This is a genomic window from Streptomyces thermocarboxydus, from assembly GCF_024760485.1.
Lineage (GTDB): Bacteria > Actinomycetota > Actinomycetes > Streptomycetales > Streptomycetaceae > Streptomyces > Streptomyces cellulosae.
On record NZ_CP058273.1, the window covers coordinates 3,488,072 to 3,715,025 of the forward strand.

Here is a 226,954-nt window from a genome sequence, read left to right on the forward strand (position 1 = left end):
TGTCCGGGTAGCGGTTGAAGGTGGAGGCGGCGGCGGTCACCGTCTCCATCACGCCCGGCAGCGGCGGATAGGGGTTCTCGTTGGAGGACAGCTTGTACGCCACCGGCCCGTCGGCCGCCGCGGGCTTGCCCGGCTTGTAGGTGGGGATCCCCTCCAGCTCGGCGCGCAGCTTGGGGCTCGTCTCGCTCACCGCAGTCCTCCTCGCGAAGACCGGCGGCTCATGACCGCCGCCGACATCCAATACTCCTCACCTTATGAGGATTCGGCGTCGGTGCGTATAGGGGCGACGACCGGGCCTTCCTGCTCATGCGTCACAGGGACAACACCGGCAACATCGCCCGTACGGGTGCGAAGGGGGTGCGGGCCAGGGGCGCGCCGCACATATATCTATGCGCCGGTGGTTCGCGCCGTGGCGCGCGTCACCCGTGCAGGTGAGTTGAGACCTCTTCGCAACATCGCACCCTCGCCAGGCACGCATGCACCGACACGTCAGGGACTGGCATTGAACCGTTCAACACCCATGGTTTCCACGGCGATTGAGGCAGAATGATCATGCAGAAACGTGCCTGTCAACGCGTGCATATGCGTCCGCCCTACCCCACCGCATGAGCCCTACTATCGGCTCGCCATGACAGCAGCAGGGAAGCACCAGGTGAGCCGCGCGGAAACCTCACGCCGAGGCAGCAGGCCGGGTCGAGCGGGCATCAGGGACGTGGCCGCCGCCGCCGGAGTCTCCATCACGACCGTCTCCGACGCCCTCAACGGCAAAGGCCGGCTCCCGGACGCCACCCGGCGCCACGTCCGCGAGGTGGCCGAGAGACTGGGGTACCGCCCCTCGGCCGCCGCCCGAACGCTCCGCACCGGGAAGTCCGGACTCATCGGCCTGACCGTGACGACGTACGGGGATGAACCTTTCACCTTCACGGAGTTCGCCTACTTCGCCGAGATGGCGCGGGCCGCCACCTCCGCGGCACTCGCCCGCGGCTACGCCCTCGTCATCCTGCCCGCGACCTCCCGTCACGACGTGTGGTCCAACGTGGCCCTGGACGGCACGGTGGTCATCGACCCCTCCGACCAGGACCCGGTGGTCAGCGAGTTGGTCCGCCAGGGCTTACCCGTGGTCTCCGACGGCCGCCCGGCCGGCTCCCTGCCGGTCACGGCGTGGGTCGACAACGACCACGAGGCCGCCGTGCTCGGCATCCTCGACCACCTCGCCGCCTCCGGCGCCCGCCGCATCGGCCTGCTGACCGGCACCACCACCGACACGTACACCCACCTGTCGACCACGGCGTACCTGCGCTGGTGCGAGCGGGTGGGGCAGGACCCGGTGTACGAGGCGTACCCGGCGCACGACCCGTGCGCGGGCGCCGTCGCCGCCGACCGGCTGCTCGCCCGCCCGGACCGCCCCGACGCGGTCTACGGCCTCTTCGACCCCAACGGCACGGATCTGCTCGCCGCGGCCCGCCGCTACGGGCTGCGCGTGCCGGAGGACCTGCTTCTCGTCTGCTGCAGCGAGTCCACGGTGTACGCCAACACCGAGCCGCCCGTCACCACCCTGTCCCTGAAACCCCGCCGCATCGGCACGGCGGTGGTGCAACTGCTGATCGACGCCATCGAGGGGGTCGACTCGGACCAGCCGGTCGAGCAGGTGATACCGACCGAGCTGATCGTGCGCACGTCCTCGCAGCGCCGGCCGCCCCGCACGACGGTCAGCCCGCCGAGGTCGCCGCAGGGGACATGAACACCCGGGGGCACGAAGGGCCGGAGGACCACGGGGAATGCCCCGCTTCCGGAGGGGTGAAGCGAGACGGAACCCGGCCCGCCCGGGGCTCCCGGGGAAGCCGGACCGGACGTCCTGCGGGACGGTCCGGTCGAGAAGGGGTGCGGAGGCGTGCGCTCAGGGGGTGACGCGCGGAACGCGCGTCGAGGGGATGACCGGACGGGCCCGGAACCGGAAACCGGACCACCGGCCGGACATCGGGCGGAGCCCGGCCGGGCGTCCGTGGGGCGTTCGGGGGACGGCCGTGCGCCGGTGTCGAACGCCATTCGACGGGCCGGAGACCACCGCAAACGGGACGAAAGCCGCGATGAGCCGGAGTCCTGTTCTGATTCACCACCCCTGGGTCATCACACGGCGCGATCCGCATTCCTATGATGGGCCCACGACACCGCGGGCCGCTGCGACCAGGCAGTCCGACGCGGTGCAGATGCGGCGCGATGGTGGAGGGGTCGATGACTCAGGGGGCCGGTCAGGGACCCGAGGTGGAGCGGACGGCGACGTTGCGCGACTTCCGGGTACCCGCGTACGTCCACGAGACCGGTCCGTACGTCCACAGCAGCACCCACCCCGGTGACGTCGTGCCGCCGGCCGAGGAGGCGTACCCGGAGGGGTACACGCCGACCCAGCGGGACCTTCCGGTCATCAACCGGGGTGACACGGTCCAGGTGACCGTCGACCCCGTGGCCGCGCCCGCCCCGCAGCCCGCCACCGGCAAGGGTCCGCTGTACGTGGTCGGCGACGTTCACGGCTATCTGGACGAGCTGGTGGCCGCCCTCCAGGAGCAGGGCCTCATCGACGCCGCGGGCAACTGGTGCGCCGGCACCGCGCGCCTGTGGTTCCTCGGCGACTTCACCGACCGCGGCCCGGACGGCATCGGCGTCATCGACCTGGTGATGCGGCTGTCCGCCGAGGCCGCCGCGGCCGGCGGGTACTGCAAGGCCCTCATGGGCAACCACGAACTGCTGCTGCTCGGCGCGAAGCGGTTCGGCGACACGCCCGTCAACTCCGGCGCGGGCACCGCCACCTTCCAGGCGGCCTGGCTGCTGAACGGCGGCCAGAAGACCGACATGGACCGCCTCCAGGATCACCACCTGCAGTGGATGGCCCGCCTCGACGCCGTCGAGGAGGTCGACGGCCATCTGCTGCTGCACTCGGACACCACCGCCTACCTCGACTACGGCCGTTCGATCGAAGAGGTCAACGACACGGTCCGCGAGACCCTCACGCGCAACGACGCCGACGAGGTCTGGGACCTGTTCCGCAAGTTCACCAAGCGGTTCTCCTTCCGGGACGAGGGCGGCGCCGACGCGGTGCGCTCCCTGCTCAATACGTACGGCGGTACCCGGGTCGTTCACGGGCACAGCCCGATCCCGTATCTGCTGGGCGAGGTCGGCTCCGAGGACGGCGAGGACGACGGCGGCCCCGTGGTGGCCGAACCGCACGTGTACGCCGACGGACTCGCCATCGCGATGGACGGCGGCGTGACGATGGCAGGAAAACTGCTGGTACGGCAGTTGCCTCTGACCAACTGAGGTGCCCTTGGGTCGCGTTGAGGCGGCCCGCGACCGCATCCCGGGGACGGCAATTTCCGCAGACCCCCTGTCAGGGCGCGCCGTCACCGCTCTACCATCGGCTTATCCGTAGCAGGCTCCCCTCCGTTTCTGCCCGACGGCTCGTCAGCATGCCGAGCCCCAAGCCCTACGGAGCATCGGGGGATGCACATGAACAGCGTTCCGCAGCACCTGCTGAGCGAGGACCGCCAGGACTACGAGCGGATTCTCGATGAGGCGCTGCGCTCCGCACCACACAACCCGGAGCTGGCCGCTGTGGGACAGCGGCTCAACTCGGAGCAGCTGCGCACGATGGCGCTGAACGCCACCGCGCTCATCAGCGCGGCCGCGGCGACGGAGTACCAGCATTACGTGAAGGTCCGCGAGGAGGCCCGCAGGCCGCCCACGGTCACCCCGGCGGTGCGCGACGCGGGCACCGGCGAGCCGGGCGCCACCGGCGCGGCGGGGTTCGCCGCGTCGATGGGCGAGATGGCCGAAGCCGCCGGAGCGGGGGTGGCGGCCGTCGTCGCCGTCCTGGCGCCGGTCCTGGCCGGGACCGCCGCCGCGATATTCCTGCTCGTCGGCTTCGTCCTGCGGACGCTCGACTCGGAGAACGAGTTCGCGCGGACGATGCTGACCACCGGCTGGGTGTTCGGCGCGGTCACGGCGGTCGCCATCCTCGTCGCCGGGGCCGGCCTGCTGCTCACCGCGCTGCGCAACAAGCCCTCGGCGCTCGGCGGGACGTACCGCGAACTCGACGAGGAGGTGGCCCAGGCAAGGGACGCCTGGCGCGAGGCGCTGCTGGAACGGGGCATCGTGCCGTTCCTGCGGGAGGCTCTCGCCGACCCGGCGGGCGCGACGGCGCTCCAGCACACGGCGCCGCCCGCGCCGACCAGCCGCATCCCGCAGCTGGGGTACGACCGGCCGGGCTTCTCCAGCCCGGACGACGGGGCGCACCGGGGCACCCGCCCCAGCTACTCCAGCCCGGACTGGTCGAGCCCCGACTTCGGAGGCCCGGAACACCAGCCGGAGTAGCCGCCGGGTTGCGCGACGGGGGCGGGGGCGTCAGAGGATGCCCGCCCCGCGCGCCGCCCTGATCCACTGCGGGAACTCGGACAGCAGCCGGTCGTACAGCTCCGCGTCCGGGACCGTGCTGATGTCGTCGACGGCGAAGAAGCCGACGTTGTCGACGCGCCGTCCGGGCAGCGTGTCGAACCGCTCCAGCACGCCGTAGTTGGCGTGCCCGAGCCCCACGAACTGCCAGAACACCGGCTCCTCGACGGCCTCGCGCAGCTGCGCCTCGATGTCGGCGTCGCGGTAGACGCCGCCGTCGGAGAAGAACAGCACGAGCGTGGGGACGGGCACCGGGTTCTCCCGTACGTACGTACGCACCTCCGCGATGACCTTCTGCTCCTCGTTCTGGATGCCGACCTCGCGCATGTCGACCTGGCTGGGATCGAGACCCTTCTTGCGCTTGCGCCGGAACAGGGAGACCTCCCCCACGCGGACGTGCAGCCGCAGCCACTCGGGAAGCTCAGCGAGCCGCAGGTCGGGCAGGCGGGCCGGGTTGGTGGCAAACGTCCAGGCCTGCATCTCCCCGTCGTCGTCCAGCTGCGCGGCGACCGCCGCCATCCGCTCGACGACGTCGGCGACGGCACCCTTGGAGTACAGGAAGGACATCGACCCGGAGGCGTCCAGCACGAGAATCACGCGTGCGGTGACGTCGGCGGCCCCGTGCTTGCGCAGGCTGACCGCGACCTGCTCCTTGCGCAGGGACAGCCGCTTGCGCATGTCGACGGGCAGCCGCTCCTCGCCCTTGCCGAGGCGGGCGGCGCCGGACGGGGTCGGGGCGGGCGGCCCCGGATCGGCCGGCGGAGGCGGCAAGGGGGGCACAGGCGCGGTGACGAGGGGAGCCTGGGCGGGGTCGTCGACGGTAATGCCGAAGTCCGTGGCGAGTCCGGCGAGCCCGGAGTCGTACCCCTGGCCGACCGCGCGGAATTTCCAGGCGCCCTGCCGCCGGTACAGCTCACCGCCGATGAAGGCGGTCTCGGTCCCGGCCGCCATGTCGAAGCGGGCGATCTCGGTGCCCGAGGCCGCGTCCAGCAGCCGCAGCACAAGGCCGGGCACCTGCCCGAAGGTCCCGCCGTCGGCCGACGCCCCGAGCACGATCCGCTCGACCGCCGGCTCCACCGCGTGCAGGTCCACCTCGACGGTGTCGGTGGCGGCCCCGTCGGCATGCCGCTTGCCCAGGTGCCGCACGGCCCCGGAGGCGTGGCGCGGCTGGTTGTAGAACACGAAGTCCCCGTCGTCACGGACCCGCCCCACCGACGTGAGCAGCAGGGCCGACGCGTCGATGTCGGGCACCCCGGGCCCCGCCGCCCAGACCAGCTCGGCCCGCACGACGGGCACCTCGACAGAACAGTTGGACCCCTTGCTCAACGCCCACACAGCCATGGGCCCAGTCTGCCGACCCTCACCCGAAATAACGAGGTGACCCACGGGACCCGGTCATGGCGCCCGCACCCTCCTGTCCGGCTCTCTCAGCGAGACGGTCGGGCGCCTCGGCTCGTGCGAGGCTGTGCACGCAGGGCCGGCAGCCTGCGGTGATCATCGGGGCCCGACAGACTGTCGCCGATGGCCAGCAGCGACAGGATCCGCACCAGCCGTCCCGCTGAGGCCGCCGCCTCCAGCTTGTGATGGCCGTCGAGCAGGAAGTGCGTCAGTCCCCAGTGCTCGTAGTCGTCGTGCTCGTCGTCGCCCCAGTGAGGGATCACCGCGGGCCGACAGAGGTCGAGGGTGGACACCGCCACCGCGGTCGGCAGGCTTCCCCGTCGCATGCGCTCGGCGTACTGCTCCACCCGGTCCCGGTCGTTCCACAGCGGAGGGACCATGGGAACGACAAACTCGTAGAGGTGCGCGGTGTCGTCGACCACGGTTTCGAAGGTGCGGTAGTACGGCGTGCGCGGGTGCTCCGGAAGACCCCAGAACTGGTCCGGCCCCCATGTGGCCACCTGTTCGCCGCTGAAGTAGTCACCGTCCTGCCCCGGCAGGACCAGCCGTGGCCGGACGTCGCGCAGCAGGGGGAGGTACTCGCCATCCGGCAGCAGCGAGCCGAACACCGTCAGAACGTCGCCGTCCAGGCCGTCGATCCGGTCGGCGAGGCGTTCCCGCATGGCGTCCAGCGAAAGCGTTCCGCTCGCGCCCTCGAGCCGGCGGAACAGGAACTGGCATGTGCCGCACCACATGGACAGCTCGAAGGCGGGCTTGCCTTCGAGCACCAGCAGCCTGCGCCGCTGCGTGGATCCTCCCTCGGGGCGTTCGGCCCCGAAGCTCAGCCTCGCCTCGGGGCCGGGCACTCCAAGCCTGCGGGGCTCACCGACGATCACGGCCTTCATCGCACGACCGTACGACGGCATGCGCCGCCGACGGGGACCGGGTGGCGCGCTCAGCGGCGCAACCACCCGGTCCCGCACTCAGTCCGCGATCGGCAGGTACACCCGGTTCCCCGCCGCCGCGAACTCACGCGACTTCTGGGCCATCCCCTCCTCGATCTCCGTGCGGCTGCCGCCGTGCTCGCGGCGGATGTCCTGGGAGATCTTCATCGAGCAGAACTTCGGCCCGCACATCGAGCAGAAGTGCGCCGTCTTCGCCGGCTCCGCCGGGAGCGTCTCGTCGTGGAACTCACGCGCCGTGTCCGGATCGAGGGCCAGGTTGAACTGGTCCTCCCACCGGAACTCGAAGCGCGCATCGGACAGCGCGTCGTCCCACTCCTGGGCGCCCGGGTGCCCCTTGGCGAGGTCGGCCGCATGGGCCGCGATCTTGTACGTGATCACGCCCGTCTTCACGTCGTCCCGGTTGGGCAGGCCCAGGTGCTCCTTGGGCGTGACGTAGCAGAGCATGGCCGTGCCCCACCAGGCGATCATCGCGGCGCCGATGCCCGAGGTGATGTGGTCGTACGCGGGTGCCACATCCGTGGTGAGCGGGCCGAGCGTGTAGAAAGGCGCCTCCTCGCAGATCTCCTGCTGGAGGTCGATGTTCTCCTTGATCTTGTGCATCGGTACATGCCCCGGGCCCTCGATCATGGTCTGCACGTTGTGCCGCTTGGCGATGCTGTTGAGTTCGCCCAGCGTCCGCAGCTCCGCGAACTGCGCCTCGTCGTTGGCGTCCGCGATGGACCCGGGCCGCAGACCGTCGCCGAGCGAGTAGGTGACGTCGTAGGCGGCGAGGATCTCGCACAGCTCCTCGAAGTGCTCGTAGAGGAACGACTCCTTGTGGTGCGCCAGGCACCAGGCCGCCATGATCGAGCCGCCGCGCGAGACGATGCCGGTCTTGCGGTTGGCGGTGAGCGGCACGTATGCGAGCCGGACGCCCGCGTGGACCGTCATGTAGTCCACACCCTGCTCGGCCTGCTCGACGACCGTGTCCTTGTAGATCTCCCAGGTCAGCTCCTCGGCCTTGCCGTCGACCTTCTCCAGCGCCTGGTAGAGCGGCACGGTGCCGATGGGGACGGGGGAGTTGCGCAGCACCCATTCGCGGGTGGTGTGGATGTTGCGGCCGGTGGAGAGGTCCATGACCGTGTCGGCGCCCCAGCGGGTCGCCCACGTCATCTTCTCCACCTCCTCCTCGATGGAGGAGGTGACCGCCGAGTTGCCGATGTTGGCGTTGACCTTCACCAGGAACCGCTTGCCGATGATCATCGGCTCGCTCTCCGGGTGGTTGACGTTGGCGGGCAGCACCGCGCGGCCCGCCGCGATCTCCTCGCGGACCACCTCGGGGGAGACGTTCTCCCGGATCGCCACGAACTCCATCTCGGGCGTGATCTCGCCCCGGCGCGCGTACGCCAGCTGCGTGACCGCCTTCCCCTCGCGGCCCCGGCGCGGCAGCCGCGGGCGGCCGGGGAAGACCGCGTCGAGGTTGCGCAGTCCCCCGCGCGGCGAGGTGTGCTTGATCCCGTCGTCCTCGGGGCGGACGGGACGGCCCGCGTACTCCTCCGTGTCGCCGCGGGCGACGATCCAGTTCTCACGCAGCGGGGCCAGTCCCCGGCGGACGTCGGTGTCGACGAGTGGATCGGTGTACGGGCCCGAGGTGTCGTACAGGGTGACCGACTGCCCGTTGGTGAGATGCACCTGACGGACCGGCACCCGCAGGTCGGGGCGGCTGCCCTCGACGTACGCCTTGTGCCAGCCGATGGACTTCCCGGCCTCCGCGGCCTCCGACGTCTCCGTCGGGTTCTGCGTGGAGGCAGGCGTGCGTGCGTCCTTGTTGGTCATGAGACCTACTCCCTACGCCGGCATTACCCGGTAACAGGTTCGGCGGTCGACGCAGCGGTTTCCGTCTGCCGACGTCCCGTGTGAAACATCACCCGCTGTCGGTGATGTTTCACGTGGAACATCGCTGGGACGGAGGTCAGCGCCCTCTCAGCCCGGTGCTCCGAGCTCCCGCGTGTACAAAAGGTACCTCCACGCTAGCGTCATTTCTGGCGCGGTGAACAGAGGGCCCCCTTCCTTCTTGCGATGATCGGTCGGTGACCTCGAACCCTCCGCCTCCGTACCCGCCGTCCGAGCCGTCGCGCGGTGCCGGCACCCAACCCGGGCATGGTCCCGGGCAACGGCACGGGCACGGTCCCTGGCAGGGACACACGGGCGCGCACGAACACACCGGCTCCCACCGGCGCGTGGCCACGCCGGGGACGCCGGCTGATCCCCCGTCTCCGGCGAACGGGCACAGCCACGGCCACCCTCCGGTCCACAGCCACGGGCACAGCCACAGTCACGGCCCCGCCGCCCCCGTCTCCCGTCACCTCCGCAAGGTCATCGCCGCGGTCCTCATCCCCTTCACCGCGGCGGTCCTCGTCGGCCTGGCCGTGCTGTGGCCGGACGGCGCCCCTGCCCACGAGCGCACCGGCGTCGGCTTCGACCGTCAGACGCACCAGGCAACGGTCACCAAGGTGGTCGCGATGGACTGCGCCTCGGCCAACCCCTCCGCCGGCGTCCCGACCGGTGACACCTCCACCGCCGAGGGCTCCTCGGCCCAGCAACAGGCGGACGGCACCTGCAAGAAGGCGACGATCCGGGTCGACACCGGCAAGGACAAGGGCCGGACGTTCACCGAGATCGTCCAGCCGGACCAGTCACGGCAGTTGAGCGAGGGCCAGGGGGTCGTCGTCGCCTACGAGCCGTCGGCGCCGGAGGACCTCCAGTACTCGGTCGCCGATGTGAACCGCCGCTTCCCGCTCGCCCTGCTGGCCGGTGTCTTCGCGCTCGCCGTGGTGGCCGTGGGGCGGCTGCGGGGCGTCATGGCGCTGGTCGCGCTGGCGGTCAGCTTCCTGGTGCTCAACTTCTTCATCCTGCCGGCGATCCTGCAGGGCTCGAACCCGCTGGTCGTGGCGGTGGTGGGAGCCAGCCTGATCATGTTGCTCGCGCTGTACCTCTGTCACGGACTGTCGGCCCGCACCTCGGTGGCGGTGCTCGGCACGCTGGTCTCGCTGCTGCTGATCGGCATCCTGGGCTCGGTGTTCATCGGCTGGTCGGCCCTCACCGGCAACACCGACGACAACACCGGCCTGATCCACGGCCTCTACCCGGACATCGACATGAGCGGCCTGCTGCTCGCGGGCGTCATCATCGGCTCGCTCGGCGTCCTGGACGACGTGACGGTCACGCAGACGTCCGCGGTGTGGGAGCTGCACGAGGCCAACCCGGCGATGGGCCGCCGCGCGCTGTACCGGGCGGGCATCCGCATCGGCCGCGACCACATCGCGTCCGTGGTCAACACCCTCGTCCTCGCCTACGCGGGCGCCGCGCTGCCGTTGCTGCTGCTGTTCTCGGTGGCGCAGAGCGGCGTGGGGACGGTCGCCAACAGCGAGCTGGTCGCGGAGGAGATCGTGCGCACGCTGATCGGCTCGATCGGACTGGTGGCCTCGGTGCCGGTGACCACGGCCCTGGCCGCGCTGGTCGTCTCGGCGGACCGCCCGGCGGACCGCGCCCCGGTGCCCGGGCAGACGACGGCGCACGACCAGGCCGTCGGCCACGCGCCGGAACCCCGGCCTGCCATGGCGCGGGGCGGGCGGGGCAGGCGCCGCAAACGCTGACGCACGCCGCCGCGGGAAGACCTTCGGGGGCGCGCTGAAGCGTTACGCCACCGGCTCACCCGGTCGGCTCAACGCGTCAGCCGGCGCTCTGCTCCGCGAGGATGCGGTCGAGCGCGTCGTCGAGGTGGGCGTCGAAGTCGGCGAGCGCCCCTTCCTGACCCAGCGGCACCAGCTTGTCCGTGCGGTCGAGGAAGGCCACGAGCGGGGCGGTCGACGAGCGGAACAGCGCCTGGTCGCTGCCGACCTGGAGCCGGATCAGCACCTCGCCCAGGGTGTCGGGGTCGACCGGCGCGACCCGCACATCGCCCTCGCCGCAGGGCCTGCCCACGCCGTCGACCAGCAGCTCCCTGCCGAACGCCCAGGTCACGGGTGCGTCTCCGGGCAAATGGAAGGTCAGCCGCACCGCGTAGGGATCGCAGGTGTCATAACGCAGCTCCACCGGAATGCGGAAGGAAAGCTCCTCCGACACGAGAAAGCTCATCATGACCTCTGCCTGTACGGATTCGCGCATCGCCTACCCTGTCATTCGCCGCGGACTGGCCGGGCATGGACCCTGACTCTAGAGGGAATCTTGCTGAACGTACACAGCAGATCACAAGGAGTGAGTTTTCAGATACTGATAGACAGTGCGAGCGAGCCGAGCAGGCAGCGCATTTCGGCCTGCAGCCGCTGGACCGTCGGAAGGAGCCGGTCGGCCTGGTGCACGGGCAGCGAGACGGCCACGGTGGCCGCCGTCGCGCCGACCTTGAGGGGGATCGCGGCGCACACCGTCCCCAGTGCGTACTCCTGACGCTCGATCACCACATCCGCCTCCCGGGCGCGTTCCAGGCGCCGCAGCAGGCTCACGGCGTCACGCACCGTGTACGGGGTGACCGGGCGCACCGGGTAGCGGTCAAGGTGGTCGCGCCGGGCCGCGTCGTCCAGCTGCGCGAGGAGACACTGGCCGAGGGCGTGGGCGTGGGCGGTCTCCCGGAAGTCGGTCCACTCCTCGACGGCCGGATTGCCCGGGGTGTCGGCGACGCCGACCAGACCGATCTCGCCGTCGCGGTAGACGGCGTAGTAGACGGGGACGCCCACCGCGTCCCGCCAGCGGGCGAGGGTGTCGGTCACCGTGCTGCGACGTTTCTGCTGGGCTCCGCTGCCGCCGAGCCGCTCGGCGGCCTCCCCGAGGTAGAACATCCCGCGGTCGCGGCGCAGATAGCCCTCGTGCACCAGGGTGCGCAGCAGGTGGTAGGCCGTGGGGAGCGCCAGTCCGGTCTCCCGGGCGAGCTGCTTGGCGGGAGCGCCGTGCTCGTGGGCGGCGACGGTCTCCAGCAGGCGCATGGCGCGCTGGACCGAGCCGATGAGGGTCGCGCCGGGGGGAGACGTGGGCGGGGCCGGGGAACGGGGCTGTGGGGGGACCGCGGTCCGAGGGGCGGGGGCGGTGCCAGTCGTGGCCAAGGGTCACTCCCGTAACGCGAGGGGGCAGCCCGTGCGGGGAACACGGGTGGTGGGGTCGCCGCTCGCGGGGACCGGCCCCGCGTCGAGTTCCGGACTCTAATCGTCCGTCACCGCACGCAGGAGGCCCTGGACGGAAACTTCCCCCACCCGAGGGAACCGGCGTATCCCGTTACCGCCCCGCCGGTTCCCGCCGGCTCACCAGTCGCGCGACGAGGAGCTCGCCGTGAACTTCCGCACCACGTAGATCAGTCCGCCGACCAACGCGACGAACACCAGCGCCTTGAAGAGCAGTCCGATGACGAAGCCGACCACGCTCGCTATCAGGCCGCCGAACACCACGAGGGCGATGACCGGCACCGCGATCCACTTCACCCACCACGGCAGTCCCGTGAAGATCTCTCGCATGGCCTCGTCCTTACCTCTCCGCCCGCTGTCCGCCGGGTCCTGTCGATGATGTCCGCTCTCGATGCTAGGGCGGCCGGGGGCCGGACGGGGGCTTCGGATCCCTTGTCCTCCCCTGACCCGTCCCCTAGGGAACCCCGGGGCCCGGCCTCAGCTCTCCGGCGGAGAGAACACCACCACGACCCGCAGGTCCTCGCTGATGTGGTGGAACTTGTGCGCCACCCCGGCCGGCACGTAGACGACGCTGCCGCGCGCGACCTCGGTGGTCTCCATGCCGACGGTGATCGAGGCGCGGCCGCTGACCACGAGGTACACCTCGTCCTGGTGGTGCGGCTGCTGCGGGTCCTGGGCGCCCGCGTCCAGGGCGTAGAGACCGACCGACATGTTCCGTTCCCGCAGGAACTGCAGGTACGCCCCGTCGTTCGCGGCGCGTTCCGCTTCGAGTTCGTCCAGCCTGAATGCCTTCACGGGTCCCGCCCCTGCCCTCACTGCCCGATCACGATGCTGTCTGCCACGATCAGACACATGAAGAATTTCCTCGTCAAGACGATCGCCAACGCGGGAGCCCTCGCGGTCGCGGTCTGGCTCCTCGACAAGATCACCCTGACCGGGGACAGCACCGGCAAGGAGATAGGCACGCTGTTCCTGGTGGCGCTGATCTTCGGCGTGGTGAACTTCCTGGTCAAGCCGGTGGTCAAGCTGCTGAGCCTGCCGCTGCTCATCCTGACCCTGGGCCTGTTCACCCTGGTGGTGAACGCCCTGATGCTGCTGCTCACCTCCTGGCTCGCCGACCAGTTCGACCTGAGCTTCCACGTGGACGGCTTCTGGACGGCCGTGCTGGGCGGACTCATCATCTCCGTGGTCTCCTGGGCTCTGAACGTGATCCTGCCCGACGGGGACTGACCACCATGACCTACCGCGTCTGCTTCGTGTGCACCGGCAACATCTGCCGCTCTCCGATGGCCGAATCCGTCTTCCGCGCGCGCGTGGCGGAGGCCGGGCTCGAGGAGCTGGTGGAGGTCGACAGCGCCGGCACCGGCGGCTGGCACGAGGGCGAGGGCGCGGACCCCCGCACCGTCGCCGTCCTGCGGGAGAACGGCTACGACGCCGAGCACACGGCCCGGCAGTTCGACCCGTCGTGGTTCGGCCGGCTCGATCTCGTCGTCGCCCTGGACGCCGGTCACCTCAGGGCGCTGCGCCGCCTCGCTCCCACGGAGCGGGACGCGGAGAAGGTGCGGCTGCTGCGGTCGTTCGACCCGGCGGCCGGTGACGACCTCGACGTGCCCGACCCGTACTACGGGGGTCCCGAGGGTTTCGACGCGTGTCTTGAGATGGTGGAGGCGGCGAGCCACGGGCTGCTCGCCGCGGTACGTGAGCAGGTGGAAGGACGGGCGGCATGAGCGACGCGACGAGAGGCACGGCAGGCACGCCGGGCGACGGCACCCGTGCGGTGCGGGCCGGGCTGCCCGAGCCGGTGAAGCACGAGCCGACCCTGCCCGGGCCGGTGTTCGCGGCCCACTTCCATCTGCCGGGCGACCCCACCGGCCCGTACACCTACGGCCGGGACGAGAACCCGACGTGGACCCTGCTGGAGCGGGCGATCGGGGAGCTGGAGGGTCCGGGGCGGGGCGACGTCGAGACGCTCGTGTTCGCCTCGGGCATGGCCGCCATCTCCGCGGTGCTGTTCTCGCAGCTCCGCGCGGGGGACGCGGTCGTCCTGCCCGACGACGGCTACCAGGCGCTGCCGCTGGCGCGCGCCCAGCTGGAGGCGTACGGCATCGAGGTGCGTACGGCGCCGACGGGCGGGGACGCCCAGCTGGAGGTGCTGGACGGGGCGAAGCTGCTGTGGATCGAGACGCCCTCGAACCCCGGTCTCGACGTGTGCGACGTGCGGCGGCTCGCCGACGCGGCCCACGCGCAGGGGGCCCTGGTCGCCGTCGACAACACCCTGGCGACGCCGCTGGGCCAGCGTCCGCTGGAGCTGGGCGCGGACTTCGCGGTGGCCAGCGGCACCAAGCAGCTCACCGGCCACGGCGACGTGCTGCTCGGCTACGTCACCGGGCGCGACGCCGAGGCGATGGCCGCGGTCCGGCGCTGGCGGAAGATCGTCGGGGCCATTCCGGGGCCGATGGAGGCGTGGCTCGCGCACCGGTCGATCGCCACGCTGCAGCTGCGCGTGGAACGGCAGAACGCGACCGCGCTGCGGCTCGCCGAGGCGCTGCGGGAGCGGCCGGAGGTCACGGGCCTGCGCTATCCGGGGCTGCCGGACGACCCGTCGCACAAGGTCGCGTCCCTGCAGATGCGCCGCTACGGGTGCGTGGTGTCCTTCACGCTGCCGTCCCGCGAGCGGGCGGACAGCTTCCTCGACGCCCTGCGTCTGGTGGACGACGCGACGAGCTTCGGCGGCGTGCGGTCCACGGCGGAGCGGCGCGGCCGCTGGGGCGGGGACGCGGTGCCGGAGGGCTTCGTCCGCTTCTCCGTCGGCGCCGAGGACCCGGAGGACCTGATCGCGGACGTGCTGCGCGCGCTGGATGTGACAGCGGGCTGACCTGCGCACCTCTGATGGACGACACCCCCTGCGGACGGTCCGAGCCTCCCCCCTCGTGGCTCGGACCGTCCTCGGTTCTGCGCGCTGAGAACCGCGCGACTCAGGCTAGTTGACTCAGTGTCAGTGTCCAATCACAGTAACGACAGCGACCTATCGACAAATTTATAGTTGGCTCCGTCCGGTCTGCGGCGGGCCGACGAGGGAGGGGTGCGTGCCGTGGATCTGGCCTTGCTGCGGACCTTCGTGACCGTGCACCGGGCCGGTTCCTTCACGCGCGCGGCCGCCCTGCTGGGCCTCTCGCAGCCGGCGGTCACCTCGCAGATCAGAACCCTGGAGCGGCAGGTCGGACGGCCCCTGTTCCTGCGGCAGGCACGCGGGGTGACACCCACGACGATCGGCGACGAACTCGCCCACAAGGCGGCGCCCCACCTGGACGCGCTGGTGAAGATAGCCGAGTCCGGGCTGGAGGAGGACTCCTCCTTACGCACCCTGCATCTCGCCGGGCCTCCCGAGTTCACCGCCGAGCGGGCGCTGCCCGCGCTCACGGAGCTGACCGGTGAGGACGGCCAGGGCTTCGCCCTCCGCGCGTCCTTCGGCACCGCCGACGAGGTCCTGGAAGGGCTCGCCGCCGGCCACCACGACCTGGCCATCAGCACCGTCCGCCCTCGCGGCGCCCTGCTCTCGGCGACCGCGCTCTGCGACGAGGAGCACGTCCTGGTCGCCGCCCCGCAATGGGCCGGGCGGATCGGCACCGGGACGCTGCGGCGGTCCGGCCCGGCTGTCCTGGAGCGGGTCCCGGTCGTGGAGGTGCACGAGTCGCTGCCCTTCGTCGCCCGCTACTGGGCCTCCGTGTTCGACTCCCGTCCGGTCTGCCCGGGCACGGTGATCGTCCCGGATCTGCGCGCCGTGCTGGCGTGCGCGACGGCCGGGGCGGGCCTCGCCGTGCTGCCGCGCTATCTGTGCGCGGGCGCGCTGGAACGCGGCGAGGTGGTGGCCCTGCACGAACCCGCGGTGCCTCCGCTGCGCACCTACTTCCTCGCCGTCCGTACCGGCACACTGGCGATGCCGCACATCGCGCGGGCCCATGGGTGGCTGGAGCGGGCGGCCTCCGACTGGTGCTGACGGGGGTGCCGGCGCACCCGGTGTCTGTGGCCGGAGCAAGGGCGTCCGGCGATGTTTCACGTGGAACCAGCTGGGCCACATTCCCCCCATGACCGTCCGACCCGTGGTCAAGCGCACCGCCCGAGCCGTTCTGCTGGACGGCGATCACCTGGTCCTGATCAAGCGCACCAAACCCGGTGTGGACCCGTACTGGGTCACGCCCGGGGGCGGGGTCGAGCCGGGGGATCCGACCGTCGTCCACGCCCTGCACCGTGAGGTGTACGAGGAGCTGGGCGCCAAGATCACCGATGTGGTGCCGTGCTTCGTGGACACCGTGGAGCACATCGGCGAGGACGAGGGCTCGACCGGCGTGAAGGTGCAGCACTTCTTCGTCTGCCGTCTGGAGTCCATGGACCCGTCCCTGCGGCACGGCCCGGAGGTCGAGGAACCCGCCGGCGAGTACGAGATCGTGCGCGTGCCCTTCACCCGGGTCGGCATCGCCTCCGTCCACCTCGTACCGCTGTCCCTGCGGCACTACCTCGACGGCAACATCGAGGGCGTGCGCGCGCTGCACGCCTCCGACCTGGGCTGATGACGGCCTGGACGGGATGGCCAAAAGCACGTACGCATCTGCCGAAACGGGTGGACGCCGAAGGCTCCGGTCGGACAGCCTGACCTGCGTGCCGACACCTTCTCTCGACTCCCTGCCCATCCGCCGTCTGACGCTGCGCGATCTCACCGCCTGCGCCGACCTGTCCGAGGACCGGGGGTGGCCCCGGGAGGAGCACAAGTGGGGACTCCTGCTCGCGGCGGGACGCGGCCACGGCGTCGACGCCCCCGACGGCGGCCTGGCGGCCGCCTGCGTCGTCACCGAGTACGGGCCCCGGGAGCAGCCCTCGCTGGCGGCCGTGGGCATGGTGCTCGTCGCGGAGCGCCACTCCCGTCAGGGCCTCGGGCGCCGGCTGATGCGCCATGTCGTCGAGGAGGCGGGCACCACTCCCCTCACCCTGTACGCCACACCCCTCGGCCGCCCCCTCTACGAGGAGCTCGGTTTCAAGGTCACCGGGCAGGCCGAGATGGTGCGCGGCCGGTTCGTCCCGTCCGGCCGGCCGGAGGTCCTGACCCGCACGGCCACCGCTGACGACCTCCCGGCGATCCTGCGGCTCGACGAAGAGGTCTTCGGCATGGACCGGACGCACATCGTGACCCGCCTGCCCGCCTTCGCGGACCAGCTGCGGGTGGCCGAGGAGGACGGACGGATCACCGGCTACGCCGCCGCCTGGCCCAACATGGACACGCATGTCGTGGGCCCGCTGATCGCCCGGGACACCGCGCCCGCCCAGGCGCTCATCGCCTCCCTGGCCTCCCACACCAACCGGCCGCTGCGCACCGACATCGACGTCCGGCACCGCGAGCTGCTCGACTGGGTGAAGGAGCACGGCCTCGCGCCGGTCACGCTCAACGCCGTCATGACGCACGGGATCACGGAACTGCCGGGGGACTGGAGCAGGCGGTTCGCCCCGGTGACGGTGGCGGCCGCCTGACGGTGTGCACGGACGGCGACGCCGGTCCCGCGTGCACTGAGGGACCGGCGTCGCCGTGCGGTGCGCCGTACAGGCGCGCTGTGCTGCGATGTACGGGGTGTTGGGGCCCGTCCGTCGTCAGGCGAGGGACTCCGCCGCGGCGGTGGCGAAGCCGTGGTCCTGCTCCGGGGCGCCGCCGCCGACGCCGACGGCGCCGATCAGCCGCCCGTCACGCCGTACCGGCACGCCGCCCGCGATGAAGAGCAGCGGCCGGTCGAGGGCGGTCGGCAGGGTGTGGAAGAGGCCGCCGGGCTGCACGGCATCCACCAGGTCGGCGGTGGGCGTGTTCAGCTGCAGCGCGGTGTAGGCCTTGCACGTGCTGGTCTCCCCGGAGATCAGCACGGCCCGGTCGTCCCGGCGGAAGGCGAGCAGGTGCCCGCCCGCGTCGAGGACGGTCACGCTGACGGTGACACCGGCCTTCTCGGCGGCCTCGACGGCGGCGGTGACGAGGGTCTCGGCGTCCGCGGTGGTCAGCGGGGCGACGGCGGTGGTGGTCATGAGGTGGTTCTCCTTGCGGTTCGTGCGATGTCCGTCATGACGGACGGGAGGGGATCGGCGGGTGCGGGGACGGCCCTGGCCCCGCGCCCGGAGGCGCTGCCGGTCAGTGCGTGGCGACGGTCGGCCGCTCCGCGGGGGCCGCGCCGGCGACCGGGGCGCCGGCCGCCCGCTCACGGCGCTCGAGACCGGCCGAGAGGACGGCGAGTGCCAGGGCGGCCGCGGCGAGGACGGCTCCGACCCAGTTGGGAGCGGTGTAGCCGAGTCCGGCGGCGATCACGAGGCCGCCCAGCCAGGCGGACAGCGCGTTGCCCAGGTTGAAGGCGCCGATGTTGAGCGCCGAGGCCAGGGTGGGCGCGCCGTGCGCGTGGTCCAGGACCCGCTTCTGCAGCGGAGGGACGGTGGCGAAGCCGAGCGCACCGACGAGGGCGATGGTGACCGCGGCGGCGATCTTGTTGTGGGCGGTCAGGGTGAACAGCGCCAGGACGGTGGCGAGGGCGCCGAGGGACACGTACAGCATCGGCATCAGGGCGCGGTCGGCGTACTTGCCGCCGACGAGGTTGCCGCCGACCATGCCGAGGCCGAACAGCACCAGCAGCCAGGTGACGGAGCCGTCGGCGAAGCCCGCGACGTGCGTCATCATCGGCGCGATGTAGGTGATCGCCGCGAAGACGCCGCCGAAGCCGAGCACGGTCATCGCCATGGCGAGCAGAACCTGGACGTTCTTCAGGGCGGCCAGCTCGTGGCGCAGCCGCACGCCCTCGGGCTTCGGCATGTCGGGCACCAGCTTGGCGACGCCCAGCAGGCCGACCACGCCGAGCGCGGCGACGATGCCGAAGGTGACGCGCCAGCCGAGGGACTGGCCGACCAGGGTGCCCAGCGGCACGCCGACCACGTTGGCGACGGTGAGACCGGTGAACATCAGGGAGATGGCGCCGGCCCGCTTGTCGGGGGCGACCAGGTCGGCGGCCACGACGGAGCCGATGCCGAAGAAGGCGCCGTGGGCCAGGGAGGCGACCACCCGTCCGGTCAGCATGAGGCCGAAGGTGGGGGCCAGCGCCGACAGCAGGTTCCCGACGACGAAGAGGCCCATCAGCAGCATCAGCATGCGCTTCCGGGTGATCTTGGTGCCGAGCACGGTCATCAGGGGGGCGCCGAACATCACACCCAGGGCGTAGCCGGTCACCAGGTAACCGGCGGTGGGGATGGAGACACCGAAGTCGCCCGCGACCTCGGGCAGCAAGCCCATGATCACGAATTCGGTGGTGCCGATCCCGAAGGCCCCGATCGCGAGGGCCAGAAGCGCGAGAGGCATGAGGGAACAGACCTTCCGGAGATTGCGGTAGCGCTTAACGAGACTCAACAATAATTGCAGACGCGGGATACTTGCAAGCGCGGGATATTTCGTTCGTGTTCTACCCTGGGTGTCAGACCCTGCTGGACGGAGGAATCACCCCATGACAGCCACGGACCCCGCGCTCACCGCCCTCGCCCAGGGCTGGTGTGCTCTCTCGCTGCTGCACGGGAGGATCGAGGCGCACATCGAGCGCGCCCTGCAGGCCAAGCACGATCTGAGCGTGCGGGAGTACTCGCTGCTCGACGTGTTGAGCCGACAGCACTCCGGGGAGGGGGGACATCTGCAGATGAAGCAGGTCGCCGACGCGGTCGTGCTCAGCCAGAGCGCCACCACCCGGCTGGTCACCCGGCTCGAGGACCGCGGTCTGCTGGAGCGTTACCTCTGTCCCACCGACCGGCGCGGCATCTACACCGACGTCACCGAGGCCGGCCTCAAGCTGCTGGAGGAGGCGCGGCCCACCAACGACACGGCGCTGCGCGAGGCGCTCGACGAGGCGGCGAAGAACCCCGACCTCGCCCCGCTGGTCCGCGCCGTCGAGACGCTGAAGGCGCCGGTGCCCGCATAAAGTGCGCGGCATGGAAGACCTTGAGATACGGCCGGCGACCGCCGACGACGTCCCGGCGATCGTCGCCATGCTGGCGGACGACCCACTGGGTGCGCAGCGCGAGTCACCGGACGACCTCGCGCCCTATCTGACCGCGCTGGAACGGCTGCGCGCCGACCCGAACCAGCACCTTGTCGTCGCCGTCCAGGACGGTCGGATCGTCGGGACGCTTCAGCTCACGATCATCCCGGGACTGTCCCGACGCGGCGCCACACGATCGCTCATCGAAGCAGTGCGCATCCACGCGGACGCCCGCGGCGGCGGCCTCGGCGGCAGGCTGATCGAGTGGGCGATCGACACCTCCCGCCGCGAGGGCTGCCAACTGGTCCAGCTGACCTCCGACAACACCCGCACCGACGCCCACCGCTTCTACGAGCGGCTCGGTTTCACGGCGTCGCATGTGGGCTTCAAGCTGGCGTTGTGAGGGAGCGGCCGTGTTTCACGTGAAACACGGCCGCTCCGCGTCCGTCGGGGTCGAGCTCCCTCGGACCTACTGCAGGCCCCGCCACCCCTTGGCGTCCACGCCGCCGGGCACCGGGGCGCCCTCTTCGTACGGCTGCCGGGTGAACACGAACGAGCCGAGGTCGAGGTGGCTGACCGTGCCGTCCGTGCGCCGTACGGGCTTCAGCACCTCGCCGGCGTAATAGCCCTCGAGCCCCACCCAGCCGCCGTCACCGTCCGGACGGAAGCGGGAACGCCGCCCCTTCCCGGAGAGCGGCTCCAGCGCGAGCAGCCCGTCGGCCGACAACCGCAGCCCGAAGGCGTACGTCCCCCAGTACCACTGGCCCACCAGGTCGAGCGCGGCGGCGTCGGTCTCCCGGACCTCCGGGATCGGCCGCCAGGGGGCGGGGATACGGGGTTCCGCCTCCGCGACGATCCGCACCAGGTCGGCGGCGACGGTGAACGGAGCGGGGCCGGAGGTGCAGTTGGCCAGGACCACCGCGCTGACGTCGTCCGCGAGCCCCATCGTCAGGCAGGCCAGGAACCCCGGGAGCGAGCCGGTGTGCCCGACGAGCGCCCTGCCGTGCTGGTGGCGCAGCTCGAGCCCCAGGCCGTACGCGTAACCGTCGGCCACGTCCGCCGCCTCGGCCGGTGCCGCCGGCGTCCGCATCTCCCGCACCGAGCCGGCGCTCAGCACCCGCTCGTCGCCCGCGACCAGGAAGGCCGCGAAGCGCGCCAGGTCGCCGGTGGTGGACCACAGCTGTCCGGCGGGAGCCATCACGCCCAGGTTCTCCAGCGGCTCGGGCTGCATCACGTCGGCCCACGGGTGCACGGCCCAGCCGCCCGCGTGCGGTGCCACGGGCTCGACGGTGGTGCGGTGCAGCCCCAGCGGTTCGAGCACCTCACGCCGCAGGACGTCCGCCCACGGCGCCCCGCGCAGCTTCTCGACCAGCGCGCCGAGGAGCGCGTAGCCGGGGTTGGAGTAGTGGAAGCGCCGGCCCACGGGATGAATGAGGGGACGCTCCCCCAGGACGTCGGCGATTTGGGGACGCAGGGAGCCGGGTGTCCGCTCCCACCAGGGGCCGGGCGTCTCGGCGGCGAGCCCGGCGCGGTGTGCGAGCAGATCGACGACGGTCACGTCGCCCACGCCGGTGCCGGGCAGGTGCCTCTCCAGCGGGTCGGCGAGGTCGAGCAGACCCTCGTCACGCAGCCGCATCACCAGAACGGCAGTGAAGGTCTTGGTGATCGAACCGATCCGGTACTGGACGTCGCCGTCCGGGACCTCCCCCTCCACCGAGCTCCGGGCCCCGCTCCACACGGTCCTCCCGTCCCGCACGACGGCCGCGACCAGTGAGGGCGCCCGCCCTTCCGTCTGCGCGACGGCGATCCGGTGCAGCAGCGCCCGCCGGGTGCCGGGCAGCAGTTCTTCCTGAGGTGACGTCATGCCCCCAGTTCAGCAGGTGAGTCGGCCGGACGCGCCCGGGGTCGCGTCAGGGGACCAGGACGACCTTGCCGAGATGGGCGCGCTCCTCGACGACCTCGTGCGCCCGGGCGGCTTCCGCCGGCGAAAAGCGGGCGTGGGCGACCGGCCGCAGCCGCCCGGACAGGGCGCTCTCCCACAGCTCCCGGCTGTGCCGGGCGTAGAGGTCGCGCCGAGTCCGTGCGAACCGCGCCATGGTCAGTCCGGTGACGGTCTTCGACCCGGCGAGGAGGTCGAAGGCGCGTACGGTGCCACCGCCCGAGTTGCGGACAGGGCCTTCCCCACACGCCGCTTGCCGATGCAGGCCCACGACCCCCGCGCACGGCCCAGCCGGACCCGGCTGCGGAAGGCCATCCTGGAACTGGCCGCGACCAAGGAGATCGGCGCGATCACCATGTCGGAGATCGCCAGACAGGCAGGCGTCAACCGGGCGACCGTCTACCAGCACTTCCCCGACGTGAACGCCCTGGTGACCAATGCCATGGCCGACGCCGTGGCCCACGTGGCCCGGGCAGCGGCGCTCTGCCCCCTCGACGCACCGCGCGACGAGGCACCCCCACCCCTGCACGCGTTGTTCCGGCGCGTCTCGGACAGCAGGCCGCTGTACCGGCGCATGCTGGCGACCAGGGGAACGCGCTGTTCGCCGCGCGCCTGCGGGAGCGGCTGACCGCGGAACTCACCGCGGCGTTTTGCGAAGGACGCCGCCCCGCCGGCTTCGAGGACGTACCGGCCGAACTGCATGCCGCCTACCTGGCCGGCGCCCTGATCGCGGTGGTCGCCACCTGGGTCGCCGACGAGACACCGGCCTCGGCCGAAGAGACGGCCCTGGCCTTCTGGCGCCTGTTCCGGGGCCGAGGGCCGCCCCGCCCCCGACTCAGGTCTGCGCCATGTCCACGAACCGCGAGTAGTGGCCCTGGAAGGCGACCGTGATGGTGGCCGTCGGGCCGTTACGGTGCTTGGCGACGATCAGGTCGGCCTCGCCCGCGCGCGGGGACTCCTTCTCGTAGGCGTCCTCGCGGTGCAGCAGGATGACCATGTCGGCGTCCTGCTCGATGGAGCCCGACTCACGCAGGTCCGAGACCATCGGCTTCTTGTCCGTGCGCTGCTCGGGACCACGGTTCAGCTGGGACAGCGCGATGACCGGGATCTCCAGCTCCTTGGCGAGCAGCTTGAGGTTACGGGACATGTCCGAGACCTCCTGCTGGCGGCTCTCGGCGCGCTTGGAGCCGCCCGACTGCATCAGCTGGAGGTAGTCGATGACCACCAGCTTCAGGTCGTTGCGCTGCTTCAGCCGGCGGCACTTGGCGCGGATCTCCATCATCGACAGGTTGGGCGAGTCGTCGATGTAGAGCGGGGCGGCCGAGACGTCCGGCATCCGGCGGGCCAGGCGGGTCCAGTCCTCGTCGGTCATCGTGCCGGACCGCATGTGGTGCAGCGCGACGCGGGCCTCCGCGGACAGCAGACGCATCGCGATCTCGTTGCGGCCCATCTCCAGCGAGAAGATGACGCTGGGCAGGTTGTTCTTGATGGAGGCGGCCCGCGCGAAGTCCAGCGCGAGCGTCGACTTGCCCATCGCGGGACGCGCGGCGATGACGATCATCTGACCGGGGTGCAGTCCGTTGGTGAGCGAGTCGAAGTCGGTGAACCCGGTGGGCACGCCCGTCATCTCGCCGCTGCGCGACCCGATCGCCTCGATCTCATCGAGCGCGCCCTCCATGATGTCGCCGAGCGGCAGGTAGTCCTCGCTGGTGCGCTGCTCGGTGACGGCGTAGATCTCCGCCTGGGCGCGGTTGACGATCTCGTCGACGTCGTCGTCGGCCGCGTATCCCATCTGGGTGATGCGCGTGCCCGCCTCGACCAGGCGGCGCAGCACCGCCCGCTCGTGCACGATCTCCGCGTAGTACGCGGCGTTGGCCGCCGTCGGCACCGTCTGTACCAGGGTGTGCAGGTACGACGCCCCGCCCACCTTGTTGATCTCGCCGCGCTTGGTCAGCTCCGCGGCGATGGTGATCGGGTCGGCCGGCTCACCCTTGGCGTAGACGTCGAGGATGGCGGTGTAGATCGTCTCGTGGGCCGGCTTGTAGAAGTCGTGGCCCTTGAGGATCTCGACGACGTCGGCGATGGCGTCCTTGGACAGCAGCATGCCGCCCAGCACGGACTGCTCCGCCTCCAGGTCCTGGGGCGGGACTCGCTCGAAGGCCGAGCCTCCGCCGTCCCACACGCCCCGGTCCGGACCGCGGTCGTGCTGCTCGTCCCGGCCTCTGCCGTGATCGCCCGTACGACGGGAGGCGGGCAGACGATCACTGGGACCGCTGTCGGCCCACGGGTCGTCCAAGGGCTCGGAAATGCTCACCGAGCCACCTCCTCCCGTCCGCCGGAGCGGATCTCGCCGTGCCACTCACTTCTACGGCACGACACTGACAAATAAGGGGGCCCAACTCCGCTTGTCGGACGCCGGTTTTGTGACGTTTCCGAAACCGGTGGACGGAGCAGGCGCCGGACCACCGTAGGCCCGTCGGCACCGTCAGCCAATCTGGTTATCCACAGGCCGTGTGGACAGCGGGCCCAGAGCTGTGGAGAACTCCACGAAACCTGTGCACGAGCCGGTGGACAGCGCTGTGAACAAGCCCGTGAACACCTTGTGAAGAAGCCTCTGACCTGGTGATTTGCCGTCCACCGGCTGTGCAGAAGAAAAACTTTCCCACGGGGATCAAGATCCGTTCGGCAGGTGTACGCAACCCCACACCGTGAGCCACAGAGTAAGGGTCGCAAAGTGCTGGCATCTCTTACCTGTGGATGATTAGATTGGTGCACATGACACAGGCCCCCGCACGCCCCAAGGCCGCCCGCCGCCGGCACGACCGAGAGATCGTCATGCTGGCCGTCCCGGCCTTCGGCGCCCTCGTCGCCGAGCCCCTGTTCGTGATGGCGGACAGCGCCATCGTCGGCCATCTCGGCACGGCACAGCTCGCCGGACTCGGCGTCGCGTCGGCCCTCCTCGTGACCTCGGTGAGCGTTTTCGTCTTCCTCGCCTACGCCACCACGGCGGCCGTCGCCCGGCGCGTGGGCGCCGGTGACCTCCCCGCCGCCATCCGTCAGGGCATGGACGGCATCTGGCTGGCGCTGCTGCTCGGCGCCGCCGTCATGGCCGTCGTCCTCCCCACGGCGCCCGCCCTCGTGGACCTCTTCGGCGCTTCCGAGACCGCCGCCCCGTACGCCGTCACCTATCTGCGCATCTCGTCGCTCGGCATCCCGGCCATGCTCATCGTCCTCGCGGCGACCGGGGTGCTCCGTGGACTGCAGAACACCCGGACCCCGCTCTACGTGGCGGTCGCCGGCTTCGTCGCCAACGGCATCCTCAACGTCGTCCTGGTCTACGGCGCCGGCCTCGGCATCGCCGGGTCCGCCTGGGGCACGGTGATCGCGCAGTGCGGCATGGCCGCGGTCTATCTGACCGTGGTGCTGCGCGGGGCACGCAAGCACGGGGCCTCTCTGCGTCCGGACGCCGCCGGGATCCGGGCGTCGGCTCAGGCGGGTGCGCCGCTACTGGTGAGGACGCTCTCGCTGCGGGCGATCCTGATGATCGCGACGGCGGTCGCCGCCCGGCTGGGCGACTCCGACATCGCGGCCCACCAGATCATCCTCTCCCTGTGGAGCCTGCTCGCCTTCGCCCTTGACGCCATCGCGATCGCGGGGCAGGCCATCATCGGGCGCTACCTCGGAGCCGGTGACGCGCAGGGCGCGCGGGACGTATGCCGCCGCATGGTCGAGTGGGGTGTCGCCGTAGGTGTCGTCCTGGGCGTGCTGGTCGTACTGGCACGGCCGGTGTTCCTGCCGCTCTTCACCAGCGACGCGGCCGTGAAGGACGCGGCGCTTCCTGCCCTGATCATCGTGGCGCTGTCCCAGCCGATCTGCGGCATCGTCTTTGTGCTGGACGGTGTCCTGATGGGCGCGGGAGACGGGCCGTACCTGGCGTGGGCCATGCTCGTGACCCTTGCCGTCTTCACCCCTGCCGCCCTGCTGGTGCCCGTCCTGGGCGGCGGGCTCACCGCGCTGTGGGCCACGATGACGCTGATGATGACCGTGCGGATGCTGACCCTGTGGCTGCGGTCGCGCTCCGGCCGCTGGGTCGTGACGGGTGCGGCGCGCTGAACGTTTCACGTGAAACACGGAGCTGATGCCGTTTTCACGCGAAACCCCACCCCTCGAGAAACAGCGATGGGGGCCGCACCCTGACGGGTACGGCCCCCATGCTCACTGCTTCAGCGAGCGCTGCCCTCAGGCGGCGACGACCTCGATGTTGACCGTGGCGGCAACCTCGGGGTGCAGACGCACCGACGTCTCGTGGGCGCCCAGCGTCTTGATCGGCGCGCCGAGCTCGATGCGACGCTTGTCGACCTCGGGGCCACCGGAGGCCTTGATCGCCGAAGCGATGTCGGCCGGGGTGACGGAACCGAAGAGACGGCCGGCGTCGCCGGAGCGGACGGCCAGGCGGACCTTGACGCCCTCGAGCTGGGCCTTCACCTGGTTGGCCTGCTCGATGGTGTGGATCTCGTGGATCTTGCGAGCACGACGGATCTGCTCGACGTCCTTCTCGCCACCCTTGGTCCAGCGGATCGCGAGCTTCCGCGGGATCAGGTAGTTGCGAGCGTAGCCGTCCTTGACGTCGACGACGTCGCCCGCGGCACCGAGGCCGGAGACCTCGTGGGTAAGGATGATCTTCATGAGTGGGTCACCCTTCCCTTATCGCGCGGTGGAGGTGTAGGGCAGCAGCGCCATCTCACGGCTGTTCTTCACGGCCGTGGCGACGTCACGCTGGTGCTGCGTGCAGTTGCCGGTCACGCGGCGGGCACGGATCTTGCCGCGGTCGGAAATGAACTCCCGCAGCATGTTCGTGTCCTTGTAGTCCACGTACGTGACCTTGTCCTTGCAGAATGCGCAGACCTTCTTCTTCGGCTTGCGCACAGGCGGCTTCGCCATGGTGATTCTCCTGTGTGATCAAGAAGTGTGGGTACGGCCCGCCCTAGAAGGGGGGCTCGTCCGAGTAGCCGCCGCCGCTGCCGCCGGAGCCACCGCCCCAGCCGCCGCCACCACCCTGCTGGCCACCGGCGGGAGCGCCGGTCGCCCACGGGTCGTCGGCGGGAGCGCCGCCGCCCTGCTGGCCGCCGCCGGGGCCGCCGCCCCAGCCGCCGCCACCCTGGCCGCCGCCGCCACCGCCGCCGTAGCCGCCCTGGCCACCGCGGCCGGTGGTCTTGGTGACCTTGGCCGTGGCGTTGCGCAGGCTGGCGCCGACTTCCTCGACGTCCAGCTCGTAGACCGTGCGCTTGACGCCCTCACGGTCCTCGTAGGACCGCTGCTTCAGCCGGCCCTGCACGATGACGCGCATGCCTCGCTGGAGCGACTCGGCGACGTTCTCCGCCGCCTGACGCCAGACGGAGCAGGTCAGGAACAGGCTCTCGCCGTCCTTCCACTCGTTCGTCTGACGGTCGAAGGTGCGGGGGGTCGACGCGACACGGAACTTCGCGACGGCCGCACCGGACGGGGTGAAGCGCAGCTCGGGGTCGTCGACAAGATTGCCGACGACCGTGATGACGGTCTCGCCTGCCATGGGGGAACCTCTCGGCGGGTTTGCTGCTGGCTGCTTGTGCTGCTACTCGGATCCCGGGATCAGCTGAGCGGAGCTCAGTGGGTCTCGGGACGGAGGACCTTGGTCCGGAGGACCGACTCGTTCAGGTTCATCTGGCGGTCGAGCTCCTTGACGACCGCAGGCTCGGCCTGCAGGTCGATGACCGAGTAGATGCCCTCGGGCTTCTTCTTGATCTCGTACGAGAGACGACGACGGCCCCAGGTGTCGACCTTCTCGACCTTTCCGCCGCCGTCACGGACGACAGAGAGGAAGTTCTCGATCAGCGGGGAGACAGCGCGCTCCTCGAGATCGGGGTCGAGGATGACCATCACCTCGTAGTGACGCATGTGGAACCCACCTCCTTTGGACTCAGCGGCCACGGTCGTTCCGTGGCAGGAGGGTCGTGATGCGTTGCGCAACGTTGCCTGTCAGTAGAACAGCCGCCACTGACAATCAGGTCGGGCGGCGGGCTTCCGGGCCGGACGGAGGGGCCGTGACCCTCTCCTGCTCCTGCCTGGCTCTGTCCGGACAGACACCGGTGCAGACGCTACAGAGTACCCGCACAGCGGCTTCCGGTTGAAATCCGGCCGTGAGGACCGTCAATCTGGACACATCGGGTGTGTACGGCGCTACGATGCGCCGCCCTTCGCAGGAGGTGCCCATGGCACAGGCAATGCGACCCAACACCGCCGGCGGACTCTTCGCCTCCGACGGCAAGCCCCATCCGCTCCAGGACACCCTGCTCGCGGTGACCCTGGCGCTGGGGCTCACCGCCTTCATCTCGGCGCAGTTCCACAACCTGCACCTGCTCAGCTCCTGGACCGGCCTGATCGGCATCCTGACCGGGGCGTACGGCCAGTGGGTCTCCGTCACGACGCGCGGGCGCTTCGGGCTGATCCTGGGCCTCGGCCTGTCGGCGGTCGGTTTCTTCCTGGGTATGGCGCACGGCGGACTCTTCGGCGGAGTCGTCGACTGACGCCGCACGCCACCCGCCACAACCGCACATCGTCATGGACGTCCCAGCCGGCCGGCGGCCGGGACGAAGGTCCCGTGCGCCCAGACGGGCCGCACCCCGGGCGCAGTAGGCTTCGCGCGAGAGCCGGAGCCCCTGAACCCATGGGGACACACCAGCCCGAGGAGCGCCCCGAATGAGCCTGACCCTGAGGACCATCAGTCGCGAGCAGCATCTGGCATACATCCAGAGCCTGCCGTCGGCGAGCCACATGCAGGTCCCGGCCTGGGCAGACGTGAAGGCGGAGTGGCGCTCGGAGAACCTCGGCTGGTTCGACGAGCGCACCGGCGAGATGGTCGGCGCGGGTCTGGTGCTCTACCGGCAGCTGCCCAAGATCAAGCGGTACCTCGCCTACCTGCCCGAGGGCCCGGTCATCAACTGGTTCGCGCCGAACCTGCAGGAGTGGATCGAGCCGATGCTCGCCCACCTGAAGCAGCAGGGCGCCTTCTCCGTGAAGATGGGCCCGCCGGTGATCATCCGCCGCTGGGAGGCCTCGACCATCAAGCGGGGCATCCAGGACCAGGACGTCAAGCGCCTGCGTGACCTGGAGGCCGACTTCATCGAGCCCCGCGCCTTCGAGGTCGCGGACAAGCTGCGCCGTATGGGCTGGCAGCAGGGCGAGGACGGCGGCGCCGGCTTCGGCGACGTCCAGCCGCGCTACGTCTACCAGGTGCCGCTGGCGAACCGCTCGCTCGAAGAGGTCCACAAGAACTTCAACCAGCTGTGGCGCCGCAACATCAAGAAGGCCGAGAAGGCCGGCGTTGAGGTCGTCCAGGGCGGCTACGAGGACCTGCCCGAGTGGCAGCGGCTGTACGAGATCACCGCCGTGCGCGACCACTTCCGGCCGCGCCCGCTGTCGTACTTCCAGCGGATGTGGACGGCCCTCAACACCGAGGACCCCAACCGCATGCGGCTGTACTTCGCGCGGCACAACGGCGTGAACCTGTCCGCGGCGACCATGCTGATCGTCGGCGGGCACGTCTGGTACTCCTACGGCGCCTCCGACAACATCGGCCGTGAGGTCCGGCCCTCGAACGCGATGCAGTGGCGGATGCTGCGCGACGCCTACGCGCTCGGCGCCACCGTCTACGACCTCCGCGGCATCTCCGACTCGCTGGACGAGACCGACCACCTCTTCGGCCTGATCCAGTTCAAGGTCGGCACCGGCGGGCAGGCGGCCGAGTACCTCGGCGAGTGGGACTTCCCGCTCAACAAGCTGCTCCACAAGGCGCTCGACATCTACATGTCCCGCCGCTGACCCGCGCTTCGGCGCGGTATCCGTCTTCGTAGCCCGACGGCTTCGTCGCCTCCCATACCTTTGTTACACCGCAGCCACGAGAAAGGTTCCAGGTCCGGCCATGGCGCTCACGCTCTACGTCGACACCGCGCGCTGGCGGGCGCATCACAAGCACGTGCAGGAGCAGTTCCCGGGGCTCGTCCCCGTCTGCAAGGGCAACGGCTACGGCTTCGGCCACGAGCGTCTCGCCGAGGAGGCCACACGGCTGGGCACGGACGTCCTGGCCGTCGGCACGACGTACGAGGCCGCGCGGATCAAGGACTGGTTCGGCGGTGACCTGCTGGTGCTGACGCCGTACCGGCGGGGCGAGGAGCCGGTGCCGCTGCCCGACCGGGTCATCCGCTCGGTGTCGTCGGTCGACGGCGTGTACGGCCTGGTCGGCGCCCGCGTCGTCATCGAGGTGATGTCCTCCATGAAGCGGCACGGCATCAGCGAGCAGGACCTGCCCCAGCTGCACGCCGCGATAGAGAACGTGCGGCTGGAGGGCTTCGCCATCCACCTCCCGCTGGACCGCACCGACGGCTCCGACGCCGTCGAGGAGGTCATCGGCTGGATGGACCGGCTGCGGGCGGCCCGTCTGCCGCTGCACACGATGTTCGTCAGCCACCTCAAGGCCGACGAGCTGGCCCGTCTCCAGCAGCAGTTCCCGCAGACCCGCTTCCGCGCCCGGATCGGCACCCGGCTCTGGCTGGGGGACCACGAGGCCACCGAGTACCGCGGCGCGGTCCTAGACGTCACCCGGGTCGCCAAGGGGGACCGGTTCGGCTACCGGCAGCAGAAGGCCGCCTCCGACGGCTTCCTGGTGGTCGTGGCGGGCGGAACGTCCCACGGGGTGGGTCTGGAGGCCCCCAAGGCCCTGCACGGCGTCATGCCGCGTGCCAAGGGCGTCGCCCGGGCGGGCCTCGCGACCGTCAACCGGAACCTCTCGCCGTTCGTGTGGGCCGGCAAACAGCGCTGGTTCGCCGAGCCGCCGCACATGCAGGTGTCCATCCTGTTCGTGCCGTCCGACGCGCCGGAGCCCCAGGTCGGCGAGGAGCTGGTGGCCCATTTGCGGCACACCACCACCCAGTTCGACCGGCTCGTCGACCGCTGAGACGACACCGGGACCTCACGCGAAGGGCCGTGCACGGAAACGTCCGTGCACGGCCCTTCGCGTGGTCCGGGGGCGGCGCCTCCGGGGGTTCACTCAGAGCGAACCGCCGCCGGCCTCCGTCCTGCCCCAGTTGACCCGAGGCGCCTCGAAGTGGGCCGCATGCTGCGCGGGACGCGCCGCGGGGCCGAGCACGAAGACGTCCTCGGCTCCGTCCAGCACGCCTCCTGAGGGGTCGTCGTCGCCGGAGCGGCGCACCGGGTCCCGCTCGGGCATCAGGATGTCGCGGACGACCATGACGCACAGGAAGAGCGTCCCCGCCAGGTGCGCGCCGATGGCCCAGTGGTAGCCGTCGGTGGGCAGTCCCTTGTGGGAGTCCCCGCTGGTCGTGTACGCGAGGTACATCCAGATGCCCAGGAAGTACGTCACCTCGCAGGCCTGCCAGATCAGGAAGTCACGCCACTTGGGCCGGGCCAGCGCGGCGAGGGGCACCAGCCACAGCACGTACTGCGGCGAGTAGACCTTGTTGGTGAGGATGAACGCCGCGACGATCAGGAAGGCCAACTGGGCGAAGCGCGGCCGGCGCGGCGCCGTGAGCGTCAGGGCGGCCACGCCCACGCAGCAGAGCAGCATCAGCAGCGTCGCGAGTGTGTTGACCGTCTCGGTGGCGATGGGGTCGTCCGAGTTCTGCGCCAGGATCAGCCAGAAGGACCCGAAGTCGACGCCGCGTTCTTGGCTGAACGTGTAGAACTTCGACCAGCCGTCGAAGGCGAACAGCATCACCGGCCCGTTCACGACGATCCAGGCGACGGCGGCCCCGCCGAGCGCCGTGCAGTACTCCCGCCACCGGCCCGCACGCCAGCACAGCACGAGCAGGGGGCCGAGGAGCAGCACGGGATAGAGCTTGGCGGCCGTGGCGAGGCCCAGCAGGACACCGAAGGCGAGGGCGCGGCCCCGTGACCACATCAGCATCGCGGCGGCCGTCAGAGCGACCGCCAGCAGGTCCCAGTTGATGGTGGCGGTCAGCGCGAAGGCCGGGGCGAGAGCGAGCAGCAGTCCGTCCCAGGGCCGCCGGGCGTGGGTGCGTGTCACGCACACGGCGATGACTGCCGCGCACACCATGAGCATCCCGGCGTTGACCATCCAGTACCACTGCTCCTGGTGCTGGATGGAGCCGCTGCCCGGGGTGAGCCAGGCGGCGACCTCCATGAACACGCCCGTCAGGACCGGGTACTCGAGGAATTCCATGTCGCCGGGGAGCCGGTCGAAGTACGGCACCAGCCCGTCGGCGAAGCCGCGTCCCTGGTACAGGTGCGGGATGTCCGAGTAGCAGGCGTGCGTGTACTGCGAACTGGCGCCGAAGAACCAGGCGCCGTTGTAGCAGGGCGCCTTCTGCACCAGCCCGAGGGCGAACACACCGATCGCCACGAGCGCGATCACCCGCACCGGGGTCCACCAGGATCTGCCGAGCAGGGCGCGCCGCCCGATCGGTCCCCCGATCAGTTCGCTGCCGGCCGCTGCGACCCGGTCCTCCTCCGTCGGCCGCACCGGGTCCGGCTCGTGGACGCTCGTCGTTTTTCCACTGGGCATGCCGCACATCCTGCCGTACCTGTCGGGTGATACGGCGAGGGCCGCCGTACCCGACGGGTACGGCGGCCCATGTTTCACGTGAAACACCCACATCGGGCAGCGAACGGCTCAGCCGCCGCCTCCGAAGAGGCCGCCGTTGCCGTTGCCCCGGGTGCCTCCGGGGTCCTCCGTCTCGGTGGGATCGGGCGACGTGGTCACGCCTCCATCGGTGCCTCCGTTGTCGGCGCCGCCGTTCCCGGTTCCGCCGTTCGCCTCCTCCTCGTCCCGGCAACGGAAGTCGAAGGGACCGCAGGTCTCGGTCTCCGTGGGCGACGGCGGCGCGGTCACCGTCTCGGTCGGCGACGGCGTGGCCGACGGCGACGCCTCTTCGGTCTCCGTCTCGGTCGGGGTCGGCGACGGTGCGCCGACGCCGTCGGCGACCTCACCGATCTTCTCGGCCTTGGGGAAGCCGGGATCGGACTCGCCCTTGAGCGCGGCCTTCATGAACTCGGTCCACACCTGGGTGGGGATGTCACCACCGTGGATCGAGTCCTTGCCGGCCGTGCCGTTCATGGAGAGCAGCTTGTGGCTCTTGGGGTCCTCACGGAACATCGCGACCGAGGTCGACAACTGCTGGGTGTAGCCGACGAACCAGGCGGACTTGTTCTCGTCCGTGGTACCCGTCTTGCCGGCTGCCCGGCGCCCCAGCTCCTTGGCGTGCTGGGCCGTACCGTTCTCGATCACGTTCTCGAGCACGTCGGTGACGTTGTTCGCCACGTTCTCGGGCATCGCCTGCTTGACCCGCGGCTTCTCGAAGCCGGACAGCTCCGAGCCCCGGTACTTGACCTCGGTCACCGAGTACGGGTCGGCCTGCTTCCCCGAGGCCGCGAAGGTCGCGTACGCGTCCGCCATGCGGATCGCGCTGGGCGTGGACGTACCGAGCGCGAACGAGGCGTTCAGCCCGGCGAAGCTGTCCTTGAGGATGCCGGACTTCTGGGCGACATCCGCCACCTTCGCCATCCCCACGTCCACGCCGAGCTGCACGAACGGCGTGTTGACCGACTGCTCCATCGCCTTCCGCAGGCTGATGTAGCCCCACGGGTGGTCGCTCTCGTTCTCCTGGAAGAACGGCGTGTTGTCCTTCTTGAGGACGTAGGAGCCGTCGTTGTTCAGGATCTTCAGGTGGTCGTTGCCGTTGTACTTACTGGCCGGCGAGATGCCCACACCGTTGGTCTTGTACGTGCCGTGCTGCATCGCGGCGGCGAGCACGAAGGGCTTCCACGTCGAACCGACGGGGACGCCGGAGGTGTCGGCGTTGTTGTTGAAGTGGCCGTTCTCGTAGCCGGCGCCGCCGTACAGGGCGACGATCGCGCCGTCCTTGGGCTTCACCGTGGCCGCGCCGAACTGGACGTGCTGGTCCTTCTCGCGCTTCGGGTCGATGTTCTCCTTCTCGACCTTCCTCACGGCCTTGGCCAGCGCCTCGACCTTGTCCTTGTCGAAGGTCGTGTAGATCTGGTAGCCGCCCTGGTCGAACTGCGCCTCGGTGATCTCCGAGTTCTTCAGGACGTACCGCTTGGCCGTGTCGACCAGGTAGCTGATCTGGCCCGTCATGCCCTTGGTCGCCTTGCGGCCCTGGGGCATCGGATACCTCTTGATCGCTTCCTGGTACTCGGCGGTCGAGAGGTGCTTGTCCGTGTGCATCTGCTCGAGGATCCAGCCCCAGCGCTCCTCCGAACGCCTCCGGTTGTCCTTGGCGTTGGCCGAGGGGTCGATGCTCTCGTTGCCGGCCGGGTCGTAGTACGTCGGGCCCTTGAGGAGGGCCGCGAGGAACGCGCACTCGCTCGGCGTGAGGTCGACCGCGTCCTTGCCGTAGTACGTCTGGGCGGCGGCCTGGATGCCGTAGGCGCCGCGTCCGTAGTAGGAGGTGTTCAGGTAGCCCTGGAGGATCTCGTCCTTGGTGAGCTTGGTGCCCACCTTGATCGAGATGAACATCTCCTTGAACTTCCGCGAGACCGTCTGCTCCTGGCTCAGGTAGGTGTTCTTCACGAACTGCTGGGTGATCGTCGAACCACCCTGGGTGTCGCCGCCGCGCGCCATGTTGCCGAGCGCGCGGGCGATACCCATGGGGTCGATGCCCGAGTCGCTGTAGAAGCTCTTGTTCTCGGCCGAGATCACCGCCCAGCGCATGGCCTCGGGGATCCGGTCGAAGCTGATGTTCTGCCGGTTCTGGCCGCTGCCGGTGGCGACCATCTGGGTGCCGTCTTCCCAGTAGTAGACGTTGTTCTCGGACAGCGCCGCGGCGTTCTCCTCTGTGGGCACGCTCACCATCGCGTACCCGATGCCGGCCACGGCCACCAGGCCGCCGAAGAAGGCGAGGCACAGTCCGGACACGAGCTTCCAGGACGGCATCCAGCGGCGCCAGCCGTCCTTGTCGTAGCGCGGATAGTCGATGATTCTCTTCCTGGCCGGAGGGGCCGCGCGTCCTCGTCCGCGGCCCGGCCCGGCGGCGCGGCGGGACCCTCCCCGCTGTGCCGCGCGTCGTGCCTCGGCACGGCTGCCGTAGGGACGGGCCTCACCCCCCGCGCCGCGGGTGCCCGGCCCATAGGCATCGGACGGAGTTCCGGTGGCGCCTCGCGGTGCCGCTCGGCGACCGGAGGACGAGCCGGACTGGCCGCGTCGGGCCGCGGCACGTCCGCCTCCCTGCGGCTGCGGCGGTTTGCGACGGTGCTCGCTCATCGAACGACTACTCCTCGGGCAGGCGCACCTCTGCGCGCCTGGAAACGGCGGCTGGTTTCCGGTCCCCCCGAAGTACGGATGCGGCGCTCGGCGCATTCATCCGTACTGCACCGGGGACAAGGACGCCCCCAGTCGTCACTCGGTTCCCGGTGGTCTGCATGGCGCACAGACTACGCACCGCCAAAACCCCCTGGGCCCAGAAGTTCACCTCAAATCAGGCAACTTGCCCGCGACGAAACAGTGATGTGACCCCGTTCACTCTCTCCCCTCTTGTCGCCTCCGGAAGGTCGTTCTATCGTCGTGATGTATCGAGTCGATACATCAGCGCGACATAAAGGCGGCCGTGAGCCGCACACGAGCCCATCGCGGCACGATCGGGGCAGAGGGGAGGCGACGATGAGCCGGCGTTCCGGAATCCTCGAGTTCGCCGTACTCGGCCTGCTCCGCGAGGCCCCGATGCACGGGTACGAGCTGCGCAAGCGACTCAATACGTCACTGGGTGTGTTCCGTGCGTTCAGTTACGGGACGCTCTATCCCTGCCTCAAGACGCTGGTCGCCAACGGCTGGTTGATCGAGGAACCGGGGAACACCACCGAGGACGCCCTCGCCGCACCGCTGGCCGGGCGCCGCGCCAAGATCGTCTATCGCCTCACGGCGGAGGGCAAGGAGCACTTCGAACAGCTGCTCGCTCAGACGGGACCGGACGCGTACGAGGACGAGACGTTCGCCGCGCGGTTCGCCTTCTTCGGGCAGACGTCGCGCGACGTCCGCATGCGCGTGCTCGAGGGCCGCCGCAGCCGGCTGGAGGAGCGTCTCGAGAAGATGCGCGCCTCCCTGGCCCGGACCCGGGAGCGCCTCGACGACTACACGCTTGAGCTCCAGCGCCACGGGATGGAGTCCGTGGAGCGCGAAGTGCGCTGGCTGAACGAGCTCATCGAGAGCGAGCGGGCCGGCCGGGACCTCAAGGGGTCCGCCGCCGGGGGGCCCGCTCAGCAGGACACCACATCTGGAGCGACGGGCGACCTGCCCCGGCCGGGGGACGACCCCCGGCCGGATACGCCCGGCGACACCGCCACGTGAGAGTCCGCGAGGACCTCACTCGTACACACAGGGAGCAACCGGAATGGGTTCGGTTCGCGTAGCCATCGTCGGCGTGGGCAACTGCGCCGCATCGCTGGTGCAGGGAGTCGAGTACTACAAGGACGCCGACGCGGCGGCCAGGGTGCCGGGCCTGATGCACGTCCAGTTCGGCGACTACCACGTCGGTGACGTCGAGTTCGTCGCCGCCTTCGACGTGGACGCCAAGAAGGTCGGTCTCGACCTCGCGGACGCCATCGGCGCCTCCGAGAACAACACCATCAAGATCTGCGACGTTCCCCGCACCGGCGTGACGGTCCAGCGCGGCCACACGCTCGACGGTCTTGGCAAGTACTACCGCGAGACCATCGAGGAGTCCGCCGAGGAGCCGGTCGACGTCGTGCAGGTCCTCAAGGACAAGCAGGTCGACGTCCTCGTCTGCTACCTGCCCGTCGGCTCCGAGGACGCGGCGAAGTTCTACGCCCAGTGCGCCATCGACGCCAAGGTCGCGTTCGTCAACGCCCTCCCGGTCTTCATCGCCGGCACCAAGGAGTGGGCGGACAAGTTCACCGAGGCGGGCGTCCCGATCGTCGGCGACGACATCAAGTCGCAGGTCGGCGCCACCATCACGCACCGTGTGATGGCGAAGCTGTTCGAGGACCGGGGCGTCATCCTGGACCGCACGATGCAGCTGAACGTCGGCGGCAACATGGACTTCAAGAACATGCTCGAGCGCGACCGCCTCGAGTCGAAGAAGATCTCGAAGACCCAGGCCGTCACCTCGCAGATCCCCGACCGGGAGCTCGGCGAGAAGAACGTCCACATCGGCCCGTCCGACTACGTCGCCTGGCTGGACGACCGCAAGTGGGCCTACGTCCGTCTCGAGGGCCGCGCCTTCGGTGACGTCCCGCTGAACCTGGAGTACAAGCTCGAGGTCTGGGACTCCCCGAACTCCGCCGGTGTCATCATCGACGCCCTGCGCGCCGCGAAGATCGCCAAGGACCGGGGCATCGGCGGCCCCATCCTGTCGGCCTCTTCGTACTTCATGAAGTCGCCGCCGGTGCAGTACTTCGACGACCAGGCCCGTGAGAACGTCGAGAAGTTCATCAAGGGCGAGGTCGAGCGCTAAGCGCGACCACCGCGGGCAGTCGGGGGTCTCCGGGTCGTATGACCCGGAGACCCCCGTCGTATGTGAGGCTGTGCCCCATGGCCGTCGTCCGTGACCTGCGCGTTCTGCTGCGCTTCCAAGGCTTCCGGCGCCTGCTCGCCGTCCGCTTGCTGTCCCAGGGCGCCGACGGCGTCTTCCAGGTCGCGCTCGCCGCCTACGTCGTCTTCTCCCCCGAGCGGCAGACCTCCGCCGCGGGCATCGCCTCGGCCATGGCCGTGCTGCTCCTGCCCTACTCCGCGGTCGGCCCCTTCGCCGGCGTGCTGCTGGACCGCTGGCGCCGCCGTCAGGTCTTCCTCTACGGCAATCTGCTGCGCGCCCTGATGGCGTCGGTGACCGCCCTGCTGATTCTCGTCCGGGTCCCCGACTGGCTGCTGTTCGTGGCCGCGCTGTGCGTCACGGGCGTCAACCGCTTCGTCCTCGCCGGGCTGTCCGCCGCGCTGCCCCGCGTGGTGGACACCGAGCGGCTCGTCATCGCCAACTCTCTCTCCCCGACCGCCGGGACGCTCGCCGCGACCGCGGGCGGCGGCCTGGCCTTCGTGGTCCGGCTGGTCGTCGCGGACTCGGACGCGGCGGTGGTGCTCGTGGGCGCCGTCCTCTACCTGTGCGCGGCCCTGTCGGCCCTGTGCATCGCCAAGGAACTGCTCGGCCCGGAGCGTGCGTTGGAGCACCCCCGGCTGTCCACGGCACTCTCCGGCACGGTCGCCGATCTGGTGGCGGGCGTACGTCATCTCCTGGCGCCCGCACGCAGGGACGCGGCCTGGGCGCTCACGGGCATGTTCCTGATGCGCTTCTGCTACGGCGGGATGCTCGTCATGCTGCTGATGCTCTGCCGGTACCACCTGTCCTCGACCACGGACGAGGGACTTGCCCTGCTGGGACTGGCGCTGGGGGCGTCCGGCGCCGGCTTCTTCGCCGCTGCGGTGCTCACACCGTGGGCCGCGGGGCGGATGGGGCCCGGCCGCTGGATCGTGACATGCGCCGCGGCGGCCGCCGTGCTGGAGCCGGCGCTCGGCCTGCCGTTCGCCTCCGGCCCGTTGCTGGCGGGGGCGTTCGTCCTCGGCCTGTCCACCCAGGGCGCGAAGATCTCCACCGACACCATCGTCCAGGCCTCCGTGGACGACGACTTCCGCGGCCGGATCTTCTCGGTCTACGACGTGCTGTTCAACGTGGCGTTCGTCGGTGCCGCGGCCGTGGCCGCCCTGGTGCTCCCGTCTGACGGCCGTTCAGTCACGCTGGTGGTAACAATTGCCGTTATCTACGCAGCAGTAGCGGTGGCTATGGCCCGGTTTGAGCGCCAGTAAGTGTCACATCAGCGCCACAGAGTCATATCTCGCTACAGAGTTGTCAGTGTGGGCCGGTAGCTTACGTGCGTCTTATCAACGCGTCTTTCGCGTCACGTACCTATGTACTAGGGGGACCCCCAAGTGACCACTCCGCCGCCCCAGGGCAACCCGTTCGCTCAGGGCCAGCAGCAGCCCTACGGCCAGCCCCAGGGCCAGGCCCCCTTCCCGCAGCAGGCCGGTCAGCCCGGCTTCCCGCCGCCGGGAGCCCCGGTTCCCCCGCAGCCGCAGGGTCGCAAGATCAGCTTCAAGACGATCAAGAACGTCGTGATCGTCGTGATCTTCGCGGTGGTGGCCATCGGTGGGTACATCGCGAGCCGTGACGACGCCAACACGGCCGCCGTGGGCGACTGCATGCACCGCGGCAGCACGGACGACAACGACCCGGACCTCGAGGTCGTGGACTGCGGTGACGCGACGGCGCAGTACAAGGTGCTGGCCAAGATCGAGGGTGACTTCTCCGAGCTCACGGCCCAGAGCAAGTGCGAGGCCGAGGCCAAGGACTTTGAGTACGTCTACACGGAGACCAACGGCAGCAAGAGCTTCCTGCTCTGCCTGAAGGACAAGTAAGAACGGTTCGGGGGCGGTGTTTCACGTGAAACACCGCCCCCGACGCGTGTGCGGGGTCATGTTTCACGTGAAACATGACCCCGCTTCCGTTGTCAGCCCTGCTGTGCGGCCCACCACTCCTTGAGGGCCTTCACCGCTTCGTCGTGCTCCATCGGGCCGTTCTCCAGCCGGAGCTCCAGCAGGTGCTTGTACGCCTTCCCGACCTCCGGGCCCGGCTTGATGCCCAGGATCTCCATGATCTGGTTGCCGTCGAGGTCCGGACGGATGGAGTCCAGCTCCTCCTTCTCCTGCAGCTGGGCGATCCGCTCCTCCAGCTGGTCGTACGCGCGGGAGAGCGCGGCGGCCTTGCGCCGGTTCCGCGTGGTGCAGTCCGAGCGGGTCAGCTTGTGCAGCCGGCTGAGCAGCGGTCCCGCGTCCCGGACGTAACGACGGACGGCGGAGTCCGTCCACTCTCCGGTGCCGTAACCGTGGAACCGCAGGTGCAGCTCGACCAGTCGGGAGACGTCCTTCACCAGGTCATTGGGGTACTTCAGCGCGGTCAGGCGCTTCTTGGCCATCTTGGCCCCGACCACCTCGTGGTGGTGGAACGAGACGCGGCCGTCCTTCTCGAAGCGGCGGGTCCGGGGCTTGCCGATGTCGTGCAGCAGGGCGGCGAGGCGGAGGGTCAGGTCGGGACCGTCCCCCTCCAGGGCCATCGCCTGCTCCAGCACGATCAGGGTGTGCTCGTAGACATCCTTGTGCCGGTGGTGCTCGTCACGCTCCAGGTGCAGGGCCGGCAGCTCCGGCAGCACGTAGGACGCGATCCCGGTGTCCACGAGCAGGCTGAGACCCTTGCGGGGGTGCGGGGACAGGATCAGCTTGTTCAGCTCGTCCCGGATCCGCTCGGCGGACACGATCTCGATACGTCCCGCCATGTCCTTCATCGCCGCGACGACCTCGGGGGCCACCTGGAAGTCGAGCTGGGCGGCGAAGCGCGCGGCCCGCATCATCCGCAGCGGGTCGTCGGAGAAGGACTCCTCGGGCGTCCCCGGCGTACGCAGCACCCGCTCGGCGAGATCCTTCAGACCGCCGTGAGGATCGATGAACCTCTTCTCGGGGAGGGCGACGGCCATCGCGTTGACGGTGAAGTCACGGCGGACGAGATCCTCCTCGATGGAGTCGCCGTAGGACACCTCCGGCTTGCGCGACGTGCGGTCGTACGCCTCGGACCGGTAGGTGGTCACCTCGATCTGGAAGCTCCGGTCGGTGTCCCCGACCCGCGCCTCCTTCTGGGCGCCGACCGTCCCGAAGGCGATACCGACGTCCCAGACGGCGTCCGCCCAGGGCCGCATGATCTTCAGGACGTCCTGTGGGCGGGCGTCGGTCGTGAAGTCCAGGTCGTTGCCGAGGCGGCCGAGCAGCGCGTCCCGCACCGAGCCGCCGACCAGCGCGAGTGAGAACCCCGCCTCCTGGAAACGGCGGGCTAGGTCGTCGGCGACAGGGGCGACCCGCAGCAGTTCACTCACGGCGCGGTCCTGCACCTGGCTCAGGGCACTGGTTGCTTCGTTGGCGTTCGGCACAACAGAAGAGGGTACGTGGCCCGCACGGCCCCGGGCGCCCGGAAAGAGAGGCGGAGACGGACACCTGTGGCGATCATGGACAAGGCGTGCGTCGCTCGATCTTGGGCACCGGTCCACGGCACTTCCCCTCCTCGCACCTCGTTACCATGCCTGGACGCACATTCCGACGACCACTGACGACGACAAGGGACGGGCGAGCGCGTGGCCGAGGCGGCAGACTTCCAGGGGACCAGTCCCTCACCTGCCCGCCGCTGGTTGCGGCGCACCGGCGCCGTGCTCGCCGGGACGCCTCTCCTGGCCGGGCTCCTCCAGTTGCCGGCGGGGCCCCCCGCGGAGGCCGCGACGCAGGCCGCGCCACAGGCCGCCTCCGACGACGGTTCCGTGGCCGTCTCCGTGGACTCGCTCACACCGAGCGCCCCCTCAGAGAACGACACCGTCACTGTCTCCGGGACGGTCACCAACAAGGGCAAGAAGACCGTCACCGACGCCTCCGTCGGCCTGCGGGTGGGCTCGCTGCTGGACACCCGCTCGAGCATCGACACGGTCGCCAAGAACTCCGGCGACGTCGACAGCCCCCTCGGGGCGGAGATCGACGACAAGTACACCGAGAAGTTCTCCAAGCTCACCCCCGGCGTCTCGCAGCCCTACACGATCTCCGTGCCGGCCGACGAACTGGACCTGGGCAAGGACGGCGTCTACGACCTGTCCGTCACCCTCACCGGCGAGACCTCCGACCAGCCCTGGGAGCAGACGCTCGGCGTCCGCCACACGTTCCTGCCGTGGCAGCCGGACCAGCTGGACACCAAGACGAAGACGACCGTCATGTGGCCGCTGATCTCCACCGTCCACATGACGGCGGAGACCGGCTCCGACGAGGAGCAGACACCTGTCTTCCACGACGACGAACTCGCCGCGGAGATCTCCCCGGGCGGCCGTCTGGACCGGATGGTGGCCCTCGGCAAGGACCTCGACGTCACCTGGGTGATCGACCCCGACCTGCTCGCCTCCGTCGAGGCGATGACCACCCGCTACGAGATCCCCGGCGGGAACGCGGACGACAAGAACGCCGTCGGCGGCCACCAGGAGGTCGCCAAGCGGTGGCTCACCGAGGTGCAGAAGGCGGTGGCGGACAAGGAGGTCGTCGCGCTGCCGTTCGGCGACCCCGACCTCGCGTCCCTCGCCCACCACGGCACGTCGGTCACCGGCTCGCTGCGCCACCTCAAGGAGGCCACCGACGTCGCCTCCGACACCGTCGAGTCGATCCTGCACATCAAGCCCAGCACGGACTTCGCCTGGCCCGTCGAGGGCGCCGTCGACCCCTCCATCGTCAAGGTCTCCACCTCGGCCGGGGCCGACAAGCTGATCGTCCGCGGCGACACTTTCGAGACCGGCAGCGACCTCACCTACACGCCCACCGCGCCCCGCCCCATCGGCGGCGGCACCACGGCCGTGGTCGCGGACGCGCGGCTGTCCACCGTGTTCGAGGGCGACATGACCCGGGCCTCCGCCTCCACCCAGGCGGTGCAGCGCTTCCTGGCCCAGAGCCTCACCCTCGCCCAGCAGACGGACCGCCCGCGCAGCGTCGTGGTCGCCCCGCAGCGCACCCCGTCCGCCGCCCAGGCCCAGACGATGGCCGAGGCCGTCGGCGCCCTCCAGGACAGCACCTGGTCGCAGCCGCAGGACCTCACGGCGGCCGCGAAGTCCAAGCCGGACCCGGCCGCCGGCACCGAGGTGCCCCCGGCGTCCGCGTACCCGAAGTCGCTGCGCAAGCAGGAGCTCCCGCGGTCGGCCTTCGAGCAGATCGCCAGGACGCAGGACAAGCTCGACCGCTTCAAGGTGATCCTCTCCGACCAGTCCCGCGTGGTGACGCCCTTCGGTCGCGGCCTCAACCGGGGCATGGCGGCGTCGTGGCGCGGACGGCCGGCCGAGGCGGCGATCTACCGCAGCGGCGTCGAGACGTATCTGGACACGCTGAGCGGCCAGGTGCGGCTGATCGAGAAGTCGGAGACCAAGCTCTCCGGCCGCAGCGCGACGATCCCCGTGACCGTCCAGAACAACCTGGTGCAGGGCGTCGAGCACCTGGTGCTCCGGCTCACGTCCACCAACCCGACCCGCCTGCAGATCGACGGCAACGCCTACGAGGAGCAGCCCGTCGCCGTCTCCGGCGGCCACAGCCAGTCGGTGAAGTTCACCACGAACGCCAACGCCAACGGCCGGGCCACCGTGGTCGCCCAGCTGTACACGCAGGACGGCCGGCCCTACGGTCAGCCCGTCACGTTCGACGTGAAGGTCACCGAGATCACCGCGACGGTGATGCTGGTCATCGGCGGCGGTGTGCTGCTGCTCGTCCTGGCCGGCTTCCGGATGTACACCCAGCGCAAGCGCGCCGCGGCCCGGCAGGCCGAGGAGCGGGAGCAGGAGGACGCGGCGGACGAGGCGGACGCCGACGCCGACGCCGACGACGCGGAGAACCCCGAAGCCTCCGGGAGGCGTCCCACCGAGGAGTCCTCGTCGGACACCCGGGAGGACACCCCGGAGCAGCCGAGTGACCCGGCCCCGGACACCGCTCCGGAAAGCGCCGACCCGTCCGGCACGGGTGAGAGAGTGGACCGTTGAGAAGGTCGTGGCCGGTGGGCCAGGGACGATGAGGTGGGGTAACCATGAACGCGCCGTACGACGGTGACCGCGGCGACGCCGCGGCCAACTCGGGCCATCCCGAGTCGGACCCCGCCGGGGGTCCGCCGCCCGGGCACGACCAGGCGTCACAGCCACCCGCCGACCCGTACGTCCAGGACGCCTACGCCCAGGATCCCTACCGGGCGCAGGACATCGACGCCCAGGACCCGGTCGCCGAGGCGCTCTACGACCGGTCGGCGCACCCGCCGCCCCCGCCCGGCGCGCAGCAGCCGCAGCAGCCCCTCTACGGGCAGCCGCCGCAGTCTCCGTACGCGCCCGACCCGCGTGTGTGGGCCCGGACGCCGGCCCCGGAGCCGGACGGCCCCACGCAGCACCTGCCGTACGGGGACGACCCGCGCACCACCCAGTACGTCGGCGTGGACGACCTCGTCGGCGAGGCGGGGGAGCAGCGCCACGAGCCGGACGCCTTCGCGCATCTCTTCCGCGACCAGCAGCAGAGCGGCGCCTTCCCCGACCGGAACGGCGGCCAGGTCCGTCCCCAGGGGGGCACACACCCCGGACAGCCGGCGGGTGGCCCGCCCCAGTACGCCGCCGCCCCGGTGCCCGGACCCGCGTCCCCGACGCCCGGCCACTACGCGGGCGCCACTCCGCCCCCCGCGGCGGAGTCCTCGGCCCCGGAACCCGCTTCCGCACCCGCGCCGAAGAAGGGCGGCCGCGCCGGCGGCCTGCTGAAGTCCAGCGCCGTGATGGCGGCGGGCACGATGGTGTCCCGGCTCACGGGCTTCATCCGCTCTGCGCTGATCGTGTCGGCCCTGGGCCTCGGCCTGCTCGGCGACTCCTTCCAGGTCGCCTACCAGCTGCCGACGATGATCTACATCCTCACCGTCGGCGGCGGCCTCAACTCGGTGTTCGTGCCGCAGCTCGTGCGCGCCATGAAGGACGACGACGACGGCGGCGAGTCCTACGCCAACCGGCTGCTGACGCTGGTGATGGTGGCCCTGGCGGTACTCACCGCGGCCGCCTGGCTGGCCGCCCCGCTGCTGGTGCGCGCGCTGTCGAACCCCGTCGCCTCGGACCCCGCGGCCAACGACGTCGCCGTGACCTTCACCCGGTACTTCCTGCCCTCGATCTTCTTCATGGGCGTGCATGTGGTGATGGGTCAGATCCTCAATGCGCGCGGCCGGTTCGGCGCGATGATGTGGACCCCGGTCCTGAACAACATCGTCATCATCGTCACGCTCGGCACGTTCATCTGGGTCTACGGCACCGCCGCGGACTCGAAGATGCAGGTCTCGAACATCCCGCCGGAGGGTCTGCGGCTCCTCGGCATCGGCGTGCTGCTGGGTCTCGTGGTGCAGGCGCTCGCGATGATCCCGTACCTGCGGGAGACCGGCTTCCGCATGCGGCTGCGCTTCGACTGGAAGGGCCACGGCCTCGGCAAGGCGGCGATGCTGGCCAAGTGGACCATCCTGTTCGTCCTCGCCAACCAGGCGGGCGCGCTGGTCGTCACCCAGCTGTCCACCGCCGCGGGCCTGGACTCGGACGTCGAGGGCACCGGTTTCGCCGCCTACGCCAACGCCCAGCTGATCTGGGGTCTGCCGCAGGCCATCATCACCGTGTCCCTGATGGCCGCGCTGCTGCCGCGCATCTCCCGCTCGGCGGCGGAGGACGACGCGGGAGCCGTCCGCGACGACATCTCCCAGGGCCTGCGGACCACGGCCGTCGCGATCGTGCCGATCGCCTTCGGCTTCCTCGCGCTCGGCATCCCGATGTGCACCCTGATCTTCGGGTCCTCGGGCACCAGCGAGGCCACCAACATGGGCTACATGCTGATGGCGTTCGGCCTCGGCCTGATCCCCTACTCCGTGCAGTACGTGGTCCTGCGCGCCTTCTACGCCTACGAGGACACCCGGACCCCCTTCTACAACACGGTCATCGTGGCCGCCGCGAACGCGGTCGCCTCCGGCCTCTGCTTCCTGGTGCTGCCGGCCCGCTGGGCCGTCGTCGGCATGGCCGCCTCGTACGGCGTCGCCTACGCCCTCGGGGTCGGCGTCGCCTGGCGCCGGCTGCGCAAGCGGCTGGGCGGCGACCTGGACGGCGCCCGGGTGCTGCGGACCTACGCCCGCCTGTGCATCGCCTCCGTCCCGGCCGCCCTGCTCAGCGGCGCGGCCTGCTACGGCATCAGCAACGTGCTGGGCCAGGAGGTCCTCGGTTCGTTCGCCGCGCTGCTCGGCGGCGGGGCCGTCCTGCTGGGCGTCTTCTACGTCGCCGCGCGCCGGATGCGCATCGAGGAGGTCAACTCGCTGGTCGGTATGGTCCGGGGACGCCTGGGACGCTGAGGCGGGGGGTAGGCGCACAACCATCATCGGCCCCCGCGTGTCGTGCATAGCGGCGGACTGTGGGCACAATTGGGTTCGGCGTCGGACTGCGCGCGACGGACGCCGGGCCGACGCGCAACGGATGGGGAGGCAGGGAACGACGGTGGCGGAACGGAGCACAGCTGCCGTCGACGTGGCAGACAACAGCGGCGAGCAGTCGCTGACCGCGGAGGCGGACCAGTCCACGGCCGACGGGGTGGCCAAGAACCGGGAGCGGGACACGGACAACGACGAGGCACAGGAGAGCACCGGGACCGAGGGTCCCGCGACGACCTCGCCGCCGGAGCTGCACAGCGGCCACAAGCTGGCCAGACGCTACCGCCTTGAGGAGTGCGTCACCCGTCTGGACGGGTTCAGCAGTTGGCGTGCCGTGGACGAGAAGCTTCGCCGTGCCGTCGGCGTGCACGTCCTGCCCGCGGACCACTCGCGCGCCCGGTCCGTGCTGGCGGCGGCCCGCTCCTCGGCCCTGCTGGGCGACCCGCGTTTCGTCCAGGTCCTCGACGCCGTCGAGGAGAACGACCTCGTCTACGTCGTCCACGAATGGCTGCCCGACGCCACCGAGCTGACCACCCTCCTCGCCTCCGGTCCACTGGAGGTGTACGACGCCTACCAGATGGTCAGTCAGGTCTCGAGCGCCATGGCGGCGGCCCACCGTGAGGGCCTCGCCCATCTCCGCCTCAACCCCAACGCCGTTCTGCGCACCTCGACCGGCCAGTGGCGCATCCGCGGTCTCGCCGTCAACGCCGCGCTGCGCGGGGCCGCCTCGGACACCCCGCAGCGCACGGACACCGAGTCGATCGGCGCCCTGCTGTACGCGGCGCTGACCCAGCGCTGGCCGTACGAGAACGACGCCTACGGGATGTCAGGTCTGCCGAAGGACATCGGTCTGATCCCGCCCGACCAGGTCCGGGCCGGCGTCCACCGCGGTCTGTCCGAACTGGCCATGCGCGCCCTCGCCAACGACGGCGCCACCGCTTCCCGCCACGAGTCGCCGTGCACCACTCCCGAGGAGCTGGTGAAGGCGATCGGCGAGATGCCCCGCATCCGTCCTCCGGAGCCCGCTTTCACCGCCCCGCCGGACTACCAGCGCACCACGTACCAGCAGGGCTCCTACGGTCGCCCCGCCGCCTCTCCCCGCGTCACCCAGCCGACTCCGGTGCCGCCTCCTCCGCTGCAGAGCCGCACCGGCAAGGCGCTGAAGTGGGCCGTGTCGGCGCTGCTGATCGCCGCGCTGGGCCTGGGCAGTTGGCAGCTCGCGGACGCGCTCATGGACCAGGGTGGCAAGGGCGACGACACCACCAACACCCAGACGACGGACGGCGACGACAAGAACGCACCCAAGCCGGTGCGCGGAAAGCCGATCGCCATCTCGGAGCTGCACGACTTCGACCCGTTCGGCGCGGACGGCTCCGAGTACCCGGAGAACCTGCCCAAGATCCTGGACGGCGATCCGCAGAGCTACTGGCAGACCAGCTACTACGCGAGCTCCGACTTCGGCCGGCTGAAGCCGGGTGTGGGAGTCGTCGTCGACCTCGGCAAGGCCCAGGAGGTCGGCAAGGTCGACGTCACCTTCATCGGCAGCACGTCCGTCGAACTGCGTGCGGCGCCCGGGGACGCGGAGTCCCGGCCGACCTCCTTCGACTCGTACGACAAGGTCGCCGAGGGGTCGGGCACCACGGTCTCCCTCGCGCCCAAGGACACGGTGAAGACCCGCTACCTCCTGGTCTGGCTGACCGAGCTGCCCATGCAGGCCGACGACGGCCAGTGGCGTGGCCGGGTCGCGGACATCAAGGTGACCAGCTGAGGCCGGCTGCGTCGAGGGAGGGGATCCGATGGCGGACGGCGCCGCATACGACGGAGTGAGCGACCAGGAACTGCTCACCCGGCACGTCGAGGGCGACGCCGACGCCTTCGGCGAGATCGTGCGGCGGCACCGCGACCGGCTCTGGGCCGTGGCCCTCCGGACGCTGGGGGACCGCGAGGAAGCCGCTGACGCCGTCCAGGACGCACTCGTCTCCGCCTACCGGGCCGCCCACACCTTCCGCGGCCATTCGGCCGTCACGACATGGCTGCACCGCATCACGGTGAACGCCTGCCTGGACCGCGCCCGCAAGGCCGCCTCCCGGAAGACCGCGCCGGTCGACGACACCGAGCGTCTGGAGCAGCTGCTCGAGCCGCACGAGTCGGCCTCGGCGCCCGCGGAGCGCAACGATCTGCACCGGCAGCTCATCGAGGCGATGGGCACCCTCCCTCCCGACCAGCGGGCCGCGCTCGTCCTGGTGGACATGCAGGGCTACCCGGTCGCCGAGGCGGCCCGCATCCTCGACGTGCCCACCGGAACGGTCAAGAGCCGGTGTGCCCGCGGCCGCGCGAAACTCCTGCCCCTGCTCACCCACCTGCGCCCGGGAGGCACCGGTGAGGAGGACCACAGAGGCGGCGGACGGAACCGGAAAGGGGGGACATCCGTCCCACCCGCAGCGGGTCCACGGCGACCGGACCCACCCGACACAGGATCGAACGACCCGGCTGCAGTGAAGGGCGGAGGTGGGCGAGCGTGACGTCGACGACCGACAAGGCGGAACACCCGGACGTCGCGGAGATCTCCGACCTCACCGAAGGTCTCCTCCCGGCGGACCGCAGGGACGACATCCGCAGGCATCTGGACCGGTGCGAGCTCTGCGCCGACGTCCACGCCTCCCTGGAGGAGATCCGGGGACTGCTCGGCACGGTTCCCGGTCCGCCGCGCATGCCGGCGGACGTCGCGGGGCGCATCGACGCGGCGCTGGCCGCCGAGGCCCTGCTGCACGCCACGGCCCCCGTGACCGACGGCGACGACGAGAACGTCACCGCCCCGGCAGCGGCGGCCGACGGGGAACCGCTCCATGTTTCACGTGAAACATCGGCGCCCTCCTCCGACCGTCCCGCGGGCCGCCCCCGCTCCTCGGCCACAGGGCCGGGCCGCAAGCCGCGCCTGCGTGGCAGGAGCCGCCGGGCCGTCCTGGGGGCGGCATTCGCCGTGGCCGCTCTCGGTCTCGGCTCCGTGGTGCTGTCGCCGCTGAACGGTGGCGGGGGACCGGACGACGAGCAGCGGACGACGACCGCCGCAGACACCTTCTCCGCGGGCAGGCTGGAGAAGAAGGTCGACGATCTCCTCGCACGCAGCCCGGAGCAGAACAAGGGAGCCCGCTCCCCCCATACCTTCGGCACGGAGTCGGACTCCTCCGCTGCGAACCCCAGGGTGCTGACGAAGCCCGAGGTCCCGAAGTGCGTCCAGGAGGGCATCGGCCGCAACGACGCCGCGCTGGCCACCGAGCAGGGTGTGTACCAGGGCAGGACCGCTCTGCTGGTCGTACTGCCCGACGCCTCCGACGCCACGCGGGTGACCGCCTATGTCGTCGACGCGACCTGCGTGGAGAACACCTCTCCGTCCACCACCGCGAAGGTGCTGCTGAAGCATTCCTACGCGCGCTGACCGCGGACGCGTGGTCTTGGCTCTGCGTGGTATCCCGTACGGTGTGTGGCCCCGGCGTGCCCGCCGGAGCGCCTTCCGCGTGTGCCCGGGCACGGCGGGAATGCGGGCCCCTTAGGATCCGTTGGGTGGGGTGAGAGTTCCGAAAGAAGCTCCCACCGGTCGAATGACGCCAGACCAGAGACGAGGAATTCAGCCGTGAGCGACGTCCGTAACGTGATCATCATCGGCTCGGGGCCCGCCGGCTACACGGCGGCGCTCTACACCGCCCGTGCGTCGCTGAAGCCCCTCGTGTTCGAGGGCGCTGTCACCGCCGGCGGTGCGCTGATGAACACCACCGAGGTAGAGAACTTCCCCGGATTCCAGGACGGCATCATGGGCCCGGAGCTTATGGACAACATGCGGGCCCAGGCGGAGCGCTTCGGCGCCGAGCTCGTTCCGGACGACGTCGTGGCTGCTGACCTGACCGGTGAGATCAAGACCGTCACGGACACCGCCGGCACGGTCCACAAGGCCAAGGCCGTGATCGTGACGACCGGTTCACAGCACCGCAAGCTCGGGCTGCCGAACGAGGACGCCCTCTCCGGGCGCGGTGTCTCGTGGTGCGCCACCTGTGACGGCTTCTTCTTCAAGGACCAGGACATCGCCGTCATCGGCGGCGGTGACACCGCCATGGAGGAGGCGACCTTCCTGTCGCGCTTCGCCAAGTCGGTGACGATCGTCCACCGCCGTGACACTCTGCGCGCCTCCAAGGCGATGCAGGAGCGCGCTTTCGCCGACCCGAAGATCTCGTTCGTCTGGGACAGCGAGATCGCGGAGATTCTGGGCGACCAGAAGCTCTCGGGGCTGAAGCTGCGCAACGTCAAGACCGGTGAACTCTCCGACCTGGCGGTGACCGGCCTGTTCATCGCGATCGGTCACGACCCGCGGACCGAGCTCTTCAAGGGCCAGCTCGATCTGGACGAGGAGGGCTACCTGAAGGTCGACGCACCCTCGACGCGCACCAACGTCACGGGCGTCTTCGCGGCCGGTGACGTGGTGGACCACACCTACCGCCAGGCGATCACCGCGGCCGGTACCGGCTGTTCGGCTGCCCTCGACGCGGAGCGCTACCTCGCCGCTCTCGCCGACGAGGAGAAGGCCGAGCCCGAGAAGACCACTGTCTGACCCCTCTCCCCACGTACCAACGATTAAGGAGCCCGCCGTGGCCGGCACCCTGAAGAACGTGACCGACGACTCCTTCGAGCAGGACGTCCTCAAGAGCGACAAGCCCGTCCTGGTGGACTTCTGGGCCGCCTGGTGCGGTCCGTGCCGTCAGATCGCTCCGTCCCTCGAGGCCATCGCTGCCGAGTACGGAGACAAGATCGAGGTCGTCAAGCTCAACATCGACGAGAACCCGGGCACGGCCGCCAAGTACGGCGTCATGTCCATCCCGACCCTGAACGTCTACCAGGGTGGCGAGGTCGCCAAGACCATCGTCGGTGCCAAGCCGAAGGCCGCGATCGTCCGCGACCTCGAGGACTTCATCGCCGAGTAATGCGGTGAGCCGCCACCACGGCGGTGCATGTTTCACGTGAAACACGAATGGGCCGACCCTCTTGGGTCGGCCCATTCGTGTGAGCGGAGTCAGAGCGGACGCAGGGCCGGCTCCTTCTGCACGGCCCCCAGCAGCCGGTCGAGCGCCATCTCCACGTCTTCCTTCCAGGAGAGCGTCGACCTCAGCTCCAGACGCAGCCGCGGATAGGCGTGGTGCTGACGGACGGTCTTGAAGCCCACGGCGAGCAGATGGTCCGCGGGGAGCACACAGGCCGGTTCCTTCCACCGGGCGTCGCCGAAGGCTTCGATCGCCTTGAACCCTCGGCGCAGGAGATCCTTCGCCACCGTCTGCACGATCACGCGGCCGAGGCCCTGTCCTTGGTAGTCGGGCAGGATGAACGCGGTCATCAGCTGGACCGCGTCGGGGGACACCGGGCTGGTAGGGAACGCCATGGAACGCGGCACATAGGCCGGAGGCGCGTAGAGGACGTAGCCGACGGGGACCTCGTCCACATAGACGACGCGACCGCAGGAGCCCCAGTCGAGCAGGACGGCCGAGATCCACGACTCCTTCTCCAGCGCCGCGGTGCCCGCCTTTACCGCTGCTTCGCCGCTGACGGGGTCGAGCTCCCAGAAGACACACGACCGGCAGCGCTGGGGGAGGTCCGGAAGGTTGTCCAGCGTGAGCGGTACGAGCCGACGGCCCATGAAGGCTGTTCCTCGCTTCCTTCGCCCGCTGCCACACGGGCGGCGGTCAGAGCACTCCGTTCTCTGAGCAGGCTGCCGATGAAGCCGCTGACGACGCCCACCCCCAGCCCTGCGCTCATCAATCCGGTGCGGCTCGTCATTCGCATGGCCCCTGCCTAGCTCTCAGAGGTGTTGCCGGGTGGATGCGCCATATACGAACGCATCGTATCCACGAAGCGATTCCCTCGATACCGGCACAAGGCAAAGGGCGGACCGTGTTCCGGTAGGTACCGGACACGGTCCGCCCTGGCGACTGTCAGACCAAGCGGAGCCGACTTCTCAGGAGTCGGTCTCCTCGGTGTCGTCCTCGTCCACGAGGCTGTTCTGGAGCACTGGGCCCTCTCCCGGGGCGAGGGTGCCGAGGATGCGCTCCAGGTCCTCCATCGAGGCGAACTCGACGGTGATCTTGCCCTTCTTCTGGCCGAGGTCGACCTTCACCCGCGTCTCGAAGCGGTCGGAGAGTCGCGTCGCCAGTTCGGACAGGGCCGGGGAGACCCGGGCGCCCGCGCGCGGCCCCTTGGAGCGCTGAGCCTTCTGCGGCCGCGAGCCCATCAGGGTCACGATCTCTTCCACGGCCCGCACGGAGAGGCCCTCGGCCACGATGCGGTGGGCCAGCCGGTCCTGTTCCTCGGAGTCCTCGACGGAGAGCAGCGCACGGGCGTGTCCGGCGGACAGGACTCCGGCGGCCACACGACGCTGCACGGTCGGGGACAGCTTCAGCAGACGGAGGGTGTTGGACACCTGCGGCCGGGACCGGCCGATGCGGTCGGCCAGCTGGTCGTGCGTGCAGTTGAAGTCCTTGAGCAGCTGGTCGTAGGCGGCGGCCTCTTCCAGCGGGTTCAGCTGCGCGCGGTGCAGGTTCTCCAGCAGCGCGTCCAGGAGGAGCTTCTCGTCGTCCGTGGCGCGCACGATCGCCGGGATGGCCTCCAGACCGGCCTCGCGGCAGGCGCGCCACCGGCGCTCACCCATGATGAGCTCGTAGCGGCCGCCGCCCACCTGTCGTACGACGACGGGCTGGAGCAGACCGACCTCCTTGATGGAGGTGATCAGCTCGGCCAGGGCGTCCTCGTCGAAGACCTCACGGGGCTGCCGCGGGTTCGGCGTGATGGAGTCGAGCGGGATCTCGGCGAAGTGAGCGCCCATCGGCGCGGCCGGCACCGAGGGGTTCGCCGTCGCGGTGTCTTCTGTTTCACGTGAAACAGAGGCCAGGGTGGCGACCTTCGCGGCTGCCACTCCGCGCTCGTTCGGCAGCACCGGGACCGCTGCGGGCGACGGGGAGGCCGTCCCGCCCAGTGCGGCCGGCGGCACCGTCTTCTCTGTCGGGGCAGCGGGGATCAGTGCTCCGAGCCCACGACCCAGCCCCCTCCGTCGCTCACTCACTGCACGCCCTCCACCATGTTCGGATCAGTCTGCTGTGCGCCGATGTGTGCCTGCGACGCGTCGTACCGGACGCCGACGCCCCTCAGCGCGATCTCGCGTGCCGCCTCGAAGTACGAGAGAGCACCGCTCGATCCAGGATCGTAAGTCAGCACCGTCTGTCCGTAGCTCGGTGCCTCGGAGATACGGACGGAGCGGGGAATGCTGGTGCGCAGAACCTCGTCGCCGAAGTGGGTGCGCACCTCCTCGGCAACCTGGGAGGCGAGCCGGGTCCGGCCGTCGTACATGGTGAGCAGGATCGTCGAGACATGCAGGGCCGGGTTGAGATGGCCCCGCACCAAGTCGACGTTCCGCAGCAGCTGCCCGAGGCCCTCCAGTGCGTAGTACTCGCACTGGATCGGGATGAGCACCTCCTGGCCGGCCACGAGCGCATTGACCGTGAGGAGGCCGAGCGACGGCGGACAGTCGATGAGGATGTAGTCCAGCGGCTGCTCGTAGGCCTGGATGGCCCGCTGCAGCCGGCTCTCCCGCGCCACCAGCGACACCAGCTCGATCTCCGCACCGGCGAGATCGATGGTGGCGGGGGCACAGAAGAGGCCCTCGACATCGGGGACGGGCTGGACGACCTCGGCCAGAGGCTTGCTCTCCACCAGTACGTCGTAGATGGAGGGCACCTCGGCGTGGTGGTCGATCCCCAGGGCGGTGGACGCATTGCCCTGCGGGTCGAGGTCGATCACCAGGACGCGGGCGCCGTGCAGAGCGAGCGAGGCGGCCAAGTTGACGGTGGTCGTCGTCTTCCCGACACCGCCCTTCTGGTTGGCGACCACGATGACGCGGGTCTGCTCGGGTCGCGGCAGCCCCTCACCGGCACGGCCCAGAGCCTCCACCGCCAGTTGGGCAGCGCGACCGATGGGAGTGTCGTCCATCGGAGGCGGTGTTTCACGTGAAACATCCGCCCCCATCGATTCGGTACGGGGACCGGGGACCGGATCGGTCATCGGTCCCGCGATGTTGGCGTCGGACCGCAAGGATTCACTCTCCTCGACTTCAGGCTCGCAATGAACAGAGCCTCCCATGCCTTCGGGGTCGCGAACCAGTGAGGCCTGACGTTCTGTGGAGAAATCCACCTCTGTGGACATCTCCGTGCCCCGTGAGGGGGGAGGCGACTCGCGTGGAGCAGAGTTCTCGCCGAGGGAGCCCAGGGGCTTCCGTTCACGAGGTTCGGCCGCAGCGCGGCCCCGACTGATGATGCCGTGCAGCAGTGAGCGACGTTTCACGTGAAACACGATGCACAGCGGCGGAGGCGGCGCTGCCGCGACACTCCGGCATGTGTGGGTGAGGCAGCTTGTGTGGAGTACGTACGCCCGGTCCCGAGGACCGGGCGCGTCGTCCCCACATGTGTCGTCGTCATACGGGACCCCTCGCTCTCCACGGCGAGGGAGATACGGCTATCCGCGTCGGCGCCGGGCCCGTCCGGTGCGGGCGGCCTTGGCGCGCTTGGCGGCGAAGCGCACACCGCCGGGGCTCTCCCCGACCTCGACCCGCACCACCGTGGACATGGGATCCACGACGCCCTCGCCCACGTGCACGATCGACGTGGTCACGGCGCCGAGCTTGGTCAGTGCGGTGGCGGCGCTCTTCAGCTCCTCCTCCGCGGTGTCGCCCTTGAGCGCGAGCATCTCCCCGTACGGCCGCAGCAGGGGGATGCCCCAGGTGGCCAGACGGTCGAGCGGCGCCACGGCGCGGGCGGTCACCACATGCACGGGAGGCAGCTTGCCCATGACCTCCTCGGCGCGTCCCCGTACCACGGTCACGTGATCCAGGCCGAGCAGCTCCACGACCTCGGTCAGGAAGTTGGTACGGCGGAGCAGCGGCTCCAGCAGGGTGATCTTCAGGTCCTCCCGGACCAACGCCAGCGGGATGCCCGGCAGACCGGCCCCCGAGCCGACGTCGCACACGGTGACGCCCTCGGGCACGACCTCCGAGAGCACCGCGCAGTTCAGCAGATGCCGCTCCCACAGGCGGGGCACCTCGCGCGGTCCGATCAGACCGCGCTGCACGCCCGCCTCGGCGAGCAGCTCGGCGTACCGGACCGCGTCCGCGAAGCGTTCACCGAACACCTCACGGGCCTGCTCGGGCGCGGGGGGAAGCTCCGCTGCCTCCGTCACGGGGGACCGTCCTTCCGTACCGTGCCGGCGCGGGGCGCCGACACCAGAACCAGAACTACCAGGCTGACAAAGAGCGGCCCCGCCTGCGCAACAGACGGGGCCGGTGGAACGGTGGAGCCGATCAGGCGGGAAGCACGACGACGAAGCGCTGCGGCTCCTCGCCCTCGGACTCGCTGCGCAGGCCGGCCGCCTTGACCGCGTCGTGCACGACCTTGCGCTCGAACGGGGTCATCGGGTCGAGCCGCACGGGCTGTCCGCTGCTCTGGGCCTCGGCCGCGGCCTTGGCGCCGAGGTCGGCGAGCTCGGTGCGCTTGCGGGCGCGGTAGCCGGCGATGTCGAGCATCAGACGGCTGCGGTCGCCGGTCTCCCGGTGGACCGCGAGGCGCGTGAGCTCCTGGAGAGCCTCCAGCACCTCGCCGTCACGGCCCACGAGCTTCTGCAGATCGCGGCTGCCCGTGTCACTGATGATCGAGACAGAGGCGCGGTCGGCCTCGACGTCCATGTCGATGTCGCCGTCGAGATCGGCGATGTCGAGCAGACCCTCGAGGTAGTCCGCCGCGATCTCGCCCTCCTGCTCGAGGCGGGTCAGGGTGTCTGCGCCCTCGGCAGCGGCCGCAGTGGTGCCTTCCGTCACGGGATGGACTCCTTCTTACTTCTTCGACGGGGACTTGGGCCGCTGCGGGCCCTTGCGCTGTCCGGACTGGGCCCTGCTGCGCGTGGAGCCGTTGCCGGCGGGCTTGGCGTTGCCGTTACCGCCGGACGGCTTGGCGTCCTGCGGGTCGTCGGCCTTGGTCAGCGAGGTGGGTTCCCCCGCCGGCTTGGCCGCGCCGGGGTTGTGGCGCTTGGACTTGGGCTGCCGCTTGGGCTGCTGCCGCTTGGGGGCGGCGGTGGCCGTCGTCGTACCACCCTCGGCCTGGGCGGCGGCACTGCTCTCGCTCTTGATCACGGTGCCGTCGGACTGGGCGGCGAGTCCCGCCTTGTTGAGGCCGTTGATGAACTTGCGCTCGTACTCGTTGCGGTCGCGGCCCTTCGCGACGATCGCCTTGACGATGGCGCGCTCCCGGCGGTTGCGGGTCTTGCCGTGCTTGGCGACGTGCTTGGAGAGGCGCTCGAGGTAGGCGGCCTGGGCCTTGGAACCCGGGGTCGGGTTGTTGTGGATGACGTACATCTGCTGGCCCATGGTCCACACGTTGGTGGTCAGCCAGTAGACGAGGACACCGACGGGGAAGTTGATGCCGAAGACGGCGAAGATGACGGGGAAGACGTACATCAGCATCTTCTGCTGCTGCATGAACGGCGTCTTCACCGTGGTGTCGACGTTCTTCGTCATCAGCTGGCGCTGCGTGTAGAACTGCGACAGCGACATCAGAACGATCATGATCGCCGTGACGACGCGCACGTCGGTCAGCGACGAGTTGAGCGCCTCGACCTTCTCGGGGCTGTCCGTGAACTTCGCGGCGAGCGGGGCGCCGAAGATGTGGGCCTTCTGGGCGCTCTCCAGCAGGCTGTCGTTGATCACGCCGATGGTCTTGTTCGACGCGATGCCGTTGAGCACGTGGTACAGCGCGAAGAAGAACGGCGACTGCGCCAGGATGGGAAGACACGAGGAGAGCGGGTTGGTGCCCGTCTCCTTGTAGAGCTTCATCATCTCTTCGGACTGGCGCTGCTTGTCGTTCTTGTAGCGCTCCTGGATCTTCTTCATCTCCGGCTGGAGCGTCTGCATGGCGCGCGTCGCCTTGATCTGCTTCACGAAGAGCGGGATCAGGCAGATGCGGATGAGAATCACCAGGGACACGATGGACAGGCCCCAGGCCCATCCTGTGTCAGGCCCGAAGATGGAGCCGTACACGCTGTGGAACTGGACGATGACCCAGGAGACAGGTGTCGTGATGAAGCTGAAGAGGCTGGCAATCGTGTCCACTAATCATGCTCCTTGGGCATGGGACGGGGTCTCTGCGGCCGGGCCCGACGGACTCGTAGGACTTGTGGGAGAAGCCTGTCCCTCGGTGGCCGGTTCGGCGGCGGAGGTCCCGCCCTTGCGTGCACGCCAGGCGTTACGCAGCATTTCGTGCCACCGCGGGCGCTTGCGCGGCGGGACATGGTCCACACCGCCCAGCGACCACGGATTGCACCGCAGGATGCGCCAGGCCGTGAGTGCTGTTCCCTTGACGGCACCGTGCCGGTCGATGGCCGTGTAGCCGTAGTGGGAGCACGACGGGTAGTACTTGCACACCGGGCCCAGCAGCGGACTGATCGTCCACTGGTAGAGCTTGATCAGTGCCAGCAGCGGGTACTTCATCGCGCGCCCCCTCCCAGCAGCCGCTGCAGAGCGGCGTCCAGGTCTCGGGCCAGCTGTGCGTGGTCGGCGTCGCCCGCGGGGGGCAGCGCTCGTACCACTACCAGGCTACCGGGGGGCAGCTGGTCCATTCGCTCGCGCATCAGATGGCGAAGCCTCCGCTTCACCTTGTTGCGCACCACCGCTCCGCCCACGGCCTTGCTCACGACGAAACCCGCACGCGCCGGGGGAGCGCTCTCCCCAGGCGCATGCGGGTCCGTTGCACCGCTACGAAGATGGACGACGAGGTGCTGGCGCCCGGCCCGGCGTCCTCGTCGTACCGCGGTCGCGAAGTCCTCGCGCCGCCTCAGCCGGTTGTCGGTGGGCAGCACGACGTCATGACCTGACCGGGATCAGGCGGACAGACGGGCGCGACCCTTGCTGCGGCGGGACGCGAGAATCGCGCGGCCGGCACGGGTGCGCATACGCAGCCGGAAGCCGTGGGTCTTGGCGCGACGACGGTTGTTCGGCTGGAAGGTGCGCTTGCTCACTCGGGGGCTCCAGAAAGAATCGGTGTTTGCGGGGTGCCGTCCTGGCTGTCACCGTGCGCCCACGAGTAGCTCGCGTTACGCCCGAGTGCACCGCTGACCGATCATCTTGCGCGATCTGTGCCCATCGGAGGCAGGCGGCAGCAGCCATCGACAACTCGACCTGGTTACGGTACGCGCGGCTGCGCCATTCGGTCAAACCGACGGCCGCCAGGAGACACTTGTCCACAGCCTGGGGACAACAACTTGAACCGTACCGGTCGCGCTGACTACCGTGACTGGACTCCGATTCGTTCCCTTGACCCTCCACCACCCGATTTACATCCCGACCCGTCCCCCGGATCACACGATCGAGGGACCTGTGAGAGAGCGTGCCCTGTGGCTGACGTACCTGCCGATCTTGCCGCAGTGTGGCCACGCGTACTGGAGCAACTGCTCGGCGAGGGCCGTGGTCAAGGTGTCGAGAGCAAGGACGAACACTGGATCCGGCGCTGCCAGCCGCTCGCCCTGGTCGCCGACACCGCGCTGCTCGCCGTGCCGAACGAGTTCGCCAAGGGCGTGCTCGAGGGCCGTCTGGCCCCGGTCGTCAGCGAGAGCCTGAGCCGCGAGTGCGGCCGCCCGATCCGCATCGCGATCACGGTCGACGAGACCGCGGGTGAGCCGCCGGCCACGCCCGCGCCCGCTCCCCGTCCGCAGCCGCGCTACGAGGAGCCGGAGCTGCCCTCCGCGCACCAGGAGCGTCCGGACCACCGCGAGCGTCCGGACCACCGCGACCGCCAGGACCGCGAGCCGTACCAGGACCGTGAGCCGTACGGCGGATACGACCGCCGCCGCGGCGACCAGCAGCAGGGCCGGCCGGACGACCAGCTGCCCTCGGCGCGCCCGGCCTACCCGTCGGAGTACCAGCGCCCCGAGCCCGGCTCCTGGCCGCGTCCCCCGCAGGACGACTACGGCTGGCAGCAGCAGCGGCTCGGCTTCCCCGACCGCGACCCGTACGCCTCGCCGTCCCAGGACTCCTACGGCTCCCAGCAGGACGCGTACGGTTCGCAGGACCCGTACGGCACCAAGGACTCGTACGGCTCCGACTCCTACGGCGGTCCGTCCTCCCAGGACTACCGTCCCCAGCCTGTGGAGCGCCCGTCCTACGACCAGCGGTCCGACTACGAGGCGTCCCGCGGCGACTACGACCAGCGCGACGACCGCCGCCGCGACCTGCCCGAGCCGCCGCCCGGCTCCGGGCACGTCCACCGCGGCGGACCGGTCGGCCCGAACCTGCCGACGACCGGCGCGCCCGGCCCGCTGGCGGCGCAGCCCGCCCCGGCGACGGGTCCCGGCGAGCCGACCGCGCGGCTGAACCCGAAGTACCTCTTCGACACGTTCGTCATCGGCGCGTCCAACCGCTTCGCGCACGCGGCCGCGGTGGCCGTCGCGGAGGCGCCGGCGAAGGCGTACAACCCCCTGTTCATCTACGGGGAGTCCGGCCTCGGCAAGACGCATCTGCTGCACGCCATCGGGCACTACGCGCGGAGCCTCTACCCGGGCACGCGCGTGCGGTACGTGAGCTCCGAGGAGTTCACCAACGAGTTCATCAACTCCATCCGCGACGGCAAGGGCGACAGCTTCCGCAAGCGCTACCGCGAGATGGACATCCTGCTCGTCGACGACATCCAGTTCCTGGCGGACAAGGAGTCGACGCAGGAGGAGTTCTTCCATACGTTCAACACCCTCCACAACGCCAACAAGCAGATCGTGCTGTCCTCCGACCGGCCGCCCAAGCAGCTGGTGACGCTGGAGGACCGGCTGCGGAACCGTTTCGAGTGGGGTCTGATCACCGACGTCCAGCCGCCGGAGCTGGAGACCCGCATCGCGATCCTGCGCAAGAAGGCGGTGCAGGAGCAGCTCAACGCCCCGCCGGAGGTGCTGGAGTTCATCGCCTCCCGGATCTCGCGCAACATCCGCGAGCTGGAGGGCGCGCTGATCCGGGTGACGGCCTTCGCGTCGCTCAACCGGCAGCCGGTGGACCTGGGGCTCACGGAGATCGTCCTCAAGGACCTGATGCCCGGGGGCGACGACTCGGCCCCGGAGATCACCTCGACGGCCATCATGAGCGCGACCGCCGACTACTTCGGGCTCACCGTCGAGGACCTGTGCGGCACCTCGCGCGGCCGCGCGCTGGTGACCGCCCGGCAGATCGCCATGTACCTGTGCCGTGAGCTGACGGACCTGTCGCTGCCGAAGATCGGCGCGCTGTTCGGCGGCCGGGACCACACGACGGTGATGCACGCCGACCGGAAGATCCGCAATCTGATGGCCGAGCGGCGCTCGATCTACAACCAGGTCACCGAGCTGACCAACCGCATCAAGGCCGGCTGACGGCCCGCACGCACCCCTGAGGGCGCCCCCGGAGAGAGATCCGGGGGCGCCTTTCGCGCGCTCCGGACGCCCTGCTTCGTGTCCCAGGCGCGCACTTCCTCGTGCTCCGGACGCCCCGGCGACCCACGACGGACGCCCCGGCGAGCGCCGGCGGACACCCACCCCGCGACGCCGGCCCCGCGCGCTGTTCGATTTCCGCCGCGGGTTACGGCCTTCCTCCACAGATTCGGCGACTTTTTCCCGTCCACACGCTGGGGACCGGAAAGTTGTCCCGACGCCGTCCACAGCCACCCCTGGTGAGAAGCTGTCTGCGCAGGTCACCTGCCTGTGGATCCGTGGACGAACGATCTCCACAGACTGTGGACGACGGCTTGATCCACAGCCTGTGCATCAAGTTGTCCACGGGCTTCCCACAGGCTGCGGCCGGTTGTCCCCAGTGATCGGCTGCTTCTCCACATGCCTGTCCACTGTTCGGCAACGCGACGCGCCTTCTCACCGCCCCGAGTGAAAGGCGTCACACCGAGGTGCCGGAGGGGGCTGTGGGAAAGGGCCCCGAACCTGGGGACGCGTCTGGGGAGAACTCGGCCTCCCCTGTGCACGGGATGTGCAGAACTTTCCGTTCTCCACAGCGAGGCCCGGTTGTCCACCGCCCCCGCCCACAGGACCCGTGGACAAAAAACTGGCGCTGAGCTGCGCAAACGAGGTTATCCACGGTATCCACAGGCCCTACTACTACTCCCGACTAGAGAGAGCGAGGAATTCGTTTCGAAGGGGGTCCTGTGCACAACTCGCTGTCCCGGCCCCGACTGCCACTCGTCACGACTTGACCCCGACCGGCACCTACTGTCAGTGCGGTGCGTCAGACTGGACCCCGGTGTCCTTCCCCTCCGAGGGGCCGACGACACCGAGTCAGACGACGAAGCCAGGCAGGGCGAGAAGCGCCGGCAACAGCAGGAGGCGGCAACAGTGAAGATCCGGGTGGAACGCGACGTACTCGCGGAGGCAGTGGCCTGGGCGGCTCGCAGCCTCCCGGCCCGTCCGCCGGCGCCTGTCCTCGCCGGCCTGCTGCTCAAGGCCGACGACGGCCAGCTGAGCCTGTCCAGCTTCGACTACGAGGTCTCCGCGCGCGTGTCGGTCGAGGCCGAGGTCGAGGAGGAGGGCACGGTCCTGGTCTCCGGCCGCCTGCTCGCCGACATCTCCCGCGCCCTGCCCAACCGCCCTGTGGAGATCTCCACGGACGGTGTGCGGGCGACGGTCGTGTGCGGCTCCTCGCGGTTCACACTCCACACACTGCCTGTGGAGGAGTACCCGGCCCTGCCGCAGATGCCGAACGCGACGGGCACGGTCCCCGGCGAGGTCTTCGCCTCCGCCGTGCAGCAGGTCGCCATCGCGGCCGGCCGTGACGACACCCTGCCCGTCCTCACCGGTGTGCGCATCGAGATCGAGGGCGACACGGTGACGCTGGCCTCCACCGACCGCTACCGCTTCGCGGTCCGCGAGTTCCTGTGGAAGCCGGAGAACCCGGAGGCGTCCGCGGTCGCCCTGGTGCCCGCGAAGACCCTGCTGGACACGGCCAAGGCGCTGACCAGCGGCGACCAGGTCACCCTGGCGCTGTCCGGCTCCGGCGCCGGTGAGGGCCTGATCGGCTTCGAGGGCGCCGGCCGCCGCACCACCACGCGTCTGCTGGAGGGCGACCTCCCGAAGTACCGCACGCTGTTCCCGACGGAGTTCAACAGCGTCGCCGTGATCGAGACCGCTCCCTTCGTGGAGGCCGTGAAGCGCGTGGCCCTGGTCGCCGAGCGCAACACCCCGGTGCGGCTGAGCTTCGAGCAGGGCGTGCTGATCCTGGAGGCGGGTTCCAGCGACGACGCACAGGCTGTGGAAAGGGTCGACGCCCAGCTCGAGGGCGACGACATCTCCATCGCCTTCAACCCGACGTTCCTGCTGGACGGCCTGAGCGCCATCGACTCCCCGGTGGCCCAGCTGTCGTTCACCACGTCCACCAAGCCGGCGCTGCTCAGCGGCCGCCCGGCGATGGACGCGGAGGCGGACGAGGCCTACAAGTACCTGATCATGCCGGTGCGGCTCAGCGGCTGATCCACGGCGGCGGCGAAGCCGCAGGTGGGGACGGGCGTGTGAGCGCGTATGCCCACAGATGTGCGCGAGCGTCCGGGTTTAGGCTCGGACGCCGGTACGACAAGTGCCGGCACGTCCCGTCGCAACCTTAAGGAACACATCTGATGGAGCTCGGTCTCGTCGGTCTCGGCAAGATGGGCGGCAACATGCGCGAGCGGCTGCGCCGCGCAGGCCACACCGTCGTCGGTTACGACCGCAACCCGGACCTCGCCGACGTCCACAGCCTGCAGGAGCTTGTGGACAAGCTCAGCGGTCCCCGCGTGGTGTGGGTGATGGTCCCGGCCGGTGCGGCGACCCAGTCCACCGTCGACGAGCTGGCCGAGCTGCTGGAGCCCGGCGACGTCGTCGTGGACGGCGGCAACTCCCGCTGGACCGACGACGAGAAGCACGCCGCGGAGCTGGCGGCCAAGGGCATCGGCTTCGTCGACTGCGGCGTCTCCGGCGGCGTCTGGGGCCTGGAGAACGGCTACGCGCTGATGTACGGCGGCTCCAAGGAGGACGTCGCCAAGGTGCAGCCGATATTCGACGCCCTCAAGCCGGAGGGCGACTTCGGCTCGGTGCACGCGGGCAAGGTCGGCGCGGGCCACTTCGCGAAGATGGTCCACAACGGCATCGAGTACGCCATGATGCAGGCCTACGCCGAGGGCTGGGAGCTGCTGGAGAAGGTCGACTCGGTGACCGACGTCCGGGAGGTGTTCCGCTCCTGGCAGGAGGGCACCGTCATCCGCTCCTGGCTGCTCGACCTGGCGGTCAACGCCCTCGACGAGGACGAGCACCTGGACGAGCTCCGGGGTTATGCACAGGACTCCGGTGAGGGACGCTGGACTGTGGAGGCCGCCATCGACAACGCGGTCCCGCTGCCGGCGATCACCGCCTCGCTGTTCGCGCGGTTCGCCTCGCGTCAGGAGGACTCGCCGCAGATGAAGATGATCGCGGCGCTGCGCAACCAGTTCGGCGGCCACGCGGTCGAGAAGAAGTAGTCCACAGGGACGTCAACCCGTCCACAGGACCGATGTTCACAGGACCGCGCGGCGGTCCACAACGCCGGAGGAGGTCGGCGGAACGACCATGCACGTCATGCATCTGTCGCTGGCCGACTTCCGCTCCTACCCCCGGGTCGAGGTCCCGCTCGACCCCGGGGTGACGGCCTTCGTCGGTCCGAACGGGCAGGGCAAGACGAACCTCGTCGAGGCGGTCGGCTACCTCGCCACCCTCGGCAGCCACCGGGTGTCCTCGGACGCGCCGCTGGTGCGCATGGGAGCCGACCGCGCGATCGTGAGGGCCCAGGTCCGCCAGGGCGACCGGCAGCAGCTGGTCGAGCTGGAGCTCAACCCGGGCCGCGCCAACCGTGCCCGCATCAACCGGTCCTCGCAGGTCAGGCCGCGTGACGTGCTGGGCATCGTACGGACGGTGCTGTTCGCGCCCGAGGACCTCGCGCTGGTCAAGGGCGACCCGGGTGAGCGCCGGCGCTTCCTGGACGAGCTGATCACGGCGCGCTCCCCGCGCATGGCGGGCGTGCGCTCCGACTACGACCGGGTGCTCAAGCAGCGCAACACGCTGCTGAAGTCGGCGGCGCTGGCCCGCCGGCACGGCGGCCGCACCCTGGACCTGTCCACGCTCGACGTGTGGGACCAGCACCTCGCCCGCGCGGGCGCCGAGCTGCTGGCGCAGCGCCTGGACCTGCTGGCCGCGCTGCAGCCGCTGGCCGACAAGGCGTACGAGCAGCTGGCGCCCGGCGGCGGTCCGGTGGCGCTGGAGTACAAGCCGTCGGCGCCCGGTGAGGCGCACTCCCGTGAGGACCTCTTCGAGCAGCTGATCGCCGCGCTCGCGGAGGTCCGCAAGCAGGAGATCGAGCGCGGGGTCACGCTGGTCGGCCCGCACCGTGACGACCTGCTGCTCAAGCTGGGCCAGATGCCCGCCAAGGGTTACGCGTCGCACGGCGAGTCGTGGTCGTACGCGCTGGCGCTGCGGCTCGCCTCGTACGACCTGCTGCGGGCCGAGGGCAACGAGCCGGTGCTGGTGCTCGACGACGTCTTCGCCGAGCTGGACGCGCGCCGCCGGGAGCGGCTGGCAGAGCTGGTGGCCCCCGGTGAGCAGGTGCTGGTGACGGCCGCCGTCGACGACGACGTGCCGCACGTGCTGGCGGGCGCGCGGTTCGCGGTGTCCGAGGGGACGGTGGAGCGCGCGTGAGCGGACAGCAGCCGCCCGCCGGCGGCACCGGCAAGGACCCCGAGCCGTCGGGCGTCGACCTGGCGCGTGTGGCGCTGCGCGCGGCCCGGGAGGCGGCACGCGCGCGTGGGGACGCGGCGCAGCAGAAGAAGCAGGCGCGGCGCGGGGGCCTGCGCTCCGGCGCGCGCGGCGACCGGCGTGACCCGATGGCGCTGGGCGCGGCGATCAACCGGCTGCTGACCGAGCGCGGCTGGGAGGCCCCGGCGGCGGTCGGCGGGGTGATGGGGCGCTGGCCGGAGATCGTCGGCGAGGACGTCGCCAAGCACTGCGAGCCGGAGCGCTACGACGAGGACGAGCGCGTGCTGGTGGTGCGCTGCGACTCGACGGCCTGGGCGACCAATCTGCGGCTGCTGGCGCCGACGCTGGTGGCCCGTCTCAACGACGATCTCGGGCACGGCACCGTGCGGCTGATCAAGGTCGTCGGACCGACCGGTCCGGCCCGCCGCTACGGGCCGCTGCGCGCCCCGGGAAGCACCGGTCCGGGCGACACGTACGGGTGATCCGGGGGCTTTTTCCGCCTCGCCACACATACGTGAGCGACATCACATCCGGGCGTCCGAGCACCGCGTTCGCGGGCCGGATGCCCGCTTCGTCGTGCCGTCGGACGCGGTTGCGAATCGCCACCTGACTCCTAAGTAGCCAAGGGTTGACGGCCGGAAGCGCTGAGTGCCCTCGTGGGGCCTCTGGAGCCCCCATCCGCATATCGGGAGTCGGGCGAGGCCGTTTCCGGGCGGCACATGCGGACTCAGTGGCCCGCAAACCCCCATCGATGTCAGCGCTACCGGTAGACTGGAAGACAATCCCGCCCCGATCGTGGGGACCGCCCGGGAAGACGCTGAGCAACGCTGATCAAGGCTTACCAACGCAACATGCCGCAGCCGCTCCGGCAACCTGCCGACGAGCCCGGCTCGTGCTGTGCCAGAAAGGGCGCTTCGTGGCCGATTCCGGCAACCCCAACGAGAACATCCCGTCCACCGACACCGCCGCCGGCGACGCGGCAGGCTCCCCGACCGGAGACGCCACGTCGTACGACGCGAGTGCCATCACCGTCCTCGAGGGCCTGGACGCGGTCCGCAAGCGACCCGGCATGTACATCGGGTCGACGGGCGAGCGGGGCCTGCACCACCTGGTGCAGGAGGTCGTCGACAACTCGGTCGACGAGGCGCTGGCCGGTTACGCGGACACCATCGACGTGACGATCCTGGCCGACGGCGGCGTCCGCGTCGTCGACAACGGCCGTGGCATCCCCGTGGGCATCGTCCCCTCCGAGGGCAAGCCCGCCGTCGAGGTCGTCCTGACCGTGCTGCACGCGGGCGGCAAGTTCGGCGGCGGCGGTTACGCGGTCTCCGGCGGTCTGCACGGCGTGGGCGTGTCCGTGGTCAACGCGCTGTCGACGCGCGTCGCCGTCGAGGTGAAGACCGACGGCTACCGCTGGACGCAGGAGTACAAGCTGGGCGTCCCCACCGCGCCCCTGCAGCGGCACGAGCCGACGGAGGAGACCGGCACGTCGGTCACCTTCTGGGCCGACCCCGACATCTTCGAGACCACGGACTACTCGTTCGAGACGCTCTCCCGGCGCTTCCAGGAGATGGCGTTCCTGAACAAGGGCCTGCGGATCAACCTCACCGACGAGCGTGAGTCGGCGAAGGCGACCGCCGGCGCGGACGAGGCGGGCGAGGACGAGAAGCACGAGGTCAAGAGCGTCTCGTACCACTACGAGGGCGGCATCGTCGACTTCGTGAAGTACCTCAACTCCCGCAAGGGCGAGGTGATTCACCCCACCGTCATCGACCTCGAGGCGGAGGACAAGGAGCGGCACCTGTCGCTCGAGGTCGCCATGCAGTGGAACAGCGGCTACACGGAGGGCGTGTACTCGTTCGCCAACATCATCCACACCCACGAGGGCGGTACGCACGAGGAGGGCTTCCGTGCGGCGCTGACCTCGCTGATCAACAAGTACGCGCGCGACAAGAAGCTGCTCCGCGAGAAGGACGACAACCTCACCGGTGACGACATCCGCGAGGGTCTGACCGCGATCATCTCGGTCAAGCTGAGCGAGCCGCAGTTCGAGGGCCAGACCAAGACCAAGCTGGGCAACACCGAGGTGAAGACCTTCGTGCAGAAGGTCGTCTACGAGCACCTCGCCGACTGGCTGGACCGCAACCCGAACGAGGCCGCGGACATCGTCCGCAAGGGCATCGCGGCGGCCACCGCGCGCGTGGCGGCCCGCAAGGCGCGCGACCTGACGCGCCGCAAGGGCCTGCTGGAGTCGGCGTCGCTGCCGGGCAAGCTGTCCGACTGCCAGTCGAACGACCCGACCAAGTGCGAGATCTTCATCGTCGAGGGTGACTCCGCCGGCGGCTCGGCCAAGTCCGGCCGTAACCCCGAGTACCAGGCGATCCTCCCGATCCGAGGAAAGATCCTCAACGTCGAGAAGGCGCGCATCGACCGGATCCTGCAGAACCAGGAGATCCAGGCGATGATCTCCGCGTTCGGCACCGGCGTGCACGAGGACTTCGACATCGAGAAGCTCCGCTATCACAAGATCATCCTGATGGCGGACGCCGACGTCGACGGCCAGCACATCAACACCCTGCTGCTGACGTTCCTGTTCCGCTTCATGCGGCCGCTCGTCGAGGCCGGGCACGTGTTCCTCTCCCGTCCCCCGCTCTACAAGATCAAGTGGGGCAAGGACGACTTCGAGTACGCGTACTCCGACCGCGAGCGCGACGCGCTGATCGAGATGGGCCGCAACGCCGGCAAGCGCATCCGTGAGGACTCCGTCCAGCGCTTCAAGGGCCTCGGCGAGATGAACGCCGAGGAGCTGCGCATCACCACGATGGACCAGGAGCACCGGGTCCTCGGCCAGGTCACCCTGGACGACGCCGCCCAGGCCGACGACCTCTTCTCCGTCCTGATGGGCGAGGACGTCGAGGCCCGCCGCGCGTTCATCCAGCGCAACGCCAAGGACGTCCGCTTCCTCGACATCTGAGTCGGTCTCAGCTGACCGCACCAGGAAGGACCTTCACCAGCAATGACCGACGAGAACACTCCCGTCACGCCCCTCGAGGACCCGGACGCGGCCGGCATGCGCGTCGAGCCCGTCGGGCTCGAGACGGAGATGCAGCGCTCGTACCTCGACTACGCGATGTCCGTCATCGTGTCGCGTGCGCTGCCCGACGTCCGTGACGGCCTCAAGCCCGTCCACCGCCGTGTGCTGTACGCGATGTACGACGGCGGCTACCGCCCCGAGCGCGGCTTCTACAAGTGCGCCCGCGTCGTCGGCGACGTCATGGGCAACTACCACCCGCACGGCGACTCCTCGATCTACGACGCGCTGGTCCGTCTGGCGCAGCCGTGGTCGATGCGGATGCCGCTGGTGGACTCCAACGGCAACTTCGGCTCCCCGGGCAACGACCCGGCGGCGGCGATGCGCTACACCGAGTGCAAGATGGCGCCGCTGTCGATGGAGATGGTCCGTGACATCGACGAGGAGACCGTCGACTTCACGGACAACTACGACGGCCGCTCCCAGGAGCCGACCGTCCTGCCGGCCCGCTTCCCGAACCTGCTGATCAACGGCTCGGCCGGTATCGCGGTCGGCATGGCGACCAACATCCCGCCGCACAACCTGCGCGAGGTCGCCGCCGGCGCCCAGTGGTACCTGGAGAACCCCGAGGCGTCGCACGAGGAGCTGCTGGACGCGCTCATCGAGCGCATCAAGGGCCCCGACTTCCCGACCGGCGCCCTCGTGGTGGGCCGCAAGGGCATCGAGGAGGCGTACCGCACGGGCCGCGGCTCGATCACCATGCGCGCGGTGGTCGAGGTCGAGGAGATCCAGAACCGCCAGTGCCTGGTGGTCACGGAGCTGCCGTACCAGACCAACCCCGACAACCTCGCGCAGAAGATCGCCGACCTGGTGAAGGACGGCAAGATCGGCGGCATCGCCGACGTGCGCGACGAGACGTCCTCGCGGACCGGCCAGCGCCTGGTCATCGTGCTGAAGCGGGACGCGGTCGCCAAGGTCGTGCTGAACAACCTGTACAAGCACACCGAGCTGCAGACCAACTTCGGCGCCAACATGCTGGCCCTGGTCGACGGGGTGCCGCGCACGCTGTCCCTGGACGCGTTCATCCGCCACTGGGTGACGCACCAGATCGAGGTCGTCGTCCGCCGTACACGCTTCCGGCTGCGCAAGGCCGAGGAGCGGGCGCACATCCTGCGCGGTCTGCTGAAGGCCCTGGACGCCATCGACGAGGTCATCGCGCTGATCCGGCGCAGTGACACCGTCGAGGTCGCGCGCGGCGGCCTGATGGACCTGCTGGAGATCGACGAGATCCAGGCCAACGCCATCCTCGAGATGCAGCTGCGCCGGCTGGCCGCCCTGGAGCGCCAGAAGATCGTCCAGGAGCACGACGAGCTCCAGGCGAAGATCAGTGAGTACAACGAGATCCTGGCCTCCCCGGTCCGCCAGCGCGGCATCGTCAGCCAGGAGCTGGCCGCGATCGTCGAGAAGTACGGCGACGACCGCAAGACGAAGCTGATCCCCTACGAGGGCGACATGTCCATCGAGGACCTGATCGCCGAGGAGGACATCGTCGTCACGGTCACCCGGGGCGGCTACATCAAGCGCACCAAGACCGACGACTACCGGGCGCAGAAGCGCGGCGGCAAGGGCGTGCGCGGGGCGAAGCTCAAGGAAGACGACATCGTCAACCACTTCTTCGTCTCCACCACGCACCACTGGCTGCTGTTCTTCACCAACAAGGGCCGCGTGTACCGGGTGAAGGCGTACGAGCTGCCCGACGCGGGCCGCGACGCGCGCGGGCAGCACGTGGCGAATCTGCTGGCCTTCCAGCCGGACGAGACCATCGCCCAGATCCGCGCCATCCGCGACTACGACGCGATGCCCTACCTGGTCCTGGCCACCAAGGGCGGCCTGGTGAAGAAGACCCCGCTGAAGGACTACGACTCCCCGCGGTCCGGCGGTGTCATCGCGATCAACCTGCGTGAGCGCGAGGACGGAACCGACGACGAACTGATCGGCGCCGAACTCGTCTCGGCTGAGGACGATCTGCTGCTGGTCAGCAAGAAGGCCCAGTCGATCAGGTTCACGGCGACGGACGAGGCGCTGCGGCCCATGGGCCGTGCCACCTCGGGCGTCAAGGGCATGAGTTTCCGCGAAGGCGACGAACTGCTCTCGATGAATGTTGTTCGACCCGGTACGTTCGTGTTCACTGCCACAGACGGCGGGTACGCGAAGCGGACCGCTGTCGACGAGTACCGCGTCCAGGGTCGCGGCGGCCTCGGCATCAAGGCCGCCAAGATCGTCGAGGACCGCGGGTCCCTCGTCGGCGCGCTGGTGGTCGAGGAGAACGACGAGATCCTCGCCATCACGCTGTCGGGTGGTGTGATTCGCACGCGAGTCAACGAGATCAGGGAAACCGGCCGTGACACCATGGGCGTCCAACTGATCAACCTGAGCAAGCGCGATGCCGTGGTCGGCATCGCCCGTAACGCCGAAGCGGGACGCGAGGCGGAGGAAGTCGACGGCGACGTGGCCGACGACGAGTCCGCCGACGGGGACGCGACCACCGGTACGGACCAGGGCGAGGCGCCCTCGTCCGAGTAGCACGAGGAGTGAGTCAGCGTGAGCGGAGCCACGGGCGCCGGACCGGCCGGTACCAGTACGGGAACGGACGGCGGCGGCCGTGGCTCCGCCGCGCGGGCGGCAGATCCGCACACGACCAATCTCAAAGCGATCAAGGCGCCGGTTGCCGACGCCTCCTCGTCCACCAGGCAGGGATCCCAGGGGGGAACCGTGACGGACACCCGAGGCCCGCAGGCCGCACCCGGTCAGGGTGCTGCCGCTCCGGCGGCCTCACCGCTGCCGGGGGAACGGCAGCCGCAGCAGCAGGCGGGCCCGTACCACCCGCCGCAGGCCTACCCGGCCCAGGCCGGCGCCGCCGCCCGCACGGGAGCGGTGCGCCGTCCCCGCACGGGCGCCAGCACCACCCCGCGCGTGCGCAAGGCGCGTCTGCGCGTGGCGAAGGCCGACCCGTGGTCGGTCATGAAGGTCAGCTTCCTGCTGTCGATCGCGCTCGGCATCTGCACGATCGTCGCGGCCGCGGTGCTGTGGATGGTCATGGACGCCATGGGCGTCTTCTCGACCGTCGGCGGCACGATCTCGGAGGCGACCGGCTCGGAGGGCTCGAACGGCTTCGACCTGCAGTCGTTCCTGTCGCTGCCGAACGTCCTGATGTTCACGACGGTCATCGCCGTCATCGACGTCATCCTGGCGACGGCGCTGGCGACCCTGGGCGCGTTCATCTACAACCTGTCGGCCGGTTTCGTGGGCGGTGTCGAGCTGACCCTGGCCGAGGACGAGTGACCAGCTCACCGGGTGCGTCAGGGCCGCGCTGACGCCTCGCGGGAAACCGATTTTGGGACTGCCCCGGTCGTGCGCTAATCTTCAGGAGTCAGCGCGCGGGACACACTCCGCAAAGCGCGGCGGGGCTATAGCTCAGTTGGTTAGAGCGCATCCCTGATAAGGATGAGGCCACAGGTTCAAATCCTGTTAGCCCCACAGCACGGAAACCCCCGGTCCACTCGGACCGGGGGTTTTTGCGATGCGCGGCCGGCGTGGGCCGGTTACGGTCGCCGGATGGCATCCGATCCCACGTCGCCCCCTGCGGAGGTCGCGGCGCTGCCTGTGGCGGAGTTCGCCTTTCCCGGTCCGTTGCGTGACCGGCTGGTCGCGGCGGTCCTCGACGGCTCCAAGACGGCCACGACGACCCTCGTCGCCGAGTACGAGCGCGAGGGGGAGCCCTTGCCGGAGGTGGGGGACCGTTCCGTGCTCGTCGACTCGGCCGGCCGGCCGGTCGCGGTGCTCTAGGTGACCGGGGTGAGTGTCGTCCCGCTGGGGCGGGTGGATCTCGCGCATGCGGTGGACGAGGGCGAGGGGTACGACGGCGTGGCCGAGTGGCGCGCGGGACACGAGCGGTTCTGGGGCGGCGCGGAGATGCGTGCGGCGCTGGGCGACCCACACTTCGCCGTGCACGACACGACGCCGGTCGTGCTGGAGCGCTTCCGTGTCGTCGCAGACCTGCGCGGCGCCGGCTGAGCCGCGCCATCCCTCGCGCGGAGCAGGGCACGGCGGTACGGTCGCGGGCTCGTGGTTCCGATGGGAGGGTGGGGCTTCATGGCGAGTCGGATCAGTGAACTGGTGCTCGAGTGCCGTGACCCGGAGCTGCTCGCGCGGTTCTGGTGCGAGGTGCTCGACTTCGTGGAGCTGGACCGGGACGGCGAGGACATCGAGATCGGTCCGCGCGAGGGGTTCGGCGGGGCGCGGCCGACGCTCGTCCTCAGCAAGCAGGAGCGGCCGCAGCCGGACAGGACACGGCTGCACATCGACCTGAACGCCACCGACCGCGACCAGGACGCCGAGCTGGAGCGTCTGCTGGCCCTCGGGGCGCGGCCGGCCGACGTGGGGCAGACGGGCGAGGAGCCGTGGCATGTGCTCGCCGACCCCGAGGGCAATGTGTTCTGCCTGCTGAGAAGGCGTCTCGACCCGCTCTGAGAGCCTGTCGAAGGCCTCGAGGTGCTGGAAGTTCCACGGGAGCCGCACAGAGGCTCACACCGCCGTGTGCGGGCGCGGAATCCGGACATGACCCGGACCCCGGTCGGAGGGTGACCGGGGTCTTCGTTCTCTCTGCTCGTGTCGTGCCGTTGTGCTGTACGCAAGTTCGCCAGGACTCCGGTGAAGCAGCGACGGCACGAGGAGGGTCGGGTCAGGAAGGGCGGCGGGGGCGCCGCGGCCTCAGCGCTGGAGCGGGATGCGCGCGGAGGCGGGTGCGGGAAGCGTGGTCGCCGTGTCCGGGGAGCAGTGCGCGGGGACCAGTTCGGACTCGGGGCGTTCGGAGGAACCGTCCTGTGCCGCTTCGGCTTCCGGCTCCGCGGCCGTGTCTTCGAGGGGCCGGTGCCGGCAGCTGGGGGACTTGCCGTGCGCCTCGGCATGGATGCGCTGCTTCATCGTGGGGGGCAGTGCCCTGATCAACGACCAGGACCACAGGGAGACCGCCGGCGCGGGCGCCTCGGTCTCCGGAGCGCTGTCGCTGTTGCGCGTCTTCTGGGCCTGGGGTACGGCCGCCGCGGCGGCCGTGGTGACGAGACCGAGCGCCGTGCACAGCGCGAGGAAGGCGGTGACAACGGCATTCCACAGCTGCATGACCTTGTTCCTGGCCATGGCCCCTCACTTTCGGGTTGGGCGATTTGCGTACTTTCCTCATGATGTGTATGAGGGCCTCGAAGTGGTGGACCGACGCCCGTGCCGCGTGGATGTTCAGATGAACACCACTCGGATGGGCGCATGAAGGCAGAAAATACCTGGTTACGGGAGGAAAGGGAGCGAAAACACCGTACGTGTGGGTGTGATCACCCTCCGATCGGACCGTCCGCGTCCCGTTGATCCGGTTGTCTCCGGCGGCAGTTGGAGGCGGCGACGTAGGTCACCGATCGGTATCGACCGGTGTGTATAGTCGGGCGCCAGAGGTCCCCTACGTCAAGGAAAGACGAGGTCGCGCGGTGAAGAAGCTTCTCCTGGTCGCACTGGCCGCCATCGGCGGGCTCCTCGTGTACCGCCAGATCCAGGCGGATCGCGCCGAGCAGGATCTGTGGACGGAGGCGACTGACTCCGTGCCCACGGGTTCGTGAGTACCGACATACGACGCTGAACAGACCCCGGCCGCCTGTGCGGTCGGGGTTTTGTGTGGCCGGGACCTTGTGGGCGGGCCGCGCCCCCGGTGCAGGATGGGCGGCGGCAGTCAGCGGGACCCGGCGGCGACGAGGGGGGCGCGTGAGGGGACGGCAGGGCACGGCGCGGCGCACGACGGCACGGAGCCGGCACGGCGCCGTGGGACGCCTGGGCCTGGCGGCCGCGCTCGGACTGGGGACCGCTCTTACAGGACAGCCCGCCCAGGCCGCCGGCCAGGACACCGCCCTCACGTACGCCTTCGCCGAGGACGCGCGCCGGATCGACGGCGCCCGGAGCACCGCGGACGCCGTGGAACTGGAGCCCGGCCAGACCTACCGCAGCACCCTCCCGCCCGACACCAAGGTCTTCTTCCGCCTGGAACTGGACGACACCGCGACCGCGTACGCCTCCGCCACCGCCGTCCCGCCGTCCGGAACCGGCGTCTCCGTCGCCGACGGCGTCAAGGTGACCGTGGAGGACGCCGACGGCCGCTCCTGCGACTCGGACACGGCGACCTTCGGAGCGCCGGGCAGCCCTCATCCGGTGGCCGCGTGGGCCATGCGGGAGATCTCCCCCAGAAGAAGCCTCTGCGACGAGGCCGGGACGTACTACGTGACCGTCGAGCGCGCCGCCCCCGACGCGCGCGGCGCCTCCCCCGACCCCTGGGAGCTGGAGCTCGGCACGGTGTCCGAGCCGGGGACGGAGACACCGGCGGGCACGGCGGCGCCGGAGGCATGGGACTCGGCCACGCCCGCCCCCGTCCAGGGAACTGCCCAACGCCGCCCGGGCGGCGCGGGGTTCGCCCAGGCCACCCCGCTCGGTGAGGGGGTGTGGCGCGACGACATACGGCCGGGCCAGACGCTCTTCTACCAGGTCCCCGTCGACTGGGGACGGCAGCTCCACGCCACCGCCGAGCTGGGCAGCTCCGGCACGGACCCCTCCGGCTACCTCGCCTCCGCGCTCACCCTGGACCTCTACAACCCGGTGCGCGGCGAGGTCGACGGCCTCTCCCTCGGCTACAACGGCGGCCAGAAGTCCAAGGCGCTGAAGCCCCTGCCGCCGGTCACGTACGAGAACCGGTACGCCTCCGGGCAGCAGGTCTCGGCGGTGCGGTTCGCCGGCGCCTACTACCTTGTCGCGCACCTCTCCCCGGAGGTCGCGGAGGACTTCGGCGACGGGCCCGTGCCGCTGACGCTGCGGGTGCGGCTGGGCGGGGCGCCGCAGAGCGGGCCGGACTACGCGGGCGGAACCGTGCCGGCGGATGTCTTCACCGTCGGCGGCGGGGACGGCCTCACCTCCGGCGGAGGCGGTGAGGCGGGCGACGAGACCCTGTACCGGCTGCTCGCGGCCGGCGGCATCGGCACCGGGAGCGCCCTGGTGGTGGGGCTCGGGGTGTGGACGGTCGTGGCCCGGCGCCGGGGCGCGGGTCTCACTGGGTGATCCGGTGACGCCGATGCCGCAGGGTGGGCATGCGTGCGGCGGTGGGCGGGTCTGCCGCGGTGGCCGTCAGATGCGGGTGAGCGCCCAGAACCCCACGGCGTAGCACGCCAGCGCCAGCAGCAGCACGGGCACGGCGACCCGCGCCGGAGGACCGGGCCTGCGGACGCCTCGCCGGCGGTGGGAGCGAGGGGCCGGTGCGTGCTGTGCGGTCACCGTGTCCGGGGACGGAACCTGCGACGACCGGGCGGTGTATTCAGCAGTGGAGGGTTCGGGACGCACGGCCGGTGGCGGCGGCAGGGGGGAGCGCAGTTCATGGGTCGCTTCGTAGACGGGGACTTCGGGCGCCTGCTGCTGGTGGCCGTACGGGGAGTGGGGCACGTACTGCGGGGGGTGTGGGGGCTGCTCGGGGGAGCGTGGAGTGGTGACGGAGGAGGGCTGGGGCGGCGGCAGGGGGAAGCTGCCGGTGTCCGACAGGGCGGCGGACTGCGGGGCGGCGACGGGCGGCGTGGCGGGGGAGCCGTGCGTGGTACCGGTCGGTGTCGGGTGCCGTGGGTCGGAAGGAGTCCCGTCCCCCGCGGCGCTCCGCCCCGCCGTTCCCTCCCCGGCTTCACCCACTCCCACCGGCCCGCCGGCCTCCGGACGCAGCCCGGACGCCCTTTTCACCGGGCCCTCGTCCGTGAACCCGGGCGGCAGCGGGCCGAGTTGGTCGAAGATCTCGATCAGCTCGTCGTCCGGGCCGGGCTCCGGCAGCAGCTCCGCCGCCGCGGCGAGCGCCTTCCGTGCCCCCGTCGCCGTGCGGAACCGCGCCTCCGGATCGGGCTGCAGCAAGGTGGCCACCACCTGCCACAGCGGCTCGGGGATGCCCTGGGGCGCACCCGGCGTCCCGTGATCGGCGAAGTACTGGATGAGGGCCTTGGCGTCCGGCTTCGCGCCCTCGAGCAGATAGAGGGCGACCAGACCCACGGCGAAGAGGTCGGCGGGGAAATCCGGCTCCGAGCCCATCATCTGCTCCGGGGCGAGATACCCCGGGGTGCCGACGACCAGGTCGGTCTCGGTCAGGCGGGGCTCGCCCAGCCGCATCGCGATGCCGAAGTCCGACAGTCTGAGCTTCGGCCTGCCCCGGCCGGTGGCCTCCAGCAGCACGTTGGCGGGCTTGATGTCGCGGTGCACCACGTCCTCCGCGTGCACCGCCGCGAGCCCTGAGAGGAGCTGGTCGAGGAGGGTGCAGACGAACGCGGGCGGCAACGGTCCGTAGTCGCCGACCAGGTGCACCAGGGAGCCGCCGGCCACCAGGTCCATGGTGAACAGGACCTTGTCGTCGTCGGCGGCCCAGCTGGTGGGGGCGAGCACATGCGGGTGGTCGATCCGCAGCGCCTGCTCGCGCACGAAGCGCAGCAGCGAGTGGGCGTCGCTCTGCAGCAGCACCTTCGCCGCCACATAGCGGCGACGGCGGTGGTCCCAGGCGCGCCAGACCGCGCCCACACCCCCGCGTCCGATCGGGTCGACCAGCTCGTACCGGCCGGCGAAGACCTCACCCATGGCTGTGCGTCGCTCCTCCCCCTGAGGTGTCCCCCTGTCTCTCCCCCACGACGAGCGATACGACTCCCCCCGTGCCCCGGTGTTCCCCCGGCCCCCACGTGTCACCGGCGGCCGAACCCCCTTCGGCCGCCGGGCGGTGCATCAGCTCTGGTGCGCCTGGTAGTGCGTGACCGCGTCGGCCGTGCGGCCGGCTCCGTAGACCCGGAGGAACTCCGCCAGCTCCGGATGGGTGGGGGCGAGGGAGTCCGCGGCGTCGAGGATGTCGCCGGCGGCGGCCACCGAGCGCAGCAGGGACTGGATCTCGCGGACCACGCGCTTGACCGTGGGAGCACCTGAACTGCTCGTGGTCTGCGTGGTGTTGGTGAGGACGGAGCCCCCCTGGGACTTCTTGATCTCCTCCATGCGCTCCGTCGCCTCGGCCGCGCTGACGCTGCCGTCCGCGACCTGCCCCGCCAGGTCCTGGAGCAGCTGCACGCGCTGGACCACCGCCGGATTACCGATCTTCGCCCGCTGGCCGCTCATCAGCTGCGACAGCATCGGAGCGGACAGTCCGAGCACCCCCGCCAGACGGGCCTGGTTGAGGCCCAGGTCGTCTATGAGCCTACGGAAGAGCGCCCCCAGCGGCTCCCCGTACCAATTCCGCTGCAGTTCCCGCGCTCTGGCGGTGGCTTCCTGCTGTGCGGCGTCCATTGCGTCTCCCCATCGCTTCCCCATGAACCGTGGCTTCGCTAGAGCGAACCACGCCACGCATCTTACGGAGAGTGGTTGGTCACGGGGACCCCCAATCTTTTTGCGGAATCCCCGGGGGGACCCGGTACTCTGGTCCCGGACGCCTGCCGGGATCTGTTCTCCCTGGTGGACGCATTCCCTCCGGGGCCTTAGCTCAGTTGGTAGAGCGCTGTCTTTGCATGGCAGATGTCAGGGGTTCGACTCCCCTAGGCTCCACGGAAAAGACCCCTCCACCTGCGGAAACGCGGTGTGAGGGGTCTTGTTTCACGTGAAACGACGCGGCGGGACAGAGGGTCAATCTCTCTGTCCCGCCGTGTCGTTCGCGCTGTTCCTCGTGGAGACGGTGAGCTTCCGCGGTCACTCCTCGTCGCGCTTGGCGGCCTCTTCCTCGGCCTCCTTGGCCGCGACCTCGGGGTCCAGGGAGGACCCCGCGTCGCTGCCGTCCACGGAGGTCAGGGTCGAGCCGGACACGTCCGTCGCGGCCGGCGGTTCCACCAGCCAGTCGGGGTTGGCCTGCTTGTCCCACCACTTCCACGCGGCGTAGGCGCCTCCTGCGACGGCGCCCAGGATCAAGACGACCTTGGCCGCACGGCCGGCCGCGGCCCTCCGCTGCTGCTTGCGCACGAGCTTCTGGATCTGCCGGGCCGTGACCTGGCCCCGCAGAGCCGCGAGCGCGGCCGCGCTCCTGGCCGCGGCCTCCTCCCGCGCGGGTCCGGCGGCGGCCACCGCCTGTTCGAGCACCGGCCGGGAGTACTCCGCGGCCTGGCGCGCGGCGAGGCGCGTGCGGACGGCGGCCTGATGGGCGGCCTTGTCGACCTTCGGCGGCACGTGGGTCCGGGCCTGTTCCAGATACGGCTGCACACGGGCGTCGTACTGCACACGGGCCTGTTCCGCGGCCACGCGTGCCTGCTCCGCGGCCTGCGACACCTTGGGCGCGAGCCGTACGCGGGCCTCCTGTGCGTAGTGCGCGGCCCTGACCTTGGCCGTGTCGGCGTAGGGCGCCACCACTTCCGCGGCGTGCAGCACGCTGTCCTTCGCCGAACCGGTCGCGGCGCGCACGCTGTCGATGCGGGTCACGAGTTCCTCCTCCTCGGTGGCGTACGGTAATTCGACTTTCCACCCTTTTCCGGATCATGCCTGCCGGGTCGGCGCGCGGCATGCGTGGACGGGCGAACGGGTGCCGTCCCGGTGGCCGACGGCGGTAGCGAGGGCAAGGGGGGCGAATGCGGTGTAACGGGTGCTTGTCGCCGACGATGCCACGGATCGGCATGATGTGCCCCCGGCACGGCAGGGCTCGTGGCGGTTTCCGCAAGGGGTACGGCCCGGGACACCCCTGTGTGCCGAGGCCGGGCGACTGCGCGGCCGGTCCGTGCGAGGATCAGGGAGTCACGGAAAGACAACGGAAGGCACATCGTGGCTACGCAGCTCTACGCCACCCTGAAGACCAATCACGGCGACATCCAGGTCCAGCTCTTCCCGGACCAGGCGCCGCAGACGGTCAAGAACTTCGTCGAGCTCGCCAAGGGCGAGCGGGAGTGGACCAACCCCAAGACGGGGCAGAAGACCACGGACAAGCTCTACGACGGCACGGTCTTCCACCGGGTGATCAGCGGTTTCATGATCCAGGGCGGTGACCCGCTGGGCAACGGCACCGGTGGCCCCGGCTACCAGTTCGGGGACGAGTTCCACCCGGACCTGCGCTTCGACAAGCCCTACCTGCTGGCCATGGCCAACGCGGGCCCGGGCACCAACGGCTCGCAGTTCTTCATCACGGTCTCTCCGACGGCCTGGCTGAACCGCAAGCACACGATCTTCGGCGAGGTGGCCAACACCGCCAGCCAGAAGGTCGTCGACACCATCGCCTCGATCCAGACCAACCCGCGCACCGACCGTCCGGTGAACGACGTGGTCATCGAGTCGGTCGAGATCCACGAGGGCTGAGCCTTCGCTCCCCGGGGTGCGAAAGCCTCCAAGGGAACCAATCGCCCCGCTCATCCGTAAGGATGGGCGGGGCGGGGCTTTTCCAACGACCTAGGGGATCTCTCATGGACGACCAGGCCGCCGGCGGCCGGCAGGACGCCCAGCGCGTCCCCGGCTGTTATCGCCATCCGGACCGCGAGACCGGCGTCCGCTGCACCCGGTGCGAGCGGCCGATCTGCCCGGAGTGCATGGTCGAGGCCTCGGTCGGTTTCCAGTGCCCGGAGTGCGTCCGCGGCGGCGGGGGCACGGGTCACGCGCCGTCCGCCTCCAGGCCCCGTACCCTGGCCGGCGGGACCGTCGCCGGGGATCCCCGTCTGGTGACCAAGATCCTCATCGGGATAAATCTCGCGGTCTTCCTCGCCGTGACGGTCGAGAAGTCGCTGCTGGCCGATCTCTACCTGGTGGGCGTCTGGCCGCCGGCGCCGTTCACGCCCACCCAGGGCGTGGCGGACGGTGAGTGGTACCGCCTGGTGACCTCGATGTTCACGCACGAGGAAATCTGGCACATCGGCTTCAACATGCTCAGCCTGTGGCTGCTGGGCGGACCGCTGGAGCAGCATCTGGGCCGGGTGCGCTATCTCGCGCTGTATCTGATCTCCGGTCTGGCGGGCAGCGCCCTGACCTATCTGCTGGCCGGGGGGAGCACGGCGTCGCTCGGCGCGTCGGGCGCGGTTTTCGGGCTGTTCGGCGCGACGGCCGTGCTGATGCGCCGCCTCCGCTACGACATGCGGCCGATCATCGCCCTGCTGGTGATCAACCTCGTCATCACCTTCAGCTGGAGCGGCATCGCCTGGCAGGCCCACATCGGCGGTCTGGCCGCCGGGGTCGTCATCGGCTACGCGATGGTGCACGCCCCGCGGGAGCGACGGGCGCTGGTGCAGTACGGGACCTGTGCGCTGGTCCTTGGCGTGGTCGTGCTGCTCACACTGGTGAGGACCGCGCAGCTCACCTGAGCCGGAGTTTGTCCACAGACGGTGCCGGATCTTGTGCACACGGTGCGAGACGTGTGACCTGGTCGGTCACTGACCGCTGTTTCCGCAGGTCAATGCCGTGCGAACAGGTTTTCGGTTGATGGTGTTTCTGTCACACCGGCGTCAACCTCGAAGAGGGTTATCCACAGATCGGGTCGCCTATCCACATGTGGACAAGGGCTGTGGATAACTCAGGGGATAACCCTGCCCAGAGCTGTGACTTCTCCGGGCAGGGCGGGGCTCAGCGGCCGGCCGGAGCCGTACGCCGAGCCCGGTCCGGCGCTACTTCCACTGCGTGGAGACGCCGAACCCGGCGGCGATGAAGCCGAAGCCCACCACGATGTTCCAGTTGCCCAGCTTGTCGATGGGCAGCGAGCCGTCCGTGACATAGAAGACGACGATCCAGGCCAGGCCGATGAGGAACAGCGCCAGCATCACCGGCGCGACCCAGGCCCGGTTGGTCAGCTTGATCGCGGCCGTCTGCTTGGCCGGAGGCGGCGTGTAGTCGGCCTTCTTGCGGATACGTGACTTCGGCACGAAGGTCTCTCCTGTCGATGCGCTGCGTGGCCGCGCAGGGTCTGGGTCGGGCTCGGGGCAGCGTACAAGGGGACTCTGAGTGCTCCCCCGGGCGTCCGTTAGCGTAGTGCTTCTACGGCGCCGAAGGAGATAAGGGTACGTTGAGCAATTCTGCCGACTCCCCGGGGACGGAATCCAGTCCCGCGGCCCGCCCACGCCGTCTGCGTCCGGTGCGGGTGCTCACCGCGGGCATCTTCGCCCTCGCGGGTCTCCTCTTCTTCGTCAGTTTCGACACGGCCAAGGGCACCAACATCCGCACGGACGCCTCCCTGCTGAAGCTGTCCGACCTGATCCACGAGCGCAGCCGCAAGAACGCCGAACTCGACGAGTCCAACGGCGCGCTGCGCAAGGACATAGAGGCCCTGGCCGAGCGGGACGACGGCAGCACCGAGGCCGAGGACGCCGAACTCGCCGCCCTGGAGGAGCGCGCCGGCACCCAGAAGCTGAAGGGCGAGGCGATCACCGTCACCCTGAACGACGCGCCGCCGGACGCCACGGCCAAGCTCCCCGGCTATCCCGAGCCGCAGCCTGACTACCTGGTCATCCACCAGCAGGACCTCCAGGCCGTGGTGAACGCCATGTGGCAGGGCGGTGCCGAGGGCATCCAGGTCATGGACCAGCGGCTGATCTCCACCAGCGCCGTCCGCTGCGTGGGCAACACCCTGATCCTCCAGGGCCGCGTCTACTCCCCGCCGTACACGATCACCGCGGTCGGGGACCCGGAGAAGCTGAGGAAGGCGCTCGCCTCCTCGCCGGCGATCCAGAACTACATGGTCTACGTCAACGTCTACGGCCTCGGCTGGAAGGTCGAGGACGAGGGGACCACGACCCTGCCCGGCTACTCCGGCACGGTGGACCTGCACTACGCCGAACCCGTGGACTGACACCCGCCGTCCCCCGCCGCGCCGGTTTCACGTGGAACATGCGCCCGGTATCGAGGCGATCGGCCCTACGGCACGTACTCAAGGGTGTGGACAGCGGACCGGTCGGCTTGTCACACAGCCTGTGGAGGCCGGGAAACAGAGGGCGTTGCGCCGTTAGTCTGGTGGCGTACGGCGTGGGTCTGGTGCCGTGGTACGACGGAAGGGACGGCATGTACAGCTGGATCTGGCGGCATCTGCCGGGCAACGGATGGGTGAGGGCACTCATCTCACTCGTGCTGATCACCGTCGTGGTCTACGTCCTCTTCCAGTACGTCTTCCCGTGGGCGGAGCCGTTGCTGCCCTTCAACGATGTGACGGTGGACAACCAGTGAGCGCGCGCATTCTCGTCGTCGACAACTACGACAGCTTCGTCTTCAACCTGGTCCAGTACCTGTACCAGCTGGGCGCCGAGTGCGAGGTCCTGCGCAACGACGAGGTGTCGACCTCGCACGCCCAGGACGGCTTCGACGGCGTGCTGCTGTCCCCCGGTCCCGGCACCCCCGAAGAGGCCGGCGTCTGCGTGGACATGGTGCGGCACTGCGCCGCGACCGGCGTGCCCGTCTTCGGCGTCTGCCTCGGCATGCAGTCGATGCAGGTGGCGTACGGCGGTGTCGTCGGCCGCGCCCCTGAGCTGCTGCACGGCAAGACCTCCCCGGTGACGCACGAGGGCAAGGGCGTCTTCGCCGGGCTGCCCTCCCCGTTCACCGCCACCCGGTACCACTCGCTGGCCGCCGAACCGGCCACCGTCCCGGCCGAGCTGGAGGTCACGGCCCGCACCGAGGACGGCATAGTGATGGGCCTGAGGCACCGTGAACTCGCCGTGGAGGGGGTGCAGTTCCACCCCGAGTCGGTGCTGACGGAGCACGGCCACCGGATGCTGGCCAACTGGCTCGCGGAGTGCGGTGACCCGGACGCTGTGGCGAGGTCCGCCGGGCTCGCCCCGGTGGTGGGCAGGTCCTCGGCGTGACGGCGCTGCGCCCCGAGCGCGAGTCCGGCGCCCACGGGTACGGCGCCGGTGACCAGGGCACCTCGTACGGCGGGCAGCCGTACGAGGCCCAGGGTGCGTACGGGGTCCAGGGTGCGTACGGGGACGGCTGGTACGGCCAGGCGGCGACGCCCGACCCCTACGCGGGCGGCGCCGGGGACGCGACCACGCAGCTTCCGCCGGTCGACGACGAGACCGTCGCGCTGCGCATCCCGGACCCGCCCCCGCGGACGACGCGCGAGGAGGCTCCCCCGACCGGAGGCCGCGCGGCCCGCAGGAAGGCCGCCAGGAAGCGCCATGGACGCCGTGGAGGCTCCCACAAGGCCGGGGACGGGTCGACGGCGGGAAGAGCAGGTGACAGCGCCTCTGAGGGGGCGCCACGGGCTCCGCTGTCCCGGGTCGAGGCGCGCCGCCAGGCACGGGCGCGCAAGCCCGGCCCGGCGGTCATGGCGAGCCGCGCGATCGGCGAGGTGTTCATCACCACCGGCGTGCTGATGCTGCTGTTCGTGACCTACCAGCTGTGGTGGACGAACGTGCGGGCGCAGGCCCAGGCCGGCAAGGAGGCCAGCGACCTCCAGCAGGACTGGGCGAACGGCGAGCGCAAGCCGGGCGCGTTCGAGCCCGGGCAGGGCTTCGCGCTGCTGCACATACCGAAGCTGGACGTGGTCGTGCCGATCGCCGAGGGCACCAGCAGCAAGAAGGTGCTCGACCGGGGCATGGTCGGGCACTACGCGGACGGCGCGCTGAAGACGGCGATGCCGTACGACAGGGCCGGCAACTTCGGTCTGGCGGGGCACCGCAACACGCACGGGGAGCCGTTCCGGTACATCAACCGGCTGCGGCAGGGCGATCCGATCGTCGTGGAGACGCAGGACAAGTACTTCGTCTACAAGACGACGTCGATGCTGCCGGTGACGCCGCCGAGCAACGTCAGCGTCCTCGACCCGGTGCCCAAGGGCTCGGGCTTCACCGGACCGGGCCGCTACATCACGCTGACCACGTGCACACCTGAGTTCACCAGCAAGTACCGCTTGATCGTCTGGGGTCAGATGGTCGAGGAACGGCCGCGCAGCAAGGGCAAGCCGGATGCGCTCGTCAGTTAAGGGCAGAGGAAACGTGGCAGCGACCGCCGACGACACCGCACAGCACACGCACGCGTCCCCGCCTCCCCGGGGGCGCCGCCGTCTGGGGCCGGTGGCCATGGCGATCAGCTTCTTCGGAGAGATGCTGATCACCGCGGGCGTGGTGCTCGGCCTGTTCGTCGTCTACTCGCTGTGGTGGACGAACGTCGTCGCGGACCGCGCGGCGGACCGGCAGGGGGACAAGGTCCGCGACGCGTGGGCGCAGGAGTCCGACGGCGCCGGACGGGACGCGCCCGCCGTCTACGACAGCAAGAACGGCATCGGCTTCCTGCACGTGCCCACGATGAGCGACGACGACATCCTCGTGGAGAAGGGCACGTCGGCGAAGGTCCTCAACGACGGTGTGGCCGGCTACTACACGGACCCCGTGAAGGCGACACTGCCGACGTCCGGCAAGAAGGGCAACTTCGCCCTCGCCGCGCACCGGGACGGCCACGGAGCCAAGTTCCACGGCATCCACAAGATCAAGAAGGGCGACCCGATCGTCTTCGAGACGAAGGACACGTGGTTCGTCTACAAGGTCTACGGCATCCTCCCGGAGACCTCGAAGTACAACGTCGGCGTCCTCGGCAAGGTCCCCGCAGAGTCCGGCCGCGAGAAGGCCGGCCACTACATCACGCTGACGACCTGCACGCCGGTCTACACCAGCAAGTACCGCTACATCGTGTGGGGCGAACTGGTCCGCAAGGAGAAGGTGGACGAGAACCGGACTCCGCCGGAGGAGCTGCGCTGAGCGTCTCCGCTTCTCCGGGACAGCAAGAAGCCCCGGCCCCCTCGGAAGAGGGAGCCGGGGCTTTCGTCGTACTACGGGGACCCGCGGGTCAGCCGAAGATGCCGCCGTTGCCGCCGCCGTTACCGCCGCCGATCGTGAACAGGGTCACTCCGGTGCCCTTGTCCACCTGGCTGTCCTGGGCCGGGTTGGAACCGAACACGCGGGCGTTGGGGTCGTTGGGGCCCTGCACACCGGCGACGGAGAGTCCCGCCTCCGAGAGCATCCGCTGGGCGTCCTCGAGCCGCTGGCCGTTGACCTTGGGCACGGCTACCTTCTCGGCTTCCTTCGCCTTGCCGATGAAGATCTGGACCTGGGTGCCCTTGGAGACCTGGGTGTTCGCAGCAATCGAGGTGCGGATGACCCTGTCGACCAGGTTCGGGTCGTCGGTCGGCTCCTGGACACAGGTGCCGGTGAGGTTGTTCGCCGTCATCTGGGCCGTGGCCTCGTCACACGTCTTGCCCGTGACGTCCGGCACCGTGACCTTCTCCTCCGCCTTCGCGACCGTGAGGGTGACGGTGGTGCCCTTCTCCACCTCTTCGCCGAGGTCCGGGTCCTGGTCGATGACCGTCCCCGGCTCCTCGCCGCTGACCTCTTCCTTGACCTCGACGACGAACTGGTACTTGTCACCCTCGAGTTCGGCCTTGGCGTCCTCGATCTTGTCGCCGACCACACTCGGCACCGCGACCTTGGGCGCACCGGTGGAGACGACCAGGCTGATGGTGTCGCCCTTCTCCACCTTGGTCCCCGCCTTGGGGTCCTGGTCGCAGATGTTGCCCTTGACCTGGTCCTCGCAGGGCTTGTCCGTGAAGCTCAGCTTCAAGTCGGTGTTGGCGGCGAGTTTTTGCGCGTTCGCCTTCGTCTCGCCGACGAAGTTGGGGGCCGCGACGGTGGTGTTGTCCACACCGCCGCCGCTGATCGCCCACCGGCCGATCAGGATGGCGCCGATCAGGACCAGGACACCGGCCACGACCAGCAATATCGTGCTGGTGTTGTTCTTCTTCTGCGGGCGGCGCCGGCTCTGGCGTTCGTCGTAGCCGTAGCCGCCGTCGTCCGGGTTCATGGGCGGCAGCATCGAGGTGGCGCCCGCGCCGGAATCCGCGCGCAGCGCCGTCGTCGGTTGGTCGTCCGGGTAGCCGCCGTAGCCGGCGGCGCCCATGGCGGCGGTCGCCGCGACCGGCTGGCCGTCGAGGCAGGCCTCGATGTCGGCGCGCATCTCGTCGGCCGACTGGTAGCGGTAGTCGGGGTCCTTGGTCAGCGCCTTCAGCACGATCGCGTCCATCTCGGGCGTGATCTCGGGGTCGAAGACGCTCGGCGGCTGCGGCTCCTCCCGCACGTGCTGGTAGGCGACCGCGACCGGGGAGTCGCCGACGAACGGCGGCCGCACGGTGAGCAGTTCGTACAGCAGGCAGCCGGTGGAGTACAGGTCGGACCGCGCGTCGACCTGCTCGCCCTTGGCCTGCTCCGGGGAGAGGTACTGGGCGGTGCCGATGACGGCGGCGGTCTGGGTCATCGTCATGCCGGAGTCGCCCATGGCGCGGGCGATGCCGAAGTCCATGACCTTGACCTGGCCGTTGCGCGTCAGCATGACGTTCGCGGGCTTGATGTCGCGGTGGACGATGCCGGCCCGGTGCGAGTACTCGAGCGCCTGGAGGATGCCGATGGTCATCTCCAGCGTGCGCTCCGGCAGCAGCTTCCGACCGCTGTGCAGCAGCTCACGGAGCGTGGAGCCGTCGACGTACTCCATGACGATGTACGGGATGGAGACCCCGTCGATGTAGTCCTCGCCCGTGTCGTAGACCGCGACGATCGCGGGATGGTTGAGCGAGGCGGCCGACTGGGCCTCCCGGCGGAACCGGGCCTGGAAGGACGGGTCACGCGCCAGATCGGCGCGCAGCGTCTTCACTGCCACGGTGCGGCCGAGCCGGGTGTCGTGCGCGAGGTAGACCTCCGCCATTCCACCGCGACCGAGCACCTGGCCCAGTTCGTACCGGCCGCCGAGGCGACGCGGCTCTTCCATAGCTACCTACCAGCCCTCTCCGTCGGTCCCGACCGGCACCCTTGTGCGATCGGAGGCTGCGTTCCGGGCCTACCGTACCCGGCTCTTTTTCTGTGCCCTGGCAAAGTGCGTCAGCCGATACAGGACCGGTACCGCAACGTGCACCGATGTGAAGCAGACGTGACCGGGGTCACTGCTTGCTCTTGAGGACCGCCTCCATCACGCTCTTCGCGATCGGCGCCGCGAGACCGCCACCGGAGATGTCGTCCCGGACCGCGTTCTCGTCCTCGACCACGACCGCCACGGCGACGGGCGCGCTGCCGTCGTCGGTCTTGGCGTAGGAGATGAACCACGCGTAGGGGTTCTTGCTGTTGTTCTCACCGTGCTGGGCGGTACCGGTCTTGCCGCCGACCGTGACGCCGTCGATCTTGGCGTTGGTGCCGGTGCCGTCGTTGACGACCGTCTCCATCATCGACTGGAGGATCTGGGCGTTCTCCGGCGAGACCGGCTCGCTCAGCTTCTCCGGGTCGGTCTTCTCGATGGTGTCCAGGCCGGGGGTCTGCAGCTCGTCGACCATGTACGGCTTCATCAGCGTGCCGTTGTTGGCGACGGCGGCGGCGACCATGGCCATCTGCAGCGGGGTCGCCGCGGTGTTGTACTGGCCGATGGAGGACAGGGCGACCTGCGACGGCTCCATGTCCTTGTCGAACAGGGAGGCGCTGGAGCGTACCGGCGTGAAGTGCTCCTCGCCGAAGCCGAACTTCTTCGCCGTCTCCAGCATCTTGTCGTTGCCGAGGTCGGTGCCGAGCTTGCCGAAGACGGTGTTGCAGGACACGCGCAGCGCCTCGCGGAGCGTGGCGTCCTCGCAGGGCAGGTTGCCCTCGTTCTTCAGCTCGGTCGTGGTGCCCTCCATGATGTAGGGCAGCGGGGTGTCGGTCTTCGTGTCCGCGTCCTCGACCAGGCCGTGCTCCAGCGCGGCGGCCGCCGTGACGACCTTGAAGGTCGAGCCGGGCGGGTACACCTCACGGAGCGCCCGGTTCAGCATCGGGTCGTCCGGGTTGTTCGTCTTCTGCAGCTTCTCCCACGCCTTGGAGTCCGTCTCGAGGCTGTTGCCCGCGATCGTGGACGGGTCGTACGACGGGTAGGAGGCCAGCGCGAGGATCTTGCCGGTGGACGGCTCCAGGGCGACGACGGAACCCTTGGCGCCCTGCTTCTTCAGGCCGTTGTAGGCGGCCTTCTGGGCGGCGCCGCTGAGCGTGGTGACGACGTTGCCGCCCTGCTTGTTCTTGCCGGTCAGCATGTCGAGCGTGTTGCGGAAGAAGAGCCGGTCGTCGTTGCCGGTGAGGATGCCGTCCTCGATGGCCTCGAGCTGGGTGGCGCCGAAGGCCTGGGAGACGTAGCCGGTGACCGGCGCCCACATGGCGCCGTCCTTGTAGGTCCGCTTGTACGCGAAGTCGCCGCCGGTCGCCTTGTGGCCCGTGATGGGCTCGCCGTCGACGATGATGTCGCCGCGCGGGGTGGCGTACCGCTCGATGGCCACCCGGCGGTTCTTCTCGTCCGTCCGGAGCTTGTCGGCCTGGGCGTACTGGATCCAGTTGTTCCTGACGAGCAGGGCGAGCATGAGCAGGCCGCAGAAGATGGCGACCCGGCGCAGGGGCTTGTTCACGGGCGGACCACCTGGGTCATCTCGGCGTCGGGGTTGGACACGGGTGCGGGCGCCGGACGGCGGGCGGTGTCGCTGATCCTGAGCAGGATGCCGATCAGGGCCCAGTTGGCGATCACGGAGGAACCGCCGTAGGCCAGGAAGGGCATCGTCATACCGGTCAGCGGGATGAGGCCCATGACACCGCCGGCCACCACGAAGACCTGGAGCGCGAAGGCGCCGGAGAGGCCGATGGCGAGCAGCTTGCCGAACGGGTCGCGGGCGGCGAGCGCGGTCCGCACGCCCCGCTCCACGATCAGCGCGTAGAGCAGCAGCAGCGCCATGACGCCGGCCAGGCCCAGCTCCTCGCCGAAGGTGGCGAGGATGAAGTCGGAGTTGGCGGCGAAGCCGATGAGGTCGGAGTGGCCCTGGCCCCAGCCGGAGCCGAGCGTGCCGCCGGAGCCGAAGGCCCACAGCGCCTGCATGGCCTGCTCGGAGTGGACGATGCCGTCCTGGACCCCGGCGCGGCTGAGGTCGAACTCGTGCTCGGGGTTGAGCCACGCCTGCACACGCGTCTGGATGTGCGGCTCGAAGCTCGCCACGCCGACGGCGCCGACCGCGGACATCAGCAGACCGAACACGATCCAGCTCGTCCGCTCGGTGGCGACGTACAGCATGATCACGAACATGCCGAAGAACAGCAGCGAGGTGCCGAGGTCGGTCTCGAAGACCAGGATCAGGATGGAGATGATCCAGACCACGATGATCGGGCCGAGGTCACGGCCGCGGGGCAGGTAGAGGCCCATGAAGCGGCGGCTGGCGAGCGCCAGCGCGTCGCGCTTCACCATCAGGTAGCCCGCGAAGAACACCGCGAGCACGATCTTGGCGAACTCACCGGGCTGCAGCGTGCCGAGACCGGGGATCTTGATCCAGATCCGCGCGCCGAAGACGTTGTGGCCGATGCCCGGGACGAGCGGCAGGATCAGCAGCACCAGCGCGCCGGCCATCGAGATGTAGGTGTAGCGCTGCAGGACGCGGTGGTCCTTGAGGAAGAACAGCACGGCGACGAAGAAGGCCACGCCGATCGCCGAGTACATCAGCTGGCGCGGCGCCGCCTCCACGAAGGTGCGGCTCGCCTGGAGCTTCTCGGACTGGTCCAGGCGCCAGATGGCGACCAGTCCCAGGCCGTTGAGCAGTGTGGCCAGCGGCAGCAGCAGCGGGTCCGCGTACGGCGCGAACTTGCGCACGGCGAGGTGGCCGAGCCCCGCCATCAGACCGAGGCCCAGGCCGTAGCTCAGCAGCCCGGCGGGCACCTGGTCGTCGAGGGCGAGACCCACGTTGGCGTAGGCGAAGACCGGGATGACGACGGCGAACACCAGCAGCGCCAGCTCGGTGTTGCGGCGGCTGGGCGCGCCGATGGCACCGATCGTGGACGTGTGCTGCGTCGACGGGTTGGAAGTACTGCTCATCGTGTGACAGGGCCTCTCACGGCTTGCCTACTGCTTACCGCACAGCGAGACGACCTTCTGCTCTTCCTCCGAGAGGCTGGGGCCGGGGCTGGTAGTGGGTGCGGTCGTGGACGGGGTCGTGGACTGCTCCGGGTCAGGGGCCTTCGCCGGGCCGGAAGGGTTCGGCGACGGCGATGCCTTGGACGCGAAGGAGGCGGGAGTGGTTCCCGTGGTGCCTCCGGCCTCGCCCTCGCCGGTGCGCGCGCTCTTCTCGCTGTCGACGGCGCGCCGCTCGGCCTGCTTCTTGCACGCGGAGGCCTGGACGGCCAGTTCCTCGATCTTCTCCCGCGCGCCGTAGAGATCGCCCTCGACGATGGTCGCCTCGACCTGCTTGCGCTGGTACGGCGGCAGGTACTTGAGTTCGATCTCGGGGTGGTCCTTCTCGATCTTCGAGAGTGACACCCAGGCCAGGTCCTGGTTGATGCCCCGGTACAGCGCGACGTGCTCGCCCTTGGCGCCGACGTAGTACTGCGTCTGCGTCCAGCGCCATCCGCCGTACAGACCGGCGCCGATGACGGCAAGCGCGAGGAGGCTGTACACGGACCTCTTGATCCACCGGCGGTTCCTGGCGGGCTTGACGAAGTCGTCGTCGCCGTAGCCGAAGCCGTCGGTCTGGATGAAACCGGTGACGTCGCCGCTGCCGGGCGGGCCGAACTCGCCGCCCCCGCCGCGCCGCCGCCCAAGGCCGGAGGCACGGCCCGCGGGCGTCTGCATGATGCCGTTGTCGTGCAGCTGGTTCTGGTTCTCCGCGACGGCTCCGACCACGACCGGGGTGTCGGACAGCTGACCGGCCAGGGTGTCCCCGGTGTCCAGGTCGAGCACGTCGGCGACGATCACGGTGATGTTGTCGGGCCCGCCGCCGCGCAGCGCCAGCTCGATCAGGTTCTGGACCGTCTCCTCGGGGCCCTGGTAGCTGGCCAGGGCCTCTTCGAGGGTCTGGTGGGAGACCACGCCGGACAGGCCGTCGGAGCAGATCAGGTAGCGGTCGCCGGCCCGGACCTCACGGATGGAGAGGTCGGGTTCGACGTGCTCGCCGCTGCCCAGGGCCCGCATCAGCAGGGACCGCTGCGGGTGGGTGGTGGCTTCCTCCTCGGTGATCCGGCCCTCGTCCACCAGTCGCTGCACCCAGGTGTGGTCCTGGGTGATCTGGGTGAGGACGCCGTCGCGCAGGAGGTAGGCGCGGGAGTCGCCGACGTGCACCATGCCCAGGCGCTGGCCGGTCCACAGCAGCGCGGTCAGGGTGGTGCCCATGCCCTCGAGCTGGGGGTCCTCCTCGACCATCATGCGCAGCTGGTCGTTGGCCCGCTGGACGGCCGTGCCGAGGGAGGTGAGCAGGTCGGAGCCGGGCACGTCGTCGTCGAGGGCGACGATGGTGGAGATCGCCTCGGAAGAGGCGACCTCACCGGCGGCGGCGCCGCCCATGCCGTCGGCGATGGCGAGCAGGCGGGGACCGGCGTAACCGGAGTCCTCGTTGCCCTCCCGGATCATGCCCTTGTGCGATCCGGCGGCGAAGCGCAGGGACAGACTCATGCGCACCTCGCCCGTCGGCTCCGGGTACAGCCGGTCGTGTCGAGCCACACTGCCCACCCTCCGGTCGGGAGCGCGCCGGGACCCTGGGTGAGGACCCCCACTGCGTGCTCGCTCCGCTCGCTCATTCTCGTACTACTTCCGCAGCTCGATGACGGTCTTGCCGATGCGGATCGGTGCGCCCAGCGAAATCGGTGTGGGGGTCGTCAGCCGGGTCCGGTCCAGGTAGGTGCCGTTGGTGGAGCCCAGGTCCTCGACGATCCACTGACCGTCGCGGTCCGGGTAGATCCTGGCATGGCGGCTGGAGGCGTAGTCGTCGTCCAGCACGATCGTGCTGTCGTGCGCCCGGCCCAGGGTGATGGTCTGGCCCTGGAGCGCGACGGTGGTGCCGGTCAGGGTGCCCTCGGTCACGACCAGCTTGGTGGGGGTGTTGCGGCCGCGGCGGCCGCCGGCGGACTGCTGGCGCTGCTGGGGAGGCGCCTGGCGGGCCGCCTGCTGGCGGCCGGCCTCGCGCCGGGATCCGCGCTGGGTGACGCGAGTGCCGAACAGGTCACTCCGGATGACCTGCACGGCCACGATCACGAACAGCCACAGAACGGCCAGGAAACCCAGCCGCATGACCGTGAGGGTCAGCTCTGACATTGCCCCCGCTTCACCCTTCGGCTTGCCTATAGATAACGGTGGTGCTGCCCACGACGATCCGCGAGCCGTCGCGGAGCGTAGCGCGGGTGGTGTGCTGCCCGTCCACCACGATGCCGTTGGTGGAGCCGAGATCCTGGATCGTCGAGGGCGTTCCGGTCCGGATCTCGCAGTGCCGGCGGGAGACGCCGGGATCGTCGATCCGCACGTCGGCCTCGGTGCTGCGGCCCATCACCAGGGTGGGGCGGGAGATCTGGTGGCGCGTGCCGTTGATCTCGATCCAGTAGCGGGTGCGTCCGCCGGGCACCGGGCCGGGGGCCGCGGCCGGCGGGTAGCCGTAGCCACCGGGGCGGCCGGGCGGCGGCGCGGCGGGCATGGGCGGGACGCCCGCGGGGGCGGCCGGCGGGTAGCCGTAGCCTCCGGGACGGGCGGCGGGCGGGGCCGCAGGGGCCGCGCCGGGGGCCGCCGCCTGGCTGGCGGAGGAGGCGAGGGTGCGGCTGCGCACCCGGTACAGGCCGGTGTCGAGGTCCTCGGCCTTCTCCAGGTGCACCTTGATCGGGCCCATGAACGTGTAGCGCTGCTGCTTGGCGTAGTCGCGGACCATGCCCGCGAGCTCGTCGCCGAGCTGCCCGGAGTACGGGCTCAGCCGCTCGAAGTCCGGTGTGCTCAGTTCCACGATGAAGTCGTTGGGTACGACGGTGCGGTCGCGGTTCCAGATGGTGGCGTTGTTGTCGCACTCCCGCTGGAGCGCTCCGGCGATCTCGACGGGCTGGACCTCGGACTTGAACACCTTGGCGAAGGTGCCGTTCACCAGACCTTCGAGACGCTGCTCGAACTTCTTCAGGACTCCCATGGGGCACCTCCTCCGTCGCTGCCGTCCTGTGTACTGCCCCGTGCACCGATGTGTGCACCGCTTACCTGGTACTGCTTACTGATCGTATCCACGCGCCGCCCGATCGGCTGGTTCCCCCTGTCCGCCCGGCCGCCGGGTGTCGACGCCTGACGAAGTTCCCTCCGAGGCTCCTCTTCGAACTCCGCCGGCCGTGGTGGTGCCCGTCGTTCTGCCATGGATCGTAGAGGGGGCCACAGACCAGTGTCCCGCACCCGGAGGCGGACTCGGTCCGCCTCCTGGGGAGACGGACGCCACCGGTACGAGGTTGATACGTGAAGCGGTCATGACCGCGACAGAACGAGCGTGCGGGTCGCCGCTGTGAACGGCGGCGGGTCCGGGCGGAGTCCGTCCCGGCCGGCGGGCGGGGTGCCATGGGCAGGTGTGAACGGGACGCCTCGTGAGGGCCGTGGCGGCGTCGTCGCCGGTCGGAGGCGGTCCCCGGAGAAGGGATGTGAATCCACCCCGGCCAGCGTGCTAATGTTCTCGATGTCGGAAGGCGCCAGGCCCACGGGGCAAGGACCGGAAGACACACCCAATGCGCGGGTGGCGGAATAGGCAGACGCGCTGGATTCAGGTTCCAGTGCCCGAAAGGGCGTGGGGGTTCAACTCCCCCCTCGCGCACACCGTCGAAACGGGCGGCATCCATCGGATGCCGCCCGTTTCGCGTGTCCGAGCTCACCGTGCGGCGGGTGCGCGTGTGAGGAACATCTCATGATCCAATTGCCTGCGCGGGGGCGGTGCAGGGGCGGCAAGAGGGGTGAACCCCGGTCGTAACGGACCGGGGGCGGGGTGGGGTTCGGGCTGCGGGTGATCGGGCGTGGTCGAACGGGCGGTCGGTTGAAGGGGTGTTGTCGTCGCGTCCGGCTGTCCACAGGCTGTGCGTTGTCCACAGGGCTGCCGCCCGCACGTCCGCCGGCTGTACGGTCTGCTCGATCGATGTCGACGGGTGTGCACCGCACACATGTACATGGGGGGAGGCGGACGTGATGAGCGACGCCCGAGACGGAGGGGCCGAAGGGGACGCCGTGGCGTCCGGAGCGACGGGCGCCGGGACCGGACCGCGGCTGCCGCAGGTGCCGGGATTCGGCCGCTGGCCCGCCGTCGGCACGCCCAAGCAGGAGGGCAAGGCGCTGCGTGCGCGGGTCCCCCGGAGCGCCCACGCCGCCCTGGACCTGGACGCGGCCCGCCCCGACGCCGTGACCGCCGTCGAGGAGTCCGGGCGCGGCCGGCTGCCCGAACTGACGCCCATCCGCGTCGGCCGCATGGCGGCCACCCCGTTCGCCTTCCTGCGCGGTTCCGCCGGCCTCATGGGCCACGACCTGGCCCGTACGCCCGTCACCGGGATCGGCGCCCAGATCTGCGGCGACGCCCACGCGGCCAACTTCGGCCTCTACGGGGACGCCCGCGGCGGCCTGGTCATCGACCTCAACGACTTCGACGAGACCGTGCACGGCCCCTGGGAGTGGGACCTCAAGCGGCTCGCCGCCTCCCTCGTGCTCGCCGGGCGGGAGGCCGGAGCGGACGAGGACGTCTGCCGCGCGGCCGCCCAGGACGCGGTGGGCGCCTACCGCCGCACGATGCGCCTGCTGGCCAAGCTGCCCGCGCTGGACGCGTGGAACGCCATCGCGGACGAGGAGCTCGTCTCCCACACCGACGCGCACGACCTCGTCGGCACCCTGGAGCGGGTCGCCGAGAAGGCCCGCGCCAACACCAGCGGCCGCTTCGCCGCCAAGTCCACCGAGCGCACCGAGGACGGCGGACGCCGCTTCGTCGACGCCCCGCCCGTGCTGCGCCGCGTCCCCGACGCCGAGGCGTTCGCCGTCGCCTCCTCCCTCGAGCAGTACCTCGCCACGCTCCCGGCCGACCGCCACCCCCTCCTCGCCCGCTACGCCGTGCACGACGTGGCGTTCCGCGTCGTCGGCACCGGCAGCGTCGGCACCCGTTCCTACGTCGTGCTGCTCCTCGACCACCGGGGCGAGCCGCTCGTTCTCCAGGTCAAGGAGGCCCGCCCCTCGGCGCTGGTGCCCCACCTCCCCGCCGCCGGCTTCGACGCCCCCGCGCCGGAGCACGAGGGCCGCCGTGTGGTCGAGGGGCAGAAGCGGATGCAGGTGATAAGCGACAGCCTGCTCGGCTGGACCACCGTCGACGGGCGGCCGTACCAGGTGCGCCAGTTCCGCAACCGCAAGGGCAGCGTGGACCCGGCCGCGCTGGCCGCCGACCAGATAGACGACTACGGCCGCATGACCGGCGCCCTGCTGGCCCGCGCCCACAGCCACAGCGCCGACCCCCGCCTGATCGCCGGGTACTGCGGCAAGAACGACGAGCTGGACGAGGCGGTCGCCGCGTTCGCCGTCGCCTACGCCGACCGCACCGAGGCCGATCACGCGGATCTGGTGGCTGCGGTGCGCGCGGGGCGGATTGCCGCGGAGATGGGGGTCTGAGACGGTCCGGGGCCGGCCCTTGGCCGGTCCTGGGTCGCTCCCGGGTCGGTCCTGAGCCGGTCCGCCATGGGACGTCCCTGCCGGGCGCCGGCGCAGGTCCCGGCGACGGGGCGTGCCGTCGCCGCGGGTGGCCTACGCTGTCCGGGTGACGACCTCGGAAGGTGACCAGGGTGAAGGCGCCGGCGCGCAGCGTACGCCCGCCGGCGATGGCGCGACGCGGCCCGAGGAGCGGCTGGAACAGGCCGTGCGGGCGGCGGAGAAGGCGCTGATCGAGTTCGAGATCGCCGTGGAGACGTTCCGCGTCGAGGTCGAGAACTTCGCCCGGCTGCACGAACAGAAGCTGGGCCCCGTGTACGCCCGCCTCGAGGAGCTGGACGCCCGGATTCTCGAGATCAAGGCGTCCCGCAGCGACGACCCCGAGGACCGGCGCAAGGCCGAGGAGGCGCGTGCCCGGCTCATGCCGATCCCCGGCGTCGAGGAGCTGATGAACGGCTGGATGGACGGGGACGGCCTGTTCCCCGAGGCCACCGCCATGCTCACGGACCAGCCGGTGCGTCCCCCGCAGCGGGTGCGGCCCAGCGAGGAGGCCCGCAAGCTCTACCGCGAGCTGGCCCGCATGGCGCACCCCGACCTGGCGCAGGAGGAGAAGGAGCGCGCCCGCCGTGAGGAGTTCATCACCCGCGTCAACGCCGCCTACGCCCGCGGCAACGCGGACGAGCTGCGTGAGCTCGCCGAGGAGTGGGCCGCCGGACCGGAGCTGAAGCGGGTCCCCAGCCCCGCGGAGGAGCTGTACGCCCGCCTGGAGTGGCTCTCCGAGCGCAAGGAACTGCTCACCCTGCTCGCCAGGAACCTGGAGGAGAGCGCCATCGGCTCCATGCTGCGGCTGGCGCCCGACGACCCCGACGGGCTGCTCGAGGACATCGCCGCGCAGCTGCGGGCCCAGGTGGCCGAGCGCGAGGCGGAGCTGGCGGCGCTGCAGGACTGAGGCGGCCCGTGGACGACGGCCGGCGGGCGTGCCCGGTCCGGTAGCGTCGGGGGCATGAGTTTTGGAGCTGGTGTGCCCACGGTCCAGGTCGGCGACCTCAAGGACGGCGACTTCCTGCTGGACGTCCGTGAGGACGACGAATGGAAGGCCGGCCACGCCGAAGGCGCGCTGCACATCCCGATCAGCGAGTTCGTCGCCCGCTACGGCGAGCTGACCGAGGCCGCCCCGCAGGACGGCCGGATCCATGTGATCTGCCGCTCCGGCGGACGCTCGGCCCAGGTCACCATGTACCTGGCCCAGCAGGGCATCGACGCCGTGAACGTGGACGGCGGCATGCAGGTGTGGGAGGCCGTGGGGCGTCCCGTCGTCACGGACGACGGACAGCCGGGGCACGTGATCTGACGGACGGTCGCCCGGCATGCTCGGGACGCCCTGGAGGCGTCCTGCGCGCCGGTCCCGCCCCGCGGGACGGGACCAGCGGTGTCGGAGCGTCAGCGGTCGAAGTCCAGCTCGACCTTCTCCGTGACCGGGTGCGACTGGCAGGCCAGGACGTATCCCGCCTCCGTCTCCTCCGACTCCAGGGCGAAATTGCGGTCCATGCGCACCTCGCCGGAGACCAGGAACGCACGGCAGGTGCCGCACACGCCGCCCTTGCAGGCGTAGGGCGCGTCGGGGCGGTTGCGCAGCACCGTGTCCAGCAGGGACTCGCCCGCCTGGACGGGCCAGGTGCCGCCGCGTCCGTCGAGCCGCGCCGTCACCGTGCTGTGCGCGGGGGCGGCCGAGGCGCCGGCGGAGGCGGACGGTCCGGAGTCCACGTGGAAGATCTCCTGATGGATTCGGGAGCGGGAGACGCCCAGCCCGCGCAGCGCCCGCTCGGCGCCCTCCACCAGTCCGTACGGTCCGCACAGGAACCAGCCGTCGACCTGGTCCACCGGCAGCAGTGCCGGGAGCAGCGAGGCCAGCCGCTCCTGGTCCAGCCGCCCGGACGGCAGCCCGGCCTGCTGCTCCTCCCGGGAGAGGGCCGTCACCAGCTGGAACCGGTCGGGGAAGCGGTCCTTCAGGCCGGCGACCTCCTCCAGGAACATCGTGGAGGCGGTCGTCCGGTCGCTGCGTATCAGGCAGAACCGTGCCTCCGGCTCACGGGCCAGGAGCGTCGAGGCGATCGACAGCACCGGGGTGATGCCGCTTCCGCCGACCACGGCCGCGTAGAGCCCGGGGGCCGGGGGGAGCGTGAAGCGGCCCGCGGGGGTCATGACCTCCAGCTCGTCGCCGAGGCCGATCTCCTTCAGCGCGTACGTGGAGAAGGCGCCGCCCTCCACCAGGCGCACGCCCACCCGCAGGGTGCTGGGCGCCTCGCCGTCGGGGGCGGGGGAGCAGATCGAGTAGGTGCGGCGGATCTCCTCGCCGTCGGCGACGCGGCGCAGCGTGAGGTGCTGCCCGGGGAGGTGGCGGTACTCCTCGCGGAGCTCCGGGGGGACGGCGAGGGTGAGTGCGACGGAGTCGTCGGTGAGCCGGTCGACCGCGGCCACCCGGAGCCGGTGGAAGCGGGTCATCACAACTCCTTGAAGTGGTCGAACGGTTCACGGCAGGCCAGACAGCGGCGCAGCGCCTTGCACGCGGTGGAGGAGAAACGGCTGAGCAGCTCGGTCTCGGGGGAGCCGCAGTGCGGGCAGAGGATGGGCTCCCGCGTCCCGTCGGCGCTGTCGCCGTCGCGGGTGCGCGTGGGGCCCAGCTCGACCCGCACGGGACCGGACGCGGCGACCGTGCGCGGCGGGGCTATGCCGAACTCCCGCAGTTTGCGGCGGCCTTCGTCGGTGATGTCGTCGGTCGACCAGGCGGGGGCGAGGACCGTGCGCACCGTGACCTCGCGGACGCCGTGCTCGCGCAGCACGCGCTCTATGTCGAGGCTCATCACCTCGACGGCCGGGCAGCCGGTGTAGGTCGGGGTGAGGTCGACCTCGACGCTGTCCGTGCCGTGCGCCCGCACCGCGCGGACCACGCCCAGCTCGCGCAGGGTCAGCACGGGCAGCTCCGGGTCGGGCACCGAGCCGGCGAGCTCCAGCAGCTGCTCCTCCAGGGGCGTGGTGGTCACCATGTCGCCCCCGGGTGGCTGCGGTGCAGATGCTGCATCTCGGCGAGCATCCGGCCGAACGGCTCGGTGTGCAGGCCCTGGCGGCCCGCGCCGGCCCTCCAGGCTCCCGTGCGGGGGCCGTCGGGCACGGTGAGCGTGGCGCGGCCCAGCACGTCCTCGATCACGCCCAGCCAGTCGCGCTCCAGAGCGGGCCAGTCGACGCCGTCGATCCCCTCGACGGGCTGGAACATCTCGCCGGTGAAGCGCCACAGCGCGTCCACGGCCCGCTGCATGCGCGCGTGGCTCTCGTCCGTGCCGTCGCCGAGGCGCAGGGTCCACTGCTCGGCGTGGTCGCGGTGGTAGGCGGCCTCCTTGACGGCCTTGCCGGCCAGCGGGGCGAAGGGGCCGTCGCCGGAGGCCAGGCGGTCGTGCAGAAGGTGCTGGTAGACCGAGAAGTACAGCTGGCGGGCGATGGTGTGGGCGAAGTCGCCGCCTGGCTGCTCCACCAGCTGGAGGTTGCGGAAGGCGCGCTCCTCGCGGAGGAAGGCCAGCTCGTCCTCGTCGCCGGCCATCGACAGCAGCACCCGGGCCTGGCCGAGCAGGTCGAGCGCGATGTTGGCGAGGGCGACCTCCTCCTCCAGCACGGGGGCGTGCCCGGCCCACTCGCCGAGGCGGTGGGAGAGCACCAGGGCGTCGTCGCCGAGGGCGAGCGCGGCGGCCGTGGGGACCGTGTCCGGGGCGGGTGTCGTGGTCACAGGTGCTGCACCCCCTCGGGGATCTCGTAGAAGGTCGGGTGCCGGTAGGGCTTGTCGGCGGACGGCTCGAAGAAGGGGTCCTTCTCGTCGGGCGAGGAGGCCGTGACGGCGGAGGACGGCACGACCCAGATGGAGACGCCCTCGCCGCGGCGGGTGTACAGATCGCGCGCGTTGCGCAGGGCGAACTCCGCGTCCGGGGCGTGCAGGCTGCCTGCGTGGGTGTGGGACAGGCCCCGGCGCGAGCGCACGAAGACCTCCCACAGCGGCCAGTCGGTGTGGGTCATGCGCGCGTCGCTCCCGTCGTGTCGTCGCTGTGCTTGGCGGCGTGGGCCGCTGCCGCCTCCCGGACCCAGGCGCCGTCCTGGTGGGCCTGCCTGCGCCGGGACAGGCGCTGTTCGTTGCACGGGCCGTTGCCCTTGAGCACGTCCCAGAACTCCGACCAGTCGATGGCGCCGAAGTCGTAGTGCCCGCGCTCCTCGTTCCACTGCAGGTCCGGGTCGGGGAGGGTGAGGCCGAGGGACTCCGCCTGCGGGACGCAGATGTCGACGAAGCGCTGGCGCAGCTCGTCGTTGGAGTGCCGCTTGATCTTCCAGGCCATCGACTGCGCGGAGTGCTGCGACTCGTCGTCGGGCGGGCCGAACATCATCAGCGACGGCCACCACCAGCGGTCCACCGCGTCCTGCGCCATCGCGTGCTGCTCCGGGGTGCCCTTGCTGAGGGCCAGCAGCAGCTCGTACCCCTGGCGCTGGTGGAAGGACTCCTCCTTGCAGATACGGACCATCGCGCGGGCGTACGGGCCGTAGGAGCAGCGGCACAGGGGCACCTGGTTGGTGATCGCGGCGCCGTCCACCAGCCAGCCGATGGCGCCGACGTCGGCCCAGGTCAGCGTCGGGTAGTTGAAGATGGAGGAGTACTTCTGGCGGCCTGCGTGCAGCTTGTCGAGCAGCTCGTCGCGGCTCACGCCGAGGGTCTCGGCCGCGCTGTACAGATACAGCCCGTGTCCGGCCTCGTCCTGGACCTTCGCCATGAGGATGGCCTTGCGGCGCAGGGAGGGGGCGCGGGTGATCCAGTTGGCCTCCGGCTGCATGCCGATGATCTCGGAGTGCGCGTGCTGGGCGATCTGCCGCACCAGCGTGGCGCGGTAGGCGTCCGGCATCCAGTCGCGCGGCTCGATCCGCTCGTCGGCGGCCACGGCCGCGTCGAAGGCGCGCTGGAAGGCGTCGGTGTCACCGGGGCCCGCCGGCGCCTCGTACGCCGTCGGACTGCCGGCCGTATCGCGAGCGGCTGCTGTCGCCATGGGGTCCCCCTCGACCTGGATGCTTCCCTGAGCACGCTCCCGACCGATCGTTCGGTTCGTGCGGTTCCATGGTGAGACGGGGGCCGCAAGGTGTCAACCGCTGTGGATAACCTGCCGGTGCCGGCCGCCGGCGCCCGTGGGGCGCCGGATGTGGTGACCGCCACGGGACGGTGCGCCGGCGGGGCTGTGCCCGGGCGGCCGGGGCTGAGTACCGTTCCGTGCGACGCGGCGGAGCGGTCGTGGCCCCGCGCGGCGAGGCCTCAGGGCGGGCGGACGCGGCAAGGGACCGGGGACTCGGGGATCGGGGCGGAATGGACGCGCAGGACAAGGGCTCGGACGCCCGGCACGGGCCCGGGCAGCCGGGCGTGCCGGGACCGCGCACCCCGCTGCCCGGACCCGCGGCGCCGACGGACGCTCCTTCCGCAGGCGAGGGGCAGGAAGCCGAGGGGACCGGTGCCGCGGAGCAGCCGTCGCCGGAAGTCATGGGGACCGGCGCCGCGGAGCGGCCGTCGCCGGACCCCTCCGACGGACCGCGCACCGGCGTCGCCGCCCTCTCCCTGCGCTACCAGATCGGCGCCGCGCTCGCCCTCGCGGCCGTCGCCGTCACGGTCTGCGTCCACCTCGGCATGACGTTCCTGCACGTGGCGCCGCCGAACACGGTGAGCAAGAAGCACAGCGAGACGATCGCCGACTGGGTCTACCCGGAGTTCGAGCAGAACTGGAAGCTGTTCGCCCCGAACCCGCTCCAGCAGAACGTGTCCGTGCAGGTCAGGGCCGAGATTCGCACGCCGGACGGCGCCAGCCGCACCACCGGCTGGTACGACCTGTCGGCGCAGGACGGGCGGACCATCGACGGCAACCTCGCCCCCAGCCACACCCAGCAGAACGAGCTGCGCCGCGCCTGGGACTTCTACGTCTCCACGCACGACGACGACAACCGCCCGGTGGGCCTGCGGGGGGCGCTGTCCGAGTCGTACCTGCGGCGGATCATGGCGATGCGCCTGGACCGGGCGGACGCGGCGGGGGCGGACGGCGAGGTCGCGCGCGTCCAGGTGCGCTCGCGCACCACCCAGGTGCCGCCGCCGTCGTGGAGCGGGGAGAAGGTGTCGGACAAGGCCGTGTACCGGGTGCTGCCCTGGTGGCTGCTGCCGGAGGGCGAGACCCGGGGAGGTATCGGATGAACCGCCTGACGCTGGCGGTCTCCCGGGCGATCGCCCGGGTCACCGACTCCGCGCTCGGCCCCTACCAGACCGCCGTGCTGCGCATCGGCCTCGGCCTCACCTGGCTGCTGTTCCTGCTGCGGGAGTACCCCCACCGTCAGGAGCTCTACGGCCCTGACAGCCCCTGGTCCTGGGATCTCGCCGCCCAGCTGGTCGGGTCGAACGACGCCTTCACCGTGCTGCTCTGGTCGGACAGCCAGGTCTGGTTCGAGGCGGTCTACACCCTGGCCGTGCTGTTCAGCCTTCTCCTGCTGCTCGGGTGGCGCACCCGCACCATGGCCGCGCTGTTCATGGCCGGTGTCCTCACCCTGCAGAACCGCAGCGTGTTCATGGGCGACGGCGGCGACAACGTCCTGCACATCATGGCGGTCTACCTCGTCTTCACCCGCTGCGGCCAGGTCTGGTCCCTGGACGCGCGCCGGGCGCGCAGAGGTGAGGAGGCACGCGCGCGTGGGGAGCGGACTCCCGACCGCGTGGGCCCCGCGCTGTGGGCGGTCCTCGGCTTCGTGCTGCTTCTGGGATCGCTGGCGGGCCGGACGGACGGCGACTGGTTCATACCCGCGCTGCTGTGGGCGGTGTGGCTCGGGCAGGCGGTGTGGTGGCTGGCCGGGCGTCTGGCCAGGACGGACCAGCCGCGCATCCTGCTGGACGTGGTCGCGAACGTCGTGCACAACGGCGCGCTCCTGGTGATCATGGCGGAGGCGTGCCTGATCTACGCCACGGCGGGCTGGTACAAGGTCCAGGGCTCCCGCTGGCAGGACGGCACCGCGGTCCACTACCCGCTCAACCTGGAGTACTTCTCCCCCTGGCCGTCGCTGGCGGAGCTGTTCACCGCGAGCGGCACCCTGGTGATGCTGGTGACCTATGTGACCGTGGTCGTGCAGGTCGCCTTCCCGTTCACGCTGTTCAACCGGCGGGTCAAGAACGTCCTGCTGACCTTCATGATCCTGGAGCACACGGTGATCGCCGTGGTGCTCGGACTGCCCTTCTTCTCCCTGGCGATGATCGCGGCCGACGCGGTCTTCCTGCCCACGTCCTTCCTGCTCCGGACCGGCCGCCTGGCCGCACGCGCGCGGGAACGGCTGCGGCAGGGCGGGCGCGGGGAGGTTGCCGCCGTCCCGCCGCAGCGACGCCCGGAAGGGGCGCCCGGTGGTCCGTCGGGTGGTCCGCCCGCCGCGGGTACGGCGGGGGCCGCCCCGGTGACCGACAAGGTGCCCGGTCCCCGCACGTAGGCTGCTCGGCATGACCGACCCCGCCCACGAGCCGTCCCCGACCTCGGAGAACCCGGTGGCCGTATGGCGCCGGGCCGCACCGGACGCCGTGCTGCTCGACGGCTTCCACGCGCTCAAGCACGCCGTGCGCTTCGGCGCCGAGGTGCTGGTCGCGGTCACCGCCGACCGGGCCGCCGCCCGGGCGCTCGCCGACGAGCTGGCCGCGGATGTGCGGGACACGCTGGCGGCGCTGCTCACGGAGGTGCCGCACGCGACGTACGCCTCGCTGGTGCCGCGGCCGCACCCCACGGCCGTCGCGGCGCTCGCCGTACGGCCGGACCGTGCGGGCAACCTGGCGACGCTGGCGCACGCGCCGCGCACCGCGCCCGTGGTGGTCCTGGACCAGCCGCGCAACCTGGGCAACGCGGGCGCCGTGGTCCGGCTGGCCGCCGGCTTCGGGGCGACCGGCGTCGTCACCACGGGGACGCTGGACCCCTGGCACCCCACCGTGGTGCGCGGCGGGGCGGGGCTGCACTTCGCCACCGCCGTGGAACGCCTGACCGTGGACGAGCTGCCGCCCGGGCCGCTCTTCGCGCTGGACCCGGAGGGCGAGGACATCCGCTCCCTGAAGCTGCCGGACGAGGCGCTGCTCGCCTTCGGCTCCGAGCGCACCGGACTCTCGGCGGAGCTGCGGGCGCGGGCCGACCATCTGGTGGCGCTGCCGATGCGCCCCCAGGTCTCCAGCTACAACCTCGCGACCAGTGTGGCCATGACGCTGTACCACTGGAGCGCCACCGGGGGCGCATCCGCCTGAGGCGGCTCAGGCCTCCCGGCGTACCTCGACCACCCGGAAGCGGTGGGCGACGAAGGCGCCGTCGCACAGGGCGGCGTTGGCGGCCGGGTTGCCGCCGGAGCCGTGGAAGTCGGAGAAGGCGGCCGTCTGGTTGACGTAGACCCCGCCGGTGAGGTTCAGCGAGAGCTGCGCGGCCTCCTCCAGGCAGACCTCCGTCACGGCCTCCTCGACCTCCGGGGAGGTCGTGTACGCGCCGACGGTCATCGCGCCCTTCTCACGGATCGTGCGCCGCAGCAGCTCCGTCGCGTCGGCGGCCGAGTCCACGGCGACCAGGAAGGAGACCGGGCCGAAGCACTCGCTCATGTAGGCGGCCTCGGCGTCCGGCTTGGAGCCGTCCAGCTTCACGATCACCGGTGTGCGCACCACGGCGCCCGGGAAGTCCGGGTTGGTGATCTCACGGGAGGCGAGCGCGACCTCGCCGAGACCGGCGGCGGCCTCCAGGCGGGCCTTCACGTCCGGGTTGACGATCGCGCCCAGCAGGGCGTTCGCCCGGGCGTCGTCGCCGAGCAGGCCGTCGACCGCCTTGGCCAGGTCGGCGGCGACCTCGTCGAAGGACTTCGGGCCCTGGTCGGTGGTGATGCCGTCGCGGGGGACCAGCAGGTTCTGCGGGGTGGTGCACATCTGGCCGCTGTACAGGGACAGGGAGAACGCCAGGTTGGACAGCATCCCCTTGTAGTCGTCGGTGGACTCGACGATCACCGTGTTGACGCCGGCCTTCTCCGTGTACACCTGCGCCTGGCGCGCGTTGCTCTCCAGCCAGTCGCCGAACTCCGTCGAGCCCGTGTAGTCGATGATCCGGATCTCCGGGCGCGTGGCGAGCGTCTTGGCGATGCCCTCGCCGGGCCGCTCGGCGGCCAGCGCCACCAGGTTCGGGTCGAAGCCCGCCTCGGCGAGCACCTGGCGGGCGACCTGGACGGTGAGCGCGAGCGGCAGCACCGCGCGCGGGTGCGGCTTGACCAGGACCGCGTTGCCCGTGGCCAGGGAGGCGAACAGGCCCGGGTAGCCGTTCCACGTCGGGAAGGTGTTGCAGCCGATGACCAGGCCGATGCCGCGCGGCACCGGGACGAAGCTCTTGGTGAGGGCGAGCGGGTCGCGCTTGCCCTGCGGCTTGGTCCACTCCGCGGTGTCGGGCGTGCGCACCTGCTCCACGTACGCGTAGGCGACGGCTTCCATGCCGCGGTCCTGCGCGTGCGGGCCGCCGGCCTGGAAGGCCATCATGAACGCCTGGCCGGAGGTGTGCATGACCGCCTGGGCGAACTCCATGGTCCGGTCGCTGATCCGCTTGAGGATCTCCAGACAGACCACCGCGCGGGTCTCCGCGCCCGCGTCACGCCAGGCGCGCATCCCGGCCTTCATCGCGGGCAGCAGCACGTCCAGGTCCGCGTGCGGGTAGCTCACGCCCAGCTCGACGCCGTACGGGGAGGTCTCGCCGTCCACCCAGCCGTCGGTCCCGGGCTGGTCCAGCTCGACGCGGCTGCCGAGCAGGGCGTCGAAGGCGGCCTTGCCCGCGGCCATGTCCAGGCTGCCGTTCTCCCCGTACGCCTTCGGGTGCTCGGGGTGCGGGGACCAGTACGCGCGCGTGCGGATCGCTTCCAGGGCCTGGTCCAGGGTGGGACGGTGGCGGGCGATCAGCTCGTGCGCGGTGAGTTCGGCGGCCATGCGGGACCAACTCCTCGTCTGGAGAACTCTTCGTCGAGCTCTAGGACCTGTGCGGAAACGTAGTCAGGAACGGGCGGTCAGAGTTAGAGTAACCGAACGATCGGTCGGGACAAGGGGGTCCGCCGCATCTGTGGAAAACACCGTGCGGGAGGATCGCGCACATGACAGCACTCGACCTCAGCAGTCCCGTGGCCGTGGTCGGCACCGGCACCATGGGGCAGGGAATCGCCCAGGTCGCGCTGGTCGCGGGCCATCCCGTGCGGCTCTACGACGCCGCCCCGGGCCTGGCCCGCAAGGCCGCCGACACGATCGGCTCCCGGCTCGACCGGCTGGTGGAGAAGGAGCGTCTCACCGCGGACGAAAGGGACGCGGCGCGCGCCCGGCTGACTCCGGTCGACGACCTCTCCGGGCTCGCCGGCTGCTCCCTCGTCGTCGAGGCGGTCGTGGAGCGCCTCGACGTCAAGCAGGAGCTGTTCCGGGCGCTGGAGGACGTCGTCGCCGACGACTGTCTCCTCGCCACCAACACCTCGTCCCTGTCGGTCACCGCGATCGGCGGCGCGCTGCGCGTCCCCGGCCGCTTCGTCGGCCTGCACTTCTTCAACCCGGCGCCGCTGCTGCCGCTGGTCGAGGTGGTCTCCGGCTTCGCCACCGACGCCGGCGCCGCCACGCGCGCGTACGAGACCGCCCGCGCCTGGGGCAAGACGCCGGTCGCCTGCGCCGACACCCCCGGCTTCGTCGTCAACCGCGTCGCGCGCCCCTTCTACGCCGAGGCCTTCGCGGTGTACGAGACGCAGGGCGCCGACCCGGCGACCATCGACGCGGTGCTGCGCGAGTCCGGCGGCTTCCGGATGGGCGCCTTCGAGCTGACCGACCTCATCGGGCAGGACGTCAACGAGGCGGTGACGCACTCGGTGTGGCAGGCGTTCTTCCAGGACGTGCGGTTCCGGCCGTCCCTGGCGCAGCGCCGGCTGGTCGAGTCCGGCCGCCTCGGCCGCAAGACGGGCCGCGGCTGGTACGACCACCGGGAGGGCGCCGAGCGCCCCGAGCCGCACACCGCCGAGCCCGCCGACCGGCCCGCGTACGTCGTCGCCGAGGGTGGTCTGGGACCTGCGGCGGAGCTGCTGGACCTGATCCGCGAGGCCGGTATCGAAGTGCGGGAGGCCGAGGAGGACAAGGGCACCCGCCTGGTCCTGCCGAGCGGCGGGCAGCTCGTCCTCGCCGACGGACGGCTCTCCGCGGAGTCCGGCGACGTCGTCCACTTCGACCTGGCGCTGGACTACCGCAGGGCCACACGCATCGCCCTCTCCCACGCCGCGCACACCTCCGCGGAGACCGTCGCGCAGGCCACCGGGCTGTTCCAGGCGCTCGGCAAGAAGGTGAGCGTCATCGGGGACGTCCCCGGGATGATCGTGGCGCGGACGGTGGCCCGGATCGTCGACCTCGCCGTCGAAGCGGTCGCCCAGGGCGTCGCCACCGAGGAGGACGTCGACACCGCGATGCGCCTCGGTGTGAACTACCCCCTCGGACCGTTCGAGTGGAGCCGCCGCCTCGGCCGAGGCTGGGCCGGGGCCCTGCTGGACCAGATGCACGAGGTGGACCCGTGCGGCAGGTACGCGCCGTCCCTCGCGCTCCACCGGTACGCGTGCGCCACCGACCAGCGGGAGGACACCCCATGACCACCGCCAAGCGGGACACCTACACCCCGGAGACGCTGCTGAACGTGGCGGTCCAGGTGTTCAACGAACGCGGCTACGACGGCACGTCGATGGAGCACCTCTCCAAGGCCGCCGGAATCTCCAAGTCGTCGATCTACCACCACGTGGCCGGCAAGGAGGAGCTGCTGCGCCGCGCGGTGAGCCGGGCGCTCGACGGTCTCTTCGGGATCCTCGACGAGGAGGACGCGCGCGTGGGGCGTCCCTCCGAGCGCCTGGAGTACGTCGTACGGCGCATGGTCGAGGTGCTGATAGCGGAGCTGCCGTACGTGACGCTGCTGCTGCGGGTGCGGGGCAACACGGACACCGAGCGGTGGGCGCTGGAGCGGCGGCGGGAGTTCGACCACCGGGTGGCCGAGCTGCTGAAGGCCGCGGCGGCCGACGGGGACGTGCGCGAGGACATAGAGGTGCGGCTGGTGACCCGGCTGGTCTTCGGCATGATCAACTCCATCGTGGAGTGGTACCGGCCGGACGGGCGCGGCATGAACGAGCGCGAGGTGGCCGACGCGGTCGCGCAGCTCGCCTTCGGGGGACTGCGCAAGGCGGACGACGGGCGCGGGTGACCGCGGCGTCGCGACGGCGCGCGGCGCGACCTTTCAGGGCTTGGAGCTCGTCGCCCCCGGCCAGGACAGGTCCGCGGCTGGACGCCGCCGCGAAGCGCTGGGCAGCCGTACCCGTCGGCCGGGAACCGGTGCGGCGCCGGCGAGTGGACAGCTAAGCGCCCCCTACAGCTCCTGGGTCACCACTGCGGTTCCAGGTCCTCCTCCTCGAACACCAGCAGCGTGCGGGTGCTGAGCACCTCGGGAATGGCCTGAAGGCGCGTCAGGACCAGCTCGCGCAGCGTCCGGTTGTCCGGCGTGTGCACCAGCAGCAGGACGTCGAAGTCCCCGCCCACCAGGGCGATGTGAGAGGCGCCGGGGAGCTGCCTGAGCTGCTCGCGCACCGTGCGCCAGGTGTTCTGCACGATCTTCAGCGTGATGTACGCCGATGTGCCGTGACCGGCGCGTTCGTGGTCGACGCGGGCGCCGAAGCCCCGGATGACGCCGTCCTCGACGAGCCGGTTGATCCGCGCGTAGGCGTTCGCGCGGGACACGTGCACCCGCTCGGCGACCGACCGTATCGAGGCGCGGCCGTCCGCCTGCAGCATGCGCAGGATGTCCTGGTCGATCGCGTCGAGCGGCCGCGCCGGCGGCAGCGGCCCCGTCCCCTCCTGCCCCTCGGCCATTTGTTCAGATGCCACCCGCCCCCACCTCTCAGCCGTGGACGTCCTGCATCCATCCCACGATGTGGAGAACCGTTTGTCCACAGCCTGACGCCACCCGTAGCCAAAATGTGCCGGCGACCGAACAATCGGTTGGTGAGGCGCGTCACAGACGCCGCGCCTCCGTCAGTCGTCCCACGAGGAGGTGCCGTCATGACGGTCATGGAGCAGCGGGGGGCCTACCGGCCGACCCCGCCGCCCGCCTGGCAGCCCCGTACCGACCCCGCCCCCCTGCTGCCCGACACGGAGCCGTACCGCGTGCTCGGCACGGAGGCCGCGGCGAAGGCCGATCCGGAACTGCTGCGCAGGCTGTACGCGGAGCTGGTGAAGGGCCGCCGCTACAACGCGCAGGCCACCGCCCTCACCAAGCAGGGCCGTCTCGCGGTGTACCCCTCCAGTACGGGCCAGGAGGCGTGCGAGGTCGCCGCCGCCCTGGTGCTCGAGGAGCGCGACTGGCTGTTCCCGAGCTACCGCGACACCCTCGCGGTCGTCGCGCGCGGCGTGGACCCGGTCGAGGCGCTCACCCTGCTGCGCGGCGACTGGCACACGGGCTACGCCCCCCACGAGCACCGGGTGGCCCCGCTGAGCACCCCGCTCGCCACCCAGCTGCCGCACGCGGTGGGGCTGGCCCACGCGGCCCGCCTCAAGGGCGACGACGTGGTCGCGCTCGCCATGGTCGGCGACGGCGGCACCAGCGAGGGCGACTTCCACGAGGCGCTGAACTTCGCGGCCGTCTGGCAGGCCCCGGTCGTCTTCCTCGTCCAGAACAACGGCTTCGCGATCTCCGTGCCGCTCGCCAAGCAGACCGCGGCCCCGTCGCTGGCCCACAAGGCCGTCGGCTACGGGATGCCCGGCCGCCTGGTCGACGGCAACGACGCGGCCGCCGTGCACGAGGTCCTCGCCGACGCGGTGCGCCGTGCCCGCGCGGGCGGCGGCCCGACCCTGGTCGAGGCGATCACCTACCGCGTGGACGCCCACACCAACGCCGACGACGCGACCCGCTACCGCGGCGACGCGGAGGTCGAGGCGTGGCGGGAGCACGACCCGATCGCCCTGCTGGAGCGGGAGCTGACCGGCCGCGGCCTGCTGGACGAGGCCGGCGCCGAGACCGCCCGGCAGGACGCCGAGACCATGGCCGCCGATCTGCGCGCCCGGATGAACCAGGACGCGGAGCTCGACCCCATGGACCTGTTCACCCACGTCTACGCCGAGCCCACGCCCCAGCTGCTGGAGCAGCGGGAGCAGCTGCGGGCCGAGCTGGCGGCCGAGGCCGAGCCGGAAGGAGCGCGGCCATGACCACCGTCGCCGTGAAGCCCGCCACCATGGCGCAGGCCCTCACGCGCGCGCTGCGCGACGCCATGGCCGACGACCCGTCCGTGCACGTCATGGGTGAGGACGTCGGCACGCTCGGCGGCGTCTTCCGCATCACGGACGGCCTGGCGAAGGAGTTCGGCGAGGACCGCTGCACGGACACGCCGCTGGCCGAGGCGGGCATCCTCGGCACGGCCGTCGGCATGGCCATGTACGGGCTGCGGCCGGTCGTGGAGATGCAGTTCGACGCCTTCGCGTATCCCGCGTTCGAGCAGCTCGTCTCGCACGTGGCGAAGATGCGCAACCGCACCCGCGGCAAGATGCCCCTCCCCCTGACGGTCCGCATCCCCTACGGCGGCGGCATCGGCGGAGTCGAGCACCACAGCGACGCGTCCGAGGCGTACTACATGGCGACTCCGGGGCTCCATGTCGTCACGCCCGCGACCGTCGCCGACGCCTACGGCCTGCTGCGGGCCTCCATCGCCTCCGACGACCCGGTGGTCTTCCTGGAGCCCAAGCGGCTCTACTGGTCCAAGGACGCCTGGAACCCGGAGCAGCCGACGGCGGTGGAGCCGATAGGCCGTGCCGTGGTGCGGCGCACCGGGCGGAGCGCCACCCTCGTCACCTACGGGCCGTCCCTCCCCGTCTGCATGGAGGCGGCCGAGGCCGCACAGGCCGAGGGCTGGGACCTCGAGGTCGTCGACCTGCGCTCGCTGGTGCCGTTCGACGACGAGACGGTGTGCGCCTCGGTGCGGCGGACGGGACGCGCGGTCGTCGTCCACGAGTCGGGCGGCTTCGGCGGCCCGGGCGGTGAGATCGCGGCCCGCATCACGGAGCGCTGCTTCCACCACCTGGAGGCCCCGGTGCTGCGCGTGGCCGGGTTCGACCTGCCGTACCCGCCGCCGATGCTGGAGCGTCACCACCTGCCCGGTGTGGACCGGATCCTGGACGCCGTGGGGCGTCTGCAGTGGGAGGCCGAGAGCTGATGGCACAGGTGCTGGAGTTCAAGCTGCCCGACCTCGGTGAGGGCCTCACCGAGGCGGAGATCGTGCGCTGGCTGGTCGAGGTCGGCGACGTGGTCGCCGTGGACCAGCCGGTCGTCGAGGTCGAGACGGCCAAGGCGATGGTGGAGGTGCCCTGCCCCTACGGCGGCGTGGTCACCGCCCGCTTCGGCGAGGAGGGCACCGAACTGCCGGTCGGCGCCCCGTTGCTGACGGTCGCCGTCGGCGGGACGGCGGACGGCCGCCCCGCCGGTGGCGCGGCACCGCGGCCCCGCGGGCGCCGACCGCGCGGGCGGCCGGGAGCCGGCCGCCGAGGGCTCCGGCAACGTGCTGGTCGGCTACGGCACCTCCGAGGCCCCGGCCCGGCGCCGCCGGGTCCGCCCCGCCGCCCCCGCGGTGAACGGGCGGCCGAGGACGCCGGAGCCGGTGCGGGAGACGCGGCCGGCGGGCACCCCGCAGACCGCACCGAGCGCCCGGGCCAGCCGCCCCGCGCCGGAGGACGGTCCGGTCCCCGTGATCTCCCCGCTGGTGCGCAGGCTGGCCCGGCAGAACGGCCTGGACCTGCGGAAGCTGACCGGCTCCGGCCCCGACGGGCTGATTCTGCGCGCCGACGTGGAGCACGCGCTGCGCGCCGCCGGCACCCAGGACCGCACGGACACGAGGACGGCCGCCGCCACCCCGGCCGCCGCGACCCGGACCACAAGCACCGCCTCGGTCACCCGGGTCCCCCTCAAGGGCATCCGGGGCGCCGTCGCCGACAAGCTCTCCCGCAGCCGCACCGAGATACCGGACGCGACCTGCTGGGTGGACGCCGACGCCACGGAGCTGATGCGGACCAGGGCCGCGATGAACGCGGCGGGCGGGCCCAAGATCTCCGTGCTGGCGCTGCTGGCCCGGATCTGCACGGCCGCGCTCGCCCGCTTCCCGGAGCTCAACTCCTCGGTGGACACCGAGGCCAGGGAGATCGTCCGGTACGCGGACGTGCACCTCGGGTTCGCGGCGCAGACGGAGCGGGGGCTGGTCGTCCCCGTGGTCCGCGACGCGCACTCGCGGGACGCGGAGTCGCTGACGGCGGAGTTCGCGCGGCTGACCGAGGCCGCGCGGGGAGGCACGCTGACGCCCGCACAGCTCACGGGCGGCACGTTCACCCTGAACAACTACGGGGTGTTCGGCGTCGACGGGTCCACGCCGATCATCAACCACCCCGAGGCCGCCATGCTGGGCGTCGGCCGCATCGTCCCCAAGCCGTGGGTGCACGAGGGCGAGCTGGCGGTCCGGCAGGTCGTGCAGCTCTCGCTCACCTTCGACCACCGGGTGTGCGACGGAGGCACGGCCGGCGGGTTCCTGCGGTACGTGGCCGACTGCGTGGAGCAACCGGCGGTGCTGCTGCGGACGTTGTGACCGTCACGGCCCGGCCCCGCCCGTCCCCCGGCGGACCGGGTCGCCTCTTCCCGCGTGCCCCTGCGTTCCCTGTGATCGCGGGGGCACGCATACTCGGGGGGTGACCGAGTACCAGCCACCCGCCGCCGCGCACGGCATCGCGCCCGACGCGGCGCACGGCGATCCGCACGCCACGGCGCACGCCGTCGCGTACGACGCCGTCGTACTCGCCGGCGGTGCGGCCCGGCGGCTGGGCGGCGCCGACAAACCGGCCGTGCGGGTCGGCGGACGGCCGTTGCTCGACCGGGTGCTCGCGGCCTGCGCCGACGCCCGTACCACGGTGGTCGTGGCCGGCCCCCGCCCCACCGCGCGCCCGGTCACCTGGGCCCGCGAGGACCCGCCGGGCGGCGGCCCCCTCGCCGCGCTCGACGCCGGACTGCGGCACGTCACCGCCGAGCACGTCGTGCTGCTCTCCGCCGACCTGCCCTTCCTCGACGCCCGCACCGTCGCCGCGCTGCTGGACGCCCTGCGCCGGGGCACGGCCGACGGCGTGCTGCTGACCGACGCCGACGGCCGGGACCAGCCGCTGGTGGCCGCGTACCGCGTATCGTCGCTGCGCCGCGAGCTGGCCGCGCTCTCCGCCGGGCACGGCGGGACGGCCGGGCTCCCCCTGCGCCGGCTCACCGGTGCCCTCGACCTTCTCCGCATCTCCGACCCGGTGGCGTCCTTCGACTGCGACACCTGGGACGACATCGCCACTGCCAGGGCACGCATCAGGGAGCATGGACACGTGTTGGACGAATGGATCTCCGCAGTCAAGGACGAACTGGGCATCGACCTGGACGTCGACACCGGCGTGCTGCTCGACCTCGCCCGTGACGCCGCCCACGGGGTGGCACGGCCGGCCGCCCCGCTGACCACCTTCCTGGTCGGCTTCGCGGCAGCGCGGGCGGGCGGTGACGCCGACGCCGTGGCCGAGGCGGCCCGCAAGGCCGCCGCGCTGGCCAACCGCTGGGCCGAGGAGGACGCCCAGGGCACGGCGGCGCCCTCCGGCGGCGCGGAACCCGAACACCGCACGGACGCCGGATGACCCCGCGCTCGCCCCGGGCCGGTGAGGACGCCGACGACCTCGACGTCGAGGAGGCACTCGCCCTCGTGAACGACGCCCACACCCCCGGCGCCCACACCCCCGGCGACCGCCCCTCCGGCGACCGCCCCTCCGGCGACCGCCCTTCCGGCGACCGCACGCACGGCGACGACGGCACGCACGGCAACGGCCCGCACGGCATCCCCGTCCCCGGCGCCCCCGCGCACCGCGACGGCGCCGACTGGACGGACGCCCGCGCGACCGCCGCACGCGCCCCCCGCCGGAGCGGCGGCCACCGCGGCGGACACCTTCCGCCCGTCTCGGTCCCGATGCCCTCCGCGCTCGGCCTCACCCTGGCCGCCCCGCTGATCGCGCTGACCGACCTGCCGTCGTTCGACACCTCCGCGATGGACGGCTGGGCGGTCTCCGGCCCCGGCCCCTGGGACGTACGGGAGGAGGGCGTCCTCGCCGGGCACACCGCGCACGCGCCGCTGACCGACGGGGAGGCGGTCAGGATCGCCACCGGCGCGCGCATCCCGCCGGACACCACCGCCGTGCTCCGCAGCGAGCACGGACGTACCGACGACAACGGACGGCTGCACGCCACCGCCGCGACCCGGGCGCCGCACACCGTCTCGCACGGCCAGGACATCCGCCCCCGCGGCCAGGAGTGCCGCAACGGCGACCAGTTGCTGCCGGTGGGCACGCTGGTGACCCCGCCGGTGCTCGGCATGGCCGCGGCGGCCGGGTACGACACGCTCACCGTCGTCCCCCGGCCCCGCGCCGCCGTGTTCGTGCTCGGTGACGAACTGCTCGGCGAAGGACTGCCGCACGACGGGCTGATCCGGGACGCGCTGGGCCCGCTGCTGCCGCCGTGGCTGCGCGCGCTCGGCGCCGACGTGGTCGACGTACGGCGGGTCGGGGACGACGAGGGCGCCCTGCACCTGGCGCTGACGGCCTGTGACGCGGACGTCGTGGTCACCACCGGCGGCACGGCCGCGGGCCCGGTCGACCATGTGCACCCCACGCTGCGGCGTCTCGGGGCCGAGCTGCTGGTGGACGGGGTCGCGGTGCGTCCCGGACACCCGATGCTGCTGGCGCGGATCTCGGAGAAGCAGTACCTCGTCGGGCTGCCGGGCAACCCGCTCGCCGCCGTGTCCGGCCTGGTCACGCTCGCCGAGCCGCTGCTGCGGACCCTGGCGGCCCGCCCCGCCCCGGAGGGGTACACGCTGCCGCTCCGGGACGCGGTGCAGGGGCATCCGTACGACACGCGGCTGGTGCCCGTCGCCCTGCGCGGTGACCGGGCGCTGCCGCTGCTCTACAACGGGCCCGCGATGCTGCGCGGGATCGCCGCCGCAGATGCGCTGGCCGTCGTGCCGCCCGGGGGTGCCAAGCCCGGGTACGAGGCGGAACTGCTGGACCTGCCCTGGGCGTCCGGGGGAATCGGGGTGTGTTTCACGTGAAACTTCCGGGCCAGGACGCCATCGCCCGACAGGCCGACGAACATCTGGTCACCTACCGGGTGAAGCTGCCGCGCAAACTGGTGGAACACCCGGTCCGCCAGGTCGCCAAGCGGCTGTCGATGGCCCTGCTGGTGCTCGTGGTGACGGCGTTCGTCGTGTACGCCGACCGGGACGGGTACACGGACAACTCGGACAGTTCCCTCGACCTGCTCGACGCGTTCTACTACGCGACCGTCACCCTCTCCACCACGGGCTACGGCGACATCACGCCGGTGACGGACGCGGCCCGGCTCACCAACATCTTCGTCATCACGCCGCTGCGGGTGATGTTCCTGATCATCCTGGTCGGCACCACCCTCGAAGCCCTCACCGAACGCACCCGGGAGGAATGGCGACTGAACCGCTGGAGGTCCACGTTGCGCGATCACACCGTAGTCGTCGGGTTCGGGACCAAGGGCAGGTCCGCGATCAGGACGGTCTGCGCGACGGGGCTCCGCAAGGAGCAGGTCGTGGTGGTCGACCCCAGCGCCAAGGCGATCGAGGCGGCCACGGCGGACGGGTACGCGGGCGTCATAGGGGACGCGACGCGCAGCGAGGTGCTGAAGCGGGCCGAGCTCCAGCGGGCCCGCCAGATCATCATCGCCACCCAGCGCGACGACACCGCGGTCCTGGTGACGCTGACGGCACGCCAGCTCAACCGGAACGCCAAGATCGTCGCCGCGGTCCGCGAGGAGGAGAACGCGCCGCTCCTCAAGCAGTCGGGCGCCGACGCGGTCATCACCAGCGCCAGCGCGGCCGGACGGCTGCTGGGCCTCTCCGTGCTGAGCCCTGCGGCGGGCATGGTCATGGAGGACCTGATCCAGCAGGGCTCCGGTCTCGACGTCGTGGAACGGCCGGTCATAAAGAGCGAAGTGGGCAAGACCCCGCGGGAGCTGGACGACCTGGTGGTGAGCGTGGTGCGCGGGCACCGGGTGCTCGGCTACGACGACCGGGAGGTCGGGACGCTGGAGCTGACGGACCGGCTGATCACGATCGTGCGGGCCACACCGGTCACGCAGATCGCGCCGGATGTGCGGCCGTTGCGGAACTAGGACGCTCCGGGGCCAGGATGCTCCGCGGCCAGGACGTTCCGTGGCCAGGACGCTTTGTGGCCAGGACGTTCCTTGGCCAGGATGCTCCGCGGCCAGGACGCGGTACGGCCCCGGGGATCGGGCGGATCCTCGGGGCCGTTTCACGTGGTGCGTTGACCTACTTCCGGTTGTACAGCCGCATCGTCACCGGGCCGAAGACCACCACGAGCGCCGCCGACCAGCCCAGCGTCCACATGACGTCCGCGGCCGGCCAGTCGCCGGCCATCAGTCCGCGGACCGCCGACGCCAGATGGGTCACCGGGCTGTTGTTGACGAAGGCCTGGAGCCAGCCGGGCATGGTGCGCGGGTCGACGAAGACGTTGGACAGGAAGGTGAGCGGGAAGATCACCATCATGCTGACGCTCATGACCGACTTCTCGGTGCGCAGCATCAGACCGAACATCGTCCAGATCCATGAGAACGCGAACGAGAACAGCAGCAGCAGGGCGATCCCCGCGACCACCCCGGGGAAGCCGCCGTCGGGGCGGTAACCGAGCAGCAGGCCCATGGCCAGCATGATCACGGACGCGATGGTGTAGCGCAGGGCGTCGCCCAGGAGGTAGCCGACCATCGCCGAGGGCCGCCAGATCGGCAGCGAGCGGAAGCGGTCGAAGACGCCCTTCTCGATGTCGATGTTCACCGAGACACCCGTGTACATCGTGATCATGACGACCGACATCACGAGGATGCCCGGCAGCACGAACTGGATGTAGTCCGTCGGGGACCCCGCCAGCGCACCGCCGAAGAGGTACGTGAACATCAGCAGGTTCATGATCGGGAAGGCGGTGACGTCGAACAGCTGCTCAGGCACGTGCTTGATCTTCAGCATGGCGCGCCAGCCGAACGTCAGGGACGTGGACAGCGCACTGGGCCGCTGCGGCCGCTCCTTGGCGACCAGCAGCGCCGCCAGGGACTCGGTGCTGACGGGCGCGAGCTCCTTGGTCTCCGTGCTCGTGGCCGTGCTCATGCCGCCACCTCGTCCTTCGTGTCGCTGCCGGTGCCGTCCGTGCCGTCCGTGCCGTCCGTGCCGTCCGCAGAGCCGGTGTCGTGGCCGGTCAGCGCGAGGAAGACCTCGTCGAGGCTCGGCTGACCGAGGGAGAAGTTGTCGACGGTGACGCCGGCCCGGGACAGCTCGGTGAGCGCCCGTGCCGCCTGGTCGGCCGCGCTGTCGCTGGTCGCGGCGTTGAGCCGGGCGGTGAGCGCCACGGGGTCCGGCTCCAGCGTCACTTCCGCGAGCAGCAGGTCGCGCAGCAGCCGCTCGGCGTCCGGGCGCCGCTCGGGGTCGCGCAGCCGCACATGGACGGAGCCGGCGCCCACGGAGGCCTTCAGCTCGCCCTTGGTGCCCTCGGCGATCACCCGGCCCTTGTCGATCACCGCGATCCGGGAGGCGAGCTGGTCGGCTTCGTCCAGGTACTGCGTGGTCAGCAGCACGGTGGTGCCCTGGGCGACGACCGCGCGCACGATGTCCCACACCTGGTTGCGGCTGCGCGGGTCGAGTCCGGTGGTGGGTTCGTCGAGGAACAGCAGGTCCGGGGTGTTGAGGATGGACGCGGCGATGTCGATGCGGCGCCGCATGCCGCCCGAGTAGTGCTTGACCTGTTTGTTCGCGGCCTCGGTGAGACCGAACGCCTCCAGCAGCTGGGCGGCGCGGTCGCGGGCCGCGGGTTTGCGGTGGCCGAGCAGGCGGCCCAGCAGGATGAGGTTCTCCGTGCCGGTGAGGTCCTCGTCGACCGAGGCGTACTGGCCGGTGAGGCTCACCCTGGAGCGGACCGCGTCGGCGTCGTGCACGACGTCGTGGCCGAAGACGCGGGCCTCGCCGCCGTCCGGGCGCAGCAGGGTGGCGAGCATCTTCACGGTGGTGGTCTTGCCGGCGCCGTTCGGGCCGAGGACGCCGTAGACGGTGCCGGTGGGCACGGTGAGGTCCACGCCGTCGACGGCGCGGGTCTCACCGAAGGCTTTGACCAGGCCCGTGGTTTCGATCGCCGGGGCGGACGGGTGCGGGGTCATGCTTCGGTCCTTCCGCGTGCGCGTGGGTTACGCATGGGGGGACTTTTACGGTCGCGCGAACTCATCGGTTCCGCACGCGGATTTTTTGACGGCCTCGCCGTCGGAGGGGGTTTCAAGGGGGCCGCCTCCTGGACCTCCGTTCGCGCAGTTCCCCGCGCCCCTGAGGTGTCCTCCCCGGGCGTGGGTGCGGCTGCCGCGCGTGTGCCCGTGTTTCGGGGGCTCCGCCCCCGGACCCCCGTCGCGCAGTTCCCCGCGCCCCTGGGGGTGTCGTTGCCCAGGCTTCCCGAGATGCGCGGCGTCCCGGGCCTCCCATTGCGCAGTTCCCCGCGCCCCTGGGGGGTGTCGTTGACCAGGCCGCTCGAGAGGCGAGGTGTCTCCAGCAGCGGCACGGTGTGCGGAGTACCGTCCCCCTCATGCATGCGATCACGATTCCCGAACCCGGTGGGCCCGAGGCGTTGGTGTGGGACGAGGTTCCCGATCCTGTGGTCGGTGAGGGGGAGGTCCTCGTCGACGTGGTGGCCACGGCTGTGAACCGGGCCGACATCCTGCAGCGTCAGGGCTTCTACGACCCGCCGCCCGGTACGCCCCCCTACCCCGGTCTGGAGTGCTCCGGGCGGGTCGCGCAGGTCGGGCCGGGGGTGAGCGGCTGGGCCGTCGGGGACGAGGTCTGCGCGCTGCTCTCCGGCGGCGGCTACGCCGAGAAGGTGGCCGTTCCCGCCGGGCAGCTGCTGCCCGTGCCCGAGGGTGTCGCCGTCGACCGGGCCGCCGCGCTGCCCGAGGTGGTCTGCACGGTCTGGTCGAACGTCTTCATGATCGCCCACCTGCGCCCGGGCGAGACCTTCCTCGTGCACGGCGGCTCCAGCGGCATCGGCACCATGGCCATCCAGCTCGCCAAGGCGGTCGGGGCGAAGGTCGCCGTGACCGCGGGCACCAAGGAGAAGCTGGAGCGCTGCGCCGAACTGGGCGCGGACATCCTGATCAACTACCGCGAGCAGGACTTCGTGGCCGAGCTGCGGGAGGCCACCGACGGCAAGGGCGCGGACGTCATCCTGGACAACATGGGCGCCAAGTACCTGGACCGCAACGTCCAGGCACTCGCCGTGAACGGCCGTCTGGTGATCATCGGCATGCAGGGCGGGGTGAAGGGCGAGCTGAACATCGGCGCCCTGCTCGCCAAGCGTGCCGCGATCACCGCCACCACCCTGCGCGCCCGCCCGGTGGAGGAGAAGGCCGCGATCGTGGCGGCCGTACGGGAGCACGTGTGGCCGCTGGTGGCGGCCGGTCACGTCCGTCCGGTGATCGACCGGGAGATCCCCATGCCGGACGCCGCCGAGGCGCACCGGATCGTGGAGGACAGCTCCCACATCGGCAAGGTCCTGCTCGTCACGCCCAGCTGAGCCGTCAGCGCGCCCCGCGCTCCTGACGCATCCGCAGTCCCAGGAAGGCGAGGGCGAACCCGAGGCCCATGAGGATCAGGCCGCTGCCCAGCGGGAGGATCCGCAGCACCGGCTGCACGGCGGTGCCGGCGACCGCGTCCGGTTCGGCGGTCCGCGACGACGAGGCGGTCGCCGGGGCCGCCGCCGAGGACGCGGGCTCCGACGGCACCACGTCGTCGGAGCCGGCCGGGGACTGTTCCGCCGTGTCGTCCTCGGCCCGCGTGGATGCGTCCCGGGTGTCAGGACGCCGCACCCCGTCGCCGTCCGGGCGTCCGGCCGTCTCGCGGGGGCCCGAGCCCTCCTCCTCGGTGCGGCCGTGGCGGGGCGGCCGGGTGTCCCGGGGCTCCTGCCGCGTCGTCTCCTGCCGTCCGGGCCGGTCCCGTCCCTCGTCCTGCCCGCTCCCGGAGCGGGTCGCGGACGGCGAGGCCGAGCGGGACGGGGAGGCCGGGGCGGACGGGGAGCGGGAGGCCGCGCGGGCCCGGTCGCTCGGGCCCGGTCGCTCCGCCCGTACGCCACGCGCACCCGGCGGGCCTCCGAGCGGGCCGCACGGCAGCAGCACGGCCCCCGCCCCCAGAACGAGCGTCGCCCCCAGTGTGCGCAGCCATGGAGTCACGGCCGGGACCTCCCGCGCCGGCCGGTGCACGGCCGCACCGTCGGCAAGTTGGGACGGATGGACGCCCACCAGCCTGGCACCGGGGGACGGGACCGGCATGCCGGACAGAGCCGTACGGAGGACCCGCCGCAGCGGCCCCTTCGGAGGGGGCGTACGCGCTGGGAACGCGGCCGCTTCCGGGGGCGCACCGCGTTGTGACGCGGGTGTGCGCGACAATGGTCGAATGGAGATGCCGAGGAACGAACGGTCGCCGGAGAATCCGCAGATCCTGGTTGTCGGCCAGGACGGTATGGCGCTCGGCGGCGGCAAGGACGGCGACGAGGACTCCCGTGAGACTCCGGTGACGGAGCAGGTGGAGCAGCCGGCGAAGGTCATGCGGATCGGCAGCATGATCAAGCAGCTGCTGGAGGAGGTGCGGGCGGCCCCTCTCGACGAGGCCAGCCGCAACCGCCTCAAGGAGATCCACGCCAGTTCGGTGAAGGAGCTCGAGGACGGCCTGGCGCCGGAGCTGGTCGAGGAGCTGGAGCGGCTCTCCCTGCCCTTCACGGACGAGGCCACCCCCAGCGACGCGGAGCTGCGCATCGCGCAGGCCCAGCTGGTGGGCTGGCTCGAGGGGCTCTTCCACGGGATCCAGACGACGCTCTTCGCCCAGCAGATGGCGGCGCGCGCGCAGCTGGAGCAGATGCGCCGTGCCCTGCCGCCGGGTGTCGCCGAGGGACACGAGGACGCCCACCACCCGGGTGGCCGCGCGGGTGGCCCCTACCTGTAGGACGCCTCATCACAGCAGAAGGGGCCCGGCACGGATGCCGGGCCCCTTCCGTATGTTCCGGGTGTCAGGAGGTGGGCGGGTTGCCCGTCGAGACCTTGAGGGTGATCTCCGGCATGTCCTCCGGGTCGACGTCCGTGCCGGCCGGCGGGAACTGCTCGCGGACCGAACCCTCGCCGTAGGTGTTCTCGTCGACCGTGACGATCTTGAGCTTGCTGCCCCAGCCGGCGGCCTGGAAGCATGCCTTCACCGAGGCGATGTGCTTGAACTTGAAGTTCGGCAGCCGGATCAGCTCGGGGTCGTTGTACGACTCCTGCGGCTCCTCGCACTTCTCCGGCTCGATCGTCTTGGACGTGTCCGGACCGCGGTAGCCCTCGGGCTTCACCGAGGCGGAGGCGCTGCCGCCGCCCGCCTTCGGGTCCTTGTCGTCCCCGTTGTTCAGCACGAGCGCGGTGACCAGACCGCCGACCGCCAGCACCGCGACCAGCACGGACGCGACGATCACCGAGGTGTTCCGGCCGCGCCCCTGACCGCCGCCGGTGCCCTGCGGCGAGATCGTGTACGGCGCGGGCGTCGACGGGCCCTGCGGGGCGTACGGGCTCGGTGTCGGGTAGCCGCCCTGCTGCGGGTAGCCGTAGGACGGGGCGGGCGTGGCCGGGGCCGGGGTGCCGTACGGGTTCGGCGCGGGCGTCGGCTGGTACGGCGTCTGCACGCTGCCCGCGGGCGTCTGCCCGGACTGGTCGACCGGCGGGAACACCGCGGAGCCGACGCCGGCGCCGCTGGGCGTCTGGCTGCCGGGCACGATGCTCGGCGGGGCCGCCTGGAAGGACTGCGCCACCCGCAGGCACTCCCCGCGCATGGCCTCCGCGCTGGGGAAACGCTCGTTGGGGTTCTTCTTCAGGGCGCGGGTGATCAGCGCGTCCACGGCCGGCGGCAGCGAGCGGTTGATCGAGGAGGCGACCGGCGGCTCCTCCTGCACATGCGCGTAGGCGATGGCGAGCGGCGAGTCCGCGTCGAACGGCAGCCTGCCCGTGACCAGCTGGAACAGCATGATCCCGACCGAGTACAGGTCGGAGCGGGCGTCGACGCCCCGGCCGAGCGCCTGCTCCGGGGAGAGGTACTGCGGGGTGCCGACGACCATGCCGGTCTGCGTCATCGACGTCACGCCGGACTGCATGGCGCGGGCGATGCCGAAGTCCATCACCTTGACCACGCCGCGCTTGGTCATCATCACGTTGCCCGGCTTGATGTCGCGGTGGACCAGCCCCATCTCGTGGCTGATCTCCAGCGCGGCCAGCACATCGGCGGTGATCTTCAGCGCCTTGTCGGCGGGCATCGCGCCGTGCTGCCGTACGTCCTCGTCGAGCACGGAGCCGAGCGGGCGGCCCTCCACGTACTCCATGACGATGTACGGAGTCGTCATCCCGTCGACGTCGTCCTCGCCGGTGTCGAACACCGAGACGATGTTGGTGTGCGTGAGCTTCGCCACGGACTGGGCCTCGCGGCGGAAGCGCTCACGGAACGCCTGCTCCCGGCCGAGTTCCGTGTGCAACGTCTTGATGGCGACCTGACGGTCCAGCACCGTGTCGTAGGCGAGATGCACCGACGCCATGCCACCCTGGCCGAGCAGGTCCCGCAGTTGGTAGCGTCCGCCCGCGAGCGCCCGCCCCGTGTGCCGGCCCTGTGCGCCGTCCTGGCTCATGTTCCGCGTCCCCCGTAGCCTCTCCGGCGTCCGGCGCCGCCGTCGGTGACTTGTCTCTCGTGAGATGTCGTTGTCGTAGATCGAAAGTGCTATTCCCGGCCAAGTCTGCCCCAGGGCACCGACACGTCAAGCGCGGTGCCCGTTCCGTGACCGTACGCGAAAGAAGCGTCGCGGAAGCGTTACAGCGGTCGTACGGCCGGTACACGGAATTTGCACGACGGTACGGCCAGCGGGTTTGATGACCGGTCCGTCGCGTGCCGGATCCGGCAGCCCGTCCCGGGCCGGAGGCCCCGGCAGAGGCTGTAGCGTGGCCGACGGAGACCGTAACAACACCGCGCGCACCGCGGGCAGAAACGACGGCGAGGACTGATGGCACAGCAGCAGCGCGCTCAGGGCCCGTCCGACCCCGAGGCGACTGGCGGCGGCATGTCGGACGCGCCGGACAACTGGGGCAACGGCGGGCTGGTCGGCGACGGCCGGTACCGGCTCACGCACCGGCTCGGCCGGGGCGGCATGGCCGAGGTGTTCGCCGCGGAGGACGTACGCCTCGGGCGTACCGTCGCCGTGAAGCTGCTGCGCTCCGACCTGGCCGAGGACCCGGTGTCCAAGGCGCGCTTCACACGCGAGGCCCAGTCCGTGGCCGGCCTCAACCATCACGCGATCGTCGCCGTGTACGACTCCGGCGAGGACCTGATCGGCGGCCAGTCCGTGCCGTACATCGTGATGGAGCTGGTCGAGGGCCGCACCATCCGCGACCTGCTGATGAACGCGGAGGCGCCGGGTCCGGAGCAGGCGCTGATCATCGTCTCGGGCGTCCTGGAGGCCCTGGCCTACTCGCACCAGCACAACATCGTGCACCGCGACATCAAGCCGGCCAACGTCATCATCACCGACAACGGCGCCGTGAAGGTGATGGACTTCGGCATCGCCCGCGCCATGCACGGCGCGTCCACGACGATGACGCAGACCGGCATGGTCATGGGCACCCCGCAGTACCTCTCCCCGGAGCAGGCGCTCGGCAAGGCCGTCGACCACCGCTCCGACCTGTACGCGACCGGCTGCCTGCTGTACGAACTGCTGGCGCTGCGCCCGCCGTTCACCGGCGAGACGCCGCTGTCGGTGGTCTACCAGCACGTCCAGGACATCCCCACGCCTCCCTCCGAGGCCTCGGACGCCTGCCCGCCCGAGCTGGACGGGCTCGTGATGCGCTCCCTCGCCAAGGACCCGGACGACCGGTTCCAGACGGCCGAGGAGATGCGCGGTCTCGTCCAGTACGCGCTGCAGATGCTCTACGACCAGGGCGGCCACACCGGCACCTGGAACACCGGGCCCGTCGACTTGCACGAGGGCCCGCGCACGCCCGCGGGCGGGTACGCCGGCACCGCGGCCATGCCGCACCCGGACCAGTCCGGCACCACGGCGATCCCGCAGCCGATCCTGCCCCACGGGTACGGCGGCCGGGACGACGGCGGCTTCGAGGGCCACGGCAACCAGGGCAGCGGCCGCGGCAAGCTGTGGATCCTCGCGGTCCTCGCGGTGATCGCCGTGGCGGCCGGGGTCGCGCTCGCGCTGAACAACGGCGGCGGCGGGGGCGAGGGCGGCAAGACCGACACCTCGCCGTCGGTCTCGCAGAGCACGAAGGACGAGTCGCCCAGCGAGTCGCCGACGGACGAGGAGACCGAGGAGACCACCGGTCCCGACACGGACCCGGGCTCCGGCTCAGGCGGCAACGGCGGCGGGTGGGACCCCACCTACGAGCCGACGAACACCCCGACCCAGCCGGACACGGAGCAGCCGACGAACCAGCCGACGGCGACGCAGTCCACCGAGACGGGCGGCACCGACGACGGCGGCAGCGGGGACGGCGGCACGGAGACCGGCGGCACCGAGACCGGCGGCACCGGTCCCGGCGGTGCGGGCGCCGGCGGCGTCGACGCGGGCGGGCTCAACGCCGGTGTGCCCGGCGGCTCGGGCAACTGACCGGCGTTACCGTCCCCCAACTGAACAATTCGCCCTCGCCGAGGGCACCCCGTGACTTCCCCGGCGGCACCCCGTGCCGCCGGGGAAGTCTGCTCTTCCCGTGCCCGGCTCGGCCGGGATAACGTGCCGTTGCTCCGGCCTCCTGCAAGGCTGTGACCAGCGCGCCTTCCGGGCCTACCCCGATTTACTTGGAAATCCAAGCAAAATCGCAGGTCAATGGGGGTTTCACAGAAATGTGGAGCACTGGGTAACGTGCTGTGTGCAGGGCGCTCGCCGGGGCACCTGTCACGCCTGTTCCCGGCCGAGTGGCACCCACCCCGTGCCCGGTGGTCGAGAACAGGTGAGCCGCACTGGCCTACCGGCAACCCCGGGGGCCGGACCGACGGAGGAGCACACGTGACCGTGGAGAGCACTGCCGCGCGCACACCGCGACGCAGCGCCGGAAACAAGGCCGGCACCACCGGCACCAAGCGCACCACCAGCACCACCAAGAAGGCCGCAGGCGCCGGGAAGAGCGCCGAGCCCGCCCTCGTCCAGCTGCTGACGCCCGAGGGCAAGCGCGTCAAGAACGCCGAGTTCGACCAGTACGTCGCCGACATCACGGCCGAGGATCTGCGCGGGCTGTACCGCGACATGGTGCTCACCCGTCGCTTCGACGCCGAGGCCACCGCGCTCCAGCGCCAGGGCGAGCTGGGCCTGTGGGCCTCGCTGCTCGGGCAGGAGGCGGCGCAGATCGGCTCCGGCCGGGCGCTGCGCGACGACGACTACGTCTTCCCCACCTACCGTGAGCACGGCGTGGCCTGGTGCCGCGGGGTGGACCCGACGAACCTGCTGGGCATGTTCCGCGGCGTCAACAACGGCGGCTGGGACCCGAACGGCAACAACTTCCACCTGTACACGATCGTCATCGGCTCCCAGACGCTGCACGCCACGGGGTACGCGATGGGCATCACCAAGGACGGCGCGGACAGCGCGGTCATCGCGTACTTCGGCGACGGCGCCTCCAGCCAGGGCGACGTGGCAGAGGCCTTCACCTTCTCCGCGGTCTACAACGCGCCCGTGGTGTTCTTCTGCCAGAACAACCAGTGGGCGATCTCCGAGCCGACCGAGAAGCAGTCCCGCGTGCCGCTGTACCAGCGCGCGCAGGGCTACGGCTTCCCGGGCGTGCGCGTGGACGGCAACGACGTGCTGGCGAACCTGGCCGTCACCAAGTGGGCCCTGGAGCGGGCCCGCGCCGGTGAGGGACCCACGCTCGTCGAGGCGTTCACGTACCGCATGGGCGCGCACACCACCTCCGACGACCCGACCCGCTACCGCACGGACGACGAGCGGCTGGCCTGGGAGGCGAAGGACCCGATCCTGCGTCTGCGCCGCCACCTGGAGGCCTCCGGCCACGCGGACGAGGGATTCTTCGCGGAACTGGAGACCGAGTCCGAGGCGTTGGGCAAGCGGGTGCGCGAAGCGGTCCGCGCCATGCCGGACCCGGACCACTTCGCCATCTTCGAGAACGTGTACGCGGACGGCCATGCGCTGGTGGACGAGGAGCGGGCGCAGTTCGCCGCCTACCAGGCCTCGTTCGCGGACGAAGACGGGGGTAAGTGACATGGCTGAGAAGATGGCTCTGGCCAAGGCGATCAACGAGTCGCTGCGGCGCGCCCTGGACGCGGACCCGAAGGTCGTCGTCATGGGTGAGGACGTCGGCAAGCTGGGCGGCGTCTTCCGGGTGACGGACGGCCTGCAGAAGGACTTCGGCGAGAGCCGCGTCATCGACACCCCGCTCGCCGAGTCGGGCATCGTCGGCACGGCGATCGGCCTGGCCCTGCGCGGCTACCGCCCGGTGGTGGAGATCCAGTTCGACGGCTTCGTCTTCCCCGCGTACGACCAGATCGTCACGCAGCTCGCGAAGATGCACGCCCGCGCGCTGGGCAAGGTCAAGATGCCCGTCGTCGTGCGCATCCCCTACGGCGGCGGCATCGGCGCGGTGGAACACCACTCCGAGTCGCCGGAGGCGCTGTTCGCGCACGTGGCCGGTCTGAAGATCGTGTCGCCGTCGAACGCGTCCGACGCGTACTGGATGATGCAGCAGGCCATCCAGAGCGACGACCCGGTGATCTTCTTCGAGCCGAAGCGCCGCTACTGGGACAAGGGCGAGGTCGACACCGAGGCGATCCCCGGCCCGCTGCACAAGGCGAAGGTGGTGCGCGAGGGCACGGACCTGACCCTCGCCGCGTACGGCCCGATGGTGAAGCTCTGCCAGGAGGTCGCGGACGCGGCCGCCGAGGAGGGGCGCAACCTGGAGGTCCTCGACCTGCGCTCGGTCTCCCCGATCGACTTCGACGCGGTCCAGGCGTCGGTGGAGAAGACGCGCCGTCTGGTCGTCGTGCACGAGGCGCCGGTGTTCTTCGGCTCCGGCGCGGAGATCGCGGCCCGGATCACGGAGCGCTGCTTCTACCACCTGGAGGCCCCGGTGCTCCGGGTCGGCGGCTACCACGCCCCGTACCCGCCGGCCCGTCTGGAGGAGTCCTACCTCCCGGACCTGGACCGGGTGCTCGATGCCGTCGACCGCTCGCTGGCGTACTGAGGAGAGGGTCGTGACGACGATGACGAACGCGTCCGTACGCGAGTTCAAGATGCCGGACGTGGGCGAGGGCCTCACCGAGGCCGAGATCCTCAAGTGGTACGTCCAGCCCGGTGACACCGTCACCGACGGCCAGGTGGTCTGCGAGGTGGAGACGGCGAAGGCCGCCGTCGAGCTGCCCATCCCCTACGACGGCGTGGTCCGTGCCCTGCACTTCCCCGAGGGCACCACGGTCGACGTGGGCACGTCCATCATCGCGGTGGAGGTGGCGGGCGGCGCCCCGGCGCAGGAGGAGGCCCCCGCGGCCTCAGCCCCCGCCACGGAGCCGGAGCAGCCCGCCGAGCAGCCCGCGGCCCGTCAGCCGGTCCTGGTCGGCTACGGCGTCGCCACGTCCTCCACGCGCCGCCGCCCGCGCAAGCAGGCGCCGGACGCGGCGGCCGGGCAGGCCGCGTCGGCGGTCCAGTCCGAGCTGAACGGCCACGGGGCCGCTCCGGCCACCCCCGCGGCTCCGGCCGCCCCCGCGGCAACGGCCGCCCCCGCGGCTCCGGCCGCCCCCGAGGCTCCCGCCCAGCGTCCGCTGGCGAAGCCGCCGGTGCGCAAGCTGGCCAAGGACCTGGGCGTCGACCTGGCCACGGTCACCCCGACCGGCCCGGGCGGCGTCGTCACCCGCGAGGACGTCCACGCGGCCGTCGCCGCGGCCCAGGTCCCGCAGCAGACGGCCCCGGCGGCCCAGCCGTCCGCCCCGGCCGCCTCCGTCCCGGACCGGCCCTCGGCCCCGGCGTCGTACGACTCCGCCCGTGAGACGCGCATCCCCGTCAAGGGCGTGCGCAAGGCGACGGCGGCGGCGATGGTCGGCTCGGCGTTCACCGCGCCGCATGTCACGGAGTTCGTGACGGTCGACGTGACCCGGACGATGAAGCTGGTCGAGGAGCTGAAGCAGGACAAGGAGTTCGCGGGTCTGCGCGTGAACCCCCTGCTGCTGATCGCCAAGGCCCTGCTGGTCGCGATCCGCCGGAACCCGGACATCAACGCCTCGTGGGACGAGGCGGCGCAGGAGATCGTGGTCAAGCACTACGTGAACCTGGGCATCGCGGCGGCCACCCCGCGCGGTCTGATCGTGCCGAACATCAAGGACGCCCACGCCAAGACGCTGCCCGAACTGGCCGCTTCCCTGGGTGAACTGGTGTCCACGGCCCGGGAGGGCAAGACCTCCCCGTCCGCCATGCAGGGCGGCACGGTGACGATCACCAACGTCGGCGTCTTCGGCGTCGACACGGGCACGCCCCTCCTCAACCCGGGCGAGTCCGCGATCCTCGCGGTCGGTGCGATCAAGCCCCAGCCGTGGGTCCACAAGGGCAAGGTCAAGCCGCGCCAGGTCACCACCCTGGCCCTGTCCTTCGACCACCGCCTGGTCGACGGCGAGCTCGGCTCCAAGGTCCTCGCCGACGTGGCGGCGGTCCTGGAGCAGCCGAAGCGGCTGATCACCTGGGCCTGACGGTCACGCAGCAGCAGAGAGGGGCGCCGCACACCTGGTGTGCGGCGCCCCTCCGCGCGTCCGGGGGCCCGGGTGGGTCAGATCTTGCTGAACGCGTAGTTCATGAGGGCCTTCGCGTCCTTCTCGCGCTGTGCGGCGGAGGAGGAGGCGAGGACGGTGCCGACGACCGTCTTGCCGTTGCGGGTCGCGGCGAAGACCAGGCAGTACTTGGCCGTGGGGCCCGAGCCGGTCTTCACGCCGATGGTGCCGCTGTAGCTGCTCAGCAGGGTGTTGGTGTTGACCCACGGCGCCATCGTGCGGGTGCCGCCCGTCTTGGTCTTCGTCTTCGCCGTGTACTTCTTCGTCTTCACGATCGCGCGGAACGTGGCGTTCTTCATCGCGCTGCCGGCGATCTTCGTCAGGTCGCGCGGCGTGGAGTAGTTGCTGCCGTTGCCGATGCCGTCGAACGAGTCGAAGTGGGTGTTCTTCAGGCCCAGCTTCTTCGCGTCGGCGTTCATCTTGGAGATGAAGGACTTCACGCGGGCCGAGCGGGTCGAACCGGTGCCGAACTTGTCGGCCAGCGCGTACGCGGCGTCGCAGCCGGACGGCAGCATCAGCCCGTAGAGCAGCTGGCGGACCGTGACCTTGTCGCCGACGATCAGCCGCGCGGACGAGGCGTTCTTCGACACGATGTAGTCGCTGTACGCCTTCTGGATCGTGACCGTGGCGTTCAGGTTCAGGTTCTTCTGGGCGAGCACGACCTTCGCGGTCATGATCTTGGTGGTGGAGCCGGTGGAGCGGCGCGTGTCCCCGAGCTTCGTGTACAGCGTCTTGCCGTTCGCGTTGTTGATCACGAAGCCGCCCTTGGCGACGACGGACGGAACGGGGGCGGCGGCCTGTGCCGGCGCCGCGTAGAGCGCTCCGGAGGCGAGTACGGCGCCGGTGGTGACGACGACGCCGGCGGCTCTGCGGAAGCGGATGCCCTGGATGCCGATTTTCAAGTCAGATACCCCGATTTACCTGAAAGGCCGTGCAGCCCGGCCTGGTTGAGGAGCGGCCGCGCGGAAGGGGCCGCACGAGTCTGACGCGTACGCCGAAGGGATGGTTGTACGGCAGAAGGGAGCATTTTTCTGGCACGCGCCGTTCCGCATCGTGGACGCGCTCCCGCATGCGTACGTGTTGTATCTATGCTGTTCGCATGAGTGTGTCCGCCCCCGCGAAACGTCCCCCCGCCGCCGACCGCGTCTACGCCCACGTCAAGCAGGGCGTGCTGGAGCGCACGTACGAGGGCGGGACGCTGCTCACGGAGGGCGAGCTGGCCGAGGCCGTGGGCGTCTCCCGCACGCCCGTGCGCGAGGCCCTGCTGCGGCTCGAGGTCGAAGGGCTGATCAAGCTCTACCCGAAGAAGGGCGCCCTCGTGCTGCCGGTCTCCGCGCAGGAGATCGCCGACGTCGTCGAGACGCGGCTGCTCGTCGAGGAGCACGCGGCGCGCAAGGCCGTGCCCGCGCCCCCCGCTCTCATCGCGCGCCTGGAGGAGCTGCTCGCGCGCCAGAAGGAGGAGGCGGCCGCCGGCGACTTCGCCGCGGCCTCCGTCACCGACCGGTGCTTCCACGCCGAGATCGTCCGCAGCGGCGGCAACGAGATCCTCTCCCGCCTCTACGACCAGCTGCGGGACCGTCAGCTGCGCATGGGCCAGGCCGTGATGCACTCCCACCCCGACCGCATCGCCAAGACCCTGACCGAGCACGAGGAGATCCTCGGCGCCCTGCGCTCCGGCGACGCCGACGCGGCCGTGGACGTCGTCCACCGGCACGTCGGCTGGTTCTCCCACCTCGCCCGGGGAGAGGTGCGATGAGCGCCACCACCACGCGCGGCGCCGGCACGCTGCCCGGCGACCCGCCCGGGGGACGGCGCGCGCTCGCCGTCTGGGGGATCGGCGTCTCCGTCTACTTCGTCGCCGTCATCTTCCGCACGTCCCTGGGCGTGGCCGGGCTCGACGCGGCCGACCGCTTCGACGTGGGCGCGTCCGCGCTGTCCACGTTCTCCATCCTCCAGCTGCTGGTCTACGCGGGCATGCAGATACCCGTCGGCCTGCTGGTGGACCGGCTCGGCACCAAGAAGGTGCTGAGCCTGGGCGCGGTGCTGTTCACCCTGGGACAGCTCGGCTTCGCCCTGTCCCCGTCGTACGGCATGGCGCTCGCCGCCCGGGCGCTGCTCGGCTGCGGCGACGCGATGACCTTCATCAGCGTGCTGCGGCTGGGCGCGCGGTGGTTCCCTGCGCGGCGCGGGCCGCTGGTCGGGCAGATGGCCGGACTCATCGGCATGGCCGGCAACCTCGTCTCCACGCTGGTCCTGGCCCGGCTGCTGCACGGCATCGGCTGGACGGCGGCGTTCGCGGGCAGCTCGCTCGCGGGGGCCGTGGTCCTCGTCCTGGTGCTGCTGTTCCTGAAGGACCACCCCGAGGGGCACGAGCCGGAGCCGGTGTCGCACCAGGGCGCCGCCTACGTCCGGCGGCAGATCGCCCGGTCCTGGCGGGAGCCGGGGACCCGGCTGGGGCTGTGGGTGCACTTCACCACGCAGTTCCCGGCGATGGTGTTCCTGCTGCTGTGGGGCATGCCGTTCCTGGTCGAGGCGCAGGGGCTGTCCCGCGCGGTGGCCGGCGAGCTGCTCACCCTGGTGGTCCTGGCCAACATGGCCGTCGGCCTCGTCTACGGCCAGGTCGTCGCCCGGCACCACGGGGCGCGGTTGCCGCTGGCGCTCGGCACGGTGGGCGCGACGGCCCTGCTGTGGGCCGTCACGCTGGCCTGGCCGGGGGACAGGGCGCCGATGTGGCTGCTGGTCGTGCTGTGCGCGGTACTGGGGGCCTGCGGGCCGGCGTCGATGATCGGCTTCGACTTCGCCCGGCCGGCGAACCCGCCCGAGCGGCAGGGGACCGCCTCCGGCATCACCAACATGGGCGGGTTCGTCGCCTCGATGACGACGCTCTTCGCGATCGGCGTGCTGCTGGACGCCACGGGGGACGACTACACGGTCGCCTTCTCGGCGGTGTTCGTCCTCCAGGCGCTGGGGGTCACGCAGATCCTGCGGTTGCGCCGGCGCGCGGCGCGGCGGGAGCGGGAGCGGTTGGTCGCCAGCAGGGTGTCGACGGTGCACGTGCCTGCGTGACGGGCGGGGTGTTGCGGCGCGGGTGGGCGCCGAGGCGCCGCCCGCGCCCACCCGTGCCGCCCTGGGCGGCACGTATGCCCGCGGGCGGCGGGAACCTTGGCCGCGGGGGCGGCCGGAGCCGGGGCTGCCGCCTGGGCATGCAGGCCGGCGGGCTGTCGGGATTGGGATGTCGCGCGGGGTTGTGCCGGGGTTTCCGGGGGTCTCGTGGGGGCCGGGGTGCCGCCCGGGCCCACCCATGCCGCCCACGGCGGCACGAATGCCCCCGGGCGGCCGGAGCCGGGGCTGCCGCCTGGGCATGTAGGCCCGCGGGCTGTGGGGATCGGGATGTCGCGCGGGGTTGTGCCGGGGGTTTCGGGGGTCTCGTGGGGGCAGGGGCGCCGCCTGGGCCCACCCGTGCCGCTCTGGGCGGCACGTATGCCCGCGGGCGGCGGGGGTTGGGATGCCGTCCTGGATGGCACGCATGCCCGCGGGCGGCGGGAGCCGGGGCTGCCGCCCGGGCGCCGGCCCGGGCGGCGGGGGTGCTGCCGGCCGCCCGCGTGCTGCGGCGGGCGGCGTCAGGGGGCGCCCCCGGTTACGGCGTCACCGCGAAGTGGCGGAGGATTGCCGCGGCCAGGTCCTGGTCGCCCTCCGTCTTGATGCGGTCCGCGACCGAGTCGGCCGTCACGCGGCCGCAGGCCAGGCGGACGTAGGTCTCCCAGTCGAGGACGAGGGTGGCGGCCGGGCCGAGGGCCGGGGCGGTTTCGAGGGTGCCGCGGCCCTGGATGTCGACGCGGATCGTGCGCAGGAACTCCACCGGCCCGTGGACGTCCACGACCACCGCGGAGCTGCGCGGCGCCTGCGCCAGGTCGGCCACGACACGCGGGAGTTCGTCGAGCAGGACGTCGCGGGCGACATGGGCGCCGGGGGAGTCGAGGTTGCCGGGGCGGCCCAGCGCCGTGCGGAGGTCCTGCTCGTGCGCCCACACGTCGAAGGCGTGCCGGCGCATCGACTCCTCCAGCGTCAGCTCCGTGCCCAGCGGCCCGCGCACCTTGGTGCCGGGGTCGCGGGACTCGTTGCGCAGCTGGCGGTTGCGCCGGATGATCATCAGCTCCAGCTCGGAGGTCATCTCCGGCGCCGTGTGGTGGCGGCGCACGTCGACCTGCATCTCCATGTACCGCTGGTGGTCGTTGGTGACGTGGAACAGGTCGCGCGGCAGCGCGTGGATCGGCCGGGGGTCGCCGTACATCTCCGAGTCGAGGCCGATGACGTGCGAGACCACGTCGCGGACCGACCAGCCCGGGCAGGGCGTGCGCCGGTTCCAGTCGGCCTCCGGCAGCGGCTGCACCAGCTCGGATATCGCCTCGATGGAGTGGGACCAGGCGTCGGCGTAGGGCTGGAGGGCGGGATGCAGACTCACGGAACGGGACCCCTCGGCGGTCGGTACACGGGCAATTTGCGGCGGCGGTGCCAGTGGGCGGTGGCTGCACTGCGCGGGTGTCTCGGGTCTCCTCCGGTTCTCGGCTTCGCTCGAACCGGCGGGACCCCCAAGTTACGCTGCTGGCAGGCACCCCGGCAGTGCTTTCGTGTGACGATCGTAGGCCCGTGGACGCGGGTCGAATGCCAGGACGGTGGTAGTGTGCGCGCTTCCCTGCTGCAAGTCGCCGTGAACGAGGACGAATCGGTCGAATCGCGTCGGCGCCGGGTGGCCGCCCTCGTACGCGATCAGGCCGGGGCGGATCTCGTCGTCCTCCCCGAGCTGTGGACCACGGGCGCCTTCGCCTACGAGAGCTTCGGCACCGAGGCGGAACCGCTTCAGGGACCGACGTACGAGGCGATGGCCAAGGCGGCGAGCGAGGCGGGCGTCTGGCTGCACGCCGGGTCCGTCCCCGAGCGGGACCCCGACGGCACCCTCTACAACACCTCCCTGGTCTTCTCCCCCTCCGGAGAGCTCGCCGCGTCCTACCGGAAGATCCACCGCTTCGGCTTCGACAAGGGCGAGGCCGTGCTGATGGGGGCGGGCGAGGACCTGGTGACGGTCCGTCTGCCGGAGACCGTGATGGGCGTGGCGACCTGTTACGACCTGCGCTTCCCGGAACTCTTCCGCGGCCTGGTCGACGCCGGCGCGGAGACCTTCGTCGTCCCGGCGGGCTGGCCCGAACGGCGCCGCACCCACTGGACGCTGCTGGCGCGGGCGCGCGCGGTGGAGAACCAGGCGTTCGTCCTCGCGTGCGGAACGGCCGGGACGCACGCGGGAGTTCCGCAGGCGGGTCACTCGGTCGTGGTGGACCCGTGGGGCGAGGTCCTCGCCGAGGCGGGTCCCGGCGAGGAGGTCCTGACGGCCGACTTCGACCCGGCGACGGTGGCGGGCACCCGGGACCGCTTCCCGGCCCTCAAGGACCGCGTCCTGGGCCTGGACCGCCCCCGCCGCTGACCGGGCGGCCCGGAGTCAGTCCTCGCGCTCCTTCTCCGCCAGGTGGATCACGCACACCGCCACCGCGATCAGCAGCGCCGGGTCGGCGTCGTCGCGGACGACGTCGACGCCGTAGGTGTCGCGGAGTGTGTGCCAGCGGCGCGAGATCACGGCGAGGAGTTCGCCGTCGTACTCGACGGCGAACTCCCGGTCGAGGATCCGCCCGCTGACGTCCAGCTCGGTGCTGCCGTCCGCGAGGGTCACCCGGTAGTGGTTGCGCAGCAGCGACAGCCGCTTGCGCCGCACGGTTGCGAGCGGCTCGCCGCCCCGCTCGATCACCATCGTGTCGCGCAGCGCGAGCATCTTCTTGTGGATGTCGATGAGCACGCGCCCCTCGGCGTCCTTCAGCTCGAAGGTGTCCCGCAGCCGCATCGCCTTGCCGTCGACGAGGTAGACCTTGTTGCCGCGGTCGTCCTCGATCCAGTAGTCGTCCCCGATGCCGAGGATCCGGTCCCGTACGAGAAATCTCATGCGCCGAGGGGTTCCCCGCCGCGCCCCGTCCGACGCCGCCACTAGCCCGACGGGCGGAGCCTGCGCCCTCCTCGCCCGGCCTCCCCGGTGGCACGCTGGACGTATGGACGACGCCGCCCCCGCTCCCCCCGTCCGCCGCTCCGCACGCGTGCGGGCGCCCGAGCTCGCGGGGAAGGGCGGCTGGCTCAACACGGGCGGCGCCCGGCACACCCTCGCCGGCCTGCGCGGACGCGTGGTGCTGCTCGACTTCTGGACGTTCGCCTGCATCAACTGCCTGCACGTCGTCGACGAGCTGCGTGAGCTGGAGGAGCGGCACCGGGACACGCTCGTGGTGATCGGCGTGCACTCGCCGAAGTTCCCGCACGAGGCGGAGCACGCGGCGGTGGCGGACGCCGTGGAGCGGTACGCGGTCGCGCATCCCGTCCTGGACGACCCCGAGCTGACGACGTGGAACCAGTACGCGGTGAAGGCGTGGCCGACGCTGGTGGTCGTCGACCCGGAGGGGTACGTCGTGGCCACGTACTCGGGTGAGGGGCACGTGCCCGAGATCGAGCGGCTGGTGACGGAGCTGGAGGCCGAGCACGCGGCGAAGGGCACCCTCCGGCGCGGCGGCCTCCCGTACGCGCCGCCGGAGCCGGAGCCGACGGTGCTCCGCTTCCCCGGCAAGGTGCTGCGGCTGCCGTCGGGGACGTTCCTCGTCACGGACACCACCCGGCACCAGGTGGTGGAGCTGGCGGAGGACGGGGAGACGGCCCTCAGGCGGTTCGGCAGCGGTGAGCGGGGTCTGGTGGACGGCCCGCCCGGCCGGGCCCGCTTCCAGGAGCCGCAGGGGCTCGCCCTGCTCCCGGACGGCGCCGTGGTCGTCGCCGACACCGTCAACCACGCCCTGAGGCGCCTCGACCCGGAGTCGGGCGAGGTCACCACCCTCGCCGGCACCGGCTCCCCCTGGCGTCCCGGGGACCCCACGGACGGCCCGGCCTGGGACGTGCGCCTCTCCTCCCCCTGGGACGTCACCTGGTGGCGGGACCGGGTGTGGATCGCCATGGCCGGCATCCACCAGCTCTGGTCCTACGACCCCGCCGCCGGCATGGTCGTCCGCGAGGCCGGGACCGGTGGGGAGCAACTGGTCGACGGACCCGCGAAGGAAGCCCTCTTCGCGCAGCCCTCCGGGCTCGCGGTGACGCCGGAGGGGCTGTGGGTGGCCGACCCGGAGAGCTCCGCGCTGCGTTTGCTGGACACGGACGGGCAGGTGCGTACGGCCGTGGGCGCGGGACTGTTCGCCTTCGGGTACCAGGACGGTCCCGCGGCGGAGGCGCTGCTCCAGCACCCGCTCGGCGTGACCGCGCTGCCCGACGGCTCCCTGGCGGTCTGCGACACCTACAACAACGCCCTGCGCCGCTACGACCCCGCCACCGGCGAGGTGACCACCCTGGCGACGGATCTGCGTGAGCCCAGCGGGGCCGTGGTCGTCGGCGAGGACGTCGTGGTGGTGGAGTCGGCGCGGCACCGGCTGACCCGGCTGCGGCTGCCCCAGGAGGTACTCGGCGGCCCGCGGGAGGCGGAGCGGCCGGTCACCGAGGTCGCCGTCGGCCCCCTCCGCCTGGACGTGGTCTTCACGCCCCCGCCCGGCCAGAAGCTCGACACGCGGGACGGTCCCGCGACCCGCCTGCTCGTGTCGGCCTCACCGCCCGCCCTGCTGAGCAGCGGAGAGGGCGCGGGGAGTGACCTCTCCCGCGCCCTCGGGACCGACCCCGCCGTGGGGCAGGGGGTGCTGCGTGTCGTGGCGACGGCGGCCGCCTGCGACGCCGACCCGGCCGTGCTCCATCCGGCCTGCCATGTGCACCGCCGTGAGTGGCGGCTGCCCGTGCGTCCCGTCGAGGGCGGCGCGGACCGGCTGGTCCTGGAACTGCCGGAGCCGTCCGGGGCGGACGGCGCGGGGCGGGCGTCCGGTCAGACGCCGTACCCGTCGCCGTAGCCCTCGCGGGTGTGGTGGTGCGGACGTGCCGGGTCGTCGACCACCGGGGTGGCGGGGGGTACCACGACCCGCCGACGCCGGGCGATGCTGCTGAAGGTCGCGACGCCGATCAGTCCGACGATCATGAAGATGATGCCGACCAGGTCAAGGTTGACACCCTGCATGTCCCAGTCGGTCGCGAACGTGAGGATTGCTCCCACGGCGATGAGGATGATGCATCCGCCGAGGCCCATAGGTGTCGCCTCCCTGTCCGGTGTTTCCGGTGCGCACCGGGTACCCGGAGGGGCGGCTCCCATGCGCCGGGGCGCGCACGGGAGTTGACCGCCGCTCAGGAGGCGGCCCGTCGGGGCCTGCGGCCGAACTAGCCCTCCAGGAACGCCGTCAGCGCGTTCGCCAGCAGGAACGGGTCCTTGGCGCCGCACAGTTCGCGGACGCTGTGCATCGACAAGATCGCCACACCGATGTCGACCGTCCTGATGCCGTGCCGTGCCGCGGTGATCGGGCCGATCGTGGTGCCGCACGGCATCGCGTTGTTGGAGACGAACGTCTGGTAGGGCACCCCGGCCTTCTCACAGGCCGCCGCGAACACCGCGCGCCCCGAACCGTCCGTGGCGTAGCGGTTGTTGACGTTGACCTTGAGGATGGGGCCGCCGTCGACGCGCGGGTGGTGCGTCGGGTCGTGCCGCTCCGCGTAGTTGGGGTGCACGGCGTGACCGGTGTCGGAGGACAGGCAGACGGTCCCGGCGAGGGCGCGGGCGCGGTCCTCCAGGGAGCCGCCGCGCGCGTGCACCGAGCGCTCCAGGACGCTGCCGAGCAGCGGGCCGTCCGCGCCGGTGTCGGACTGGGAGCCGTTCTCCTCGTGGTCGAAGGCGGCGAGCACGGGGATGTACGACAGCTCGGAGCCGCGTCCGGCCGCCGCGGCGAGGGCGGCCGTGCCGGCGTGCACGGACAGCAGGTTGTCCATGCGCGGGCCGGCCACCAGCTCGCGGTCGCGGCCCAGGTAGGCGGGCGGCTCGACGGGGTGCACCATCAGGTCCCAGCCGGTCACCGAGCCCCCGGGAAGGCCCGCGGTCTCCTCCAGGAAGGCGACGAGGTCGCCGTCGCGGACGTCCTCGCCCAGGCCCCACACCGGCTGCATGTGCCGCTGCTTGTCGAGCTTGAGGCCGTCGGAGTTGACCGCGCGGTCCAGGTGGATGGCGAGCTGGGGGACCCGCAGCAGCGGCCGGTCGACGTCCACCAGGCGGGTCGTGCCGTCGCGCAGGGACAGCCGCCCGGCCAGGCCCAGGTCGCGGTCGAGCCAGGAGTTGAGCAGGGGGCCGCCGTAGATCTCCACGGCCACCTGGCGCCAGCCGTGCGCCCCGCTGTCGGGGCGCGGCTTGACGCGGAGGTTGGGGGAGTCGGTGTGCGCGCCGACGATCCGGAACGGCGTGTGCGCCTCGGCCCCCTCGGGGACGTACCAGGCGACGATCGCGCCGCCGCGCAGCACGTACTTGCCGCCTGCCGTGCCGTCCCAGGCGTCCGTCTCCGCGACCTGCCTGAAGCCTGCCTTCTCCAGCCGCTCGGCGGCGTTCGCCACGGCGTGGTACGGCGTGGGGCTCGCCGCGAGGAAGGACATCAGGTCGTCGGTGTGGCCGCGGTCGAAGCGGGGGGGTTCGCTCATGGGTTCACCTTAACGAGCGCGAGGGCCCGCTTCCCTGTACGGGAGCGGGCCCTCGCGGAGCGGGCAGCGACTAGAACGCCGCCTCGTCCAGCTCCATCAGGTCCAGCTCGACGCCCTCGGCGACCTTGCGGGCCAGGGTGACGCCCGGCAGGACGTTGGCCGCGAAGAACTTCGCCGCCGCGATCTTGCCGGTGTAGAACGCCTTGTCCTTGGCGGAGGCCGTCGGGAGCTTCTCGGCGGCGATCGCGGCGTGCTTGAGCAGCAGGTAGCCGACGACGACGTCACCGGAGGCCATCAGCAGGCGGGTGGTGTTGAGGCCCACCTTGTAGATGTTCTTGACGTCCTTCTCGGTGGCCGCGAGGTCGGTCAGCATCAGGCCGACGATGGCCTCCAGCTCGACGGCGGCCTTGGCCAGGTGCTCGCGGGCGCCCGCCAGCTCCTCGCCGCCCTCGTTGACCGCGAGGAACTTTTTGATGTCCTCGGCGAGCGAGTTCAGCGCGGCGCCCTGGTTGCGGACGATCTTCCGGAAGAAGAAGTCCTGGCCCTGGATCGCGGTGGTGCCCTCGTAGAGGGTGTCGATCTTGGAGTCCCGGATGTACTGCTCGATCGGGTACTCCTGCAGGAAGCCGGAGCCGCCGAAGGTCTGCAGCGACTGGGCGAGCTGCTCGTAGGCCTTCTCGGAGCCGTAGCCCTTGACGATCGGCAGGAGCAGGTCGTTCATCGCGTGCTCGGTGGAGGCGTCCTCGCCGTTCGCCTCCTTGAGCTGGATGGCGTCCTGGATCGACGCGGTGTACATCACCAGGGCGCGCATGCCCTCCGCGTACGCCTTCTGCGTCATCAGCGAGCGGCGCACGTCGGGGTGGTGGGTGATGGTGACCTTAGGGGCGGTCTTGTCCATGAAGTTCGCCAGGTCGGGGCCCTGGACGCGCTCCTTGGCGTACTCCAGCGCGTTCAGGTAGCCCGTCGACAGCGTGGAGATCGCCTTCGTGCCGACCATCATGCGGGCGAACTCGATGATGCGGAACATCTGGCGGATGCCGTCGTGCTTGTCGCCGATCAGCCAGCCCTTGGCGGGGTGCTTGTCGCCGAACGTCATCTCGCAGGTGTTGGAGGCCTTGAGGCCCATCTTGTGCTCGACGTTCGTGGCGTAGACGCCGTTGCGCTCGCCCAGCTCGCCGGTCTCGAAGTCGAAGAGGTACTTCGGGACGAGGAAGAGGGACAGGCCCTTGGTGCCGGGGCCTGCGCCCTCGGGGCGGGCGAGCACGTAGTGGAGGATGTTCTCCGACATGTCGTGCTCACCGGACGTGATGAAGCGCTTCACGCCCTCGATGTGCCAGGAGCCGTCCTCCTGCTGCACGGCCTTGGTGCGGCCGGCGCCGACGTCCGAGCCGGCGTCCGGCTCGGTGAGCACCATCGTGGAGCCCCACTGCTTCTCCGTGGCGATCTTCGCGATGTGCTTCTGGACCTCGTTGCCCTCCTCGAAGAGGATGCCGGCGAACGCGGGGCCGGAGGAGTACATCCACACGGCCGGGTTCGCACCGAGGATGAGCTCGGCGTAGGCCCAGATCAGGGAGCGGGGCGCGGTGGTGCCGCCGATCTCCTCGGGCAGGCCGAGCCGCCAGTACTCGGAGTCCATGAAGGCCTGGTAGCTCTTCTTGAAGGACGCGGGGACCGGCGCGGTGTTGGTCTCCGGGTCGAAGACCGGCGGGTTGCGGTCGGCGTCGGCGAAGGACTCCGCGAGCTCGTTCTCGGAGAGGCGGGCCAGCTCCTCCAGGATGCTCTTCGCGGTGTCGACGTCCATCTCCTCGAACGGGCCCGTGCCGTACAGCTTGTCGCGCCCGAGTACCTCGAAGAGGTTGAACTCGATGTCGCGGAGATTCGACTTGTAGTGCCCCATGGCGACGGCTCCGTTTGAGAGGGATCGGCGAGGGACTGATTCCTCGCAACTGATTCACGTACCGACAAGTAGCTACGATGATGCTACCCGTCGGTAATAAGAAGCAACCCCGATCCGGACATCTGTGACCCAGCCCTCGCGCGGGGTCAGTAGTCTGTGCGCCATGTACGGCTACGACCAGAGTGCGGGGACCCAGCAGGGTTACGTGCCGCCGCAGCAGCAGATGCCGGGCGGGTACGGGCAGCAGGCGCCGGCGTATCCCGAACCGTCCGCGCCCTCGCTCGCCGACGCCGTGCGCGCGTTCACCACGGGGCAGATGGCGGCGGAGGACTTCCAGCAGATCTTCGCGACGTCCAAGGTCTACTGCCCGCGCGGTGACAACCCCGGCTTCCTCGCCCTGCACAACACCCAGCAGCCCGTGATCCCGATGTTCACCTCGCTCAAGGAGCTGCGGCGGTACGCCGGCAAGGAGTCCAAGTACTTCGTGATCACCGGCGCCGAGGTGATCGACCTGCTGCCCACCGGCTACGGCTTCGTCCTCGACATGGAGGGCGAGCACCGGATGGTGTTCGACGCCAAGGCCGTCGAGCAGATGGTCGAGTTCGCGATGCGCCGTATGTACGGCTGACCGCAGAGCCTGTGACCGCCGTCAGGAGCCCGGAGGGAATTCCCTCCGGGCTTTCTCGGTTCCAGGTGGCAAGAAGTTCAATGCTCAACTAAACTGGGCGTACCCGAGGAGGTACCCATGCCTGCAGTGACCGTCGAGAACCCGCTGACGCTGCCCCGTGTGACCGCACCCGCCGACGCCGTGGCACGTCCCGTGCTGGCCGTCACGACCGCTCCCGGCGGTTTCGAGGGCGAGGGCTTCCCGGTGCGCCGGGCGTTCGCGGGGATCAACTACCGCCATCTCGACCCGTTCATCATGATGGACCAGATGGGTGAGGTGGAGTACGCGCCGGGCGAGCCCAAGGGCACCCCCTGGCACCCGCACCGCGGCTTCGAGACCGTCACCTACATCATCGACGGGATCTTCGACCACCAGGATTCCAACGGCGGTGGCGGCACCATCACCAACGGCGACACCCAGTGGATGACGGCCGGCGCCGGCCTGCTCCACATCGAGGCGCCGCCGGAGCACCTGGTGATGTCCGGCGGGCTGTTCCACGGCCTCCAGCTGTGGGTGAACCTCCCCGCCAAGGACAAAATGATGGCGCCCCGCTACCAGGACATCCGCAGCGGCAGCGTCCAGCTGCTCACCTCCCCGGACGGCGGCGCGCTGCTCCGCGTCATCGCCGGTGAGCTCGACGGTCACGAGGGCCCGGGCATCACGCACACGCCGATCACGATGATCCACGCCACGCTCGCCCCGGGCGCGGAGGTCACCCTGCCCTGGCGGGAGGACTTCAACGGCCTGGCGTACGTCATGGCCGGCCGCGGCGCGGTGGGCGCGGAGCGGCGTCCGATCCACCTGGGCCAGACCGCGGTGTTCGGCGCCGGCGGCTCGCTGACCGTCCGCGCGGACGAGAAGCAGGACTCCCACACGCCGGACCTGGAGGTCGTCCTGCTCGGCGGCCGGCCCATCCGTGAGCCGATGGCGCACTACGGGCCGTTCGTGATGAACACCAAGGAGGAGCTGATGCAGGCCTTCGAGGACTTCCAGAAGGGCCGCCTCGGCACCGTCCCCGCCGTCCACGGCATGACGGAGAAGGGCCCGGACCAGACTTGAGTCCGAGTCCGGACGGAAGACGTCACGGCGACGGCCCCGGTCACCCGGGGCCGTCGCCGTTCTTCGGCTCGTAGAGCTCGAACCAGATGCTCTTGCCGCGGCCGCGCGGGGCGACGCCCCAGGTATGGGCGAGGAGCTCGATCAGCAGCAGACCGCGGCCCGAGGAGGCCAGCTCGCCCGGGCGGCGCGGGTGCGGGAGGTCGTCGCCGGTGTCGGTGACCTCGATCCGGATACGCCGGCCGTCGCCGCCGTCCGTGACCTCGGCGAGCAGCAGCGCGTCGGAGTCGGTGTGCACCAGCACGTTGGTGAGCATCTCCGACAGCAGCAGCACCGCCGTGTCCACCTGGTCCGGCGCGTTCCAGTCGTGCAGCAGCTCCCGCAGCTGCTGCCGGGCCACGGACACCCGCTCCGGCTCGGCCTGCGCCACGGTGAGCGCCGTGCGGCGCACCTGGGGCGGCGCCGTGTCGTCCGCGCCGCAGCCGCAGGCGGCGCCCTGCCGGGTGAGCAGCAGCAGGGCAATGTCGTCCTCGCGGCGGTCGGCCAGCGGTCCGGTGGTGTGGTGCGAGGAGGGACCGTGCACCGCCTGCACCAGCGCGTCGGCCAGCTCCTCCTGGGTGCCGGTGTGCCGCTCCAGGATCTCCCGCAGCCGCTGCCAGCCGGTGTCCAGGTCGTGCCCGCCGGTCTCGATCAGCCCGTCCGTGCAGATCAGCAGGGTCTCGCCGGGCTCCAGGATCAGCCGGGTGGTCGGATAGTCGGCGTCCGGGTCGATGCCCAGCGGCAGCCCGCCCTCCGTCGGCCGGGTCAGCACCGTCCCGTCGGCCATCCGGATCACCGGCTCGGGATGCCCGGCGCGGGCCACCTCCAGCACGCCCGTCACCGGGTCGACCTCCGCGTACAGACAGGTCGCGAAGCGCAGCTCGGCCGGGTCCTCGCCGATGCCGTGCAGGAAGCGGGAGGCGCGGGACAGCACGGCGTCCGGCCGGTGCCCCTCCGAGGCGTACGCCCGCAGGGCTATCCGCAGCTGGCCCATCAGCCCCGCCGCCCGTACGTCGTGCCCCTGCACGTCCCCGATGACCAGTGCGAACCGTCCTCCCCCGGACGCCGTCGTCCCCGAGGCGCCCCCGGGCAGCGGGATCACGTCGTACCAGTCGCCGCCGACCTGGAGGCCGCCGCCGGTCGGGACGTAGCGGGCGGTGACGTCCATGCCCGGGATGCCCGGCCCGAGCTTCGGCATCATCGTGCGCTGGAGGCCCTCGGTCAGCTCCTTCTCGGTCTCCGCGGTGCCCGCGCGGGACAGCGCCTGGGCGAGCATCCGGGCGACCGTGGTGAGCACGGACCGCTCGTCGGGCGTGAACGCGACCGGGTAGGTGAAGGCCGCCAGCCAGGCGCCCATGGTGTGTCCGGAGGCGGTCAGCGGCAGGAAGGCCCAGGACTGGCGGCCGAAGCGCTGGGCGAGCGGCCAGGTGAGCGGGTAGCGCGCCTTGTACTCCTCCGGGGAGGAGAGGTAGACCGCACGGCCGGTGCGCACCACCTCGGCGGCCGGGTAGTCGGTGTCGAGGGGCATGTAGAAGGGGCTGTCGGCGCCGGGCTCGTGCCCGTGGTGGCCGATGATCGTGAGCCGGTCGCCCTCCACGCCGAACACGGCCAGGCCGTCCGGGGTGAAGCCCGGCATGGAGAGGTTCGCGGCGACCCGCAGCACCTCCTGGGTGGAGCGCGCCTCCGCCAGCGCGCGGCCGGCGTCCAGGAGGAACGCCTCACGGGAGCGCCTCCAGTCACCGGTGACCGCGCTGCGCGCGGCGGGTGTGCCGGGCGCCGGCTCGGTCACCTCCTGGAGGGTCCCGGTCAGGACGTAGGCCGTGCGGTCGGAGTCGTAGATCGGCTTGGAGCGGCTGCGGACGACGCGGACGACGTTGTTCTGGTCGTCCATGATCCGGATGCGCACCTCGGCGAGGGTGCCCTCGGCGACGGCCAGCTGGATGATCCCGGTGATCTCGTTCCAGTCGACGGGGTGGAAACGGGAGCGGACCTGGGCCTCCGTGAGGGTGGCCGGCTCCTCGGGCAGCCCGAGCAGCCCTGCTGCGACGGCATCGACCGTGACCTCTCCGGATGCGGTGTCCCAGTGCCACACGCCGGTTCCGAGGGCGGCGAGGACGTCCCCCAGGGCGGGCAGGGGCTCACCAGTGCGCATTGCACCACTTTATGAAGATGCTCCCGAAAACTTCCACCCATGTCGTTTCCGGACCCCGGGCGGAGCGCCGGTTCGGCGCCCGGAAAAGGGCGGAGCAGCGATCTTGGCCTGGCCGGTAGGCTTGGGGGGAGTTTCACGTGAAACAACGACCCCGATCCGCGAAGGCTGGATGAACGACGATGCATCGGTACAGGTCCCACACCTGCGGCGAGCTCCGCGCCTCTGACGTCGGCACCGACGTCCGGCTGAGTGGCTGGCTGCACAATCGGCGCGACCTGGGCGGCATCCTTTTCATCGATCTGCGCGATCACTACGGGATCACCCAGCTGGTGGCCCGCCCGGGCACCGCGGCGTACGAGGCGCTCGACAAGCTCTCCAAGGAGACCGTGGTCCGCGTCGACGGCAAGGTCGTCTCGCGCGGTACGGAGAACGTCAACCCCGACCTGCCGACCGGTGAGATCGAGGTCGAGGTCTCCGAGGTCGAGGTGCTGGGCGAGGCGGCCCCGCTGCCCTTCACCATCAACACCGAGGACGGTGTCAACGAGGAGCGGCGCCTGGAGTACCGCTTCCTCGACCTGCGCCGCGAGCGCATGCACCGCAACATCATGCTGCGCACGCAGGTCATCTCGGCGATCCGCCACAAGATGACCGCGCTGGGCTTCAACGAGATGACCACGCCGATCCTGTCCGCGACCTCCCCCGAGGGCGCGCGCGACTTCGTGGTCCCGTCCCGGCTGCACCCCGGCAAGTTCTACGCGCTGCCGCAGGCGCCGCAGCAGTTCAAGCAGCTGCTGATGATCTCGGGCTTCGACCGCTACTTCCAGATCGCGCCCTGCTTCCGTGACGAGGACGCCCGCGCGGACCGCTCGCCGGGCGAGTTCTACCAGCTCGACGTCGAGATGAGCTTCGTCGAGCAGGAGGACGTCTTCCAGCCGATCGAGAAGCTCATGACCGAGCTGTTCGAGGAGTTCGGCAACGGCCGCCACGTCACGTCGCCGTTCCCGCGGATCCCGTTCCGCGAGGCGATGCTGAAGTACGGCTCGGACAAGCCTGACCTGCGTGCCCAGCTCGAACTGGTCGACATCACCGACATCTTCGAGGGCTCGGAGTTCAAGGCGTTCGCCGGCAAGCACGTGCGTGCGCTGCCGGTGCCGGACGTCTCCGGCCAGCCCCGCAAGTTCTTCGACCAGCTCGGCGACTACGCGGTCTCCCAGGGCGCGAAGGGCCTGGCGTGGGTGCGCGTCGGCGAGGACGGCTCGCTGTCCGGCCCGATCGCGAAGTTCCTCACCGAGGAGAACGTCGCGGAGCTGACGAAGCGGCTGGCGCTGGCCCCGGGCCACGCGGTGTTCTTCGGCGCGGGTGAGTTCGACGAGGTCTCGAAGATCATGGGCGCGGTGCGGGTCGAGGCCGCCAAGCGCGCCGGCCACTTCGAGGAGAACGTCTTCCGCTTCTGCTGGATCGTCGACTTCCCGATGTACGAGAAGGACGAGGAGACCGGGAAGATCGACTTCTCGCACAACCCCTTCTCGATGCCGCAGGGCGGCCTGGAGGCCCTGGAGACCCAGGACCCGCTGGACATCCTGGGCTGGCAGTACGACATCGTCTGCAACGGCGTCGAGCTGTCATCGGGCGCGATCCGGAACCACGAGCCGGACATCATGCTCAAGGCGTTCGAGATCGCGGGCTACGACCGCGAGACGGTCGAGGAGAAGTTCGCCGGCATGCTCCGCGCGTTCCGCTTCGGCGCCCCGCCGCACGGCGGCATCGCCCCCGGCGTGGACCGCATCGTGATGCTCCTCGCCGACGAGCCGAACATCCGCGAGACGATCGCCTTCCCGCTCAACGGCAACGCCCAGGACCTGATGATGGGCGCCCCGACGGAGCTGGAGGAGTCCCGGCTGAAGGAACTGCACCTGTCGGTGCGGAAGCCGCAGCCGAAGTAGTTCGTGGCGTGAGGAAAGGGCCCGGAACCTGGTCGGTTCCGGGCCTTTCCTGTTGCCGCCGACGGCACCTCAGGGTGCAGGCGTCTCGTCGGCGAAGAGGCCCTCGGCCCTGGAGACCGTCAGGGAGCGGTCGAACCAGGTGGTGAGGGTGTCGAGGTCGGTGCAGGTGGTGATGCGCTCACGCACCTCGTCCGAGACGGCGATCCCACGCACCCTCAGCGCGTGCAGGATGGCTTCCGCCTTGCCTTCCGCCTTCCCTTCCGCTCTTCCCTCGAGGTACTTCTCCTCGAAGAGCGTTCCGTGTCCCGGGAAGTGGGTGACGACGTTCTGCATCAACTTCCTCCAACTTGCCTTGGCCGAAGTGGACTCCAGCCCGACTTCCACGACTTCGAACCAGTACCTCGTGACGTCCGGCTCGAAGGACACGAGTCCGCGGGCGACCGCTTCCAGTATGGCCGCGGATCGCTTGCTCTGGCTGTGCACGATGGCCGAGAGGGCGGCGAGGGCCGGCTGCTGGGCCACCACCGCCTCGTCGGTGACCTCCGGGACCGTTTGCGGTCCCAGCACGAAGGGCCGGGTGACCTGCGTCGTCCAGGGGCCGACCGAGCACTCGAAGGGGCCCATGGCCCACGCGGCCGTCGAAGGGTCGCGGCACACGGCGCCGGTGGGAGGCCTCGTGTGTGGCGGTGACCATGAGCGGCACGGTAGGGCGCTCATGGTCCCGAGTCGGCTGGTGTGCGGGCACGTTCACCCGTTCGAGGGTGGAAAAAACGTTCCCGCCGGTCAGCGGGCCACGAACTGGGTGAGGATCGCCTGGACCTCGTAGATGTCGACGCCCTTCGTGAAGGTCTTCTGGATCGGGGTCGGGGAGCTGGAGATCCAGATCTTGAGTTCGGCGTCGAGGTCGAAGTGGCCCGCGGTCTCCACCGCGAAGTGGGAGATGCTGCGGTACGGGATCGAGTGGTACTCCGTCTTCTTGCCGGTGATGCCCTGCTTGTCGACGAGGATCAGGCGGCGGTCCGTGAACAGGATCGTGTCGCGTATCAGCAGGAACGCCGCGTGCACCTGCTCGCCGTGGCCCAGGAGCCGGGCGTAGTCCTGCTGGGCCTTGGCCGGGTCGACGGTGTGCGCGTTGCCGAAGAGTGCCATGGTGTGTGGTCCCCCCACATGTGGTCGGTCGTCCTTGACGCGATCTTCGCAAAGCGTGCGGCCCCGGGAGAAGCGTCGTGTTCTCCCGGGGCCGTCCTGTAGCGCGCGTGTTACGCGGGACCGTGCGGCGTGAGCGACTGCGTGCCCAGGACCGACAGCAGACGGAGCTTCTCCGCGGCCTCGCTGCCCGGTTCCGCCGAGTACACGAGAATGCGCAGGTCGTTGGTGTCCACGCGCAGCACATCGCAGTCCAGCGTCAGCGGGCCCACGTCGGGGTGGTCGATCGTCTTGACGGAGGACTCCACACGGCCCACCGCGCCCGAGTCCCACAGCTCGTCGAACCGGTCGCTGCGCGCCCGCAGTTCGTCGATCAGTTCGCGCAGCCGCGGGTCGGCCGGGTAGCGGCCGGCCACGGACCGCAGCTCGCTGACCAGGCTGGTCTCGAACTCCCGCCGCTCCTTGGGCGTGTGCCGGACCCGGCCGGGCGGGCCCAGGAAGTGGTTCCAGACCCGGTTGCGAGCGAAACCGCGCTGTCCGGACGGGTCGCCCATCAGCGCCGCGTACATCCGGTTGGCCACCAGCAGGGTCATCGCCGCGTCCAGGACGACGACCGGGGTGTCGACGAGGCGGTCGAGGAGCCGCTGCACGCTGGGCGTGAGATAGCAGGGCACCGTCTCCGGCCCGGGAGGGGCGAGCCCTGCCAGCAGGAACAGGTGGGCGCGTTCGTCCGGGTCCAGCCGCAGGGCGCGGGCCAGCGCCTCGACGACCTGGGACGAGGGGCTGCTCGCGCGGCCCTGTTCGAGGCGGACGATGTAGTCGACCGAGATGCCGGCCAGCATGGCCAGCTCCTCCCGCCGCAGCCCCGCCGCCCGCCGCCGTCCGCCCTCCGGCAGACCGGCCGACCGCGGGGCGACCCGGTCGCGCCAGCGGCGCAGCGCCCGTCCCAGCTCCGTCGTCGCCATGTCTCCAGTGAACCGCGCGGCGACGTCGCGTGCCTGGTACCGCGAGTCCCAGGAAAAGGAATCGCCTGGCTGACCCGGCATGACGGAGCGACGGTGGAGCCATGACCACCACACTGATCACCGGGGCCAACAAGGGCCTCGGATTCGAAACCGCCCGCCGTCTCGTCGAGGCGGGTCACACCGTCTGGGTCGGCGCCCGGGATGCCGAGCGGGGCCGTCGGGCCGCCGAGCGCATCGGGGCCCGTTTCGTGCAGCTCGACGTCACCGACGACGCCTCCGTGGAAGCCGCCGTGAAGACCGTCGAGGCCGAGGGCGGACTCGACGTCCTGGTCAACAACGCCGGCATCGAGCCCCGCGGCGAGGGCAACGCGATCCCCAGGGGCGAGGACACCACCGTCGAGGAGATGCGCGCCGCCTTCGAGACGAACGTCTTCGGCGTCGTCCGGGTCACCCACGCCTTCCTGCCGCTGCTGCGCCGGTCGGCCGCGCCGGTCGTCGTGAACGTCAGCAGCGGCCTGGCGTCCCTGACCCGGCTCTCCGACCCCGAGTCGTTCGCGCACTTCTACCCGGCGATCGCCTACCCGGCGTCCAAGGCCGCGGTCAACATGATCACGGTGCAGTACGCCAAGGCGCTGCCGGACTTCCGGGTCAACGCCGTGGAGCCGGGCTTCACCAGGACCGACCTCAACGGCAACACCGGCACGCAGAGCGTCGAGGAGGGCGCGGAGATCATCGTCCGTATGGCGACGGTCGGGCCTGACGGGCCCACGGGCACCTTCAGCGACCGCAACGGCCCTCTGCCTTGGTGACACCACCGGCAGCGGCGCGCGACAGCGAAAGGCCCGGGAACGAGAGGTTCCCGGGCCTTTCGGCGTGCGTGGTGCGCGTTACGCGGCCGGCTTCTCCTCCAGGCGGGGGAAGAGGACCGCGCCCTTGGTGACCGTGGAGCCGGCCGGGAGGAGGCCCCAGGTGCCGGCCTCCTGGACCTTCTGGTCGGCGAGGGCGCCCAGGGTGGGCTCCGCGCCGAGGGAGTCCCACAGCTTCCGGGACGTCTCCGGCATCACCGGGTTGAGGAGGACCGCCACCGCGCGGAGCGACTCCGCGGCCGTGTAGAGGATCGTCGCCAGGCGGGCCTTGCCCTCCGGCGAGTCGTCCTTGGCGACCTTCCAGGGCTCCTGCTCGGTGATGTAGCCGTTCACCTGCTTCACGAAGTCGAACACCGCCAGGATGCCGCCCTGGAAGTCCAGCTCCTCGCCGATCTTCCGGTCGGCCTCCGCGACGGCCTTCGCCAGGCCCTCGTGGATCGCCTTCTCCGCGTCGCCGTCGGCCGTCGCGGCCGGCAGCTCACCGCCGAAGTACTTGCCGACCATCGCCGCCACGCGGGAGGCGAGGTTGCCGTAGTCGTTCGCCAGCTCGCTGGTGTAGCGGGCGGAGAAGTCCTCCCAGGAGAACGAGCCGTCCTGGCCGAACGCGATCGCGCGCAGAAAGTACCAGCGGTACGCGTCCACGCCGAAGTGCGAGGTCAGGTCCTGCGGCTTGATGCCGGTCAGGTTGGACTTGCTCATCTTCTCGCCGCCGACCATCAGCCAGCCGTTCGCGGCGACCTTCCCGGGCAGCGGGAGGCCCTGCGCCATCAGCATGGCCGGCCAGATGATCGCGTGGAAGCGCAGGATGTCCTTGCCCACCAGGTGCACGTCGGCGGGGAACGTCGACTCGAACTTCTCCGGGTTCTCGTTGTAGCCGACCGCCGTCGCGTAGTTCAGCAGCGCGTCGACCCACACGTAGATCACGTGCTTGTCGTCCCACGGGACCTTGACGCCCCAGTCGAACGTCGAGCGCGAGATGGAGAGGTCCTGCAGGCCCTGGCGCACGAAGTTCACGACCTCGTTGCGCGCGGACTCGGGCTGGATGAAGCCCGGGTTGGCCTCGTAGTGCGCGAGGAGCTTCTCGCTGTACTCGCTGAGCTTGAAGAAGTAGTTCTCCTCGCTGAGGATCTCCACCGGCTTCTTGTGGATGGAGCACAGCTTCTGGCCGGCGTACTCGCCCTCGCCGTCGAGCAGCTCGCCGGGGAGCTTGTACTCCTCGCAGCCCACGCAGTACGGGCCCTCGTAGCCGCCCTTGTAGATCTCGCCCTTGTCGTGCAGGTCCTGCACGAACTCCTGGACGCGGTCGGTGTGCCGCTTCTGCGTGGTGCGGATGAAGTCGTCGTTCGCGATGCCGAGGTGCTCCCACAGGGGCTGCCAGGCCTCCGTGACGAGCTTGTCGGCCCAGGCCTGCGGGGTGACCCCGTTCGCCTCGGCCGTGCGCATGATCTTCTGACCGTGCTCGTCCGTGCCGGTGAGGTACCACACCTTCTCGCCACGCTGGCGGTGCCAGCGGGTGAGCACGTCGCCTGCGACGGTCGTGTAGGCGTGGCCCAGGTGAGGAGCGTCGTTGACGTAGTAGATGGGGGTCGTGACGTAGTACGCCTTCGCCCCCTGCTTCTCTGATCCAGTGGCCGCCATGGTCGAAATCCTACTGGTCCCGGGGAGATCGACTCACACGCGTTTCGGGGGGTGGACGGGGGTGGCGGACGGGTTCCCGTCCGTGCCTCCCCGTCCACCCCCCGGGTGGCGAGCGTGGTGATTCCTACGGGCGCCAGTTCGCCAGGACGCCCTCGTACAGCTCCTTGTCCGTGAGCTCGCGCGGCGTGGGGCCCGCGTGGAAGAAGGCCGTGTTGTCCGTCTTGAGCTTGCGGAGGTAGTCGAACGCCTTGTTGTCGTGCTCGCCGAAGGCGACGAAGGAGAAGAACACGTCGGGGTGGTTCTCCGCGGCCTCGGTGAGGGCCTTGGTGGCCGGGGTCTTCGCGTCGGGGGCGCCGTCCGTCTGGAAGATCACCAGGGCGGGGGTGCCGGCGGGCTCCTTCGCGTGCTGCTCGAGGACGGCCTCGACGGCCGCGTGGTAGCTGGTACGGCCCATCCGGCCGAGGCCCGCGTGCAGCTCGTCGATCTTGTTCTCGTGGTCGGTGAGGGTCAGCTCGCCGGTGCCGTCCAGCTCGGTGGAGAAGAAGGTCACGTGGAGCGTGGCCTCGGGGTCCAGGTGCGCGGCCAGGGCGAGGGTCTGCTCGGCGAGGGCCTGGGCGGAGCCGTCCTTGTAGTACGGCCGCATTGACGCGGAGCGGTCGAGGACGAGGTGGATCTTGGCGCGGGCGCCGGTGAGGTTGTTGTCCGCGAGGACGGCGCCGGCTGCCTTGTAGGCGGTGGTGAGGGTGGTGTCGCGGAGGGCGGAGGCGGGGGTGGCGGGGCCGCCGGGCGCGGGGGGTGCGGCCTCGGCTTCGCCTTCGGCCGCCTTTTCGTTCTCACCCGCACCACCCGTGCGGGTCTCGTTGTCGGGTGCGGGTGGCCCCTGTGGGGCCTGCTCGCCGTCGGCGGCCGCGGGAGTCGCCTCCGGCGACGGCGTGGTTTCCGCCTCCGGGTCGGCAGCCGCCTCGGCCTCGGCGGCCGCCTCCGGCTGCGTCACGGCTTCCGACTGTGTCTCGGCTTCCGGCTCGGCGGCGGCCTCGGGCTTGGTCTCGGGCTCCGGGGCCGGTTCCGGCTTCACCTCGGCCGTCGCCTCCGGCTTCGGCTCGGTGGTCGCCTCGGCCTTGGTCTCGGCGTCAGGCTCGGCGCCGGCCTCCGGTTCCGGGGCTGCTTCCGGCTCGGCCTCGGCCTCGGGTTCCGGGGTCGGTTCCGGCTTCACCTCCTGCTCTGCTTCCGGCTCGGCCTCGGCCTTCGGAGCAGCGGGCGCCTCAGCCTTGGGCTCGGGCTCTGCGGCTGCCTCCGGCTCCGGGGTCGGCTCCGGCTCGGCCTCGGCCTCCGGCTCCGGAGTCGCCTCGGGTGTCGGCTCCGGGGCGGGGGCCGGGTCGGTCTCGGGCTCTTCGGCCTTCGGCTCCGTTGCGGCCTCGGGCGCCTCCGGCTCGGGGGCTGTCTCGGCCTCAGGCGCCGGGGCCGGCTCCGGGGTGGTGGGCCCGGGCTTCGACCCAGCCGTCGGCTCCGGGGCCGCGGGCGTCGCTTCCGCCTCGGGCGCCTCCGGCCCGGCGGGGGCCGTCTCCGGCTCGGGGGCTGCCTCGGCCTCGCGCGTCGGAGCCGGCTCCGCGGCCGCCGCGGCCGCCTCGGGCGCCTCGGGCGCCTCCGCCTCGGCAGGAGCCGTCTCCGCCTCCGGCGTCGGAACCGGCTCCGGCTCCGGCGTCGTCGCCTTCGTCTCCGACGACTCGGCGGGCCGGGGGACCTCCACCTTGTCGAAGGCCGACCTCACCAGGTCGTGCTCGTCGCTTTCGCGCTGTTCCGGGACCGTCGGCGTCGCGGCCGGGTCGGGCGTCGTCGGAGCGGACGTTTCCGTCGCCTCGGCGGCCGGCGCCGCACCCTCCGCTTCGGCGGACCTCGCTTTCCGTGACCGGCCGAACGCGTTCCGCAGGAGAGTGAGAATGCCCATGTGCGCAACCCTTCGCGTGAGTTGATGCCCGTCAAACCCTGGCCAGGACGGACACGTAAGGTTAGCGGCCCTTGGGGGCGATCTTGGGCAGGGTGGGATGTGCGGGATCGTATCTGTCAAGGGCGTGATCCGGCCTGTGTGGGGTCGACGTTCCGCTCCGGCGTACGTCCGTGATGCCGTTCCGGGTTCACCCGTCGTTCACTCCCGCGCCCGGTCACCGCACCCGTGGGCTCCTACGGTCGCGCTGACACCACGGGCACGCCAAGGAGAGAACACGTGCGCAAGCTGCTGCCGTTGATCGGAACGCCGTCCGGTTCGCACCCCGGCGGCCGGTCCGCCCTGACCTGTCGTTTCCGGTGTGGTGACGCCTGCTTCCACGAGGTGCCCAACACCAGCGACAACGAGTACGCCGGCGACGTCGTCGCCGGCGCCCTCAGCCGCCGTTCGATGATGCGCGCCGCCGCCGTCGTCACCGTGGCGGCTGCGGGCGCCGGTTCGGCCGGCCTCGCCGCCGCGCCGGAGGCGGAAGCGGCCGCCGCCGCGAAACGGAGCCCGCGGCCGCGGAAGGGCGCGCGCGGCCTCCGCTTCACCCCCGTCCCGCCCAACACCCGGGACGCCGTCACCGTGCCGGACGGCTACCGGCAGAACGTCGTCATCCGCTGGGGCGAGCCCATCCTGCGCGGCGCGCCCGCCTTCGACCCGGAGCGGCAGAGCGCGAAGGCGCAGGCCGGACAGTTCGGGTACAACTGCGACTTCCTGGCGCTGCTGCCCCTGAAGGGCGAGCGGAACCGGCAGTTGCTGGTCGCCAACCACGAGTACACCGACGAGATCCTGATGTTCCGGGACTACGACCCGGAGAACCCGACCCGTGAGCAGGTGGAGATCGCCTGGGCCGCGCACGGTCTCGCGGTCGTCGCCGTGGAGGAGGAGCACCGGAGCGGCCGGCTCACCGCCGTCGGACGGCACCACCTCAACCGGCGGCTCACCGCCACCTCGGAGTTCCGGCTCACCGGTCCCGTCGCCGGGTCCGACTTGGTGAGGACCTCCGCCGACCCGACCGGGACCCGCGTGCGCGGCACCCTCAACAACTGCTCCGGCGGCACCACCCCGTGGGGCACCACCCTGCACGGCGAGGAGAACTTCAACCAGTACTTCGCCAACGGCAGCAGCGCCACCGACAAGCGGTACGGGATCGGAACCGGCGCGACCGAGCGCAAGTGGGAGCGGTTCGACAAGCGGTTCGACCTCGCGCAGGAGCCGAACGAGGTGCACCGCTTCGGCTGGGTCGTCGAACTCGACCCGTACGACCCGGACTCCACGCCCCGCAAGCACACCGCGCTCGGCCGGTTCAAGCACGAGGCGGCGACCGTGCGGCTGACGCACGACGGGCGGCCGGTCGTCTACTCGGGCGACGACGAGCGGTTCGACTACTTCTACAAGTTCGTGAGCAGCAAGCGGATGCGGCACGGCAGCGGCCGCGCCGTGCGCGAGCACAACCTGTCGCTGCTCGACGAGGGCACCCTCTACGTCGCCAAGCTCACCGGTGACTCCCCCGCCGTCGACATCGACGGCACCGGCAAGCTGCCGGAGGACGGCGAGTTCGACGGCAGCGGCGAGTGGATCCCGCTGGCCACCGCCACCGCGCACGGAGCCGTCTCGCACGTGGAGGGCATGACCGCCGAGGAGGTCTTCGTCTTCACGCGCCTCGCGGGCGACAAGGCCGGCGCCACCAAGATGGACCGGCCCGAGGACATCGAGCCGAACCCCGTCACCGGCAAGGTGTACGTCGCACTCACCAACAACTCCAACCGGGGTGTGGGCGCCAACCCCAGGGCGGACGAGGCCAACCCGCGCCACGCCAACAAGCACGGCCACGTCCTGGAGCTCACCGAGCGCCTCGACCGGCCGGAGAGCACCCGCTTCGCCTGGTCGCTGTTCCTGGTCGCGGGCGACCCGGAGGACCCGGCGACGTACTTCGCCGGCTTTCCGAAGGACGCCGTCAGCCCGATCTCCTGCCCGGACAACGTCGCCTTCGACGCGCACGGCAACCTGTGGATCTCCACCGACGGCAGCGCCCTCGGCTCGCACGACGGTCTCTTCGGCGTCGCCACGCGCGGGGAGCGGCGCGGTGAGCTGAAGCAGTTCCTGACCGTGCCGACGGGCGCCGAGACCTGCGGTCCCGTCGTCCAGGACCGGCGGGTGCTGGTGGCCGTGCAGCACCCGGGCGAGGTGGACGGGGCGACCGTGGCGCGGCCCGCGAGCGCCTGGCCCGACGGTCCCGGCTCGTACGTCCGGCCGGCGGTCGTCGCGGTGTGGCGCGCGGACGGGCGGGACATCGGCGTCTGACGCAGGGCCGGTCCGTGCCGGGGGTGCTCACGCCCCCGGCACCAGCTCCTCCAGCCACTCCCGGTACGCGGGCGCCTGCCGGGCGACCTCCTGGTAGGCATCCGCCAGGTGCGGGTAGACGCCCTCCAGTTCCGTGTCCGTACGCGCCGCCAGCAGCAGCCGTACGCCCAGCGGGTCGCCGGCGATGCGGCGGACGGCCGTGTCGGGGCGGGAGGGGGAGGTCGGCTGGCAGACGGTGACGACCTCGCCGATCGCGACCAGGGACGCGGCCGTGTGGTAGTCGCCGTGCAGCACGGGCGGGTCGATCCCCGCCTCGCGCAGCATCCGCCGTACCGCGTCCCACTCGCCGTCGACGGCCGGGTCGATCATCCAGCGGTCGTGGGCCAGGTCGGAGAGGTGGACGACCGGGCGGGCCGCGGCAGGGTGGTCGGCGGGCAGGGAAACGAACTGCGGCTCGCGGGCGATGAGGACGCGGGTGCGCAGCCCGTCGGGCACGCGCAGCGGGCAGCCCTCCACCTCGTGCACGAACGCCACGTCGAGCTGGCCGTCGGCGACCATGCGCAGCAGGGCGTTGGCGGAGACGTCCATGTGCAGGGTGGGTTCCTGCCAGTGCCGGCGCAGGCGGCGCAGCCAGCCGGCCAGCGCGCGGCTCGCGGTGGAGCCGATGCGCAGCTGACGGCCGCCGAGGGCGGCGGCGCGGGCCTCGGTGACCAGGGAACGCAGCTCGGTGACGAGGGGGCGGGCGCGGCTGAGCACCAGCCGGCCCAGGGGGGTGGGACGGCAGCCCGTGCGCGCGCGGACGAACAGGGCACCGCCCAGCTCCTGTTCGATGCGCCGCAGCTGCGTGCTCAACGAGGGCTGGGCCACGCCGAGCTGGCGTGCGGCCCGGTGCAGGCTGCCCGTGTCGGCGATCGCGCACAGCGCCCTGAGGTGCCGGACCTCAAGCTCCATGTCCTGGGAGGGTAAGCGGGAAGTTCAGGTTTCACCAGACACCCAAACCCCGCCTGTGCAGGCGTAGTCGGGCGTCTGCGACACCTGGATCCGGGAGGCGTGCGGCACATGGCCGGACCGTGGCGATAGCCCGGTCCTATCACCGGTTGCCATCATCACAGCCGCCGCACAGGCGCGGACACTCACCGGTGACGTGACTCACCCCCCACCTAAGGAGTCATCCATGCGCCTGCGCATGCCCCTGTCCGTGCTGTCCGCGGCCGGTCTGAGCCTGACCGCGCTCGGTCTGGGCGCCGCCCCGGCCGGCGCCGCCGAGGCCCCCCTCGCCCCCGCCGACTCGTACGCCGCGTACGCCGGTTCGTCCGAGGAGGCCGCGGCCAACCGCGCGTTCTTCGAGGCCGTGCTGAAGTCCGTCGCCGAGAAGCGCGCCGCCGACCCCACCGGCGCCGCCGCCGTCACCGTCGTCTACAACGCCTCCCAGGCGCCGACGTTCGCGAGCCAGATAGCCCAGAGCGCCTCGATCTGGAACAGCTCGGTCTCCAACGTGAGACTGCAGGCGGGCACCTCCGGCGCCGACTTCGCGTACTACGAGGGCAACGACTCGCGTGGTTCGTACGCGTCGACCAACGGCCACGGAAGCGGCTACATCTTCCTGGACTACGCCCAGAACCAGACCTACAACTCGACGCGGGTCACCGCGCACGAGACCGGTCATGTGCTGGGGCTGCCGGACAACTACTCCGGTCCGTGCAGCGAGCTGATGTCCGGCGGAGGCCCCGGCCCGTCCTGCACCAACGCCTACCCGAACTCGACGGAGCGGTCGCGGGTGAACCAGCTGTGGGCCAACGGGTTCGCCGCGGCGCTCGCCAAGGCGGAGAAGGCGCTGGAGAAGTCGGGGCGCTGATCCGCTGCGCGGGGCTTGTCAGGTGCGGGTCGTCCTCTGTCACGAAGGCGGCCCGCACCGCCGTTTTCTCCGTCGTACGCCGGGTGCGGGCCGGCGGGGGCCGGTCGCGCGGTTCCCCGCGCCCCTGAGGGTGCCTCCGCAGCGCGTCTATCCCCGGTTGGCGGCGGGCGCCGGGGGCTGTGCGGTGATGGGCGGGGCGGGTGCGGGGCGTCTGCGGCGGAGGGCGGGGCGGCCCGTGAGCCAGCAGGTCAGGGCCACCGCGACGCCCACGGCGAGGAGGATCCACGATGCCGTGCGCAGCGTGGCCGTCAGCGCGTCGTAGACCGCCCCCGCCGCCGGGCGGTGGACGTCGTCCGAGAGGTCGGCCAGGGTCAGCCGGCGTCCGGCCGCCACCGCCACGGCGAGCAGCGCGCCGCCCAGCGCGGTGCCGAGACCGGTCGCGGTGAGTGTGCGGCGGCGGGACGCGGCGACCGCGACGCCGGTGACGGCGAGGGCGGCGGCGGTGAGGGGCAGCCAGAAGGCGGCGGCGTCGAGCGCGCGGTAGCCCTGGCGGAGTCCGGCCACCTCCTCGGCGGGGACCACGGGGATCGCGGTGTGTTCGACGGGGATGCGGTGGGCGTAGGGCATGTGGTCGGCTTCGAGCCGCTGCTTGACCTGGGTGGTGACGGGGGCGAGGTCGACGGTGACGGGGCCGGCGGTGGGCGCGTCGTCGCGGAGGGCGTGCAGCACGGCGTCGTGGAGGGCGCGGTTGCCTGCCTCCCAGGCGGTGCGGAATGCGGCCGTACGGGTGAACGAGTCGATGGCGTCGCGGACGAACGGGGCGACGGCGGCGTCGCCTGCGGTGCGGGTTTCCAGTTCGCGTACGACCGCGTCGCCCACGGCGGCCGCGACGGCCTCGCGGACGGCGGGGTCGCTTGCCAGCGGGGTGACGGTGCGGACGTAGCGTCCGGTGTCGGCGAGGTCGTGGGTGGCCCAGGTGGCGAGGAGGGCGAGGGGGGTGAGGAGGCAGGCGAGGGCGATGCACAGCGCCGCGACGCCGTCCCTTACGTGCCGTTTCCCGGTTCTCGAACCCACCTCCTCAGGCAACAGGCGCGCCTGACCGGACGCGAGCGGTGCACCCCCGAACGGGGGGCGCGGGGAACTGCGCGACCGGCTCCGGACGGGCCGTGCCCGGCGTGTGAGAGGGCGGGGCGCCCGGTGAGCCGCGGGGTGCAGGGGAGGTGTGCCCCGTAGGGGCGCGGGGAACTGCGCGACCGGCTCCGGACGGGCCGTGCCCGGCGTGTGAGAGGGCGGGGCGCCCGGTGAGCCGCGGGGTGCAGGGGAGGTGTGCCCCGTAGGGGCGCGGGGAACTGCGCGACCGGCCTCGGACGGGCCGTGCCCGGCGTGTGAGAGGGCGGGGCGCCCGGTGAGCCGCGGGGTGCAGGGGAGGTGTGCCCCGTAGGGGCGCGGGGAACTGCGCGACCGGCCTCGGACGGGCCGTGCCCGGCGTGTGAGAGGGCGGGGCGCCCGGTGAGCCGCGGGGTGCAGGGGGGTGTGCCCCGAAGGGGCGCGGGGAACTGCGCGACCGGCCCCCGACAGGCCGCACCCGGCGTACGACAGGGCGAGGCACCCCGTGAGCCGCGGGGTGCAGGCGAGGCGCGCTGCAGAGGTGCCGTCGGCGCGCCCCGAACGGGGGGCGCGGGGAACTGCGCGACCGGCCCCCGACGGGCCGCACCCGGCGTCCCGCGCGCCGAACCCCGGGGGCGGGTCACCCCGCCCGCCCCCGTCCACGCACCCCGTGCCAAGAAGGAAACCGCCTCACTCCAGGCGGTGCCCCTCCGCGTCCTCCTTCGTGTAGAAGCGGTAGAACATGATCGCGAACGTGCCCGCCATCACCCCCACCCCCAGCGCCGCGCAGCGATAGACGCTGGTGCCGGACTGGCTGAGAAGGAAGCCGGCCGCGATACCGGCGAAGGCGGCCCAGGACAGGGCGTGGAGTTCGCGGCGGAGTTTCGGGCCGACCGTGAGCAGCGTGATGAGGACGACGGCGAAGACGAGCGCGGTGAGGAAGCCGAACAGCAGGTTCCAGCCGGTGACGGGGCCGCCGTAGCGGCGGTTCGCCGCGGCCCAGTAGCCGTAGACCAGCCCCGCGAGGACCGGCAGGACGAACCGGGCCATGCGATGGGTGCGGGCGTCGAAGACGTCGGTGGTGCGGCCCTGTTCGATCATGCCCCGGTTCCGGGGCGCCGCATGCGCCATGGGAGCACTCCTTCCTCCGTCCCCCGTTCATCCAGGGCACACCTGCCGCGCCCGGGCGGCAACTCGATCGCCTGGAGGAAGCCCCGGTGGGAGGGGATGCGGCCGCCTCGGCCGCGTGTTTCGCTGGGGCCGTGAGTCCGGCCACGACAGGACACGCCCCCCTCGAGCCGTACCCCGCGGCCGGCCCGGGCGACGTCATGGAGCGGCAGAAACTGCTGCGCGTAGGGGGCCGCAGCGTGGCCTGGGTGCCGCCGCTGCTGCTGCTCGTGGCGATCGCGGTGGCCGACTACAACACCACAGGCGAGTTCCGGATCATCTCCTGGATCGTGCTGGTGCCGGGCATCGCGGCCGCGCTGTGCGGGGTGTGGGGCACGGCGGTGTTCGCGGTGCTGTCGATGGCCGCGTACACGGTCGTCGACAGCGCCTGGCCGCACCAGTTCCAGGCGGGCCTGCCCGACTTCATCCTGGTCGCCCTCGGCGGCGTCCTCGCCACGCTGGCGTGCGTGGTGCGGGTGCGCGGCGAGCGGCGGGCGCTGCACATGCGGGACGTGACCGACACGGTGCGGCGCACGGTGCTGCGCCCGCTGCCGCCGGGCTGGGGCGGCCTGGAGCACGCGGGCGTGTATCTCACGGCCGACGCCCAGGCGCGGGTCGGCGGCGACTTCTACGACATCCAGCCGGGACCGCACGGCACCCGCGTCTTCGTCGGGGACGTGCAGGGCAAGGGTCTTGGCGCGGTGGAGACGGCGGCGGTGCTGCTCGGCACGTTCCGCGAGGCGGGTTTCCACGAGGCGGACCTGGCGGTGGTCGCCGACCGGCTGGAGGCGCGGATGGTGCGCCACCGTGAGTACACGACCGCGCTCGGCCGCGCGGACGGCGGCCGGTTCGCCACGGCGGTGCTGCTCTCGTTCCCCGCGGACGAGGACGACGCCGTCGACACCGTCGTCTTCGGTCACGAACCCCCGCTGGCGGTGAGCGCGTCGGGGGTGCGGCGGCTGCCGGTGGCCGGGGGGCTGCCGCTCGGCTACCGCGACCTGACGCCCAACGCGCCTCCGGTGCGGCGGGTGCGTCTGGACCTGGACGAGACGCTGCTGGTGGTGACGGACGGGGTGACGGAGGCCCGGGACCGGGAGGGCCACTTCTTCCAGGTCGCGGAAGAGGTGCGGCGGGCGGTGGCCGCCGACCCGGGGCTGATGGCCCCCGACAGGCTGGTGCTGGTCGTCCGGGACGGGACGCTGCGGCACTGCCGGGGGCATCTGGCGGACGACACCACGGTGTTCGCGGTGCGGCGCGGCAGGGGCACGGGGGCCGAACGCCGCGAAGGGGGACGTTCACCGCTGTGACGCCCCCGTTTGCGACCGCAGCGGTTACGGTGCTGCCGTAGGTGATCGACAGGGGGAGGGGACCATGCCCGGGACCGTGCTGCTGCTGGCGGCGTCGCCGCTGGGCCGTGGACGGCTGGTGGACGCCGCGTCCGTGCTCCCCGTGCTCGCGGCGGTGCCCCCGTCGGTGCTGTCCGGGGCGGACACCGCGAACGTCGTGGAGCTGGCCGACCCGCTGGAGCCGCAGGCGGTGCTGACCCGGCTGCGCGCGGCGGCCGCGGCGCCCGGCCCGCTCACCGTGTACGTGGCGGGGGAGCTGCGCCTGGACCGCAGGCAGCGGCTGCCGCATCTGGCGCTGGCCCGCACCACCCCGGCGACCGTGCGGTACACGGCATTGCCCTGGCACTGGTTCCGGGACGAGCTGCGGCTGCGCCCGGCCGGCACGACGACGCTGTTCCTCGATCTGCGCGCCGACGCGGACACCTGGCGGGCGCTGTGCGAGCCGCCCGCGCCGGGCCGGCCGTTCCCGCTGGACTGCGGCCGTGACGCCGCCGTCTACGGTCGCGTCGCCCCGCCGCCGTCGCGGCGCGCGGTGGCGGCGCCCGCGTACATGAAGGCGCTGGCGACGCTGCTGCGCAGCGGGCGGCGGCTGCCGGACGAGGAGCTGCACCAGCGGACGCTGGAGCGGATCGCGCCGGAGGGCGCGGGCGCCGACCTGGTGCTGGCGCAGCGCGGACCGCTGCCGGGCGACCCGCACGCGGCGGTCACGGCGGCCGTGCGGGCGGGCGGCACGCGGAGGCGGACGCGCTGGCCGCACGCCTCGAGCAGGCGGCGGGGATGGCGCACGGACCGGTGTCGGAGGAGGCGCTGCACTGGACCGAGGTCCGCGCGGACCTGGCGATGCTGGCGGGCGACGCGGCGCGCAGCTGCGGTGCGTGGATGGCGCTGGCGGGCACCCGGCTGGCCGCCGGGCAGCCGTCCGACGCGCCCGCCGTGGAGGCGGCCGTCGACCGCGCCCACCACCAGTGGGGCCGGGTGGACGACCCGGTGCGGGTGCGTGAACTGGGCTTGCGCCTGGTGGAGTTGAGGAGCCGGGTGCCGGGGCGCCGGGAGGGGGCCGTGGAGCATGTGCGGCGCCGGCTGCGTGAGGTGCAGGGGCGCGGGGCGGTGCCCGCAGGGCACCTGCGCACGGACCCTCCCCAGGGGGCGACCGCGGTGCCATGATGGGGAGTTATGGCTGAGGGGGACCAAGTGGCCGACCGGGACATCTGCATACGGCTGGACGGGAGTGCGACAGAGGGCGACGTCACCGCCCTGCGCAACTGGCTGGAGCGGGAGAAGCCGCTGGACGACCTGTTGCGGGACGGGAGGCTGCGGCTCTTCGAGCGGCCCGCCGCCGACCGCGGCGGCGCGCCGATGGGGACGAGTCAGGAGATCGTCATCGCCGTCACGTCGGCGGGCGCGACCGTGGTCTTCCAGGAGCTGCTGGAGCAGGTCAGGAACGGGTTGCGGGCCTGGCGGGAGAACCGCCGCCAGGTCGAGGACGGCGAACCGCCGCAGGGCAGAGTCGAACCGGTGAACCGCGACGACGGGTAGGCCGGTGCAGCCTGAGGACGCGGGGGACCCGATGGACCGGGCGCTGCTGATCGGTGTGTCCGACTACCGCTGGACGGACCCACCGCACGGGGTGCCGGGCAAGCTGGAGGCCGTCCGGAACAACGTGCCCGTGCTGCGCCGGGCGCTGGTGCGTGCGGGGGTGTTCGCCGACGGGGACATCGTTCCGCTGTGTTCGCCCGACTTCGCCGAGGCGGCGCGGGAGCTGCAACGGGTCGCCAGGGAGGCCCGCGGGCTGCTGCTGGTCTACTTCGCGGGGCACGGGGCGATCCCCAGCGGGGGCGACGAGCTGTATCTGCAGCTGCGCGACGCCCAGGTGTTCGCCGGCGAGCACACGGTGTTCAACGCCGCCGTGTCGTTCAGCGACCTGATGGGGACGGTGCTGGCCACGAGCCGCGCGGAGCGCATCGTGGTGGTCCTCGACTGCTGCTTCGCGGGCAACGCGGCGCGGGTGTGGGAGCACTTCGAGGACAAGCGGCGCGTCGTGCTGCTGATGAGCGTGCAGGCCAACCACCGTATCGACGCGGGCGATCCGGCCACCCCCACGCCGTACACGGAGAACCTGGCCCGGCTGCTGGGCGAGGAGGGCGGCACGACCGTCTCCCGGCTCGCCGCCCTGCTGCGCCGGCGCATGGCCGAGCAGAAGCGCCGCACCCTGCGCAACGAACCCTGGGAGCCGCAGCTGCGCGCCGACGCGGGCGCCGAGATGACGCTGGGGAGGAAGGGCCCGCAGGTTCCGCTGCTGTCACCGGACAACCCGGACCCCGCGCCCGCCGCGCCGGACCCCTCCCCGCGTCCCCGCCGCCGGCTGCCCGCGTGGACGGCGGCGTTGTGGCGGCGCCCGCGCGCCCTGGCGGCGAAGTGGTCCCGTGCCCGGCGGCGTGAGCACGCCCGGCGGGGCGCGGACGGGGGGAAGGGGCCGTCCCGGCGCGTCCTGTTCCGGCTCGCCGTGCCCATGCTGGTCGCCCTCGGCATGCTCGGCGTGGGTCTGTACGGGCCGCTGGGCCTGGCCGGCGGGGACGACACCCACTGCGCACCGCCGCTCGAACTGCGCGTGCTGACCGACCCGGACCTGGAGGACACCTTCCGCCTGGCCGCCGACGCCTATCTCACCTCCGGCGCCGACACCACCGAGGCAGGCTGCCGGCGCACCGGCATCACCGTCTACAGCGCCGGGTCCTCCGACGTGGTCGAGGCGCTGCGCCGGCACACGGACGCCTGGCAGGAGCCCGAGGGCGCCGAGGTCAACCCCCAGCGCGACATCGGGCCGCAGCCCGACGTGTGGATCCCCGCCTCCCGCGCCGAGGCCGACCGGGTGCTGGAGGAGCAGGACACGGACGCCGTCGCGGAACTGGAGCCGGAGGAGTCGCCCCTCGCCCACTCCCCCGTCGTGCTCGCCGTGCCCGACCGCCTCGCCCCCGAGCCGCTGGACGACATCACCGGACGGCCCCTGACCGAGATGATCGAGGCTCTGACCGCGCGCGCCGAGAACGCGGCCGTGCGCCGCCCCGACCCCGAGTTCACCGACTCCGGACTGCTCGCCACCGTCGGCCTGTACGGTGACACGCTCTCGGTGGCCCGGGGGGAGAGCCTGGTCCGGCAGCCGGGACCGCCCTCCCCCACGGCCGGCGACCTGCTGTGCGCGCTGCCCGAGGACGACGCCGTGGACGACCGCACCGCCGCGCTCGTACCGGAGTTCCTCCTCGTCAGCGGGGTCGACTGCAAGGACAACACCCGTACCTCGCGCACGGCCCTGTACCCCGCCGACGTGCCCGGCATGGACCCGGTGCTCGTGCGGGTGCGCTGGGACGACGCCGACGGCGAGGACGGCGAGGACGGCGACACGGCCCGGGACGCGGCGGTGGCCTCCTTCCGCGACTGGCTGGCCGGTACGGAAGGCCGCGAGGTGTTCGCACGACAGGGCTTCCGCCACCCCGGCACCGGGGAGCCGCTCGACAAGGACCAGGAGGTCGAGGGCGTGTCGTACGCGCCGAGCCCGCTCGACGAGTCGGCCGGGCGGGACGAGATGGAGCAGGCCCTGAGTGCCTACCAGGCGTACGGCGGTCCCGGCCGGGTGCTGTTCCTGCTGGACAGCTCCGGTTCGATGGCCGGCCTGTGGCAGGGGCCGAGCGGCGGCCCCGGGCTGCTGCGGCAGACGCTGGGCGGTCTGGGCCCCGACGACGAGTACGGCGTCTGGGCGGTCGCCGACACCGGCGACGGCCCGTACGAGACGCTGCTGGGGTTCGGCAGGCACGGGCGGAAGGACGCCGAGGAGGCCGTCGACGAGCGGGCCAGGGTGCGCGACGCCTCGGCCGACCCGCACGCGGCGCTGCTCGCGGCGTTCGACGAGATGGAGGACCGGAGGGACGACGGCCGGCCCCGGATGATCGTGCACATCACCGACGGCCGGCACGGCGAGAACCTGGAGGGCGGACGGCTGGTGGAGGTGCTGGACCGGGCCGAGGCGAGCGGGGTGCCGGTGACCGTGGCCGTGCTGGGAAGCGGAGGCTGTGACGAGGGCCGCCCGGACCGGCGGATCGCCGAGGTGAGCGGCGGACGCTGCCTGGACGCGGGGGACGACGTGGGCGCCTCCCTGCACGACGAGATCGCCCGCATCGGAACGGGGGACGACTGATGCCGCGACGGCTCACCGCGCTGCTCGCACCGCTGTTGCTGCTCGCCGCCTGCACGGGCGGCGGGGACACGACGCCCGACCGGGCCGGCGAGGAGAAGCCCGGCACCATCGTCGTGGCCAGCGGCCGGGACGTCACCGGCAGCAACGGCGTGCGGCAGCGGCTCATCGACGCGTGGAACCGGGAGCAGAGGAAGAAGGCCGAGGGGTCGGACCCCTACCAGGCGCGGCTGGTGGAGCTGCCGGGCAGCGCCGACGAGCAGCGCAGCCAGCTGCTGGGCGCCCTGCAGTCCGGCAGCGCCCGGTACGACGTGGTGAACCTGGACGTGACCTGGGTGCCGGAGTTCGCGGAGGCCGGTCTGGTGCGGGCGCTGCCGGACGACCTCGTGGACGCGGACGTGATCGATCCGGTCGCGGAGACCGCCCGGTGGGACGGGAAGGTCTACGCGGTGCCGTTCAACAGCGACGTCGGCCTGTTGTACTACCGGGCCGACCTGCTGCGGAAGGCGGGTGTCGAGGAGCCGTACGTCCCGGAGGGCTTCACCTGGGAGCAGCTGCGCGGGCACATCACCACGCTGGACAAGAAGCTCGGCGCCGACGACTTCGCCAACGGCTGGACCACCCAGCTCGACCCGTACGAGGGCCGCACGGTCAACGCGATGGAGGCGTTCGCCACGGCGGTGCCCGGCCTGAGGCTGGTGGACGAGGACGGCCGCTACACGGGGGACGTGGAGCAGCTGCGGCGGGGCGTGCGGGAACTCGTACGCCGCGTCGACCCGGCGTACATCTCCCCCGATGCGAAGAAGCACGACGAGACGGAGTCGACCAGCGAGTTCACCGCGGGGCGCACGGCCTTCCTGCGCGCCTGGCCCTCCGCCTACCCGACGCTGTACCAGGCCTTCGGGAAGCGGCTGGGGGTGGCGCCGCTGCCCGGGCGGGCGGTGCTCGGCGGGCAGAACCTGGCGGTGACCACGACGTCGGAGCGGGCGCGGAAGGCGACCGAGCTGATCCGTTTCCTCACCGGGCGGCAGAGCGAACGCTGCCTGCTGGAGGCCGGGTTCGCGGCGAGTCGTGACTCGGCCTACGGCCGTTCGCTGCGGTGCCCCGCGGAGATCTCCGCCGCGCCCGTGCCGTCCCCGACGGGGGAGCCCGACGAGGTGCCGCGCGGGGACGGGGGACGTCCCGGGCTCTCCGACGAGAAGCTCAAGAAGGCGCTGGAGCGGGCCGTGCACCGCCCGAGGACACCGCTCTACGGCGCCTTCACGCAGACGATGATCACGCAGCTCGGACCGCTCGTCGAGACGGGCTCGGCCGACGAGGACGAGCTGGCGCGGCGCCTGGACGAGGCGCTGCGCAGAGCCCTGCCGGGGTGAGGTTCCGCCACGGGTGCCGCCCTACCGCTCCGCGGCCTCCACCCCCGCCGGTGCGGTGGTCCGGGAGCCGGCGTCCTGGCCGGCGGCCTTGGCCGGGCCCGCGTTCGCCGCCAGGACCAGCGCCGCGACCGCGGCGAGAGCCGCGATGAAGCCACGGGCATAACGCTCGGTGGGGCGGGTGCGTTGCAGCACGGCGACCTCGCAACAGCGACGGGTTAAGCGGGTTTAACTCGCGGTTTAACCTAGAGGCTGTCCGACGCGAACGGCAAGGGGCACTGGGGGAGTTGGCATGGGGGAGCGGGACGAGCCGGGCACGATCGGGCGGCGGGTGCAGCAGCTGCGCGTGGGCCGCGGCCTGACACAGAAACAGCTGGCAGAGCCGGTGTACACCCCCGCCTACATCTCCACCCTGGAGGCCGGCCGGGTGCGCCCCTCCGACGAGGCGCTGCGGCATCTCGCCGAGCGGCTCGGAGTCGAGTTCGACGAACTGGCGACCGGGCGTTCGGCGCGCCGGGTGACCGAACTGCGGCTGCGGCTGACCGAGGCGCAGCGCGCCCTCGCCGTCGGGGAGGCGGAGCCGGCGGTGGAGCAGTACACGGCGCTGCTGGCCGAGGCGGAGGCGCAGGGACTGCCCCAGGAGCAGGCCGCCGCGCTGCTCGGGCTCGGGGAGTGCGCCCTGGACACCGGCGAACTCGCCGACGGACAGCGGTACTTCGAGAAGGCGGAGGCGCGGCTCGCGGACGCGCCGCTGCCCGCGCGGGTGCCGGCGCTGCGCGGCCGGGCCGTGGCGCACTATCTCGCGGGGGAGCTGCGGTACGCGGTGTACCTGCTGGAGAGCACGATCGACGAGCTGAACCGGGGCGGCCTGCACGACCCGGACGCGCTGCTCCTGCTGTACGCCAGCGTCATCGGGCCGTACATGGACATGGGCGCGCACGCACGGGCCGCGCAGGCCGCGGAGTTCGCGCTGGCGCTGGCCCCGCAGTCGGGCGACCCGGCGCTGGTGGCGCGCATGCACCGATCGGTGGCCCGCACCCTGCTCGCCGAGGGCCGCCTCGCGGAGGCGGACGCGTCGCTGGCCAAGGCGGCCGAGCTGTACCGGGGGCTGCAACTGCGCACCGAGCTGGCCAACTGCCACTGGATGCGCGGGTACGTGTACGCGCAGAACGGCGAACTGGAGCGGGCCGAGGCGGAGATGCGGGAGGCGCTGCACATGCTGTCCGCGGCCCGGGCGACCCTGTACACCAGCCAGCTCACCGTCGAACTGGCCGACGTGCTGCACCGGCGCGGGCGGTCCGAGGAGGCGGCGGAGCTGCTGCGGGACGTGCTGGGCGGGCTCTCGCCCGAGCGGGGCGCGGTGCACGCGGCGGCCGCGCACCGGCTGCTCGGCATCATCGCGGAGGACGCCCGCGACACAGAGCAGGCGGAGGAGCACTATGTGCGCGCGCTCAGCCTGCTGGAACGCGCGGGAGCGGCGGGCGACCTGGCCGACCTGTGCCGCCTCCTCGGCGACCTCCTCCGCCGCACGGGCCGCGTGGAGGCGGCCCTGGACGCCTACCGCACAGGCCTGGGCCACCGCACGGCCCCGGGCACGACGACCCTGGGGCCCGCGCCGGCGCAGCCGCCCGTGTGAAGGGAGGGGGTAGGGGACGGGAGCCGCCCTCCCCGCCGACGGGCCACGCGGCCTCCACGGGGGTGCCGGCGAGTGGCGGCGTGCCGGGCATGGGGCTCCGGGGCCGACTCCGGCCGCGACCCCTGCTGTCGCGCCGATGCCCCCCGGCGACGTCCCGGGCCGGCGCCCCGCCCGTACCCGCGGCGCCCCCGGCCCCCCACCTCTGCCGTCGCGCCGATGCCCCCCCGGCGACGTCCCGGGCCGGCGCCCCGCCCGTGCCCGCGGCGCCCCCGGAGGCCGGCCCGGCCCCCGCTCGGTTTCACGTCCCCCGCCTCGGGTAGTCGGTCCGCGTTTCTGCTGGTGAGGGGATGTGGTCGGTGTGCTGCCCGGGGACGGCCCGGGGGGTGGGCGGGACGGCGGGGAGTACGAGCACGCGGTCGGGGCCATCGCGGCGGGGCTGCGCGGGGCCGGGCCGGCCGAGGCGCCGGGGCGGCTGTGCGCGGTGGCCGTGGACCTGCTGCCCGTGGACGGCGCCTCCGTGTCGCTGCGCGGCGACAGCATGCCCCTCCAGCTCGCCGCGTCCGGCGGCGGCGCCGCGCGGCTGGCGCAGCTCCAGGCCACCCTCGGCGACGGCCCCTGCCACCACGTGCTGCGCACCGGTGCGCCCGTTCTCGCCCGCGACCTGGTGGAGGGCGCCTGCGGCGACCGCTGGCCCGTGTTCACGCAGCAGGCGCTGGGCTCCGGCGTGCGCGCCGTGTACGCGCTGCCCCTCGGCTCCAAAGCCGTCTGCGTCGGCACCCTCGACCTCTACAGCGCCTCCCCCGGGAGCCTCACCGCGCACCAGCTGCACGTGGCCCTGCTGGTGGCCGGCGTGATGACCGTCGCGCTGACCGATCTGCCGTACGACACGCGGGACGCCGGCGAGGGCTGGCTCGGCGGGCTGGCCGCCGACCACGACCGGGTGCACCAGGCGGTCGGCATGATCATGGCCCAGCTCGGCGTGGGCGCCGACGAGGCCCTGGCGCGGCTGCGCGGGGACGCCTTCGCGCACGACCGCACCGTGCTGGAGGCGGCCGTCGACGTGGTCGCCCGCCGGCGCCGCTTCGACACGCCCTGATCAACCGGCCCGGTGACCAACTGCCGTGGACGTCCTAGGCTTTGCGCTCATGGACATAGCCATCCTCTTCTGCACCTGCGTCGTCGTCCTCGGCGTGGCCTCGATCCAGACCCAGCTGACCCGCTCCGACCGCCGCGTCGCCCGGGTGGAGCGCAAACTCGACACGGTCATGCGGCACCTGGGCCTGGAGGAGGAGGTGCCGAGGAAGGACGAGATCCTCGCCCTGGTCCGGGACGGCAAGCAGGTCCAGGCGGTCAAGCTCTACCGCGAGTCCACGGGCGCGGGCCTGCTGGAGGCCAAGCAGGCGGTCGACGCGATGAGCTGAACCCCGCGGTTCCGCGGCCTTCTTGTATTCCGGATGCGCCGGATCACCTGCCGCCCGCCTTCCGCGCCGTGCGCCGGCCGGGGCGGGTGTCGCGGGGGTGTGGAGGAGGTCCCCACTGCCCCGCGCCCAAGGGGTGCGGGACGAGTCGTCGCCGCCTGGTGCGCCGTGCGTCGGCCGGGGCGCGGGTGCCGCGGGTGGGCGAAGGACGGGCCCACAGATCCAGGGAGCGCCTGACGAGCGATCGCCACCTGCGTGCCGTGCCCTTGCCGGGGTGTGCCGTTGGTGAGCAGGGCTGGGTTTTTCCGGCTCCGCGGGTTTTGGCGGCGTTGGTCGAGCAGCCCGGCCGCCCTCCGTGCCACAGGCTGGCCGGACCGCGTGCCGTGGGCGGACGGGGGAGGCGCCCACGGGCCCCGGTCGCGCCGCCGGCGCTCCTCACACCCGCAGCCGCCCCTGCCGCGCCACCTCCGCCAGGCGGTCCGCGCCGAGCTGGGACATCGCCTGGGTGACCTCCGCCCGTACCTCGCCGAACCCGCCGTTGGTGAGGACGATCGCTTCCTCGCCGACGCGGGCCGCCGCGAGGTCCACGGTGAGCCGGGCCGGGGCGGTGCCGCGTTCGCCGCCGGTCAGCGTGACCCGCAGCGCGGTGCGGGCGTCCCCGGCGGTCTCCGGCAGCGGCAGCTCCGTCACCTCGACCTCCTGCGTGCCGGACCGCGCGGTCTTCGCGCGGAAGGTCCCGCACTTCTCCGGCAGCGTGGCCAGCCAGGCCAGTGCGCGCTCCACGTCGTCCGGCCGGTGGGAGCCGATCTGTTCGCGCAGCTGGCTGCCCTCGGCGGTGTCGTCGAGGGTGACCGAGGCGCGCGGCCCCGACGGGGCGCCGAACGGCTCCTCCGTGTAGAGGATCTCCAGCAGCCGCCTGCAGTCGCCGTCGTCCGTGGTGGCCTTCAGCGTGCCGTCCCGCCACAGCGCGGGCCCTTCCGCGGCGGCCCACGGCCGGCCCAGGTCCGTCTCGGTGATCAGCGCGGCTTTCAGCTGCTCGTCGTTCAGCACGGGTGAGGACCGCCCGGTCACCGCGGAGGGCGACGCCGACGGGGAGGGCGAGGCCGCGGCGGGCGGCTCGGACACCCCCTGGGGCAGAGCGCGCGGCACCTCCCGTTCGTGGGCCGCGCAGGCCGCCGTGATCACCAGGACCGAGACCGACAGGGCGGAGGCGAGGAGGGTGCGGGCACGGGTCATCGGGCTGCCTCCTGGGGGCCGGGTCGTGCTCCTACGGCACCACCGGCCCAGGCCCCCCACCAGCGCGACGGGCCGTCCGGGTGAGCTCCCGTACGCCCAGCGCGGGCCCCGCGAAAACCGGGTGCGCCCGCCGCCCGCCCGTTGCTACCGTCCGCCGCATGCAGCGCGCCCATGTGTCCCGCACGACGACGCCGGAGAGAGTCCCGGCGCGCTGACAGCTGACCACTGACGAAGCCCCGGGGCGAGTGCCCCGGGGCTTCGCCGCGCGTGGTGCTCGCCTCCCTACCCCAAGGAGGGCGCCGTGCGCGACCACCGACGCCTCGGCCGTGAACTCGGCCTGTTCGACACCGACCCGCTGATGGGCGCGGGCCTCCCCTACTGGCTCCCCGACGGCGCCGTCGTACGGCACACCCTGGAGGAGTACGTCCGCGAGGCGGAACGCGCGGCCGGCTACCGGCACGTGTACTCGCCCGTGCTCGGCAAACGCGAGCTGTACGAGCTCTCCGGGCACTGGGACCACTACCGCGACGACATGTACCCGCCGATGGAGCTGGGCGGGGATCAGGTACTGCTGCGTCCCAGCCTGTGCCCGCACCACGCCCTGATCTTCCGCTCCCGCACCCGCAGCCACCGCGACCTGCCGTACCGGATGGCCGAGCTGGGCGGCATGTACCGCGCGGAGCGGTCGGGCGTGCTCGGCGGGCTGACCCGGGTGCGGGCCATCCAGCTGAACGACGCGCACATCTTCTGCACCCCGGACCAGGCCGTCGAGGAGGCCGCCGGGGCCCTCGCGCTTATCTCCCGCGCCTACGCCGACCTGGGCATCCGCGCCGCCCGCCACCGTCTGTCGCTGCCGGGCGGCGGCGGGAAGTACGTCGCCGACCCGGCCCTGTGGCGGCGGGCCACCGCGCTGCTGCGCGAGGTGCTGGACGCGTCCGGCGTGCCGTACGAGGCCGTCGAGGGCGAGGCGGCCTTCTACGGCCCGAAGATCGACGTGCAGATCACCGACCCGGCGGGCCGCGAGTCCACCCTGTCCACCGTGCAGATCGACTTCCACCAGCCGGAACGCTTCGGGCTGCGTTACACCGGCCCGGACGGCGCCCGGCACCGGCCGGTCATGGTGCACCGCAGTGTCATCGGCAGCGTGGAGCGGGCCGTCGCCCATCTGCTGGAGGAGCACGGCGGCGCCTTCCCGCCCTGGCTCGCGCCGCTGCAACTGGCGGTGCTTCCGGTGGGCGGGGACCAGGAGGAGCGCGCCCACGCCGTCGTCCGGGAGGCTGCCGCGCTCGGGCTGCGGGCCGAGGCGAGCGGGCCCGCCGAGGGCAGTCTCGGCGCCCGGATCCGCCGGGCCCGGCTGGTGCCGTACCAGGCGGTGATCGGCGCGCGGGAGGACGCGGACGGCCTGGTCGCCGTGCGGCTGCGGGACGGCCGGCGGCCCGGCGTGCTGCCGGTGGCGGAATTCCTGCGACGCGTCGAGCGGCGGGTGCGCGCACGCGGGACCGCGCTCTGGGAGCCCGCGTAAGGTCGACGGGCAGACCCCGCCCGAAGAAGGAGTCCGTCGTGAGCAACGGCCGGCAGCCGGTCCCGGTGATCATCGACTGCGACACCGGCGTCGACGACGCCCTGGCCCTGCTGTTCGCCGTACGGCACCCCGGGATCGACCTGCGGGCCGTCACCTGCGTCGCCGGGAACACGGACGTGGACGGCGTCGTACGCAACACGCTGACCGTGCTGGAGCGGGCGGGCGCGGGGGACGTGCCGGTGGCGCGGGGCGCCGAGCGGCCGCTGATCGAGGCGCCGCGCTCCGCCCGCCACGTCCACGGCCATGACGGCATGGGCGACCTCGCCCTGCCCGCCCCGGCCCGCACCCCGGTCGACGCGGACGCGGTGACGCTGCTGCGCCGCGAGATCCTCGCCTCGCCCCGCCCGGTCACCCTCGTGCCGACCGCGCCGCTCACCAACATCGCCCTGCTGCTGCGGACCCACCCCGAGGTGACCCGCAACATCGAGCGGATCGTGTTCATGGGCGGCGCGGCGGGCGTCGGGAACGCCACCCCGGTGGCCGAGTTCAACGTGTGGCACGACCCGGAGGCCGCCGCGATCACGCTCACCGCGGGCGTGCCGATCACCATGTACGGGCTAGATGTGTTCACCCGGGTCGTCGTCCCCGGTGACGACGTGCGGCGGCTGCGGGCGAGCGACGAACCGGGCGCCCGGCTGGCCGGCGACCTCCTCGCGCACCGCCCCGCTCACCCGGACAGCCGACCCGACGACCCCGGCGAGGACTCCGGGGGCCTCGGCGACGCGGGCGCGCTGTGCGCGGTCGCCGACCCGGAGGGGCTGACCACCCACCGCCTCCCGGTCGAGGTGTCCCTGGCGCCCGGCCCGGCGCGCGGCCAGACGATCGTCGACCGCCGCCCCCGCATCGGGGAGTCGGAACTGCACGAGGGCGCCCGCGAGCAGACCCTCGTGGACGTGGGTCTGGACGTGGACGTGGAGCGCTACGTGAAGCTCTACCTGACGACGGTCGAACACTTCACTCCCTAGTCGGACGCCGGTTCGATCCAGGTGCGCCCGGCGAACGTGCGGTCCGCCACACCCGGGCGGAATGGCACCCCGTTACCGGTGCGTTCGCTTTTACGGTGTTCTGGTCAGTTTCTCCGCCGGTACCCGCACACCCAGAGGAGACCCCGCGTGACCGACCGCCCCATCGCGCCCGAACCCCGGCCGCCGCACCCCGCCCCCGACGCCACGCCCGACCTCTCCTCCCGCGACCCCGACTGGTGGCGGCAGGCGGTCGTCTACCAGATCTATCCCCGCAGCTTCGCCGACGCCGACGGCGACGGACTGGGCGACCTGCGCGGCATCACGCGGCGCCTCACGCATCTGTCCGCGCTGGGCGTCGACGCCCTGTGGCTCAGCCCGTTCTACCCGTCCGAGCTGGCCGACGGCGGCTACGACGTCGCCGACCCGCGCGACGTCGACCCGCGTCTGGGCACCCTCGACGACTTCGACGCGCTGGTCCGCGAGGCGCACCGGCTCGGGCTGAAGGTGATCGTCGACATCGTCCCCAACCACACCTCCCACCAGCACGTCTGGTTCCAGGAGGCGCTGCGCGCCGGGCCCGGCTCCCCGGCCCGCGACCGCTACGTGTTCCGTGACGGCCGCGGCGAGAGCGGCGAGCTGCCGCCCACCGACTGGCAGTCCGTGTTCGGCGGCAGCGCGTGGCAGCGGGTGCCGGACGGGCAGTGGTACCTGCATCTGTTCGCCGCCGAGCAGCCCGACCTGAACTGGGACCACCCGGACGTCCGCGAGGACTTCCGCACCACCCTGCGCTTCTGGTCCGACCGGGGCGTGGACGGCTTCCGGATCGACGTGGCGCACGCCCTCACCAAGGACCTCGAGGAGCCGCTGCGCGACCTCGGCGACCACGCGGCGGGCGGCGAGGCGGCCCTCGTCGACTTCGCGCCCGGCACGCATCCGTTCTACGACCGCGACGAGACGCACGAGATCTACCGCGACTGGCGGAAGATCTTCGACACGTACACCCCGCCCCGTACGGCCGTGGCGGAGGCGTGGGTGCCCGGCGCGCGGCGCGCCCTGTACGCCCGCCCGGACGAGCTGGGCCAGGCCTTCAACTTCGAGTACCTCGAGGCCGCGTGGGACGCGGACGAACTGCGCCAGGTCATCACCGGCTCCCTGGCGACCGCCGAGGCGGCCGGCGCCTCCGCGACCTGGGTGCTGTCCAACCACGACGTGGTCCGGCACGCCTCCCGGCTGATGCTGCCGCCCGGCACGGACACCAACGCCTGGCTGCTGTCCGGCGGCAAGGCCCCCGCCGTCGACCCGGAGGCGGGCCTGCGGCGGGCCCGCGCCGCCACCCTGCTGATGCTGGCGCTGCCCGGGTCGGCGTACGTCTACCAGGGCGAGGAACTGGGCCTGCCCGAGGTCGCCGACCTGCCCACGTCCGTCCTCCAGGACCCCATCTGGGAGCAGACCGGCCATGTCCGCAAGGGCCGCGACGGCTGTCGCGTCCCGCTGCCGTGGACCACGACCGGCCCGTCGTACGGCTTCGGCGCGAACGGCGCGTGGCTGCCGCAGCCGCCGTCCTTCGCGGCGTACTCCGTGGAGGCGCAGGACGGGGTGGAGGGCTCCACCCTGGAGCTGTACCGCACGGCCCTGCGCCTGCGCCGCAAGCTGATCGACGGCGAAACGCTGCGGTGGGCGCAGGACACCCCGGAGGGGGTCCTCCAGTTCGACCGGGGCGACGGCTGGCGCTGCGTGACGAACCTGTCCGACGCTCCGGTCCCGCTCCCGGCCGGCGAGGTCGCGCTCACCAGCGCCCCGCTGGAGGACGGCCACCTGCCGCCGGACACGACAGCCTGGCTGACGCGGTGAGGCGAGGGTGTCCGCGGCATCGCGCGGTGCCGCGGACACCCGTACGGCGGTTCAGGGCGGGCGGGGCGTGGAGGCTCCCGTCAGAGTCGGTCGCAGGTGTGTCCGACCTCCGGCGTACAGGGAGCCCGTCCACGATGAACAGGTCCAGCAAGACAGCGGCCGCCGTGCTGACGGCGGCCGGGATTCTCACGGGCGGGTGGCCGGCCGCCCCGCCTTCGGCGGCGGCGGGCGAGCGCGTGCTCTGGGGTTCCGCGACGATTCCGCCCGGACGGGACGGCATCGTCGAGGCGGCGGGGCTGTCCGGGCCCGCCCTCGGGTTCGGCTCCAGCCTGACGCTGACCGCCCCGGCCGGGGCCAAGGTCACCGCCGTGCCGGTCACCACCGCCGGCTACCGGGGAGAGGTGGCCGCCGACGGCCGCACCGCCGCGTACACGGCCGTGTCGGCGGAGAGCCCCTGGCGGACCGGCACCTTCCCCTTCGTCCTCGCGGTGCCCGCCGACGCGGTGCCGGGGACGCGGCTCGAGGGGTGTGCGATGCGGCTCGCGGACGCGGAGGGGGTCACGCGGGCGGGCGGGGCGTGCCAGGTGACGGTGGGACTGCCGTCGCCGGTGCTGTCCCGGCCCGAGTCGGGGGTCCCGCTGGGGTACCGGCCGGCGGCGTCGGGCACGGCGTACCCGGGGGCGCAGGTGACGGTGGCCGACCAGGACGGGAACGAGGTGTGCGCGGACACGGCGGGGGCGGACGGTTCGTGGAGCTGCGCTCCCGGCCGTGATCTGCCCGCGGGGGCGAACCGGTTGCAGGCGACGGCGACGCTGAACGGCGTCTCGGCGGCGAGCGAGCAAATCCAGATCACGGTGGGTGCGGTGACCCCGGAGGGTGCGGTGACCCCGGAGGGTGCGACGGCCCCGCCCCGCTGAAAGGGCGCCGCGCCTGAAGTCCCGTTCCGCGCAGGTCCCCGCGCTCCTGAGGGAGTGTGTCTCCCGCGTCCCCGGAAGCTCCCAGGACGTGCCGGGAACACACCCGAAGGGGCGCGGGGAACTGCGCAATCGGCAGGTCAGGGCGCCGCGCCTGGGAAACCGACCTCACACGTGACCCGGCCCCCCGCTCCCGAAGGCTCCGCTGGACCCCGGCAGCCACCGTTTCCTCTTCTGGTCCTTGCCCGTCCTCGTACTCGCGTGATGCAGCTCGTACGGCATGAGCCGTGAGCCGCTGCGCGGCGTGAGCGGTATCTCGTCCGGCTCCCGCATCTCCCGCATCTCCCGCACCGCCCCGCCGTCCGGCAGCTTCGGCTGCTCGTCGGGCTGGGGCCGCGGGGACTCCTGGTCCATGTACCGCATTCCCGCACGGACGGCCCAGACCAGGCCACCTGCCACGATGATGCCGCCGATGAAGGCCGCTGCCACGGCCCACTGGTGGGTGTCGGCGGCCAGCTGTACAAGCGTTGCCGTGTTCATGTTTCCGAGTATGGACCAGGAAATGTGATAAAGCTCCCGCTATGTCCGAAACGGCGGCGCCACCCGCCCGGCCCTCGCCGAGGGGCGGCGCCCCGCACCGGGTGGCAGGCTGCGGCCAGAGGGAAGGCCGGGACGGGCCGTCGCGTCCCCACGTGTGCAGCTCGGGGCCCGGCCCCGGCCTTCCCGTCTCCGCCGGTTCCGGCTACGTACGCGTCCCCGCCACCGGCTCCCGAGCCTCCGCCGCCCGCCCGGAACCGGCGTCCCCGCCGGACCGGGGCGCCGCGCGGAACAGCTTCCCCGGCCACCAGAACCGACGGCCGAGGTCCAGCGCCAGCGCCGGCACCATGACCGTGCGAACGAGGAACGTGTCCAGCAGGACGCCGATCCCCACCAGCACGCCCATCTGCGCCATCGTCACCAGCGGCAGCCCGGCGAACACGGCGAAGGTGGCCGCCAGCACCACACCGGCCGAGGTGATCACCCCGCCGGTGCTGGTCAGGCCTTCCAGGACGCCGCGCGTGACACCGAGCCGCGCGGTCTCCTCCCGGACCCGGTGCATGAGGAAGATGTTGTAGTCGATGCCCAGGGCCACCAGGAACACGAAGCCCATCAGCGGGATCGACCAGTCCACGCCCGCGTAGCCGAGGACGTGCTCGAAGAGCAGGCTGGACGCGCCGAGCGCCGCGAGGTACGACACCACCACGGTGGCGAGCAGCAGCACCGGCGCGACCAGCGCCCGCAGCAGCCCGATCAGCACGGCGAGGACGACCAGCAGCACCACGGGCACCACGGTGGTCAGGTCCCGGTCGGCGGCCCGCGCGGTGTCGAGGCTCTCGGCGGTGGTCCCGCCGACCAGGGCGTCCGCGCCGTCCACCGCGTGCACGGCGGTGCGCAGCGCGTCGACGGTGTCCTTGGCGGCGTCGCTGTCGGGGGCGTCCTCCAGCACCACCGACAGCATGATGAGGGAGCCGTCGGGCGTGCGGTCGCCGCCCGGCTCGACCCGGGCCACCCCGTCGACCCCGGCCGCGGCCGTCCGCACCTCGGCGGCGGCGCCGGTACGCGTGACGATCTGCGCGGGGTCGGAGGCGCCGGACGGGAAGTGCTCCGACAGCCGCTCCTGCGCGACGACGGACTCGGGCTTGTCCTGGAACATCTCCGACTGGGTGAGTCCCAGGGAGATCCCGGCCGTGGACAGCGCGAGCACCCCGGTGACCGCGACCGACATCAGCCACGACCAGCGCGGGCGCCGCGCGACCAGGCCGCCGATGCGGGACCACACCGTGCGCTCCTTGCGCGTGGGCGTGCCGGAGCGGGGGACGAACGGCCAGAACACCCAGCGCCCGGCCAGCACCAGCAGCGCGGGCAGCACCGTGACCATGGCGAGGAACGCGCAGACCACGCCGACCGCGCCGACCAGGCCCAGCGAACGCGAGGAGTTGATGTCGGCCAGGGCGAGGCAGGCCAGGCCCACGGCGATGGTCCCGGCCGAGGCGAGCACCGCAGGGCCGGAGCGGGTGAGGGCGATCCGCATCGCCCGGTGCCGGTCCTCGTGCCGGTGCAGCTCCTCGCGGTAGCGGGCGATGAGCAGCAGCGCGTAGTCGGTGCCGACGCCGAAGACCAGCACCATCAGCACGCCTGCGCTCTGCGGGTCGACCGGCAGGGAGGCGTGCTCGGCGAGCAGATAGGTGGACGCCTGGGTGAGCACGGCGGCGAAGCCGACCGACAGCAGCGGGAACAGCCACAGCACCGGGCTGCGGTACGTGATCAGCAGCAGGGCGGTCACGACGAGCCCGGTGGCGATCATCAGGGTGGCGTCGAGGCTGTCGAACACCGCGACGCTGTCGGTGAGGGAGGCGGCCGGACCGCCGACCTCGACGTCCGTGCCGGGCGGGGCGTTGGCGCCGGCGATGTCGCGCAGGGCGTCGACGGTGTCGGTGACCTCGTCCTCCGAGTCCAGCGGGACCACGGTCATCAGCGCCTCGCCGTCGTCCGACGGCACCGGGCCGGCGATCCGCTGCCCCTCGGCCGTGAACCGGTCGAGTGCGGCGCGATCGGCGTCGGCCGCCTCCCGGGCGCCCGCGCCGGTGTACACGACGACCACGGGCATGACCGTGTCCGTGCGGAACTTCTCCAGCTCCGTGTTGACGCGGGCGGACTCGGCGCCGTGCGGAAGGAAGGCGTTGGAGCTGGTGTCCTCGACGTCGCCGAGCTTTCCGGCCAGCGGGCCGAGGGCGACGGCGACGATCAGCCAGGCCGCGAGCACGGCCCACTTTCCGCGGCGCCCGCCGGGCGCACGCGCGATGCGCTGCAACAGGGCACGCATGAGTACTCTCCTTGGTGTGAGGCGCACCGCCGGCCGGTGACGGCCGGTGCGGGGCGCACGGATCCCGCACCACGGCGTTCAGGGTGTGACGACCTGCCGTGGTGCTCGGGTAGGGGTGTGTCCGGGGCGTGTGCCTTCTCCGTACGGCCGGGAGTTGCCGCTCCCGGCCGTACACCTGCGCGCACACGCGGACCTGGTTATTCGATCTCGCGCATCATCTTCTCCATCGATCCGACGGCGCGCCGGGTCTGTGCCAGCTCCTCAAGGAGACGGCGCTGCTCCTCGGCGGTGCGGCGTTGCAACTCCACGGTGTCCTCGAGCAGTTGCGCGTACCGCGTGGCGAGCTCCTTGTACTGCTCCTCGCGCGCGGCCAGCATGCGGGCGCGCCAGGTGGCCGCCACCTGCCAGACGAGCACGATCATCAGGGTGAAGAACCCGGCCGCGCCGACGGCCCCGACCAGCACGCCGAGCCCCTCGGCGCCGGCGGCCTGCGTCACCAGTTCGTCGTTCACTTCGCTTCCTCTTTCGCGCCTCGGTCCGAGCGGCCCGCGCCGTCGTCGGTGAGCGTCGCGGCCGCGCGGGCGACGGTGTGCGGGGTGAGTTCGCAGACGAACGGCGTGACGTCGTAGTACTTGACGGTCTTGCCGTCGTCGGCGGCTTCGAGCGTGCCGGTGACGAGGCCCGCGGCCTCCAGCCGCTGCAGGTGCATGTGCAGCAGCGGCCGGCTGATGCCGATCTCGCGCGCCAGCGCGCTGACGTACGTGCGGTTCTCCACGAGCGCCGCCACGATCCGCATCCGGTGCGGGTTGCCGAGCGCGGTCAGGATTCTCAGCAGAGCGTCGCCCGTGGGCGCCGGCGGCGGGACCTCGGGCATCAGGGCCCCTTTCCCTCGTACCTGTCAGAAAAGGCTGACAGGGGCCTGAGACACCTGTCAAAGATTTCTGACACATCTCAGGGTCGGATGGGGGACGTCTCAGGGTCGGCTCCGGGAGGATCCGAGAAGCGCCGTGTCAGCCGAGGTGCACGGGGAGTGCGGTGAGCCCCCGCAGTAGCGTGCCCGCCCGCCAGGTGAGCGAGTCCGGATCGGCGTCGAGCGCGAGACGAGGGTGCCGTTCCAGCAGCAGACGCAGGGCGACGGCGGCCTCCGCGCGGGCGAGCGGGGCGCCGAGGCAGTGGTGGACGCCGTGTCCGAAGCCCAGATGGCCCTGGGGGCGGCGGGTGAGGTCGAAGCGGTCCGGGTCGGGGAAGGCGAGGGGGTCGCGGGAGGCCGCGGCCAGGGAGACCAGCACGGCGTCCCCGGCGGCCACGCGCGTGCCGGCCAGCTCCAGCGGCTCCGCCGCGAACCGGAACGCGCCCGCGTGCACGGGCGAGTCGAGCCGCAGCGACTCCTCCACCGCCGCGCCGGTCAGCTCCGGATCGGCGCGCAGCAGGGCGAGCTGTTCTGGGTGGGTGAGCAGGCTGAGGACGGTCGCGGAGATCAGGTTGACGGTCGTCTCGTGCCCGGCGACCAGCAGCAGGAACGCCATGCCGAGCAGCTCCTCGGGCGCCGGCGCGTCGGCCGCGTCGGGGGTGGCCAGGTCCGCGAGCAGGGTGCCGTCGGGGGTGCGTGCCTTCCGGGCGATCAGGTCGGTGAGGTAGCCGGTCAGCGCGGCGGCCGAGGAGGCGGCCGTCTCCGCGTCCGTGGGCGTGACCAGCTCGTTCGACCAGGCGTGGAAGTCCTCCCGGTCGCCCGCGGGCACACCGAGCAGGTCGCAGATCACGGTGACCGGCAGCGGCAGCGCGTACGCGCCCACCAGGTCGGCGGGGCCCGCCTGCGGCATCCCGTCCAGCAGGTCACGGGCCACGGCCTCGACGCGGGGGCGCAGCGCGGCGGTCCGGCCGGGAGTGAAGTGGCCCGCGACCAGCCGCCGCAGCCGGGTGTGGTGCGGCGGGTCGCTCTGCAGCATGTTGCGGCCGACCGCGTGCCCGCCGTCGGACTCCCAGCCGGCCGAGTGCCGGATGTCGTTCCGCAGCCGGGGATCCGTGAGCGCCGTCCGTACCGCCTCCCGGGTCACCACCAGCCAGGCGTCCCCGCTTCCAGGGACGTGCACCCGGTGCACCGGCCCCTCGGCGCGCAGGGCGGCGAGCCGCTCGAAGGGGAAGGGCGCCGGCGCCCACTCCAGGGGCGCCGGTCCGTCGGTGCTCTGAGCGCGCACGGTGCGGTCCTCTCCGCTCGGCGGAAGATGAAACGGGGAGCAGTCCCCACTTGTCGTCGGGACGATAGCATCCACCCGGGGAGCACTCCCCGGTTCGTACGGAGGGATCCATGAGCGTCGGTGAGGGACCCGAGGCGTCCGGTGCGCCCCGGCTGCGGCGGGACGCGCGGCGGAACCGGGAGCGGCTGGTGGAGGCGGCGCACGCCGTGTTCGCCGAGCAGGGGCTCGAGGCGCCGCTGGACGTGATCGCGCGGCGCGCCGGGGTCGGCAACGCGACGCTCTACCGGCACTTCCCCACCCGTGCCGCGCTGGTGGACGCCGTGTTCCGTGACCAGCTCACGGGGACCATGGAGGCCGGTGAGCGGGCGCGTCGCGCGCCCGACGCGTGGGCCGGTCTGGCGGAGTACCTGGACACCGTGTTCGCCACCCTTGCGGCCGATCGCGGCACCAACGACCTGATGACCACCCGTCTGCCGGACGTCGAGACGCTCGGCGCGGTGCACGCGCACAACCGCGAGACGGTCGACGTGCTGCTGGAGCGCGCCCGCGCGCAGGGCAGCGTTCGCGCGGACGTCACCACCGAGGACCTGCTCTTCGCCCTGGCGGCACTGGGCCGCGCCGTGCCGCCCCTGGCCGTCGCCGCCGGCCCCGACGCCTGGCGCCGCCCCCTCGCCCTGTTCCTCGAAGGGCTGCGCGGCCCCGCGGCCGGGCCCCGCCCGCTGCCGGGACGGCCTCTCGGCGAGGAGGAATTGGACCGGGTGCTCGGCGACATGGGCCCGCACCGGACCCGTCCCCTGGACGGGTCCACCTCCGGGGCCGCGGCGGGCGGCGCCTCGTAGGCGAGGGCGGCCGAGGACATCTGTACGCGCCACGACAGATTTTCCGTCGAGGCGACTAGAGTTTGACGGTGGGGAACCTGTCCCCGTGGCGGACCGTGACCGCTGTGGTCCGCGGAAAGGTGCGTATGCCCTCGGAAAGTCAGCCGTACGCCGACGGCCGGCAGCCGGACCAGGACCGGCAGCCCGTCGCCGACCGGCTCGACGACGACCACTTCCCGGCCTACACCATGGGCAGGGCCGCGGAGCTGGTCGGAGCGACACCCGCGTTCCTCCGCGCCCTCGGTGAGGCGCGGCTGATCACCCCGACCCGCTCGGAGGGTGGTCACCGGCGCTACTCGCGCCACCAGCTGCGGCTCGCCGCCCGCGCCCGCGAGCTCGTCGACCAGGGCACCCCGGTGGACGCCGCGTGCCGGATCGTGAGCCTCGAGGACCAGCTGGAGCAGGCCGAACGGACGAACGAGGAGCTCCGCCGGCAGGGTGCCGACACGGTCCAGGGACACCGCTGAAAATCTATCCCGGCCGGCGCAGAATTTCCGTCGCGCCCGCACAAAATTCCTTTCTCTAAACATGCCGTCCGGGTTTATTCCAGTGATTTTCCTCGCTTGCCGAGAACATTTTCCGTGCTAGGCTGACGTCAGTTGCAGTTGTGGTTGCCAGTTTGAACCGGTTCTCCGGGCAGGTGATCATCGCGACGATGCAGGGATTCGTGAAGTGCGATTCCCGCACTGTCTCAGGAGAAAAATTATGGCCACCGGTACGGTCAAGTGGTTCAACTCGGAAAAGGGCTTCGGCTTCATCGAGCAGGACGGCGGCGGCGCTGACGTGTTCGCCCACTACTCGAACATCGCCACCTCGGGCTACCGCGAGCTCCAGGAAGGCCAGAAGGTGACCTTCGACGTCACCCAGGGCCAGAAGGGCCCGCAGGCGGAGAACATCGTTCCTGCCTGACCCTTCCTGACCTGCACGCAGGTTTGGATGAGCGGGTGCTCGCACGTCATGTGCGGGCACCCGCTTTTCGTTTGTCCACGGACATTTTCCCGCACGTTTTCCGCCGCCCCCGCGTGACGCTCGGTGTCCCGGTCAGCGCGACGAGCGGAACGCCCTCGCCCGCAGCGCGTCCACCGCGATCCGCGCCGCCGTGCCGATCACCGCGTCGGCCGCCGGAAGGGTCGCCGCCGTGTGCGCGGTCCGGGTGAAGACGGCGACCGCGTAACGGCCCCCGTCCGGATACTCGACCACGCCCACCTCGTTGCGCAGGGTCGGCAGACTGCCGGTTTTCCCGGCGACATGGACGTCGTCGAAGGGAAAACCCGAGGCCAGACGGTGCGGCCACACCTGAAGCCCCATGATCCGCCGTATGGCAGCGCCGTGCTCCGGGGTGCACGCCTCGTCCCGCCACACCGCGCCCAGCAGCCGGGTCATGTCCCGCGGGGTGCTGCGGTTGGTGCGCTCCGGGTCCAGCGCCCGCAGCCGGCTCACCACCCGCGGATCGGCCAGCGCCCGCGCGCCCTCGGGACCCGCGTCCGCCTTCACGGTGGCGAGCATTTCGCCGAAGGAGTGCACGGCCCGCGTCCGCGTCAGACCCAGCCGGGCCGTCGTCGCGTTCACCGCGTCCAGTCCCACCCGGCGCAGCAGCAGATCGGCGGCCGCGTTGTCGCTGACCGCCATCATCAGATAGGCGAGGTCGCGCAGGGACATCCGTGCCGCGTCCAGCATCGCCGCCACCCCCGTCGGCCCCGCCGTCCGCTCCTTCGGCCCGCACTCCACCTGCTCGGCCAGGTCCAGCGCGCCCCGCGCCGCCTGCTCGTGCAGCGCGACCAGGACGCACAGCTTGTGGACGCTCGCCGTGCACACCGGCTGGTCGGCCCCGGCGTCGAGCTGCTCGCCGGAGTCGATGTCGAGGGCGTGCAGCCAGCCGGTGACCCCGGCGTCGGCGAGGGCCGCGTGGATGCGGGCGACGGCGTCCGTCACAGCCAGTACTCCGATGCCGGTCGCAGATGCAGGGGACGGGACGGCACGTCGGGAACCGCGCCGGCGGCGGTGCGCAGGGCGTGCGTGGCCGCCTCCGCGAACGCCTGCACGGCGGCGTCCCCACGCCCCTTCGGCCAGGCCGCGGAGTGCCGCAGCGCGGGAGCCCCGCCGGTCAGCGGACGCCACACGACGTCCGCCGTCTCCCCGTACCCCTGCCCCGCCGGGGCCGCGTCACGCGGGCACAGGGCCACCGCTCCCGAGGACAGCACCAGGCCCCGTACGAAGCTGGCGCCCTGGCCGTGGCGTACGGCGGCGGGGGTGAAGCCGCCGCGGGCGCAGGTGGTCAGCAGTTCGTCGTAGAGGGCGGGCGCGGCCGTGCGGGGGAAGAGGATCAGGTCGCGGCCGGACAGCGCGGGCAGCGGGACCTCGTCGAGGCCGGCCGCCACGGCGCCGGCGGGCAGCAGCACGCCCAGCTCCCGGCGCAGCACCGGGCCCAGCTCCAGTCCGGTCACGTCGCACGGGTGGTGGACGACGCCCACGTCCAGGTCGTGCGCCGCGAGCCGGTCGAGCTGCTGGGCCGTGGACAGTTCGTGCAGCTCCAGCTCCAGACCGGCGTGACGGCCGCCGAAGTCGGCGAGCAGGGCGGCCACGGTCTCGCCGGAGAGGTCAGGGGGCAGCGCGGCGCGCAGCAGCCCCGTCTCGCCGTCGCGCACCCGGCGGGCGGCGGCGTGGAACGACTCCGTGCGGGACAGCACCTCCCGCGCCTCGGCCAGCAGCAGCGTCCCGGCCTCCGTGATCCGCACCTGACGGCTGGTGCGCTCGAACAGCCGCACGCCCAGCTCCCGTTCGAGCCGCTGCACGCGCTGCGAAAGAGGGGGCTGGGCCATGCCGAGACGGGCGGCGGCACGGCCGAAGTGTGACTCTTCGGCAACAGCCACGAAGCACTCCAGGTGCCGCACCAGGTCCACGACCAGTAATCATATCGAGTATTTATCGGTCCATGATTGATAACGGACTTGGACGGATAGCCCCTGACGCTGCTGTGGTCGGGGCATGAACACGTTTCCCGACCTTCCCCCTGCCCGTCCCCGCAGCCGCCCCCGCAGGGCGGTCAAGGCGCTCGTCGGCGTCACGGCGGTCGCCGCGGTCGCCGTCGGCGGCGCCTGGGGCGCCGGGCTCGGCCCCTTCGCGGGCGAGTCAGGACCCGACCCGGAGGCGGTGGCCGAGGCCCGCGCGTTCCTCGCCGACTGGGCCGCCGGACGCCTCCCGGACGCCGCCGCCCGTACCACCGGACCCGACCGCGCCCAGGAGGTGCTGAGCAGCTTCACCGCCGGGCTCGACATCGAGAAACCCGTGCTCACGGCCGGGAAGCCCGTCGAGGACGAGGACTCCGGCGGGCACGCCGTCACCGTGCCGTACACCGCGCGGATGCCCGTCACCGGCCTCGGCACCTGGACGTACACCGCCGAACTGCCGCTGCGGGAGCGGGGTGGCGCGTGGAAAGTGGACTGGCGGCTGTCGCTGGTGCATCCGCGGCTCAGCGGGACGGAGAAGTTCCGTCTGGAGCGGGAGGAGGCCGAGCCGGTCCGCGCCGACGACCGCGCCGGCCGCACCCTGTCTGCGGCCGCCCACCCCTCCCTCGGCCCGGTCCTCACCCAGCTCGCCGGCTCCATCCCCGGCGGAGGCCCGCGCGGGGCGGTGCTGCTCGTCGACCGCGTCACCGGGGAGGTCCGCCGCACCGAGGCGACGTTCGGCTCCGAGACCCCGAAGGACGCGGGGCCCGTACGCACCACCCTCGACGCCCGCTGGCAGGCGGCCGCCGAGCAGGCCCTGGAGAAGACCGGCGGGAAGAACGCGGCGCTGGTCGCCCTGCGTGTGGACGACGGGGAGATCCTCGCCGTGGCCAACTCCCCGGCCGACGGCTTCAACCGCGCCGTCTCCGGCACCTACGCCCCTGGCTCCACGTGGAAGATCGTCACCAGCAGCGCCCTGTTGCTGAAGGGCGCGGTCGCCCCGGACGACGTCGTGGACTGCCCCCGCTACCTCACCGTCGGCAAGCGGTTCCAGAACGTCGAGACGTCCGCCCACCCGGGCGCCACCTTCCGCAAGGCGTTCACCGAGTCCTGCAACACCGCCTTCATCGGCCTGCGGAGCCGGCTCGGCGACGGCGAGCTCGGAGAGGTCGCGAAGCGGTACTACGGGGTCGGCCAGACCTGGCACGTGGGCGTCCTCTCGTACGACGGGTCCGTGCCCGAGCCGCGCGACGCTACGGAGAAGGCCGCGTCGATGATCGGCCAGGGCCGGGTGCAGGCCAACCCGCTGATCATGGCGTCGGTCACCGCGACGGCCGTCTCCGGCCGTTTCCACCAGCCCGTCCTCGTCGCCGGCACGGAGGACACCACCAGGACCGAGCCGCTGCCGCCCCGCGTCGTCGACCAGCTGCGCACGCTGCTGCGGGCCACGGTCACCGAGGGCACCGCGCGCGTCCTGGCGCCGCTGGCCGGTGAGGTCGGCGGCAAGACCGGCACCGCCGAGGTCTCCGACGACCAGGAGAACAACGGCTGGATGGTCGCCCACCGCGACGGCGTCGCCGTGGCCTGCGTCGTCGAGGAGGGCGTCACCGGCAGCGGCTCGGCAGGACCCGTGCTGCACGCCCTGCTGTCCGCCGCGCCCCGCTCCTGAGCCACACCCCGCACTCCGAAGGACGTCCCGTCATGACCGCACGCCTCTCCCGCCGCTCCCTGCTGCTGACCGCCGCCCTCGCCCCCGTGGCGGGCTGCGCCACCGCCGCCCCGGACCGCGCCCCGGCCGCCGGAGCCTCCGCGACGGCCGGCCGCGGCACACCGTCCCCGGTCAGCCCCCGGAACCTCGCCGCGCTGGAACGCGAGTACGGCGCCCGGCTCGGGGTGTTCGCCGTCGACACCGGCACCGGCGCCACCGTCGTCCACCGCGCCGACGAACGCTTCGCGCTCTGCTCCACCTTCAAGACCCTCGCCGCCGCCGCGGTCGTCGACCACCGCCCCGGCGCCCGCCTGGACGAACGGATCCCCTACGGCACGGCCGACCTGGTGCCGTACTCGCCCGTCACCGAGAAGCACACAGGGGAGGGCATGACCCTGCGGCAGCTGTGCGACGCGGCCGTCCGGTACAGCGACAACACGGCCGGCAACCTGCTGCTGCGGGACATCGGCGGACCGCGCGGCCTCACCGCGTACGCGCGCCGGCTGGGCGACCGGGTGACGCGCCTCGACCACACCGAGCCCGAGCTGAACGGCAACCCGCCCGGCGACCCGCGCGACACCACCACGCCCCGCGCCATCGCCGCCGACTACCGCGCCCTGGTCCTCGGCGACGCGCTGCCCGCCGCCGGGCGGACCCTGCTCACCGACTGGCTGGTGCGCAACACCACCGGCGACCGCCGCATCCGGGCGGCCGCGCCCCGCGGCTGGCGGGTGGGCGACAAGACCGGCGGCGGCGAGTACGGCCGGGGCAACGACGTGGCCGTGCTGTGGCCCGGCGCCGGACGTCCGCCGCTGGTGCTGTCGGTGCTGACGGAAGGCCCGGGCCGCGCCGCGACCCCCAGCGACGAGCTGGTGGCGGAGGCGGCGCGGCGGGTGCTGGACGTGCTGGGGTGACCCCGCCGGTCAGTCCTGGCGGGGCGTCGCCTGCTGGACCACCTCGAAGGACCACAGGGTGGCGCCGGTGGCCGCAGGGCGCGGCTTGTCGCCCTGCGGTCCCGCGTGGGCGGCCTGGCCGCGCCCGTCCCGCCAGCGCTCGAAGTCCTCCTCGCTGCGCCAGCGGGTGTAGACGAGGTAGGTGTCGGTGCCCTCGACCGGGCGGAGCAGCTCGAACCATTCAAAGCCGTCCGAGCTCTCCACCGCCCCGGCCCGCGCGGCGAACCGCTTCTCCAGCGTCTCGCGCTGGTCCTCGGGAACCGTGAGTACGTTGATCTTGACGACGCTCATGCCGCGATTGTCCCGCAGCCGGCGTGCCGGCCGCCGGTCGGGGCGGTCCGGTCAGCCGAGGCAGATCACCAGCAGGCAGAGGCGGGGGTCGCGCGGCTGCTCGGCGGTGGGCGGCGGGCTGCTGGGCGCCGGCTGCGTGGCCTCGTCGCCCTGGCCCGAGCCGCCGTCGCCGCCCGTGTCGCCGCTGCCGGAGCCGTCGTCGGCGGAGGGCGGGGGCGAGGAGGGGGGCGTGGTCGTCGTCGAGCCGCCGGAGCTGGGCGCTCCGCCGCCGGTGTCCTGGCTCGCCTCGGAGCGGTTGCCGGAACGGGAGACCGACTCCGGCGCGTCCGAACGTCCCCCGGCGGGCACCTCGGTGGCGGCGGCGCCGTCGGTGTGGGTGCCGGACGGGGGCGCGGTCGTGGTGGGCGCGGCCTCGGGACGTGCCGGGGTGCGGCGGACGTCGGCCTGCGGCGGGGCGGTCGTGCGCTCCGGGGAGACGGACGGGATGCCGGCCGCGTCGTCCGTGGTGCCGGCCGTTCCGCCCATGCCGTGCAGGTCGGGCGCGGTGGAGGCCTGGGTGCGGTCCGTGCCGCCCCGTTCCGTCGAGGCGAGGGTGATGCCGCCGCCGACGAGCGCCACGGCCGTGGCGACCAGGGCGCGCCGCTGCGTCTTCTTCCAGCGCGCCAACTGCCGTCGGCGCGCGGCACGTCCGGTGCCGGCGCCTGCCGGCGGGGCGGCGCGCGGGGTGTCGGCGGCGGGGCCGCCGGTCTCGTCGTGCCGCGCGGTGGCGTCGTGCCGCGCGGGCGCGGCGAACACGGCGGTCTCGGCACGGCGGGCGGGGAGGACGGGACGTATGCCTTCGGCGGGGGTCGCGGTGGTGTCGGCGGGGCGCGGGGCGCCGCCGAACTGCGGGGTCCCGGCGGACCGTCCGGCGCCTTCGGGGCGGGGTACGTCGCCCGGCCGTCCGGCGCCGGCGGGGCGCGGGGCCTCGTGCGACCGTCCCGTGCCGACCGGACGCGGGGCCTGCCCGGGCCGTCCGGCGCCGGCCGGCCACGTGGTGTGGGCGGACCGTGGGATGTCGAGGGGCCCCGTCACGCCGGTGGTCCGTGCGGAACCGGCGTGACGTGCGGCCTCGTTGCGCTGCGTCGCTTCGGTGGACCGCGTGGTGCCTGCGGGACGCGGGACCGCCCCCGGCCGTCCGGCGTCGAGGGGGCGCGAGGCGTCACTCGGCCGTCCGGCACCGGCAGGGTGCGCGGCGTCGCCCGGCCGCACGGCGCCGGCCGGCCACGTGGTGTCGGCGGACCGAGCGCCGTCGAGGGGCCCCGTGGATCCGGTGGGTCCCATGGCCCCCGCGGACCGCGCGGAACCGACCGGCCGCACAGGGGCGTCGGGCCGTGCGGCGTCGGCGTGGTGTCCGATCTCGCCGGGCCGCGAGGTTTCCGCGCGCGGTGCGGAACCGGCGGGCCGCGCCGGCTCGTCGGCCCGCGTCGTCCCGGCGGACCGTGCGGGAGCGGTGAACCACCCTCCCTCCGCAGGCCCTTCGGCGGCGGCGCGCCGCGCCGCACCGGCCGTACCGGATGCCGTCGCCGCCCGTCCGGGGATGCGGTGGCCGCCCACCACGCCGGGGGCGATGTCGGGGGCGTAGGAGCCGCAACCCGGGCAGACCAGGGCGCCGTTCAGATGCCGGCGACACGTGGAGCAGTAGTCCATCCGCTGTCTTCCTGAGGTGTCGTACGGGCGTCCGCGCAGGCGCGGCCGGCCCGGTCCGGGCAGGGAACAGCCACGCTAACCACGCCCATGCCCAGCTGTGTGCAGCCTCTGTGCCTCTCCTGCGCACATTCTCGGCGTGCGAGGGGAGAAGGTCGTGAGCACGCGTGCCGCACCACCGCACAACGGACACACTGCTGAGCAACGTTCTGGGCCCGGCCGGACGTCGGCCCCGACGCCGTACCGCGTGCCGCGTCGGCCGTCCAGCCCCACCCCCTTGCCGCACGCCCGCCCGGAAGGCGCCCCCACGTTGAAGCCCCGTACCACCGCTGCCGCCGCACGCCGTTGTGCCCTGCTGCTGACCGCTTCCCTGACCGCCCTCTCCCTCACCGCCTGCGGTGCGTTCGGACCGGGCGACGACGAGACCCCGGACGCCCGCGCCGACTACGACATCACCGTGGGCCTGCTGCTGCCGGACAAGGACACGGCGCGGTTCGAGAAGTTCGACTATCCGCTCATCAAGGAGCGCATCGCCTCGCAGACCAACAAGGAGGGCGAGGTCGTCTACGCCAACGCCGAGGGCAGCGAGGAGAAGCAGAGCGAGCAGTTCCGGCAGATGATCGGCCGGAAGGTCGACGTCATCCTCGTGGACGCGGTGGACGCGGCCGCCGTCGCGCCCGACGTGCGCCTGGCCAAGCGGGCGGGCATACCCGTCATCGCCTACGACCGGCTCGCCGAGGGCCCGATCGACGCGTATGTCTCGCACGACAACGAACTCGTCGGTCAGGTGCAGGGACGCGCCCTGGTCAACGCGCTGGGCGAGAAGGCCCAGAAGAAGAAGGTCGTCATGATGAACGGCGAGCCCGCCGACCCGAACACCGCGCTGTTCAAGAAGGGTGCGCTGGGCGAGCTGAACGGGGCGGTCGACATCGCCGCGTCGTACGACACCAAGAAGTGGCTGCCCGAGGTCGCGGCGGAGAACATGCGCAAGGCCCTCAAGAAGGTCGGCGCGGGGAACGTCGCCGCCGTGTACTCGGCGAACGACGGCATGGCCGGCGCGGTGATCGAGGAGCTGCAGGCGGCCGGCCTCAGCGAACTGCCGCCGGTGACCGGGCAGGACGCGGACCTGGAGGCGGTGCGGCGGGTGGTCTCGGGCACCCAGTACATGACGGTGTACAAGTCCTTCCTGCTGGAGGCGACGGGGGCCGCCGACATGGCGGTGGCGAAGGTGCAGGACCGGGCGATCCAGTTCGACGCGCTCGCGCAGGACACGATCGACAGCCGCTCGCAGCAGGACATCCCGGCGATGCTGGTGCCGGTGGTCGCGCTCACCCGGGAGAACATCGAGGACACGGTGATCGCGGACGGCGTCTACACGGTCAAGGACATCTGCACCGCGGAGCACGCGGACGACTGCGAGGAGATCGGCCTCACCGGCTGAGCGCACCGGGTGAGGTGACGCAGGTCACGTCGGCTCACCGCTCAGTGCTCGTCCTTCCTCCGGTCCTCATGGGTGTAGGTGTCCACGAGCGGAGGAAGGACCGGTCGTCATGAGCGCTCAGGTGAAGGGCCCCGCCAGCTATTTCCCGTCGATCGAGAAGAAGTACGGCCGTCCCGTGGCCGAGTGGAAGGAGCTGATCCGCTCCTCGCCGCTGACCCGGCACATGGAGCTGGTCACCTGGCTCAAGACCGAGCACGGCCTGGGTCACGGGCACGCCAACGCCCTGGTCGCCCACACCCTCGCGGAGAAGGGGTGACCGCGGGGCGCGGCGGCCGGGCGTAAAGGCGGGCGCGTACGCCGGGGACGTGCCTAGGATCGCGGCATGTCTGCGACCACGAGCGACGTGAACCGGTTCCTGGCCGCCAAGCCCCGTCTCGAGGCCATCGCCTACCGGCTGCTCGGCTCCGCGAGCGAGGCCGAGGACGCGGTGCAGGAGACGTATCTGCGCTGGCAGGACGCGGACACCGGGCGGATCGAGGTGCCCGAGGCGTGGCTGACGAAGGTGCTCACCAACATCTGCCTCAACCAGCTCACCTCGGCCCGCGCCCGGCGTGAGACCTATGTGGGGCAGTGGCTGCCCGAGCCGCTGGTCGCCGGGGACCCGATGCTGGGGCCGGCCGACACCGCCGAGCAGCGGGAGTCGGTGTCGTTCGCGATGCTCGTGCTGCTGGAGCGGCTGTCGCCGGACGAGCGCGCGGTGTACGTGCTGCGGGAGGCGTTCGGTTACCCGCACAAGGAGATCGCCGAGATCCTCGACGTCAGCGAGGCCGCCAGCCAGCAGATCCTGCACCGGGCGCGGAAGCACGTGGCGCAGGGCAGGGCGCGGCGGGAGATCGGTGAGGCCGAGGCGCGGCGGGTCGTGGAGGAGTTCCTCGCCGCCGCGACCAGCGGGCGGACCGAGCCGCTGGTCGCGCTGCTCACGCGGGACGCCGTCGCGGTCGGCGACGGCGGCGGGAAGGTGCCGGCGCGGGCGAAGGCGTTCGAGGGAGTCAAGGCGGTGGCCACGTTCCTGCGGGGCCTGTTCACGCCGGGCGCCGGCAAGCGGGCGGTGGCGGGCGGGTCGCCCGAGCTGTACGCGACCACCGCGAACGGCGATCCGGCCGTGGTGGCGGTCGTCGACGGCCGGGTGATCGGCGTGATGTGCCTGGAGGTCACCGAGGACGGCATCGCGGCGGTCCGCAGCCAGGTCAACCCCGACAAGCTGGAGCGCGTGACGGAGCGGTGGGCCGCCGTCGACCACGGGGAGCCGCTGGTGAGGGACGTCTACTGACGCGCTGCCGTGATGTGATACAGGTCACATTGCGAAGGTGTCAGGGATCGGCGGGCTGCCCGGTTCAAGGGGCGAACCAGTCGACGACAGGAGCCTGCCATGCAGCACCGCATCATCGTCCTCGGAGCCGGATACGCCGGAGCCTCCGCCGCCGGACGCCTGGCCAGGCGGCTGCACCGCGACGACGTCTCCCTCACTCTCGTCAACGCCGAGCCCGACTTCGTCGAGCGGGTCCGCAACCATGAACTGGCCACCGGCCGTGAGCTCCCGCACCGGCCGCTGACCGACGTGCTCGCCGGGACCGGCGTCGCGCTGAAGGTCGCCCGGGTCACCGCCGTCGACGTCGACCGCAAGGTCGTCGCCGTCACCGGCGACGGCGGCGCCGAAGAGCTGGCGTACGACACCCTCGTCTACGCCCTCGGCAGCCGCTGGGACGACCACGGCGTGCCCGGCGCCGCCGAGCACGCCCACGAGATCGCCGGGCGGGCCGGCGCGCTGCGGGTGCGCGAGCGGCTGGCCGGGCTCACCGCCGGGCAGCCCGTGGTCGTGGTGGGGGGCGGCCTCACCGGCCTGGAGGCGGCCACCGAGATCGCCGAGTCGCGTCCCGACCTGAAGGTCACCCTCGCCGCGCGCGGCGGCCTCGGCGACTGGCTGTCGCCCAAGGGGCAGGGCCATCTGCGGACGGCGTTCGGCCGGCTCGGCATCACCGCGCGCGAGCACGCCGAGGTCACGGCCGTGGAGGACGGCCGCGTGGTCACCGCCGACGGGACGGTCCTGCCGTCCGCGCTCACCGTGTGGACCGCCGGGTTCGCCGTCCACCCGATCGCCCGCGCCACGACCCTGGAGGTCGGCGACACCGGGCAGATCGTGGTCGACGACACCATGCGGTCGGTGTCGCACCCGGACGTGTACGCCGTCGGCGACGCGGCGCTGGTGCGGGGGCCCGGCGACAAGCCGCTGCGGATGTCGTGCGCGACCGGCACGCCCACCGCGTGGCAGGCCGCCGACGCGATCGCGGCCCGCCTCACCGGCGGCAAGATGCCGCACGTGCCGCTGCGGTACTTCAACCAGTGCATCTCGCTCGGCCGCAAGGACGGACTCATCCAGTACGTCACCGCCGACGACCGGGCGAAGAACGCGGCGCTGACCGGCCGCTTCGCGGCCCTCTACAAGGAGATCATCTGCAAGAGCGCGGCCTGGGGCGTCGCCCACCCGACCCTGGGTATCCCCAGCCGCCGTCGCCGGATCACGCACCCCGCCCCGGCGGAGTCCCTGACCGCGGCGCCGGCCCCGGCGCCGGAGACGGCGGCCTGACCACCCCTCAACGCCCGCCTCCGCGGCGGGCCTTGAGGCGTGTACGCGTCCCTCCCCGGGGAACAAGGACAGCCCCGCCCCCGGCAGGTGAGGAGTCCCCCATGCCCGGACGCCCGCTCCTGAGCCGCCTCTACGGCGACCCCTTCGCCCTCGCCTACCTGGGCATCTGCGCCACCCTGACCGTCTGGGCGCTCGCGTCGAGCACCGCCGAGCACGAGGACGCGTCCCTCGCGGGCGTGATCCCGGTCCTCGCCACGGCCCCGGTCAGCATCGCCGCTCTGGCCCTTCCGGGCGGCGCGCCGGCCTTCGTCCTGGCTGTGGCGCTGGGCGCACTGGTCAACGCGGCGGCCATCACCTGGTGTTCACGCCGTCTGCGCGGCGGGAGACGCTGACGCGAGGTGGGCAGGGGCCGCCCCCGCCACCGGCAGCCCTGGCCGAACCCGCCGCGCCCCGCACGCGGACCGACGTCGACCGAGCTCAGCTGTCCGCCGCAGCGCACCGGGCACGATTGCCCAGGCAGGGCAGGCACACTGCGCACGCGGAATGCGCCCATCTGACGGCAGCCCGGTTCCGCGGCGCCCGCGCCCGGGCCGGGCCGCGCTGGGCCGTCGCCCTGTCCGGAGCCAGGGTGACGGACGGCCCCGCACGCGGGTGCGGATCGAGGCGCGGCCGGTGTCGGTCCGAGGTGTGCGCCCACCCGGCCCGTCCGGCGCCGTGGCGACGGTCCCGCGCCCGGGCGACGGCGTTGCCCGCATCGAGGGGCGGCCGGTGCGTGCGTGGCCGAGCCCGCTCGGACGGGCTTCTCACACCCCCGCCGTGTCGAACACGTCCATATCGGCGAGGACGCCCTCCGGGGTCTCCTCGCCCAGTCGTTGTTCCGACCAGATCGTCTTGTCCTCGCGGCCGTGGCGGACGCCCCAGTGGGCGCTGAGGCGCATCACGATGTACAGGCCCCGGCCGCCCTCGTCGCCGGTGCGGGCATGGCGGAGGTGGGGTCCCGCGCTGCTCGCGTCCGTCACCTCGGCCAGGAGGCGTTCCCCGTCGTGGATGAGGCGCAGCCGGACCGGGCCCTCGCCGTGCAGGATCGCGTTGGTGACGAGTTCGCTGACGATGATCTCGGTGGTGAAGGCGCGGTCGTCGAGGCCCCAGGCGGCGAGCTGCTGGCCGACGAGCCGGCGGGCCGTGCCGACGACGGAGGCGTCCGCGGGCAGCGTCCAGTCGGCGACCCGGTCCGGCGGCAGGCACTCGGTGCGGGCGAGGAGCAGGACGGCGTCGTCGTACCGGGAGGGCGCCATGCGGTAGACGACGGTGTCGCACAGCTCTTGGAGCGGCCGGGACGGGGTGGCCAGCACGTGTTCCAGGCGGTGCACGGCGTCCGTCTCGCCGTCTCCGTCCCCCTCGGAGCCCAGCAGCCCGGTGGTGACGTGCGCGATCAGGCAGCCCGGCGGGAGCTGCGTGACCGCCGGGACGAACGCGGCCCCGCCCTCCGCGCCCAGCGGCGGGCCGAGCGGCACGTCGACGTCGATCGGCGAGCCGTCCGGGTCGACCAGGATCGGCGCGGGGTGTCCGGCCCGCATCATGACGCAGCTGCGGGAGACCGGGTCGTAGACGGTGACCGCGCAGGTCGCGAGGTAGGGGCGCGTCCCGCGTGAGTCGGTGAGCTGCCCGGCGACCTCGTCCAGGTGGGTCAGGACCTCGTCGGTCTCCAGGTCCTGCAGCGCCAGGGTGCGCAGCGCGACCCGGAGCTGCCCCATGGTGGCCGCCGCCTCGATGCCGTGACCGGCCACGTCCCCGACGACCAGCGCCACCCGGGTCCCGGACAGCGGGATCACGTCGAACCAGGCGCCGCCCGCGCTCTCCGGCAGGTACACGTGCGCGGTCTCCACCGCCGACAGGCGCGGGGTCACGCCCGGCTGGAGCCGCCGCTGGAGGGCGGACGCCACCGCGTGCTCACGGCGGTAGCTGCGCGCGTTGTCCAGGTGGACGGCCGCGGTGGCGGCGGCCTGCCGGGCCACGTCCAGGTCGGCCTCCTCGAAGGCGTCGATCCGGCTGCGGAACAGCGTCAGCAGCCCCAGCACGCTGTCCCGCGCGGTGAGCGGCGCGACGATCATGGAGTGGACCTTCCGCCCCAGCAGGGTGGCGAAGCCGTCCGGGTCCGTCTCCAGCCACGGGTCGTCCGGGCTGACCTGGACCAGCCGCTCGCGCGCGTCGTTGAGGGCCTGCGTGAACGGGGTGGGGAACGGGAAGGGACGGCTGTCACCGGTGCGCCGGGACGGCTCGACGGAGTCCGGGGCGGCGAACGCCACCCGGCGCAGCGGCACGGACGTCGGCAGCGGACCGGACGGGGGCGCCGCCCCGGTAGGGTCGTCGTCCAGCAGGTCCACGGCCGCCGCGTCGGCGAAGTCCGGGACCAGCGCCTCGACCAGGGCGTCCGCCGTGGCCCGCACGTCGAGGGTGGCGCCGACGGTCCGGTGCACGGTGCTGAGCACGGCGAGGCGTTCCGCCGCGGCCTGCCGTTCGGTCACGTCCTCCACCACGCCGACCACCCCGGGGCCCTCGCGCAGCGGGAACAGCGACACCTCCACGGCGAGCGTCCGGTGCGGGTCGGCCGGCGACCGGCCGCGCATCAGCCGTCCGCGCACCGGCTCGCCGGTGGCGAGCACCTCGTCGACGAGGTGGTCGATCTCCGGTTCCATGTCGGGCGCGAAGTCCCGTATGTCGTGGCCGACGACGTCGTCCACGGGAAGGCCGTGCACCCCGCGCGCGGACGGGTTGTACCGGACGACCTTGCGGTCGGCGTCGAGCACGAACAGACCCTGGGGTGAGCCGGCGAACAGCGCGTTGAGTACCGCGGCGTCGTCGACGGGGCCGTCCGGCACGGCACACTCCCTTCGCGGGGCCATCCCCTGCGGGCCTTCTCTCACCTTCTCGCATCACCCGCGCGCGGCAACTCGGCCGGACGGGTCACCGCGTCCGCAGCGCCGGCACCGCCACGTCGTCGCCGCGGTGCGTGCTGCGCCGTACGTCGTCGACGAGCACGTCGGCGAGGCCCTCCGCGTCCAGGTCGCCGGCGTCTTCCAGCCGCGCGGCCATCGCCCGCACGGAGTCCAGGAGGTCGACGCCGGGCGCCTCGACCAGGCCGTCGGTGCAGAGGACCAGCACGGAGCCGGGCGGCAGGTCGACGTGGGTGCACGTGTAGTCGGCGGCGTCGATGCCGAGCGGCAGGTTCGGCGGGACGCGCAGCACCTCGGCGCGCCCGTCGGGCCGGCGCAGCCCAGCCGCGCGCGACCCTGTGGACGTCCGGGTGGTCCGGATCCGCGGGGCCGCCACGGTCGGGCCGTTCCGCCGCGCCCGGCGCCCATACCGGGACGCTGCGCCCGGCGCGCGGGGCGGCCACCCGGTGACGGGTGGGGCGGACGCCCGCAGGAACCCCGTGGGGGAGAAACTTCCCGGTGGGTGTCATCCGGCGGGCGCGGGTCCGGAGTTTGTACGGATGGAGAGGCGCCCTCCGTCCATCAGATCGCCTGGGTCCGCAAGGACCCGTGTTCCACGAGGAGTTGCCCGCATGAGGCGGACCCTGACGTACCTGACCGGTGCGGCCGTCACGGCCGTGCTGGCCGGCATGGCCACGATGTCGTACGCGGCGCCCCACGACGCGGCCGGCCGGGCGCCGCACTCCGCGACGGCGACGGCGGAGGCCGCGCGGGCTGCCGCTCCGTCGGCCGCGAGGAAGCACGCCCCGACGCCCCGCATCGTCCAGCCCGGCGAGCGCGTCATCGGGGCGCCCGGCTTCGAGCTGTGGCTGACGCCCGAGGGCAAGCACTGGATCACGCCGGACATGCCGGACCAGGAGCAGTTCCGCAGCGTGGTCGACGGCAACATCGACCTGAACAGCCCGGGCGTCTCCGTCCAGTCCGAGGGCACCCCGGAGCGTGTGTACCTCTCCGGCCTGTACTACGGCGGCGAGGGCACGGCGTCCACCGTCGAGCTGGAGACGGAGGCCGGCCCGCTGCGCGGCAAGCTGATCGAGCTGCCCGGCCGTCCCGGCTGGGGCGTCTGGTACGCCGTCGCCGACCCGGTACCCGCCGATGACCCCTGGAGCTTCGTCTCCGCGGTGACGGTCCGCACCACCAAGGGCACGGTCTACGCCTCGCTGTCGCTGCGCTGACCCCGTGGGCGGGGGACCGGACGCCGGTCCCCCGCCCCGGCCGACTCCCCCCGTACCTGACGCAGAGGAACCTGTCCGTGCCGCACGAGACGTCCGCCGCCTTGCCGGAACACCCCGACTTCGCCGCCTACGCGGGTGCGGCCTGGGTCCGTCTGGTGCGGACCGCCCTGCTGCTCACCGGGGACTTCCACGAGGCCGAGGATCTCGTGCAGACCACCCTGGCCAAGGTGTACGCCCGCTGGGGACGCATCCCGCCCGACGACGTCGACCTCTACGTCCGGCGCTCCCTGGTCAACAACAACATCAGCCGGACCCGCAGACGCCGGGTCACGCATCTGCTGATGCCGTTCCTGCCGGAGCGGGTGCACCACTCCGACCAGGGCCACGCCGAGTCCGTCGAGTCCCGCGCCGCGATCACCGAGGCGCTCGCCTCGCTGTCCACGCGGCAGCGGACGGTGCTGGTGCTGCGGTACTGGGAGGACCTGCCGGAGACGGCCGTCGCCGAGGTGCTCAACTGCTCGCTCGGCACGGTCAAGACGCATGCGCGGCGCGGCCTCGAGGCCCTGCGCTCCCATCCCGCGTTCGCCGCCGCCGAGCGCCCGCACCCCCTTCCCGGAGCCCGACCGTGAACCACTTCGAACCCGAAGCAGAACCGGACGCGGAGCCCGCCGACACCGGACGGCTCCGCGAGGCGCTCGTCGCCGCCGCGTACGACGTCACCCCGTCGCGGGTGCCGCTGGCCGCCGTGGAACGCCGCGGCCGGCTGCTCCGCCGCAGGCGCCGCACCACCGTCCTGGGCGGGGGCTGCGCCGTGCTCCTGGCGCCGCTGGCCTTCGTCACCCTGCACGACGACCCCGGCGACCGCGTCACCCGCCCGGCCACCACGGTGTCCGCCTCACCCCAGCCGTCCGCCTCCCCGTCGGCGCCCGCGCCGACGCCGCGCATCGTCGGACCGGGGGAGCGGGTGACGGTGGCGCCGGGGTTCGTGCTGTGGCTGACGGAGGAGGGGAAGCACTGGACGACGCCGGAGAACCCCGTCCCGGAGTTCCGGAGCGTGACCACCGACAACATCGACCGGAACAGCCCCGGAGTCACGGTGCAGTCCGAGTCGTCGCCCACCAGGGCGTACCTCTCCGGCCTCTACTACGGCGGTGAGGGGACGGCGTCGGTCGTCGAGGTCGCCTCGAAGGACGGCCCGGTGCGCGGAGGCCTGCTGGAGCTGCCCGGGAACCCCGGGTGGGGCGTCTGGTACGCCGTCGCCGACACGGGCGTCGACCACCTGGCACGGGTCACCGTGCGCACCACCGAAGGCCGGGTCTACGCGCACTTTCCCTGACGGGGGATGACGGGGGAGGGCGGCCACGACACCCCCCGGCCGGTGTCGTGGCCGCCCGTTCTCTCCTCCGTGCCTGCTTACTTGCTGACGGCGAACCGCATCAGGGCGTGCTCGTCGCCCTGCTTGATCTTGCCGGTCTCGTTGATCACCTGGAGCTTCCAGCTGTTGCCGACCTTGACGGCCTTGGCGACGGCGCAGCCGTTGTCCTGGCTGAGGAGGCTCGGCCAGATGTCGGCGACCTGCTGGCTGCTGCCGCCGGTGGCGTCGTAGACCTTGAAGCTGATGTTGCGGGCCTTCTGGAAGGAGCTGCCCTTCTTGTAGGCGGCCGCGACGAACACGATCGAGGTGATGGCGCCGGGCAGCCGGGAGAACTCGACGGTCACCGTCTCGTCGTCCCCGTCGCCGTGGCCCGTCTGGTTGTCGCCGCTGTGCAGGAGGGAGCCGTTGCCCATCGGGTCGAGCGAGTCCAGGCCGGCCAGGCGCACCGGGTCGCTGCCGGACATGGCTATGGCGATGAGGTCGAGGTCCGTACCGGTCTTGCGGCGCAGCTTGCCGAGCACTCCGCCGCTGGAGCCGGCGGTCGGGTCCCAGGAGACACCGATGGAGAGGTGCGTGACCCCGTCCAGGTCCGCGGGGCCGTCTTCCTTGGTCAGCGTGATCATGAACGAGCCATCCTTCGTCGACGGGTGTACGGCCTTGAGTCTGCCTGGCGCCGGTCCCTCCTGAACAGGCGGGTCTGCCCGGAAACGTGATCGTCGCGGGCGCTCAACGCACCGGGAAACCGAAGGAGTAGCCCTCCTCCTTCAGCCAGGGCAGTACGCGGCGCAGCGCGTCCACGGTCTGCGCGCGGTCGCCGCCGGCGTCGTGGAAGAGGATCGTCGGGCCGTTGGACAGTTCCCGCTGCACGGTCTCGACGATGGCGTCCGCGCCCGGCTGCTCGAAGTCCTTGGTGTCGACGTTCCAGCCCAGGGGCCGCATGCCGCGGGAGGCGGCGAGGGCGCGGCTGTGCGGGGTGAACGCGCCGCCGGGCGCGCGGTAGTAGAGGGGGCGGACGCCGCCGGACGCCTTGGTGATCATGCGCTCGGCGTCGAGGATCTCCTTGGTCTGGTACGCCTCGGACTTGCGGTCCATGGAGGTGTCGTGGGAGACGGAGTGGTCGCAGAGCACGTGCCCGTCCGCGACGATCTCCTTGACCAGGTCGGGGTAGGTCTGCGCCTGGATGCCGGTGAGGCAGAAGGTGGCCTTCACGCCCTCCTCGCGGAGCAGCTCGAGCACCTGGGGCGTCCAGCGGGGGTCGGGCCCGTCGTCGATGGTGATGTTGACGCCGCGCGGGCCCGCGTCGGAGGCGTGCGCGATGGTGGGGGAGACCCGCTTCACGGCGGCGGGCTTCGCGGCCGCGCCCGCCTCCGGGGCGCCGTTCACGACGTCGGCCTGGGCGGTGTACACCGAGGCGCCGACGGCGAGCAGCGTCACCCCGAGTGCGGCCCCGACCACCTTGCCGTACCAGCTCCGTCCACCGCTGTGCCGCGCCATGACCCGCCCCGCTTTCCTGCTGTCGCTCGTCGCCTGGGTCCCGGACTTCTCCGTGAACCACTGGGCAGGACGGGAGACGGACGTCCCCGGATGCGTCCGTTACGGATCACGGACATATCCGGGGACGTTCGCGGACAGAAGCGGGGGTGTGCCGGGACGGACCGGGGCCCGGTCACCGTGGTGACCGGGCCCCCGGGGGGTGGTGCGGCGTCGCGGTGCGGCGCGTCACCAGCGGTACCAGCGGCCGCGACCACCGCCCGCGTTGGTGGAGCGCATGACGAAGCCGAGCAGCCAGACCACGAGGACCGCGATGGCGATCCACCACAGCACCTTCACGGCGAAACCGGCGCCGAAAAGGATCAGGGCAAGAAGCAGAACGAGCAGCAAGGGAACCATAGTTGTTGACCTCCTGCCGCACCGTTTGCCCTCGGCCCGCAGTCGTACACCTCTCCGTCGCCTTGTTTGTGAAGGAGGAGTGAGGGCACTCGTGGGGCCACGACACAGTGCCCGAACCCTACGAGGAGGCTGTTCCGTGAGTGCCGGCGAGAAGGCCAAGGCGAAGACCGAGCAGGCGCAGGGCAAGGCCCAGGAGGCCGTGGGCCGCGCCACCGGGAACGAGCGCATGGAGGCGCAGGGCCGGACGACGCAGAGCAAGGGCGACGCCCGCGAGGCCAAGGAGAAGACCAAGGACGCGTTCAAGCACTGACGCGCTTGTCACACGCCCGCGTGGGGCTGCCCCGGTTGTGCACCGGGGCAGCCCCACGCGGGCGTGTGCGGTTCAGGTGCGCCGGGTGGCGAGCCGGTGGACGCCGTAGGCGATGCCGAGGAGGACGTCGACGGCGGCCCGGAGGCCGATGACGAGCCACACGCCGACGCTCCCGCGCGGGAGGGACCGCTCGGCGAGCCGAGAGGGTCAGTGCGGTGGCGGCAGTGGGTGCAGGGCGTTGTCCGTCGTGCAGCCGCCCTCGCCGGGCATGCGCTGAACGCGGGGTGGGGTCCAGGTGCTCGTGTCGCCGGGGGCGACGACGGCGAGGACGCAGTACACCGGTTCGTGCGGGTCGGCCGGTGGTGACAGGACGATGCCGACGCGTCCGTTCTCGGTCTTCACCTCGGTCGTGATCGACGGGTCCAGGTCCAGCGCGGCGAGCGCCCGGCGCACCTCGGCCTCGTCCACCCGGCCGCCCTCGGGCACCCGCGGCAGCTTCCCCTCCAGTGCCACCTGCGGCACCTCGGGCGGCGGGCCGAAGCTCAGGGGGAGGCCGTCGGGGCAGTTGACGTCCCGGGCCTCCTCGCCCCACTCCGCCTCCGGCGACACCCGCAGGGCGAAGCAGCGCCGCACGGTGACCTCCTCGACGTCGAACCAGCCGTTGTACGCCGAGCCGGACGTGCGGACGACCAGTTCCACACCGTCGCCCTCGTGCGTGGACGTGCCCCTGACGCGCAGCACCTCCACCCCGTCGAAGCCGGCCGCCGAGCGACCCACGGCCTCGGCCGTCCGCGGACGCTGGCCGTAGAGCCGTTGGCCGGCGTTCGTCGCCGTCTCCCGCGCGGCGTCGGCCGCCTCGTCCTCGGAGGACTGGACCACCCCGCACCCGGCGAGGGCCAGCACCACCGGGGCGAGCAGCAGGAGTCGACGCATGCGCCCACCCTCTCGCACGCCCGTCCGCCGGACATCCGTTCGGCTACTCAGATTCACATCCAGGACTCCGGGAATCGACCCGTGTTTTTCATCGGCTCCTCATCCGCCGTTGGTTGCGTGTGCGAGTCCGTTCGGTCCGTGAGGGACGAGTGAGGAGGCGCATGGTGTTCCTGTCGAAGGCAGCCCCGGCACGAGAGGGTCAGGGGGCCGGCGAGGAACCGTTGCACGTGGCCAGCAGGCTGCACGCCTTCAACCGGTTCGAGCTGAAGTACCTGGTCCCGGTGGAGGAGGCGGCCGAGATCCGGGACGAGCTGGCCGAGCGGATGGACCGCGACGAGCACAGCCCGGTCGGCGGCTACGGCGTGTGGAGCCTGTACTACGACACCCCGGAGCTGCGGTTCTACTGGGAGAAGATCGAGGGCCTGAAGTTCCGGCGCAAGCTGCGCATCCGGCACTACGGCGACCTCGCCGGCGTCACCGACGACTCGCCCGTCTGTGTCGAGATCAAGCAGCGGGTCAACCGCGTCACCCAGAAGCGCCGCATCACCCTCCCCTACGGCACGGCCCGCCGGCTGTGCGACGGCCGGGAGCTGATCGAGCACGCGCCCAAGGAGAGCGCCTTCGTCCAGGAGGTCCTCGACCTGGTCGTGCGCCTCGACCTGCGGCCCATGGCGATCACCGGCTACCAGCGCGAGGCCCTCGTCGGCCGGGACGCGGACACCGGTCTGCGGGTCACCTTCGACCGCCGCGTCCGCGGCCGCGACCGGGACTTCCACTTCGGCATCCCGACGCCTGAGAACCGGTTCACCGTCCCGCCGCACATGGCGGTCATGGAGATCAAGGTCAACGAGCGCACCCCGCACTGGATCACCGACATCGCCGCGCGCCGCAACCTCAACCTCGTCCGCATCTCGAAGTACGTGCAGTCCGTCGAGGCGTTCGGGCTGGCCCCGCGCTCGGTGTTCCACATCGACGAGTCGGACTGTCCCCCGCCCACCCCCACCGAAGAGCAGCCGCTCCCCCAGCGGCCGGCGCGGCCCACCGCGTCCCCGAAGGCAGGAACCCCATGAACTTCGATCTCCAACTCCAGGAACTCAGCGGCACGTTCAGCGTGGCCGACGTGGTCGCCGCGATGGCGCTGTCGTTCCTCCTGTCCACGCTGATCGGCTACACGTACCGGTACACGCACCGGAACGTCTCCTACAGCCAGTCCTACGTGCAGACGCTGGTCGTCGTCGGCATGGTCGTCGCCCTGATCATGCTGGTCGTCGGCTCGAACCTGGCCCGCGCGTTCTCGCTGGTCGGCGCGTTGTCCGTGGTCCGTTTCCGCAACGCGGTGAAGGAGACCAGGGACGTCGGCTTCATCTTCCTGGCCATGGCGATCGGCATGGCCTGCGGCGCCCGCTTCTACACGCTGGCCGCGGTCGGCGCGGTCGTCGTCTGCGCGGTCGTCCTGGTGATGTTCAAGTTCAACTGGTTCGCGCTGAACGTCCAGCGTCAGGTGGTCAAGGTCCAGGTCCCGGCCGGTGACGACCACACCCCGCAGATCCGTGACGTCCTCATCAAGTACACCAGCGAGTTCGAACTGGTCAGCACGGAGACCATCCGCGGCGGCGCGCTCACCGAGGTGTTCTACACGGTGCGGCTGAAGAAGGGCGCCGAGCCGGGCGACCTGGTCGCGGCCCTCCAGGAGCGTACGGCGGGTCAGCGGGTCACCGTGCTGACCGGTTACGACACGACGGACCTGTGATGAGCGGCGGGACGAGCGCGCGGCGCGGGCGTCGGCTGCGTGACCGGCTGCCCGTCCGGCTGCGCCACCACTGGAAGCCGGCCGCGTCCCTGGGCGTCGGACTCGTCTGCCTGGTCTGGGCGTTCGGCGACGCGCGGGTCTCCCCGTACGTCACGTCGTCCTCGCGGGCCGAGGCGGACACCATCGTGGACGACGTGCGCGGGACGGTCGGCCTGTACGACGCCTCGGTGCCGCACTCCATCGAAGTCACCTACCGCCAGGCCGACTTCGACAAGATGATGAAGGAGTTCGAGGAGGACGGCACCAAGGACTACATCGAGGCGGACCTCGTCATCGACGGAGTCGCCCTCAATGATGTGGGGCTCCGCCTCAAGGGCAACTCCACCCTCCAGTCTCTGCGCGGCAACAGGGGCATGCCCGGTGGCGGCCGGGACCTCCCCGAAGGCGCGCAGGAGGCCCCGGGCCGCGCCGGCGCCGAAGGCGGCGCCGGCGGGCCCGGCGGTGCGGGCGGTGTGGGCGGTGCAGGTGGCGCGGAAGGTGCGGGAGGTGCGGGAGGTGCGGCCGGGCCCGGCGGCATGGGCGGCGGCGGGATGACGCAGTACGACCTGTCCGCCGAGAAGCCCGAGGAGCTGCCCTGGCTCGTCAAGATCGACGAGTACATCGAGGGCCGCGCCTACCAGGGCGAACGCGAGATCTCCCTGCGCCCCGGCGTCGACGGCCAGGTCCCGCTCAACGAGGCCCTGTCCCTCGCCCTGACCGACGAGAGCGGCCAGAAGGCCGAGCGCTACAGCTTCACCCGGTTCACGGTGAACAACCGCCCCACGGTCACCCGCCTGATGGTGGAGGCGCCGGACACCGAGTACGCGGAGGAGGTCGAGGACGGCAACGGCGTGCTCTACAAGGCACGGGCGGGCAGCAGCTTCACGTACCGCGGGGACGACCCCACCGAGTACGAGAGCGACTTCAGACAGCTCAACAAGAAGGGCAGCCAGGACCTCGAACCGGTGATGCGACTCATCAAGTGGGTCGACGGCGCCACGGACGAGGAGTTCGCCCGCGACCTCGACACATACGTCGACGTCGAGTCGCTGGCGTCGTACGTCGCCGCGCAGAACCTGCTGCTGAACTTCGACGACATGGCCGGGCCGGGCAAGAACTACCTGCTCTGGTACGACCTGGACACCAAGAAGTTCTCCGTCCTGGGCTGGGACTACAACCTGACGTTCAGCGGCGACGCCACCGCCGGGCCGGACGACTCCGTCGGCATGGGCGGGGGCGGGATGCGCCCGGGGGCCGGGAACGCCGGCGCCGGAAACGGGACCGGGGGCGGGACGGCCGACGGCGGGACGACCAGCGGGGGCACGTCCACCGGCGGGACCGGCGCGCAGGAGCCCCCGGCCGGCATGCCCGAGGGCTTCCCGGAGGGGATGCCGGAAGGGCTCCCCGAGGGAGTGCCGGAAGGGACGCCCGAGGGCTTCCCCGGCGGGACGGCCGGCGACGGCGGCACCGCAGGGAACGGCACCGCAGGGAACGGCACTGCAGGGAACGGCACTGCAGGGAACGGCACCGCCGGGAACGGCGGCACCCCCGGTGACGACACCAACCGCGGCGGCGGCCCCGGTTTCGCCGGGCACCCGCTCAAGACCAAGTTCCTGGCGTCCGACGCCTTCGACGAGGTCTACAAGAAGGCGTACCGCGAGCTGTACAAGACCTTCTACGCCTCCGGCACGGCCGAGAAGGAGCTGCGCACCCTCGCCGAGCAGGCCCGCGCAGCCGGGGCGGACTCCGACGAGCTGGACACCGCGGTGACCCGGCTCACCACGACGGTCACCGAACGCGCCAAGGCCCTGGCCGCGGACAAGGACGTGACCGGCTGAACCCCCGGCGCCCCGGACCGCCCGTCTCCCCCCGAGGGCGCGTCCGGGGCGCCGGGTCCTCCCCGTCCGGCGTCCACAGCTTCACTCCCCGCGTTCACCTTGTTCCCTTCGAGGATGCCCCGGCCTTCAGGCCGGGGAGGAATCGAAGCTCCCGCGTAGCGGGGCACGGAAGAGAGCAATCGCCGTCAGGGCGATTGGTCGTCTCCACTCACCGGGCCGAGGGCGGCCTCAAGCAGGTGGACGATCTCGGAGTTGAGGGACCGCCGTTCGGTACGGGCTTCCTCGGTGAGGCGTGCGTGCAGGTCGGCGGGCAGTCGGAGCGTGATGCGCTTCTCTTCATCCATTGACTCCAGAGTAGTGGATCGTCAGTGGTACGGTGACACCGTGGTGACATTACGGAAGGTTTCGGAGGGTACCGGGCACGCCCGGTACACCTACCGGCTTCGCGTGTCGTCGACCGCCCGCACGGGCCTGATGGCCGAGTGGGCGCGCTGCCGCTGGGTGTGGAACGAGTGCGTGGCTGTCTCCCGCAAGCGGCACCACGCCAACCGGACGCGCCCGGACGGTGCGCCGAAGGTGACGTGCGGTCCGGCCGAGCTGGACAAGATGCTGACCGAGGCCCGCGCCAAGCTGCCGTGGCTGCGTGAGGGTGCTTCCGTTCCGCAGCAGCAGACCATCCGCGACTTCGCCAAGTCCCGCGCCAAGGCCCAGAAGGACATCAAGGACCGGCTCCCGATGCACAGACGGGCCGGGATGCCCAAGGCGAAGGAGAAGCGCGAGGCTCTGCCCACACTGAACTACACCACCCGTGGCTTCCGGGTGAAGGACGGCCGCCTGCACCTCGCGGGCGGCATCAGCCTGACGGTGATGTGGTCGCGGGACCTGCCCTCCGCTCCGTCCTCGGTACGCGTGTACCGCGACAGCCTCGGGCACTGGTACTGCTCGTTCGTCGTCGCCGTCGAGACTCAGCCGCTCCCGGCCACCGGTCGTGTGCTCGGCGTGGACTGGGGCGTGAAGGAGACCGCCACCACCACGAGCGACGACCACGACCTGCCCCATGCTCAGCACGGCAAGACCGCCGCACAGAAACTGGCCCGCTACCAGCGGATGATGGCCCGTCGCCGCCCCGCCAAGGGGCAGGCCGCCTCGAAGGGCTACCGCGAGGCGCAGGCGCAGACCGCCAAGCTGCACAAGAAGGTGGCCAGGCGGCGGCAGGATGCCGCCCGCAAGTGGGCCAAGCGCGTCGTCCGCGACCACGACGCCATCGCTGTCGAGGACTTCAAGCCGAAGTTCCTCGCGAAGACCACCATGGCCCGCAAGGCGGCGGACGCTGCGATCGGCGCCACGAAAACGGCCCTGATCGAGATGGGCCGCAAGCACGGGCGTGATGTCCGCCTCGTGCACCCCGCGCACACCACGATGGACTGCGCGCAGTGCGGAGCGAGAACCAAGCACGCACTCCCCCTTTCGGAACGTACCTACACCTGCACCGCGTGCGGAGCTGTGTCCCCCAGGGACAAGAACTCCGCCCGCGTGATGCTGGTCCGGGCTGGTCTCAACCCGGCTGGTGCTGAGGGTGTAAGCCCTCCGGGAGCGCTGCTCCCGGAGGCAGCCTGAGCCAGGAATCCCCTCCCTTCAGGGAGGGGAGGATGTCAAAGCTTCGCTCCCTACGATGACCGCCGCCCCACGGGGACACGCCCCGCCGTGTGCCCCGCACCCGTAGCCGCCGAGGTGTCCTCCCGTGACCGACCAGCACGCCCGCCCCCGTACGCCGACCGCCGGTCACACGGTCCTCGTCGTGGAGGACGACGCCAGCATCCGCACCCTGCTCACCTCCGCGCTCACCGCGGCCGGGTACGGCGTGCTCAGCGCGGCCGGCGGGCAGGAGGCGCTGGCACTGGCCCTCGACCGCCGCCCGCACCTGATCGTGCTCGACGTGATGCTGCCCGACACCGACGGCTTCCGGCTCACCCGCGAGCTGCGCGCCCGGGGCGTCTACACCCCGGTGCTGTTCCTCACCGCCCGCGGTGACGTGGAGGACCGGATCATCGGCCTCAGCTCGGGCGGCGACGACTACGTCACCAAGCCCTTCCACATCCAGGAGGTGCTGCTGCGCATCCGCGCCATCCTGCGCCGCAGCAACGCCCCCGCCTCCGTCACAGGCGCCGCCCCCGCCCTGCGCTACGCCGACCTCACCCTGGACGAGGCCACCCGCGAGGTGCGCCGCGGCGACCGCCCCGTGCGGCTGTCGCCGACCGAGTTCCGCCTGCTGGCCTGCCTGCTCGCCCACCCGGAGCGGGTGCTGGAGAAGGCGGAGATCCTCCAGCAGGTGTGGCAGTACGACTTCTCCGGCGACACCCGCATCGTCGACACGTACATCAAGAACCTGCGCCGGAAGATCGACCGGACACCGCCCGCCCTCGTCCACACCGTGCGGGGCGTCGGCTACTGCCTGCGCCTGCCGCGCGACGAGGCGCCGGAGTCCGCGCGATGAGCCGGCGACCCGGCCTGCTCCGTCACACCGCTCTGCTCCGTCGCACCGCTCTGCTCCGTCGCCCCCGCCGGCTCCGCCGCTTCCGCCCGCGGTCGCTGCGCAGCCGTCTCGTCCTGATCGCCTGCCTGCTGGCCACCAGCGCCGTCCTGGTCTGCCAACTGGCGGGGCTGACCGTGCTGCGCGGCTGGCTCACCGACCAGGTGGACGAACGCCTCTCCCACTTCCGCCCTCCGGACCGCGTCGCCCGGGACATGGCCGAGGACCGGCTGCGCCCCCCGCCCCCGGACCCCACCCTCCCCTCCGACTACCGCGTCTTCTTCTACGACGCCGACGGCGCCCTGCTGCCCGCCTCCCTGGGCAGCGGCAACGGCGCGGGACCCCGGCTGCCGGAGCGGGAGGCCGACCTGGAGCTGACCGACGGGCGCCCCGCCACCGTCCCGGCCGGAGGGAACGGCACGGACTCCGGCTGGCGGGTGCTCACCCACGCGGGCCCCGACGGCACGCGGACGGTCGTCGCCCTGCCGCTGGACACCGTGGACGGCGCCACCACGAAACTGCTGTGGCTCAGCCTCGGACTGGGCGTCGCCGTGGCCGTCGGGGTGATCACCCTCGGCAACGGCGCGGTCCGCCTGGGCCTGCGCCCCCTCACCCGCGTCGAGCAGACGGCCCAGCGGATCACCGACGGCGCCCTCGAACTCAGCGTGCCCGTCCCCGGCCCCGACACGGAGGTGGGCCGGCTGGGGCTGGCCCTCAACACGATGCTCGACCGTCTCCGTACCGCGCTGCGCCGCACGGAGAACTCCGAGCAGCGGCTGCGGCACTTCATGGCGGACGCGGGCCATGAACTGCGCACCCCGCTCACCGCCGTGCAGGGGTTCGCCGATCTGCTGCTGCACGAGCCGGACATGCCGGCGGCCCGGCGTCAGGAGGCGCACGCCCTGATCGCGCGCAACGCCGAGCGCATGAGCCGTCTCGTCGACGACCTGTTCCTGCTGGCCCGCCTCGGCGACTCGGCCCCGGCCCACCGGGAACCCGTCGACCTGCTCTCCCTCACCGCGGACGCCATCGCCACGACCGCGATCCGCCACCCGGACCGCTCCATCACGCTGGAGCCGCTGGAAACCCCGGGGGCCCCGGGCCCCGCCCCGGATCTCGCCGTGGTGGAGACCCCGGGCGACCCGCACCAACTCGCCCAGGTCCTCGGCAACCTGCTGACCAACGCCTGCACGCACACCCCGCCCGACAGCCGCGTCCGCGTCCGCGTGGGCGCCGCCCGCGTCCGGACGGAGGGCGCGGACTCCCCGAGCAGCGGTCCGCCCCTGCCGCCCGGCACACCTGCCTGCGTGGTCGAGGTCGCCGACGACGGCCCCGGCATCCGGCCCGACGAGGCCCCGTACGTCTTCGACCGCTTCTACCGGGCGAGCCCGGCGGCCGACGAAGGGGAACCGGGGACGGGCCTCGGTCTCGCCATCGCCGCGGCGATCGCCACCGCGCACGGCGGCCGCCTCGAACTCGACAACCGGCCCGGTGAGGGCTGCGCGTTCCGCCTGCTCCTCCCCGACTCCACGCCGGGCCCGGACGACGACCGGCGGGGGTGACGGCGGGCTGTCAGGCGGCGGGGCCCGTGACGAGGTCGCCGTCCTCGTCGTAGGGCCAGGCGTTGGCCACGCAGCCGTTCAGGCCCTTGATCTGCTGCATCATCACGGGCGCGAGCCGCCCCTCACCGCCGCAGGTCATGTGGGAGTGGCCGAGGAAGTGGCCCATCTCGTGGTTGATGATCAGCGCGCGGTAGTCGTGGATCGGCCCGTCGAAGGTGGGGGAGCCCTCGACCCAGCGCCGGAGGTTCACCACCACGCCGTCCGGCACCTCGCAGTTGTACTCGCCCCCGGTGTCCTGCCCGATGCCGTCCCAGCACAGGGCGTCCGCCGTGGCGGGGGTGGCGATCCTGATCGAGAGGTCGTGCGGGGCGCCCGCGCCGACCAGTTGGAACGCGTTGTCGGGGTCGTGGGTCCAGCCGCGCGGGGCGCCCAGGATGTCGGCGATCTCCTCGGCCGCCTCGGACGGCGAGACGTCGAGCCCGTCCTCGACCTCCACGACGTACCGCAGCGGCCGGGACCCCTCGCCGACCGTCTCCCCGCCGGACCGCGCGGTGACGAACGTGCCGCTGCCCTGCTCGGGCACCTCGATCGTGGTGCGGGTCGGAGAGGGGGAGGGCGCCGGCGTCGGGGGCGGTGTGGGTGTGGGGGTGGCTCGAGGGGGCCGGGCGTCCGGAGCGCTCTGCTGCGAGCTGCCCCGGTCCCGCAGTTCGGCGCGCAGGAAGGCCGCCGTACCCAGTACAGCGATGGCGAGCAGGACGGTCGGCAGCACGCGGCGCCGTCTACGGGAACGTATGCGGCGGCGGGTGGACGGCCGTCGTCCGCGGGTGCGGCGGGCGGCCGCGCGGCCGCGGGTGGGGGGTGCGGATTGCCTCTCTCGTACCGAACGCATGACAGGTCAATCTGGTCATCCCAGTTGATCGCGATGAGCCCACGAGGTCACGGAACGGTAACGACGGCCGGGTGTCCGGCGGTTGAAGGCGACGGGCGACCGGACCTGCCGTCCACCCGCCCTGCTTAAACTGCCGCAATGCCACGGATCCTGATCGTCGAGGACGACTCCATCGTGCGGCAGGCCGTGCGTCTGGGCCTGCGGCATCAGGGGCACGAGGTCGTCGGGGTGGAGACGGGCGAGGAGGGGCTGGAGCAGCTCCACGCCGTCCGTCCGGACGTCGTCGTGCTCGACCTGATGCTGCCCGGCATGTCCGGCCTGGACGTGTGCCGCCGGATCAGGGAGCGCGACCAGGTGCCGATCATCATGGTCACGGCCCGGGGCGACGACATCGATGTCGTCCTCGGTCTGGAGACGGGCGCGGACGACTACGTGGTGAAGCCCGTGCAGGCGCGGGTCCTCGACGCGCGCATACGCGCCGTCCTGCGCCGGCAGGACGCGTCCCCGCCCGACGGCACGCGGCCCCGCCCGGAGACGCACGGCGACCTGGTCGTCGACCGCGCCGGGCTGGTGGTGACCCACAGGGGCGAGCCCGTCACCCTCGCCCCCTCCGAACTGCGCCTCCTCCTCACCTTGTCCGCGTCCCCGGGCCAGGTGTTCAGCCGCCAGCAGCTGCTGGAGGCGGTCTGGGAGCATGGCTACCACGGCGACATACGCCTGGTGGACGCCTGCGTGAAGCGCCTGCGCGGCAAGCTCGGCGAGGGCAGGAACCCGCGCTACGTGCAGACCGTACGGGGCTTCGGCTACCGCTTCGGCACGGGCCGCGCGTGAACGGCGCCCGGTCCGCGGAGCCCCTCTCCGCTCCTCGCCGCCTCCACCGCGCCGTGGTGTCCCGCATCCCCCTCCCCCTCCGCGGTCTGCGCTCCCGCCTCCTCATCTCCTTCGTCCTGGTCGCCATGGCCAGCTCCCTCGGCACCGGCGCCCTCGCGTTCCGGGAGGCGCGCACGGGGGTGCTCCAGCAGAGCCAGGACTCCGTCATCAACCGCTTCCGCGCGAGCGTGGAGGCGGTGGCGCCGACCGTGCCGCACACGCCCGGTGCGATGGACCTCCAGTCGGCGGTCAACCAAGTGATCGCCGCCAACCGGCTGTCCGGCTGGCGGGTCATGGCCACGTACGGCGACCTGCGCGCGTACGCCCCCACGCCCCGCTTCACACAGCCCAGCCCCGAGATGCTCCGCTCCGTGCGGTCGCGGCGCGCGGCGGTGTTCCAGCGGGTGAACGTCGACGGCAGTCCGCGTCTCCTCGTCGGCATGCCCGTGACGTACACGACGGACGACGGCACGGAGCGGCTGTCCGGGGTGGTGATGTACCTGGAGGTGGCGCAGACGGAGGAGGAGGGGTACGTCCAGGCGATGGTGAGCGGCATCGAACGGGCCACCCTGGTGGCGCTGTGCCTCGCCGTGGTCCTGGCGCTGCTGGCGGCGAGCGGTGTGCTGCGCCCCGTACGGGCCCTGCGCGGAGCGACGCGCAGGATGGCCGCGGGCCATCTCGACGTACGGCTGAAGGTGACCGGATCGGACGAACTGGCAGAGCTGTCCCGCTCGTTCAACGAGACGGCGGCGGAACTGGAGCGGACGGTGGCGGAGTTGCGGCGCCTGGAGGCGCGGGGGCGCCGTTTCGTGGCGGACGTCTCCCACGAACTGCGCACCCCGCTGGCGGCGATGACGGCGGTCACCGATGTGCTGGACCAGCGGGTGGAGGGCGAGACGGGCGAGGCGCTGCGGCTCGTCAGCGAGGGCACACAGCGGCTGAGCGTGCTGGTGAACGACCTGATGGAGATATCCCGCTTCGACGCGGGCGCGGCGGAGCTGCACCGGGACGACATCGACCTGGCCGAGTCCGTCCGCCGCACGGTCGCCTCCCGCTGGCGCCCGGAGGACGTCGAACTCCGGCTGCCCGCACCGGGCGAACTCCGCGCCCGCGTGGACCCGCGCCGGCTCGACGTGGTGACGGCCAACCTGGTCGGCAACGCCCTGCGCCACGGCGAACCGCCGGTGGAGGTGACGCTGGAGAGGCGGGGCGACATCGCCGTCCTCGCGGTCACCGACAACGGCCCGGGCATCGCACCGGACGCGCTGCCGCACATCTTCGAGCGCTTCTACAAGGCGAGCACGTCACGGGCGAGGCGCGGGCGCGGGAGCGGGAAGGGCGGCGACGGGGACAGCAGCGGCCTGGGCCTGGCCATCACGGCGGAGAACGTGCGCCTGCACGGGGGCCGGATCCGCGCGGCGAACCGCCCGGGCGGAGGGGCGGTGTTCACGGTGGAGCTGCCGCTGGACGTGGAGGACGAAGGGGGGACGGAGTGAGGCGGCGGCTCGGCGCGGCGGCGCTGCTGACGATGCTGACGGGGTGCGGAGTCCCGACGTCCGACGTCATCGAGGCGGGCGCGCCGGCGAGCGGGATACCGGGGCCGCCGGTCCCGACGGCGGACGTGGCGGAGCCTGCCACCGTCCCCCTCTTCTTCCTGACGGACGGCGAGTTGACGGCGTACCCCCGCCCGGCCACGGACGCGGCCGACCTGACCTCGGTGGTCCGCCTCCTCCTGGAGGGGCCGAACGAGAAGGAGAGGGCGGTGTCGGCGACGACGGCTCTCCCGCGTCTGTCGAGCGCCCCTTCGGTGACGGTGACCGACGGTTCCACGATCAAGGTGACCCTCCCTGACGCCCCCACGCCGGTGTCCCGTGAGGCCCTCCTCCAACTCACCTGCACGGTCCGCTACGCCGCCGCGCCCTTCCCTCGCCCTTCGGGCCAGGACAGCACCCCTCGCCTCCAAGTGACGGGCGCGTCGTGGACGATGACGTCCTCCACGACGTCCTGCCCGGCGAAGCCGTCCGCGGAGGCGGGTGGTCCGTTCCACGGGGGCGGGGGCGGGGGCGGCTGACCGCCGGCTCGGACTCCGGGCGCGGTCCTCGCCCTCGACCGCCGCGACTTCCGTGCCGTACCGCCTGTTGAGCCGTCACAAAGCTTTCCGGGTACTGCCGGACGACCTTCCGCTCCGAACCGCAAACGGTGCCGGCCGTCCACCCCCGGACGAACGGCACCGCGGCTACTCGCCCAGCCGCCTACTTGGCCGCCTCCAGCGCTGCCAGGGCCTGCGCCCAGCGGACGTACTTCAGGTTCGCCAGGTCCGCGACGGTCTTCACGCCGAACGCCTCCTGGAGCAGCTCGCCGTCACGGTCGGAGACACCCTTCAGCGCGGCGACGGGCGCGTCGAGGATCTCCTGCAGGCTCTTGTCCGCCCACGCCTTGTCCAGCACCTTGTCCAGGTCGATCGAGGCCATGAGTGTCGTCTCCAGGGATGCGGGGCCCGGGCAACACCCGGACCTGATTCTCTACAAACGTGTAGAAGAATAGGGAGGCACCGTGGGCCGGGGGCGGACTTCCTCCCCATCGCGCCGGAAACGGCCGAATACCGCCCCTGACCTGGCCGGACACCCCACGGCCGTGCAGTAGACATATAGCCCTGATGCAAGATCGTCGGCGTCCCGTCCGGGGTGCCGCGCAGGCGAGGAGAAACACCCGCACGATGTCCGAGCTGTCCGAGCAAGGAGTGCGCCCGGCCCGTACGGCTCTGGCCGCACGGGCCCGCGCCGTCACGGAGGCGCACGGGTTCACCGCCGCCGTCGTCACGCTGATCCTCGCCAACGCCGCACTCCTCGGCGTCGAGACGTACTCCGGGCTGGCCGCGGACTGGCACCGCTGGTTACGGACGGCCGAGCACCTCTGCCTCGCCGCCTTTACCGCGGAGATCCTCGTGCGCCTGGCCGCCCACGCCGACCGCCCCCGCGACTTCTTCAAGGACCCCTGGAACCTCTTCGACCTCGCGGTCGTCCTCTGCGCCTTCCTGCCGGTCCTGCGGGAGAACGGCACGGTCCTGCGCCTGCTCCGCCTGGCCCGCGTCCTGCGCACCGCCCGCTTCCTGCCTCAACTGCGCGTCGTCCTGGTCGCGGTGGTCCGCAGCCTCCCCGGCACCCTGAGCTTCCTGCTCGTCGGCGCGCTGCTCCTCTACGTCTACGCCATGGTCGGCTGGGTCTTCTTCGGCCGCCACGACCCCGAGCACTACGGCTCACTCGGCCGCGCCGTGCTCACGCTCTTCCTGCTGATGACCCTGGACGGCGTGGGTGACGCGGTCCGCGCGGGCCTGGACATCTCCCGCTGGAGCCTCCTGTACTACGCGTCCTACGTCCTGCTCGCCTCGTTCGTCCTGGTCAACGTCCTCATCGGCGTGGTCCTCACGTCTTTGGACGAGGCCCGGGACCTGGACCGTGAAACCCCGCCGACGGCGACCCCGCCCGTGGGCGACGCCCTGCGCCTCCGCATCGAGGAGGCCCGCCGGGCGCTGGACGCCCTGGAGCGCGAACTGCCGCACGCGCCGCCCCCGCCGCCGGACTCCCTGCCGACGCTGCCCGCGGAACGTCAGATGTAGGAGGGCCGGTCGACCGATGGTCACATCCTCTTCACATCGCCATCATCGTATGAACACCTTAGGTATGCTCCGGATGCTTCATCCGCACCACTGAGGGGGGACCTCATGCTCATCCGGCGCACCCTGACCGCTGCCGCGACCACCACCGCCGTCGCCGCGCTCGCGCTGACCGCGGCGATACCGGCGCACGCCGCCGAGTACTCCTCGGCGCTCAAGATCAAGGGCATCCAGTACGACGCCCCGGGGCGGGACTCCAACAAGTGCTCCGGCGGGAACACGAAGAACGAGTACCTGACGATCAAGAACTACTCGAAGAAGTCGAAGATCAACCTGAAGGGCTACAAGGTCAAGGACAAGGCCGGCAACACCTTCGTCTTCAGGTCGAACCACATCCTCGAGCCGGGTGACTACGTGCACCTGCGCGGCGGCCGGGGCACCGACTCCGACGGCAAGAACGTCGTGTACCGCCAGAACTGCAACTTCATGTGGAACAACGACAAGGACACGATCTACCTCTACAAGCCGGGCGGCTCGCCCTCCGACATCCACGCCTACACGAAGAAGGCGCACGACAAGGACGGCAACGGCTACATCAAGTACCACGGCTGACGGCACATCCGCCTCGCCACGGCAGGGCCCGGGGACCGTCGGCTCCGGGCCCTGCCGCCGCGCCGCCCTAAACGCGCCCGGGCGCCCTGCCCGGACCTTGCCCCCACCGCACCAACGCCACCCCCCGCGCGACGGCCACCGCCCCCGCCGCCAGCGCCGCGCCCCCCACGAGGACCACCAACGCCGGCCAGGCATACGCCGTCTGCGCCAGCGTCCCCGACCGGAACATCAGCAGACCGACCAGCGAGCCGAGCTGGGTGAACACCAGTACCGGCAGCGCCAGCGGCAGCAACCGCACCCCCGTCCGCCACCAAGCCCGCCCCGCACGCCGCCGCGCCCACGCCCCCGCCCGCAGCGCACCCCGCACACCGAGCCCGACCGCCGCCACCGTCAGCGCCGCCAGCACCCAGTCCGCCGTCATCGAGAACGGCCTCTCCACCTCCGGCTCCACGCCCCGCGCGAGGTCGACGAGCCCCGACGTGATCTGCGCGGCGTCGTCCCCGGCGAGCATTCCCGTGTTGGTGACCACCGCGATGCCGACGCCGCTGCCGGGCAACAGCGTCGCCGTGGCGTTGTGGGTGAGGAGCTGGCCGTTGTGATGGATCACCTCGGTGCCGGAGTCGTCCCGGTGTCGCAGCCACCCCATCGCGTACTCGGTGTCCGCCGGCACCGCAGGCGGAGTGTGCGTCAGCGCGACGCTGCGTGCCGTGGCGACCCGGCGGCCCTCCGCGGAGACACCCCCGTTGTTCTGGGCGATCAGCCACCGCGCGAGATCGTCGGCGGTGGTGACGACACCATGACCGCCCGCCGTGAACCACCGCGGATGCGAGCGCGCGAACACGGTGCCGTACGCACGGACGTACCCCCGTGCCCCGTCGGGCATCTCGCTCGTCGTGTCGACGGACACGGTGTCCGCCATCCCCAGCGGCCGGAACACCTCGGCGGACAGATACTTCGCGAACGGCCGCCCGCTCACCACTTCCACCAGCCGTGCCGCGACGAAGTAGTTGGGGTTGTGATACCGGTACCGGCTGCCGGGATCGGTGGCGAGCGGCGCTCCTCTCATCGCTGCGACGGCCTCCTCCAGCGTGTGCGGCTGTGCCCGCGTGAGATCCGGATACGCGGAGTCGTCCATCCCGGAGGTCTGCGTCAGCAGCTGCCGCACCGTGATCCTCCGATACCGCCCGTCGGCCATGACGAACTCCGGCAGGTACCGGACGACGGGCCGGTCCAGCTCCACCTCCCCCGCCTCGACGAGCTGCATGACGGCCAGCGCGGTCATCGCCTTCGACAGCGAGGCGACGGGCACCGGCGTCCGCTCGGTCATGTCCGGCCCGGAAGCGGTGTGCCCGTACCCGGCCGTGCGCACCACCCGCCGGCCGTCCGTCACGGCGACCACGGCCCCCGGCAACCCGGTCTGCTCCATGTACTCCTCGACGAACCGGTCGACGGATCCCGCGTCCAGCACAGCACCGGCCGATCGTGGCGCGGCAGCCGAGACAGCCGGTACGGCACCGACGACAAGCGCACCCGTCAGCCCGATCACCGCCGTGACGGTGCCGAAAACAGAGGTCAGCTTCATGCCGCCCAGTGCACCGCCCGCCACCCCTCCGGCACACGGGCACGCACACGAGTCCCGAAGGTAGTGAACGCACTACTGTCCCGGCCCCGCCGCCTCGCTAGGTTCGACGGATGCGACACCGGACCGCCTGGCAGGCGCTGGGCCAGAACCCGTTGAAGGTGCTCGGCTCCAGCTGGCCGTGGCGCTCACTCGCGTACCTCACGACGGGTGTGGCGTTCGGCGCCGTAGCCGTGTCGGCGCTCCTGGCCATGCTCGCAGCGGGCGTCGTCTCCCTCGTGGTGCTGATCGGCGCCCCGGTCCTCCTGGCCGTTGCCCTGTCCGGCGTCGCCGTCACCCGCGTGGAGCGCCGGCGCCTGCGCCTGGTGGACCTCGACCCCGTACCCGACCCGCACCGCGCTCCCGACGCCCCGGGCCTCACCGCCTGGGTACGGACCCGGCTGCGCGAGCCGGCGACCTGGCGCGAGCTGGGTTTCACGGTGGTGTCGGGGACGGCGTTGTGGTGGGTGGACCTCCTCGTCCTGGCGTTCGCCGTCGTCGTCCCCGTCCTCCTGATCGTGACGCCCGCGGACGACCCGGGTGCATGGCCGGTGGCCGTGCTCGGCGTGAGCCTCCTGGCCGCAGCGCCGTACACGATCACCGCGTGGGCCGGCGCCCGCGCGGCCGTCACCCGGCTGATGCTGGCGCCCCGCGACGACGAACTGGGCCGTGAACTCACTGACGTACGCGCGTCCCGCGCCCGCTTGGTGGACGCCTTCGACATGGAACGCCGCCGCATCGAACGCGATCTGCACGACGGCGCGCAGCAACGCCTCGTCTCCCTCAACGTGATGCTGGGCCTGGCCGCGCTCGACGCGGATCCGGACTCACCTGTGGCAACCCGGCTGGCCGAGGCGCAGGAGCAAGTAACGCTGGCCGTCGAGGAGTTGCGTGAGCTGAGCCGGGGCGTCCACCCGAAGGCGCTGACCGATCAGGGCCTGACCGCGGCGGTGGAGAACCTGGCGGCACGCTCCGTCCTGCCCGTCACCGTCGACGTACGCCTCCCGCACCGGCTCCCGCTCTCCGTGGAGACAGCCGCGTACTTCGTGGTCGCGGAGGCCCTGACCAACGCGGTGAAGCACAGCAAAGCGACCGGGGCGGAAGTGCGGGCGCGCCTGCACACGGACGTACTGACCCTCTCGGTCAGCGACGACGGTATCGGCGGCGCCGACCCGTCCGCCGGCACCGGCCTCGTGGGCCTGGCGGACCGCATCGCCACGGCGGACGGCAGATTCCGTGTGTCGAGTCCTCAGGGCGGACCTACGCTGCTGCACGTGGAGCTGCCGTGCCGCTGAACGTCGTACTCGCCGAGGACTCCCCGCTGATGCGGGACGGCCTGGTCGGCGTCCTCACCCGCTTCGGCCACGAGGTCGCGGCGGCCGTAGGGGACGCGGAGGCGCTGACCACGGCCGTCCGGGACCACACCCCGGACATCGTCGTCACGGACGTCCGCATGCCGCCGGACAACACGGACGACGGCCTGCGCGCGGCGGTGGCCCTGCGCCGCGAACACCCTGGCCTGCCGGTCCTCGTCCTCAGCCAGTACATCGAGCAGTCCTACGCCGCCCACCTGCTCGACCTGGGCAGCGACAGCGGCGTCGGCTACCTGCTGAAGGACCGCGTCAGCGCGGTGAGCGAGTTCGTCGACGCGGTGACCCGGGTCGCGGCGGGTGCGACGGTCGTCGACCCGGAGGTCGTACGCCAACTCCTCAACCGCCGCCGCGACCCCCTGCAACGCCTCACCCCACGCGAACGCGAGGTCCTCGCCCTGATGGCGGAGGGCCGCACGAACACGGCGATCGCCCGCGAGCTGTACGTCACGGAGGCGGCGGTCAACAAGCACGTCGGCAACATCCTGCAGAAGCTGGACCTCCACCTGGACGGTCAGACACACCGCCGGGTGCTGGCGGTACTGACGTACCTGCGGGCCTGACCGTGGTGCGCGCTGCACCACGGCTGTGATCAAGGGCCTCCCAAGCACCGTGTCCTCGGTCATAGGCTGGTCGACGTCCTGACAGGGCCGTCTACGGACAAAAACAGGGGGGAGGGGGCCAGTTGTGCCTCCCTTCACCAGGGAGGAGTCACACCCGTGAGAGGTTCCCTGATCCTGTCCCCGCCGGCGGGCGTCCTCGGCCACCGCGAGGCACTGCGCGAGGTGTTGGCCAACCCCGACATTCCTTACGAGGAGGCGAGCGGGCCGTGGACGCTGCAGGCCGCTCTGGGCCAGCGCCTGAGCCGTCGAGCGACGACGCACCCAGCCCTCCAGCACGGCCCGCTGGGCATCGGTCAATAACAACGGCGGATCCGGCGAAATCCCCTTCAAGTCCGTGGGCCGCTGTCGGCCAGGCATCCACCCCAGGTCGAGACCACCCGCCGGCTTACTGCTCACCCGGTGACGAGAGCGGTTCGGGACGGACGTCGCGCGCGCTTCTGACGGACGTCACGCGCGCTTCTTCGGCAGAGGAGGGACGTGGCGGTGCAGGAACTCGATTTGGTCCGCGACGACGGTGTCGAACAAGGGGTCGACGTAGGGGTCGAAGTGGCCGCCCTCGTAGACGCGGACGGTCGACTGCTGCATCTTGCCTGCGGCCCGCTCGGCGACGCGCTTGGGAGTGATCGCGTCCTGCGCGACGATCTGGACCAGGGCCGGGCACGTGATGTTGCCTGCCCAACGCTGGGGCGAGTAGAGGCCGATCTTCAACGCGATGCGGGCCGCCACGGTGTGGGGGTAGGCGTCCTCCTTCAGCCCTGATTCGCGGAGGAGCGTGTGCATGCCCGGATAGGCGTCCGGCGAGGTCATCATCGCGGTGCTGCCGGGAAGACCGACGCTCTCGACGTACACAGGTTCACGACCGAGCAGAGAGGCGATGGCGTCCCGGATCCCCGGCACGCCGACCCTGAGGGCGGCCCGCAGGCCGGTCGACCTCACCGCTGCCGGGCCGCTGACGTGCGGGACCTGAGCGATGACGGCGGCGAGGGGCTCTCCTTGGCCGGCGAGGGTGATGACGTGACCGCCGGCGAACGAGGTACCCCATGCCACGATTCGGGAGTGGTCGATTCCCTCGAGCGACCTGGCGTAGCGGAGGGCGGCGCGCCAGTCCTCGTGCTGCATCCCGATGTCCAGCACCTGGCGCGGCTCACCCTCGCTCTCCCCGAAGTTCCGGTAGTCGAAGACCACGACGGCGTATCCGGCGGAGGCGAAGCGCTCGGCGTAGGCGTAGAGCCGTAGCGCACGCACCGCGCCGAAGCCGTGTGCCATCACGATGACGGGCAACGGCTGATCAGCATCGGTGGGCCGGTAGACGCGCGCGGCGCACCTGGTGCCGGCGGAGTCGAACCACTCCTCCGACGTCGTGAACGTGCCGTCGTGCGTCTCGGCCATGGTGCACTCCTCGTCTCGCTGTGTCGTCCTGAACGATGGCCAGGGCGATGGATGGCGCTCAAGCGGTGGGCGTTGGTCCATGCCGCGCCTGCGTGTCACTTCGGCAGTCGCTGCGCCACCGCGGCCCCGGGGACAGGGTGACGATCGTCCCGGAAGAGCCGGGAGCCCTGCGAAGCACGCCCGTGTGCTGGTGATCCCCGCGGCGAGGACAGCGTGACCTCCGCCGGGGCGAGGCGCCCAGACTCGCTCGCGCGGACGAAGAAGTCGTCGGTCGGGCGGAACAAAATGAGCGGCCTGCGCCGTGGTCGTGGACCAACCCCTCCCCGGATGCACGGGGATTCGGTCGAGATCACGGAGATCGGGTGAGCACGGCAGGTCCGAGCCACCGGCATGCGGCGAGCGCCAGCTCCAGGTCGAGCCGGTCCTCCTCGATCGGCCGCCCCCGCAGCCGCACCGCTTTGTCCACCCGGTACTTGACCGTGTTCTTGTGCAGGTGCACCTTCGCGGCGGTCGCGACGAAGCTCTGGTTCTGCTGCAGGAAGACGGTGAGGGTCTCCCGCAGGCGTGCGACACCTTCGTCGTCCTGTGCCAGTCCCCCGAGCATCGAGGTGACGAGGTCGCGGGCGAGGGCGAGGTCGCCCGCGAGAGCGGCGGCCGCCCTGACCCCGGGCGCGGTGAACGACGTGATCTGCTGGGCCCGTTCGGCCCCGATGACGGCGACCTGATGAGCGCGCAAGGCCTGGCGGTGTGTCGCACGGAAGCCCGCGATTCCTGTCCCGACCGCGCCGACCGCGGCCTTCACCTCACTTCCCGCCTCACCGAGGATTCGGGCCAAACGGTCGAGGCCGACAGGTGTTCCTGCCCGCAGCGGTATCCAGCCCCAGCCGAGCGAGCGGTCCTGCGGGACGAACAGCGGCGAGGAGTCCGCACCGACCTCCTGGGCCACGGAGCTGGTCAGCTGCCCGAGAGACTCCAGCGGGTCCGTCGACGTCATGCGTTCGTCCGCCCAGAGGACGAGTCCGAGGTGCTCCTGGCGGAGTCGGTAACCGAGGACCCGCTCCGCCGCGGCCACGTGCACCTCCTCCCCGGCGAGGAGCGCGCTCAGCGTGGCCGTGCGGATCGTGTTGCGGTTCGCCAGCCACCGCTCCCGCTCGGTCTCGTACTCCGCGACGACCTGCTCGGAAACGCGGTCGATGTAGGCGAAGGCGGCGTCCTGAAGCATCTGCAGCGCCGCGAAGGAGATCCTGCCGTCCGGCTCGACGCCGGCCAGCTCCCCGGTCACCCACTCGAGGGCGCGCCGGTGGCCGAGGCGGTACGCGCGCAGCAGGGCGTTCGAGGAGATCTCGCGCTGCGCAAGGCGTCGCGCGTACTCGACGGCCGCCCACGGCGCCTCCACCGTGTCGACCGGGACCCCGTACCGCGTGATGTGGAAGAACGTCTTCACGTTGCTCTCCACACTCGCGTAGAGGAGGTCGAGCATCAGCTGGTCTCCGCGAAGCTCCGAGATCGACTCGGCGAGCTCGGCCTGGAGCAGGCGCGCCACCTGGTCGAGCTGCGCGCTCGAGGCCGCGGCGATGTCGGCGACGCGGGCGGCCGCGCGGCGGGCGATCTCCTCGCCGTCCCCCCAGGGATCCATGGTTGACCTTTCCTCCCGTGTTGGTTCCCGGGCACAGCTGTGTGGTGGGCCCTTGGACCGTCGCACCAGACGGTAGCCGGAAACGGGGGGAACGCAGGCCAATCCGCACCCGATCTTTTGGTTCGCGCGCACAGTGTCCCAGGTCTTCCCGCCTCCCTACAGTCCGTGCGTCCGGATCGTGTGACGCGGCCTCATCAACCAACGGTGTCAACCCTGGCGGGCGGTCACCGATGCGTGCCGCCCGGGCCACCACCGAGAGGAGCACCCGTTGGGATTCATCAAACCGTCTCCGCAGCCGGTCGAGCCGACGCTCTTCCTGAGGCTTCCCCTGCGCGAACGCGTGCGCATCCTCAGCACCCACTGGGTCGACGACGGCTTCGGCACACCACGCGCGCTGCACATCGTGTACATCGTCAAGATGCTCGGCCTCTACTTCGGCGTCGGCATCTGGATCGCGTCGGTGACGTCCGGGATCGAGTTCACCGACATCGGCAGCTGGTACCACAACATCGTCGTGTACCAGAAGCTCGCCGTGTGGCTGATGCTGCTGGAGGTGATCGGACTCGGCGGTGCGTTCGGCCCCTTGTGCGGCCACTTCCGCCCGATGATCGGCAACATCCGGTACTGGATCCGTCCCGGCACCCTCCGCATGGCGCCCTGGGGCAGCCGCGTGCCGTTCACCGGTGGCGACGAGCGCACCTGGTTCGACGTGGCGCTCTTCGTCGGTGTGCTCGCCGCCCTCGTCCACCCGCTGGCCGCGCAGGCCGAGCCTGTGCCGAGCGAGTTCCTTCCGGCGGGCACCGGCCCGCAGGAGCTCATCCCGCCGCATTGTTTCCTCCCGATTCTCGTCCTCATGCCTCTGATGGGCCTGCGTGACAAGGTCGTCTTCCTGGCCGGCCGGTCCGAGCAGTACCTGCCGATCATGCTGTTCTCCGCGCTGATGGGGAGCATCGGCAGCACCGCGGACTTCGTCGACCTCGTCGTGGTGTTCAAGATCGTGATCTGCATCGTGTGGATCGGCGCCGGCGTGTCCAAGTTCGGTGCCCACTTCGAGCACGTCGTGCCGCCGATGGTCTCCAACAGCCCGGCCATGCCCGGACGAACCGTCAAGCGTCTGCACTACCGCGACGCCCCGAACGACCTGCGCCCCTCCCGCGTCGCCTGGTTCATGGCGCACATCGGCGGCACCGCCGTCGAGATCGTCGTCCCGATCACCCTGCTGCTCACGACGAACGCGACCGTGGCGCTGATCGGCGCACTGTGCATGCTGGCCTTCCACATCTTCATCGCCTCGACGTTCCCGATCGCCGTCCCCCTGGAGTGGAACGTCTTCTTCGGATTCATCGCGATCGTCCTGTGGGTCGGATTCGATCCCGGCACGTACACCGTCTGGAACTTCTCCGAGCCGCTCCTGCTCGTCCCGGTCCTCGCGCTGCTGCTGTTCGGGCCGGTCCTGGGCAACCTGCGTCCCGACCTCGTCTCCTTCCTGCCCTCCATGCGCCAGTACGCCGGGAACTGGGCCTCGTCCGTGTGGGCGATGAAGCCCGGTGTGGAGGAGCGGCTCAACGAACTGCCCGGGGTGGAGAACCAGATCGACCAGCTGCAGCGCATGCTCCCGATCCCGTACGAGCGTGACGACGCCGAGATGACGTTGCAGAAGGCACTCGCCTGGCGCTCGATGCACAGCCAGGGGCGTGGCCTGTTCTCGCTCCTGTACGCGCACCTCGCCGACCTCGAGACACGCACCGTCCGCGAGGGGGAGTTCGTGTGCAACACCCTTCTCGGGTTCAACTTCGGTGACGGCCACATGCATGACGCTCGCCTCGTCGCGGCCGTGCAGAAGCGCCTCGCCCTCGAGCCCGGCGACCTGCTCGTGGTCTGGGCCGAGTCCCAGCCCATCCACCGGCGCACCCAGCGGTACCAGGTGATCGACGCCGCGCTGGGCGTGGTCGAGCGGGGCACATGGAAGGTCGCCGACTGCGTGGCGGAGCAGCCGTGGCTGCCCAACGGTCCCGTCCCGCTGGACGTCACCTGGACCGCCGCCGGATACCGGCGTCGGCAGGCCCTGGGAACGAACGCGAACCGGCCTGACGAGACCCCGGTCTGACCTCTCGCCCGCCACCCCCTCTCCTCCCGGAGGACGTCCCATGCACTTCGCTTCTCTCCCCTCGGAGCGCGCCGGCGCCAGGCCCGACGGCCCGTGCCTCTCCGACGAGACGGTCGGCACGCTCACCAACCAGGCGTTCGCGGCACGGGTCGAAGCAGCGTCCCGCGTGTTCGCGACCCACGGAGTGGCTCGCGGCACGGTGGTCGCGGTCCGACTGCCGAACCGCGTGGACCTCGTGGTCACGCTCTTCGCCGCCTGGCGCCTCGGCGCCGCCGTCACACCGGTGAACCCCGCCCTGGCCCACGGTGAGGCCGGGTACCAGGTCGCCGACTCCGGGGCGCGCGTGCTGGTCACCCACGACGGCCTGTCGCTGGAGGGCGCCACGACGCTCGCGCCCGAGGACCTCACCGCGCCCCGCGCGGGCGTCGACGTGAGCCTGGCCGAACCGGACCTGGACGACCTGGCCCTGCTCGTCTACACGAGTGGCACCACCGGACGCCCCAAGGGGGTCGAGCTCACCCACGCCAACCTCGACGCGATGACCGCCACGATGGTCGAGGCGCTGTCACTCGACGAGGACGACCACAGCCTGCTGATCCTGCCGCTGTTCCACGTGAACGGCATCGTGGTCAGCGTGCTGTCGCCCCTGCGCGCGGGTGGCCGGGCGACCATCGCCGGGCGCTTCGACCCGCGGACCTTCTTCGCGACCCTCGAAGCCGCGCGTCCCACTTACTTCTCGGGAGTCCCGGCGATCTACACAATGCTCGCGAACCTGCCCGCCGAGGTCGAGCCGGACACCAGTTCGCTGCGCTTCGTCGCCTGCGGAGCGGCTCCGATGCCGGGCGCGCTCATCAGCCGGGTCGAGGAACGCTTCGGAGTGCTGCTCATCGAGGGGTACGGGCTCTCGGAGGGCACCTGCGCCTCGACGAGCAACCCGCTCGACGGGGTCCGCAAGCCCGGCACGGTCGGCGTCGCCCTCCCCGGACAGACGGTTGCCGTCATGGCCCCCGACGGCACTCTCGTGCCGCGGGGTGAGCGCGGCGAAGTCGTCATCCAGGGGCCCACGGTGATGCGTGGCTATCACAACAGGCCCGAGGAGACCGCCCAGGCCCTCAAGGACGGCTGGCTGCACACCGGCGATGTCGGCATCCTTGACGAGGACGGTTACCTGCGGATCGTCGACCGGATGAAGGACATGATCATCCGTGGTGGTGAGAACATCTACCCCCAGGAGATCGAGCACGCCATTCACGCGCACCCCGCCGTCCTCGAGGCCGCGGTCGTCGGCCGCCCCCATCCGGTCATGGGCGAGGAGCCCGTCGCGTTCGTCGCCCTGCGGGAGGGTGCGACCCTCGACGAGGACGAACTCGTCGCGTTCCTGACGCAGCGGATCGCGAAGTTCAAACTGCCGACCTCGGTGACCTTCGTCGACGAGGTGCCGAAGAACCCCGTCGGCAAGTTCGACAAACCGCGTCTGCGTGCGACCATCGCTTCGGCGGGCGCATCAGCCATGAGCCCGGGCGAGGAGACGTCGTGACGACCGCAGTCGTGGTCGGCAGCGGTCCCAACGGACTCGCGGCCGCGCTCGTACTGGCCGACGCCGGGGTGCGGGTGCGGGTCATCGAGGCCGCCGACACCCTGGGAGGCGGCACACGCTCGGCTGAACTGACCCTTCCGGGACTTGTGCACGACGTGTGCGCGGCGATCCACCCACTGGCGGTCGCCACGCGGTTCTCCCAGGCGTTCGATCTCGCCGAGCACGGCTTGTCGTGGGCGGAACCGCCGGTGCAGTACTCCCACCCGCTCGACCACGGACACGGCGCCGCCGCCTACCGCTCCGTCGAGGAGACCGGCCGTCACCTCGGAGGACGTGACGGCCGCACCTGGACCCGCGTGTTCGGCTCGCTGACCGACCGTTTCGACACGATCGCCGACGAGTTTCTGCGACCGGTGCTCCACATCCCGAGGCATCCGCTCCACCTCGGCCGGTTCGGGCTGTACGCCGGGCTGCCCGCCTCGCTCCTGGCCCGACGCTGGCACCAGGACGAGGCCCGCGCCCTGCTCGCCGGGCTCGCCGCGCACGCCTTCCGCCCGCTCGGCACCCTCGCGTCCTCGGCCATCGGCGTGGCACTCGGCACCGCCGCCCACCGCTACGGCTGGGGCGCCGCCGTCGGAGGCTCGGCCGCCATCTCCACGGCGATGATCGCCGCGGCGAAGCAGCGGGGCGTGCTGTTCGAGACCGGGCGCACGGTCACCAGCCTTGACGAACTCGGACCCGTCGACCTGGTCATGCTCGACACCGCCCCCGGCGCCGCGGCCGACATCATCGGCGACCGACTTCCACGACACGTCGCACGCGCCTACCGTGCCTACCGCCACGGCCCGGGCGCCTTCAAGGTCGACTTCGCCGTCGAGGGCGGTGTGCCGTGGACGCACGAACCGAGCCGCCACGCCGGCACGGTCCACGTCGGAGGCACGTTCGAGGAGATCGCGTCGGCCGAGGCGACCGTCGCCCGCGGCCGTATGCCGGACCGGCCGTTCGTCCTGGCGGCACAGCAATACGTCGCCGACCCGTCGCGGTCCGTCGACGGTGTGCACCCGTTCTACACCTACGCCCACGTACCGGCCGGTTACACCGGGGACGCGACGGAGGCGATCGTCGCCCAGATCGAGCGCTTCGCGCCCGGCTTCCGCGACCGCGTCCGCGGCACGGCCGTGTGCAGCACCACCGAGATGTCCCGCAAGAACGCCAACTACGTCGGCGGCGACATCGTGGGGGGCTCCAACGACCCGCTGCACCTCCTGTTCCGCCCCCGCGTCACGCTGCACCCCTACGCCACCGGAGTCGACGGGGTCTTCATCTGCTCGGCCGCCACGCCCCCCGGAGCCGGGGCACACGGAATGTCGGGCTACTGGGCAGCACGGGCCGCTCTACGCACGGCCGAAGCCGCGTGAACTGCTCGGCCTTGGAACGTTTCCGCTTCCGGCTTTCGGGCGGAAGCTCTCCAGGAGCTGAAACCC

General features: G+C 71.7%; 207 protein-coding genes, 3 tRNA genes and 4 pseudogenes (1 of these 214 only partly in view). 124 read left to right on the plus strand and 90 right to left on the minus strand.

The window, feature by feature from the left end; translation table 11 throughout:
- On the minus strand, positions 1–190 hold the 5' portion of the coding sequence (gene hisC / locus AY578_RS16060; protein WP_019525332.1) for a histidinol-phosphate transaminase. The gene continues 890 nt to the left of window position 1, outside the view; only the first 190 of its 1,080 coding nucleotides appear in the window; its start codon is at positions 188–190; its stop codon lies beyond the left edge, outside the window.
- Positions 191–628: 438 nt separating this feature from the next.
- Between hisC and AY578_RS16065 the strand changes: the two genes are divergently transcribed.
- From AY578_RS16065 to AY578_RS16075, 3 genes are all read left to right on the plus strand, one after another.
- Entirely contained in the window at positions 629–1,741 is a 1,113-nt protein-coding gene (locus AY578_RS16065; protein ID WP_210635434.1) for a LacI family DNA-binding transcriptional regulator, read from the plus strand.
- A 476-nt stretch (positions 1,742–2,217) separates the two neighbouring features.
- On the plus strand, positions 2,218–3,312 hold the full coding sequence (locus AY578_RS16070) for a metallophosphoesterase (protein ID WP_086020180.1): 1,095 nt from the start codon (positions 2,218–2,220) through the stop codon (positions 3,310–3,312).
- Between the two features lie 183 nt (positions 3,313–3,495).
- Positions 3,496–4,365 carry a membrane protein gene (locus AY578_RS16075; protein ID WP_019525335.1) on the plus strand — a complete coding sequence of 290 codons (870 nt, stop codon included), beginning with the start codon at positions 3,496–3,498 and terminating at the stop codon, positions 4,363–4,365.
- Between the two features lie 30 nt (positions 4,366–4,395).
- Here AY578_RS16075 and AY578_RS16080 read toward each other — a convergent pair whose 3' ends face one another.
- The 3 genes from AY578_RS16080 to thiC all read right to left on the minus strand — a co-directional run bounded on the left by AY578_RS16080 (position 4,396) and on the right by thiC (position 8,600).
- Complete coding sequence (locus tag AY578_RS16080; protein WP_258902848.1) at positions 4,396–5,784, minus strand: VWA domain-containing protein; 1,389 nt, start codon at positions 5,782–5,784, stop codon at positions 4,396–4,398.
- Between the two features lie 86 nt (positions 5,785–5,870).
- Entirely contained in the window at positions 5,871–6,725 is an 855-nt protein-coding gene (locus AY578_RS16085) for a hypothetical protein (protein WP_237556780.1), read from the minus strand.
- A gap of 78 nt (positions 6,726–6,803) precedes the next feature.
- Complete coding sequence (gene thiC, locus AY578_RS16090; protein ID WP_161231158.1) at positions 6,804–8,600, minus strand: phosphomethylpyrimidine synthase ThiC; 1,797 nt, start codon at positions 8,598–8,600, stop codon at positions 6,804–6,806.
- A gap of 254 nt (positions 8,601–8,854) precedes the next feature.
- On the opposite strand from thiC, the gene AY578_RS16095 reads away from it, so the two are divergent.
- Entirely contained in the window at positions 8,855–10,420 is a 1,566-nt protein-coding gene (locus AY578_RS16095) for a YibE/F family protein (protein WP_136238676.1), read from the plus strand.
- Positions 10,421–10,496: 76 nt separating this feature from the next.
- Here the strand turns inward: AY578_RS16095 and AY578_RS16100 are convergent, their stop codons facing one another.
- The 4 genes from AY578_RS16100 to AY578_RS16115 all read right to left on the minus strand — a co-directional run bounded on the left by AY578_RS16100 (position 10,497) and on the right by AY578_RS16115 (position 12,730).
- Positions 10,497–10,931, minus strand: coding sequence for an SsgA family sporulation/cell division regulator (locus AY578_RS16100; RefSeq protein WP_019525340.1), 435 nt, complete (start codon positions 10,929–10,931; stop codon positions 10,497–10,499).
- Between the two features lie 98 nt (positions 10,932–11,029).
- A complete protein-coding gene (locus tag AY578_RS16105) occupies positions 11,030–11,764 on the minus strand; it encodes an IclR family transcriptional regulator (protein WP_258907361.1) in 735 nt (244 codons plus the stop codon).
- Between the two features lie 291 nt (positions 11,765–12,055).
- The gene (locus tag AY578_RS16110; RefSeq protein WP_019525342.1) at positions 12,056–12,265 is read right to left on the minus strand and encodes a DUF5326 family protein; all 210 of its coding nucleotides are present in this window, start codon (positions 12,263–12,265) and stop codon (positions 12,056–12,058) included.
- A gap of 147 nt (positions 12,266–12,412) precedes the next feature.
- Positions 12,413–12,730, minus strand: coding sequence for a cupin domain-containing protein (locus AY578_RS16115; protein ID WP_019525343.1), 318 nt, complete (start codon positions 12,728–12,730; stop codon positions 12,413–12,415).
- Between the two features lie 57 nt (positions 12,731–12,787).
- Between AY578_RS16115 and AY578_RS16120 the strand changes: the two genes are divergently transcribed.
- The 6 genes from AY578_RS16120 (at position 12,788) to AY578_RS16145 (ending at position 17,455) form a co-directional block, all read left to right on the plus strand.
- Positions 12,788–13,165 carry a phage holin family protein gene (locus tag AY578_RS16120; protein ID WP_019525344.1) on the plus strand — a complete coding sequence of 126 codons (378 nt, stop codon included), beginning with the start codon at positions 12,788–12,790 and terminating at the stop codon, positions 13,163–13,165.
- A 5-nt stretch (positions 13,166–13,170) separates the two neighbouring features.
- Complete coding sequence (locus tag AY578_RS16125; RefSeq protein ID WP_161107041.1) at positions 13,171–13,662, plus strand: low molecular weight protein-tyrosine-phosphatase; 492 nt, start codon at positions 13,171–13,173, stop codon at positions 13,660–13,662.
- On the plus strand, positions 13,659–14,810 hold the full coding sequence (locus tag AY578_RS16130) for a cystathionine gamma-lyase (protein WP_136238678.1): 1,152 nt from the start codon (positions 13,659–13,661) through the stop codon (positions 14,808–14,810). Before AY578_RS16125 ends, AY578_RS16130 begins: the two co-directional genes overlap by 4 nt.
- Positions 14,811–15,026: 216 nt before the next feature.
- Positions 15,027–15,932: a LysR family transcriptional regulator gene (locus tag AY578_RS16135; protein ID WP_136238679.1), complete on the plus strand. Its 906-nt coding sequence runs from the start codon at positions 15,027–15,029 to the stop codon at positions 15,930–15,932.
- An 88-nt stretch (positions 15,933–16,020) separates the two neighbouring features.
- Entirely contained in the window at positions 16,021–16,503 is a 483-nt protein-coding gene (locus AY578_RS16140) for an NUDIX domain-containing protein (protein ID WP_019525348.1), read from the plus strand.
- A gap of 88 nt (positions 16,504–16,591) precedes the next feature.
- On the plus strand, positions 16,592–17,455 hold the full coding sequence (locus tag AY578_RS16145) for a GNAT family N-acetyltransferase (protein ID WP_215188620.1): 864 nt from the start codon (positions 16,592–16,594) through the stop codon (positions 17,453–17,455).
- A gap of 117 nt (positions 17,456–17,572) precedes the next feature.
- Here AY578_RS16145 and AY578_RS16150 read toward each other — a convergent pair whose 3' ends face one another.
- Both AY578_RS16150 and AY578_RS16155 read right to left on the minus strand, forming a co-directional pair.
- A complete protein-coding gene (locus AY578_RS16150; protein ID WP_215188621.1) occupies positions 17,573–17,992 on the minus strand; it encodes a GlcG/HbpS family heme-binding protein in 420 nt (139 codons plus the stop codon).
- Between the two features lie 103 nt (positions 17,993–18,095).
- Positions 18,096–19,304 carry an MFS transporter gene (locus AY578_RS16155; protein WP_028960866.1) on the minus strand — a complete coding sequence of 403 codons (1,209 nt, stop codon included), beginning with the start codon at positions 19,302–19,304 and terminating at the stop codon, positions 18,096–18,098.
- 142 nt (positions 19,305–19,446) lie between these two features.
- Between AY578_RS16155 and AY578_RS16160 the strand changes: the two genes are divergently transcribed.
- Both AY578_RS16160 and AY578_RS16165 read left to right on the plus strand, forming a co-directional pair.
- Positions 19,447–19,911: a MarR family winged helix-turn-helix transcriptional regulator gene (locus tag AY578_RS16160; RefSeq protein ID WP_019525352.1), complete on the plus strand. Its 465-nt coding sequence runs from the start codon at positions 19,447–19,449 to the stop codon at positions 19,909–19,911.
- A gap of 10 nt (positions 19,912–19,921) precedes the next feature.
- Positions 19,922–20,374 (plus strand): GNAT family N-acetyltransferase, encoded by a 453-nt coding sequence (locus AY578_RS16165; RefSeq protein ID WP_215188622.1) that lies wholly within the window; start codon positions 19,922–19,924, stop codon positions 20,372–20,374.
- A gap of 66 nt (positions 20,375–20,440) precedes the next feature.
- Here the strand turns inward: AY578_RS16165 and AY578_RS16170 are convergent, their stop codons facing one another.
- Together AY578_RS16170 and AY578_RS34090 are read right to left on the minus strand one after the other, a co-directional pair.
- Complete coding sequence (locus AY578_RS16170) at positions 20,441–21,835, minus strand: serine hydrolase domain-containing protein (RefSeq protein ID WP_161107038.1); 1,395 nt, start codon at positions 21,833–21,835, stop codon at positions 20,441–20,443.
- 46 nt (positions 21,836–21,881) lie between these two features.
- A complete protein-coding gene (locus AY578_RS34090) occupies positions 21,882–22,067 on the minus strand; it encodes a zinc-binding dehydrogenase (protein ID WP_161107037.1) in 186 nt (61 codons plus the stop codon).
- 102 nt (positions 22,068–22,169) lie between these two features.
- On the opposite strand from AY578_RS34090, the gene AY578_RS16180 reads away from it, so the two are divergent.
- Positions 22,170–22,538: a TetR family transcriptional regulator gene (locus AY578_RS16180; RefSeq protein ID WP_202414566.1), complete on the plus strand. Its 369-nt coding sequence runs from the start codon at positions 22,170–22,172 to the stop codon at positions 22,536–22,538.
- Between the two features lie 207 nt (positions 22,539–22,745).
- Here the strand turns inward: AY578_RS16180 and dnaB are convergent, their stop codons facing one another.
- Positions 22,746–24,224, minus strand: coding sequence for a replicative DNA helicase (dnaB, locus tag AY578_RS16185; protein ID WP_026243900.1), 1,479 nt, complete (start codon positions 24,222–24,224; stop codon positions 22,746–22,748).
- Positions 24,225–24,685: 461 nt separating this feature from the next.
- On the opposite strand from dnaB, the gene AY578_RS16190 reads away from it, so the two are divergent.
- Positions 24,686–26,023, plus strand: coding sequence for an MATE family efflux transporter (locus AY578_RS16190; RefSeq protein ID WP_019525357.1), 1,338 nt, complete (start codon positions 24,686–24,688; stop codon positions 26,021–26,023).
- Positions 26,024–26,149: 126 nt separating this feature from the next.
- Here AY578_RS16190 and rplI read toward each other — a convergent pair whose 3' ends face one another.
- From rplI to rpsF, 4 genes are all read right to left on the minus strand, one after another.
- Positions 26,150–26,596 (minus strand): 50S ribosomal protein L9, encoded by a 447-nt coding sequence (gene rplI, locus AY578_RS16195; RefSeq protein ID WP_019525358.1) that lies wholly within the window; start codon positions 26,594–26,596, stop codon positions 26,150–26,152.
- Positions 26,597–26,614: 18 nt separating this feature from the next.
- Positions 26,615–26,851, minus strand: a complete 237-nt coding sequence (gene rpsR / locus AY578_RS16200; protein ID WP_258902852.1) for a 30S ribosomal protein S18 — start codon at positions 26,849–26,851, stop codon at positions 26,615–26,617.
- 43 nt (positions 26,852–26,894) lie between these two features.
- A complete protein-coding gene (locus tag AY578_RS16205; protein ID WP_019525359.1) occupies positions 26,895–27,479 on the minus strand; it encodes a single-stranded DNA-binding protein in 585 nt (194 codons plus the stop codon).
- A 74-nt stretch (positions 27,480–27,553) separates the two neighbouring features.
- Positions 27,554–27,844, minus strand: coding sequence for a 30S ribosomal protein S6 (gene rpsF / locus AY578_RS16210; RefSeq protein WP_004985983.1), 291 nt, complete (start codon positions 27,842–27,844; stop codon positions 27,554–27,556).
- A 314-nt stretch (positions 27,845–28,158) separates the two neighbouring features.
- On the opposite strand from rpsF, the gene AY578_RS16215 reads away from it, so the two are divergent.
- From AY578_RS16215 to AY578_RS16225, 3 genes are all read left to right on the plus strand, one after another.
- Complete coding sequence (locus tag AY578_RS16215; protein ID WP_026243901.1) at positions 28,159–28,473, plus strand: hypothetical protein; 315 nt, start codon at positions 28,159–28,161, stop codon at positions 28,471–28,473.
- 172 nt (positions 28,474–28,645) lie between these two features.
- Complete coding sequence (gene femX, locus AY578_RS16220) at positions 28,646–29,767, plus strand: peptidoglycan bridge formation glycyltransferase FemX (protein ID WP_019525361.1); 1,122 nt, start codon at positions 28,646–28,648, stop codon at positions 29,765–29,767.
- Between the two features lie 100 nt (positions 29,768–29,867).
- Positions 29,868–30,899, plus strand: coding sequence for an alanine racemase (locus AY578_RS16225; protein ID WP_019525362.1), 1,032 nt, complete (start codon positions 29,868–29,870; stop codon positions 30,897–30,899).
- 93 nt (positions 30,900–30,992) lie between these two features.
- On the opposite strand, the gene AY578_RS16230 is transcribed toward AY578_RS16225, so the two are convergent.
- Complete coding sequence (locus AY578_RS16230) at positions 30,993–32,495, minus strand: glycosyltransferase family 87 protein (protein ID WP_026243902.1); 1,503 nt, start codon at positions 32,493–32,495, stop codon at positions 30,993–30,995.
- 99 nt (positions 32,496–32,594) lie between these two features.
- Entirely contained in the window at positions 32,595–34,874 is a 2,280-nt protein-coding gene (locus AY578_RS16235) for a transglycosylase domain-containing protein (RefSeq protein ID WP_019525364.1), read from the minus strand.
- Positions 34,875–35,597: 723 nt separating this feature from the next.
- On the opposite strand from AY578_RS16235, the gene AY578_RS16240 reads away from it, so the two are divergent.
- The 4 genes from AY578_RS16240 (at position 35,598) to AY578_RS16255 (ending at position 39,356) form a co-directional block, all read left to right on the plus strand.
- Positions 35,598–36,281: a PadR family transcriptional regulator gene (locus AY578_RS16240; protein ID WP_019525365.1), complete on the plus strand. Its 684-nt coding sequence runs from the start codon at positions 35,598–35,600 to the stop codon at positions 36,279–36,281.
- A gap of 43 nt (positions 36,282–36,324) precedes the next feature.
- Entirely contained in the window at positions 36,325–37,407 is a 1,083-nt protein-coding gene (locus AY578_RS16245; protein WP_019525366.1) for an inositol-3-phosphate synthase, read from the plus strand.
- Positions 37,408–37,484: 77 nt separating this feature from the next.
- Complete coding sequence (locus AY578_RS16250) at positions 37,485–38,747, plus strand: MFS transporter (protein WP_028960858.1); 1,263 nt, start codon at positions 37,485–37,487, stop codon at positions 38,745–38,747.
- A gap of 123 nt (positions 38,748–38,870) precedes the next feature.
- Positions 38,871–39,356, plus strand: coding sequence for an LppU/SCO3897 family protein (locus tag AY578_RS16255; protein ID WP_019525368.1), 486 nt, complete (start codon positions 38,871–38,873; stop codon positions 39,354–39,356).
- A 92-nt stretch (positions 39,357–39,448) separates the two neighbouring features.
- Here the strand turns inward: AY578_RS16255 and AY578_RS16260 are convergent, their stop codons facing one another.
- A complete protein-coding gene (locus tag AY578_RS16260; RefSeq protein WP_258902855.1) occupies positions 39,449–40,915 on the minus strand; it encodes a CCA tRNA nucleotidyltransferase in 1,467 nt (488 codons plus the stop codon).
- Positions 40,916–41,116: 201 nt separating this feature from the next.
- Between AY578_RS16260 and AY578_RS16265 the strand changes: the two genes are divergently transcribed.
- From AY578_RS16265 to trxA, 7 genes are all read left to right on the plus strand, one after another.
- A complete protein-coding gene (locus AY578_RS16265; protein WP_026243903.1) occupies positions 41,117–43,531 on the plus strand; it encodes a DUF6049 family protein in 2,415 nt (804 codons plus the stop codon).
- A 44-nt stretch (positions 43,532–43,575) separates the two neighbouring features.
- A complete protein-coding gene (murJ, locus tag AY578_RS16270; RefSeq protein ID WP_028960856.1) occupies positions 43,576–45,891 on the plus strand; it encodes a murein biosynthesis integral membrane protein MurJ in 2,316 nt (771 codons plus the stop codon).
- A 142-nt stretch (positions 45,892–46,033) separates the two neighbouring features.
- Entirely contained in the window at positions 46,034–47,734 is a 1,701-nt protein-coding gene (locus AY578_RS16275) for a protein kinase family protein (RefSeq protein ID WP_026243904.1), read from the plus strand.
- Positions 47,735–47,762: 28 nt separating this feature from the next.
- Positions 47,763–48,488: an RNA polymerase sigma factor SigM gene (gene sigM / locus AY578_RS16280; RefSeq protein WP_019525373.1), complete on the plus strand. Its 726-nt coding sequence runs from the start codon at positions 47,763–47,765 to the stop codon at positions 48,486–48,488.
- On the plus strand, positions 48,485–49,402 hold the full coding sequence (locus tag AY578_RS16285) for an RsmA family anti-sigma factor (RefSeq protein ID WP_019525374.1): 918 nt from the start codon (positions 48,485–48,487) through the stop codon (positions 49,400–49,402). Before sigM ends, AY578_RS16285 begins: the two co-directional genes overlap by 4 nt.
- A 195-nt stretch (positions 49,403–49,597) precedes the next feature.
- On the plus strand, positions 49,598–50,566 hold the full coding sequence (trxB, locus tag AY578_RS16290; RefSeq protein WP_019525375.1) for a thioredoxin-disulfide reductase: 969 nt from the start codon (positions 49,598–49,600) through the stop codon (positions 50,564–50,566).
- Between the two features lie 37 nt (positions 50,567–50,603).
- Entirely contained in the window at positions 50,604–50,936 is a 333-nt protein-coding gene (gene trxA, locus AY578_RS16295) for a thioredoxin (RefSeq protein WP_003991504.1), read from the plus strand.
- Positions 50,937–51,025: 89 nt separating this feature from the next.
- Here the strand turns inward: trxA and AY578_RS16300 are convergent, their stop codons facing one another.
- From AY578_RS16300 to rpmH, 9 genes are all read right to left on the minus strand, one after another.
- On the minus strand, positions 51,026–51,643 hold the full coding sequence (locus tag AY578_RS16300; RefSeq protein ID WP_028960855.1) for a GNAT family N-acetyltransferase: 618 nt from the start codon (positions 51,641–51,643) through the stop codon (positions 51,026–51,028).
- A gap of 318 nt (positions 51,644–51,961) precedes the next feature.
- Positions 51,962–53,062 (minus strand): ParB/RepB/Spo0J family partition protein, encoded by a 1,101-nt coding sequence (locus AY578_RS16305; protein WP_026243905.1) that lies wholly within the window; start codon positions 53,060–53,062, stop codon positions 51,962–51,964.
- Complete coding sequence (locus AY578_RS16310) at positions 53,059–54,135, minus strand: ParA family protein (RefSeq protein WP_078504601.1); 1,077 nt, start codon at positions 54,133–54,135, stop codon at positions 53,059–53,061. Before AY578_RS16310 ends, AY578_RS16305 begins: the two co-directional genes overlap by 4 nt.
- A gap of 372 nt (positions 54,136–54,507) precedes the next feature.
- Positions 54,508–55,227: a 16S rRNA (guanine(527)-N(7))-methyltransferase RsmG gene (rsmG, locus tag AY578_RS16315; RefSeq protein ID WP_019525379.1), complete on the minus strand. Its 720-nt coding sequence runs from the start codon at positions 55,225–55,227 to the stop codon at positions 54,508–54,510.
- A gap of 121 nt (positions 55,228–55,348) precedes the next feature.
- Entirely contained in the window at positions 55,349–55,861 is a 513-nt protein-coding gene (locus AY578_RS16320) for a Jag family protein (RefSeq protein WP_019525380.1), read from the minus strand.
- Between the two features lie 15 nt (positions 55,862–55,876).
- Positions 55,877–57,148 (minus strand): membrane protein insertase YidC, encoded by a 1,272-nt coding sequence (gene yidC / locus AY578_RS16325; protein WP_019525381.1) that lies wholly within the window; start codon positions 57,146–57,148, stop codon positions 55,877–55,879.
- 3 nt (positions 57,149–57,151) lie between these two features.
- On the minus strand, positions 57,152–57,526 hold the full coding sequence (gene yidD, locus AY578_RS16330) for a membrane protein insertion efficiency factor YidD (protein ID WP_078504598.1): 375 nt from the start codon (positions 57,524–57,526) through the stop codon (positions 57,152–57,154).
- A complete protein-coding gene (rnpA, locus tag AY578_RS16335; protein ID WP_078611477.1) occupies positions 57,523–57,894 on the minus strand; it encodes a ribonuclease P protein component in 372 nt (123 codons plus the stop codon). Before rnpA ends, yidD begins: the two co-directional genes overlap by 4 nt.
- A gap of 21 nt (positions 57,895–57,915) precedes the next feature.
- Entirely contained in the window at positions 57,916–58,053 is a 138-nt protein-coding gene (gene rpmH, locus AY578_RS16340) for a 50S ribosomal protein L34 (protein WP_003956500.1), read from the minus strand.
- Between the two features lie 375 nt (positions 58,054–58,428).
- Here rpmH and dnaA point away from each other — a divergent pair, with 375 nt between their 5' ends.
- The 11 genes and pseudogenes from dnaA to AY578_RS16395 all read left to right on the plus strand — a co-directional run bounded on the left by dnaA (position 58,429) and on the right by AY578_RS16395 (position 72,367).
- A complete protein-coding gene (gene dnaA / locus AY578_RS16345; protein WP_078611476.1) occupies positions 58,429–60,423 on the plus strand; it encodes a chromosomal replication initiator protein DnaA in 1,995 nt (664 codons plus the stop codon).
- Positions 60,424–61,389: 966 nt separating this feature from the next.
- On the plus strand, positions 61,390–62,520 hold the full coding sequence (gene dnaN / locus AY578_RS16350; protein ID WP_028960852.1) for a DNA polymerase III subunit beta: 1,131 nt from the start codon (positions 61,390–61,392) through the stop codon (positions 62,518–62,520).
- A 143-nt stretch (positions 62,521–62,663) separates the two neighbouring features.
- Positions 62,664–63,539 (plus strand): phosphogluconate dehydrogenase (NAD(+)-dependent, decarboxylating), encoded by an 876-nt coding sequence (gnd, locus tag AY578_RS16355; RefSeq protein WP_028960851.1) that lies wholly within the window; start codon positions 62,664–62,666, stop codon positions 63,537–63,539.
- An 88-nt stretch (positions 63,540–63,627) separates the two neighbouring features.
- Positions 63,628–64,749 (plus strand): DNA replication/repair protein RecF, encoded by a 1,122-nt coding sequence (recF, locus tag AY578_RS16360; protein ID WP_028960850.1) that lies wholly within the window; start codon positions 63,628–63,630, stop codon positions 64,747–64,749.
- On the plus strand, positions 64,746–65,288 hold the full coding sequence (locus tag AY578_RS16365) for a DciA family protein (protein WP_019527445.1): 543 nt from the start codon (positions 64,746–64,748) through the stop codon (positions 65,286–65,288). The genes recF and AY578_RS16365 overlap by 4 nt, the downstream gene beginning before the upstream one ends.
- A 434-nt stretch (positions 65,289–65,722) precedes the next feature.
- Positions 65,723–67,780: a DNA topoisomerase (ATP-hydrolyzing) subunit B gene (gyrB, locus tag AY578_RS16370; RefSeq protein ID WP_189897067.1), complete on the plus strand. Its 2,058-nt coding sequence runs from the start codon at positions 65,723–65,725 to the stop codon at positions 67,778–67,780.
- Positions 67,781–67,822: 42 nt separating this feature from the next.
- Complete coding sequence (gene gyrA / locus AY578_RS16375; protein WP_019527443.1) at positions 67,823–70,420, plus strand: DNA gyrase subunit A; 2,598 nt, start codon at positions 67,823–67,825, stop codon at positions 70,418–70,420.
- Positions 70,421–70,438: 18 nt separating this feature from the next.
- A complete protein-coding gene (locus tag AY578_RS16380) occupies positions 70,439–71,179 on the plus strand; it encodes a DUF3566 domain-containing protein (RefSeq protein ID WP_078504692.1) in 741 nt (246 codons plus the stop codon).
- A 121-nt stretch (positions 71,180–71,300) separates the two neighbouring features.
- Positions 71,301–71,374: transfer RNA gene (locus AY578_RS16385), tRNA-Ile, on the plus strand.
- 78 nt (positions 71,375–71,452) lie between these two features.
- A pseudogene (locus AY578_RS16390) lies at positions 71,453–71,911 on the plus strand (ASCH domain-containing protein).
- A gap of 78 nt (positions 71,912–71,989) precedes the next feature.
- Positions 71,990–72,367, plus strand: coding sequence for a VOC family protein (locus AY578_RS16395; RefSeq protein ID WP_028960847.1), 378 nt, complete (start codon positions 71,990–71,992; stop codon positions 72,365–72,367).
- A 240-nt stretch (positions 72,368–72,607) separates the two neighbouring features.
- On the opposite strand, the gene AY578_RS16400 is transcribed toward AY578_RS16395, so the two are convergent.
- Positions 72,608–73,033 carry a DUF6344 domain-containing protein gene (locus tag AY578_RS16400; RefSeq protein ID WP_136238696.1) on the minus strand — a complete coding sequence of 142 codons (426 nt, stop codon included), beginning with the start codon at positions 73,031–73,033 and terminating at the stop codon, positions 72,608–72,610.
- A gap of 338 nt (positions 73,034–73,371) precedes the next feature.
- On the opposite strand from AY578_RS16400, the gene AY578_RS16405 reads away from it, so the two are divergent.
- Both AY578_RS16405 and AY578_RS16410 read left to right on the plus strand, forming a co-directional pair.
- Positions 73,372–73,500: a DLW-39 family protein gene (locus tag AY578_RS16405; protein ID WP_003999697.1), complete on the plus strand. Its 129-nt coding sequence runs from the start codon at positions 73,372–73,374 to the stop codon at positions 73,498–73,500.
- 142 nt (positions 73,501–73,642) lie between these two features.
- On the plus strand, positions 73,643–74,980 hold the full coding sequence (locus AY578_RS16410) for a hypothetical protein (RefSeq protein WP_168713438.1): 1,338 nt from the start codon (positions 73,643–73,645) through the stop codon (positions 74,978–74,980).
- A gap of 66 nt (positions 74,981–75,046) precedes the next feature.
- Here the strand turns inward: AY578_RS16410 and AY578_RS16415 are convergent, their stop codons facing one another.
- Positions 75,047–76,519 carry a serine/threonine-protein kinase gene (locus AY578_RS16415; RefSeq protein WP_136238697.1) on the minus strand — a complete coding sequence of 491 codons (1,473 nt, stop codon included), beginning with the start codon at positions 76,517–76,519 and terminating at the stop codon, positions 75,047–75,049.
- Positions 76,520–76,660: 141 nt separating this feature from the next.
- A complete protein-coding gene (locus AY578_RS16420) occupies positions 76,661–77,209 on the minus strand; it encodes a helix-turn-helix domain-containing protein (protein ID WP_019526636.1) in 549 nt (182 codons plus the stop codon).
- 182 nt (positions 77,210–77,391) lie between these two features.
- Here AY578_RS16420 and AY578_RS16425 point away from each other — a divergent pair.
- Positions 77,392–77,464 (plus strand) — tRNA-Ala (locus AY578_RS16425).
- Positions 77,465–77,605: 141 nt separating this feature from the next.
- On the opposite strand, the gene AY578_RS16430 is transcribed toward AY578_RS16425, so the two are convergent.
- Complete coding sequence (locus tag AY578_RS16430) at positions 77,606–78,325, minus strand: DUF5324 family protein (RefSeq protein ID WP_019526635.1); 720 nt, start codon at positions 78,323–78,325, stop codon at positions 77,606–77,608.
- Between the two features lie 336 nt (positions 78,326–78,661).
- Between AY578_RS16430 and AY578_RS16435 the strand changes: the two genes are divergently transcribed.
- Positions 78,662–79,189, plus strand: a complete 528-nt coding sequence (locus tag AY578_RS16435) for a peptidylprolyl isomerase (RefSeq protein ID WP_258902877.1) — start codon at positions 78,662–78,664, stop codon at positions 79,187–79,189.
- Between the two features lie 104 nt (positions 79,190–79,293).
- Positions 79,294–80,181 (plus strand): rhomboid family intramembrane serine protease, encoded by an 888-nt coding sequence (locus AY578_RS16440; protein WP_136238698.1) that lies wholly within the window; start codon positions 79,294–79,296, stop codon positions 80,179–80,181.
- Positions 80,182–80,481: 300 nt separating this feature from the next.
- Here AY578_RS16440 and crgA read toward each other — a convergent pair whose 3' ends face one another.
- Positions 80,482–80,736 carry a cell division protein CrgA gene (gene crgA, locus AY578_RS16445; protein WP_006134093.1) on the minus strand — a complete coding sequence of 85 codons (255 nt, stop codon included), beginning with the start codon at positions 80,734–80,736 and terminating at the stop codon, positions 80,482–80,484.
- A gap of 140 nt (positions 80,737–80,876) precedes the next feature.
- Here crgA and AY578_RS16450 point away from each other — a divergent pair, with 140 nt between their 5' ends.
- The 5 genes from AY578_RS16450 to AY578_RS16470 all read left to right on the plus strand — a co-directional run bounded on the left by AY578_RS16450 (position 80,877) and on the right by AY578_RS16470 (position 84,558).
- The gene (locus tag AY578_RS16450; protein WP_037779187.1) at positions 80,877–81,659 is read left to right on the plus strand and encodes a DUF881 domain-containing protein; all 783 of its coding nucleotides are present in this window, start codon (positions 80,877–80,879) and stop codon (positions 81,657–81,659) included.
- Between the two features lie 209 nt (positions 81,660–81,868).
- Positions 81,869–82,030 carry a hypothetical protein gene (locus AY578_RS16455; protein ID WP_156700673.1) on the plus strand — a complete coding sequence of 54 codons (162 nt, stop codon included), beginning with the start codon at positions 81,869–81,871 and terminating at the stop codon, positions 82,028–82,030.
- Positions 82,027–82,665 carry an aminodeoxychorismate/anthranilate synthase component II gene (locus AY578_RS16460; protein ID WP_019526630.1) on the plus strand — a complete coding sequence of 213 codons (639 nt, stop codon included), beginning with the start codon at positions 82,027–82,029 and terminating at the stop codon, positions 82,663–82,665. The genes AY578_RS16455 and AY578_RS16460 overlap by 4 nt, the downstream gene beginning before the upstream one ends.
- Complete coding sequence (locus tag AY578_RS16465; protein WP_028960841.1) at positions 82,662–83,786, plus strand: class E sortase; 1,125 nt, start codon at positions 82,662–82,664, stop codon at positions 83,784–83,786. The genes AY578_RS16460 and AY578_RS16465 overlap by 4 nt, the downstream gene beginning before the upstream one ends.
- Positions 83,787–83,799: 13 nt before the next feature.
- Positions 83,800–84,558, plus strand: a complete 759-nt coding sequence (locus AY578_RS16470; protein WP_028960840.1) for a class E sortase — start codon at positions 83,800–83,802, stop codon at positions 84,556–84,558.
- An 88-nt stretch (positions 84,559–84,646) separates the two neighbouring features.
- Here the strand turns inward: AY578_RS16470 and pknB are convergent, their stop codons facing one another.
- From pknB to AY578_RS16500, 6 genes are all read right to left on the minus strand, one after another.
- Positions 84,647–86,614, minus strand: a complete 1,968-nt coding sequence (gene pknB / locus AY578_RS16475; RefSeq protein ID WP_136238699.1) for a Stk1 family PASTA domain-containing Ser/Thr kinase — start codon at positions 86,612–86,614, stop codon at positions 84,647–84,649.
- Positions 86,615–86,783: 169 nt separating this feature from the next.
- A complete protein-coding gene (locus AY578_RS16480) occupies positions 86,784–88,259 on the minus strand; it encodes a penicillin-binding transpeptidase domain-containing protein (protein ID WP_019526626.1) in 1,476 nt (491 codons plus the stop codon).
- Positions 88,256–89,704 carry an FtsW/RodA/SpoVE family cell cycle protein gene (locus tag AY578_RS16485; RefSeq protein ID WP_019526625.1) on the minus strand — a complete coding sequence of 483 codons (1,449 nt, stop codon included), beginning with the start codon at positions 89,702–89,704 and terminating at the stop codon, positions 88,256–88,258. Before AY578_RS16485 ends, AY578_RS16480 begins: the two co-directional genes overlap by 4 nt.
- A gap of 27 nt (positions 89,705–89,731) precedes the next feature.
- Positions 89,732–91,273 (minus strand): Stp1/IreP family PP2C-type Ser/Thr phosphatase, encoded by a 1,542-nt coding sequence (locus tag AY578_RS16490; RefSeq protein WP_037954065.1) that lies wholly within the window; start codon positions 91,271–91,273, stop codon positions 89,732–89,734.
- 132 nt (positions 91,274–91,405) lie between these two features.
- Entirely contained in the window at positions 91,406–91,912 is a 507-nt protein-coding gene (locus tag AY578_RS16495; RefSeq protein ID WP_019526623.1) for an FHA domain-containing protein FhaB/FipA, read from the minus strand.
- Positions 91,913–91,922: 10 nt separating this feature from the next.
- Positions 91,923–92,762 carry an FHA domain-containing protein gene (locus tag AY578_RS16500; protein WP_019526622.1) on the minus strand — a complete coding sequence of 280 codons (840 nt, stop codon included), beginning with the start codon at positions 92,760–92,762 and terminating at the stop codon, positions 91,923–91,925.
- Positions 92,763–93,338: 576 nt separating this feature from the next.
- On the opposite strand from AY578_RS16500, the gene AY578_RS16505 reads away from it, so the two are divergent.
- The 4 genes from AY578_RS16505 to AY578_RS16520 all read left to right on the plus strand — a co-directional run bounded on the left by AY578_RS16505 (position 93,339) and on the right by AY578_RS16520 (position 96,629).
- Positions 93,339–93,422: transfer RNA gene (locus tag AY578_RS16505), tRNA-Leu, on the plus strand.
- Between the two features lie 365 nt (positions 93,423–93,787).
- The gene (locus AY578_RS16510) at positions 93,788–95,242 is read left to right on the plus strand and encodes a DUF2252 domain-containing protein (protein WP_258902880.1); all 1,455 of its coding nucleotides are present in this window, start codon (positions 93,788–93,790) and stop codon (positions 95,240–95,242) included.
- A 145-nt stretch (positions 95,243–95,387) separates the two neighbouring features.
- Complete coding sequence (locus AY578_RS16515; protein ID WP_020700200.1) at positions 95,388–96,227, plus strand: hypothetical protein; 840 nt, start codon at positions 95,388–95,390, stop codon at positions 96,225–96,227.
- Positions 96,228–96,299: 72 nt separating this feature from the next.
- The gene (locus tag AY578_RS16520) at positions 96,300–96,629 is read left to right on the plus strand and encodes a rhodanese-like domain-containing protein (RefSeq protein WP_136238717.1); all 330 of its coding nucleotides are present in this window, start codon (positions 96,300–96,302) and stop codon (positions 96,627–96,629) included.
- A gap of 89 nt (positions 96,630–96,718) precedes the next feature.
- Here AY578_RS16520 and AY578_RS16525 read toward each other — a convergent pair whose 3' ends face one another.
- Genes AY578_RS16525 through paaA form a run of 5 tightly spaced genes read right to left on the minus strand, consistent with a single transcriptional unit; the run spans position 96,719 to position 100,350 of the window.
- Positions 96,719–97,780 carry a 2Fe-2S iron-sulfur cluster-binding protein gene (locus AY578_RS16525; protein ID WP_136238701.1) on the minus strand — a complete coding sequence of 354 codons (1,062 nt, stop codon included), beginning with the start codon at positions 97,778–97,780 and terminating at the stop codon, positions 96,719–96,721.
- On the minus strand, positions 97,780–98,322 hold the full coding sequence (gene paaD, locus AY578_RS16530) for a 1,2-phenylacetyl-CoA epoxidase subunit PaaD (RefSeq protein WP_019526617.1): 543 nt from the start codon (positions 98,320–98,322) through the stop codon (positions 97,780–97,782). Before paaD ends, AY578_RS16525 begins: the two co-directional genes overlap by 1 nt.
- On the minus strand, positions 98,316–99,053 hold the full coding sequence (paaC, locus tag AY578_RS16535) for a 1,2-phenylacetyl-CoA epoxidase subunit PaaC (RefSeq protein WP_136238702.1): 738 nt from the start codon (positions 99,051–99,053) through the stop codon (positions 98,316–98,318). Before paaC ends, paaD begins: the two co-directional genes overlap by 7 nt.
- Positions 99,050–99,337 (minus strand): 1,2-phenylacetyl-CoA epoxidase subunit PaaB, encoded by a 288-nt coding sequence (gene paaB, locus AY578_RS16540; RefSeq protein WP_019526615.1) that lies wholly within the window; start codon positions 99,335–99,337, stop codon positions 99,050–99,052. Before paaB ends, paaC begins: the two co-directional genes overlap by 4 nt.
- The gene (gene paaA, locus AY578_RS16545; RefSeq protein ID WP_215048897.1) at positions 99,334–100,350 is read right to left on the minus strand and encodes a 1,2-phenylacetyl-CoA epoxidase subunit PaaA; all 1,017 of its coding nucleotides are present in this window, start codon (positions 100,348–100,350) and stop codon (positions 99,334–99,336) included. The genes paaB and paaA overlap by 4 nt, the downstream gene beginning before the upstream one ends.
- Before the next feature lie 311 nt (positions 100,351–100,661).
- Here paaA and AY578_RS16550 point away from each other — a divergent pair, with 311 nt between their 5' ends.
- From AY578_RS16550 to AY578_RS16560, 3 genes are read left to right on the plus strand one after another with little or no spacing between them, the layout of a single operon-like run.
- Entirely contained in the window at positions 100,662–101,531 is an 870-nt protein-coding gene (locus tag AY578_RS16550) for a DUF5819 family protein (RefSeq protein WP_137208704.1), read from the plus strand.
- The gene (locus AY578_RS16555) at positions 101,528–102,802 is read left to right on the plus strand and encodes an HTTM domain-containing protein (RefSeq protein WP_161108883.1); all 1,275 of its coding nucleotides are present in this window, start codon (positions 101,528–101,530) and stop codon (positions 102,800–102,802) included. The genes AY578_RS16550 and AY578_RS16555 overlap by 4 nt, the downstream gene beginning before the upstream one ends.
- 10 nt (positions 102,803–102,812) lie before the next feature.
- Complete coding sequence (locus tag AY578_RS16560; protein ID WP_258902883.1) at positions 102,813–103,595, plus strand: TrmH family RNA methyltransferase; 783 nt, start codon at positions 102,813–102,815, stop codon at positions 103,593–103,595.
- 6 nt (positions 103,596–103,601) lie between these two features.
- On the opposite strand, the gene paaN is transcribed toward AY578_RS16560, so the two are convergent.
- Positions 103,602–105,293, minus strand: coding sequence for a phenylacetic acid degradation protein PaaN (gene paaN, locus AY578_RS16565; RefSeq protein WP_161108885.1), 1,692 nt, complete (start codon positions 105,291–105,293; stop codon positions 103,602–103,604).
- Positions 105,294–105,454: 161 nt separating this feature from the next.
- Here paaN and AY578_RS16570 point away from each other — a divergent pair, with 161 nt between their 5' ends.
- Positions 105,455–106,969: a 3-hydroxyacyl-CoA dehydrogenase gene (locus tag AY578_RS16570; RefSeq protein ID WP_215048900.1), complete on the plus strand. Its 1,515-nt coding sequence runs from the start codon at positions 105,455–105,457 to the stop codon at positions 106,967–106,969.
- Complete coding sequence (locus AY578_RS16575; RefSeq protein WP_019525932.1) at positions 106,966–107,568, plus strand: TetR/AcrR family transcriptional regulator; 603 nt, start codon at positions 106,966–106,968, stop codon at positions 107,566–107,568. The genes AY578_RS16570 and AY578_RS16575 overlap by 4 nt, the downstream gene beginning before the upstream one ends.
- Before the next feature lie 176 nt (positions 107,569–107,744).
- On the opposite strand, the gene AY578_RS16580 is transcribed toward AY578_RS16575, so the two are convergent.
- A complete protein-coding gene (locus AY578_RS16580) occupies positions 107,745–108,230 on the minus strand; it encodes an Lrp/AsnC family transcriptional regulator (RefSeq protein ID WP_033273207.1) in 486 nt (161 codons plus the stop codon).
- Between the two features lie 189 nt (positions 108,231–108,419).
- Between AY578_RS16580 and pdhA (AY578_RS16585) the strand changes: the two genes are divergently transcribed.
- The 7 genes and pseudogenes from pdhA (AY578_RS16585) to AY578_RS16610 all read left to right on the plus strand — a co-directional run bounded on the left by pdhA (AY578_RS16585) (position 108,420) and on the right by AY578_RS16610 (position 115,599).
- Positions 108,420–109,562 carry a pyruvate dehydrogenase (acetyl-transferring) E1 component subunit alpha gene (gene pdhA / locus AY578_RS16585; RefSeq protein WP_258902886.1) on the plus strand — a complete coding sequence of 381 codons (1,143 nt, stop codon included), beginning with the start codon at positions 108,420–108,422 and terminating at the stop codon, positions 109,560–109,562.
- A complete protein-coding gene (locus AY578_RS16590; protein ID WP_019525929.1) occupies positions 109,559–110,563 on the plus strand; it encodes an alpha-ketoacid dehydrogenase subunit beta in 1,005 nt (334 codons plus the stop codon). The genes pdhA (AY578_RS16585) and AY578_RS16590 overlap by 4 nt, the downstream gene beginning before the upstream one ends.
- Positions 110,563–110,733: pseudogene (locus AY578_RS34095) on the plus strand (biotin/lipoyl-containing protein); the annotation flags it as partial. The gene AY578_RS16590 and the pseudogene AY578_RS34095, both read left to right, overlap by 1 nt.
- Positions 110,734–110,830: 97 nt before the next feature.
- Positions 110,831–111,979, plus strand: a complete 1,149-nt coding sequence (locus tag AY578_RS16595; RefSeq protein WP_420341312.1) for a dihydrolipoamide acetyltransferase family protein — start codon at positions 110,831–110,833, stop codon at positions 111,977–111,979.
- 100 nt (positions 111,980–112,079) lie between these two features.
- Positions 112,080–113,048, plus strand: coding sequence for an NTP transferase domain-containing protein (locus AY578_RS16600; RefSeq protein ID WP_019525927.1), 969 nt, complete (start codon positions 112,080–112,082; stop codon positions 113,046–113,048).
- Positions 113,045–114,508, plus strand: coding sequence for a molybdopterin molybdotransferase MoeA (locus AY578_RS16605; protein ID WP_258902890.1), 1,464 nt, complete (start codon positions 113,045–113,047; stop codon positions 114,506–114,508). Before AY578_RS16600 ends, AY578_RS16605 begins: the two co-directional genes overlap by 4 nt.
- The gene (locus AY578_RS16610; RefSeq protein WP_019525925.1) at positions 114,505–115,599 is read left to right on the plus strand and encodes a potassium channel family protein; all 1,095 of its coding nucleotides are present in this window, start codon (positions 114,505–114,507) and stop codon (positions 115,597–115,599) included. Before AY578_RS16605 ends, AY578_RS16610 begins: the two co-directional genes overlap by 4 nt.
- 157 nt (positions 115,600–115,756) lie before the next feature.
- Here the strand turns inward: AY578_RS16610 and AY578_RS16615 are convergent, their stop codons facing one another.
- Both AY578_RS16615 and AY578_RS16620 read right to left on the minus strand, forming a co-directional pair.
- Positions 115,757–116,605 (minus strand): ABC transporter permease, encoded by an 849-nt coding sequence (locus tag AY578_RS16615; RefSeq protein ID WP_019525924.1) that lies wholly within the window; start codon positions 116,603–116,605, stop codon positions 115,757–115,759.
- A complete protein-coding gene (locus AY578_RS16620; protein ID WP_028960825.1) occupies positions 116,602–117,645 on the minus strand; it encodes an efflux ABC transporter ATPase subunit, DrrA-related in 1,044 nt (347 codons plus the stop codon). Before AY578_RS16620 ends, AY578_RS16615 begins: the two co-directional genes overlap by 4 nt.
- Positions 117,646–118,058: 413 nt before the next feature.
- Here AY578_RS16620 and AY578_RS16625 point away from each other — a divergent pair, with 413 nt between their 5' ends.
- Positions 118,059–119,042 carry an NAD(P)H-quinone oxidoreductase gene (locus AY578_RS16625; RefSeq protein ID WP_026243981.1) on the plus strand — a complete coding sequence of 328 codons (984 nt, stop codon included), beginning with the start codon at positions 118,059–118,061 and terminating at the stop codon, positions 119,040–119,042.
- 4 nt (positions 119,043–119,046) lie between these two features.
- Here the strand turns inward: AY578_RS16625 and AY578_RS16630 are convergent, their stop codons facing one another.
- The gene (locus tag AY578_RS16630; protein WP_258902891.1) at positions 119,047–119,694 is read right to left on the minus strand and encodes a hypothetical protein; all 648 of its coding nucleotides are present in this window, start codon (positions 119,692–119,694) and stop codon (positions 119,047–119,049) included.
- Between the two features lie 223 nt (positions 119,695–119,917).
- On the opposite strand from AY578_RS16630, the gene AY578_RS16635 reads away from it, so the two are divergent.
- Positions 119,918–120,463, plus strand: a complete 546-nt coding sequence (locus AY578_RS16635; protein ID WP_019525921.1) for a bacterial proteasome activator family protein — start codon at positions 119,918–119,920, stop codon at positions 120,461–120,463.
- Positions 120,464–120,527: 64 nt separating this feature from the next.
- Here the strand turns inward: AY578_RS16635 and AY578_RS16640 are convergent, their stop codons facing one another.
- A complete protein-coding gene (locus AY578_RS16640; RefSeq protein WP_019525920.1) occupies positions 120,528–122,162 on the minus strand; it encodes a protein kinase domain-containing protein in 1,635 nt (544 codons plus the stop codon).
- Positions 122,163–122,531: 369 nt separating this feature from the next.
- On the opposite strand from AY578_RS16640, the gene AY578_RS16645 reads away from it, so the two are divergent.
- The 4 genes from AY578_RS16645 (at position 122,532) to AY578_RS16660 (ending at position 128,215) form a co-directional block, all read left to right on the plus strand.
- Entirely contained in the window at positions 122,532–124,142 is a 1,611-nt protein-coding gene (locus AY578_RS16645) for a protein kinase domain-containing protein (protein ID WP_258902893.1), read from the plus strand.
- A 396-nt stretch (positions 124,143–124,538) separates the two neighbouring features.
- Positions 124,539–125,744 (plus strand): pyruvate dehydrogenase (acetyl-transferring) E1 component subunit alpha, encoded by a 1,206-nt coding sequence (gene pdhA / locus AY578_RS16650; RefSeq protein ID WP_019525918.1) that lies wholly within the window; start codon positions 124,539–124,541, stop codon positions 125,742–125,744.
- A 1-nt stretch (position 125,745) separates the two neighbouring features.
- A complete protein-coding gene (locus AY578_RS16655) occupies positions 125,746–126,723 on the plus strand; it encodes an alpha-ketoacid dehydrogenase subunit beta (RefSeq protein WP_019525917.1) in 978 nt (325 codons plus the stop codon).
- Between the two features lie 19 nt (positions 126,724–126,742).
- Entirely contained in the window at positions 126,743–128,215 is a 1,473-nt protein-coding gene (locus tag AY578_RS16660; protein ID WP_258907369.1) for a dihydrolipoamide acetyltransferase family protein, read from the plus strand.
- Positions 128,216–128,292: 77 nt separating this feature from the next.
- On the opposite strand, the gene AY578_RS16665 is transcribed toward AY578_RS16660, so the two are convergent.
- Positions 128,293–129,195: a D-alanyl-D-alanine carboxypeptidase family protein gene (locus AY578_RS16665; RefSeq protein ID WP_019525915.1), complete on the minus strand. Its 903-nt coding sequence runs from the start codon at positions 129,193–129,195 to the stop codon at positions 128,293–128,295.
- Positions 129,196–129,392: 197 nt separating this feature from the next.
- On the opposite strand from AY578_RS16665, the gene AY578_RS16670 reads away from it, so the two are divergent.
- Positions 129,393–130,049 carry a GntR family transcriptional regulator gene (locus AY578_RS16670; protein WP_202504071.1) on the plus strand — a complete coding sequence of 219 codons (657 nt, stop codon included), beginning with the start codon at positions 129,393–129,395 and terminating at the stop codon, positions 130,047–130,049.
- Positions 130,046–131,359 (plus strand): MFS transporter, encoded by a 1,314-nt coding sequence (locus tag AY578_RS16675; protein ID WP_019525913.1) that lies wholly within the window; start codon positions 130,046–130,048, stop codon positions 131,357–131,359. The genes AY578_RS16670 and AY578_RS16675 overlap by 4 nt, the downstream gene beginning before the upstream one ends.
- 571 nt (positions 131,360–131,930) lie before the next feature.
- Here AY578_RS16675 and AY578_RS16680 read toward each other — a convergent pair.
- Positions 131,931–132,755, minus strand: coding sequence for a maleylpyruvate isomerase family mycothiol-dependent enzyme (locus tag AY578_RS16680; protein WP_019525912.1), 825 nt, complete (start codon positions 132,753–132,755; stop codon positions 131,931–131,933).
- A 219-nt stretch (positions 132,756–132,974) separates the two neighbouring features.
- Between AY578_RS16680 and AY578_RS16685 the strand changes: the two genes are divergently transcribed.
- Complete coding sequence (locus tag AY578_RS16685) at positions 132,975–133,769, plus strand: carbon-nitrogen family hydrolase (RefSeq protein ID WP_215188485.1); 795 nt, start codon at positions 132,975–132,977, stop codon at positions 133,767–133,769.
- A 15-nt stretch (positions 133,770–133,784) separates the two neighbouring features.
- On the opposite strand, the gene AY578_RS16690 is transcribed toward AY578_RS16685, so the two are convergent.
- Positions 133,785–134,279, minus strand: a complete 495-nt coding sequence (locus AY578_RS16690) for an LURP-one-related/scramblase family protein (RefSeq protein ID WP_019525910.1) — start codon at positions 134,277–134,279, stop codon at positions 133,785–133,787.
- Positions 134,280–134,382: 103 nt separating this feature from the next.
- Here AY578_RS16690 and AY578_RS16695 point away from each other — a divergent pair, with 103 nt between their 5' ends.
- Positions 134,383–136,254, plus strand: a complete 1,872-nt coding sequence (locus AY578_RS16695) for an NHL domain-containing thioredoxin family protein (RefSeq protein WP_028960818.1) — start codon at positions 134,383–134,385, stop codon at positions 136,252–136,254.
- Here AY578_RS16695 and AY578_RS16700 read toward each other — a convergent pair.
- From AY578_RS16700 to AY578_RS16710, 3 genes are all read right to left on the minus strand, one after another.
- Complete coding sequence (locus tag AY578_RS16700) at positions 136,230–136,487, minus strand: DUF6458 family protein (RefSeq protein ID WP_019525908.1); 258 nt, start codon at positions 136,485–136,487, stop codon at positions 136,230–136,232. The genes AY578_RS16695 and AY578_RS16700 overlap by 25 nt on opposite strands.
- Positions 136,488–136,615: 128 nt before the next feature.
- A complete protein-coding gene (locus AY578_RS16705; RefSeq protein WP_019525907.1) occupies positions 136,616–137,914 on the minus strand; it encodes a M18 family aminopeptidase in 1,299 nt (432 codons plus the stop codon).
- A gap of 70 nt (positions 137,915–137,984) precedes the next feature.
- On the minus strand, positions 137,985–139,811 hold the full coding sequence (locus tag AY578_RS16710; protein WP_019525906.1) for an acyl-CoA dehydrogenase: 1,827 nt from the start codon (positions 139,809–139,811) through the stop codon (positions 137,985–137,987).
- A gap of 163 nt (positions 139,812–139,974) precedes the next feature.
- Here AY578_RS16710 and AY578_RS16715 point away from each other — a divergent pair, with 163 nt between their 5' ends.
- Together AY578_RS16715 and AY578_RS16720 are read left to right on the plus strand one after the other, a co-directional pair.
- Positions 139,975–140,439: an SseB family protein gene (locus tag AY578_RS16715; RefSeq protein ID WP_019525905.1), complete on the plus strand. Its 465-nt coding sequence runs from the start codon at positions 139,975–139,977 to the stop codon at positions 140,437–140,439.
- Positions 140,440–140,556: 117 nt separating this feature from the next.
- Entirely contained in the window at positions 140,557–141,537 is a 981-nt protein-coding gene (locus AY578_RS16720; RefSeq protein ID WP_026243980.1) for a pirin family protein, read from the plus strand.
- A gap of 40 nt (positions 141,538–141,577) precedes the next feature.
- On the opposite strand, the gene AY578_RS16725 is transcribed toward AY578_RS16720, so the two are convergent.
- Positions 141,578–143,725, minus strand: a complete 2,148-nt coding sequence (locus AY578_RS16725) for an ATP-binding SpoIIE family protein phosphatase (RefSeq protein WP_019525903.1) — start codon at positions 143,723–143,725, stop codon at positions 141,578–141,580.
- Between the two features lie 179 nt (positions 143,726–143,904).
- On the opposite strand from AY578_RS16725, the gene aspS reads away from it, so the two are divergent.
- Positions 143,905–145,668, plus strand: coding sequence for an aspartate--tRNA ligase (gene aspS, locus AY578_RS16730; protein ID WP_019525902.1), 1,764 nt, complete (start codon positions 143,905–143,907; stop codon positions 145,666–145,668).
- Positions 145,669–145,737: 69 nt separating this feature from the next.
- Here aspS and AY578_RS16735 read toward each other — a convergent pair whose 3' ends face one another.
- The 3 genes from AY578_RS16735 to AY578_RS16745 form a co-directional block, all read right to left on the minus strand.
- Positions 145,738–146,325, minus strand: a complete 588-nt coding sequence (locus AY578_RS16735) for a hypothetical protein (protein ID WP_199781971.1) — start codon at positions 146,323–146,325, stop codon at positions 145,738–145,740.
- 126 nt (positions 146,326–146,451) lie between these two features.
- Positions 146,452–146,817 (minus strand): PH domain-containing protein, encoded by a 366-nt coding sequence (locus AY578_RS16740; RefSeq protein WP_019525900.1) that lies wholly within the window; start codon positions 146,815–146,817, stop codon positions 146,452–146,454.
- A gap of 110 nt (positions 146,818–146,927) precedes the next feature.
- A complete protein-coding gene (locus tag AY578_RS16745; protein WP_019525899.1) occupies positions 146,928–147,779 on the minus strand; it encodes a helix-turn-helix transcriptional regulator in 852 nt (283 codons plus the stop codon).
- Positions 147,780–147,880: 101 nt separating this feature from the next.
- Here AY578_RS16745 and AY578_RS16750 point away from each other — a divergent pair, with 101 nt between their 5' ends.
- Positions 147,881–148,588 carry an SDR family oxidoreductase gene (locus AY578_RS16750; RefSeq protein ID WP_028960813.1) on the plus strand — a complete coding sequence of 236 codons (708 nt, stop codon included), beginning with the start codon at positions 147,881–147,883 and terminating at the stop codon, positions 148,586–148,588.
- A 78-nt stretch (positions 148,589–148,666) separates the two neighbouring features.
- Here AY578_RS16750 and metG read toward each other — a convergent pair whose 3' ends face one another.
- The gene (gene metG, locus AY578_RS16755; protein WP_258902898.1) at positions 148,667–150,283 is read right to left on the minus strand and encodes a methionine--tRNA ligase; all 1,617 of its coding nucleotides are present in this window, start codon (positions 150,281–150,283) and stop codon (positions 148,667–148,669) included.
- A gap of 124 nt (positions 150,284–150,407) precedes the next feature.
- Positions 150,408–152,228, minus strand: a complete 1,821-nt coding sequence (locus tag AY578_RS16760; protein WP_258902899.1) for a VWA domain-containing protein — start codon at positions 152,226–152,228, stop codon at positions 150,408–150,410.
- A gap of 276 nt (positions 152,229–152,504) precedes the next feature.
- Between AY578_RS16760 and AY578_RS16765 the strand changes: the two genes are divergently transcribed.
- The gene (locus AY578_RS16765) at positions 152,505–154,574 is read left to right on the plus strand and encodes a PhoX family protein (RefSeq protein ID WP_028960810.1); all 2,070 of its coding nucleotides are present in this window, start codon (positions 152,505–152,507) and stop codon (positions 154,572–154,574) included.
- 27 nt (positions 154,575–154,601) lie between these two features.
- Here the strand turns inward: AY578_RS16765 and AY578_RS16770 are convergent, their stop codons facing one another.
- The gene (locus tag AY578_RS16770) at positions 154,602–155,525 is read right to left on the minus strand and encodes a LysR family transcriptional regulator (protein WP_019525894.1); all 924 of its coding nucleotides are present in this window, start codon (positions 155,523–155,525) and stop codon (positions 154,602–154,604) included.
- A gap of 223 nt (positions 155,526–155,748) precedes the next feature.
- Between AY578_RS16770 and snpA the strand changes: the two genes are divergently transcribed.
- Positions 155,749–156,429 carry a snapalysin gene (snpA, locus tag AY578_RS16775; protein WP_019525893.1) on the plus strand — a complete coding sequence of 227 codons (681 nt, stop codon included), beginning with the start codon at positions 155,749–155,751 and terminating at the stop codon, positions 156,427–156,429.
- Positions 156,430–156,576: 147 nt separating this feature from the next.
- On the opposite strand, the gene AY578_RS16780 is transcribed toward snpA, so the two are convergent.
- Together AY578_RS16780 and AY578_RS16785 are read right to left on the minus strand one after the other, a co-directional pair.
- Complete coding sequence (locus AY578_RS16780; RefSeq protein ID WP_028960809.1) at positions 156,577–157,503, minus strand: hypothetical protein; 927 nt, start codon at positions 157,501–157,503, stop codon at positions 156,577–156,579.
- Between the two features lie 723 nt (positions 157,504–158,226).
- Entirely contained in the window at positions 158,227–158,667 is a 441-nt protein-coding gene (locus tag AY578_RS16785) for a hypothetical protein (RefSeq protein WP_161108894.1), read from the minus strand.
- 131 nt (positions 158,668–158,798) lie between these two features.
- Here AY578_RS16785 and AY578_RS16790 point away from each other — a divergent pair, with 131 nt between their 5' ends.
- The 5 genes and pseudogenes from AY578_RS16790 to AY578_RS16810 all read left to right on the plus strand — a co-directional run bounded on the left by AY578_RS16790 (position 158,799) and on the right by AY578_RS16810 (position 165,608).
- A complete protein-coding gene (locus AY578_RS16790) occupies positions 158,799–160,010 on the plus strand; it encodes a PP2C family protein-serine/threonine phosphatase (protein WP_028959584.1) in 1,212 nt (403 codons plus the stop codon).
- A gap of 64 nt (positions 160,011–160,074) precedes the next feature.
- Positions 160,075–161,213, plus strand: a pseudogene (locus tag AY578_RS16795) (hypothetical protein).
- Between the two features lie 9 nt (positions 161,214–161,222).
- A complete protein-coding gene (locus AY578_RS16800) occupies positions 161,223–161,585 on the plus strand; it encodes a hypothetical protein (protein WP_202415862.1) in 363 nt (120 codons plus the stop codon).
- A gap of 4 nt (positions 161,586–161,589) precedes the next feature.
- Positions 161,590–164,238, plus strand: coding sequence for a vWA domain-containing protein (locus AY578_RS16805; RefSeq protein ID WP_337590516.1), 2,649 nt, complete (start codon positions 161,590–161,592; stop codon positions 164,236–164,238).
- Positions 164,238–165,608, plus strand: a complete 1,371-nt coding sequence (locus tag AY578_RS16810) for an extracellular solute-binding protein (protein ID WP_019525886.1) — start codon at positions 164,238–164,240, stop codon at positions 165,606–165,608. Before AY578_RS16805 ends, AY578_RS16810 begins: the two co-directional genes overlap by 1 nt.
- A 21-nt stretch (positions 165,609–165,629) precedes the next feature.
- Here AY578_RS16810 and AY578_RS16815 read toward each other — a convergent pair whose 3' ends face one another.
- Complete coding sequence (locus tag AY578_RS16815) at positions 165,630–165,800, minus strand: hypothetical protein (RefSeq protein ID WP_019525885.1); 171 nt, start codon at positions 165,798–165,800, stop codon at positions 165,630–165,632.
- 97 nt (positions 165,801–165,897) lie between these two features.
- Between AY578_RS16815 and AY578_RS16820 the strand changes: the two genes are divergently transcribed.
- The 3 genes from AY578_RS16820 to AY578_RS16830 all read left to right on the plus strand — a co-directional run bounded on the left by AY578_RS16820 (position 165,898) and on the right by AY578_RS16830 (position 168,662).
- Positions 165,898–167,241 (plus strand): helix-turn-helix domain-containing protein, encoded by a 1,344-nt coding sequence (locus tag AY578_RS16820; protein WP_019525884.1) that lies wholly within the window; start codon positions 165,898–165,900, stop codon positions 167,239–167,241.
- Between the two features lie 349 nt (positions 167,242–167,590).
- A complete protein-coding gene (locus AY578_RS16825; protein ID WP_019525883.1) occupies positions 167,591–168,337 on the plus strand; it encodes a GAF and ANTAR domain-containing protein in 747 nt (248 codons plus the stop codon).
- A 49-nt stretch (positions 168,338–168,386) separates the two neighbouring features.
- The gene (locus AY578_RS16830) at positions 168,387–168,662 is read left to right on the plus strand and encodes a hypothetical protein (RefSeq protein ID WP_019525882.1); all 276 of its coding nucleotides are present in this window, start codon (positions 168,387–168,389) and stop codon (positions 168,660–168,662) included.
- A 432-nt stretch (positions 168,663–169,094) separates the two neighbouring features.
- Here AY578_RS16830 and AY578_RS16835 read toward each other — a convergent pair whose 3' ends face one another.
- Positions 169,095–169,895 carry a hypothetical protein gene (locus AY578_RS16835; RefSeq protein ID WP_019525881.1) on the minus strand — a complete coding sequence of 267 codons (801 nt, stop codon included), beginning with the start codon at positions 169,893–169,895 and terminating at the stop codon, positions 169,095–169,097.
- Between the two features lie 301 nt (positions 169,896–170,196).
- Here AY578_RS16835 and thrS point away from each other — a divergent pair, with 301 nt between their 5' ends.
- The 4 genes from thrS (at position 170,197) to AY578_RS16855 (ending at position 175,210) form a co-directional block, all read left to right on the plus strand.
- Positions 170,197–171,417, plus strand: coding sequence for a threonine--tRNA ligase (gene thrS / locus AY578_RS16840; protein ID WP_161232654.1), 1,221 nt, complete (start codon positions 170,197–170,199; stop codon positions 171,415–171,417).
- Between the two features lie 38 nt (positions 171,418–171,455).
- Positions 171,456–172,442, plus strand: coding sequence for a nucleoside hydrolase (locus tag AY578_RS16845; RefSeq protein WP_161232653.1), 987 nt, complete (start codon positions 171,456–171,458; stop codon positions 172,440–172,442).
- A gap of 147 nt (positions 172,443–172,589) precedes the next feature.
- Positions 172,590–174,293, plus strand: a complete 1,704-nt coding sequence (locus AY578_RS16850; RefSeq protein WP_136238894.1) for a glycoside hydrolase family 13 protein — start codon at positions 172,590–172,592, stop codon at positions 174,291–174,293.
- Between the two features lie 134 nt (positions 174,294–174,427).
- Positions 174,428–175,210 (plus strand): Ig-like domain-containing protein, encoded by a 783-nt coding sequence (locus AY578_RS16855; RefSeq protein WP_258902906.1) that lies wholly within the window; start codon positions 174,428–174,430, stop codon positions 175,208–175,210.
- Between the two features lie 165 nt (positions 175,211–175,375).
- On the opposite strand, the gene AY578_RS16860 is transcribed toward AY578_RS16855, so the two are convergent.
- From AY578_RS16860 to AY578_RS16880, 5 genes are all read right to left on the minus strand, one after another.
- The gene (locus tag AY578_RS16860) at positions 175,376–175,747 is read right to left on the minus strand and encodes a DUF6479 family protein (RefSeq protein ID WP_019525877.1); all 372 of its coding nucleotides are present in this window, start codon (positions 175,745–175,747) and stop codon (positions 175,376–175,378) included.
- 202 nt (positions 175,748–175,949) lie between these two features.
- Positions 175,950–178,070, minus strand: coding sequence for an MMPL family transporter (locus tag AY578_RS16865; RefSeq protein WP_028959574.1), 2,121 nt, complete (start codon positions 178,068–178,070; stop codon positions 175,950–175,952).
- A 197-nt stretch (positions 178,071–178,267) separates the two neighbouring features.
- Entirely contained in the window at positions 178,268–178,582 is a 315-nt protein-coding gene (locus tag AY578_RS16870; RefSeq protein ID WP_019525875.1) for a hypothetical protein, read from the minus strand.
- Positions 178,579–178,944 (minus strand): ArsR/SmtB family transcription factor, encoded by a 366-nt coding sequence (locus AY578_RS16875; protein WP_019525874.1) that lies wholly within the window; start codon positions 178,942–178,944, stop codon positions 178,579–178,581. Before AY578_RS16875 ends, AY578_RS16870 begins: the two co-directional genes overlap by 4 nt.
- Positions 178,945–179,080: 136 nt before the next feature.
- Entirely contained in the window at positions 179,081–180,265 is a 1,185-nt protein-coding gene (locus AY578_RS16880; protein ID WP_161108899.1) for a cytochrome P450 family protein, read from the minus strand.
- Between the two features lie 110 nt (positions 180,266–180,375).
- Here AY578_RS16880 and AY578_RS16885 point away from each other — a divergent pair, with 110 nt between their 5' ends.
- The 3 genes from AY578_RS16885 (at position 180,376) to AY578_RS16895 (ending at position 182,052) form a co-directional block, all read left to right on the plus strand.
- Positions 180,376–181,104, plus strand: a complete 729-nt coding sequence (locus AY578_RS16885) for a TetR/AcrR family transcriptional regulator (protein ID WP_215188798.1) — start codon at positions 180,376–180,378, stop codon at positions 181,102–181,104.
- Between the two features lie 125 nt (positions 181,105–181,229).
- The gene (locus AY578_RS16890) at positions 181,230–181,610 is read left to right on the plus strand and encodes a MerR family transcriptional regulator (protein WP_019525871.1); all 381 of its coding nucleotides are present in this window, start codon (positions 181,230–181,232) and stop codon (positions 181,608–181,610) included.
- A gap of 238 nt (positions 181,611–181,848) precedes the next feature.
- Positions 181,849–182,052, plus strand: coding sequence for a cold-shock protein (locus AY578_RS16895; protein ID WP_006134583.1), 204 nt, complete (start codon positions 181,849–181,851; stop codon positions 182,050–182,052).
- Positions 182,053–182,184: 132 nt separating this feature from the next.
- Here AY578_RS16895 and AY578_RS16900 read toward each other — a convergent pair whose 3' ends face one another.
- Complete coding sequence (locus AY578_RS16900) at positions 182,185–183,075, minus strand: serine hydrolase (protein WP_028959571.1); 891 nt, start codon at positions 183,073–183,075, stop codon at positions 182,185–182,187.
- The gene (locus AY578_RS16905) at positions 183,072–184,043 is read right to left on the minus strand and encodes a LysR family transcriptional regulator (RefSeq protein WP_019525869.1); all 972 of its coding nucleotides are present in this window, start codon (positions 184,041–184,043) and stop codon (positions 183,072–183,074) included. Before AY578_RS16905 ends, AY578_RS16900 begins: the two co-directional genes overlap by 4 nt.
- Before the next feature lie 85 nt (positions 184,044–184,128).
- Between AY578_RS16905 and AY578_RS16910 the strand changes: the two genes are divergently transcribed.
- The gene (locus AY578_RS16910) at positions 184,129–185,757 is read left to right on the plus strand and encodes a penicillin-binding transpeptidase domain-containing protein (protein ID WP_258902913.1); all 1,629 of its coding nucleotides are present in this window, start codon (positions 184,129–184,131) and stop codon (positions 185,755–185,757) included.
- 32 nt (positions 185,758–185,789) lie between these two features.
- The gene (gene bla, locus AY578_RS16915) at positions 185,790–186,710 is read left to right on the plus strand and encodes a class A beta-lactamase (protein WP_258902914.1); all 921 of its coding nucleotides are present in this window, start codon (positions 185,790–185,792) and stop codon (positions 186,708–186,710) included.
- 9 nt (positions 186,711–186,719) lie between these two features.
- Here bla and AY578_RS16920 read toward each other — a convergent pair whose 3' ends face one another.
- The 3 genes and pseudogenes from AY578_RS16920 to AY578_RS34100 all read right to left on the minus strand — a co-directional run.
- On the minus strand, positions 186,720–187,040 hold the full coding sequence (locus AY578_RS16920) for an antibiotic biosynthesis monooxygenase family protein (RefSeq protein WP_258902916.1): 321 nt from the start codon (positions 187,038–187,040) through the stop codon (positions 186,720–186,722).
- 51 nt (positions 187,041–187,091) lie between these two features.
- Positions 187,092–188,114, minus strand: a complete 1,023-nt coding sequence (locus tag AY578_RS16925; RefSeq protein ID WP_258902917.1) for a hypothetical protein — start codon at positions 188,112–188,114, stop codon at positions 187,092–187,094.
- A 357-nt stretch (positions 188,115–188,471) separates the two neighbouring features.
- A pseudogene (locus AY578_RS34100) lies at positions 188,472–188,729 on the minus strand (SCO2400 family protein); the annotation flags it as partial.
- Between the two features lie 307 nt (positions 188,730–189,036).
- Between AY578_RS34100 and AY578_RS16930 the strand changes: the two are divergent.
- From AY578_RS16930 to AY578_RS16950, 5 genes are all read left to right on the plus strand, one after another.
- Positions 189,037–190,167 carry a sugar ABC transporter substrate-binding protein gene (locus tag AY578_RS16930; protein ID WP_028959567.1) on the plus strand — a complete coding sequence of 377 codons (1,131 nt, stop codon included), beginning with the start codon at positions 189,037–189,039 and terminating at the stop codon, positions 190,165–190,167.
- 109 nt (positions 190,168–190,276) lie between these two features.
- Entirely contained in the window at positions 190,277–190,483 is a 207-nt protein-coding gene (locus tag AY578_RS16935; RefSeq protein ID WP_019525864.1) for a DUF4287 domain-containing protein, read from the plus strand.
- 66 nt (positions 190,484–190,549) lie between these two features.
- Positions 190,550–191,497 (plus strand): RNA polymerase sigma-70 factor, encoded by a 948-nt coding sequence (locus AY578_RS16940; RefSeq protein ID WP_019525863.1) that lies wholly within the window; start codon positions 190,550–190,552, stop codon positions 191,495–191,497.
- A gap of 99 nt (positions 191,498–191,596) precedes the next feature.
- A complete protein-coding gene (locus tag AY578_RS16945) occupies positions 191,597–192,811 on the plus strand; it encodes an NAD(P)/FAD-dependent oxidoreductase (RefSeq protein WP_258902920.1) in 1,215 nt (404 codons plus the stop codon).
- Positions 192,812–192,912: 101 nt separating this feature from the next.
- A complete protein-coding gene (locus AY578_RS16950; RefSeq protein WP_019525861.1) occupies positions 192,913–193,203 on the plus strand; it encodes an SCO4225 family membrane protein in 291 nt (96 codons plus the stop codon).
- Positions 193,204–193,614: 411 nt separating this feature from the next.
- Here AY578_RS16950 and AY578_RS16955 read toward each other — a convergent pair whose 3' ends face one another.
- Positions 193,615–195,690: a SpoIIE family protein phosphatase gene (locus AY578_RS16955; protein WP_028959564.1), complete on the minus strand. Its 2,076-nt coding sequence runs from the start codon at positions 195,688–195,690 to the stop codon at positions 193,615–193,617.
- 85 nt (positions 195,691–195,775) lie between these two features.
- Entirely contained in the window at positions 195,776–196,141 is a 366-nt protein-coding gene (locus tag AY578_RS16960) for a PP2C family protein-serine/threonine phosphatase (protein WP_019525859.1), read from the minus strand.
- Positions 196,142–196,376: 235 nt separating this feature from the next.
- On the opposite strand from AY578_RS16960, the gene AY578_RS16965 reads away from it, so the two are divergent.
- From AY578_RS16965 to AY578_RS16975, 3 genes are all read left to right on the plus strand, one after another.
- Complete coding sequence (locus AY578_RS16965) at positions 196,377–196,979, plus strand: hypothetical protein (RefSeq protein ID WP_215048921.1); 603 nt, start codon at positions 196,377–196,379, stop codon at positions 196,977–196,979.
- Between the two features lie 77 nt (positions 196,980–197,056).
- The gene (locus tag AY578_RS16970) at positions 197,057–197,608 is read left to right on the plus strand and encodes a SigE family RNA polymerase sigma factor (protein WP_028959562.1); all 552 of its coding nucleotides are present in this window, start codon (positions 197,057–197,059) and stop codon (positions 197,606–197,608) included.
- Positions 197,605–198,315, plus strand: a complete 711-nt coding sequence (locus AY578_RS16975) for a hypothetical protein (RefSeq protein WP_136238905.1) — start codon at positions 197,605–197,607, stop codon at positions 198,313–198,315. Before AY578_RS16970 ends, AY578_RS16975 begins: the two co-directional genes overlap by 4 nt.
- A 77-nt stretch (positions 198,316–198,392) precedes the next feature.
- Here AY578_RS16975 and AY578_RS16980 read toward each other — a convergent pair whose 3' ends face one another.
- The 3 genes from AY578_RS16980 to AY578_RS16990 all read right to left on the minus strand — a co-directional run bounded on the left by AY578_RS16980 (position 198,393) and on the right by AY578_RS16990 (position 200,244).
- Complete coding sequence (locus tag AY578_RS16980) at positions 198,393–198,977, minus strand: TerD family protein (RefSeq protein ID WP_028959560.1); 585 nt, start codon at positions 198,975–198,977, stop codon at positions 198,393–198,395.
- A 103-nt stretch (positions 198,978–199,080) separates the two neighbouring features.
- Positions 199,081–199,848: a polysaccharide deacetylase family protein gene (locus AY578_RS16985; RefSeq protein ID WP_019525854.1), complete on the minus strand. Its 768-nt coding sequence runs from the start codon at positions 199,846–199,848 to the stop codon at positions 199,081–199,083.
- 225 nt (positions 199,849–200,073) lie between these two features.
- Positions 200,074–200,244, minus strand: coding sequence for a hypothetical protein (locus tag AY578_RS16990; RefSeq protein ID WP_019525853.1), 171 nt, complete (start codon positions 200,242–200,244; stop codon positions 200,074–200,076).
- Between the two features lie 136 nt (positions 200,245–200,380).
- On the opposite strand from AY578_RS16990, the gene AY578_RS16995 reads away from it, so the two are divergent.
- Positions 200,381–200,554 carry a CsbD family protein gene (locus AY578_RS16995; protein ID WP_019525852.1) on the plus strand — a complete coding sequence of 58 codons (174 nt, stop codon included), beginning with the start codon at positions 200,381–200,383 and terminating at the stop codon, positions 200,552–200,554.
- A gap of 207 nt (positions 200,555–200,761) precedes the next feature.
- Here the strand turns inward: AY578_RS16995 and AY578_RS17000 are convergent, their stop codons facing one another.
- Complete coding sequence (locus tag AY578_RS17000; protein ID WP_161108907.1) at positions 200,762–201,487, minus strand: translation initiation factor IF-2; 726 nt, start codon at positions 201,485–201,487, stop codon at positions 200,762–200,764.
- A gap of 161 nt (positions 201,488–201,648) precedes the next feature.
- On the opposite strand from AY578_RS17000, the gene AY578_RS17005 reads away from it, so the two are divergent.
- Genes AY578_RS17005 through AY578_RS17015 form a run of 3 tightly spaced genes read left to right on the plus strand, consistent with a single transcriptional unit; the run spans position 201,649 to position 205,114 of the window.
- Positions 201,649–202,557, plus strand: coding sequence for a polyphosphate polymerase domain-containing protein (locus tag AY578_RS17005; RefSeq protein ID WP_052183261.1), 909 nt, complete (start codon positions 201,649–201,651; stop codon positions 202,555–202,557).
- On the plus strand, positions 202,554–203,237 hold the full coding sequence (locus tag AY578_RS17010) for a DUF4956 domain-containing protein (RefSeq protein ID WP_019525848.1): 684 nt from the start codon (positions 202,554–202,556) through the stop codon (positions 203,235–203,237). Before AY578_RS17005 ends, AY578_RS17010 begins: the two co-directional genes overlap by 4 nt.
- Positions 203,237–205,114 (plus strand): CotH kinase family protein, encoded by a 1,878-nt coding sequence (locus tag AY578_RS17015; protein ID WP_258902928.1) that lies wholly within the window; start codon positions 203,237–203,239, stop codon positions 205,112–205,114. Before AY578_RS17010 ends, AY578_RS17015 begins: the two co-directional genes overlap by 1 nt.
- Positions 205,115–205,299: 185 nt before the next feature.
- Here AY578_RS17015 and AY578_RS17020 read toward each other — a convergent pair whose 3' ends face one another.
- The gene (locus tag AY578_RS17020; RefSeq protein ID WP_052183260.1) at positions 205,300–205,458 is read right to left on the minus strand and encodes an Arc family DNA-binding protein; all 159 of its coding nucleotides are present in this window, start codon (positions 205,456–205,458) and stop codon (positions 205,300–205,302) included.
- A 130-nt stretch (positions 205,459–205,588) separates the two neighbouring features.
- On the opposite strand from AY578_RS17020, the gene AY578_RS17025 reads away from it, so the two are divergent.
- The 3 genes from AY578_RS17025 (at position 205,589) to AY578_RS17035 (ending at position 209,206) form a co-directional block, all read left to right on the plus strand.
- Complete coding sequence (locus AY578_RS17025; RefSeq protein WP_052183266.1) at positions 205,589–206,731, plus strand: RNA-guided endonuclease InsQ/TnpB family protein; 1,143 nt, start codon at positions 205,589–205,591, stop codon at positions 206,729–206,731.
- A gap of 124 nt (positions 206,732–206,855) precedes the next feature.
- A complete protein-coding gene (locus tag AY578_RS17030; protein ID WP_258902930.1) occupies positions 206,856–207,608 on the plus strand; it encodes a response regulator transcription factor in 753 nt (250 codons plus the stop codon).
- Positions 207,605–209,206 carry a sensor histidine kinase gene (locus tag AY578_RS17035; protein WP_258902931.1) on the plus strand — a complete coding sequence of 534 codons (1,602 nt, stop codon included), beginning with the start codon at positions 207,605–207,607 and terminating at the stop codon, positions 209,204–209,206. Before AY578_RS17030 ends, AY578_RS17035 begins: the two co-directional genes overlap by 4 nt.
- Before the next feature lie 10 nt (positions 209,207–209,216).
- On the opposite strand, the gene AY578_RS17040 is transcribed toward AY578_RS17035, so the two are convergent.
- A complete protein-coding gene (locus tag AY578_RS17040; protein WP_258902933.1) occupies positions 209,217–209,975 on the minus strand; it encodes a DUF3152 domain-containing protein in 759 nt (252 codons plus the stop codon).
- Between the two features lie 258 nt (positions 209,976–210,233).
- On the opposite strand from AY578_RS17040, the gene AY578_RS17045 reads away from it, so the two are divergent.
- From AY578_RS17045 to AY578_RS17055, 3 genes are read left to right on the plus strand one after another with little or no spacing between them, the layout of a single operon-like run.
- Positions 210,234–210,926, plus strand: a complete 693-nt coding sequence (locus AY578_RS17045; RefSeq protein WP_161108910.1) for a response regulator — start codon at positions 210,234–210,236, stop codon at positions 210,924–210,926.
- 53 nt (positions 210,927–210,979) lie between these two features.
- Positions 210,980–212,461: a sensor histidine kinase gene (locus AY578_RS17050; protein ID WP_337590522.1), complete on the plus strand. Its 1,482-nt coding sequence runs from the start codon at positions 210,980–210,982 to the stop codon at positions 212,459–212,461.
- Positions 212,458–213,036, plus strand: a complete 579-nt coding sequence (locus AY578_RS17055) for a hypothetical protein (protein WP_258902935.1) — start codon at positions 212,458–212,460, stop codon at positions 213,034–213,036. Before AY578_RS17050 ends, AY578_RS17055 begins: the two co-directional genes overlap by 4 nt.
- A gap of 181 nt (positions 213,037–213,217) precedes the next feature.
- Here AY578_RS17055 and AY578_RS17060 read toward each other — a convergent pair whose 3' ends face one another.
- Positions 213,218–213,436: a hypothetical protein gene (locus tag AY578_RS17060; protein ID WP_019525840.1), complete on the minus strand. Its 219-nt coding sequence runs from the start codon at positions 213,434–213,436 to the stop codon at positions 213,218–213,220.
- A 245-nt stretch (positions 213,437–213,681) separates the two neighbouring features.
- Between AY578_RS17060 and AY578_RS17065 the strand changes: the two genes are divergently transcribed.
- Both AY578_RS17065 and AY578_RS17070 read left to right on the plus strand, forming a co-directional pair.
- Positions 213,682–214,581, plus strand: coding sequence for an ion transporter (locus AY578_RS17065; protein ID WP_136238911.1), 900 nt, complete (start codon positions 213,682–213,684; stop codon positions 214,579–214,581).
- A gap of 105 nt (positions 214,582–214,686) precedes the next feature.
- On the plus strand, positions 214,687–215,190 hold the full coding sequence (locus tag AY578_RS17070) for a lamin tail domain-containing protein (protein WP_028959550.1): 504 nt from the start codon (positions 214,687–214,689) through the stop codon (positions 215,188–215,190).
- A gap of 67 nt (positions 215,191–215,257) precedes the next feature.
- On the opposite strand, the gene AY578_RS17075 is transcribed toward AY578_RS17070, so the two are convergent.
- Positions 215,258–216,772: a serine hydrolase domain-containing protein gene (locus tag AY578_RS17075; RefSeq protein ID WP_258902938.1), complete on the minus strand. Its 1,515-nt coding sequence runs from the start codon at positions 216,770–216,772 to the stop codon at positions 215,258–215,260.
- Positions 216,773–216,882: 110 nt separating this feature from the next.
- On the opposite strand from AY578_RS17075, the gene AY578_RS17080 reads away from it, so the two are divergent.
- From AY578_RS17080 to AY578_RS17090, 3 genes are all read left to right on the plus strand, one after another.
- Positions 216,883–218,103, plus strand: a complete 1,221-nt coding sequence (locus tag AY578_RS17080) for a sensor histidine kinase (protein WP_215047887.1) — start codon at positions 216,883–216,885, stop codon at positions 218,101–218,103.
- Positions 218,094–218,741: a response regulator gene (locus AY578_RS17085; protein WP_136238914.1), complete on the plus strand. Its 648-nt coding sequence runs from the start codon at positions 218,094–218,096 to the stop codon at positions 218,739–218,741. Before AY578_RS17080 ends, AY578_RS17085 begins: the two co-directional genes overlap by 10 nt.
- Positions 218,742–218,897: 156 nt before the next feature.
- The gene (locus AY578_RS17090) at positions 218,898–219,101 is read left to right on the plus strand and encodes a hypothetical protein (protein ID WP_136238915.1); all 204 of its coding nucleotides are present in this window, start codon (positions 218,898–218,900) and stop codon (positions 219,099–219,101) included.
- 147 nt (positions 219,102–219,248) lie between these two features.
- On the opposite strand, the gene AY578_RS17095 is transcribed toward AY578_RS17090, so the two are convergent.
- Positions 219,249–220,271, minus strand: a complete 1,023-nt coding sequence (locus tag AY578_RS17095) for an alpha/beta hydrolase (RefSeq protein ID WP_258902940.1) — start codon at positions 220,269–220,271, stop codon at positions 219,249–219,251.
- Between the two features lie 268 nt (positions 220,272–220,539).
- Positions 220,540–221,826 (minus strand): PucR family transcriptional regulator, encoded by a 1,287-nt coding sequence (locus AY578_RS17100; protein ID WP_136238917.1) that lies wholly within the window; start codon positions 221,824–221,826, stop codon positions 220,540–220,542.
- A 268-nt stretch (positions 221,827–222,094) separates the two neighbouring features.
- On the opposite strand from AY578_RS17100, the gene AY578_RS17105 reads away from it, so the two are divergent.
- Genes AY578_RS17105 through AY578_RS17115 form a run of 3 tightly spaced genes read left to right on the plus strand, consistent with a single transcriptional unit; the run spans position 222,095 to position 226,888 of the window.
- Complete coding sequence (locus tag AY578_RS17105; RefSeq protein WP_215047888.1) at positions 222,095–223,933, plus strand: DUF3556 domain-containing protein; 1,839 nt, start codon at positions 222,095–222,097, stop codon at positions 223,931–223,933.
- 40 nt (positions 223,934–223,973) lie between these two features.
- Positions 223,974–225,470, plus strand: a complete 1,497-nt coding sequence (locus tag AY578_RS17110) for a class I adenylate-forming enzyme family protein (protein ID WP_136238919.1) — start codon at positions 223,974–223,976, stop codon at positions 225,468–225,470.
- Entirely contained in the window at positions 225,467–226,888 is a 1,422-nt protein-coding gene (locus AY578_RS17115) for a phytoene desaturase family protein (RefSeq protein WP_136238920.1), read from the plus strand. Before AY578_RS17110 ends, AY578_RS17115 begins: the two co-directional genes overlap by 4 nt.
- Positions 226,889–226,954: the final 66 nt, after the last annotated feature.

Coding starts and splice junctions, on each gene's coding strand:
- paaB (WP_019526615.1), bottom strand. CDS start 99,337: ATGACCCACACCGACTGGCCGCTGTGGGAGGTCTTCGTGCGCTCGCGC.
- AY578_RS16725 (WP_019525903.1), bottom strand. CDS start 143,725: ATGCGCACTGGTGAGCCCCTGCCCGCCCTGGGGGACGTCCTCGCCGCC.
- AY578_RS16555 (WP_161108883.1), top strand. CDS start 101,528: ATGAACCGCCTGACGCTGGCGGTCTCCCGGGCGATCGCCCGGGTCACC.
- AY578_RS16085 (WP_237556780.1), bottom strand. CDS start 6,725: ATGAAGGCCGTGATCGTCGGTGAGCCCCGCAGGCTTGGAGTGCCCGGC.
- AY578_RS17070 (WP_028959550.1), top strand. CDS start 214,687: ATGCTCATCCGGCGCACCCTGACCGCTGCCGCGACCACCACCGCCGTC.
- AY578_RS34090 (WP_161107037.1), bottom strand. CDS start 22,067: ATGGCGCGGTTCGCACGGACTCGGCGCGACCTCTACGCCCGGCACAGC.
- gyrA (WP_019527443.1), top strand. CDS start 67,823: ATGACCGACGAGAACACTCCCGTCACGCCCCTCGAGGACCCGGACGCG.
- AY578_RS16700 (WP_019525908.1), bottom strand. CDS start 136,487: ATGGGCCTCGGCGGATGCATCATCCTCATCGCCGTGGGAGCAATCCTC.
- AY578_RS16245 (WP_019525366.1), top strand. CDS start 36,325: ATGGGTTCGGTTCGCGTAGCCATCGTCGGCGTGGGCAACTGCGCCGCA.
- paaN (WP_161108885.1), bottom strand. CDS start 105,293: ATGGCCGCCGAACTCACCGCGCACGAGCTGATCGCCCGCCACCGTCCC.
- AY578_RS17065 (WP_136238911.1), top strand. CDS start 213,682: ATGTCCGAGCTGTCCGAGCAAGGAGTGCGCCCGGCCCGTACGGCTCTG.
- AY578_RS16655 (WP_019525917.1), top strand. CDS start 125,746: ATGGCTGAGAAGATGGCTCTGGCCAAGGCGATCAACGAGTCGCTGCGG.
- AY578_RS16550 (WP_137208704.1), top strand. CDS start 100,662: ATGGACGCGCAGGACAAGGGCTCGGACGCCCGGCACGGGCCCGGGCAG.
- AY578_RS16760 (WP_258902899.1), bottom strand. CDS start 152,228: ATGGGCATTCTCACTCTCCTGCGGAACGCGTTCGGCCGGTCACGGAAA.
- yidD (WP_078504598.1), bottom strand. CDS start 57,526: ATGAAGTACCCGCTGCTGGCACTGATCAAGCTCTACCAGTGGACGATC.
- AY578_RS16965 (WP_215048921.1), top strand. CDS start 196,377: ATGAGGCGGACCCTGACGTACCTGACCGGTGCGGCCGTCACGGCCGTG.
- AY578_RS16180 (WP_202414566.1), top strand. CDS start 22,170: ATGCAGGCCCACGACCCCCGCGCACGGCCCAGCCGGACCCGGCTGCGG.
- AY578_RS17075 (WP_258902938.1), bottom strand. CDS start 216,772: ATGAAGCTGACCTCTGTTTTCGGCACCGTCACGGCGGTGATCGGGCTG.
- AY578_RS16740 (WP_019525900.1), bottom strand. CDS start 146,817: ATGGCACTCTTCGGCAACGCGCACACCGTCGACCCGGCCAAGGCCCAG.
- AY578_RS16070 (WP_086020180.1), top strand. CDS start 2,218: ATGGTGGAGGGGTCGATGACTCAGGGGGCCGGTCAGGGACCCGAGGTG.
- AY578_RS17025 (WP_052183266.1), top strand. CDS start 205,589: ATGGCCGAGTGGGCGCGCTGCCGCTGGGTGTGGAACGAGTGCGTGGCT.
- AY578_RS16625 (WP_026243981.1), top strand. CDS start 118,059: ATGCATGCGATCACGATTCCCGAACCCGGTGGGCCCGAGGCGTTGGTG.
- AY578_RS16615 (WP_019525924.1), bottom strand. CDS start 116,605: ATGAGCACGGCCACGAGCACGGAGACCAAGGAGCTCGCGCCCGTCAGC.
- AY578_RS17020 (WP_052183260.1), bottom strand. CDS start 205,458: ATGGATGAAGAGAAGCGCATCACGCTCCGACTGCCCGCCGACCTGCAC.
- AY578_RS16560 (WP_258902883.1), top strand. CDS start 102,813: ATGACCGACCCCGCCCACGAGCCGTCCCCGACCTCGGAGAACCCGGTG.
- AY578_RS16910 (WP_258902913.1), top strand. CDS start 184,129: ATGAACACGTTTCCCGACCTTCCCCCTGCCCGTCCCCGCAGCCGCCCC.
- AY578_RS16920 (WP_258902916.1), bottom strand. CDS start 187,040: ATGAGCGTCGTCAAGATCAACGTACTCACGGTTCCCGAGGACCAGCGC.
- rpsF (WP_004985983.1), bottom strand. CDS start 27,844: ATGCGTCACTACGAGGTGATGGTCATCCTCGACCCCGATCTCGAGGAG.
- AY578_RS17035 (WP_258902931.1), top strand. CDS start 207,605: ATGAGCCGGCGACCCGGCCTGCTCCGTCACACCGCTCTGCTCCGTCGC.
- AY578_RS16140 (WP_019525348.1), top strand. CDS start 16,021: ATGACCGTCCGACCCGTGGTCAAGCGCACCGCCCGAGCCGTTCTGCTG.
- AY578_RS16580 (WP_033273207.1), bottom strand. CDS start 108,230: ATGGCCGAGGGGCAGGAGGGGACGGGGCCGCTGCCGCCGGCGCGGCCG.
- AY578_RS16885 (WP_215188798.1), top strand. CDS start 180,376: ATGAGCGTCGGTGAGGGACCCGAGGCGTCCGGTGCGCCCCGGCTGCGG.
- pknB (WP_136238699.1), bottom strand. CDS start 86,614: ATGGAAGAGCCGCGTCGCCTCGGCGGCCGGTACGAACTGGGCCAGGTG.
- rpsR (WP_258902852.1), bottom strand. CDS start 26,851: ATGGCGAAGCCGCCTGTGCGCAAGCCGAAGAAGAAGGTCTGCGCATTC.
- AY578_RS16710 (WP_019525906.1), bottom strand. CDS start 139,811: ATGGGGCACTACAAGTCGAATCTCCGCGACATCGAGTTCAACCTCTTC.
- AY578_RS16190 (WP_019525357.1), top strand. CDS start 24,686: ATGACACAGGCCCCCGCACGCCCCAAGGCCGCCCGCCGCCGGCACGAC.
- AY578_RS16205 (WP_019525359.1), bottom strand. CDS start 27,479: ATGGCAGGCGAGACCGTCATCACGGTCGTCGGCAATCTTGTCGACGAC.
- AY578_RS16525 (WP_136238701.1), bottom strand. CDS start 97,780: ATGACCCGCTTCCACCGGCTCCGGGTGGCCGCGGTCGACCGGCTCACC.
- AY578_RS16745 (WP_019525899.1), bottom strand. CDS start 147,779: ATGGCGACGACGGAGCTGGGACGGGCGCTGCGCCGCTGGCGCGACCGG.
- AY578_RS16490 (WP_037954065.1), bottom strand. CDS start 91,273: ATGAGTCTGTCCCTGCGCTTCGCCGCCGGATCGCACAAGGGCATGATC.
- AY578_RS16860 (WP_019525877.1), bottom strand. CDS start 175,747: ATGAACACGGCAACGCTTGTACAGCTGGCCGCCGACACCCACCAGTGG.
- AY578_RS16160 (WP_019525352.1), top strand. CDS start 19,447: ATGACAGCCACGGACCCCGCGCTCACCGCCCTCGCCCAGGGCTGGTGT.
- femX (WP_019525361.1), top strand. CDS start 28,646: ATGAGCCTGACCCTGAGGACCATCAGTCGCGAGCAGCATCTGGCATAC.
- AY578_RS16590 (WP_019525929.1), top strand. CDS start 109,559: ATGACCACCGTCGCCGTGAAGCCCGCCACCATGGCGCAGGCCCTCACG.
- AY578_RS16985 (WP_019525854.1), bottom strand. CDS start 199,848: ATGGCGCGGCACAGCGGTGGACGGAGCTGGTACGGCAAGGTGGTCGGG.
- AY578_RS16240 (WP_019525365.1), top strand. CDS start 35,598: ATGAGCCGGCGTTCCGGAATCCTCGAGTTCGCCGTACTCGGCCTGCTC.
- AY578_RS16120 (WP_019525344.1), top strand. CDS start 12,788: ATGAAGAATTTCCTCGTCAAGACGATCGCCAACGCGGGAGCCCTCGCG.
- sigM (WP_019525373.1), top strand. CDS start 47,763: ATGGCGGACGGCGCCGCATACGACGGAGTGAGCGACCAGGAACTGCTC.
- paaD (WP_019526617.1), bottom strand. CDS start 98,322: ATGGTGACCACCACGCCCCTGGAGGAGCAGCTGCTGGAGCTCGCCGGC.
- AY578_RS16150 (WP_215188621.1), bottom strand. CDS start 17,992: ATGACCACCACCGCCGTCGCCCCGCTGACCACCGCGGACGCCGAGACC.
- AY578_RS16080 (WP_258902848.1), bottom strand. CDS start 5,784: ATGGCTGTGTGGGCGTTGAGCAAGGGGTCCAACTGTTCTGTCGAGGTG.
- AY578_RS17000 (WP_161108907.1), bottom strand. CDS start 201,487: ATGCGTCGACTCCTGCTGCTCGCCCCGGTGGTGCTGGCCCTCGCCGGG.
- AY578_RS16865 (WP_028959574.1), bottom strand. CDS start 178,070: ATGCGTGCCCTGTTGCAGCGCATCGCGCGTGCGCCCGGCGGGCGCCGC.
- AY578_RS16485 (WP_019526625.1), bottom strand. CDS start 89,704: ATGAGCAGTACTTCCAACCCGTCGACGCAGCACACGTCCACGATCGGT.
- AY578_RS16940 (WP_019525863.1), top strand. CDS start 190,550: ATGTCTGCGACCACGAGCGACGTGAACCGGTTCCTGGCCGCCAAGCCC.
- murJ (WP_028960856.1), top strand. CDS start 43,576: ATGAACGCGCCGTACGACGGTGACCGCGGCGACGCCGCGGCCAACTCG.
- AY578_RS16300 (WP_028960855.1), bottom strand. CDS start 51,643: ATGGGCCGTCGGCTCGTACCGCTCACGCTGGACAACCTTCCGGACCTC.
- AY578_RS16800 (WP_202415862.1), top strand. CDS start 161,223: ATGGCTGAGGGGGACCAAGTGGCCGACCGGGACATCTGCATACGGCTG.
- AY578_RS16110 (WP_019525342.1), bottom strand. CDS start 12,265: ATGCGAGAGATCTTCACGGGACTGCCGTGGTGGGTGAAGTGGATCGCG.
- AY578_RS16170 (WP_161107038.1), bottom strand. CDS start 21,835: ATGACGTCACCTCAGGAAGAACTGCTGCCCGGCACCCGGCGGGCGCTG.
- AY578_RS16495 (WP_019526623.1), bottom strand. CDS start 91,912: ATGTCAGAGCTGACCCTCACGGTCATGCGGCTGGGTTTCCTGGCCGTT.
- AY578_RS17110 (WP_136238919.1), top strand. CDS start 223,974: ATGCACTTCGCTTCTCTCCCCTCGGAGCGCGCCGGCGCCAGGCCCGAC.
- AY578_RS16875 (WP_019525874.1), bottom strand. CDS start 178,944: ATGCCCGAGGTCCCGCCGCCGGCGCCCACGGGCGACGCTCTGCTGAGA.
- AY578_RS16395 (WP_028960847.1), top strand. CDS start 71,990: ATGGCGAGTCGGATCAGTGAACTGGTGCTCGAGTGCCGTGACCCGGAG.
- AY578_RS16980 (WP_028959560.1), bottom strand. CDS start 198,977: ATGATCACGCTGACCAAGGAAGACGGCCCCGCGGACCTGGACGGGGTC.
- AY578_RS16130 (WP_136238678.1), top strand. CDS start 13,659: ATGAGCGACGCGACGAGAGGCACGGCAGGCACGCCGGGCGACGGCACC.
- AY578_RS17005 (WP_052183261.1), top strand. CDS start 201,649: ATGGTGTTCCTGTCGAAGGCAGCCCCGGCACGAGAGGGTCAGGGGGCC.
- AY578_RS16575 (WP_019525932.1), top strand. CDS start 106,966: ATGACCACCGCCAAGCGGGACACCTACACCCCGGAGACGCTGCTGAAC.
- AY578_RS17095 (WP_258902940.1), bottom strand. CDS start 220,271: ATGGACCAACGCCCACCGCTTGAGCGCCATCCATCGCCCTGGCCATCG.
- AY578_RS16645 (WP_258902893.1), top strand. CDS start 122,532: ATGGCACAGCAGCAGCGCGCTCAGGGCCCGTCCGACCCCGAGGCGACT.
- aspS (WP_019525902.1), top strand. CDS start 143,905: ATGCATCGGTACAGGTCCCACACCTGCGGCGAGCTCCGCGCCTCTGAC.
- AY578_RS17060 (WP_019525840.1), bottom strand. CDS start 213,436: ATGGCCTCGATCGACCTGGACAAGGTGCTGGACAAGGCGTGGGCGGAC.
- AY578_RS16510 (WP_258902880.1), top strand. CDS start 93,788: ATGAGCGACGCCCGAGACGGAGGGGCCGAAGGGGACGCCGTGGCGTCC.
- AY578_RS16620 (WP_028960825.1), bottom strand. CDS start 117,645: ATGACCCCGCACCCGTCCGCCCCGGCGATCGAAACCACGGGCCTGGTC.
- AY578_RS16215 (WP_026243901.1), top strand. CDS start 28,159: ATGGCACAGGCAATGCGACCCAACACCGCCGGCGGACTCTTCGCCTCC.
- bla (WP_258902914.1), top strand. CDS start 185,790: ATGACCGCACGCCTCTCCCGCCGCTCCCTGCTGCTGACCGCCGCCCTC.
- AY578_RS16125 (WP_161107041.1), top strand. CDS start 13,171: ATGACCTACCGCGTCTGCTTCGTGTGCACCGGCAACATCTGCCGCTCT.
- AY578_RS16635 (WP_019525921.1), top strand. CDS start 119,918: ATGGAGATGCCGAGGAACGAACGGTCGCCGGAGAATCCGCAGATCCTG.
- gnd (WP_028960851.1), top strand. CDS start 62,664: ATGGAGCTCGGTCTCGTCGGTCTCGGCAAGATGGGCGGCAACATGCGC.
- AY578_RS16810 (WP_019525886.1), top strand. CDS start 164,238: ATGCCGCGACGGCTCACCGCGCTGCTCGCACCGCTGTTGCTGCTCGCC.
- pdhA (WP_258902886.1), top strand. CDS start 108,420: ATGACGGTCATGGAGCAGCGGGGGGCCTACCGGCCGACCCCGCCGCCC.
- AY578_RS16230 (WP_026243902.1), bottom strand. CDS start 32,495: ATGTGCGGCATGCCCAGTGGAAAAACGACGAGCGTCCACGAGCCGGAC.
- AY578_RS16715 (WP_019525905.1), top strand. CDS start 139,975: ATGTACGGCTACGACCAGAGTGCGGGGACCCAGCAGGGTTACGTGCCG.
- AY578_RS16420 (WP_019526636.1), bottom strand. CDS start 77,209: ATGGACGCCGCACAGCAGGAAGCCACCGCCAGAGCGCGGGAACTGCAG.
- AY578_RS16400 (WP_136238696.1), bottom strand. CDS start 73,033: ATGGCCAGGAACAAGGTCATGCAGCTGTGGAATGCCGTTGTCACCGCC.
- AY578_RS16440 (WP_136238698.1), top strand. CDS start 79,294: ATGGACGACCAGGCCGCCGGCGGCCGGCAGGACGCCCAGCGCGTCCCC.
- AY578_RS16640 (WP_019525920.1), bottom strand. CDS start 122,162: ATGAGCCAGGACGGCGCACAGGGCCGGCACACGGGGCGGGCGCTCGCG.
- snpA (WP_019525893.1), top strand. CDS start 155,749: ATGCGCCTGCGCATGCCCCTGTCCGTGCTGTCCGCGGCCGGTCTGAGC.
- AY578_RS16455 (WP_156700673.1), top strand. CDS start 81,869: ATGTACAGCTGGATCTGGCGGCATCTGCCGGGCAACGGATGGGTGAGG.
- AY578_RS16225 (WP_019525362.1), top strand. CDS start 29,868: ATGGCGCTCACGCTCTACGTCGACACCGCGCGCTGGCGGGCGCATCAC.
- AY578_RS16945 (WP_258902920.1), top strand. CDS start 191,597: ATGCAGCACCGCATCATCGTCCTCGGAGCCGGATACGCCGGAGCCTCC.
- AY578_RS16705 (WP_019525907.1), bottom strand. CDS start 137,914: ATGAGCGAACCCCCCCGCTTCGACCGCGGCCACACCGACGACCTGATG.
- recF (WP_028960850.1), top strand. CDS start 63,628: ATGCACGTCATGCATCTGTCGCTGGCCGACTTCCGCTCCTACCCCCGG.
- AY578_RS16165 (WP_215188622.1), top strand. CDS start 19,922: ATGGAAGACCTTGAGATACGGCCGGCGACCGCCGACGACGTCCCGGCG.
- AY578_RS16675 (WP_019525913.1), top strand. CDS start 130,046: ATGAGCGCCACCACCACGCGCGGCGCCGGCACGCTGCCCGGCGACCCG.
- AY578_RS16660 (WP_258907369.1), top strand. CDS start 126,743: ATGACGAACGCGTCCGTACGCGAGTTCAAGATGCCGGACGTGGGCGAG.
- AY578_RS16770 (WP_019525894.1), bottom strand. CDS start 155,525: ATGGAGCTTGAGGTCCGGCACCTCAGGGCGCTGTGCGCGATCGCCGAC.
- AY578_RS16950 (WP_019525861.1), top strand. CDS start 192,913: ATGCCCGGACGCCCGCTCCTGAGCCGCCTCTACGGCGACCCCTTCGCC.
- AY578_RS16100 (WP_019525340.1), bottom strand. CDS start 10,931: ATGCGCGAATCCGTACAGGCAGAGGTCATGATGAGCTTTCTCGTGTCG.
- AY578_RS16820 (WP_019525884.1), top strand. CDS start 165,898: ATGGGGGAGCGGGACGAGCCGGGCACGATCGGGCGGCGGGTGCAGCAG.
- rplI (WP_019525358.1), bottom strand. CDS start 26,596: ATGAAGATCATCCTTACCCACGAGGTCTCCGGCCTCGGTGCCGCGGGC.
- paaA (WP_215048897.1), bottom strand. CDS start 100,350: ATGGCGACAGCAGCCGCTCGCGATACGGCCGGCAGTCCGACGGCGTAC.
- AY578_RS16605 (WP_258902890.1), top strand. CDS start 113,045: ATGACCCCGCGCTCGCCCCGGGCCGGTGAGGACGCCGACGACCTCGAC.
- AY578_RS16855 (WP_258902906.1), top strand. CDS start 174,428: ATGAACAGGTCCAGCAAGACAGCGGCCGCCGTGCTGACGGCGGCCGGG.
- thiC (WP_161231158.1), bottom strand. CDS start 8,600: ATGACCAACAAGGACGCACGCACGCCTGCCTCCACGCAGAACCCGACG.
- metG (WP_258902898.1), bottom strand. CDS start 150,283: ATGGCGGCCACTGGATCAGAGAAGCAGGGGGCGAAGGCGTACTACGTC.
- AY578_RS17045 (WP_161108910.1), top strand. CDS start 210,234: ATGCCACGGATCCTGATCGTCGAGGACGACTCCATCGTGCGGCAGGCC.
- AY578_RS16895 (WP_006134583.1), top strand. CDS start 181,849: ATGGCCACCGGTACGGTCAAGTGGTTCAACTCGGAAAAGGGCTTCGGC.
- AY578_RS16750 (WP_028960813.1), top strand. CDS start 147,881: ATGACCACCACACTGATCACCGGGGCCAACAAGGGCCTCGGATTCGAA.
- AY578_RS17100 (WP_136238917.1), bottom strand. CDS start 221,826: ATGGATCCCTGGGGGGACGGCGAGGAGATCGCCCGCCGCGCGGCCGCC.
- AY578_RS16415 (WP_136238697.1), bottom strand. CDS start 76,519: ATGGGTGAGGTCTTCGCCGGCCGGTACGAGCTGGTCGACCCGATCGGA.
- AY578_RS16500 (WP_019526622.1), bottom strand. CDS start 92,762: ATGGGAGTCCTGAAGAAGTTCGAGCAGCGTCTCGAAGGTCTGGTGAAC.
- AY578_RS17015 (WP_258902928.1), top strand. CDS start 203,237: ATGAGCGGCGGGACGAGCGCGCGGCGCGGGCGTCGGCTGCGTGACCGG.
- AY578_RS16570 (WP_215048900.1), top strand. CDS start 105,455: ATGACAGCACTCGACCTCAGCAGTCCCGTGGCCGTGGTCGGCACCGGC.
- AY578_RS16310 (WP_078504601.1), bottom strand. CDS start 54,135: ATGGGAGGCTCTGTTCATTGCGAGCCTGAAGTCGAGGAGAGTGAATCC.
- AY578_RS16670 (WP_202504071.1), top strand. CDS start 129,393: ATGAGTGTGTCCGCCCCCGCGAAACGTCCCCCCGCCGCCGACCGCGTC.
- AY578_RS16065 (WP_210635434.1), top strand. CDS start 629: ATGACAGCAGCAGGGAAGCACCAGGTGAGCCGCGCGGAAACCTCACGC.
- AY578_RS17010 (WP_019525848.1), top strand. CDS start 202,554: ATGAACTTCGATCTCCAACTCCAGGAACTCAGCGGCACGTTCAGCGTG.
- AY578_RS16235 (WP_019525364.1), bottom strand. CDS start 34,874: ATGCCGTCCTGGAAGCTCGTGTCCGGACTGTGCCTCGCCTTCTTCGGC.
- AY578_RS17080 (WP_215047887.1), top strand. CDS start 216,883: ATGCGACACCGGACCGCCTGGCAGGCGCTGGGCCAGAACCCGTTGAAG.
- AY578_RS16695 (WP_028960818.1), top strand. CDS start 134,383: ATGGACGACGCCGCCCCCGCTCCCCCCGTCCGCCGCTCCGCACGCGTG.
- AY578_RS16250 (WP_028960858.1), top strand. CDS start 37,485: ATGGCCGTCGTCCGTGACCTGCGCGTTCTGCTGCGCTTCCAAGGCTTC.
- AY578_RS16990 (WP_019525853.1), bottom strand. CDS start 200,244: ATGGTTCCCTTGCTGCTCGTTCTGCTTCTTGCCCTGATCCTTTTCGGC.
- AY578_RS16155 (WP_028960866.1), bottom strand. CDS start 19,304: ATGCCTCTCGCGCTTCTGGCCCTCGCGATCGGGGCCTTCGGGATCGGC.
- AY578_RS16785 (WP_161108894.1), bottom strand. CDS start 158,667: ATGGCGCATGCGGCGCCCCGGAACCGGGGCATGATCGAACAGGGCCGC.
- AY578_RS16835 (WP_019525881.1), bottom strand. CDS start 169,895: ATGACCCGTGCCCGCACCCTCCTCGCCTCCGCCCTGTCGGTCTCGGTC.
- AY578_RS16935 (WP_019525864.1), top strand. CDS start 190,277: ATGAGCGCTCAGGTGAAGGGCCCCGCCAGCTATTTCCCGTCGATCGAG.
- AY578_RS16720 (WP_026243980.1), top strand. CDS start 140,557: ATGCCTGCAGTGACCGTCGAGAACCCGCTGACGCTGCCCCGTGTGACC.
- AY578_RS16890 (WP_019525871.1), top strand. CDS start 181,230: ATGCCCTCGGAAAGTCAGCCGTACGCCGACGGCCGGCAGCCGGACCAG.
- AY578_RS16830 (WP_019525882.1), top strand. CDS start 168,387: ATGGACATAGCCATCCTCTTCTGCACCTGCGTCGTCGTCCTCGGCGTG.
- AY578_RS16690 (WP_019525910.1), bottom strand. CDS start 134,279: ATGAGATTTCTCGTACGGGACCGGATCCTCGGCATCGGGGACGACTAC.
- AY578_RS16075 (WP_019525335.1), top strand. CDS start 3,496: ATGCACATGAACAGCGTTCCGCAGCACCTGCTGAGCGAGGACCGCCAG.